The 230686-nt window shown below is 28.5% G+C and carries 228 protein-coding genes, 1 tRNA gene, 1 other RNA gene, 1 riboswitch and 1 other annotated feature (2 of these 232 only partly in view); of the genes, 26 read left to right on the forward strand and 204 right to left on the reverse strand.

What is annotated here, in order from left to right:
* The 10 genes from truB to KGF36_RS04945 all read right to left on the reverse strand — a co-directional run.
* Positions 1 to 194, reverse strand: partial view of a tRNA pseudouridine(55) synthase TruB gene (gene truB, locus KGF36_RS04900; RefSeq protein ID WP_227827196.1) — the 5' end (the start) only. It extends 712 nt beyond the left edge of the window; 194 of the gene's 906 nt are visible here — the first part of the coding sequence; its start codon is at positions 192 to 194; its stop codon lies off the left edge, out of view.
* A gap of 12 nt (positions 195 to 206) precedes the next feature.
* Positions 207 to 1190 carry a DHH family phosphoesterase gene (locus KGF36_RS04905; protein WP_227854584.1) on the reverse strand — a complete coding sequence of 328 codons (984 nt, stop codon included), beginning with the start codon at positions 1188 to 1190 and terminating at the stop codon, positions 207 to 209.
* Positions 1171 to 1551, reverse strand: a complete 381-nt coding sequence (gene rbfA / locus KGF36_RS04910) for a 30S ribosome-binding factor RbfA (protein ID WP_227434221.1) — start codon at positions 1549 to 1551, stop codon at positions 1171 to 1173. The genes KGF36_RS04905 and rbfA overlap by 20 nt, the downstream gene beginning before the upstream one ends.
* A gap of 42 nt (positions 1552 to 1593) precedes the next feature.
* Entirely contained in the window at positions 1594 to 3534 is a 1941-nt protein-coding gene (gene infB / locus KGF36_RS04915) for a translation initiation factor IF-2 (protein ID WP_227850156.1), read from the reverse strand.
* Between the two features lie 21 nt (positions 3535 to 3555).
* Positions 3556 to 3867, reverse strand: a complete 312-nt coding sequence (locus KGF36_RS04920) for a L7Ae/L30e/S12e/Gadd45 family ribosomal protein (RefSeq protein ID WP_227434219.1) — start codon at positions 3865 to 3867, stop codon at positions 3556 to 3558.
* Positions 3857 to 4138 carry an RNase P modulator RnpM gene (rnpM, locus tag KGF36_RS04925; RefSeq protein WP_227434218.1) on the reverse strand — a complete coding sequence of 94 codons (282 nt, stop codon included), beginning with the start codon at positions 4136 to 4138 and terminating at the stop codon, positions 3857 to 3859. The genes KGF36_RS04920 and rnpM overlap by 11 nt, the downstream gene beginning before the upstream one ends.
* 6 nt (positions 4139 to 4144) lie before the next feature.
* Positions 4145 to 5299: a transcription termination factor NusA gene (gene nusA / locus KGF36_RS04930; RefSeq protein WP_227827193.1), complete on the reverse strand. Its 1155-nt coding sequence runs from the start codon at positions 5297 to 5299 to the stop codon at positions 4145 to 4147.
* 29 nt (positions 5300 to 5328) lie between these two features.
* Positions 5329 to 5790 (reverse strand): ribosome maturation factor RimP, encoded by a 462-nt coding sequence (gene rimP / locus KGF36_RS04935; protein ID WP_227827192.1) that lies wholly within the window; start codon positions 5788 to 5790, stop codon positions 5329 to 5331.
* Between the two features lie 212 nt (positions 5791 to 6002).
* Complete coding sequence (locus tag KGF36_RS04940; RefSeq protein ID WP_227850155.1) at positions 6003 to 10301, reverse strand: PolC-type DNA polymerase III; 4299 nt, start codon at positions 10299 to 10301, stop codon at positions 6003 to 6005.
* Positions 10302 to 10513: 212 nt separating this feature from the next.
* Positions 10514 to 12331, reverse strand: coding sequence for an SH3 domain-containing protein (locus KGF36_RS04945; protein WP_227841964.1), 1818 nt, complete (start codon positions 12329 to 12331; stop codon positions 10514 to 10516).
* 314 nt (positions 12332 to 12645) lie between these two features.
* Here KGF36_RS04945 and KGF36_RS04950 point away from each other — a divergent pair, with 314 nt between their 5' ends.
* Both KGF36_RS04950 and KGF36_RS04955 read left to right on the forward strand, forming a co-directional pair.
* Complete coding sequence (locus KGF36_RS04950; RefSeq protein WP_227827189.1) at positions 12646 to 13383, forward strand: NAD-dependent protein deacylase; 738 nt, start codon at positions 12646 to 12648, stop codon at positions 13381 to 13383.
* A 118-nt stretch (positions 13384 to 13501) separates the two neighbouring features.
* Positions 13502 to 13822 carry a MazG-like family protein gene (locus tag KGF36_RS04955; RefSeq protein WP_009905401.1) on the forward strand — a complete coding sequence of 107 codons (321 nt, stop codon included), beginning with the start codon at positions 13502 to 13504 and terminating at the stop codon, positions 13820 to 13822.
* Positions 13823 to 14035: 213 nt separating this feature from the next.
* On the opposite strand, the gene KGF36_RS04960 is transcribed toward KGF36_RS04955, so the two are convergent.
* The 8 genes from KGF36_RS04960 to KGF36_RS05000 all read right to left on the reverse strand — a co-directional run bounded on the left by KGF36_RS04960 (position 14036) and on the right by KGF36_RS05000 (position 20490).
* A complete protein-coding gene (locus tag KGF36_RS04960; RefSeq protein WP_227827188.1) occupies positions 14036 to 14185 on the reverse strand; it encodes a hypothetical protein in 150 nt (49 codons plus the stop codon).
* Between the two features lie 1037 nt (positions 14186 to 15222).
* Positions 15223 to 16674 carry a leucyl aminopeptidase gene (locus KGF36_RS04970; RefSeq protein ID WP_227850154.1) on the reverse strand — a complete coding sequence of 484 codons (1452 nt, stop codon included), beginning with the start codon at positions 16672 to 16674 and terminating at the stop codon, positions 15223 to 15225.
* Between the two features lie 15 nt (positions 16675 to 16689).
* Positions 16690 to 17130: a MarR family winged helix-turn-helix transcriptional regulator gene (locus KGF36_RS04975; protein WP_227827474.1), complete on the reverse strand. Its 441-nt coding sequence runs from the start codon at positions 17128 to 17130 to the stop codon at positions 16690 to 16692.
* A 260-nt stretch (positions 17131 to 17390) separates the two neighbouring features.
* A complete protein-coding gene (ytfJ, locus tag KGF36_RS04980) occupies positions 17391 to 17819 on the reverse strand; it encodes a GerW family sporulation protein (protein ID WP_227850153.1) in 429 nt (142 codons plus the stop codon).
* Entirely contained in the window at positions 17773 to 18405 is a 633-nt protein-coding gene (locus KGF36_RS04985) for a DUF2953 domain-containing protein (RefSeq protein WP_227850152.1), read from the reverse strand. Before KGF36_RS04985 ends, ytfJ begins: the two co-directional genes overlap by 47 nt.
* A 198-nt stretch (positions 18406 to 18603) precedes the next feature.
* A complete protein-coding gene (gene scpB / locus KGF36_RS04990; RefSeq protein ID WP_227827184.1) occupies positions 18604 to 19143 on the reverse strand; it encodes an SMC-Scp complex subunit ScpB in 540 nt (179 codons plus the stop codon).
* A gap of 1 nt (position 19144) precedes the next feature.
* Positions 19145 to 19864, reverse strand: coding sequence for a segregation/condensation protein A (locus tag KGF36_RS04995; RefSeq protein ID WP_227827183.1), 720 nt, complete (start codon positions 19862 to 19864; stop codon positions 19145 to 19147).
* Positions 19865 to 19893: 29 nt separating this feature from the next.
* Positions 19894 to 20490 (reverse strand): site-2 protease family protein, encoded by a 597-nt coding sequence (locus KGF36_RS05000; protein ID WP_227434204.1) that lies wholly within the window; start codon positions 20488 to 20490, stop codon positions 19894 to 19896.
* Between the two features lie 258 nt (positions 20491 to 20748).
* Here KGF36_RS05000 and KGF36_RS20140 point away from each other — a divergent pair, with 258 nt between their 5' ends.
* From KGF36_RS20140 to KGF36_RS05010, 3 genes are all read left to right on the forward strand, one after another.
* On the forward strand, positions 20749 to 20883 hold the full coding sequence (locus KGF36_RS20140; RefSeq protein ID WP_255287758.1) for a hypothetical protein: 135 nt from the start codon (positions 20749 to 20751) through the stop codon (positions 20881 to 20883).
* A gap of 207 nt (positions 20884 to 21090) precedes the next feature.
* A complete protein-coding gene (locus KGF36_RS05005) occupies positions 21091 to 21945 on the forward strand; it encodes an AraC family transcriptional regulator (RefSeq protein WP_227854585.1) in 855 nt (284 codons plus the stop codon).
* Between the two features lie 3 nt (positions 21946 to 21948).
* A complete protein-coding gene (locus tag KGF36_RS05010) occupies positions 21949 to 22371 on the forward strand; it encodes a DUF2000 domain-containing protein (RefSeq protein ID WP_227434201.1) in 423 nt (140 codons plus the stop codon).
* Between the two features lie 114 nt (positions 22372 to 22485).
* Here KGF36_RS05010 and KGF36_RS05015 read toward each other — a convergent pair whose 3' ends face one another.
* The 3 genes from KGF36_RS05015 to KGF36_RS05025 all read right to left on the reverse strand — a co-directional run bounded on the left by KGF36_RS05015 (position 22486) and on the right by KGF36_RS05025 (position 25781).
* A complete protein-coding gene (locus tag KGF36_RS05015) occupies positions 22486 to 23649 on the reverse strand; it encodes a D-alanyl-D-alanine carboxypeptidase family protein (protein ID WP_227434200.1) in 1164 nt (387 codons plus the stop codon).
* 53 nt (positions 23650 to 23702) lie between these two features.
* Complete coding sequence (locus tag KGF36_RS05020) at positions 23703 to 23903, reverse strand: CD1290 family small acid-soluble spore protein (protein WP_227434199.1); 201 nt, start codon at positions 23901 to 23903, stop codon at positions 23703 to 23705.
* A 201-nt stretch (positions 23904 to 24104) separates the two neighbouring features.
* Positions 24105 to 25781, reverse strand: a complete 1677-nt coding sequence (locus tag KGF36_RS05025; RefSeq protein WP_227827473.1) for a ribonuclease J — start codon at positions 25779 to 25781, stop codon at positions 24105 to 24107.
* 216 nt (positions 25782 to 25997) lie between these two features.
* On the opposite strand from KGF36_RS05025, the gene KGF36_RS05030 reads away from it, so the two are divergent.
* Positions 25998 to 26735, forward strand: a complete 738-nt coding sequence (locus KGF36_RS05030) for a metal-dependent hydrolase (protein ID WP_227827181.1) — start codon at positions 25998 to 26000, stop codon at positions 26733 to 26735.
* Positions 26736 to 26855: 120 nt separating this feature from the next.
* Here KGF36_RS05030 and KGF36_RS05035 read toward each other — a convergent pair whose 3' ends face one another.
* The 18 genes from KGF36_RS05035 to KGF36_RS05120 all read right to left on the reverse strand — a co-directional run bounded on the left by KGF36_RS05035 (position 26856) and on the right by KGF36_RS05120 (position 49075).
* Positions 26856 to 27314 carry a Fur family transcriptional regulator gene (locus KGF36_RS05035; RefSeq protein ID WP_227434196.1) on the reverse strand — a complete coding sequence of 153 codons (459 nt, stop codon included), beginning with the start codon at positions 27312 to 27314 and terminating at the stop codon, positions 26856 to 26858.
* A 275-nt stretch (positions 27315 to 27589) separates the two neighbouring features.
* Positions 27590 to 27877, reverse strand: coding sequence for a DUF1292 domain-containing protein (locus KGF36_RS05040; RefSeq protein WP_009889069.1), 288 nt, complete (start codon positions 27875 to 27877; stop codon positions 27590 to 27592).
* Between the two features lie 77 nt (positions 27878 to 27954).
* Positions 27955 to 28380: a Holliday junction resolvase RuvX gene (gene ruvX, locus KGF36_RS05045; RefSeq protein WP_227827180.1), complete on the reverse strand. Its 426-nt coding sequence runs from the start codon at positions 28378 to 28380 to the stop codon at positions 27955 to 27957.
* Between the two features lie 151 nt (positions 28381 to 28531).
* Positions 28532 to 30703, reverse strand: coding sequence for a hypothetical protein (locus KGF36_RS05050; RefSeq protein ID WP_227854586.1), 2172 nt, complete (start codon positions 30701 to 30703; stop codon positions 28532 to 28534).
* Positions 30704 to 30712: 9 nt separating this feature from the next.
* The gene (locus tag KGF36_RS05055) at positions 30713 to 30970 is read right to left on the reverse strand and encodes an IreB family regulatory phosphoprotein (protein ID WP_003419418.1); all 258 of its coding nucleotides are present in this window, start codon (positions 30968 to 30970) and stop codon (positions 30713 to 30715) included.
* A gap of 24 nt (positions 30971 to 30994) precedes the next feature.
* Positions 30995 to 33634 (reverse strand): alanine--tRNA ligase, encoded by a 2640-nt coding sequence (gene alaS, locus KGF36_RS05060; protein ID WP_227827178.1) that lies wholly within the window; start codon positions 33632 to 33634, stop codon positions 30995 to 30997.
* 67 nt (positions 33635 to 33701) lie between these two features.
* Positions 33702 to 33945 (reverse strand) — a binding site (T-box leader).
* A gap of 141 nt (positions 33946 to 34086) precedes the next feature.
* Positions 34087 to 35166 carry a tRNA 2-thiouridine(34) synthase MnmA gene (mnmA, locus tag KGF36_RS05065; RefSeq protein ID WP_227854587.1) on the reverse strand — a complete coding sequence of 360 codons (1080 nt, stop codon included), beginning with the start codon at positions 35164 to 35166 and terminating at the stop codon, positions 34087 to 34089.
* Between the two features lie 146 nt (positions 35167 to 35312).
* Positions 35313 to 38153: a cell wall-binding repeat-containing protein gene (locus tag KGF36_RS05070; protein ID WP_227854588.1), complete on the reverse strand. Its 2841-nt coding sequence runs from the start codon at positions 38151 to 38153 to the stop codon at positions 35313 to 35315.
* Between the two features lie 327 nt (positions 38154 to 38480).
* Positions 38481 to 38921 (reverse strand): Fe-S cluster assembly scaffold protein NifU, encoded by a 441-nt coding sequence (gene nifU, locus KGF36_RS05075; protein ID WP_227827175.1) that lies wholly within the window; start codon positions 38919 to 38921, stop codon positions 38481 to 38483.
* A 55-nt stretch (positions 38922 to 38976) separates the two neighbouring features.
* The gene (gene nifS / locus KGF36_RS05080; protein ID WP_227827174.1) at positions 38977 to 40170 is read right to left on the reverse strand and encodes a cysteine desulfurase NifS; all 1194 of its coding nucleotides are present in this window, start codon (positions 40168 to 40170) and stop codon (positions 38977 to 38979) included.
* A gap of 17 nt (positions 40171 to 40187) precedes the next feature.
* Positions 40188 to 40637, reverse strand: a complete 450-nt coding sequence (locus tag KGF36_RS05085) for an RrF2 family transcriptional regulator (protein WP_227827173.1) — start codon at positions 40635 to 40637, stop codon at positions 40188 to 40190.
* Between the two features lie 109 nt (positions 40638 to 40746).
* The gene (locus KGF36_RS05090) at positions 40747 to 41517 is read right to left on the reverse strand and encodes a GNAT family N-acetyltransferase (RefSeq protein ID WP_227827172.1); all 771 of its coding nucleotides are present in this window, start codon (positions 41515 to 41517) and stop codon (positions 40747 to 40749) included.
* Positions 41518 to 41547: 30 nt separating this feature from the next.
* Positions 41548 to 42813 (reverse strand): replication-associated recombination protein A, encoded by a 1266-nt coding sequence (locus KGF36_RS05095; protein ID WP_227827171.1) that lies wholly within the window; start codon positions 42811 to 42813, stop codon positions 41548 to 41550.
* Positions 42814 to 42928: 115 nt separating this feature from the next.
* Complete coding sequence (gene codY, locus KGF36_RS05100; protein WP_227827170.1) at positions 42929 to 43714, reverse strand: GTP-sensing pleiotropic transcriptional regulator CodY; 786 nt, start codon at positions 43712 to 43714, stop codon at positions 42929 to 42931.
* A 163-nt stretch (positions 43715 to 43877) separates the two neighbouring features.
* Positions 43878 to 45965, reverse strand: a complete 2088-nt coding sequence (gene topA, locus KGF36_RS05105) for a type I DNA topoisomerase (protein WP_227827169.1) — start codon at positions 45963 to 45965, stop codon at positions 43878 to 43880.
* Between the two features lie 32 nt (positions 45966 to 45997).
* Positions 45998 to 47098, reverse strand: a complete 1101-nt coding sequence (dprA, locus tag KGF36_RS05110; RefSeq protein ID WP_227827168.1) for a DNA-processing protein DprA — start codon at positions 47096 to 47098, stop codon at positions 45998 to 46000.
* A gap of 18 nt (positions 47099 to 47116) precedes the next feature.
* Positions 47117 to 48700 carry a YifB family Mg chelatase-like AAA ATPase gene (locus tag KGF36_RS05115; protein WP_227827167.1) on the reverse strand — a complete coding sequence of 528 codons (1584 nt, stop codon included), beginning with the start codon at positions 48698 to 48700 and terminating at the stop codon, positions 47117 to 47119.
* Positions 48701 to 48730: 30 nt separating this feature from the next.
* The gene (locus tag KGF36_RS05120) at positions 48731 to 49075 is read right to left on the reverse strand and encodes a YraN family protein (RefSeq protein WP_227827166.1); all 345 of its coding nucleotides are present in this window, start codon (positions 49073 to 49075) and stop codon (positions 48731 to 48733) included.
* A 184-nt stretch (positions 49076 to 49259) separates the two neighbouring features.
* Between KGF36_RS05120 and KGF36_RS05125 the strand changes: the two genes are divergently transcribed.
* The 6 genes from KGF36_RS05125 to KGF36_RS05150 all read left to right on the forward strand — a co-directional run bounded on the left by KGF36_RS05125 (position 49260) and on the right by KGF36_RS05150 (position 55102).
* A complete protein-coding gene (locus KGF36_RS05125) occupies positions 49260 to 50423 on the forward strand; it encodes a sensor histidine kinase (protein ID WP_227827165.1) in 1164 nt (387 codons plus the stop codon).
* Positions 50416 to 51060: a response regulator transcription factor gene (locus KGF36_RS05130; RefSeq protein ID WP_227827164.1), complete on the forward strand. Its 645-nt coding sequence runs from the start codon at positions 50416 to 50418 to the stop codon at positions 51058 to 51060. Before KGF36_RS05125 ends, KGF36_RS05130 begins: the two co-directional genes overlap by 8 nt.
* A gap of 187 nt (positions 51061 to 51247) precedes the next feature.
* Positions 51248 to 52183 (forward strand): ATP-binding cassette domain-containing protein, encoded by a 936-nt coding sequence (locus KGF36_RS05135; RefSeq protein WP_227827163.1) that lies wholly within the window; start codon positions 51248 to 51250, stop codon positions 52181 to 52183.
* 13 nt (positions 52184 to 52196) lie between these two features.
* The gene (locus KGF36_RS05140; protein ID WP_227827162.1) at positions 52197 to 53294 is read left to right on the forward strand and encodes an ABC transporter permease; all 1098 of its coding nucleotides are present in this window, start codon (positions 52197 to 52199) and stop codon (positions 53292 to 53294) included.
* Between the two features lie 2 nt (positions 53295 to 53296).
* A complete protein-coding gene (locus tag KGF36_RS05145) occupies positions 53297 to 54361 on the forward strand; it encodes an ABC transporter permease (RefSeq protein ID WP_227827161.1) in 1065 nt (354 codons plus the stop codon).
* A gap of 243 nt (positions 54362 to 54604) precedes the next feature.
* Positions 54605 to 55102 (forward strand): CarD family transcriptional regulator, encoded by a 498-nt coding sequence (locus KGF36_RS05150; RefSeq protein WP_227827160.1) that lies wholly within the window; start codon positions 54605 to 54607, stop codon positions 55100 to 55102.
* A gap of 122 nt (positions 55103 to 55224) precedes the next feature.
* Here the strand turns inward: KGF36_RS05150 and KGF36_RS05155 are convergent, their stop codons facing one another.
* From KGF36_RS05155 to aroE, 25 genes are all read right to left on the reverse strand, one after another.
* Positions 55225 to 55473 (reverse strand): hypothetical protein, encoded by a 249-nt coding sequence (locus KGF36_RS05155; protein WP_227827159.1) that lies wholly within the window; start codon positions 55471 to 55473, stop codon positions 55225 to 55227.
* Positions 55474 to 55538: 65 nt separating this feature from the next.
* Positions 55539 to 56555, reverse strand: coding sequence for an alpha-hydroxy-acid oxidizing protein (locus KGF36_RS05160; protein WP_227827158.1), 1017 nt, complete (start codon positions 56553 to 56555; stop codon positions 55539 to 55541).
* A gap of 57 nt (positions 56556 to 56612) precedes the next feature.
* Positions 56613 to 57380, reverse strand: coding sequence for a ribonuclease HII (locus KGF36_RS05165; RefSeq protein ID WP_227827157.1), 768 nt, complete (start codon positions 57378 to 57380; stop codon positions 56613 to 56615).
* 71 nt (positions 57381 to 57451) lie between these two features.
* Entirely contained in the window at positions 57452 to 59644 is a 2193-nt protein-coding gene (locus tag KGF36_RS05170) for an adenosylcobalamin-dependent ribonucleoside-diphosphate reductase (RefSeq protein WP_227827156.1), read from the reverse strand.
* Positions 59645 to 60171: 527 nt separating this feature from the next.
* Positions 60172 to 61467 carry a branched-chain amino acid transport system II carrier protein gene (gene brnQ, locus KGF36_RS05175; protein WP_227827155.1) on the reverse strand — a complete coding sequence of 432 codons (1296 nt, stop codon included), beginning with the start codon at positions 61465 to 61467 and terminating at the stop codon, positions 60172 to 60174.
* 1133 nt (positions 61468 to 62600) lie between these two features.
* Entirely contained in the window at positions 62601 to 63893 is a 1293-nt protein-coding gene (gene brnQ / locus KGF36_RS05180; protein ID WP_227827154.1) for a branched-chain amino acid transport system II carrier protein, read from the reverse strand.
* Between the two features lie 390 nt (positions 63894 to 64283).
* Positions 64284 to 65180 carry a ribosome biogenesis GTPase YlqF gene (ylqF, locus tag KGF36_RS05185; protein ID WP_227827153.1) on the reverse strand — a complete coding sequence of 299 codons (897 nt, stop codon included), beginning with the start codon at positions 65178 to 65180 and terminating at the stop codon, positions 64284 to 64286.
* A gap of 317 nt (positions 65181 to 65497) precedes the next feature.
* Positions 65498 to 65848 (reverse strand): 50S ribosomal protein L19, encoded by a 351-nt coding sequence (gene rplS, locus KGF36_RS05190; protein WP_227434167.1) that lies wholly within the window; start codon positions 65846 to 65848, stop codon positions 65498 to 65500.
* A 188-nt stretch (positions 65849 to 66036) separates the two neighbouring features.
* Positions 66037 to 66732: a tRNA (guanosine(37)-N1)-methyltransferase TrmD gene (gene trmD, locus KGF36_RS05195; RefSeq protein ID WP_227827152.1), complete on the reverse strand. Its 696-nt coding sequence runs from the start codon at positions 66730 to 66732 to the stop codon at positions 66037 to 66039.
* An 8-nt stretch (positions 66733 to 66740) separates the two neighbouring features.
* Complete coding sequence (gene rimM / locus KGF36_RS05200) at positions 66741 to 67256, reverse strand: ribosome maturation factor RimM (protein WP_227827151.1); 516 nt, start codon at positions 67254 to 67256, stop codon at positions 66741 to 66743.
* 110 nt (positions 67257 to 67366) lie between these two features.
* On the reverse strand, positions 67367 to 67594 hold the full coding sequence (locus tag KGF36_RS05205) for a KH domain-containing protein (protein ID WP_227434164.1): 228 nt from the start codon (positions 67592 to 67594) through the stop codon (positions 67367 to 67369).
* Positions 67595 to 67659: 65 nt separating this feature from the next.
* Positions 67660 to 67932: a 30S ribosomal protein S16 gene (gene rpsP, locus KGF36_RS05210; protein WP_003419338.1), complete on the reverse strand. Its 273-nt coding sequence runs from the start codon at positions 67930 to 67932 to the stop codon at positions 67660 to 67662.
* A gap of 39 nt (positions 67933 to 67971) precedes the next feature.
* Positions 67972 to 69324 carry a signal recognition particle protein gene (ffh, locus tag KGF36_RS05215; protein WP_227434163.1) on the reverse strand — a complete coding sequence of 451 codons (1353 nt, stop codon included), beginning with the start codon at positions 69322 to 69324 and terminating at the stop codon, positions 67972 to 67974.
* A complete protein-coding gene (gene ylxM / locus KGF36_RS05220; RefSeq protein ID WP_227827150.1) occupies positions 69321 to 69689 on the reverse strand; it encodes a YlxM family DNA-binding protein in 369 nt (122 codons plus the stop codon). The genes ffh and ylxM overlap by 4 nt, the downstream gene beginning before the upstream one ends.
* Positions 69690 to 69791: 102 nt before the next feature.
* A complete protein-coding gene (gene ftsY, locus KGF36_RS05225; RefSeq protein WP_227827149.1) occupies positions 69792 to 71084 on the reverse strand; it encodes a signal recognition particle-docking protein FtsY in 1293 nt (430 codons plus the stop codon).
* Positions 71085 to 71110: 26 nt separating this feature from the next.
* Positions 71111 to 74665, reverse strand: coding sequence for a chromosome segregation protein SMC (gene smc / locus KGF36_RS05230; RefSeq protein ID WP_227827148.1), 3555 nt, complete (start codon positions 74663 to 74665; stop codon positions 71111 to 71113).
* Positions 74666 to 74692: 27 nt separating this feature from the next.
* On the reverse strand, positions 74693 to 75763 hold the full coding sequence (locus KGF36_RS05235; protein WP_227827147.1) for an elongator complex protein 3: 1071 nt from the start codon (positions 75761 to 75763) through the stop codon (positions 74693 to 74695).
* Positions 75764 to 75816: 53 nt separating this feature from the next.
* Positions 75817 to 76527 (reverse strand): ribonuclease III, encoded by a 711-nt coding sequence (gene rnc / locus KGF36_RS05240; RefSeq protein ID WP_227827146.1) that lies wholly within the window; start codon positions 76525 to 76527, stop codon positions 75817 to 75819.
* A 162-nt stretch (positions 76528 to 76689) separates the two neighbouring features.
* The gene (locus KGF36_RS05245; protein ID WP_227827145.1) at positions 76690 to 77154 is read right to left on the reverse strand and encodes a CD1247 N-terminal domain-containing protein; all 465 of its coding nucleotides are present in this window, start codon (positions 77152 to 77154) and stop codon (positions 76690 to 76692) included.
* Positions 77155 to 77245: 91 nt separating this feature from the next.
* A complete protein-coding gene (gene efp, locus KGF36_RS05250) occupies positions 77246 to 77803 on the reverse strand; it encodes an elongation factor P (protein WP_227827144.1) in 558 nt (185 codons plus the stop codon).
* A gap of 379 nt (positions 77804 to 78182) precedes the next feature.
* A complete protein-coding gene (locus KGF36_RS05255; protein ID WP_227827143.1) occupies positions 78183 to 78713 on the reverse strand; it encodes a hypothetical protein in 531 nt (176 codons plus the stop codon).
* The gene (locus KGF36_RS05260; RefSeq protein WP_227854589.1) at positions 78703 to 79167 is read right to left on the reverse strand and encodes a Tfp pilus assembly protein FimT/FimU; all 465 of its coding nucleotides are present in this window, start codon (positions 79165 to 79167) and stop codon (positions 78703 to 78705) included. The genes KGF36_RS05255 and KGF36_RS05260 overlap by 11 nt, the downstream gene beginning before the upstream one ends.
* A complete protein-coding gene (locus KGF36_RS05265) occupies positions 79142 to 79837 on the reverse strand; it encodes a hypothetical protein (protein ID WP_227827141.1) in 696 nt (231 codons plus the stop codon). Before KGF36_RS05265 ends, KGF36_RS05260 begins: the two co-directional genes overlap by 26 nt.
* On the reverse strand, positions 79824 to 80183 hold the full coding sequence (locus KGF36_RS05270; RefSeq protein ID WP_227827140.1) for a hypothetical protein: 360 nt from the start codon (positions 80181 to 80183) through the stop codon (positions 79824 to 79826). Before KGF36_RS05270 ends, KGF36_RS05265 begins: the two co-directional genes overlap by 14 nt.
* 57 nt (positions 80184 to 80240) lie before the next feature.
* Complete coding sequence (gene aroE / locus KGF36_RS05275) at positions 80241 to 81092, reverse strand: shikimate dehydrogenase (protein ID WP_227827139.1); 852 nt, start codon at positions 81090 to 81092, stop codon at positions 80241 to 80243.
* A 258-nt stretch (positions 81093 to 81350) separates the two neighbouring features.
* Between aroE and sigK the strand changes: the two genes are divergently transcribed.
* On the forward strand, positions 81351 to 81992 hold the full coding sequence (sigK, locus tag KGF36_RS05280) for an RNA polymerase sporulation sigma factor SigK (RefSeq protein WP_227827138.1): 642 nt from the start codon (positions 81351 to 81353) through the stop codon (positions 81990 to 81992).
* Between the two features lie 99 nt (positions 81993 to 82091).
* Here sigK and KGF36_RS05285 read toward each other — a convergent pair whose 3' ends face one another.
* The 17 genes from KGF36_RS05285 to KGF36_RS05365 form a co-directional block, all read right to left on the reverse strand.
* Entirely contained in the window at positions 82092 to 83756 is a 1665-nt protein-coding gene (locus tag KGF36_RS05285) for a peptidoglycan D,D-transpeptidase FtsI family protein (RefSeq protein WP_227827137.1), read from the reverse strand.
* 71 nt (positions 83757 to 83827) lie between these two features.
* Complete coding sequence (locus tag KGF36_RS05290; protein ID WP_227827136.1) at positions 83828 to 85075, reverse strand: peptidase U32 family protein; 1248 nt, start codon at positions 85073 to 85075, stop codon at positions 83828 to 83830.
* Positions 85062 to 85736, reverse strand: a complete 675-nt coding sequence (locus tag KGF36_RS05295; RefSeq protein WP_227827135.1) for an O-methyltransferase — start codon at positions 85734 to 85736, stop codon at positions 85062 to 85064. The genes KGF36_RS05290 and KGF36_RS05295 overlap by 14 nt, the downstream gene beginning before the upstream one ends.
* A 171-nt stretch (positions 85737 to 85907) precedes the next feature.
* Positions 85908 to 86987: an endolytic transglycosylase MltG gene (gene mltG, locus KGF36_RS05300; protein WP_227827134.1), complete on the reverse strand. Its 1080-nt coding sequence runs from the start codon at positions 86985 to 86987 to the stop codon at positions 85908 to 85910.
* A 226-nt stretch (positions 86988 to 87213) separates the two neighbouring features.
* Complete coding sequence (locus KGF36_RS05305) at positions 87214 to 88539, reverse strand: pyrimidine-nucleoside phosphorylase (protein WP_227827133.1); 1326 nt, start codon at positions 88537 to 88539, stop codon at positions 87214 to 87216.
* A gap of 186 nt (positions 88540 to 88725) precedes the next feature.
* Entirely contained in the window at positions 88726 to 89538 is an 813-nt protein-coding gene (locus tag KGF36_RS05310; protein ID WP_227827132.1) for a purine-nucleoside phosphorylase, read from the reverse strand.
* 69 nt (positions 89539 to 89607) lie between these two features.
* Positions 89608 to 90780 (reverse strand): phosphopentomutase, encoded by a 1173-nt coding sequence (locus tag KGF36_RS05315; RefSeq protein ID WP_227827131.1) that lies wholly within the window; start codon positions 90778 to 90780, stop codon positions 89608 to 89610.
* Positions 90781 to 90821: 41 nt separating this feature from the next.
* Positions 90822 to 91736: a tyrosine-type recombinase/integrase gene (locus KGF36_RS05320; protein ID WP_227827130.1), complete on the reverse strand. Its 915-nt coding sequence runs from the start codon at positions 91734 to 91736 to the stop codon at positions 90822 to 90824.
* An 11-nt stretch (positions 91737 to 91747) separates the two neighbouring features.
* Positions 91748 to 92353 (reverse strand): stage II sporulation protein M, encoded by a 606-nt coding sequence (locus KGF36_RS05325; RefSeq protein WP_227827129.1) that lies wholly within the window; start codon positions 92351 to 92353, stop codon positions 91748 to 91750.
* 68 nt (positions 92354 to 92421) lie between these two features.
* Complete coding sequence (locus KGF36_RS05330) at positions 92422 to 92958, reverse strand: NUDIX hydrolase (RefSeq protein WP_227434140.1); 537 nt, start codon at positions 92956 to 92958, stop codon at positions 92422 to 92424.
* 1 nt (position 92959) lies between these two features.
* The gene (locus KGF36_RS05335; protein WP_227827128.1) at positions 92960 to 94027 is read right to left on the reverse strand and encodes a DUF3866 family protein; all 1068 of its coding nucleotides are present in this window, start codon (positions 94025 to 94027) and stop codon (positions 92960 to 92962) included.
* Between the two features lie 4 nt (positions 94028 to 94031).
* Positions 94032 to 94856, reverse strand: a complete 825-nt coding sequence (locus tag KGF36_RS05340) for a glycosyl transferase (protein ID WP_227827127.1) — start codon at positions 94854 to 94856, stop codon at positions 94032 to 94034.
* A 7-nt stretch (positions 94857 to 94863) separates the two neighbouring features.
* Entirely contained in the window at positions 94864 to 95556 is a 693-nt protein-coding gene (locus KGF36_RS05345) for a glycosyltransferase family 2 protein (RefSeq protein ID WP_227827126.1), read from the reverse strand.
* Between the two features lie 23 nt (positions 95557 to 95579).
* Positions 95580 to 96455 (reverse strand): copper transporter, encoded by an 876-nt coding sequence (locus KGF36_RS05350; RefSeq protein ID WP_227827125.1) that lies wholly within the window; start codon positions 96453 to 96455, stop codon positions 95580 to 95582.
* Positions 96456 to 96472: 17 nt separating this feature from the next.
* Positions 96473 to 97594 (reverse strand): putative cytokinetic ring protein SteA, encoded by a 1122-nt coding sequence (steA, locus tag KGF36_RS05355; RefSeq protein ID WP_227827124.1) that lies wholly within the window; start codon positions 97592 to 97594, stop codon positions 96473 to 96475.
* Between the two features lie 408 nt (positions 97595 to 98002).
* Positions 98003 to 98827: a sporulation transcription factor Spo0A gene (spo0A, locus tag KGF36_RS05360; RefSeq protein WP_227827123.1), complete on the reverse strand. Its 825-nt coding sequence runs from the start codon at positions 98825 to 98827 to the stop codon at positions 98003 to 98005.
* A 142-nt stretch (positions 98828 to 98969) separates the two neighbouring features.
* Positions 98970 to 100031: a SpoIVB peptidase S55 domain-containing protein gene (locus tag KGF36_RS05365; RefSeq protein WP_227827122.1), complete on the reverse strand. Its 1062-nt coding sequence runs from the start codon at positions 100029 to 100031 to the stop codon at positions 98970 to 98972.
* 160 nt (positions 100032 to 100191) lie between these two features.
* Here KGF36_RS05365 and KGF36_RS05370 point away from each other — a divergent pair, with 160 nt between their 5' ends.
* Both KGF36_RS05370 and KGF36_RS05375 read left to right on the forward strand, forming a co-directional pair.
* A complete protein-coding gene (locus tag KGF36_RS05370; RefSeq protein WP_227827121.1) occupies positions 100192 to 100632 on the forward strand; it encodes a GNAT family N-acetyltransferase in 441 nt (146 codons plus the stop codon).
* Between the two features lie 72 nt (positions 100633 to 100704).
* Positions 100705 to 101184 (forward strand): GNAT family N-acetyltransferase, encoded by a 480-nt coding sequence (locus KGF36_RS05375; RefSeq protein ID WP_227854590.1) that lies wholly within the window; start codon positions 100705 to 100707, stop codon positions 101182 to 101184.
* A 79-nt stretch (positions 101185 to 101263) separates the two neighbouring features.
* Here KGF36_RS05375 and KGF36_RS05380 read toward each other — a convergent pair whose 3' ends face one another.
* From KGF36_RS05380 to KGF36_RS05560, 37 genes are all read right to left on the reverse strand, one after another.
* Entirely contained in the window at positions 101264 to 102130 is an 867-nt protein-coding gene (locus KGF36_RS05380; RefSeq protein ID WP_227850149.1) for a hypothetical protein, read from the reverse strand.
* Between the two features lie 214 nt (positions 102131 to 102344).
* A complete protein-coding gene (gene recN / locus KGF36_RS05385) occupies positions 102345 to 104024 on the reverse strand; it encodes a DNA repair protein RecN (protein WP_227850148.1) in 1680 nt (559 codons plus the stop codon).
* A gap of 19 nt (positions 104025 to 104043) precedes the next feature.
* A complete protein-coding gene (locus tag KGF36_RS05390; protein WP_227827117.1) occupies positions 104044 to 104856 on the reverse strand; it encodes a TlyA family RNA methyltransferase in 813 nt (270 codons plus the stop codon).
* 119 nt (positions 104857 to 104975) lie between these two features.
* Positions 104976 to 106835 carry a 1-deoxy-D-xylulose-5-phosphate synthase gene (gene dxs / locus KGF36_RS05395; RefSeq protein WP_227841979.1) on the reverse strand — a complete coding sequence of 620 codons (1860 nt, stop codon included), beginning with the start codon at positions 106833 to 106835 and terminating at the stop codon, positions 104976 to 104978.
* A 34-nt stretch (positions 106836 to 106869) separates the two neighbouring features.
* Positions 106870 to 107307, reverse strand: a complete 438-nt coding sequence (locus tag KGF36_RS05400; protein WP_227827115.1) for a divergent PAP2 family protein — start codon at positions 107305 to 107307, stop codon at positions 106870 to 106872.
* Positions 107308 to 107336: 29 nt separating this feature from the next.
* Positions 107337 to 108224, reverse strand: coding sequence for a polyprenyl synthetase family protein (locus tag KGF36_RS05405; RefSeq protein ID WP_227827114.1), 888 nt, complete (start codon positions 108222 to 108224; stop codon positions 107337 to 107339).
* Positions 108225 to 108226: 2 nt separating this feature from the next.
* Positions 108227 to 108442: an exodeoxyribonuclease VII small subunit gene (gene xseB, locus KGF36_RS05410; protein WP_227434125.1), complete on the reverse strand. Its 216-nt coding sequence runs from the start codon at positions 108440 to 108442 to the stop codon at positions 108227 to 108229.
* Position 108443: 1 nt separating this feature from the next.
* Positions 108444 to 109649, reverse strand: a complete 1206-nt coding sequence (xseA, locus tag KGF36_RS05415) for an exodeoxyribonuclease VII large subunit (RefSeq protein ID WP_227854591.1) — start codon at positions 109647 to 109649, stop codon at positions 108444 to 108446.
* Complete coding sequence (locus KGF36_RS05420) at positions 109646 to 110758, reverse strand: O-sialoglycoprotein endopeptidase (protein WP_227827112.1); 1113 nt, start codon at positions 110756 to 110758, stop codon at positions 109646 to 109648. The genes xseA and KGF36_RS05420 overlap by 4 nt, the downstream gene beginning before the upstream one ends.
* Positions 110742 to 111248: a transcription antitermination factor NusB gene (nusB, locus tag KGF36_RS05425; RefSeq protein WP_227827111.1), complete on the reverse strand. Its 507-nt coding sequence runs from the start codon at positions 111246 to 111248 to the stop codon at positions 110742 to 110744. The genes KGF36_RS05420 and nusB overlap by 17 nt, the downstream gene beginning before the upstream one ends.
* Before the next feature lie 84 nt (positions 111249 to 111332).
* Positions 111333 to 111695 carry an Asp23/Gls24 family envelope stress response protein gene (locus tag KGF36_RS05430; RefSeq protein WP_227434121.1) on the reverse strand — a complete coding sequence of 121 codons (363 nt, stop codon included), beginning with the start codon at positions 111693 to 111695 and terminating at the stop codon, positions 111333 to 111335.
* 109 nt (positions 111696 to 111804) lie between these two features.
* Positions 111805 to 112494: a SpoIIIAH-like family protein gene (locus KGF36_RS05435; protein WP_227827110.1), complete on the reverse strand. Its 690-nt coding sequence runs from the start codon at positions 112492 to 112494 to the stop codon at positions 111805 to 111807.
* Positions 112495 to 112520: 26 nt separating this feature from the next.
* Positions 112521 to 113075, reverse strand: a complete 555-nt coding sequence (locus KGF36_RS05440) for a stage III sporulation protein AG (protein ID WP_227827109.1) — start codon at positions 113073 to 113075, stop codon at positions 112521 to 112523.
* An 11-nt stretch (positions 113076 to 113086) separates the two neighbouring features.
* Positions 113087 to 113698, reverse strand: coding sequence for a stage III sporulation protein AF (locus KGF36_RS05445; protein ID WP_227827108.1), 612 nt, complete (start codon positions 113696 to 113698; stop codon positions 113087 to 113089).
* Between the two features lie 59 nt (positions 113699 to 113757).
* Complete coding sequence (gene spoIIIAE / locus KGF36_RS05450; protein WP_227434117.1) at positions 113758 to 114963, reverse strand: stage III sporulation protein AE; 1206 nt, start codon at positions 114961 to 114963, stop codon at positions 113758 to 113760.
* Between the two features lie 100 nt (positions 114964 to 115063).
* Positions 115064 to 115441, reverse strand: a complete 378-nt coding sequence (gene spoIIIAD / locus KGF36_RS05455) for a stage III sporulation protein AD (RefSeq protein ID WP_227434329.1) — start codon at positions 115439 to 115441, stop codon at positions 115064 to 115066.
* Positions 115442 to 115465: 24 nt separating this feature from the next.
* Positions 115466 to 115663 carry a stage III sporulation protein AC gene (gene spoIIIAC, locus KGF36_RS05460; RefSeq protein ID WP_009888937.1) on the reverse strand — a complete coding sequence of 66 codons (198 nt, stop codon included), beginning with the start codon at positions 115661 to 115663 and terminating at the stop codon, positions 115466 to 115468.
* Positions 115664 to 115679: 16 nt separating this feature from the next.
* On the reverse strand, positions 115680 to 116201 hold the full coding sequence (locus KGF36_RS05465; protein ID WP_227827106.1) for a stage III sporulation protein AB: 522 nt from the start codon (positions 116199 to 116201) through the stop codon (positions 115680 to 115682).
* Positions 116191 to 117159 carry a stage III sporulation protein AA gene (spoIIIAA, locus tag KGF36_RS05470; RefSeq protein WP_227827105.1) on the reverse strand — a complete coding sequence of 323 codons (969 nt, stop codon included), beginning with the start codon at positions 117157 to 117159 and terminating at the stop codon, positions 116191 to 116193. The genes KGF36_RS05465 and spoIIIAA overlap by 11 nt, the downstream gene beginning before the upstream one ends.
* Positions 117160 to 117358: 199 nt before the next feature.
* Entirely contained in the window at positions 117359 to 119344 is a 1986-nt protein-coding gene (locus KGF36_RS05475) for a fructose-1,6-bisphosphatase (RefSeq protein WP_227827104.1), read from the reverse strand.
* A gap of 89 nt (positions 119345 to 119433) precedes the next feature.
* On the reverse strand, positions 119434 to 119973 hold the full coding sequence (locus KGF36_RS05480; protein WP_227827103.1) for a GNAT family N-acetyltransferase: 540 nt from the start codon (positions 119971 to 119973) through the stop codon (positions 119434 to 119436).
* Between the two features lie 207 nt (positions 119974 to 120180).
* Entirely contained in the window at positions 120181 to 121494 is a 1314-nt protein-coding gene (locus KGF36_RS05485) for an APC family permease (RefSeq protein ID WP_227827102.1), read from the reverse strand.
* Positions 121495 to 121515: 21 nt separating this feature from the next.
* Entirely contained in the window at positions 121516 to 122241 is a 726-nt protein-coding gene (locus KGF36_RS05490; protein ID WP_227854592.1) for a gamma-glutamyl-gamma-aminobutyrate hydrolase family protein, read from the reverse strand.
* 35 nt (positions 122242 to 122276) lie between these two features.
* Entirely contained in the window at positions 122277 to 122522 is a 246-nt protein-coding gene (locus tag KGF36_RS05495; protein ID WP_227827100.1) for a TIGR03905 family TSCPD domain-containing protein, read from the reverse strand.
* A gap of 243 nt (positions 122523 to 122765) precedes the next feature.
* Positions 122766 to 124766, reverse strand: coding sequence for a sigma 54-interacting transcriptional regulator (locus KGF36_RS05500; RefSeq protein ID WP_227827099.1), 2001 nt, complete (start codon positions 124764 to 124766; stop codon positions 122766 to 122768).
* 30 nt (positions 124767 to 124796) lie between these two features.
* Positions 124797 to 126515: a diguanylate cyclase gene (locus KGF36_RS05505; RefSeq protein WP_227827098.1), complete on the reverse strand. Its 1719-nt coding sequence runs from the start codon at positions 126513 to 126515 to the stop codon at positions 124797 to 124799.
* Positions 126516 to 126758: 243 nt separating this feature from the next.
* Positions 126759 to 127997 (reverse strand): beta-ketoacyl-ACP synthase II, encoded by a 1239-nt coding sequence (fabF, locus tag KGF36_RS05510; protein ID WP_227827097.1) that lies wholly within the window; start codon positions 127995 to 127997, stop codon positions 126759 to 126761.
* A gap of 28 nt (positions 127998 to 128025) precedes the next feature.
* Positions 128026 to 128250 (reverse strand): acyl carrier protein, encoded by a 225-nt coding sequence (gene acpP, locus KGF36_RS05515; RefSeq protein WP_227827096.1) that lies wholly within the window; start codon positions 128248 to 128250, stop codon positions 128026 to 128028.
* Positions 128251 to 128326: 76 nt separating this feature from the next.
* Positions 128327 to 129076 (reverse strand): 3-oxoacyl-[acyl-carrier-protein] reductase, encoded by a 750-nt coding sequence (fabG, locus tag KGF36_RS05520; protein WP_227827095.1) that lies wholly within the window; start codon positions 129074 to 129076, stop codon positions 128327 to 128329.
* Positions 129076 to 130026 (reverse strand): ACP S-malonyltransferase, encoded by a 951-nt coding sequence (gene fabD, locus KGF36_RS05525; RefSeq protein WP_227827094.1) that lies wholly within the window; start codon positions 130024 to 130026, stop codon positions 129076 to 129078. The genes fabG and fabD overlap by 1 nt, the downstream gene beginning before the upstream one ends.
* Positions 130027 to 130041: 15 nt before the next feature.
* Positions 130042 to 130971, reverse strand: coding sequence for an enoyl-[acyl-carrier-protein] reductase FabK (gene fabK, locus KGF36_RS05530; protein ID WP_227827093.1), 930 nt, complete (start codon positions 130969 to 130971; stop codon positions 130042 to 130044).
* A gap of 108 nt (positions 130972 to 131079) precedes the next feature.
* Complete coding sequence (locus tag KGF36_RS05535) at positions 131080 to 132066, reverse strand: beta-ketoacyl-ACP synthase III (RefSeq protein WP_227827092.1); 987 nt, start codon at positions 132064 to 132066, stop codon at positions 131080 to 131082.
* A 25-nt stretch (positions 132067 to 132091) separates the two neighbouring features.
* Complete coding sequence (gene plsX / locus KGF36_RS05540; RefSeq protein WP_227850143.1) at positions 132092 to 133114, reverse strand: phosphate acyltransferase PlsX; 1023 nt, start codon at positions 133112 to 133114, stop codon at positions 132092 to 132094.
* 10 nt (positions 133115 to 133124) lie between these two features.
* On the reverse strand, positions 133125 to 133682 hold the full coding sequence (gene fapR / locus KGF36_RS05545) for a transcription factor FapR (protein WP_227434100.1): 558 nt from the start codon (positions 133680 to 133682) through the stop codon (positions 133125 to 133127).
* A 202-nt stretch (positions 133683 to 133884) separates the two neighbouring features.
* Entirely contained in the window at positions 133885 to 134061 is a 177-nt protein-coding gene (rpmF, locus tag KGF36_RS05550) for a 50S ribosomal protein L32 (RefSeq protein ID WP_003419113.1), read from the reverse strand.
* A 24-nt stretch (positions 134062 to 134085) separates the two neighbouring features.
* Complete coding sequence (locus tag KGF36_RS05555) at positions 134086 to 134610, reverse strand: YceD family protein (protein ID WP_227482193.1); 525 nt, start codon at positions 134608 to 134610, stop codon at positions 134086 to 134088.
* Between the two features lie 92 nt (positions 134611 to 134702).
* Positions 134703 to 135899, reverse strand: a complete 1197-nt coding sequence (locus KGF36_RS05560) for an acetate/propionate family kinase (protein ID WP_227827090.1) — start codon at positions 135897 to 135899, stop codon at positions 134703 to 134705.
* A gap of 454 nt (positions 135900 to 136353) precedes the next feature.
* Between KGF36_RS05560 and KGF36_RS05565 the strand changes: the two genes are divergently transcribed.
* Positions 136354 to 137634, forward strand: a complete 1281-nt coding sequence (locus tag KGF36_RS05565; protein WP_227850142.1) for a nucleotidyltransferase — start codon at positions 136354 to 136356, stop codon at positions 137632 to 137634.
* Positions 137635 to 137938: 304 nt separating this feature from the next.
* Here the strand turns inward: KGF36_RS05565 and KGF36_RS05570 are convergent, their stop codons facing one another.
* The 5 genes from KGF36_RS05570 to KGF36_RS05590 all read right to left on the reverse strand — a co-directional run bounded on the left by KGF36_RS05570 (position 137939) and on the right by KGF36_RS05590 (position 143485).
* Positions 137939 to 139330, reverse strand: coding sequence for an FAD-binding oxidoreductase (locus KGF36_RS05570; protein WP_227841984.1), 1392 nt, complete (start codon positions 139328 to 139330; stop codon positions 137939 to 137941).
* Positions 139331 to 139340: 10 nt separating this feature from the next.
* Positions 139341 to 140561 (reverse strand): FAD-binding protein, encoded by a 1221-nt coding sequence (locus KGF36_RS05575; RefSeq protein WP_227827087.1) that lies wholly within the window; start codon positions 140559 to 140561, stop codon positions 139341 to 139343.
* Positions 140562 to 140574: 13 nt separating this feature from the next.
* Positions 140575 to 141363, reverse strand: coding sequence for an electron transfer flavoprotein subunit beta/FixA family protein (locus KGF36_RS05580; RefSeq protein ID WP_227827086.1), 789 nt, complete (start codon positions 141361 to 141363; stop codon positions 140575 to 140577).
* A gap of 16 nt (positions 141364 to 141379) precedes the next feature.
* Entirely contained in the window at positions 141380 to 142654 is a 1275-nt protein-coding gene (gene larA / locus KGF36_RS05585; protein WP_227827085.1) for a nickel-dependent lactate racemase, read from the reverse strand.
* 117 nt (positions 142655 to 142771) lie between these two features.
* On the reverse strand, positions 142772 to 143485 hold the full coding sequence (locus KGF36_RS05590) for a FadR/GntR family transcriptional regulator (protein ID WP_227841985.1): 714 nt from the start codon (positions 143483 to 143485) through the stop codon (positions 142772 to 142774).
* Positions 143486 to 143606: 121 nt separating this feature from the next.
* Here KGF36_RS05590 and KGF36_RS05595 point away from each other — a divergent pair, with 121 nt between their 5' ends.
* Together KGF36_RS05595 and KGF36_RS05600 are read left to right on the forward strand one after the other, a co-directional pair.
* The gene (locus tag KGF36_RS05595) at positions 143607 to 144866 is read left to right on the forward strand and encodes a nucleoside recognition domain-containing protein (RefSeq protein ID WP_227839900.1); all 1260 of its coding nucleotides are present in this window, start codon (positions 143607 to 143609) and stop codon (positions 144864 to 144866) included.
* A 268-nt stretch (positions 144867 to 145134) separates the two neighbouring features.
* Positions 145135 to 145701 (forward strand): tyrosine-type recombinase/integrase, encoded by a 567-nt coding sequence (locus tag KGF36_RS05600; protein WP_227434090.1) that lies wholly within the window; start codon positions 145135 to 145137, stop codon positions 145699 to 145701.
* Between the two features lie 130 nt (positions 145702 to 145831).
* Here KGF36_RS05600 and KGF36_RS05605 read toward each other — a convergent pair whose 3' ends face one another.
* From KGF36_RS05605 to KGF36_RS05645, 9 genes are all read right to left on the reverse strand, one after another.
* Complete coding sequence (locus tag KGF36_RS05605) at positions 145832 to 147034, reverse strand: homoserine dehydrogenase (protein ID WP_227827081.1); 1203 nt, start codon at positions 147032 to 147034, stop codon at positions 145832 to 145834.
* 103 nt (positions 147035 to 147137) lie between these two features.
* Positions 147138 to 147244: riboswitch (SAM riboswitch) on the reverse strand.
* Between the two features lie 93 nt (positions 147245 to 147337).
* A complete protein-coding gene (locus KGF36_RS05610) occupies positions 147338 to 147706 on the reverse strand; it encodes a YhbY family RNA-binding protein (protein ID WP_227434088.1) in 369 nt (122 codons plus the stop codon).
* 29 nt (positions 147707 to 147735) lie between these two features.
* Positions 147736 to 149013, reverse strand: coding sequence for a GTPase ObgE (obgE, locus tag KGF36_RS05615; protein ID WP_227854593.1), 1278 nt, complete (start codon positions 149011 to 149013; stop codon positions 147736 to 147738).
* A gap of 110 nt (positions 149014 to 149123) precedes the next feature.
* Complete coding sequence (rpmA, locus tag KGF36_RS05620) at positions 149124 to 149414, reverse strand: 50S ribosomal protein L27 (RefSeq protein ID WP_003419086.1); 291 nt, start codon at positions 149412 to 149414, stop codon at positions 149124 to 149126.
* Between the two features lie 13 nt (positions 149415 to 149427).
* On the reverse strand, positions 149428 to 149745 hold the full coding sequence (locus tag KGF36_RS05625; RefSeq protein WP_227839894.1) for a ribosomal-processing cysteine protease Prp: 318 nt from the start codon (positions 149743 to 149745) through the stop codon (positions 149428 to 149430).
* A 14-nt stretch (positions 149746 to 149759) separates the two neighbouring features.
* Complete coding sequence (gene rplU / locus KGF36_RS05630; protein WP_003419082.1) at positions 149760 to 150071, reverse strand: 50S ribosomal protein L21; 312 nt, start codon at positions 150069 to 150071, stop codon at positions 149760 to 149762.
* Positions 150072 to 150171: 100 nt separating this feature from the next.
* Positions 150172 to 151593, reverse strand: coding sequence for an Rne/Rng family ribonuclease (locus tag KGF36_RS05635; RefSeq protein WP_227854594.1), 1422 nt, complete (start codon positions 151591 to 151593; stop codon positions 150172 to 150174).
* A 19-nt stretch (positions 151594 to 151612) separates the two neighbouring features.
* Complete coding sequence (locus tag KGF36_RS05640) at positions 151613 to 152311, reverse strand: TIGR03936 family radical SAM-associated protein (protein ID WP_227827078.1); 699 nt, start codon at positions 152309 to 152311, stop codon at positions 151613 to 151615.
* 1 nt (position 152312) lies between these two features.
* The gene (locus tag KGF36_RS05645) at positions 152313 to 154157 is read right to left on the reverse strand and encodes a TIGR03960 family B12-binding radical SAM protein (RefSeq protein WP_227827077.1); all 1845 of its coding nucleotides are present in this window, start codon (positions 154155 to 154157) and stop codon (positions 152313 to 152315) included.
* A gap of 317 nt (positions 154158 to 154474) precedes the next feature.
* Here KGF36_RS05645 and KGF36_RS05650 point away from each other — a divergent pair, with 317 nt between their 5' ends.
* Positions 154475 to 155668 carry an FprA family A-type flavoprotein gene (locus KGF36_RS05650; RefSeq protein ID WP_227827076.1) on the forward strand — a complete coding sequence of 398 codons (1194 nt, stop codon included), beginning with the start codon at positions 154475 to 154477 and terminating at the stop codon, positions 155666 to 155668.
* Between the two features lie 143 nt (positions 155669 to 155811).
* On the opposite strand, the gene KGF36_RS05655 is transcribed toward KGF36_RS05650, so the two are convergent.
* From KGF36_RS05655 to polA, 26 genes are all read right to left on the reverse strand, one after another.
* Positions 155812 to 156225, reverse strand: coding sequence for a methylglyoxal synthase (locus KGF36_RS05655; RefSeq protein WP_227827075.1), 414 nt, complete (start codon positions 156223 to 156225; stop codon positions 155812 to 155814).
* 40 nt (positions 156226 to 156265) lie between these two features.
* Complete coding sequence (rodA, locus tag KGF36_RS05660; RefSeq protein WP_227827074.1) at positions 156266 to 157396, reverse strand: rod shape-determining protein RodA; 1131 nt, start codon at positions 157394 to 157396, stop codon at positions 156266 to 156268.
* Positions 157397 to 157480: 84 nt separating this feature from the next.
* A complete protein-coding gene (gene minE, locus KGF36_RS05665) occupies positions 157481 to 157765 on the reverse strand; it encodes a cell division topological specificity factor MinE (RefSeq protein WP_054273171.1) in 285 nt (94 codons plus the stop codon).
* A gap of 17 nt (positions 157766 to 157782) precedes the next feature.
* Positions 157783 to 158580, reverse strand: a complete 798-nt coding sequence (gene minD / locus KGF36_RS05670; RefSeq protein WP_227434079.1) for a septum site-determining protein MinD — start codon at positions 158578 to 158580, stop codon at positions 157783 to 157785.
* Between the two features lie 23 nt (positions 158581 to 158603).
* Positions 158604 to 159287, reverse strand: coding sequence for a septum site-determining protein MinC (gene minC / locus KGF36_RS05675; RefSeq protein WP_227827073.1), 684 nt, complete (start codon positions 159285 to 159287; stop codon positions 158604 to 158606).
* 98 nt (positions 159288 to 159385) lie between these two features.
* Entirely contained in the window at positions 159386 to 162364 is a 2979-nt protein-coding gene (locus KGF36_RS05680) for a penicillin-binding transpeptidase domain-containing protein (RefSeq protein ID WP_227827072.1), read from the reverse strand.
* Between the two features lie 11 nt (positions 162365 to 162375).
* Positions 162376 to 162864 (reverse strand): rod shape-determining protein MreD, encoded by a 489-nt coding sequence (mreD, locus tag KGF36_RS05685; RefSeq protein WP_227434076.1) that lies wholly within the window; start codon positions 162862 to 162864, stop codon positions 162376 to 162378.
* Between the two features lie 15 nt (positions 162865 to 162879).
* The gene (gene mreC / locus KGF36_RS05690) at positions 162880 to 163773 is read right to left on the reverse strand and encodes a rod shape-determining protein MreC (RefSeq protein ID WP_227827071.1); all 894 of its coding nucleotides are present in this window, start codon (positions 163771 to 163773) and stop codon (positions 162880 to 162882) included.
* Positions 163774 to 163782: 9 nt separating this feature from the next.
* Positions 163783 to 164844, reverse strand: coding sequence for a rod shape-determining protein (locus KGF36_RS05695; protein ID WP_285891643.1), 1062 nt, complete (start codon positions 164842 to 164844; stop codon positions 163783 to 163785).
* Between the two features lie 70 nt (positions 164845 to 164914).
* Positions 164915 to 165574 carry a RadC family protein gene (gene radC, locus KGF36_RS05700; protein WP_227827470.1) on the reverse strand — a complete coding sequence of 220 codons (660 nt, stop codon included), beginning with the start codon at positions 165572 to 165574 and terminating at the stop codon, positions 164915 to 164917.
* A 44-nt stretch (positions 165575 to 165618) separates the two neighbouring features.
* On the reverse strand, positions 165619 to 166203 hold the full coding sequence (locus tag KGF36_RS05705) for a Maf family protein (RefSeq protein WP_227827070.1): 585 nt from the start codon (positions 166201 to 166203) through the stop codon (positions 165619 to 165621).
* A gap of 219 nt (positions 166204 to 166422) precedes the next feature.
* Positions 166423 to 167394, reverse strand: a complete 972-nt coding sequence (locus KGF36_RS05710) for an RnfABCDGE type electron transport complex subunit B (protein ID WP_227827469.1) — start codon at positions 167392 to 167394, stop codon at positions 166423 to 166425.
* A gap of 15 nt (positions 167395 to 167409) precedes the next feature.
* Entirely contained in the window at positions 167410 to 167985 is a 576-nt protein-coding gene (gene rsxA, locus KGF36_RS05715) for an electron transport complex subunit RsxA (RefSeq protein WP_054269663.1), read from the reverse strand.
* A 14-nt stretch (positions 167986 to 167999) separates the two neighbouring features.
* Complete coding sequence (rsxE, locus tag KGF36_RS05720; RefSeq protein WP_227827069.1) at positions 168000 to 168593, reverse strand: electron transport complex subunit RsxE; 594 nt, start codon at positions 168591 to 168593, stop codon at positions 168000 to 168002.
* 12 nt (positions 168594 to 168605) lie between these two features.
* Positions 168606 to 169175, reverse strand: coding sequence for an RnfABCDGE type electron transport complex subunit G (locus KGF36_RS05725; protein WP_227434072.1), 570 nt, complete (start codon positions 169173 to 169175; stop codon positions 168606 to 168608).
* Entirely contained in the window at positions 169175 to 170152 is a 978-nt protein-coding gene (locus tag KGF36_RS05730) for an RnfABCDGE type electron transport complex subunit D (RefSeq protein WP_227827068.1), read from the reverse strand. The genes KGF36_RS05725 and KGF36_RS05730 overlap by 1 nt, the downstream gene beginning before the upstream one ends.
* A gap of 22 nt (positions 170153 to 170174) precedes the next feature.
* Positions 170175 to 171512, reverse strand: coding sequence for an electron transport complex subunit RsxC (gene rsxC, locus KGF36_RS05735; protein WP_227827067.1), 1338 nt, complete (start codon positions 171510 to 171512; stop codon positions 170175 to 170177).
* Between the two features lie 215 nt (positions 171513 to 171727).
* Positions 171728 to 172672 (reverse strand): hypothetical protein, encoded by a 945-nt coding sequence (locus KGF36_RS05740; protein WP_227827066.1) that lies wholly within the window; start codon positions 172670 to 172672, stop codon positions 171728 to 171730.
* 109 nt (positions 172673 to 172781) lie between these two features.
* On the reverse strand, positions 172782 to 174065 hold the full coding sequence (locus KGF36_RS05745; protein ID WP_227827065.1) for a C40 family peptidase: 1284 nt from the start codon (positions 174063 to 174065) through the stop codon (positions 172782 to 172784).
* Positions 174066 to 174196: 131 nt separating this feature from the next.
* A complete protein-coding gene (locus KGF36_RS05750) occupies positions 174197 to 174568 on the reverse strand; it encodes a VOC family protein (RefSeq protein WP_227827064.1) in 372 nt (123 codons plus the stop codon).
* 233 nt (positions 174569 to 174801) lie between these two features.
* Entirely contained in the window at positions 174802 to 175401 is a 600-nt protein-coding gene (locus KGF36_RS05755; protein ID WP_227827063.1) for a hypothetical protein, read from the reverse strand.
* A gap of 201 nt (positions 175402 to 175602) precedes the next feature.
* The gene (locus tag KGF36_RS05760) at positions 175603 to 175815 is read right to left on the reverse strand and encodes a heavy-metal-associated domain-containing protein (protein WP_227434065.1); all 213 of its coding nucleotides are present in this window, start codon (positions 175813 to 175815) and stop codon (positions 175603 to 175605) included.
* A 78-nt stretch (positions 175816 to 175893) separates the two neighbouring features.
* Complete coding sequence (locus tag KGF36_RS05765; RefSeq protein WP_227827062.1) at positions 175894 to 177612, reverse strand: ABC transporter substrate-binding protein; 1719 nt, start codon at positions 177610 to 177612, stop codon at positions 175894 to 175896.
* Positions 177612 to 178166, reverse strand: a complete 555-nt coding sequence (locus KGF36_RS05770; protein WP_227827061.1) for a lytic transglycosylase domain-containing protein — start codon at positions 178164 to 178166, stop codon at positions 177612 to 177614. Before KGF36_RS05770 ends, KGF36_RS05765 begins: the two co-directional genes overlap by 1 nt.
* On the reverse strand, positions 178159 to 178761 hold the full coding sequence (gene coaE, locus KGF36_RS05775; RefSeq protein WP_227827060.1) for a dephospho-CoA kinase: 603 nt from the start codon (positions 178759 to 178761) through the stop codon (positions 178159 to 178161). The genes KGF36_RS05770 and coaE overlap by 8 nt, the downstream gene beginning before the upstream one ends.
* Before the next feature lie 8 nt (positions 178762 to 178769).
* Positions 178770 to 181418: a DNA polymerase I gene (gene polA, locus KGF36_RS05780; protein ID WP_227827059.1), complete on the reverse strand. Its 2649-nt coding sequence runs from the start codon at positions 181416 to 181418 to the stop codon at positions 178770 to 178772.
* Between the two features lie 339 nt (positions 181419 to 181757).
* On the opposite strand from polA, the gene KGF36_RS05785 reads away from it, so the two are divergent.
* Positions 181758 to 181840, forward strand: a tRNA-Leu gene (locus KGF36_RS05785).
* 231 nt (positions 181841 to 182071) lie between these two features.
* Here KGF36_RS05785 and KGF36_RS05790 read toward each other — a convergent pair.
* Entirely contained in the window at positions 182072 to 182947 is an 876-nt protein-coding gene (locus KGF36_RS05790; protein WP_227854595.1) for a LysR family transcriptional regulator, read from the reverse strand.
* Between the two features lie 136 nt (positions 182948 to 183083).
* On the opposite strand from KGF36_RS05790, the gene KGF36_RS05795 reads away from it, so the two are divergent.
* On the forward strand, positions 183084 to 183431 hold the full coding sequence (locus tag KGF36_RS05795; RefSeq protein ID WP_227827057.1) for a cupin domain-containing protein: 348 nt from the start codon (positions 183084 to 183086) through the stop codon (positions 183429 to 183431).
* A gap of 321 nt (positions 183432 to 183752) precedes the next feature.
* Here KGF36_RS05795 and KGF36_RS05800 read toward each other — a convergent pair whose 3' ends face one another.
* The 22 genes from KGF36_RS05800 to KGF36_RS05905 all read right to left on the reverse strand — a co-directional run bounded on the left by KGF36_RS05800 (position 183753) and on the right by KGF36_RS05905 (position 206287).
* A complete protein-coding gene (locus KGF36_RS05800) occupies positions 183753 to 184094 on the reverse strand; it encodes a hypothetical protein (RefSeq protein ID WP_227854596.1) in 342 nt (113 codons plus the stop codon).
* 2 nt (positions 184095 to 184096) lie between these two features.
* The gene (locus KGF36_RS05805) at positions 184097 to 184294 is read right to left on the reverse strand and encodes a helix-turn-helix transcriptional regulator (RefSeq protein ID WP_227434059.1); all 198 of its coding nucleotides are present in this window, start codon (positions 184292 to 184294) and stop codon (positions 184097 to 184099) included.
* 107 nt (positions 184295 to 184401) lie between these two features.
* The gene (locus KGF36_RS05810) at positions 184402 to 185274 is read right to left on the reverse strand and encodes an AraC family transcriptional regulator (protein ID WP_227827055.1); all 873 of its coding nucleotides are present in this window, start codon (positions 185272 to 185274) and stop codon (positions 184402 to 184404) included.
* 333 nt (positions 185275 to 185607) lie between these two features.
* Positions 185608 to 186477 carry a nitroreductase family protein gene (locus KGF36_RS05815; protein WP_227854597.1) on the reverse strand — a complete coding sequence of 290 codons (870 nt, stop codon included), beginning with the start codon at positions 186475 to 186477 and terminating at the stop codon, positions 185608 to 185610.
* A gap of 510 nt (positions 186478 to 186987) precedes the next feature.
* Positions 186988 to 187209, reverse strand: a complete 222-nt coding sequence (locus KGF36_RS05820; RefSeq protein WP_227827053.1) for a hypothetical protein — start codon at positions 187207 to 187209, stop codon at positions 186988 to 186990.
* A gap of 506 nt (positions 187210 to 187715) precedes the next feature.
* Entirely contained in the window at positions 187716 to 188696 is a 981-nt protein-coding gene (locus KGF36_RS05825; RefSeq protein ID WP_227827052.1) for an SPASM domain-containing protein, read from the reverse strand.
* A 163-nt stretch (positions 188697 to 188859) separates the two neighbouring features.
* The gene (locus KGF36_RS05830) at positions 188860 to 189732 is read right to left on the reverse strand and encodes a metallophosphoesterase (protein WP_227854598.1); all 873 of its coding nucleotides are present in this window, start codon (positions 189730 to 189732) and stop codon (positions 188860 to 188862) included.
* Positions 189733 to 189895: 163 nt separating this feature from the next.
* Entirely contained in the window at positions 189896 to 190447 is a 552-nt protein-coding gene (locus KGF36_RS05835; RefSeq protein ID WP_227854599.1) for a helix-turn-helix domain-containing protein, read from the reverse strand.
* 20 nt (positions 190448 to 190467) lie between these two features.
* Positions 190468 to 191370, reverse strand: coding sequence for a glycyl-radical enzyme activating protein (locus KGF36_RS05840; RefSeq protein WP_227827049.1), 903 nt, complete (start codon positions 191368 to 191370; stop codon positions 190468 to 190470).
* A gap of 14 nt (positions 191371 to 191384) precedes the next feature.
* Positions 191385 to 193757: a glycyl radical protein gene (locus KGF36_RS05845; protein ID WP_227827048.1), complete on the reverse strand. Its 2373-nt coding sequence runs from the start codon at positions 193755 to 193757 to the stop codon at positions 191385 to 191387.
* Between the two features lie 215 nt (positions 193758 to 193972).
* Positions 193973 to 194596, reverse strand: coding sequence for a hypothetical protein (locus KGF36_RS05850; RefSeq protein ID WP_227854600.1), 624 nt, complete (start codon positions 194594 to 194596; stop codon positions 193973 to 193975).
* Positions 194574 to 195956, reverse strand: a complete 1383-nt coding sequence (locus tag KGF36_RS05855) for an ATP-binding protein (RefSeq protein WP_227850133.1) — start codon at positions 195954 to 195956, stop codon at positions 194574 to 194576. Before KGF36_RS05855 ends, KGF36_RS05850 begins: the two co-directional genes overlap by 23 nt.
* On the reverse strand, positions 195950 to 196663 hold the full coding sequence (locus KGF36_RS05860) for a LytR/AlgR family response regulator transcription factor (RefSeq protein WP_227841994.1): 714 nt from the start codon (positions 196661 to 196663) through the stop codon (positions 195950 to 195952). The genes KGF36_RS05855 and KGF36_RS05860 overlap by 7 nt, the downstream gene beginning before the upstream one ends.
* A 243-nt stretch (positions 196664 to 196906) precedes the next feature.
* Complete coding sequence (locus tag KGF36_RS05865) at positions 196907 to 197461, reverse strand: DUF2812 domain-containing protein (RefSeq protein WP_227850132.1); 555 nt, start codon at positions 197459 to 197461, stop codon at positions 196907 to 196909.
* Positions 197462 to 197562: 101 nt separating this feature from the next.
* A complete protein-coding gene (gene zupT / locus KGF36_RS05870) occupies positions 197563 to 198354 on the reverse strand; it encodes a zinc transporter ZupT (protein WP_413840768.1) in 792 nt (263 codons plus the stop codon).
* A 163-nt stretch (positions 198355 to 198517) separates the two neighbouring features.
* Complete coding sequence (locus tag KGF36_RS05875) at positions 198518 to 199681, reverse strand: M20 family metallopeptidase (RefSeq protein ID WP_227827042.1); 1164 nt, start codon at positions 199679 to 199681, stop codon at positions 198518 to 198520.
* A gap of 63 nt (positions 199682 to 199744) precedes the next feature.
* Positions 199745 to 200932, reverse strand: coding sequence for a hypothetical protein (locus tag KGF36_RS05880; protein ID WP_227827041.1), 1188 nt, complete (start codon positions 200930 to 200932; stop codon positions 199745 to 199747).
* A gap of 336 nt (positions 200933 to 201268) precedes the next feature.
* Complete coding sequence (locus KGF36_RS05885) at positions 201269 to 202969, reverse strand: ABC transporter ATP-binding protein (protein WP_227841996.1); 1701 nt, start codon at positions 202967 to 202969, stop codon at positions 201269 to 201271.
* 219 nt (positions 202970 to 203188) lie between these two features.
* Positions 203189 to 203464: a PTS sugar transporter subunit IIB gene (locus KGF36_RS05890; protein ID WP_227854601.1), complete on the reverse strand. Its 276-nt coding sequence runs from the start codon at positions 203462 to 203464 to the stop codon at positions 203189 to 203191.
* 97 nt (positions 203465 to 203561) lie between these two features.
* Positions 203562 to 204095: a molybdopterin-guanine dinucleotide biosynthesis protein B gene (gene mobB / locus KGF36_RS05895; RefSeq protein WP_227854602.1), complete on the reverse strand. Its 534-nt coding sequence runs from the start codon at positions 204093 to 204095 to the stop codon at positions 203562 to 203564.
* Between the two features lie 23 nt (positions 204096 to 204118).
* Complete coding sequence (locus KGF36_RS05900; protein ID WP_227827038.1) at positions 204119 to 205300, reverse strand: molybdopterin molybdotransferase MoeA; 1182 nt, start codon at positions 205298 to 205300, stop codon at positions 204119 to 204121.
* Positions 205301 to 205552: 252 nt separating this feature from the next.
* Positions 205553 to 206287 carry a hypothetical protein gene (locus KGF36_RS05905; protein ID WP_227827037.1) on the reverse strand — a complete coding sequence of 245 codons (735 nt, stop codon included), beginning with the start codon at positions 206285 to 206287 and terminating at the stop codon, positions 205553 to 205555.
* 362 nt (positions 206288 to 206649) lie between these two features.
* On the opposite strand from KGF36_RS05905, the gene KGF36_RS05910 reads away from it, so the two are divergent.
* A complete protein-coding gene (locus KGF36_RS05910) occupies positions 206650 to 207555 on the forward strand; it encodes a selenium metabolism-associated LysR family transcriptional regulator (RefSeq protein WP_227827036.1) in 906 nt (301 codons plus the stop codon).
* Positions 207556 to 207738: 183 nt separating this feature from the next.
* Here the strand turns inward: KGF36_RS05910 and KGF36_RS05915 are convergent, their stop codons facing one another.
* From KGF36_RS05915 to KGF36_RS05925, 3 genes are read right to left on the reverse strand one after another with little or no spacing between them, the layout of a single operon-like run.
* Entirely contained in the window at positions 207739 to 209133 is a 1395-nt protein-coding gene (locus KGF36_RS05915; RefSeq protein ID WP_227827035.1) for an aminopeptidase, read from the reverse strand.
* Between the two features lie 19 nt (positions 209134 to 209152).
* Positions 209153 to 209362: a DUF896 domain-containing protein gene (locus tag KGF36_RS05920; RefSeq protein WP_227827034.1), complete on the reverse strand. Its 210-nt coding sequence runs from the start codon at positions 209360 to 209362 to the stop codon at positions 209153 to 209155.
* 27 nt (positions 209363 to 209389) lie between these two features.
* Positions 209390 to 210835, reverse strand: coding sequence for a PLP-dependent aminotransferase family protein (locus tag KGF36_RS05925; protein WP_227827033.1), 1446 nt, complete (start codon positions 210833 to 210835; stop codon positions 209390 to 209392).
* Between the two features lie 109 nt (positions 210836 to 210944).
* Between KGF36_RS05925 and KGF36_RS05930 the strand changes: the two genes are divergently transcribed.
* Entirely contained in the window at positions 210945 to 211739 is a 795-nt protein-coding gene (locus KGF36_RS05930) for a histidinol-phosphatase HisJ family protein (protein ID WP_227827032.1), read from the forward strand.
* Positions 211740 to 211789: 50 nt separating this feature from the next.
* Positions 211790 to 213112: a polysaccharide biosynthesis protein gene (locus KGF36_RS05935; protein ID WP_227827031.1), complete on the forward strand. Its 1323-nt coding sequence runs from the start codon at positions 211790 to 211792 to the stop codon at positions 213110 to 213112.
* Between the two features lie 101 nt (positions 213113 to 213213).
* Here the strand turns inward: KGF36_RS05935 and KGF36_RS05940 are convergent, their stop codons facing one another.
* From KGF36_RS05940 to KGF36_RS05950, 3 genes are all read right to left on the reverse strand, one after another.
* Positions 213214 to 214404 carry a hypothetical protein gene (locus KGF36_RS05940; protein WP_227854603.1) on the reverse strand — a complete coding sequence of 397 codons (1191 nt, stop codon included), beginning with the start codon at positions 214402 to 214404 and terminating at the stop codon, positions 213214 to 213216.
* 186 nt (positions 214405 to 214590) lie between these two features.
* Positions 214591 to 214771: non-coding RNA, 6S RNA (ssrS, locus tag KGF36_RS05945), on the reverse strand.
* A gap of 117 nt (positions 214772 to 214888) precedes the next feature.
* Positions 214889 to 215791 (reverse strand): hypothetical protein, encoded by a 903-nt coding sequence (locus tag KGF36_RS05950; protein ID WP_227827029.1) that lies wholly within the window; start codon positions 215789 to 215791, stop codon positions 214889 to 214891.
* Positions 215792 to 216002: 211 nt separating this feature from the next.
* Between KGF36_RS05950 and KGF36_RS05955 the strand changes: the two genes are divergently transcribed.
* A complete protein-coding gene (locus KGF36_RS05955; protein ID WP_227827028.1) occupies positions 216003 to 216413 on the forward strand; it encodes a hypothetical protein in 411 nt (136 codons plus the stop codon).
* 123 nt (positions 216414 to 216536) lie between these two features.
* Here the strand turns inward: KGF36_RS05955 and ccpA are convergent, their stop codons facing one another.
* From ccpA to KGF36_RS05980, 5 genes are all read right to left on the reverse strand, one after another.
* Positions 216537 to 217559: a LacI family transcriptional regulator CcpA gene (gene ccpA / locus KGF36_RS05960; protein ID WP_413840709.1), complete on the reverse strand. Its 1023-nt coding sequence runs from the start codon at positions 217557 to 217559 to the stop codon at positions 216537 to 216539.
* Between the two features lie 248 nt (positions 217560 to 217807).
* Complete coding sequence (locus tag KGF36_RS05965) at positions 217808 to 218008, reverse strand: hypothetical protein (RefSeq protein WP_227827026.1); 201 nt, start codon at positions 218006 to 218008, stop codon at positions 217808 to 217810.
* 33 nt (positions 218009 to 218041) lie between these two features.
* Positions 218042 to 218221, reverse strand: a complete 180-nt coding sequence (locus tag KGF36_RS05970) for a hypothetical protein (RefSeq protein WP_227827025.1) — start codon at positions 218219 to 218221, stop codon at positions 218042 to 218044.
* Between the two features lie 180 nt (positions 218222 to 218401).
* On the reverse strand, positions 218402 to 218608 hold the full coding sequence (locus tag KGF36_RS05975; protein ID WP_009888870.1) for a hypothetical protein: 207 nt from the start codon (positions 218606 to 218608) through the stop codon (positions 218402 to 218404).
* A gap of 47 nt (positions 218609 to 218655) precedes the next feature.
* On the reverse strand, positions 218656 to 219081 hold the full coding sequence (locus KGF36_RS05980) for a hypothetical protein (RefSeq protein ID WP_227434026.1): 426 nt from the start codon (positions 219079 to 219081) through the stop codon (positions 218656 to 218658).
* A gap of 171 nt (positions 219082 to 219252) precedes the next feature.
* On the opposite strand from KGF36_RS05980, the gene acpP (KGF36_RS05985) reads away from it, so the two are divergent.
* Positions 219253 to 219480, forward strand: coding sequence for an acyl carrier protein (gene acpP, locus KGF36_RS05985; protein WP_227434025.1), 228 nt, complete (start codon positions 219253 to 219255; stop codon positions 219478 to 219480).
* A gap of 160 nt (positions 219481 to 219640) precedes the next feature.
* On the opposite strand, the gene KGF36_RS05990 is transcribed toward acpP (KGF36_RS05985), so the two are convergent.
* From KGF36_RS05990 to KGF36_RS06045, 12 genes are all read right to left on the reverse strand, one after another.
* Complete coding sequence (locus KGF36_RS05990) at positions 219641 to 220645, reverse strand: nucleoid-associated protein (protein ID WP_227854604.1); 1005 nt, start codon at positions 220643 to 220645, stop codon at positions 219641 to 219643.
* 14 nt (positions 220646 to 220659) lie between these two features.
* Positions 220660 to 221562, reverse strand: coding sequence for an RluA family pseudouridine synthase (locus KGF36_RS05995; protein ID WP_227827022.1), 903 nt, complete (start codon positions 221560 to 221562; stop codon positions 220660 to 220662).
* A 178-nt stretch (positions 221563 to 221740) separates the two neighbouring features.
* Positions 221741 to 222916 (reverse strand): acetyl-CoA C-acetyltransferase, encoded by a 1176-nt coding sequence (locus KGF36_RS06000; protein WP_227841999.1) that lies wholly within the window; start codon positions 222914 to 222916, stop codon positions 221741 to 221743.
* Positions 222917 to 223007: 91 nt separating this feature from the next.
* Complete coding sequence (locus tag KGF36_RS06005; protein ID WP_227827020.1) at positions 223008 to 223853, reverse strand: 3-hydroxybutyryl-CoA dehydrogenase; 846 nt, start codon at positions 223851 to 223853, stop codon at positions 223008 to 223010.
* A gap of 100 nt (positions 223854 to 223953) precedes the next feature.
* Positions 223954 to 224751, reverse strand: coding sequence for an enoyl-CoA hydratase-related protein (locus KGF36_RS06010; protein WP_227827019.1), 798 nt, complete (start codon positions 224749 to 224751; stop codon positions 223954 to 223956).
* 18 nt (positions 224752 to 224769) lie between these two features.
* The gene (locus KGF36_RS06015) at positions 224770 to 225780 is read right to left on the reverse strand and encodes an electron transfer flavoprotein subunit alpha/FixB family protein (RefSeq protein ID WP_227827018.1); all 1011 of its coding nucleotides are present in this window, start codon (positions 225778 to 225780) and stop codon (positions 224770 to 224772) included.
* An 18-nt stretch (positions 225781 to 225798) separates the two neighbouring features.
* Positions 225799 to 226581: an electron transfer flavoprotein subunit beta/FixA family protein gene (locus KGF36_RS06020; protein WP_227827017.1), complete on the reverse strand. Its 783-nt coding sequence runs from the start codon at positions 226579 to 226581 to the stop codon at positions 225799 to 225801.
* Between the two features lie 56 nt (positions 226582 to 226637).
* The gene (locus KGF36_RS06025; RefSeq protein WP_227827016.1) at positions 226638 to 227774 is read right to left on the reverse strand and encodes an acyl-CoA dehydrogenase; all 1137 of its coding nucleotides are present in this window, start codon (positions 227772 to 227774) and stop codon (positions 226638 to 226640) included.
* Positions 227775 to 228468: 694 nt separating this feature from the next.
* Positions 228469 to 228936 (reverse strand): YbaK/EbsC family protein, encoded by a 468-nt coding sequence (locus tag KGF36_RS06030; RefSeq protein WP_227827015.1) that lies wholly within the window; start codon positions 228934 to 228936, stop codon positions 228469 to 228471.
* A gap of 85 nt (positions 228937 to 229021) precedes the next feature.
* Positions 229022 to 229564 (reverse strand): hypothetical protein, encoded by a 543-nt coding sequence (locus tag KGF36_RS06035; protein WP_227827014.1) that lies wholly within the window; start codon positions 229562 to 229564, stop codon positions 229022 to 229024.
* A gap of 35 nt (positions 229565 to 229599) precedes the next feature.
* A complete protein-coding gene (locus tag KGF36_RS06040) occupies positions 229600 to 230295 on the reverse strand; it encodes an ABC-2 transporter permease (protein WP_227827013.1) in 696 nt (231 codons plus the stop codon).
* Positions 230295 to 230686: the 3' end of an ABC transporter ATP-binding protein gene (locus KGF36_RS06045; protein ID WP_227827012.1), read on the reverse strand. 469 nt of this gene lie beyond the right edge of the window; the window shows 392 of its 861 coding nt (coding positions 470-861); its start codon lies beyond the right edge, outside the window; the stop codon is at positions 230295 to 230297. The genes KGF36_RS06040 and KGF36_RS06045 overlap by 1 nt, the downstream gene beginning before the upstream one ends.

Here is a 230686-nt window from a genome sequence, read left to right on the forward strand (position 1 = left end):
GATTTATCTTTGTTTAAAATAAGTTCACATACTTTTGTAGCTTTTCCTGTACATATTGGTAAAACACCTGATGCATCTGGGTCAAGAGTACCTGTATGCCCAACTTTTTTCATATTTAAAATCTTTCTTACCCTACTTACAACATCATGAGATGTCATACCTGTGGGTTTCAATATATTTATAATCTTATTCATTTTATTGTCACCTTAAATTGATTTTAACACTGCCTCTAATACCATTTGTTTAGCATTATCAATACTATCTTTGATAGTACATCCAGCAGCTCTTATATGACCACCGCCACCAAATACTTTAGCTATTTCACTTACATCAACATAATTTTTTGACCTAAAACTCACTTTAATTTCATCTTGTTTTTTTTCTTTAAATAAAATTCCAACTTCAATACCTTTTATATCTCTAGTATATGTTGTTATACCATCAACATCATTGAAACTCATGTTATTTCTATTCATCATATCCTGAGTTAAAATTATACTAGATACCTTTGAATCAAATATCTCCAAAGATTTTAAAGCTTCACCTAATAATTTGTAATAATCAGAAGAATTACTTTGATATATATTTTGTATTATAATATTTTTTTCTGCACCTAAAACAAGTAAATTCTTTGCCATTTCAAAACTACTTGCATGCACATTTGAATAGGAAAAATTTCCAGTATCAGTCACAAGACCTGTATATAAACATGTTGCTATATCTTTATTTATAATCTTAATGTCTTTTATTTCTTGAAATCTAACCAATAAATTATACACTAGTTCACAAGTAGAAGATGCATCAATATCTACATAGTTTAAATCTCCATATGAATCATTACTAGCATGATGGTCAATACAGATTACTTTTGATGCATTATTTTTGATTTCATCACTTACACATATTCTCATCTTATCTCCGCAGTCAAGTGCAATTAGAGAATACTTATTTATATCAAATTCATGAGACTTATAAATTTCTACACCTTCAACTAAAAATTTTAAATTCAATGGGGCTTCATCATCAAGTACATAATATACATTTTTCCCTAAACTTTTTAGTGTATAATACATTGAAAGTGTTGAACCAATATTATCTCCATCTGGACTAATATGAGAGGTAACTATAAAATAGTCACCCTCATATATATAATTTATAATACTATCAATATTATTCATCATAATTTTCATCCTCATTTTTTTGAGTATTTTTTTCATTTACTCTCTTTATAAGACTATCCATATACATTCCTTTTTCTATTGAATCATCAAGTTTAAATATTATCTCAGGAATATATCTAAGCTTTATATTTTTTCCTACTTCTCTTCTTATATACCCTCCAGCACTCTTAAGTCCTGCTAATGTAGATTCTTCATCTCCACCTAGAATACTTACATATACATAAGCATATCTTAGGTCATTTGTAACTTCTACATCAGTTACACTTACCAAAGATGTTATTCTAGGGTCTTTTACTCCATTTATAAGCATAGTGCTTACTACTTTTCTTATTTCTTCTGCAATTCTTCTTGTTCTATTATATGATGCCATACCATCGACCTTCTTTACTAACTGATTTTCTTTGATACGAATTTATAATTTTCTTTCTACTTCTTTAGTTATATAAGCTTCTACTATGTCGCCTTCTTTTATGTCATTATAATTTACAAAACTCATACCACATTCGTATCCAGAATTAACTTCTTTTACATCATCTTTAAATCTCTTAAGTGCTGCAAGTTCACCTTCATGTATTATTATACTATCTCTAACTAATCTTATTTTACAGTTTCTAAATATTTTACCATTAGTTACATAACATCCAGCTACTGTTCCAATACCAGATATTTTATATATTTCTCTTATTTCAGCTTTTCCTGTTTCTTCATCAACATATTCAGGATCTAACATACCAGTCATAGCAGCTTGTATATCTTCTATAGCCTTGTATATTATAGTATATGTTCTTATATCAACATTTTCCTTTTCTCCTAGAGATTCTGCGCCTGGAACTGGTCTTACATTGAATCCTATTATTATTGCATTAGAAGCTGCTGCAAGTAATATATCTGATTCTGTTACAGCTCCAACACCTCCATGTATTACTTTAACTTGTACTTCTTCATTTGATAATTTTTCTAAAGATTGTTTAACTGCTTGTACTGAACCTTGTACATCTGCTTTTATAACTATGTTAAGGTCTTTTATAGCACCTTCACTCATTTGACTAAATAAAGCATCTAGTGATAATCTTTGAGTTGATTTTAACATCTCATCTCTAGCTAATTGTTGTCTTCTTGCTGCTACACTTCTAGCAATTTTATCTGTTGGAACCTCAACGAATTGGTCTCCACCTTGTGGAACTTCTGATAGCCCTAATATTTCTACTGCTGTAGATGGTCCTGCTGTCTTAACTCTTTTACCTTTTGCATTTATCATAGCTCTAACTTTACCACATGCAACACCTGCAACGATTGGATCACCTACTGTTAGAGTACCACCTTGAACAAGTACTGTTGCAACTGGACCTCTTCCCTTATCAAGCTCAGCTTCTATAACAGTTCCTACTGCTCTTTTATTTGGATTTGCTCTTAATTCTTCTATTTCAGCAACCAACAATACCATTTCTAAAAGTGTATCTATTCCTTCTTTTTTCTTAGCCGATACTGGAACTGCTATTACTTCTCCACCCCAGTCTTCAACTAATAATCCTTGGTCTGCTAATTCTTGTTTAACTTTATCTGGGTTTGCACCTGGTTTATCTATTTTATTTATAGCAACTATTAAAGGAACTCCTGCTGCTTTAACATGGTTTATTGCTTCTACTGTTTGAGGCATTATACCATCATCTGCTGCAACAACTAATATTGCTATATCTGTAACTTGTGCTCCTCTTGCTCTCATTGATGTGAAAGCCTCATGTCCTGGTGTATCTAAAAATACTATTTTTTGGTCATTGATTTTAACTTCTGAAGCGCCTATATGCTGAGTTATTCCTCCAGCTTCACCTGAAATTACATCAGTTTTTCTTATTGCATCTAGTAAAGATGTTTTACCATGGTCAACATGTCCCATAACCGTAACAACTGGTGGTCTAGATTTTAAATCCTCTTCATTATCTTCTTCAATTTCCATTAAAGCTTCTATTTCTAAAGCTTCTGTATCATCACTTTCTGCTACTGTTAATTCAAATCCATAGTCTTTGGCAGCTAAAGCAGCAATCTCAAAATTTATCTCTTGATTTATTGTTGCCATAGTTCCCATTTTCATAAGCTTCATAATTATTTCTGATGGAGATTTATCTAATTTAGTTGCTAATACTTGTACTGTCAACTGTCCATCTATTTCTATAACATTTCCATTTTCTTGAGATGAATCTTCACTTAACACTTCAAGTGCTAATTCTAACGCTTCACCTTCTAATACTGAATCTTTGTCAGTTACATTAATATCTAATTCAGCTAACTTATTTATAAGCTCTTCATTTGATATATTTAATTTTTCTGCTATTTGGTATACTCTTGTTTTTGACACAAGATCACCCCCTATTTTATTTTAAATTTCTATTAGTTCAATTATCTTTTTAGCGAAATTTTCATCTTTTATTCCTACGACTGCTCTTGGAGATTTTCCTATTGCAAATCCTATTTCATCTTTTGTTGAAAAAAATAGATATGGAATATTTCTAAAAGTTGATTTATCTTTAAAAAGTTTTTTTGTGTTATTTGATGCATCTTCTGCAATTAAAATTAATTTTACTTTTCCTTTTTTTAAGTCAAGCAAAGTTGAATCATCACCAGACACTATTTTCCCTGCACGAGTTGCGAGTCCTAAGAACGAGTGTATCTTTTCTTTATTATTTTTCATATTCTTCTAACTCCATAAGTAGATTATCATAGACTTCATCAGGAACATCAATTTTAAAAGCTTTATTTAATGCTTTGCTTTTTATAGCTTTTTTTAGACATTCAGAGCTTTTGCATACATATGCTCCTCTTCCATTAGCTCTTCCTGTTGGGTCTAAAAATATTTTTCCTTCTTTATTTTTAACTATTCTTATAAGCTCTTTTTTAGAGTCTCTATCTTGACATGCTATGCATTTTCTTTGAGGCACTTTTTTTACTTTTTTCAAAGCCATCCCTCCTTACTCTTCTTCTTTGAAATTATCATCTGAGACATCTAACTCATCTTGATTGATAAATTCAACTTTAATACCCTCATCTTCTATTTCTTTGGATTTTTCAAGATTTATCATTTCTTGTTCTGCTTGAGATTCGCTCTTAATATCTATCTTCCAGTTTGTCAATTTTGCTGCAAGTCTTGCATTTTGACCTTCTTTACCTATAGCAAGTGATAACTGATAATCTGGAACAATAACTAAGGCAGATTTTTCATCTTCATTTATATCTACTTTAACAACTTTTGATGGGCTAAGTGCTGCTGATATAAACTCTGCTGGATTTTCACTATATTTTATTATATCTATTTTTTCATCACCAAGTTCATCCACTATATTTTTTACTCTAAGTCCTTTTGGACCTACACAAGCTCCAATTGGGTCTATTTTTTCATCTATAGATCTTACTGCCATTTTAGTTCTTGACCCAGCTTCTCTTGCCACTGATTTTATTTGAACTATACCCTCATATATTTCAGGAACTTCTTCTTCAAATAATCTCTTTACTAGACCTGGATGACTTCTTGATACAACTATTTGAGGTCCTTTGTTAGTCTTTTTAACTTCAAGTATATAGAATTTTATTTTTTGACCTGCTTTGTAATTTTCAAATGGGATTTGCTCACTTTGAGTCATTATCCCTTCTATTCTTCCAAGATTTACATAAACAATATTTTTATTTGCTCTAGCAACCTCTCCTGTAACTATTTCATTTTCTTTTTCTATAAATTCATTATACACTATTTCTCTCTCAGCTTCTCTTATTCTTTGAACAACTACTTGTTTTGCTGTCTGAGCTGCAATTCTTCCAAAGTTTTTAGGTGTAACTTCATGCTCTATAATATCACCCAATTCATAATTAGGGTTTATCTCTCTAGCATCTGCTAACTCTATTTCTAAGAAAGTATCATATAGGTCTGATTCATCGACAACTACTCTTTGAGAAAATACTTTTATATCTCCTTTGTCTCTATCAAACTCAACTCTAACATTTTGTGCTGAACCAAAGTTTTTTTTGTATGCAGTTAAAAGAGCTTGCTCTATAGTATCTATAAGTATTTCTTTATCTATACCTCTATCAACTACTAATTCGTTTAGTGCTTCCATAAATTCATGATTCATTTTTTATTTCCTCCCTATTTAATATACCACTAAAACTTTATTGCTAATCTAACAATAGCAACATCTTTTCTATTAAATTCCATTTCTTCACCATTTATAATGATTTTTATATTATTATCTTCTGTTAATCCTACAAGTTCACCTTCAAATTGTTTACATCCATTTAATGGTTTATATAATTTTAAATCTACATCTCTACCTTGGTATCTAACAAAATCTCTGTCTTTTTTTAATGCTCTATCAAGCCCTGGAGAAGATACTTCTAAAAAATAATTCTCTTTTATAGGGTCTTTTTCGTCTAATATTGGGCTTAGTTCTCTACTAACTAATTCACATTCGTTTAAAGATATTCCTTCTTCTTTATCTATGTATACTCTTAAGTAGTATTCTCCCGCTTCTTTTACATATTCAACATCAACCATTTCAAATCCATGTTCATCCGTTATTTTAGTTACAATTTCTTCAATTGCTGCTTCTAAATCTTTTTTCATTAAATTACCTCCTATTCAATTGTAAATGACTAGTTTAATTTTATTAAATAATTTTTAAATTAAATGTATTCAATAAAATTAAACTAGTTCTTAATAATATATTTAAAATAAAAGAGTGAGAACAGCTGTCTCACTCTTAGTTTCTGCAAAGTATACTATTTTCTATACTATGATATCATAAAATTCTTTTATTTGCAACTTTTTGAACTAACCTAAAACAGAGACAATTGGTTTTCATCGCTCATATTTTCAAGTGAGCCATGATTAGTAAGTGTTTCTATTACTGTTTTTGATACTTTTGCTCTCTTTCTTAAATCTTCTTTTGATATAAATTCACCATTTTTTCTTTCATTTTGAATATTTAAAGCTGCATTTCCTCCAAGGCCTTGTATTGCTGCCATTGGTGGAAGTAATGTTTTTTCTCCAACAACTATAAAGTCACTTGCATCTGATTTATATATATCAACTGGTAACAACTTTATCCCCCTTGCATACATTTCAAGAGCAACTTCTAATACAGTCAACATACCTTTTTCCTTTGTAGTTGCATCATTTCCCAATGATTCAATCTCATTTATTTTTGATTTTATAGTATCCAAACCCTTAACAATTAAATCTGCATCAAAATCTTCCACCTTTGTAGTAAAGTAAGTTGCATAAAAGGCTTCTGGGTAATGTACTTTACAATATGCAATTCTAAATGAGGTCATAACATAAGCAACAGCATGTGCTTTGGGGAACATATATTTAATCTTTTTACATGAACCTATATACCATTCTGGAACATTATTTTTCTTCATTTCTTCAATATGTTCTGGTTTCAAACCTTTCCCTTTTCTTACACTCTCCATTATTGTAAAACTCATCTTAGGAGGTAAGCCTTTAAATATTAAGTAGTTCATTATGTCATCTCGTGTAGATATAACATCTTTTAATCCCACTATATCTTCTCTAACTAAATCTTGTGCATTGTTTACCCAAACATCCGTACCATGAGAAAGACCAGATATACGTACGAGCTCTGCAAATGTAGTGGGTTTTGTGTCAAGAAGCATTTGTCGTACAAACTTAGTTCCAAATTCAGGTACAGCAAGACATCCTATAGGACAATTTATCTCTTCTGGTGTAACTCCTAACGCTTCTGTAGATGTAAATAAAGACATAGTTTCTTCATCGTCTAGAGGAATTTCTGTTATATTTATTCCAGTAATATCTTCAAGCATTCTTATGATAGTAGGACCGTCGTGTCCAAGTATATCAAGTTTAAGTATCCTACCACTTATTGAATGATAATCAAAGTGAGTAGTTATAACACCACAAGAAGTATCATTTGCTGGATATTGTATAGGTGTAAAATCATATACATCTTTATAGTCTGGTATAACCATAACTCCACCAGGATGCTGTCCTGAAGTTCTTTTTACACCAGTACACCCATTTGAAAGTCTAAGTACCTCTGCATTTGGTACACTTATATTATTTTCTTCTACATATTTTCTTGCATATCCAAAAGCTGTTTTTTCTGCTACAGTACCTATAGTTCCTGCTCTATATACATATCCCTCTCCAAATAATTCTTCAGTGTATTTGTGGATTGTAGGCTGATAATTTCCTGAGAAATTTAGGTCTATATCTGGTTCTTTATCACCTTCAAAACCTAAGAAGACCTCAAATGGAATATCATGACCATTTTTAGCAAGTTTTCTTCCACATTTTGGACAATCCTTATCTGGCAAGTCAACACCTGACCCCCATTCACCTATTTCATAAAAAAAGGAATATTTACAATCTTCATTTTCACAAATATAGTGAGCTGGTAGAGGATTAACTTCTGTTATATCACTCATAGTAGCTGCAAATGATGAACCAACAGAACCTCTTGAACCAACTAAATATCCATCTGAGAGAGATTTTGCAACTAGTTTTTGAGCTATGATATACATAACTGCATATCCATTACTTATTATTGAATTTAATTCTCTATCCAATCTCTTTTGAACTATTTCTGGTATTGGCTCTCCATAAATCCGTTTAGCTTTTTCATAGCACATTTCCCTTAATTCTACATCTGAACCTTCTATAATTGGTGGATATGTATCATCTGGTATAGGTTTTATATTTTCAACCATATCAGCAATCAAATTACTATTTTCAACCACAACTTCATATGCTAACTCTTCTCCAAGATAACTAAACTCCTCCAACATTTCATCTGTTGTTCTAAAATGTAAATAAGTCTCTTCTTCATCTACCTTAAATCCTTGAGAATACTTTAGAACTTTTCTTAAAACAGCTTCATGTTTATCTAAAAAATGAACATCTCCAGTAGCTACTGGAATTTTATTAAACCTCTTAGCTGTATCAATTAATTTTCTATTTAATTCTCTTAACTCTTCTTCATCCTTTACTTCTCCTTTATCAATCATAAACCTATTGTTATCTATAGGCATCACTTCTATATAATCATATAAATCTATTATTTTTTTCATTTCTTCATCAGGTACATTTTTCTTTACAGCTTGAAAAACAACCCCGGCTTCACAAGCTGAACCAATTATGAGACCTTCCTTATACTCATTTAAAATACTTCTAAGGATTCTTGGTGCTCTAAAAAAATGATTTACATGTGCATCTGAAATTATCTTATATAAGTTTTTTATACCTACAGAATTTTTTGCTATCAAAGTTATATGGTTTGTACTAAGCTTTGTATAATCAATTTTTCCAAGAATATTATTCACATCACTTAAAGTTTTTGCACCTTTTTCTGTAAGCATCTGTAAAAATTTATTAAATATAAGTGCAGTTGCCTCTGCATCATCAACTGCTCTATGATGGTTTAAAAGAGGTATACCAAGCTCTTTAGCAACAACATTTAACCTATGTCTTTTTAACTTTGGAAGCATTACTCTGGCTAACATAAGTGTATCTACCTTTTTGTGATTATACATTATCCCCTGTTCTCTACACTTCTGTGATATAAACCCAGTATCAAACTCTGCATTATGTGCAACTAGTACACTATCTCCAACAAACTCCATAAATCTTGGAAGAACTTCTTCAATAGTTGGCTTGTCTTTAATCAATTCATTAGTTATTCCCGTTAATTCTTGTATCTTATACGAAATATCTTTTTCAGGATTTATCAGTTCACTAAATCTATCTACAATTTTAAAATTTTCTATTTTTACAGCGCCAATTTCAGTTATTTTATCATTTGTATTAGAAAAACCAGTAGTCTCTATATCAAATACAACAAACGTCTGAGAAAGTTCTTTATCATTTGCATCTTCTATAATAAGAGAATCATCTTCAACTAAATACCCTTCTACTCCATAAAGTATTTTTATGTTGTTTGCCTTACCAGCATTCATAGCATCTGGGAATCCCTGTACAACACCATGGTCTGTTATAGCAATCGCTGGATGTCCCCATTGGGCTGCACGTTCTACAAGTTTTTTAACAGAACAAATAGCATCCATAGAGGACATCTGAGTATGTGCATGAAGTTCTACCCTTTTTTCTTCTGAAATATCTTTTCTCTCTGGTCTATTTTCTTGTCTAATTCCACTAATCATCATACTAATTTCTCTTTGATATGTATCATAAACTATGTCACCTTTAAGTTTTAAATAAGCTCCTTTTTTAACATTTTCAAGTACTCCATCTTTATTGGTATCTGTTAAAAATAGCTTACAACTTATTGAACTAGTATAATCTGTAATCGATGCTATCATAAGTATTTTTCCATTTTTAAGTTCTTTAGTCTCAACATCAAATATATCCCCAACAACTGCAACTGTTCCAGAAGATGCATTTAATCCAGATATATTTTCAATCATAGCATTTGCATTATCTCCATAGACTAAATTTTCATCAACTTCTGATTTAATAACATAACCTTCTTCTTCATTTTCTTCACACTTATTAATTTGTCCAATTTCCAATGCTCTAATTTTTTCTTCCATTTCCCTATCATTTATTCTTATGAGTCTTTCTACATTTACCTTTTCATCAACAGCTTTTTCAATAGTTATATCTAAGTCCAATCCCAATTCTTCACTAAGAACAGTTTTAAGTACATGAACTACATTTTTTCTTATTAATCTCTCATAAAATATACCCTTTGGGAGTTTTATTTTTAATTCTTCATCTAAACAAAGAAATTCAACTTGCTTATACCATCCTGCAATGGACGGACACAAGTACTTTAATATATACAAGATATTATTCCAATATTTTTTTATAACATCTTTGTTAGATTTTCTTTCAAACCCAGTAAATCTTATTTTCATCTTTATATCTTTAAAATAATCAAGCTTATACATCAATTCTTCTCTAAATTTATCTAAAAGTTCATGGGAAACAATCTCTTTAGACGTTAGGTAAAAGTAAACAATTTTATTTTCTTTAAAATAAACTACTCTATTTATGTAAACTTCTTTAAGTTGTTTTCCAAGGCCACTGTTATTAATTTCTAATTTATCTAAATATTCCTTAACACTTTCCATTTATATCCTCCTTTCCTAACATTATATATATATTATTACCACTTTTTCTCTATTTCTATCTATTACTCACTTATATTTACTTAGAATTAATATTATAACATAAAAATTTTACTAATATTAAGGTTTATATCTAGTAAATTATATACAAAAAGACTACAGATAATTTAAACAAAATGAAAAACTACCCATAGTCTATATTTTTTACTTATGTATTACTTATATTGTGGTACTTCAAAGACTAAACTACTTCCACCACCATAAAGTCCAATTAAATTTTCCATAATTCCAGAAATTCCATTAGCCCAATTTACATCAGTTGCATATTGGTGCCATGTATAATCATAATTCCACTTCATCTTGTAAATAGTATTTTGATTGTACTTAGAACTATTTACATAGTTTTGAGATATCCATTTTGCAGAACCATCTATTGTAGCTTCAATACTAGTCCATCCATTAGAATATGCTGCCTCTGCTCCTGAAACATTAGCACTTTTATCTATTGCTCCTATTCCAAAAAAATTATACACTTTAACTGGCTTGCTAAGAGCTTGACCTTTATAAGAAGTCAATGTCTGGCCTTGTGCAAGTGTAGATTTACCATAAGCAGTTTCCCACATAGCATGAGATACTAGATATACTACATCTATATTATACTTCTTAGCAGCATTTATAAATGCAGCTCCTTGATTCTTAAATACACTAGAAGATAATCCGTTAAGGTACGAATTTAAACTTGACTCTGATATACCACTTCTATAACTATTAATCTTCAAAAATTGCATCATACCTTTTGTAGTATTTGTAAAGTTTTTAGGATTTAAATAATATTCTATATCACTTGAACTAGCATTTACAAATGAACTTGTTCTTTGTGCTGAAAATGTACTAAATTCAGGACTTGGAGTACTTTTTCTATTACCTGGAGCTATTACATTCCCTCCTGCTGTTGCTTTCTCAACTTGTTTACTTATATGAGAAGCTAACGTATAGCTTAGAGATTTGTAATCAATCTTAGCCCCACTTATATTTGCCATACCATTTACTTGTCCTGATGTTGTAGAATCATTATTTCCATTATTGTTAGAATTGTTATTTGAGTTATTATTATTTGATGTATCTGTTGAATCAGATAGATAATTTCCCACAACAAATGCTTCTTTATTATTAAAATTAATTTTAGCCCATCCACTACTTTCTGATATCACAGTTACTTTGCTTCCCTTATAGACCTTTCCTAATTTACTATATGTAGAACCTGGACCACTTCGTACATTTAAAGAAGCTGTATTTACAAATTTATTAGTATCTTTTTTATCAGTACCTTGGCTAGAATCATTTGTATCGCTCTGACCTGCATTTGATAAATACATACTAGATACATATCCATCTTTTCCATTATACTTTATTTTTGACCATCCATTAGATTCTGATATTACTTCTACCTTACTTCCTTTTTGTAACTTACCTAATACACCATAGCTTGTATTTGGACCACTTCTTACATTTAGTGAAGTTGTATTTACCTGCTTAGTTTTTGATTTATTAGTTGAGCTTGATACATCTCCTAGATAAGAACTCGATACATAACCTAGTCTTCCATCATATTTGATTTTTGACCAGCCATTACTTTCTGATATTACTTCTACTTTTTGTCCCTTTTTTAATACAGTTATAACTCTATAGCTTGTTCCTGCTCCATTTCTCATATTTAAACTATTTGAAGTAACTTGTTTTTCTTTATTTGTAGATGTTCTTAAAAAATCACCATTAGATTTTGCTATATATTTTGATGAAGCCCAACCTTCTTGTCCAGATTCAGCTTTTATTTTATACCATCCATTAGAAGAGTCTTTTATTAAAACTTTATCATCTTTTTTAGCAACAAAAGATATACTACTTTCGGCAGTTGGTTCATTTCTTACATTTAAATAATTTATAGTCACTATACCTATTTCTCCATCAGCATGTGCATTTACCATAGTTAATGGTAATACAGCTAATGTTGCTAAAGCTGCTCTTTTCTTCACTTACTTCCCCCGCCCTTCTTTTAACACTAAAACAATTTTAATATAATTATACGACAACTTATGATTTTAGTAAATATTGTCTATTTATATTATGTATACATTTTATTTATACTTTCTTTATTTTTATTTCTGATTTTAATCTATATATTTATATATTGAAAAATATAAATTTTTTTAGCTCGTATAATTTTATTTATGCCCACTCTTTAAATTGATTTTTAAAACATTAAGAAAATACTCAGAATCTAATAAAGTAACATAAACTTTATATTATGTAGTACAATCTATATATAATAATTTTGGAGGTGTAGACTATGGATGCAAATAACCTAAAAGACTTAATATCTAATCATAATAATATAGTATTTTTTGGTGGAGCAGGTGTTTCAACTGAATCTAATATACCAGATTTTAGAAGCTCTACTGGACTTTTTAATCAAAAACTTAATAAACAATTTACTGCTGAGCAATTAGTTTCACATACTTTCTTTGTTAAATATCCAGAAGAGTTCTTTGAATTCTACAAAGATAAACTAATATATCCTAATGCAAAACCTAATAATGCCCACATAGCTTTGGCAAAGCTAGAAGAAATGGGTAAACTTAAAGCTGTTATAACTCAAAATATTGATGGGCTTCATCAAATGGCTGGAAGTAAAAATGTTTTAGAACTTCACGGTTCTGTACATAGAAATTATTGTACTAACTGTGGTAAATTTTTTGATTTAGAAGCTATGCTAAATCTAGGAGGTAATATTCCTCATTGTGATGATTGTGGCTCTATAGTAAAACCTGATGTAGTGCTTTATGAAGAAGCTCTTGACAGTGATGTTATTACTAAGACAATTTCTGCTATAAGTAATGCTGATTTACTGATTATAGGAGGTACATCATTAGCTGTATATCCAGCAGCTAGTTTTATAGATTATTACAAAGGTAAATATATTGCTCTTATTAATAAGGCAAACACAGTTTATGATAAATCTGCATCTCTTGTAATTAATAGACCTATTGGAGAAGTTCTATATGAAGCTGTATTAAGACAAATATAGATTTATTTTACTATTTTTATTATATATATGAGTTTTTATGTTGAATTTAAAGTTTCTTTTTAGCATTATTTTTGTTATAGTATTTTAGTATAAATATATAATTTGAAAGGAGCTTTTTATGAAACTAAAAACTATATCTTTACCAGAACTTAATAATTTAGACCCAACACTGGAGTCTACATTTATCAAAATGGGTGAAGAACAAGGCGAATTAGCTGAATGTATAGGCAAATTCAGAAATCTAAGTGGAGAAAATAATGACTTAGATGAAGTTGATATCATAAAGAAAACTGCTAAAGAATTGATGGATGTGGCTCAAACATGTGTAACTATGATGTTTAAACTAGAAGAGCAATATGGTATTAATCTTGATGAAATACGCAAAGAACATATAAAAAAACTAGAAAAAAGAGGTTACATAAAAAACATAGATAAGTAAACCTTCTATCTCTAAATATTTATTAAAATAAATTTAAAGTATGAAATATTTAATTTCTGTGTAAATTTGCTATTAAATGGTATCTCAAAATGATTTTTTTAGATTGTAATTGAGATACCATTTTTTGTTTTATTTGCATATATTATTTAATATTTTCATAAACGATTAAATTTTATCCAGTATAACGAGTTTTTTGTCAGCAAAATTTTATTTTTAACTTCTATATTGTTCTCTCTTATTTTCATAAATTTTACTATATTCTTCTACTGCTTCCTCCCATGCTTCTATATCTGTTATCCCCTTTTCAATTGCTAATAAATGAACTATCTCAGCTAACTTTGATGCTGATTCTATTATTCCCATTTGTTACACCCTCTCTATTGTCAAATACTTACAAAAACTGTTAATTAGTTCTAATATTTGTTATTATTATTCCCAAAAACTTTAATAAATAAAAATATTTTTATTTTTTGACATGATTCCAATATGCCCACTAAATTTAAAAATTTTTATCTCTTTAAAATTTCTATATAAAATCTTAACTTTATTAAATTTTTTATATATTAAATTGATAGAGGATGAATATATTTATATAGGTACATATTAATTTATTATAGGAGAGAATGCTCTATGTTTAAAATTTTTCTTTTTTCTAGTGAACAGTTTGTAAGTCTTTTTATATTCGGATTATTTCTATATCATTGTCCAAAGCTAACAAAAAATATTTTACCCTATAGTTACACAGTTGAAAAAATACTTTGTACCTTAATGGTAATAGTCGTTGCCTTAGAACAAATTTTAATTATTTCTTCAGGGAATTATAGCACCTTAAATTCCTTACCAATTGGAATTAGCCATATTTGTCTATACATATGTATAGCTATATTAGCTTTTAAACAGTATCATTTTTTTAACATATTTTTTTCTTGGAGTTTAGTCTGTTCTGTTGGAGAACTTATTTTTTCTAAAAACTTAGGATACGAATTCCCTAGCTTCATATATTTTCTATTTATCTTCTCTAAATGTTTGATAATATATGCAAATATTTATATGGTTGATGTAAGAAAATTTAAAGTTAACAGACATGCATTTAGAGATAATTTTGGAATTTGTCTTATTTACTTTTCATTTATATTTTTACTAAATACATTTACTGATTCACAATATTACTATAGCTTTTTAAGTTACAATACAACTACCATTTTCATATTTATTTTTGCTACTAGCATTGTGTACATACTTCCTCTTTTATCTAATATAGATACCTTTATCCTTGAAAAAAAGAAAAAGAGTAAATAATTTATTTAAATTTATAAATAAAGCCACTTGGACATTTTTTAAGTTTTAAAAATATCCAAGTGGCTTTACACGTTAAACTATAGTTTTTGTATTATATAATTTTATATCTCTGCTAAATAATACAATGTCCTAACAGGCTCTCCTGTCGCTCCTTTTGATTTATATCCCTTTGATTTTGATGATGTACTTGTACCTGCTATATCCATATGTATCCATGGAGTACTGCCAACAAATTCTCCAATAAAGGCTCCTGCTGTTATGCATCCAGCATTTTTACCTCCAGTATTTTTAAGGTCTGCTTCTTCTCCCTTTACCATATTTTTAAACTCATCATAAAGTGGCATCTTCCAGACTCTTTCTCCAGATAAAGTAGATGCTTTTTCCAACTCACAATAAAAATCCTCATTATTTGTTACTACAGGAGTTGCAACATTACCTAATAATGTTAGAGCTGCACCAGTCAATGTTGCTACATCAACAACTTTTGTCACTTTTTCATTATTTATAATGTAATATATTGCATCAGCTAATGTAAGTCTACCTTCTGCATCTGTATTTAAAACTTCAATAGTTTTTCTTGCCATAGAATTAATTATATCTCCTGGCTTATATGAACCTCCTGATAAAGCATTTTCACATGCAGCTACTACTGCTATAACATTTTTCTTTAATTTACTCTGAGATATGGCACACATAGCTCCTATTACACTTGCCGCTCCAGCCATGTCTGTTTTCATATCTAGCATAGATGCATTTGATTTTAAAGAATATCCACCAGTATCATAAGTCAATCCTTTACCCACTAGACCTAGTATATCTGTATTTTCTTCATCTCCAAAATAGCGCATTACTATAAATCTTGGTTTATTAACTGAACCTCTTGATACAGCAAAAAAAGCTTCCATACCCAATGCTTTTATTTTTTCTTCTTCATAAATCTCAACATTAAATCCATACTCTGCCCCAAGTCTAACTGCCTCTATTGCCAATGTCTTTGGGTATATTATATTTGATGGTTCGTTAACTAAATCTCTAGCTATTATAGTTGAATTAGATAGTATTTTAGCTTTTTCTATTTCATACTCTGCTTCTTTTTCAGTAAATATAATTATATTATCTATTTCTCTTTCTTCAAAAGCTTCACTTTTTGTCTTATATTTATCAAATTTATAGTTGCCAAGCAATATTCCTTCTGAAAAAGCACCTATCTGCTCTATGTCTAAATTAACATTTATTATGTTAATATCATTATTTTTACATACTTTATTTCTAAATACCCCTTTTATTTTTTTACACAAGTTGCCACCTATGATTCTAAGTTTTTCCTTATCTAAAGATTCTTTCTTACCAAGACCAACTAAGCAAAGGTCTACTAGATTGTCATTTTCAAGCAATGTCACAATTTCTATGTTATTTTCTTTAGCACTGAAGTTTTTACTTACAATATTTAATTTATCAAACATTGTAGAAACATTCTCATCTTCAAACACAGTAACTACAGTTATAGCATCATCCAAACTTTTTAATATTTCTTTAGAACATTTTATATGCATATTAAATTCTCCTTTTTAAAATAATTGTTCAATTATATTTCTAGAGTCTTCCAAAGAAGCAGATAATTTATCTTTGTTTTCTATATCTAAACAGTTCATTTTATCACTTATTATAGATATAAATTTTAATATTTCATCATCTAGTATTTTTTCTCCACTTTCAGTTATTCCATAAAAAGTATTTCGTCTATCTCTACTATCTTCTTCCCTATATACATACTCTTGCTCAACTAACTTATTAAGTAATATACACAAACTAGAAGTAGATACATGTAAATCTCTACTTAAATTTTTAAGTTCCATTTTATTATGTTTTCTTATACTTACTAAAGCAAAAAATTGCCTTTCTGTAAGTACTTTACCTTTTTTATATCTTTCATTATTAATAATCTTTATTAAATTATGAAAGTTATTCATACTCTCCAACAACAAAATAGATAACTCTTTATCACTCATAAAATTCACCTCAAAATTAATAATTGGGACTCCCTCTTATCCCCCAAATATGTTTATATATCTCTAATATAATACTTCTTTTCTTTTTATAATTATACTATAGATAAACTTTATTATCCATTTAAATTGTTTTAAACTAAAATATTATTAGGTATAAAGTAAAAAACATTTAAATTACATTATAAAATAGTGAGACTTATATCAATCTCACTATTTTATTCAATGATATATTTTATTTTCAAAACTATTCTAATCTTATACTACATATTGTTCTTGTCTGTATTTTTATTATTTTGAGATATATTCTGAATTTTTTCTAATACTCTAGGAGTTATAGACAAGATATTATCCACTAGATTAATATTACTATCTAAGCTCATTATTCTAGTCTCTCCACTTTCAACTACTACAAATGCTACTGGTTGTACAGATATAGCTCCTGCACTACCTCCTGCAAAATTTGTATCTGCTTTTTCACTTTTTATTTCAATATTTTTATCTTTCTCATCATATCCTTTTGAATACTCTCCTCCACCTATACCAAATCCAATTGTTACTTTTGATATAGGAACAACTACTGTAGTATCTGTTTTTATAGGGTCTCCTATAATAGTATTTGCATCTATAGAACCTTTAATAGTTTCAAGAGTTGTTTCCATAAGACTTTGTATCGAACTTGTTGCTCTCATTACTATCACCTCCCTTATAATTTCCTTTATTTTTATTCATAACTTTATTAACCATTATTATAAAATGAAATAAATCTTTTATTCTTGACCTTATATGTATCCTTACATTTCCCAAAAAGTAATCTTTTGTAAAATTTGGATTTACATTTAAATATATTTTTTCTGCATCAATTATATTAAATAAATTTCCATATAGGGTATTTATTAATACATACACAGAAGATGTCAAACTTATATTTTTAGTTCCAAAATCAATGTTTGAATAAAATTCATGTATTTTTATCTTTTTTAATAGTCTATAAACACTTAAAAGGTCATCAGCTAATAATATACTAGAGTCTATATTATTCTTCATCCCCTCTTTTTTATCATTATTGTTACTATTTTCAGCTGGATAGAGTTGTCTATTTATATTTATTAAATCAAACATGTATTTTATATTAAGTTTTAAACAAACATCTTTATTGTTTATATCTGCTATTAATAAGATATTTATATGAGACATTAAAAACAATATAATTATACTTATTATAAAAATTATTGCTACTATTAAGTATTTAAAATTAAGTAATTCATTAATCTCCATGTTTATATTATCATCAAAAAATTACTATTTATACTTAATTAACCATATTTATTTTACCAAAACCATTTTTTTATATTCACAAAAAAAACACAATAACTTAGATTATTTTAAACCGTCTAAAAAATTTAAAACTATAAACTAAATTACTGTGTTCTTCATATTTTTATTTTAAAATTAACATTATCTTTGTATAACACTTTATTCATTTGTTACTGCTTCTTGATAAGTTTCTATAGCAGGCAACTCTTCAAGGCTTTCTATATTTAACAGCTTTAAAAATTCATCTGTTGTCTTATAAATTATTGGTTTTCCTATTTTATTAAGTCTACCAGCCTCTCTTATAAGTTGATTTTCAAATAGAGTTTGTAACACCTTATCACATTTTACTCCCCTTATATCTTCTATCTCTACTTTTGTTATTGGTTGTTTATATGCAATTATAGTAAGAGTCTCTAGTGTAGCTTGACTCAAACTTTTCTTTTTCTTTGGTTCAATAATTTTTTTTATATATTCTGCATAATCTTCATTTGTACACATTTGATATTTGTTTTCCAATTTGATTATCTGAATACCTCTATTTTTTTCTCTATACTCATCAATAAGCAAATTTAACATAATCTCTATCTCTTTTGATGAAAGTTCTTTATTTATTATATAATTTAATTCTTTTATACTTATTGGGTCACCATATGCAAACATAATAGATTCTATAATACACTTTATATCTTCTCTTTTCATTTTAACACTCCGAACTTTTTCTTATTAAAATATCATCAAAAAATATATCTTGTACCACTACTATTTCTTTTTCTTTTATAAGCTCCAATATAGATAAAAAAGTAGCAATTATTTCATCATTTTCATATGATTTTATGATATTTGTAAAAGTAACTTCTATTTTCTCTTTTATAACATTTCTTATATACACTATTTTTTCTTCCACAGATATTATCTTTTTTCTCACTATTTTATCCAATTTTTCATCATTAGTATTTTCAATTTGTGATGTTTTAACCTTAAATATATATGGAAGTATATTTTTTATTGCCTCTATTGATATATCTTCTAAATCTACATTATCATCAATAACTATTTCTTCTTTTGTTCTATAAAATCTTTCATTAATATAAGTTATATTTTCCCTTATATCTTGTGATGCTATTTTAAATTTTCTATATTCTTCTAATTTCTCCATAAGTTCTATTCTTGGGTCTTCTTCTTCATCCTTTTGTTTGTAAAGTAAGTATTTAGATTTTATCTCTAAAAGCTTAGATGCCATAGTTATAAATTCGCTAGTTATCTCTAAATCCATTTTATCTAACATTTTTAGATAATTAAGATATTGCTTAGTTATATCTATAATTGATATATCTTTTATATCTATCTTATGTTTAGTTATCAAGTCATACAGCAAATCTAATGGTCCCTCATAGACTTGTAATTGTATATTATACTTCATATTAACCCCTCTTTAAGTTGTTTATTTTATTAAACAAATAAATATACTATTCTTAGTAATACGGTATATATTGGTGTTAATATTATTTGATATATACCTGTAAATAAAGCAATCAACAAAATTATATAACTCATATTTTCAAATTTATACACATATTCATTCCATTTATATGGAACAAGTGTAGATATAACTCCCCATCCATCAAGTGGAGGTATAGGAAGTAAATTAAAAGCAGCAAATCCCATACTATATAAGAATACATATTCAGCTATTGTATTTATCGCATACATGTGCACATATTTATTTATAATGACACAGACTATAGCAGTCAGAACATTACAGAAAACACCTGCAAGTGAAACTATCAAATTGCCTATCTTGTAATTTTTAAAGTTATTAGGATTTACTGGGACTGGTTTTGCCCATCCTATTCTAAGAATAAACATAGCCAAAAGACCAATTGGGTCGACATGTCTTACAGGATTTAATGTCATTCTTCCATAAGCCTTAGCTGTATCATCACCTAATAAATGTGCCGAGTATGCATGACCAAACTCATGTATTGATATTGCCATGGCTATACCAACCAAACTTGCTACGATTTCTCCTATATTCATACTTAACATTAATGTACATCTCCTAAATTGAATTTTTAATACTATTATAACAATTAAATAACTTATAATCAAAATTATTTTATATTATAATAATTGTGTATACAGGCATAAAATTAAAATTCATTTTTTATTTTATAACTTTTATTATTATATCATATTAGCTGTAAAAATATAATAATTACACTTATTGGTAGTATAATATTATATTGACATAAACTGACATTGTTGTTATCTTATCCGTGTATTACAAATAAAGAGAGTAACAAAATGAATAGTACTGTAGAAAATAATGAACTGAAATTTATATACACAATTGAATCAGATACAGCCCTTGTATTAAAATTTATAAAAGAATTTGCTTCTTATGGGAACATGTTAGACGAAGTTATTGCAACTGAATAAATACTTAATAACTAGCTATTTGTAAAGAAAAAGGCAGAAGCTTTAATCGGTTAGCAAAATAAATTACATATAAATATTATTTAATTTGACAACTAAAAAAATTAAGTTGTCATTTTTTTAGTTGTTATTAGTTTTTAGTCAATATCATACAAGAAGTACAAAAAAATATATGTTACACTTTATACAATATGAAAGGAGGTTGTTCAGGTGAAACAAGAAAAACGCACAGTATGTTTTGATAGTGAATTAGAAGTTGAAGCATATAGATTCAAAGGTATCATGCAAAATTTTCCAAACCATTTTCATGAACACTATGTAATTGGTTTTATAGAGAAAGGTCAAAGATATTTATCATGCAAAAACAAAAAGTATACTACAAGCACAGGAGATTTATTACTTTTTAATCCTTTTGATAGTCATACTTGTGAACAAATAGATAATGAAGTTCTTGATTATAGATGTATTAATATTAAACCAGAAATAATGCAAAAAGCTGTCTTAGAAATTACAGGGAAAAATTATTTACCTAAGTTTAATCAGCAGGTAATATTTCGTAGCGAATTAGTACCTTTACTACAAGAACTACATCATATAATTATGGAAGAACAATTAGATTTTAAAAAAGAAGAAATATTCTTTTTCCTAATTGAACAAGTAATAAATGAATATACAGAACCAGTTTTGCAGTCTAACTCAGAAAAAATAAGTACAGAAATTCAAATAGTCTGTGATTATTTAGAAAATAATTATGCTGAACGTATAGCACTTGATGAGTTAAGTTATCTAGCAAAAATGAATAAGTACTCATTACTTCGTAATTTTACAAAATTAAAAGGCATTACACCTTACAGATACCTTGAAAATATACGAGTAAATAAAGCTAAGAAACTTTTAGAAAATGGAATAGAACCCATAGATGCTGCTATACAAACAGGATTTGTAGACCAAAGTCACTTTACAAATTTCTTTAAAAACTTTATTGGTCTTACACCTAAACAATATCAAAATATATTTATAAACAATGATAAAAATAACTCTAAAGAAGATGAAAAGGAGAATTAAAAAATGGAAAATAAAAATGTGAAATGTGTTATGGTAATAGATGAAAATTTACCAATGGGAATTATATCAAATACAGCAGCGGTAATGGGAGTTACACTAGGTAAGTATACTCCAGAAATAGTAGGTCCAGATGTAGTTGACAAAACAGGTAATAATCATTTAGGAATTGTTGCTATACCTGTACCTATCTTAAAAGGAAACAAAGAAATTATAAAGAATTTACGTAAAAAATTATATACTCCTGAATTTGAAGGATTAACTGTTGTAGATTTTTCAGATGTTGCACAAGGTTGTAATATTTATGAGGAATTCACACAAAAAATTGCCACTGTCCAAGAAGACGAACTACAGTATTTTGGTATAGGAATATATGGAAATAAAAAGCAAGTAAATAAACTTACAGGTAGCATGCCTTTACTTAGATAATCATTGTAAGCATATGATTATAACAACTTTTAATAGACTAAATAAAAATACCCATATAGTACTTCTATACGGGCATTTTTTATGTGAATTATAGTTTTATCTTATCACAAGTGATTATATCATATTATCAATTATTCTTTGAAGCATTTGTAGGTAACTTGCCTTATTTATATCTTTATTATTTATTAATTCTACTTCACCTATTACTTTTTTATCTTTACATATCTTTATCTTTCCTAAAACAGTACCTTTTTTAATTGGCATTTTAGGATTTTTTACTATTTCTATTTTCTTTTCAAACTTTTTAGAACTTCCTTTTTTAATAAGAGCATTTAAGTCTTCTTTAGCAACTAATTTGACTTTATTTTCATCAGCTTTATCTAATGTAAGTGTAGCAATATTATCTCCCTTACTACATAGCTTAACGCTTTCATAATTTGCAAATCCATAATTTAAAAGACTAGATGCATCATTAAATCTTTCGGGAGAAGTTTCTGCACCTAAAGTTGCCGCAACTAAATGAGTATTACCTCTTTTTGCTGATGCTGATAGACAATATTTAGCTTCTTGAGTAAATCCAGTTTTAACACCAGTAGCTCCTTGATAATGCTTTATAAGCTTATTAGTATTTGCAAGACCTACTGTAACTTGTTTTTTACCTACTACAACCTTATCCATCCATGTAGTTAAGTATTTGCTTATCATTTCATGTTTTAATAATTCTCTAGACATTAAAGCTATATCATGAGCAGATGTATAGTGATTTGCTACTGGAAGTCCATTTGTATTTGCAAAATGAGTATCATTCATATTTAACTCTTTTGCTTTAGAATTCATCCTATCAACAAATCCTTCAACACTTCCAGCCAAGTGTTCAGCCATAGCTACACAGGCATCATTTGCAGAAGCAACAGCTATACCTTTTAATAAAGTATCAACTTTTTGAGTTTCTCCTGGCTCTAAAAATATTTGACTACCACCCATACTAGATGCAGTTTCACTCACTTGTACTTCATCATCAAGTTTAATATCACCTGAATCCAAAGCTTCTACAATAAGTAACATTGTCATTACCTTTGTTACACTGGCAGGAGGAAGCTTTTTATGAGCATCCTTTTCATATAAAATTTGTCCACTACCAACATCCATCAAAATTGCCGATTTTGAAGATATATTTAGTTGGTTGGCATCAGCATTGTCCTTACTATTTGCAAAAGAAAAACTCAAAGGAGTAAATGCAAGTAATATAGCCAAAGCAGTACTAGCTAATTTTTTCATAGATGTCACCTCTTAAAGTTTATTTAAACTTATTTTCTCACAATTAACTTTTTTTATTCTAAATGCCTAGATATACCTTGACCTAAATTTTTTTTCTTTTCAAGCTTTTTAAAATAACCTTCTAAAACACCTTTATTAGATGCATTTTCTATTATTTCAAAGGCATCTTCATAATTCATTCCATATTCTCCTGCTATTTCCATCTTAGTTTGTTTTAAAGCTTTTCTAGCATTTTGTTTTGAAATATTATCCATAAATATCCTCCTATTAATAAAATTTATATATAAGTAGTTTTTACTAATAAAAGATTGTTATAATTGGTATTTTATGTAATATGTAAATTTTTCAATATTAAAAAGACCCCTTGTAATTCTTAAGATGATATCAATTTAATTTTTTGATATCATTTTAAAAATTACAAGAGGTCTACTTTTCAATTTTATAAACTTTATATCCTATACTTCCATTATTATAGGAAGTATCATTGGATTTCGCTTAGTTTTTTGATATAAATATTCTTTTAGGTTTTCTTTAATGTTATTCTTTAAATAAGCCCATTCTTTAATATTTTTCTCTTCACACTCGTTTAGAACGTTTTTGATTATATCCTTTGCTCCATCCATTAAATCTTCAGACTCTCTTACATACACAAAGCCTCTAGATATTATATCTGGACCTGCTAAAACTTTACCTTCATCTTTAGAAATAGTTACTACAACTATCATAAGACCATCTTCTGATAAATGCTTTCTATCTCTTAAGACTATATTACCTACATCTCCTACACCTAATCCATCAACTAGTATGTTTCCTGTTTGTATACGATTTGCTACTTTAGCAGAGTTCTTATCTAACTCTAAAACATCTCCTGTTTGCATGACAAAAATATTTTCCTTGTCCATACCAAGTTGTTCAGCTATTTCAGCATGTCTTTTTAACATTCTATATTCACCATGAGCTGGCATAAAAAACTTTGGTCTAACTAATGCATGTATAAGCTTTAATTCTTCTTGACAGGCATGTCCAGAAACGTGTATATCCGCTATATCACTATATACTACTTCTGCTCCTTTTTCAAATAAGAAGTTTATTACTCTTGATATTAATTTTTCATTTCCTGGTATTGGATGAGCGGATATTATCACTAAATCGCCACTCTTTATTTCTACTTTTTTGTGCTCTGAAAAAGCCATTCTAGCAAGAGCTGACATAGGTTCACCTTGTGAACCAGTCGTTATTATCACTAACTCGCCATCTTCATACTTGTATATATCATTTAAATCTATTAGCATATCATCAGAAATATCTAAATATCCTAATTCCTTGGCAACTCCAACTACATTTACCATTGAACGACCTGATATAGCAACCTTCCTATTAAACTTTTCAGCGGTATTTATTATTTGTTGTAATCTGTGTATGTTAGATGCAAACGTAGCAACTATAATTCTTCTACCATTTCCCTTTGCAAATAACTCATCAAGACCTACTCCAACAGTTTTTTCAGACATAGTAAATCCTGGTTTTTCTGCATTAGTACTATCTGCTAACATTAAAAGAACTCCTTTTTTGCTTAACTCACAGATTCTATGCATATCCATAACATCACCATCAATTGGAGTTAAATCAATCTTAAAGTCTCCTGTATGGTATATTATCCCTTGGTCTGTGTGTACTGCAATAGAGTAAGCATCTGGTATACTATGGTTATTTTTCAAAAACTCTACTTCCATATTATCAAGCTTTATAACTTGTCTTGGAGTTATGACATTTAACTTAACATTATTCATCTTATGTTCTTTCAATTTTACTTGTATAAGACCTATACTAAGTCTCGCTCCATATACAGGAACATTTATCTTTTTTAGTATATATGGAAGAGCTCCTATATGGTCTTCATGTCCATGTGTAATAAATATACCCTTTATTTTATCCCTGTTTTTGACTAAATAAGTTATGTCTGGTATAACTATATCTACCCCTAACATTTCATCTTCTGGAAAACTAAGTCCAGCATCTATAACAATTATTTCATCTTTATACTCAACAACAGTCATATTTTTTCCAACTTCGTTAAGTCCACCTAAAGCCATTACCTTTATCTTGTTGGTGTTCTTTTTGAACAATTGCATCATCTCCTTCTGTCTATTTAATTTTTTAACACGTTCTACAATCTTAAATAATATCAAATCACGCACTCGCTACCAGTTATTCTTATTGTACCATAATTCGTATCATATTTTAAGCTATATTTAAAATACATTTAACGTATTATTTTGACAAACCTATTTTATTTTGATATCCTCTAAATATTATATGATTTAATATCTGATATTTTAGGAGGATTTATGCGTGGTAAAACTCATTGTGCAATAGGAATTTTAACAGCTATCCAGACATCTTTAATTTTTAAAATTCCTATATCTCTAGTAGATATTTTAGTTTCAGCTACTTTTGCAGTACTGCCCGATTTGGATAAATCTAATTCTATGGTCTCAAATTTCATTCTAAAAAACAATATATCCAAATACATATATAGAATTTTTATATACGCTATTAATATTATTATTTTCTTTATTTCAATAAATATAAATGATAATTTTTATTTAAGTGCAATAATTACATTTGTTGCAATTATAATTATTGAGGCAAAACTAACCCATACATTTCTGAGAAAAATCTTTCTATCATTAATATTTATACTATTAGCTATATGCTTATACATCGTAGAAGTTGAAATATATTTTATAATTTTTTGTCTAATGTTGTCAATTTTCCCCTGGCTAAAGCACAGAAGCTTTTCTCATAGTATATTTGCAACCATCATAATATATTTTTTACTAAAACAAATAGAATTAATCACTAGTATTAATAATTTATCTTTTTATGGAACACTTGGCTATGCAAGCCATATGTTTTTAGGGGATTTATTTACAAAACAAGGAATACCACTTTTTTATCCACTAAGTGAAAAAAAGATTTCCTTAGGATTTTTAACAGTCGGAGGACCATTTAGTAATTTTATAGAAAAATCATTTATTTTCATACTTATAGGATTAATTATATTTTCAATATTAAAATTATAAAAAGCTTTAAAGCTATTTATCTTTATACTATATATCCAAATTTATAATAAAAAATGGAAGAATAGCATAGAATATAAAAGTTCTATACTATTCTTCCATCGACATTAAATTACAGAAGAACTATTCTTCTGAATCACTTATTTTATTACACTCATCACATAATCCATAAAATTTAACATCATGATCAAGTATTTTAAATTTGTACAATGATTGTATTTCTTTTTCTATATTGTCTAAAAGGTCTTCTTTAGCTTCCATTATCTTTCCACAATTTTTACAAATAAGATGATGATGATTATGACAGTCTTCTTTATGTAGACTAATCTCATATCTTATACACCCATCATCTAAGTTTAGTTTTGATATTAATCCTATTTCGTCTAATAACTGCATTGTTCTGTATACAGTAGCTAGACCTATTTCAGGACAGTCAACCCTAACTAAATCATAGATTTCTTCACTACTTAAATGTGAATGGTCATGTTGAAGCAATATCTCAACTATTGCTCTTCTTTGTGGCGTAATCTTAAAACCAGTTTCTTTTAACTTGTCTTTTAATAAATCCATTGTGTTTGCCATAACATCACCCTTACTATTTTCAATTGATAATCTTTATTAAGTAATATTGTAATTGATAATTCTTTTTTTGTCAAGACATTTGAAAAAATTTAATTTCTTCTCATAATATAAATATATACCCATAAAAGATATATTATTCACCAAAATCTATAAATTTTTTAATAAAAAATAAAAAAACAGATATATACTATAAATACTTTTTACAATTAATAATTCTTAATTAAAGTAAATACAGTAAAATACCTGATTTTTTATATACAAACTTAATTATTTACCTAGTTAAGTCCATTTGATTCATCTTCATCGTAATTTAAACCTTCTTCTTCCATTATAGCAGTATATACAGCTACAACAGTTTCATACTCTTCATCACTTTCTAAAGGTATTAGTATTTCTCCTTCTTCATCTTCATCAATTCTAAATATTAAAGCTTCTTCAGCCTCTTCATCATCTAAAGGCATTAATATTGCATATTCTTTTCCTTCTGCTTCTAATGTTAATATTATTTCAAATTGGCTTTCTACACCATTTTCATCAATTAAATTTATTATATTTTCTTCCATAATGTCATTCACCTCAAATTTATTTTTATTTTTATTATTTATATTATATATCATAAGTATTCAATTTTATAGTTCTTTTATGAATTTCTTTTAAAATCTAAATATCCTTGTAAAATTATTACTGCTGCTAACATATCTATAACCTTTTTTCTTTTTTGTCTGCTAACATCTGCTTCTAACAAAGACCTCTCTGCTGCTACTGTAGAAAGTCTCTCATCCCAAAAATCTACATCAATTCCTGTTTCTTCTTTCAATAATTCACAAAACTTAATTACCTTTTCTCCTTGTGGTCCTAAAGTACCATTCATATTTTTTGGTAATCCTGACACAATTTTATTTACTTGTTTTTCTTTTATTATAGCTTTTAATTCTTCAATATCCTTCTTCTTGCCAACTCTTCTTACCGTTTTTATACCTTGTGCAGTTAATCCCATTAAATCACTTACAGCAACTCCAATAGTTTTATCTCCAACATCAAGACCCATTATTCTTCCATCTAACATATTTTCTCCTTTTATTTACCTTATTTTATAAACCATATACATTTCATTAATTACAAAAATTGCAATATGAATTTTTGATGTAAGCTGTTTGGTTTACATTAATAATCATATTGCAATTTTTTATTCAAAGCATATATGCATTAAAAAATTTTTAGTTATTTTTTTCAAATATTATCATGTTTATGCTTATTATTATAAGTGGTATAAGTATATATATAGATGCTGTAGATGCAGCAACTATACCAGAATCATTAACTAAAAGAGTAATTATACAACCAACCATAGATGCAATGAATCCTTTGAACAAAATTGGGAAATTATTCATTATCTTTCTAAAATGTCTAGATGGTTTAAATATAAGTACTGCAATCACACCAATTCCCACAAGTAAAATATTTACCCATACACTTGTCTGTGCTAATTGCATATTCATTTGAATTTTTCTTCCAAATGTCTGTAATATCTCCCCTGGTCCATTTAAGAAAATTCGTTGTACAAACATCCCTAAATGAGATTCACTACCAGAGATTATATCTAGAGCTGCAAATGCACAAACAACAATTACAGCTGAAATAGCTAATAATGCAATTTTTTTAATGTCTAGTTTAACATCATATATAAGCATTATAAACAACAAATATGCTACACATTCTGATATCGCTCCACCAACATTTGCCCCCATAGAAGGATATGCACTAGTTATAAGTATTATTAATGAAAATATTACAACAAGTGGCTTAGAAACCTTCTTGTAATGTAATAAAACTGCTAAACCAAATACTGCACTTGCTATGGTTACACCTTCATACTCATTTCCTACACCATAGTATCTGGCACCAATAACAGCATCATAACTCATTATATTATTTTGCATTAAGTACGTTCCAAATACAGAATCTATAACTATTACTAAAATAGTCAGTGTTGCAAAAAATCCCATATGTTTTATATCATTGTCTTTAAATAACTTTCGACCTAATAAGTATAACACTAGTGTAGTTACAAATATGCCCAAAGATATTGTGATTGGGGTCTTAAAATTCATTAAAGGAGCCAACATAAATGACAGAGGCATTATTATACCCAATTTTATAAACTCCTTAAGTACTTTGAATACACGCTCTTTATGTGGCATATAATTCCTAAAGAATATTGCAAACATTGCAATTACCCAAGAAGCAGATATTACACCTACAAATCCATTTATGATACTTGACCTTATAGATGATATAGATACTATCTTTTTATAAAGTGATTGTAGGTAATTAGCATTATCTTCTCTGTCAACCAAAGTATAACTTCTACCTACCATTTCATCATTTTTAAGACCAAATTCATTTAATATGTCCACTCCAACATCTAAGTTTGCAACAATACCAGCTTTTCTTGTTGTAGCAGACTCCAATAGACCTTTTCCTTCTCCATTAAATTTTATTATTGGAGAAAGTCTTCTCTTATTTTTATAATCTAAATCACTTGGAAAAGCACTTGATATATAAACAGTATCATTTTCTCCAACCATAGAAAATACTTCTTTAAGGTATTTATCTATATTTTTTACAATATTTTTCTTCATTGCAGCATAAGTATTATCATTTAGATTCAATCTATACATATCTAATCTATATGTATCTCCAAGCTCTACAAATATAGCATCACTATTTTTATAAGACTTTTTAGTTTCATCTAATAACTTATTGTAGTCCGTAGCTATTCCAAACGGCATCTTAGAATCTTTTTTATTAATATCATCAATATTACCAGAATCAATTCTTCCATATTGATCCATAGCAACTAAACATAAATTTCTATTTTTAACCAATTGATTATTTTCAATTATATCAGCATTTCCAATTACTGAGGTTTTTAGCCCATTTTCTGATAAAGTTTTTCCTAATGAACCTAAGCTTGCTCCATATTCTCCATACTCTAGATTTTCATTTATTGACCTATTAATACTTAAATTATTTATCTCTTTAGCTTTTTGACCTGTTGCAACTTCAAAAGTTTTAGCAGTATCTTGGTCTACTTTTTGAAAATTGATATAGTCTTCAGTAGTTACATCAGCTCTTGTTCCTGCACCCATACTAGCATAAGACCTTCTATCATCAGTACCTTGATCCCCTCTTATATTCATAAGAGCTATATGGCCTCTTTTTTCTAGCTCACTCTTTAAGATTGGAACCTTCAACATACTTCCAAGATTGGTCCTATTCATATCAATAAATATGACTTTGCCCTTTTCTTCAGCAGAACTGTAGCTAGCAATTGATACAAAAATCATAATAACTACTGCCAACAATGACATAATCTTTTTTCTCATTTATTTGACCTACTTTCTATTCAGATAGTGCGTGATTACTTCTTCAAGTATCTCATCTCTTTCAAATTTTTTAATTATAGCTCTTGCATTTTTATGACTAGTTATATAACTAGAATCACCAGAAAGGAGATACCCTATAATTTGATTTATAGGGTTATATCCTTTTTCAACTAGTGCTTTATATACAAAATCTATTGTGTCTCCCACACTCATTCTATCTTCTGGTATTCCTTCAAATTTCATAGTATAGTCTAAATCTTTTTCCAAACTAAAACCCTCCTTAAGTGAATGTTATTTAACTTGTGTCTTAATAACCTCACTTGCATAGCTTAGAGCTTGGTCAACCTTAGATATGTCACTAGCTCCTGCCTGTGCCATATTAGGTCTTCCTCCACCTTTTCCTCCAGCTATTTTTGCAACTTCTCTAACTATATTACCTGAATGTATTCCTTTATCTAATACATCTTTAGTAGCAGTAACTACAAAGTTAACTTTATCATCTACTATATTTGCCAATACTACTACACCAGATCCAAGCTTATCTCTTAAATTATCTGCTGTTTCTCTTAGTGTATCCATATCCATACCTTCAAATTTATTAGTTATTAAGTTAACTCCATTTACTTCAAGCTTAGAATCAAAAATAGAATCAGCCGATTGTAAACTCATTTTAGTCTTTATATCATGTAATTCTTTAGATAAATTTTTATTTTCTTCTAATAAAGAACTTATTCTTTGAATTAAATTATCTTCTTTAGATTTTAAATTTACACAAACTTCAGATATAATTCCTTCTTTTTCTTTTAAGTATTCATAAACAGCTTTTCCTGTTATTGCTTCTATTCTTCTTACTCCTGCTGCTACTCCACCTTCAGACAAGATTTTAAACATTCCTATTTGAGAAGTATTTGTCAAGTGAGTTCCTCCACAAAGTTCTGTAGAATAATCTCCCATAGAAACTACTCTTACTTCATCACCATATTTTTCACCAAATAGTGCTGTAGCTCCTTTTTCTTTTGCTTCTTTTATATTCATAATATCACATTTTATGTCTAAAGATGATAAAATAACATTATTTACTTTTTCTTCTATCACTTTTAATTCTTCATTTGATATAGCTTCAAAATGAGTAATATCAAATCTTAATCTATCTGGAGTAACTAAAGAACCAGCTTGATTAACATGCTCTCCTAATACTTCTTTTAATGCCTTATGAAGTAAATGTGTAGCACTATGGTTTCTTGCAGCAGACATTCTAACATCTCTATCTACTAATGTCTTTACTCTATCTCCATTGCTTATTTTTCCTGATTTTATTATACCTATATGTTTTATACTATTATTAGCACCTTTTTTAGTATTTAATACTTCCACTACTAAATTTTCATTAGTTATTAATCCACAATCACCAACTTGTCCTCCACCTTCAGGATAGAAAGTGGTATTGTCTAGTACTATGGATACTTTATCACCTTCTTTTGCATTTTGAACTAACTCATCATCTTTAACTATAGCTTCAATAGTTCCTTCACCATATAATTCACTATATCCATTAAACATACTATCTATAGTAGATTCTAATTTTGATAGAGGGTCTTCCTTCCAACTTTCTCCATCCATATTTCCTCTAGCATTTCTAGCTCTTTCTTTTTGTTTTTCCATTTCTTCATTGAAAGACTCTTCATCTACAGATAAATGTTCTTCTTCTAAAATTTCTTTAGTTAAGTCTATAGGGAATCCATAAGTATCATACAGTTTAAAGGCTTCTTGACCACTTAAAACAGCTTTTCCTTCATTCTTTAATACTTCTATATATGAGTTCAATATTTCTGTTCCTTGGTCTATAGTTTCATTGAATTTTTCTTCTTCTATTCCAACAACCTTTTTAATATAACTTTCTTTTTCAACTAAAACTGGATATGCTTTATCATTTACCTTTATAACTTCATCTATTAGTTTTTGTAAGAATAATTCTTTTACACCTAATAGTTTACCATGACGAGCAGCACGTCTAAGAAGTCTTCTAAGAACATAGCCTCTTCCTTCATTTGATGGAAGTACTCCATCACTAACTAAAAATGTTACAGCTCTTATGTGGTCAGTTATTATTCTTATTGATATATCATTTTTTGGATTTTCTCCATATTTTACTCCTGTTAACTTTTCAACTGCTTCTAATATAGACTTAATCGTATCTACTTCAAAGATAGTATCCACACCTTGCATGATACATCCCATTCTTTCAAGACCCATACCTGTATCTATATTTTTACTTTCTAATAGACTGTAGTTTCCTTCTTCATCTCTATCAAACTGAGTAAATACATGGTTCCAGAATTCTAGGTAACGGTCACAATCACAGCCTGGTTTACAGTCTGGATTATCACATCCATATTCTTCTCCTCTATCAAAATATATTTCTGAACAAGGACCACAAGGACCTGTACCTATCTCCCAGAAGTTATCATCTTTACCAAGTCTAACCATTCTATCTTCTGGGAAATTCATTTCTTTTGCCCATATATCATAAGAGTCATCATCTTCTTCATATACAGTTACCCATATTTTATCTTCTGGTATACTTAGCCATTCTGTGATAAATTCCCATCCCCATTTAATTGATTCTCTTTTAAAGTAATCTCCAAATGAGAAGTTACCCATCATTTCAAAGAAAGTAGCATGTCTTGCAGTTATACCTACATTTTCTATATCTCCTGTTCTTATACATTTTTGAGATGTACACATTCTTAAACTTGGAGGTACTTCTACACCTGAAAAATAGTTTTTTAAAGGTGCCATACCTGAGTTTATAAGCAATAAACTCTTGTCATTGTTTGGTACTAAAGAATAGCTGTCTGCTACATAGTGACCTTTTGACTCAAAAAATTCTAAAAACTTACTTCTTATCTCGTTTAGTCCCATCTTTTCCATATTATGTTCCTCCTAATAAATTATATTTTTTCGTTTAAATAAAAAACCTCGTCCCTATAAATAAATTTATAGGGGCGAGGACAATCGCGGTACCACCCTAATTATCATAAAAAATTATGATATCTTCGGAAAACCTTAGCTATAACGTAACTACCGTCAATCTCTACTTAAATCTACCTTTTAATTCAAGGTACATTGTTCAAAATTGCTACTAAAAGGCTGCTTCAAATATTTTATTCTAAGGGCTTTCAGCATGTTCCCTCTCTCTGTAAGACATCAAATACTTTACTATTCCTTATCACTGTATTTATTTTTAATTAATATAATAATTATATTACTAAATTTTACAAAATTAATCAATACTATATTTTCATATACAATAAATTTATTTTATAAACTTTGTTTTAGATTTATAGACTATATTACTTATTTTATAAGTTTCTTAGAGATTTTTATAAACTTTTCTCTATTATTCCTCCACCTACGACAATATCTCCATCGTACATTACAACAGATTGACCTTTTGTAATAGCCCTTTGAGCTTCATCAAATACTATTTTAATAGTATTTTCTCCTACCTTATAAATAGTAGCTGGCGATGGTTTTGCTGAGTATCTTATTTTGGCTTGAACTCTTAATGGTTCTTCTAATTTATCTATTGATATAAAGTTAACATCTTTTGCAATAAGTTCTTTTTTAAATAATTCTTCATTGTCTCCAAGAACGATAGTATTATTTATTGGATTTATATCTACTACAAACATTGGCTTGCCAAAAGTAATTCCAAGACCTTTTCTTTGTCCTATTGTATAGTATAGTATACCTTTATGTTTTCCAAGTATATTTCCTTTAGTATCTACAAAAAAACCTTCTTCAATACGCTTTTCAGAATGTTTTTTTACATAATTTGCATAGTCATTATCTTTAACAAAACAAATTTCTTGACTATCAGGTTTATTGTGAACTGCCATTCCCATTTCTTTAGCAATTTCTCTTACTCTGTCCTTTTCATAATCACCTATTGGTAGTAGTGTATGTTTTAATTGTTCTTGTGTAAGATTATAAAGTGCATAAGTCTGGTCTTTTTTATCTGTAACAGATTTTTTTAATAAATATCTTCCTGTATCTTCATCTTTTTCTATTTTTGCATAGTGACCTGTAGCCACATAATCGCACCCTATTTGTCTAGCTCTTTTATAAAAATCATCAAATTTTATATGTTTATTGCAAGCTATACAAGGATTAGGAGTTTTTCCTTCTAAATATTCATCTATAAAATAATCTATTACTTTTTCTTTAAATACTTCTCTAAAATTTAGAACATAAAATGGTATTCCTATTTTATTTGCCACTCTTCTAGCATCTTCAACTGCTGATAAAGAGCAACAACCACCTTCATTTTCAACTTCGTCATCGTCTTGCCATAATTTCATAGTAACACCAATGACATCATATCCTTGTTGTTTTAAAATATATGCAGCTACAGAGCTATCCACTCCACCACTCATACCTATCATTACTTTTTTATTCATAAACAAATTTCACCTCATCTTTTGCATTACTTATTATTATACCATATAGAGCAAGCATTGTATTTATTTAAAATATAGCTTGCTCTATTTTCTAAAAAAAATAATGTTATTAAGTAATTTTAAAAGATTTAAGAATGATTTTATATTTATTTAACTACTACTACTGACGCTGTTGTTTCTGTTATTATATTATTAGAATTACTAACATCAACTAGTTCTATTTTCACCTTATAAGTACCTTCTTTATTTCCAACTAGATAAACAGGTGTTGTTGCATCTTGTAATAAAAAACCTTCCATTGGTCCCCATCCTGTTTTTACTATGTTAAACCAATTTTCGTTGCTATCTTTAGCAATTAGTTGTATTCCATCTAAATCTGCTGAATCATCTTCTGGTTTTATTTGAACTCTTACATTGTTATAATCATTTTTGCCTTTATTTAGTGTAATATCTACAGGTGTTCTACCCTCTACACTTTCAAATTTAGGTATGCTACCATTTTCACCCTCATCTATTTTATTTTCTTCCGTTATATTAGCTATATCATTATTTTCATTTATAGTGATAGAAGCTTTACCCCAAGTAGCAATTTTTGAATCTTGTGATAATGTACAATCCCCATATCCATTAACAATCACTTTATCTTTATCATAGTTATCAGTTTTTATTGGAGTATATTCACTTATCTTGCAATCACCTATTAAATCTAGTCTTGCATTAGTTTCATTTACAATTCCATCATCTTTTACATATTCTACATTGACTCCATACCATCCGTTTCCACTTGTTACAAGGTTTGAAGCTATTACTGCTGAACCATTTACTATTAAACCTGCTCCTTTATTATTATTTAAAGTTACATTGTTTAATTCAACATTTTGTGATAAATAAACATGCATTCCTGATTTGTTTAATTTATCTGAATCTAAGCCTGTTACTTTTAGATTGTTTATTTTTACACCATCTTTTCTGTCTATTGTTACTATATTTTCGTAGCCTGGTTTAGTATCAGTAAATTCTACAGCTTTTTTCAATTCAGCATCATTAATACCATTTATAATTATTTTTTTATCTATAACAACTGGCTTTTTAACATCTATTTGTCCACTTATTTCCCACACTTGACCATCTTCTTGTAAAGCAAGTGCTTTTTCTAATGTATCGGTATCAGTAACCTTTATTGTCTCCACTTTAACAGGTTCAGATACTGTTACTGTAATACTTGGAATTGATACTCCTTCTGCAAGCTTATATCCACTTGATAAGCTTGCACTAAATATATACTTTCCTGCTACTTGGCTAGCATATTCTGGTGTACTTTTCCAAGTTACTCCTACTTTTGTATTCGCTACTCCAGACACAGTTGCTGATAACTCTTTTGGTAAGTTTAATTTACTTAATTCCGTTCCATTTTCTACATTTTGTACTTTTATTGAATTATCAAGTGCTGTTATTGATGTTATCAGTTTATCTTTTACAGATGAACCACCACTTGAACTTCCTCCACTTGATGAAGAGCCTCCAGATGAACTTCCACCTGGTTTAGTGCCATCTACACTTGGAGTCTGAGAACCTTCTACTTTGTCAGTTATTGTTCCTTCATTTTTTATATTTGTTCCTGTAGCATCATTTTTTATGTTTGTTATTTTTCCATTGTTTTTAACTACAACATTGCTAGAATTATTTTGTATTTCTACTTTTTCTATTTTTGCTCCACTTTCATTTATTATTGTTCCACCTTTACTATCCTTAACCAAAACTTTATTTATTGTACCTTTATTTACTATATCTGCATTTGGAGCAGTTACTACTATTGTACCTGTATATGTACCATTTAAATTTACAGAAATTGAATTATTTGTACTCAATGACAAATCATTTGACATAGTTCCTGATGGCTTAATATTTATAACATCATTTGCATCCGCTTTAGCTAAAGCTATTTTTAACTCTTCTACATTTTTAACTTCATATGTTGTTGTAGATTGTGATTTTTTTATCTCAGAGAAAGCAGTCTCATTGCCTGAACCACCAACTTGTGTAACTGTTTTTAAGCTCTTAGTATTTAATACTTTTTCTTGTTCTTTATTTAATTTATTTCCAACTAAAACTACTGGTGAATTATTTTTTGCCGCCAATGAACCCACTGCTAATGAATCTATAAGGTCTCCTTGTTTATTCATACCATCTTTTGTTATATACGCATTTTTCAGCTCTTTTGAACTATATAATCCACTTATAACAGCCGCATTAGTTTCATTTCTATCATTTCCTGATAATCTCTTAGGACTAGGTAAAGTATTTTTTGTAACTTCCGAAATTGACTGCACTCCTCCTATTACATAAGATGTCTTTATACCTTTATCTTTTATAAATTGACTTGATTGTTTTATTCCATCTTTTGGACTAGAAAGAATTATTGGCATTTTATTTTGAGCTGCAATAGCTCCTACACTTACTGCATCAGCAAGACCTTTTTCTCCATTAACTACAACTATCTCTGAAATATTACTACTTGCTTTTCTTCCAAGAGACTCATCTAATTTTTTAGCTATTTCTAAAGAAGTTTGATATCTGTCATTTCCTGAGATTCTTTCTGTATCAATTTTTAATGATTTTAATTGTGTCTCTACCTCTGAACCTAAAGTTTTTGTCCCACCTATTAAATATACTTTTTCTGCTTTTAACCTTATTATTTCTGCTTTAGTCCTATCATCTAATTTATTATTTTGTGTCAAAAGAATTGGTGCATTTTTAGAACCAGCAAAAGGAGTTGCAGTCAATGCATCTACTATAGTATTGTCATTAACTAATATTACATTTTTAGATGTATCCCATCCTTTTTTACTTATTTGTATAGCAGTTTCCCATCGACCTGAACATTTAAGTGTATCACTGTTTGTTTGAGCACTTGACATGCCTGCTGTCGCACTGCTAACTACTAATGATATAGTAAGTATTGCTGCTATCCTCTTTGGTATTTTCATAACTGTTCCCCCTAATATTGTATTTAGTTGAAATGTGCCTTTTTAAAGAAAAATAGCATTTTTAAGTAAAATTTTTTAAAAGTATATTTGTATATGAAATCCTTGTAAACAATTGATTTGTTGAGATTTTTTATATTTTTTAATGTTTAAATATTATGGATGTGTATATTTTTTTATTATTTGATTGATTTTCAAAACGGGCTAGAATGGTAGTTTGTACAATAAAAAATAGCCGTTTTCTTTAAAACGGCTATTTTTCATCTTACTATACTATTATACACTTTTTTAAAATAATTTTAAACTTTTTTTGGAAAATTATTCCTTATTTTATTCTTCTTCCTGAACATCATGGTCATGAGCATCATCTATAACATATCCATCTAATTCTGGTATATGGATATTATTCTTTTTAGCATAGTCTATAAGTGCTGCTTTTACAGCTTGTTCTGCTAAAACTGAACAGTGCATTTTTACTGGTGGTAAACCATCTAAAGCTTCAGCAACAGCTTTATTTGTAAGGTCTAATGCATCTTTTATAGTTCTTCCTTTTATCATTTCAGTTGCCATAGAAGAACTTGCTATAGCTGAACCACAGCCAAATGTTTTAAACTTAACATCTTTTATTATGTCTCCTTCTATGTCTAAAAATATCTTCATTATATCTCCACATGTAGGATTTCCAACTTCACCTACACCACTTGCATCTTCAATTTCTCCCATATTTCTTGGGTTCATAAAATGTTCCATAACTTTATCACTATATTGCATTGTTTTTTCCTCCTACATTAATTTATGCCTACTTTTTGTGTCTTATCTTCTTTGTCTATTTTACTAAGCCTTGTTTCTTTGCATCATCGTAAAGTGGTGACATACTTCTAAGTCTTTCTATAACTTTTGGCAAATTCTCTAATATATAATCTATATCATCATCTGTTGTAAAATCTCCAACTGTAAGTCTCAATGAACCATGTGCTATTTCATGTGGTAAACCTATTGCAAGAAGTACATGTGAAGGGTCTAATGAACCAGAAGTACATGCAGAACCACTTGAACCAGCAATTCCTAACATATCTAATAATAAAAGTATTCCTTCACCTTCTATAAATTGGAATGCAAAGTTTGCATTTCCTGGCAATCTATTTTCTAAACTACCATTTATTCTTGTATAAGGTATTCTTTCTAAAACACCATCTATTAACTTATTTCTAAGACGAGTTAAAGTCTCAACATGGTTTTGCATATTTGCTTTAGCTAATTCTGCTGCCTTTCCATATCCAACTATTGCAGGTATATTTTCTGTACCTGCTCTTTTGCTTTTTTCTTGTGCTCCACCATGAACAAAGTTATGAAGTCTTACACCTTTTCTTATGTATAAAGCTCCAACACCTTTTGGTCCATATATTTTATGTGAAGACATACTCATTAAATCTATTCCTAGTTCTTTAACATCTACTGGAATATTACCTGAAGCTTGTACTGCATCAGTATGGAATAATATATTGTGTTTTTTAGCTATTTCAGATATTTCTTTAATAGGTTGTATAGTTCCTATTTCATTATTTGCGAACATTATACTTATTAGTATAGTAGTATCTTTTATTGAATCTTCTAATTGTTTTAAATCAATTTTTCCTTCGCTATCAACATCTAAATAAGTTATTTCAAATCCATGATGTTTTGCTAAATATTCACATGTATGAAGTATCGCATGGTGTTCTATTTTTGAAGTTATTATATGATTACCTTTATTTTTATTAGCATAAGCTACACCCTCTAATGTCCAGTTATCACTTTCTGAACCACCTGCTGTAAAATATATTTCACTAGGTTCAGCATTTATAAGGGCTGCTACTTGTTCTCTTGCTTTATCTAAAGCATCTTTTGCTTCTCTTCCGAATGTGTGAAAACTAGATGCATTACCAAAATAATCAGTTAGGTATGGCATCATTGCATCTAATACTTCTTTTTTAACAGGTGTTGTTGCAGAATAATCCATATACAATCTTCTTTTTTCCATTACATTCATCTCCAAATCTATTTTATAGTTATATTTGTTATATCATTTTCTAATTTATTTTTGTTATAGTCATTTATCATATCTTTAAGAGTAATCGAATCTATAACATCTTCTATACCCTTTTTCATCTTTTCCCAAACTATTTTTGTTACACACATGTTTGAGTTTTCACAGACATCTTCATCTAGTACACAGTCAGATAATGCAACTGGACCTTCCAATACTACAAGTATATCTCCTACTGTTATATCCTCAGCATTTTTTGAGAGCAAATACCCTCCTTGAGCACCTCTTACACTTTTTACTAGACCCGATTTTTTTAAAGATGAAAATATTTGTTCTAAGTACTGGTCCGATATTTTTTGCTTTTTAGCAATAAATTTTAATGACACTGGACCATTATCTTGATTTAATGCTAATTCAAACATTGCCTTTAGTCCATATCTACCTTTAGTAGACAACTTCATACATTATCACCTCTATATAGAAATCTAATTCATACTGTTTTAGTAGGAATTACTTTCAACATAATTTTATTATACCCTACTAATTTTGTCAAGATTAATTTTAATTTTTTTATTTTGAATAAATCCCCCATTTTCCAATGTCTTCAAATCCTAATTTTTTATATATCTTTCCAGCTTCTTCATTATCATAAAACAAACAAGGCATTTTATTCTCTCTTAAAAGTTCTGAACATAGTTTAATTAAACATTTTGTAGCAAGCCCTCTAGCTCTATATTTAGGATGTGTACCTACGCCAATTATCATTGCATGAGTCCTATTTTCTGATGTACTCTTTGCCATTGATACCACTTCTTTGTTAATCTCTATACAATATCCTCTACCTGTTCTTAAACCATTTTTTAAACTATCTAAAGTTGTACTGTGGAATTCATCTATCAAATCATAAAGCCTAACTGTTTTCTTTAGATTTCCAAGTCTAATTCTTTTGACCTTTTCATTACAATGATTATCAACTAAAAATTTTTTAGTTTGAAGCTTACAAAAATCAACTATTTTTAAATTATTAAGTCCTAATCGCTTTGCTAAAGCATCTACAGCACTTATTTTTCCAGAAATTTCTTCGTAATCAGTGTCACAAAGCAATTCATAAAATCCTTCAACATCATACTCTCCATCTGAATAAAACATCATAAATTCAAAGTATTTGAGTAGTACTGCTCTGATTTCACCATTTAAACCTATATCTGCCCATAAATTTAAAAAGTTATTTCCATATCCATATCTTTCAATATCCCCTATTATAAATAAATTGTACTCAGGTTCTTTTTTTAAATATTTCATAACTCTACTATGATAACTTGAGTTAAGTTTTATAATCATAATATCTACCCCCGATACATAAAATTCAACTTAAAAATCGCTATCTAAATACTCTAGATATTTTTTTATATTTTTCTCAGTTTTGTTTTCTTGTGGTATGTAGTAAATACTATCTTTTATGCTATCTGGTAAATACTGTTGTTTTACATAATGATTTTTAAAGTTATGAGGATATTTATATCCACATCCCCTACCTATATCTTTAGAACCAGAGTAATGAGCATCTTTTATACTATTTGGTATGTCTTTAACAAATTCTCTATCTAATTCATCTAATGCTTTCATTATTGCCATACATGCAGAATTAGATTTTGGTGATGTAGCTAAAAGAATAGTAGCTTCTGCTAATGGTATTTTTGCTTCAGGAAATCCAAGTTGCATAGCTGAATCTACACACGCTTTTACAATGACAACTGCATTTGGATAAGCTAAACCTATATCTTCACTAGCTATTACTAAAAGTCTTCTACAGATACTTATTAAATCTCCACCTTTTATAAGTCTTGCTAAATAGTGTATGGATGCCTGTGGGTCACTTCCCCTTATAGATTTTTGAAATGCACTTAAAATATCATAGTGACTATCACCATTTTTATCATAGTTTATAATTTTATTAAATGTAGATTTTTTTACTACATCTGAATCTATATAGATTATGTTATCTTTATTTGGTTTAGTTGAATAAACTACTACTTCTAAAGCATTTAAGGCTCTTCTCATATCTCCATCAGATATAATAGCTATATCCTCAATAGCATCATTATTACATTCAATATCCATATAACTATCTTCATTTAAAACTTCAATTGCCCTTTTTAATCCTTTTTCTATATCTAATTTTTCTAAAGGCTTAAATTCAAATATAGTCGACCTACTTAGAAGAGCTTTATATACATAATGATATGGATTTTCTGTAGTACTAGCAATCAAAGTTATACTACCATTTTCCATAAATTCTAATATCGACTGCTGTTGTTTTTTATTAAAACTTTGTATCTCATCTATATATAGTAAAACCCCATTTATATTATTTATACTTCCAAGTTCTGCTATTACCTTTTTTATATCTTCTAGTGATGAATTAGTGGCATTTATTTTATAAAAATTTTTATTGCTTTTTTCTGCGATAATTTCTGCTACAGTAGTTTTTCCAACACCAGGTGGACCAAAAAATATCATATTTGGTAAAAAATTAGTCTGTAATATCTTAGACAGTATTTTTCCATTACCAATTATATGACTTTGACCTATTACATCATTCATTGTTTTTGGTCTTATTTTATCTGCTAAAGGCATATTCCCACTCCTATTCTAAAAAAAGTATTTAATGATTATTATCCCAATAATCCGTCTAAAAAAGGTATCTATTTGAAATAGATACCTTTTCTAATCACAATCTATAAAATTTAGATTATTGATTGTTTTTTAATTTTTTTAATTCATCTGTAAGTTTATCATTAAGTATTCTTATATGAGTTCCTTTCATACCTAATGATCTTGATTCTATCACACCTGCACTTTCAAATTTTCTAAGTGCATTTACTATAACTGACCTAGTTATACCAACTCTATCAGCTATTTTACTTGCTACAAGTAAGCCTTCTTTACCGTCTAATTCAGCAAAAATATGTTCAACTGCTTCAAGCTCGGAGTAGGACAGAGTGCCTATTGCCATTTGAACTACAGCTTTTTTTCTCATTTCTTCTTCTAATTCTTCACCTATTGCTCTTAATATCTCAAGACCAACAACAGTTGCACTGTATTCAGCTATCACTAAATCATCATCATTAAATGACATTGAATATCTTGAAAGTACTAATGTTCCAAGTCTTTGTCCACTTCCTAGTATTGGTACTACAGTAGTATATTTTTGTAATCTTCCTTGCTCTTCAGGGAAAATCTCCAATATCTTCTCACCATTTAAGTTTTCTAGTGTCTCATCAATTTTTAATAAGTTTTGAGTATATTCTTCTGAGAATTTTTTTTGCTTAGTATATTCGTCTTCTATAACTGAGCTATCTTCAATGTCATTTAAATGAAGCCCTAGAATTTTACCTTTTGCACTTACTACATAAACATTAGAATTTAATACATCTCCTAATGCTCCGGCCAGTAAATCAAAAGAGACACTACTTCCACCACTTGTTTGTAATGTTTTATTTATTTTTCTTGTTTTTTGTAATACTTCACTTGCCATTTAATCATCTCCTCATGAAATTTAGGCCTTTTAATAACCTTTATATTTTCTAATATTATTCTCACTCTTAATGAAAATTTATTTTTATATTAGTTGTTTACACTTGAAAGATTATCATAGTTTGGAACCTTTTTCAAGAGAATTATGTGATTTTTTTCAATTTTCACTCTTTTCCGTCATTATGCTCTTTTGACTCTTTGTTGCATTCTTTATTGGAGCATACTGTTTTCGTTTCAGATTTAGTCACTTTTTCAACCATATATGAACCACACTTTTCACAAAACTCTCCTGTTGGCTTATTCCAAGCTACAAAGTCACAGTTTGGATAATTAGAACATCCATAAAAAGCTTTCCCTCTTTTAGATTTTCTAAGGATAATTTCTCCTTCTTCACATTTTGGACATTTAACACCAATTTTATTCATAATTGGTCTAGTCGTTTTGCAATCAGGATAGTTTTTACAAGCCATAAACTTTCCAAACCTACCATATTTTATAACCATATTAGAACCACAGTTTTCACAGATTTCATCAGTTTCTTCATCCATATTTATTTTTTCTATATTCTCAAGTGCTTCTTCAATCGCTTCCTTAAGTGGTGCATATGCTTCAGATACAATTTCTTTCCAATCTGTATTTCCTTCTTCTATAACATCAAGCTTGCTTTCCATATCAGCAGTAAAATCTACATCTATAAATTTATGAAAATTATTTTCTAAAATATCAGTAACTATTATTCCAAGTTCTGTTGGACATAGACTTGTGCCTTGCTTTTCAACATATTCTCTATTTAATATAGTAGCTATTGTTGGAGCATACGTACTTGGTCTACCTATTCCCAGCTCTTCCAATGTTTTTACCAAACTAGCTTCTGTATATCTTGCTGGTGGTTGTGTAAAATGTTGGTCTGGCAATATATTTTCTATACTTAATATATCTCCTTTTTCTATACTTGGTAGAATCTTATCTTCTCTTTCTGAAAAATTGTATACCTTAGTATATCCATCAAATTTCATTTTTGAACCAGTAGCTTTAAATACAATATCTCCAGCCTTACATTCTACATTTAGTATATCGAATACTGAATCCTCCATTTGACTTGCTATAAATCTTCTCCAAATTAAATTGTATAGCTTATATTGGTCTTTACTCAATGAAGCTTTTATACTATCAGGAGTTCTATCAACGGAAGTTGGTCTTATTGCCTCATGTGCATCTTGAACCTTTTTAGTATCTGGTTTCTCTTTTTTCTCTACAGGATTTTTATAGTAATTCTCACCTAAGTCACTTATTATATAATCCTTAGCTTTTTCTTTTGCTTCATCAGATATTCTCTTAGAGTCAGTTCTTATATATGATATAAGACCAACAGTGCCTTCACCTTCTATATCTATACCTTCATATAATTCTTGTGCTATCATCATTGTTTTTTTAGTAGTAAAAAACAACTTATTTGCACCTTCTTGTTGAAGCATACTTGTTGTAAATGGTTTTGGAGCTGATTTACGTCTTGATTTAGATTCTATCTTTTCAACTTTTAAATCCTTTCCTTCCATTTCTTTTAGTATTTCATTAACAGCATCTTCATTTTCTAATTCAATTTTTTCATCATTCTTGCCATAAAATTTTAAAGTTATATCTTTATCTTTTAATGTCTTTGCTTCAACATCTATTGTCCAATATTCTTTTGGAATAAACGCTTTTATCTCTTTTTCTCTATCGCAAATTAATTTTGTTGTTACTGATTGTACTCTACCTGCACTAAGCCCTTTTCTAACCTTTTGCCATAATATAGGGCTTATTTGATATCCTAAAAGTCTATCCAATACTCTTCTAGCTTGTTGTGCATCTACTAAGTTTATATCAATATTTCTAGGATGCTTAATTGCTTTTTTAATTGCATCTTTAGTTATTTCATTAAACTCAATTCTACAATCATCAGATTCATCTAAATTTAGTATATGAGCTAAATGCCATGATATAGCTTCACCTTCTCTATCGGGGTCAGTTGCTAGATACACTTGTTTAGATTTTTTAGCTTCTTTTTTTAATTCTTTTATTACGTCGCCTTTTCCTCGTATGTTTATATATTGAGGTTCAAAATTATTTTCTATATCTACACCTAATTTACTTTTAGGCAAATCTCTGACATGACCAACTGATGCTTTCACTGTATAATGACTTTTACCTAAAAATTTTTCTATAGTCTTAGCTTTTGCAGGCGATTCTACGATGACTAATGTTTTGGCCATAAAACCACACACCCCCACTACCTAATCTTAATTTATACATTTAAACTGTACGTTTTATTATTCATCTCTACTACTAACTCATTTAGTACTAATTCATTGATTATTGAATTTACATACTTTATTTCTATACCAGTATAATCACAAATACTATCTATATGCAAGCTTCCTTCTCTTTTTATAGCTTCAATTATTTGCTTAGACTTGGCATTTAAACTTATATTATCATATTTTTGATTTATTTTTTTATCAATAATATTAAATATGTTATACTCATTCAAAATATCATCTATATTTTCAATTAATTTCGCACCTTCTTTTATAATTTTATGACATCCTCTACTCATTTGAGAATTTATATTACCAGGTATCGCAAAAACATTTTTCCCATGTTCAAGAGCAAACTCTACTGTTATTAATGCACCACTTCGTATTGCGGCTTCTACAACCACTACTCCATCACTTAATCCACTAATAATTCTATTTCTATTAGAAAAATGGTATGGAGCTACTGTTGAATTAATATTATACTCTGATAATAATAGTCCCCCATTTTCTAATATTTTATTTGATAAATGTAAATTTTGTTTTGGAAGAGGGTTGTCTACTCCTGACCCAAGCACTGCTATAGTCTTAGATTTTCCATTCATACAACCTATATGTGAATATGCATCTATTCCTATGGCTAATCCACTTACTATATTAACTCCATATTGGGACAATTGACAACTCATTGTTTTTGCACAACTAATTCCATAAGCTGTAGGCTTTCTTGAACCTACTATAGCTATATTAAAATTATTATTAACTAAACTTATGTCACCTTTGTAAAATAATAACTTTGGAGCATTGTATATATTCTTCAAATTTTCAGGATATTCTTCATCATATTGGCAAATATATTTAATTGATTTTTTGTAAAGTAGTTCTTTTATATTTTCTAAATAAGCGTGACCTCTATATTTTACTATATTTTTTCTAATATTCAAGCTTATATTTTTTAAATTATATATTTCTTTTTCAGAAAAATCAAATATATCTTCAATATTTACTATATCATTTTCTATTATTTCAATTGTTTTTGTTGTTATTCCACTAATTGATTTTAACCATAAATAGATATCTTTTTTCTTCATAAAATACACCTCAAAAACCTATTTAAAATAACTATAATAAGCTCTTCTAAATGAAAAAGCTTCTATAATACATTGTGAATTTATCAACTCTATTCCTTCTAAATCAGCTATTGTTCTTGCCATCTTTAAAAGTTTTGTATAACTTCTACTACTTAAGTTATATTTATTAAATATTACTTTAGCCATTTTTGAAGCTTCTTTTTCTAATTTACAATATTTTAATAAATTAGAGGCCTTAATTTCACTATTATTTTTTATATTATCTTTTTTAAATCTATTTATTTGTATTTTTCTAGCATTTTCTACTCTTATCTTTATTTTTTGAGAACTTTCTTCTTGTTTTGATGAATTTAAATCATCATATTTTACAGTATTTACTTCTACAAAAATATCAAACCTATCTAATAATGGTCCTGATATTTTATTTATGTATTTATTAATTTCATTACTCCTACATCTACACTCTGTATTTGACATATAATAACCACATGGACATGGATTCATAGCTGCAATTAGTAACACTCTACAAGGATATTTTGTACTGTACTTTACTCTAGATATATTTACATATCCATCTTCTATAGGTTGTCTCAAAGTCTCAAGGATTTTCCTATCAAACTCAGCGATTTCATCTAAAAACAAAATACCTCTATGTGCTAGTGCTACTTCTCCAGGTCTTGCATCTGTTCCTCCTCCAATTAAAGACTGCTTTGTAGTCGTATGATGAGGAGCCCTAAAAGGTCTCTTATCAATTATGCCTTTATTTTCATCTATCATACCCAATACACTATAAACCTTACTTACCTCTATCATCTCTTCTACACTTATATCTGGTAAAATTGTTATTACTCTTTTTGCAATCATTGTTTTACCTGAGCCTGGAGGCCCAATCATAAGCATATTATGATTTCCAGCAGCAGCTATCTCTGCGCTTCTCTTTATAAAATAATTTCCTCTAACATCATTAAAATCTTCATCATATTTGCTTTCTTTTGTATCATAAAATTCAGGATATTTACAATATGTATAGTTACTATTTGTTTCTATTTCTTCATTTAAAAAAGACATTATTTTTTCTTTATCGACTTTTATTTCTCCGTTTAAAAAACCTATACATTCTTTTAAACTTTTAATAGGTATTATATCAATTTCTTCTATAAATAGACTTTCTTTTATATTGTCAACTGGTATAAAAATACGTTTTATATTTTGAGTCTTTGCACCTATAATTATGGGTAATATACCTCTTACTTTTCTTATTTTTCCATCTAATGATAATTCTCCTATAAACATACTTTCTCTTATATAATTTTCATCCTTTTTTATTAATCCTCTTAAAAGACCTATACTTATTGATAAATCTAAAAAAGCACCTTCTTTTTTTATATCTGCTGGTGATAAATTTACAACAATTCTTGTATTTGGAAATTTATATCCACTGTTGATAATAGCTGATTTAACTCTCTCTCTCGCCTCTTTAATTTCTTTACTTGGAAGCCCGACAATATTGAAGCTAGGTATACCATTACTTGTATCCACCTCAACCTTTACTAGAAAACTCTCAATTCCTATTAAATTACTCGAATTAATAATACTTAACATATAGTAATCCTTTCCAAAACTTTATCTTTCTTAAAAAGCATTCATTATGTGATTTACTCTTTTTTCTGATAAATAAACTTCTACAACATCAAACCTTATGGGAATATTATGTAAATTATTTTTTGTGATATAGTATTTAGCAATCTCAACTATCTTTTTTCTCTTCTTGAAATTTACAGATTCACAAGGATAACCATACCTTAAATTAGACCTTGATTTTACTTCTACAAATACAATCTCATCATCCATCCTTACTATTATATCTACTTCTCCAATCTTTAATCTGTAGTTTTTTTCTAGTAGTTTTGCACCTTTTGACAATAAATAATTAATTGCTACTTCTTCTCCAAAATCACCTTTTTCTTTGTTATTCATTTTTTACTCCAATACATTAGATTTTTACTTTTTGATTATGGTCAGTATACAATTTAACTATTCAAATTTTTTAGATTGATTTTATTTTCATTAATATTAATAGATACCTCTATTGACTTTATTCTTTTATGATATTATTCTAGTTTTCATAAGGAAAGTTTATTTTTATGGAGGAATGTTTTTAATGAACAGAAAAAAATTAGTTACTTTTATACGATATTTATCCCTATTTATATTGATTGTAAGTTATCTAAACAATGCTGAAAATACAATGTATTCAATTATGACAATAATAATATTATTTCTAATTATAATAAATAATCAAGTCAGATTTTTTTCTTTATCAAACAAGAATAGAATTGTACTTATTTCTTATTTTTTAGAGCTTATCTTAATTTTTATATTGTATAATTATACAAAGACTTTTAATTCACTTTACTTTGTTCCTTTAATTTTGGACATATCATTTTTTATAAATGAAAAATACAAATACATATTATTGTTTTTCATTATAGTATCTTCCTTTATTATTAGTTTAGATAAAAACTTGTATCTAGCTTTGGAATCAAGTTCAATATTATTGATTATATCTATACTTTCTATATATATAGAAAGTGAAAATATATCTAAACTATACAATCAAAGCCTTTATGATAAACTTAGAATTTCTAAAGATAAATTAAAAAAATCTAATTCTGATTTAGAAATTTATGCAAGTTCTATAGAAGAACTAGCCATTTTAAAAGAGAGAAACCGAATATCTAGAGAAATACACGATAGTGTTGGACATTCTCTTTCTACAACAATAATACAGTTAAGTGCCATAGAAAAGCTCTTAAATGATAAGCCCGAAGTATCTGATTTAGTACATGAACTTAGAGAATTCGTAAATGAAAGTTTTCAAGATGTTAGAAGAGCTATCTCTGAGTTAAAGCCTATTGAATATGAAAATTATCAAAATTTGTTTAAAATTAAAGAACTAATTAAAAGCTTTATTAAGCTTACAAATATTAATGTAAGACTAACTATATCAAGAAACACTTGGAGCCTATCTAGAGCTCAGTCTATAGCTTTATATAGACTTATTCAAGAATCGCTTTCCAATGCATCAAGACATGGAAAAGCAAGTGAAATCAAAATTTTTATAACATTTAATCCTTCAAATCTTATAATTACGATTAGTGATAATGGTATAGGATGTGAAAATATAAAAAAAGGAAATGGAATTAACAGTATTAGCGAAAGAATATATGAACTAAATGGAAAAGTTGAATTTGATAATCACAATGATGGATTTACAATTAGAGCTTCTTTTCCCAAATTTTTAGGGGGTGATTTTTTTGAGTAAAATTAAAGTTCTTATAGTTGATGATGAAAAATTAATTAGGAAAGGTCTTAAGATTATATTGTCATCTTATGATGATTTGGAGATAATTGGAGATGCCTCTAATGGATATGAGGCTTTAGAATTTTGTAAGTCAAATGATGTAGATGTTGTTCTTATGGACATTAGAATGAATATTTGTGATGGTGTTTTAGGCACAAGACTTATAAAAGAATATGATGAGTCAATAGCACTATTAATTTTAACTACCTTTAATGATGATGAGTATATAAAAGATGCAATGAAGTTTGGAGCTTCAGGTTACCTTCTAAAAGACAGCTCTGATGAAGTATTGCATGAGGGGATACGCTCTTCATTTTTTGGCAATGTTGTACTTGACAAAAATGTAGCTGAAAAAATCATGTCATCTGAAAAAACTGTTGAACATGAGCATATTTCTAATATATATAATTTAACTGAAAAAGAAATATCCATAATTAAATTAATTGCACATGGACTTAGTAATAAAGAAATAAGTCAAGAATTATTTTTATCTGAGGGTACCATAAAAAATAATATAACTAATATTTTAGGCAAATTGGAGCTTAGAGATAGGACTCAATTGGCTATATTTGCTTTCAAAACTAAAATTGTAATATAGTATGTCAATAAAAAGTCTAAACTATAAACAAAATTTTCAAAAACTTAACTTATAATAAAGCTAAAACTATAAAGTGACTTAAGTCACTTTTTTTAGTGACTTATAGTAATAGAAATACACCTAATAATTCTTTATTATAATATTATAGATTTTTAAATTGCACAAAAACATTTTGGGAGGGATTTTTATGGATATAGTTAAAGTAAATAATATAACAAAAAGATTTAATGATAAGTTAGCACTTGATAACATTAGTTTTTCTGTTAAAAAGGGGGAAATATTTGGGCTTATTGGTCCAAATGGTGCTGGTAAATCTACACTTATAAATATAATTACCAATCTTACTTTACCAAATAGCGGTAATATTCAAATAAATGGTGTAGATTTGTCAGCAAATCCTATGAGTGCAAAATCCATAATAGGATTAGTTCCACAAGAGTTAGCAGTTATGGAAACACTAACTCCTTTTGATAACTTAGAATACTTTGGAGCTTTTTATGGATTAAAGGGTAAGTTGCTTCAAGAGAGAATCAATGAAGCCTTGGAAGTTACAGGTCTAGCTGAAGTTAAAAAGAAAAAAGTAAAAAAACTATCTGGTGGTATGCAAAGAAGATTAAATATTGGGATAGCACTTTTAAATCATCCTAAAATATTAATATTAGATGAACCAACTGTAGGTGTTGACCCTCAATCAAGAAATCACATTTTTAATTTTATAAAAGATATATCTGAAAAGCAAAAAACTACTATTATATATACATCTCATTATATGGAAGAGGTTGAACATCTTTGTTCTAAAATCTTTATTATGGATGAAGGTAAAGAAGTTGCTTTTGGGGATAATAATTACCTAAAATCAATAGTGTCTACAAATACAAAATTAATTATGGAAATAAAAAATATAAATGCTCAACTTATATTTGATTTAAAAAATATTAAAGGTGTTATATCTGTTTTAGAAAATACTTCAGTAATAACATTAGATGTAGATAAAAACTTTCAGTTAACAGATGTACTTTCTGCTGTTGACAAAAACAATTCAAAAGTAATACGTATCTCTTATGAAGAACCTAGTTTAGAAGATGTATTCTTAAATCTAACAGGTAAAAACTTAAGGGACTAATGGGGGTGATTTTATGAAATTATATATAAGTGTAAAAACTATGTTAAAAGGTCTGAAAAGCTCATTCATGCTTAATTTGATATATTTCTTAGCTCTACCTCTACTTTTAGCTGGGTTCCTTGGAATGGTAACAGAAGATATGTTTCAAAATCCTATAAAAACAGAACCTATGTCAATTGTTGTATATGATAAAGATAACTCCAAATTATCAAATAATTTGACAAATTATTTAAAAGATGATTTATCTTCTGTATTAAAAATACAGAAAGATTATTCTGATGCAGATTTAAAACTTACAATACCTAAAGGATACGAAAACAATATTTTAAAGGAAAAATCAAATACTTTAAGTATAGAAAAACTTGGAACTAGAGATGACATAGCAGTACTACTTCAAAATATATTAAATACTTATCATGAAAAATTATATTTAAATAATTCTCAAAAACTAAGTTCAGAAGAGTTTTCTAAGTTGTTTAATAAGAGTTCTATTGCCAATTCTATAATAAAAAGTGATACTGAACAAAACTCATATGAATACTTTGCTTTAGTTTCATTAGGATTCCTTGTAATAATTTTTATAATGAATAATATTTTATCGAATTATATAAGTGAATCAAAAGGGCTTTCAAAAAGACTTTATTCTATGCCTATAACTAGAGTGCAGTTTTTAATTTACGACTTTGTAGGTTTATGGATTTATTCATTTATATTTCTATTATTATATGTTTTATTCTTTAGGATACTTGGAATAACATTTAAAGGTAATCTTGCCACATTAACCTTAATATGTGCTATATCATCATATTTTATGACTTCTATATCTACTTTTGTAACTAGTTTTTTTAGTAAAAAATATGGTACATTCATAGTCTATATATTACTTTTCTTACAAACAATTTTTGGAGGTATTTTTAACATGATAAGTGAAGCTTTTAGTAAGTTTGTAAGTTTATCTCCAACTTATTTAATAGGAACTCTGTATAGTGATTATGAAAGTTTCAAGACTTTAAATTCAATAAGTAATTTAATTGTAACATGCTTAATTATTTCTACAATATTGATTATACTCTCTATTGTAAAAGAAAAATATAAATGGAGGGAGATTTAATAATGATTAGACTAATTCTTGCAAATATAAAAAGATATATAAAAAATCCTTCTCTTTTAGCTAGTATGGTCATGATTCCTATTATATTAATTGTTTCTCTTAACCTTTTTTCTAGTAAATCAGACAATCAATCAATGTATTTTTCTCCAGTAGCAGTTGTCTCTAACTCTTCAGGAAAATATGAACATAAATTGATAAATAATTCAAAGCTAAAGGAAAACACATTTAGATTAAATGAAGAAGATAAGGCTATGAACTTACTAAAAAATAATAAAGTTTCTGCAGTATTTGTTTTGGACAAAAACTTTTCAACTGATATAGATAACTTAAAACGACCTGCTGTTAAATGTTTCAAAACTGAAAATGGTGGTGGTAGTCTTTGGGCAGAATCAGAAATAGAATCTTTTATCAATAATTCTTTAAAATCAAAAATAGATAAAAATATGGATGAAAAATTAACTAAAACAAGTATAGTTGATAATAAGCCTGATAAAAACACAGATTCATTTTTAACAGTTTTCTTAATATGTTATTTTATGTATATTAACGCAGCGTATCTTGCCTCTGACTTATTTACATTAAAAAAATCAAATGTTTTAAGGAGACTTATTTCTACAAAACATAAAGATATAAAAATAATTTTTAGTATACTCTTAGGGTTATTTTTTATTCAAGCAATTTTATACACTGTAATACTTGGATGCCTTACATTTGTTGGAGATTTTAAATTAACCCCAAATATATTAATGATTGTACTAGCAAATAGTTTTGTTTCCACTGGATTTGTATTTTGGATAGCTAGAGTATTTAAAAATGAAAGTTCTATAAGCCTTGTAACTACATTTTATTCTTTAATAGGTTTAGCTATATCTATATCTAGTCTGATACCATCAATGAGTGAATTATCATTTATGACTAATCTATCAAAGCTTACACCTTTTTACTGGACTATAAATGCCCTTAGAATCAATGATAGTATCTTAATAAATGTAATCGTTCTAATACTTATTGGAATAGTATTTGTAACAGCTGGAAGTTTTAAATTAAGAGATTTTGCAAAAAACTAATAATTACTAAATATAGTTAGTATATAATTTTATACAATACTAACATAATATTTCAATATTTTAAATCATTTTATATTATATTTTTATAGTCAGTTTTATCTATCTTCGATGATAAACTTATTATTATATATTAATACCTTTGACTTGTCAATAGTTTTATGATATAATATTAATTATTAGATAATTAAAGCATTGTACCCCAATTGCAATATCTAAAATTCAGTTTGGAGGTATAACTAACATATGTATAATATTGGTGAAAGTGTGATGTATCCAAAAGAAGGAGCCTGTTATGTAAGTGATATTGTAACAAAGGAAATAAATAAACATATGCAGAAATACTATGAATTAACTGTCATTTTCAATAGCACTCTTAAAATTTCGATTCCCGTTTTGAATGCTGACAAGATTGGTGTACGTCCAATTATGAACGAAAATGAAGTTAATAATTTTATCCAATCAATTGATAAAATAGATGGTATATGGATTTTTGATAGAAAGCAACGGCTTAAATTATACCATGATAAATTTCATTCAGGAGATGTCTTTGAGATTGTAAAATTAATTAAGATGCTTATGATACAAGATTGTTCAAAACAATTATGTAGTACAGATAAGGACTTTCTAAATAAAGCTCAGAGATTTGCTTTGTCGGAATTAGCTGCTGCTCAATGTAAATCTTATACAATCGTATTGGAAGAAATGAAAAAACATATTCTAAATCCGAAAAGTAATAATTAAACCAGTCTTAAAGACTGGTTTTATTTTTTAGATTAATCATATTTATTACCATACTTTACCTTAGATTTCCTAAAAAAACCAAGTGTAAATCATATTACTGATTTACACTTGGTCAACAAAACCTAATCTTCCTCAAGTTCCTTTTTTTCTTTTAATAATACATTTAATTCATTTGCTTCTAAAATCTGTGCTTCTAGAGTGTCCAGTAACTCTTGTTGCCATTCCACACATTTATCTTTGTAATCAAAAGGTAGCGTTCTGTCAACTATGTACTTATCAATACATTCCTCCGCACTTTTAACTATTTGTTTTCTTTCATCAATAAATTTTTCCAATTCTACTAAGGCTTCTTCATAAGCTTTTTTACTCATATAAATTCCCCCTTTGTACAATTATTCTACATTAAAATGATTTTTCCTCTTTTTTGTATAAAAATTTATTTGTATATAACTTTTCCATCAATATCTTTTATAGTTTGACATCCAGTTAATATCATAGAACCACTTAATTCTGATTGAAGTTTATTTACATAAGTTTCTACACCATCAGTTGCTCCACCAAATGAAGCTGTTACAAAAGGTCTTCCTATTAATACTGCATCTGCCCCTAGGCCTATCATTTTTAATACATCCAATCCTGTTCTAACTCCACCATCTGCAAGTATTGTAACTTTACCTTTAACAGCCTCAGCAATCTTTGGTAAAACTTCACATGCTCCTGGTGTACAGTCAAGTACTCTTCCTCCATGATTTGATACAACTATTGCATCTACACCTGCTTCAACTGCCATTAATGCATCTTCTACAGTCATTATTCCCTTTAATATAAATGGTAATTTAGTAGAGTTAACTAGTTCTTTTATTTGCTCAATATTTTTAGGAAGCACTGGTTTTCCATGTAGCGATAAAGTTACTAAACCACAAGCATCTATATCAACTCCAACTGCAAACGCTCCAGCTTCTTCAGCTAGTCTTATCTTTTTTATAATATTTTCATTGTCCCAAGGTTTAATAAATACAATTCCAGCACCATTATACTTTTTAACTACATCTAAATTTTCCATTAAAAATGCATCTACTGCTGTATCTCCAACCATTGCATAGATACCACTATTGGCACATCCTGCAACTACTGGTTCTATGTAATCTCTTTCATTTATTTTTCCACCCATATTTAAAGTAGTTCCTGTTACTGGAGCTGCAAATATAGGAGCACTCATTTTTTTACCAAATATTTCTATAGATGTATCAGGATTTGAAACATCATGTATTACTCTCATATTTACTTTTACTTTTTCTAAGCTCTTACTATTTTCTATAAAAGAAGAACCACTTCCTTTACCTCCCATACCAGGTACTTCACCTGCACAGACAACTCCATTACAAACTTTACAAACTTTACAACTTCCATTTAAATTTTCTCTAGCATTTTTTAATAGTTCATTATAATCCATCTCTAATCCCCCATTAATTATAGTAATTTATATCGTACATATTATATCACATTATGTTTACAGTATATTTTTCAAGAAGCTTTTTCTATGTATAGGAGTTATCCCATGTTTTTCAATAGCTTCATAGTGTTCTTTTGTTCCATATCCCTTATGAGATTTAAATCCATATTCTGGATATACTCTATCATATTGATACATTATACTATCCCTAGTAACCTTCGCCAATATACTTGCTGCTGCTATTGATATAGATTTTGAATCTCCTTTTATAATTGGATTTTGAACTATATCAATTCCTGGTATTGTCGCTGCATCAACAAGTAAATAATCTGGTGTTTGTTTTAAACAATTTATTGCTTTTTTCATTGCCATATATGTGGCATTTAATATGTTAAATTCATCTATTTCTTCGTTATTTACTATCCCTATTCCATAATCTAATGCTTCTTTTTTTATTACTTCAAAAAGCTCATCTCTTTTTGCTTCACTTAGTTTCTTAGAATCATTTACGCCTTCTATTTTTGTATTTTGCTTAAACACTACAACTGAAGCTACAACAGGACCTGCAAGTGGTCCTCTTCCAGCTTCATCAATTCCTCCAATATATAAATAGCCTTTACTATATCCTTCATTTTCAAACATATTTATAGTTTCTAATCTTTCTGCTTCTTTTCTAATATTGTCCAGCTTCTTGGCAAGCTTTATAGCCAGACTTTGAACAGATTTTCTTTCATCCACTCTTAATATTTCTATATATTCCATATACTTTTCAACTTCTAAAGTCTCAATTATTTCTTTAATCTCCCTCACACTTTTGTTCTGCATACTATCCCCTCATCTTTCACCTGTAAAAATATTATTGTCTTAAACATATTAAGAATCCACTAACTTAGAATTTAATTGCATCCACTATATCCACATTTTAAACATATACTACATCCACCTGTGTGTGCAATTCCTTCACTTCCACACTCAGGGCATACAAACTTTTCATCTTCTTCAAAATTTTTATTTTTTAATTCTTTGGCTTTTTCTTTTTTATTATCTTTTTCTTCTTTATTATTTTTATAAGATTCTTTTTTATTATCTTCTTTTTTGTTATTTTCTTTATCATTTTCTTCTTTTTTTTCATTTATTAAGATTCCACTCCTTTTGCATCCATCTCTAAATATTGTCACTCCCTTAAGACCAGCTTGCCATGCCATAACATATATGTTAAAAACATCTTCAATTGTAGTTTCAAAAGGTATATTTATTGTAGATGATATAGAAGCATCAATATACTTTTGCCATACTTTTTGCATATTTATTCTTTCTTCATATCCTATATTCATAGCAGTAACAAAAAAATCTGGTAAACATTCTTCATCTGTAATACCTTTTTTATCCATATATTCTTTAACTATTGGAGTATATACTTTATAATACACATCTTCATCATGTAAGCTTTCAGTTTTTCTTATATATGAAAGATTAAATATAGGTTCTATTCCTCCACTAATACCTATCATTGTAGATATAGAACCTGTAGGAGGTATAGTTAAGAGTTGTGAGTTTCTAAGCCCATACTTTTTAACCATCTCTTTAGTATCATCATTTAAGTTTTCTATAAAAAATCTAGATTTAGAAATATTTTCATATTTATACTCACTAAATGTCCCGTATTCTTTAGCAATTAAAGCTGATTGTTTTACAGCTTCGTTAAGCATAGTTTTACCAATTAAATCACACAATTCTAAAGATTTATCAGAACCATATCTTATCCCCATCTTTATAAGCATGTCAGCAATACCCATTACACCTAAGCCTATCTGTCTATATTTGTAGACACTATCCCTTTGTTCTTGTAATGGATGTAAATTTAATCCCTCATCTAATACATCATTTAAAGCTACCACAGCTTCTCTAACACAAGATTTTAACTTATTAATATCAAAGGTAGCATGTTCCCCAAATGGTTGTATTACAAACTCTGATAAGTTTATTGAGCCAAGCAAACAGCTTCCTCCACTTGGAAGTGGCTCTTCTGCACAAGGATTTACCCCTGAAAAACAAAAGTCCTTATCTTCACTCATAAGGTTATATGTTTTTATTTTATCCCAAAATAATATGCCTGGTTCTGCATAATCCCAGTTATTTTTAACAAACTTATTAAACAAATCATATGCATTTACTATCTTAACTATTTTTTCTCCAGTAGTTTCAACTTCAAACGTACAATTATACAATTTTTTTTCCTTTACAGCTTGCATAAACTCATCTGTTACTCTTACAGAAATATTTGCTTTAGTAACCTTCTCCAAATCGGTTTTTATATCTATAAATTCCTCTATTTCTGGATGATTTACATCCATAGAAATCATAAGAGCTCCCCTTCTACCTCTTTGACCAATCAAACCTGTTGTCATGCTATAAAGTTCCATAAAAGACACTGCTCCAGTTGTATATTTTGCAGCATTATTTACTTTTGCACCTTTGGGTCTTAATTTTGAAATATCAATTCCAACCCCTCCACCATAACTAAAAGTTCTAGCAAGTTTTTTTGCAGTGTCAAAAATATCTTCTATACTGTCTTTTGGTGGCTCTATCACATAACAATTAGAATAAGTTACTTTTTTACCTTCTTTATGTAAACCTCTATTTGCTAAAATTCTACCTGCAAATAAAAATCTCTTTTGTCTTATTAACTTTGATATCCTTGGACTATTATTTGAAATTCTCTTTATCCATTCATCAAAACTTTCTCCATTATGTCTATACTTATTTTTCCATATTGATTTTTGTAATTCATCAAACTCCCAAGCCTTATGTCTTATTTCTGAACGTCTTTCTCTATATAATATGTAGTGTTTTGCTATATCTTTTCTATTTGATTCCATAAGTAATACTTCCACTATATCTTGGATTTCTTCTACAGATAAGCATTCCTCCATAGAATTATAATCATTAGCGATTTTTCTAGATATATCATATGCTAAATCTCTGTCTACTCCACCTTCACTATTTATACTAGCCTTATAGACAGCATCTTCAATCTTACTTTTACTAAAAAGTTCTTTTGTCCCATCTCTCTTTATTATGTACTTCATTTTTAGACCTCCAATAAATTAGTATTACATTAATACACCTATTAGTTGTAATTCTAAACAAACTTTTTTCTATATTTGTATGTTCTCATATTAATTATCTCACACAATATATATTATACTATTTTATATTCAATATAACACGCTTTATAGTTTTCTCAGTTAAGTAAATGAACTTTCTATATTCTAAATATCTTCTATTAAAAACTTAAAAATAATATAAAAAAGTATATAAAAGTGTAATTATACTCTTATATACTTTATTTTTTTATAAATTTTATCATTTTTTACTCCATTATTTACCATTAAAATTAACAATAAATTCTTTATATTTTACATATAAATATGTTACATATCATAAATATTATTTGTAAATATATATAACAAAGTTCAACCTAACAATAATCTATCTTTAATCTACTGTATTTAATATTCATTTACATATAAAGTTTTACATATCAAAAAGGAATTGCCTCCTAAATGATTTTAATCACTTTAAGGCAATTCCTATATGTATTAATTATTCTTTATTATTGTACAGCTTTACTACTTTGAGATGGAATAAAGTTTCCTATTATTCCTGCTATTAAAACTGGAACTACCCAGTTAAATCCTAATGAAGCTAATGGTAAGCTATTAACTAGAGGAATATTTACACCAAAGCTTGTTGCAACTGTTAATACACTTACTAACAATGCCATATATGCAGCGCATTTGAATACGTTGTCATTTTTAATTTGATTACTAAATAATGCTAGTATAACTAGAGTTATAGTTGCTGGATATACCATACTTAATATAGGAGAAGAGAATTTTATTATTGTACTTACTCCAAAGTTTGATATGATTGCACTAAACACACAAACTACTATAACTATATGCTCATATTTTAATTTTCCATTTGTAAGTGTTGAGAAATACTGACCTGCTGCTGAAGAAAGACCTATAGCTGTTGTTAAACATGCTAATGCAACTATAATAGCCAATAGAATCTTACCTGTATTTCCAAGTAATGCTGCTGTTATTGAAACTATTAAAGCTGTTTGTTGAACATCTTGTCCATATATTTCAGATACAGTTGCTCCAAGGTAACATAATCCACCATAAACTAGTGCCATACCTATTACCGCTATAACACCTGCACTTACTGTAGCTTTCATCTTTTCTTTTTCACCTGTATATCCTTTAGATATTACTGACATGATTATAATTGATGCAAATACACTAGCTGCTAATGCATCCATTGTTTGATATCCTTGAGTTATACCTTCTGAAAACACATTTTGTATTAAAGAAGCATCTCTTATGTCTCCTAATGGAGATACAATACCTTTAACTATCAATACTGCTAAAGCTATAAGTAAAGCTGGAGTTAAAATTGATCCAACTATATCTACAACTTTTGATGGTCTTATTGTTAAAACCAATACTATAGCAAAGAATACTATAGAGAATATTACTGGGCTTATTCCTGAACCTATTGTAGGTAGTATACCCATTTCATAAGTTGTTGCTGCTGTTCTAGGTATTGCCAAAAGTGGCCCTATACAGATTACCATTGCACATCCTAGTACAATACTTAATCCTTTACCAGCTCTTGAAAACATTTTTGATGTGTCTCCATTGAACTTAGTTGCTGCTATAACTGCTAATAATGCCAAACCACCATCTGCGAAAAGGAATCCTATGAAAGCTACTAGCCAGCTACTTCCAGATAAAACTCCTAGATATGGAGGGAATATTAAGTTCCCAGCACCAAAAAACATTGCAAATAGTGCAAATCCAATTACAATTACATCTTTAAACTTGATTTGTTTCTCACCCATTTAAAGCACCCCCATTTGAATTTTACTACTTTTTATTACATTTTACCAAAAAATAAGTCCAATCTCTTCTTAAATGAAAACCTTTTGACGAGATTTTATTTAATTATACATTTTTGACTTAAACTTGTCAATTATGTTTCATAATTTATAAAATCTTCGCAATATTTAGTACAACTTTCTTAATTAAATAAAATTAACATGTATACTTTAAACATAGCTGTTTTTTTTATTTTTATTTAATTTTTCTTGACAAAATTAAAACTTTTAAATCATCTTAATTGTGCGACTTTTTGAATTATTTGCATTATTTCCAATTTATATTGCTTTATAGACAATATTAATGTATGCATCACTCTCCTTTTTATTTGTGTATAATCTTTTGAGTTCAATTTAAATTTTAAATATTTTGTGTTTATTATATAATCTGAAAAAAAAGCAGTCAATATGATTTTTAATTTTTTTAATTTTCAAAATTATGATACTTAGAAAATCGTTTTCCTTTTGTCATAACTTCTATTTACGTTAATTCTTGTAGTATTTTGTATTTATTTTGCTAAACTCACTATTAATTTTACTGAATTTCAATTCTACACTTATAAACTTTTTACTTACTTGAGTACCTTCAAATCATTTTTTCTGAAAATTTTTTATTATGATTTATTGATTTATTTTTCTTCATAGAAACTATATTATAAGTTCCAACTTACTAAAACTTTGCAGTTGCTAGTATTCAAGTTATTCTACTTATTTTTTAGAATTTAATGAATAATCTTAATATAAACTAATTAGAAAACAATTTAGTAATTTACATAAGTTATTTATACGTTCAAATGCCTTAAATTTCATTTTATTATTTTATTATTGTCACAATTTTATTTATATAATATTTTTGTAAAAGTCAACTAATACACATATCTTAACTTGTAATATTCTTTTAAATATCTTTTATAAAGACTCAATATTGTTAAAAAATAAACATATCTTTTTTTAATACTTTTATCTAATTTTACTATATTAAATACAAGGAATTAGTATATACTCAAAAAATAAAAAGAGTTATCTATATAAATAGTTTCATTTATTATAGATAACTCTCCTTATTTATAAATATCTATATTTCAATTAAATAAGATTTAATTTGTTCCAAGTGTATTAGATTGACTCTTTGATGGTATAAAGTTACCAATTATTCCAGCTATTACAACTGGAATTACCCAGTTAAATCCTAATGAAGCAAGAGGTAGAGAATTTACTACTGGAACGCTTACTCCATAACTAGATATAACAGTTAATATACTTACAAGCAGTGACATATATACTGCTCCTTTGTATACATTATCATTCTTAATTTTTTCATTAAAGAAAGCTAAAATTATTAAAACAATTGATGGTGGATAAACTATACTTAGTATAGGAGATGCTATCTTTATTATAGTTCCAACACCAAAAGATGCTACTACTGCACTAAATACAGATACGGCTAATACTATTTTTTCATAACTTAACTTACCTTTTGTAAGTCTAGAAAAATATTGCCCTGTTGCAGATGTAAGACCTATAGATGTAGTTAAACATGCTAGAGATACCACTATTGCTAAAATCGCTTTCCCAACATTTCCAAGCAATCCTTGTGTTATATTTACTATTACTTGTGATTGTACTGCATCTGTTCCATACATTGTTGATACAGTTGCTCCAAGGAAACATAATCCCCCATAAACTAATGCTAAGCCACCACAAGCAAGAACACCTGCTTTACCAATCATCTTTAACTTTTCACTAATACTAGTATATCCTTTTTCATTTAAGGATACTATCAGTACTGATGCAAGTGCTATTGCTGCAAATGCATCCATTGTCTGGTAACCTTGACCAATACCTTCTGCAAATACATTAGGTATCATAGGTTTATCTATTATCTCTCCAAGAGGAGATACAACACCTTTTATAATTATGAATGCTAAAGCTATTAGAAGAGCTGGAGTTAAAAATTGTCCAACTATATCTACGACCTTAGATGGTCTTATTGTTAATACATATGATATCGCAAAATAAACTATACAGAATAATAACACTGGAATTGAGCTTCCAAATAAAGGCATCATACCCATTTCATAAGTTGTTGCACCTGTTCTTGGTATAGCTAAGAATGGCCCTATACATAAAATATCTACACAACCTATAAGAATCCCTAATTTCATACCACATCTTTTAAACATTTCTACTACGTTTCCATCGAATTTAGCTGTAGCCATTACTGCTAGAAGTGCCAAACCAGCATCGGCAAATGTAAATCCTAAGAAGGCAATTAACCATTCTGGACCTGTAATTATTCCCAAATATGGTGGAAATATTAAGTTACCTGCTCCAAAGAACATTGCGAATAATGCAAATCCAAATACTATCATATCTTTGGTCTTACCCATTATAAAATCCCCCTTTTTAACCTTATTAAATTAATAAAGTTTCTCAGTTGTTCACGTTTGCATAAATAAATTAACTAAAACAATAAGAATTCATTATTAAATTAATAAAATTAAATAAATTAAATTTTTAATATATTGTATTTATTTGTGCTTATTATATATTATATGAAACAAGCAAGTCAATATGCCAAAATTGCAAATTATCACACTGATTTTAATTTTCAAAAAATTAGGTGTATTTGTCTTAAATTAATATTTTTTAAAGTTTTCTAATCTAATTTATACTTTTATGTGACAGTTTTTGTCTATATTTCAGAAAAGTAAAAAAAACCTTTTTAAAAAGGCTTTTTTTTACTTAATAATATTAATTTTTTAACCTAGCTTTAAAATCTATCTTTTAACACTCTCTGGTACTTCTAGTGTTATATTACCTATTTTTCCATCTCTAAATTCATTTAAAACAGTAGTAGCTATACGTGTATAATCAAGCTCTTTCCCACCTGTTATGAATCCTCTTTTGTGGCCAATCATATCCATTGTTTCAATTGGAGTTTCTCCTAAAGAGTCTAATTTATATCTAGCTTTCAACTTTTCTGGCTCTATTATCATAAGTTTTTCTATAAGTCTTAAAGCTAAAGTCTCAACATCTAAAATCTCATCTTTTATAGCTCTACTAAATGCTAAGTTTAAGGCAACTTCTTGGTCTTCAAACTTTGGCCAAAGTATTCCAGGTGTATCTAAAAGTTCAAGATTTCCCTTTAATCTAACCCATTGCTTACCTTTAGTTACTCCTGGCTTATCTCCTGTCTGAGTACTTTTTCTACCTGTTAATTTGTTTATAAGAGATGATTTACCTACATTTGGTACACCAACTATCATTATTCTTATAGCTCTTTCTTTTCTTCCTTTATCTTTTAAAGAACTCATTTTTTCTCTAGTTACATTCTTACATTCTTCCACTATCTTATTTATACCTACACCTTTTAGTGTATCTACTGGTATAGCTTTTATGTTATTCTTTTTATAGTACTCAATCCATTGATTTAACTTATCTCTATCTGCCATATCGCTTTTATTTAATACAACTACCCTAGGCTTATCTCCTACAAGCATATCTATATCTGGATTTTTGCTACTAAATGGGATTCTAGCATCTAAAAGTTCAACCACTACATCAATTAGTTTTAAGTTATTTTTTACTAATTCTTTTGTTTTCTTCATATGACCTGGATACCAGTTTATATGTAGATTATTATCCATAAGATACTCTTCATATTCATTTGACACATATATCACTCCTTTAAAATAGTATGTTATTATTACCTAATTTTACTTAAAAATATATCTACTTAAGACCTTACATTGTCACCCTTTTAACATCATACTTTACATAATATTATCTTCTTATTTTTAGTATTATTTCAAAATATAATCCAATATTTATTGATTTTATTTTCAATTTTAAAATTCCTAAATCTATCAATAAATAGTATATTTTCAACAAATAATCATATCTACTTACAATTTAATTATTTGTTATGATTTCAATTAAAATAGAAAGAGGACTGATAAATCAGCCCCCCATTTATAAGTAAAGTTTTTAATTATCTATTTCTAGCTTCTTTTATCTTAGCAGCTTTACCTACTCTACCTCTTAAGTAGTTTAGTTTAGCTCTTCTTACTTTACCTTTTCTAGTTACTTCTATTTTTTCTATTTTTGGAGAGTGAACTGGGAAAGTTCTTTCTACACCAACATTGAAAGACATTTTTCTAACTGTAAAAGTCTCTCTTGCTCCTCCACCTTGTCTCTTTAATACTACACCTTCGAATATTTGTATTCTTTCTCTTTTTCCTTCTATAATTCTAACGTGTACTTTAACTGTGTCCCCAGGTCCAAAATTAGGAACTTCATTTTTTAATTGTTCTTGCTCAATTGCTCTTAGCATTTCATTCATCTTTCTTCCTCCTAGATATCATAGACGTTCTTAACTACCCGACCAGTGTAAACAGAGGAACGCCCGTATTTTCAACATTTTATATTATACTATACTTCTATAGTTATTACAAGCACTTTTATATTTTTAATTCCATTTATAGCCACTTTATTGTATACATGTATATTAAGTTTTTATTGTATATGTTTTTATTTTTCTTGAGATTTTTTATATAAGTCTAATCGTCTTTCCTTAGTTATCCTTATAGATTCTTCTCGTCTCCACTCATCTATCTTTTTATGATTTCCTGATAAAAGCACTTCTGGTACCTTTAACTCTTCAAACTCTCTAGGTCTTGTGTAATGAGGATACTCCAATAGATTATCTTTAAATGACTCCTCTTCAAATGACTCGTCCTGATTTAATACTCCTGGAATTAACCTTGATATAGAATCTATCATTATAAGTGCAGGCAGTTCTCCTCCGGTTAGTACATAATCTCCAATTGAAATTTCATCAGTTACTATTAAATCAATAATTCTTTCATCTATTCCTTCATAGTGACCGCATAGAAGTATTATATCTTCTTCAATAGACATCTCCTTGACTATAGATTGATTGTATACCTTACCTTTGGGAGTTAAATAAATTACTCTTGGATTGTTTATATTATGGGTTTTTATTATATGCTTATATGTGTCATATATAGGTTGAGGAGTCATCACCATACCAGCTCCTCCTCCAAATGGATAATCATCTACTTTTTTATGTTTATTATTAGAAAAATCTCTTATGTTATATATATGCACGTCAATTATACCTTTTTCAACTGCTCTTTTCATTATACTTTCATTCATGTATGAATTAAATATTTCTGGGAAAAGCGTCATTATATGAAATCTCATATTACCACCTAATCTATCATACCCTTAATAGGGTCTATAATCATTTTTCTTTCATTTATATCTATAGTAGGTACAAATTTTTTTATAGCTGGTATCATAAATTCCTTATCTTCTTCACCTTTTATTACATAAACATCATTTGCAGAATATTGAAGTACATCCTCCAAGACCCCTACATACTTTCCTTCTATAGTTAAAACTTCCATACCAATCATATCTGCTATAAAAAACTCACCTTCTTCAAGTTCTCTACTCTCTTCTCTAGACACATACATAAATTTATTTTTTAGCTTTTCTGCTTTTTCTATAGTGTCTATACCTTTTATCTTCATTATAACCATAGAGCCTTTATATCTTACATTTTCTACAGTCCACTTGTTGTTTAAATCTTTTCCTAAATAAAAATCTTTCAATTCATCAAATCTATCTATATCATCAGTAAGTGGATAAACTCTTACTTCACCTTTTAGACCTTGTGTGTTTACTATTTGCCCTACCTTAAAATGGGTTAATTTTTCTTTCATGTTATCACCTTCTTAAAAAAATTTAATCTTATGTTACCATATCATCATAAATTCTTAAAACTGTACACAGTTATACAAAAAGGACTAGGCACTATACCTAATCCTCCTCTTTATACTATCTCAAGAGAAACTTTTATGTTTTCTCTATTTGCAACAGATCTTACGACAGTTCTTATAGCTTTAGCTATTCTTCCCTGCTTCCCAATAACCTTACCCATGTCATCCTGAGCAACTGTAAGCTTTAAGACGATACCGTCATTGTCTTTAAATTCCTCAACAACAACTGAGTCAGGATTATCAACTAGAGCCTTAGCTATATCTACAACTAGCTCTTTCATATATTTCATCTCCTAAAAGTAACCTCAACAATAAGTATTTACTTATACTAGTTGCTAAGAGAAAATTATTTTGCTTGTTTAGAAGCTTCGAATTTTTCTATTACTCCGTTTTTTACAAGTAATTTTTTAACTACTTCTGTTGGTTGAGCACCAGTAGCTAACCATTTTATAGCTTTTTCATCATTTATTCTTACTTGTTTAGGTTCAGAAATTGGATTATAGTATCCTATTTCTTCTATAAATTTTCCATCTCTTGGAGCTCTTGAATCAGCTACTACTATTCTGTAGAAAGGTTTTTTATTAGCTCCCATTCTTTTTAATCTTATTTTAACTGCCATTACAGTCACCTCCGAATAATTTTTACTATTTTTTATATTTTATTTAAAAAAAGGTAAACCGCCTAAGCCGCCCCTTTTCTTCATACTTTTTTGTGAACCAGCAAACATCTTCATCATTTTTTTCATTTCATTAAGTTGTTTTATAAGTCTATTTACATCTTGTACAGTAGTTCCACTACCTCTAGCTATTCTTTTTTTCCTAGAAGCATTTAATATTCCTGGGTTACGTCTCTCATATGTAGTCATTGATTGAATTATGGCTTTAGTTCTATTCATTTCTTTACCATTCAAATCTACATCTCCAAGTTGGTCTTTTATATTTCCCATACCAGGCATCATACCAAGTATCTTGTCTAGAGGTCCCATATTTTGTATTTGTTCCATTTGTTGTAAAAAATCTTCAAAATCTAGTTCTTGTTTTTTGATTTTTTGTTCTAATTCCTTAGCTTTTTCTAAGTCCATACTTTCTTGTGCTTTTTCTATTAGGCTTAATACATCTCCCATACCTAATATCCTTGATGCCATCCTGTCTGGGTGGAAAGGTTCTATATCATCTAGTTTCTCTCCCATCCCCATAAACTTTATAGGTTTTTGTGTTACTGCTCTTATTGAAAGTGCAGCTCCACCTCTAGTATCTCCATCTAACTTAGTTAATACTACTCCATCAACACCAAGTGCTTCATTGAAGCTTTCTGCAACATTCACTGCATCTTGCCCTGTCATAGAGTCTACAACTAAAAGTATTTCATGTGGCTTAACTTCTGACTTAATTGACTTTAACTCATCCATAAGCACTTCATCTATATGAAGTCTACCAGCAGTATCTATAATAACCAAATCGTTAGCATTTTTAATTGCATGACTTAAACCTGCCTTGGCAATATTTACTGGACTTTCTTTATCTCCCATATTGAATACAGGTATATCCAATTTTTCACCAACAACTTGAAGTTGCTTTATAGCTGCTGGTCTATAAATATCACAAGCTACCAATAGAGGCTTCTTGCCTTGCTTTTTAAAATATCCTCCAAGTTTTCCTGCTGTTGTAGTTTTACCTGCACCTTGCAATCCAACCATCATTAAAATCGTAGGAGGTTTTGAGGAAATCATTACTTTACTTTGTACATCCCCCATTAAACTTGTAAGTTCTTCATTTACAATTTTTATTACATGTTGAGCTGGTGTCAAACTTTGCATAACCTCTTGTCCAACACATCTCTCTTGAACTTTTTTTATAAAATCTTTAACTACCTTAAAGTTAACATCTGCTTCAAGAAGAGCAAGTTTAACTTCTCTCATAGCATTTTTTACATCTGCTTCTGTAAGCTTTCCTTTTGACTTTAACTTACTAAATGCCCCTTGTAGTTTATCAGACAATCCTTCAAATATCATTTTATCATCTCCCTACATACATCTTCTATATTTTCTAGCTTAGGGATTAAATTAGCACAATCTCTATTGTGCAATAAATCTTCTTTAATGTCAATAATTTTATTTCTTATAAATTTAATATTTTTTTCCTGTTCTTGAAGCTTAGATACTAAATGTAGCTTTTCTTCATAATCTCTTAGTATCTTTTCTGAACGTTTCAATGTATCATATATACCTTGTCTTGATACACTTAGATTCTCACTGATTTCACCTAAAGAGTAATCCTCTTCATAGTATAGAGCTACTATCTCTTTTTGCTTATCAGTTAGTAATTCTTTATACTGTTCAAATAACAATCCAATTTCGACCATTTTTTCTATATTCATATCTTACACTTCCTAGCAGTATACTGTAAAGGTTATTTACTTTACACTATTGTATTTTATATCATATAAACACTCTTGTCAACCATTATTTTTAAAAGAATACTAGTTACCAAATAATGCATCTGAAAATGATTTTGCATCAAAATCCTGTAAGTCTTCTACTCTTTCTCCAACTCCAATAAGTTTTACAGGTACATCTACTTCTGACTTTACTGCAAGCACTACTCCACCTTTTGCTGTTCCATCAAGTTTTGTAAGTACTATACCTGTTATATCTGCAACTTCTTTAAATGTTTTAGCTTGAACAACTGCATTTTGACCTGTTGTGGCATCTACTACAAGAAGTACCTCACGCTTTGCTTCTGGAAATTCTCTATCTACTATTTTAAATACTTTTCCAAGTTCATTCATAAGATTAGCTTTGTTGTGTAATCTCCCAGCTGTGTCACATATTAATAAATCTGCCTTTCTAGCTTTTGCTGCCTTTATAGCATCAAACACTACTGCTCCTGGGTCTGCTCCTTCTTGATGCTTTATTATATCTACATTAGTTCTATTTGCCCATATTTCTAATTGCTCTGTTGCTGCTGCTCTAAATGTATCTGCTGCTGCTAATAAAACTTTTTTTCCATCTTTTTTATATCTATTTGCTAATTTTCCTATCGTAGTAGTTTTACCCACTCCATTTACACCTACCATTAGAATTATACATGGAGCTGGTTCTATGTCTAATGTAGAGTTTTCATTCGTAAGGATATCTTCAACTATAGATTTAAGTTCTTCTCTTACCTTTATTGGTTCAGTAATTCCCTTTTGCTTTATCTTATCTCTTAGTTTCTCAATTATGTCCATAGTTGTATTTACACCAACATCTGCTGTTATTAAAATTTCCTCTAAATCCTCAAGCAATTCTTCATCTATTTTTGTATATGATTTTAAAACCTCATCTATTCTATCAGTTATTCCTTGTTTTGCCTTTGTTAATCCTTGTTTTAATCTTTCAAACAAATTAACTTTCTTTTCTTCATATTTCTCTTCTTTATTTTCATAATCTTCATGTTCAGTTTCTTCATCATTATTATCATTGTTTAATTCTTCTATTTCACTATCTAGAGAATCATTATTTATTATCTCTTCTACCTTTTGTTCATTAATATCTATCTCATCTTCTATCTCTCTATTTTCTTCAGTACTTTCATCAACAACTTCTTCTTCAGTTTTTTCTGGAATATCTTCTACTTTATCTATAACTTCTTCCTCAAACCCTGAAAAAATTGTTTCTTCTATGTTTTCTAAATTGTCAGCACCACTTTCTATTTCTTCTTCTGAGTCAACGTCTTTTTTTTCTAATTCCTTATCCTTGTCTTTGCCAAAACCAAATAATTTTTTTAACACTATTCTTCCTCCTATGTCAATCTAAGTTATATAATATCAGTTATATCTTGAGCTTCTTTTAGTTTTAAACTAATAACTTTTGAAATAGCTTTTTCTTGCATTGTAACTCCATAGATATAATCAGCAGCTTCCATAGTTCCTCTTCTATGAGTTACTGATATAAATTGTGTTTCTTTAGATAAATCTTTTAAAAATTCTCCAAATCTAAATATATTTGCGTCATCAAGTGGAGCCTCAATTTCATCTAATATACAAAATGGTGTTGGTTTTGTAATTAATATTGCAAATAATATGCTTATTGCAGTTAAAGCTTTCTCTCCACCAGACAGTAGATTTAAATTCTTCATCTTTTTACCAGGTGGTTGAGCTGTTATTAGGATATCACTTTCTAATAAATTTTCTTTATCTAAGATAGTTAATTCTCCACAACCACCACCAAAAAGTCTTTTGTACACATACTTAAAGTTTTTACTTATTTCTTCAAATTTAATCTCAAATTCAGATTTCATATTTTCTTCTAATGTATGTATAAGTTTTTCTATCTCCTCCATAGATTCTTCTAAATCTTGTTTTTGTTCACTATAAAAATCATATCTTTCTTTTATTTCTTCATATTCTTTGATAGAATCTATATTTATATTCCCAAGACTTCTTATTTCTCTCTTTAGATTTTCTAAGAATTTTCTATCTATCTCTAGATTTTCATCCTTGATTTCCAATGCCTGTACTAAAGTCATTTCATATTGTTCAAATAACTTATTTATATATGTGTCTTGACTAGTTTTTAATCTTTCTAATCTTCCACCAACCTTAAATAAACTCTCTTTAAGTTCTATATGTTGTCTATCTATAATTTTTAACTCTTTACTAATTTCATCAAAATTATTTTTCAAGTCATCTTTAGCTATTTTTCTAGTTTCAAGATTTCTATTGCTGTCTCCTAATTGTTTAGTTAAGTTTTCTTTTTCTTTTTCTTCAATAGATATAGAATCTTGTAACTTAACTATTTCTTGTTCTTCATAATTTAATGATTCATCTAATTGTTTAGTTTTTTCTTCTAACTCACAATTTTCACCAGATATTCTTTTTATATCTCTAACTATGCTATTATAAGCTTCTGTTTTCTTTACTAAAGTTAGGTTTAATTCATCAAATTCAGCTTTTTCTTTATCATACAAATCATTATATTTTTTTATTTCATCACTTAATATATCAATTTTTTCTTTATTTTGATTGTATGTATTTTCTAATGCTTCCATGTCTTTTTTAACAATGTCACTTTTTTCGAGTGTATAATTTAAGTTAGAACCCAAATCACTTTTCTCATTACCTAGCCTAGCAATACTAGATTTTAAAGATTCAATCTCAGATTCGATATTTTCTATACTTGTACTCTTTATTATAATACTTTTTTCTAAATCTTTTACTTCATTTTCAACTAAGCCAATTTCACTTTTTATATTTTTTATACTTTTATCTAAGGATTCTTTTGTAAGTTCTAGACCTGAAATCTCAACCTTAACATCATTTATTTTTTCTGTATACTCGTTAATGAATCTTTTTCTTGATAATATATTTCCGTTAGTTTTTAAACTACCTCCAGTTAAAGAACCTCCTGGATTTAAGATTTCACCATCTAAAGTTACTATTTTAAATCTATGACCAGTTTCTTTTGCAAATTTTATCCCTTCATCTATATTGTTTATAAATATAGTTCTTCCAAGTATATTTTCAATTATATTTCTATATTTTTCATCAAACGTAATTAAATCACTCGCTATTCCTATAAATTTAGTATTTGCTTTTAAATTACCCAAACTTATTTTATTTGATTTAATTATATTTAATGGCAGAAACGTTACTCTTCCTAAATTATTCTTCTTCAAATAGTTTATTGCAGATTTAGCACTAAACTCATCATCAGTTATTATATTTTGCATATAGGCACCAAGTGCTGCTTCTACAGATTTCTCATATTTTTCAGGAACATTTATAATCTGTCCTAGTGCTCCATGAATACCTTTTAAATCCTTATTTTTTAATACTTCTTTTACACCTCTATTAAATCCCTCATAATGATTTTCCATATCTATATAAACATTTAACTTTGAGTTATATCCATTTAGATTGTATTTACTTTTCTGTATTTCATCTTCTACCTTATTGAGTTCATTAATAGAATATTGTAAATCAGCAGTTAATTTTTTATTTCTGTTATTCACATTATTTAAATTTTCTTTTTTCATATTAAATTCTTTATTTATACTATCTAATTCAGAAGATTTTGTTTGGACATTTTGGTTTAATTCTGATATTTCTGAGTTTATGTTCTCATCTCTAATATTCATATTTTCTTTATTTGCATTTAAAGCAGATAACTTATTACTAAGTTCTTGTTTCTTATTTAATATATCTATTATATTTTCTTTAAATAATTCTATATCATTATTTAAAGATTCCAACTTCATCCTTTGATTTTCTTTACTAGATTCTAACTTTTTTATATTCTCTTGTAATATCAATAACTCTTCACTATTTGAAGACTTATTACTTTCTAATTCTTTTATGTATACCTTATTTTCATTTAGCTTTTCTTTTATATTGTTTATTTCAGAATTTTTTCTATGAATTTCATTTGTAAAGTTTTTTATTCTTTCTTTAATTAAATTTATCTGTGACTCTTTTTTTGATATAACACCTTTAATTGAATTTATATAATCCACAGACTTTTCAATTACATCTTGTAGTACCTCTATCTCCTTATCAACATCTTCTTGTTTTTTCTCTACAACATTTTTTTGCTCTTCTTTTTCTTTAAGCTCTTTTTCAAGAACTTTACTATGCTCATCAACCTCACTCAGTTCTTTTTCTATTCCTTCAATTTCTCTTATAAAATTATTCACTTCTAGTATTTTTAATTTTTCACTTATTTCTAAATACTTTTTTGCTTTTGTTTGTTGATTAAAAAGAGGTTTTAATTGATTTTCAATTTCTATATATATATCATCTATTCTTTCCAAATTTTCTTTTGTATTACTTAAATTTCTTTCTGCTTCCTGTTTTTTATATCTATATTTTGATATACCACAAGCTTCATCAAAAACTTTTCTTCTACTTAAAGGATTATTACTCAATATTTCATCTACTTTTCCTTGCTCTATGATTGAATAACCATCTTTTCCAATACCAGTATCTAAAAAGACTTCTTTTATATCCTTTAATCTGCAACTCTTATTATTTAGAAAAAATTCACTTTCTCCATTTCTATAAGCTCTTCTTCTTATAGTCACTTCTGTAAAGTCTAATTCTAATTGATTCTCAGAATTATCAATAGTAAGAGCTACTTCACAGTAATTCATGGGTTTTTTTGTATCTGTACCTGCAAATATTACATCTTCAAGTTTATCTCCTCTAAGACTCTTGATACTTTGTTCTCCTAATACCCATCTTACGGCATCAGATATGTTACTTTTTCCACTTCCATTTGGTCCTACTATCGCTGTTATTCCTTCTTTAAAAATAATATCTGTCTTTACTGGAAAGGATTTAAATCCCTTTAACTCTAGTCTCTTTAAATACAAATCGTTTCTCTCCCTTCATCGTTAAAACTAAAGGTTATAAATGTCATACAATTTTCTATGGATGTCTCTCATATTAGCAATAATTAAACTTTTCCCATCTAACACAATTTCTAATTGATTTATATCTAAATCGGATTCTTGTGTTTTTAAAATCACACTAAAATTTTCTTTCATATATTTAATATTTGTTTTTTTATTTCCTATTATTTTAGAAATATTCTTTTTATTAGACTTCACCAACATGTTCTTTATATTTTTATTTTGTGAAATAAGAAATTCTAAATAATCCTTTATCATCTCAGCTTCTACCAATTCTCTAAAAGCAGGGTGATACGGACCTGCTAAGACAGCTTTTCCCATTTGTATATCATCAGTAGCTTGAAGCCCAACTCTTATTACATTTATATTGTTAACATAAAATAATACAAGTACTTTTTTTACTATTCTTACACTCTCGTCAAGTGTAAATGGCTTATATTCATTTTGCTCCATCAATTTTTCCAGACCAGTCTCTTTTACCACTAAAGTTGGATAAATTCTTACACAATCTGGTTTAAGCTCTACAAATTTTTTGGCTGTAAATATACATTTTTCTTCTGTATCAGCTGGAAGTCCAACCATCATTTGTAAGCCAAGTTTAATTCCACTATTTTTTATCAACTTCGAACTCTTGTATACAACTTCTGACTGATGACCTCTAATACTATCTAATAATACTTTTTCATCTAAGGATTGTACTCCAAGCTCTATTATACTTGTCTTATATTCTTTTAACATTTCTAATATTTCTTCACTAATACAATCTGGCCTTGTGGACATTCTAATATCTTTTATAAAACCTTTTTCTACATACTCTTTGGCAACAGATAATAAACTTTTTTGTATATCTACATCTATAGCAGTAAAACTTCCACCAAAAAATGCTATTTCTACATCAGCATCCTTATCTATAGTCTTTAGACATTCTTCAATTATATTTCTTGCATCTTCACTAGTAACATCAGTACTCACACCTGTTATTTTTTTTTGATTACAAAATATACAATCATGAGGACATCCTTTGTGAGGAACAAATATAGGTATAATTCTCTTTTTCATCTACAACATCCTTCTAATCTAAATATTTCTTTTTATATTTTTACATATTATATTTATTTTTCCCATAATTTTTTCTTTAGAGCTACTTTAGCAGCCAATTGTTCTGCTTCTTTTTTGCTTTTACCTTCTCCTATACCCAAAACATCTCCATTAATTCCAACTTCCATAACAAACCTTTTATTATGGTCTGGTCCCTTTTCTTCTATAAGCCTATACCAAATATTATTTTCTCCATTTCCTTGTAATACTTCTTGAAGATGTGTTTTATAGTCTCTAAATATATTTCCCTTTCTTGAATCGTAAATTATATTTTCCATATGGTGTAATATAAATTGTCTTGCACTTTCAAATCCTCCATCAAGATATATTGCTGCTATTACAGCCTCAAATGCATCTGCTAATATTGAAGTTCTATGTCTACCTCCAGTAGATTCTTCACCTCTACCCAATAGCATATGAATCCCTAAATTTATATCATTTGCAACTTCACTTAATGAATCTTCACAAACTATGTTTGCTCTAAGTTTAGTCAATTCCCCTTCGGGCAGATTGGATTCTTCATTAAATAAATAATCACTTATCACTATTCCTAAAACTGAATCTCCTAAAAATTCTAATCTTTCATTAAAATTATATCTCTTATTTTCATTAGAATATGAACTATGTGTAAGAGCTTCTAGTATATATTCTTTATTTTTAAATTTATAATTTATAACATCTTCAAATCTTTGTATATTATCTAGTAATTTTTTACTTATCTTCATTATTACATCCCTCCAAAATCCTATTCTATAAATTCTAGTGTACTATTTTTGTGCAACTATTGCAAAACCAAAATCCAAAATACTTGTCCTCATAAAAATAAAACTACCTATGAAACAAAATATCTCATAGGCATCATAGGCAGTTTTATTTCTTATGAATTTTTATTCTCTATCATCACAATTTGAACAACCACCACATGTACAATCATCATCATCTTCATAATCATCTTCTGATGATAATATTACAGCCTTACAATCAGGACAAACAACATCTACTTCATCATCATATAACAAATCTTCGTCTATTTCTACTAATTCTCCACAATTTGGGCATTCCATTTCTATATAGCTGAAGTCCTCATCGTCATCATCTTCTTCATCTTCTTCGTAAAGATCCTCTTCCATGTCAGCAATATCTTCTTCTAAATCTGCTAAATCTTCGTCTATAGATTCAACAAAATCTTGAAGTTCTTCTTGTTGTTCATCCAATGTTACAACAGCTTCTGCAAATACTTCTAATGCATCAACTATTTTATGTATCATTTTCCCTTCTTTACTCTCAGTGCTTATTTCTAAACCTTCTGCTAAACCTTTTAAGTATGCAACTTCTTCATATAAATGTTTCATGTAACACCCCTCGCTTTCTTTTTAATATATAAACTAAAAGCTCATATATCTTATATTATTAAGACATATAAGCTTTTATATACATAAATTTTTATACTCTTGATAAATATTCACCTGTTCTAGTATCTATCTTTACTTTATCTCCAGTATTTATAAATAATGGAACTTGAACAACTGCACCAGTTTCAACTGTAGCTGCTTTAGTTACATTACTTGCTGTATCACCCTTTATTCCTGGCTCTGTATCTACAACCTCTAGCTCTGCAAAGTTTGGAGCTTCCACTTGGAATGGTTGTCCTTGATAAAATCTTATTGTCGCAACTTCATTTTCTTTTAAGAATTTAATTGCTTCTTCAACTTGTTCATAGTTTAATGGTATTTGTTCAAAATTTTCTTGGTCCATAAAATAATATAACTCACCATCATTGTATAGATATTGCATTTGTCTTGTATCTATTACAGCTTTAGGGAATTTTTCACTTGGATTAAAAGTTTCTTCTCTTATAGCTCCTGTTTTTAAGTTTCTGTATTTAGTTCTAACGAAAGCAGCTCCTTTACCTGGCTTAACGTGTTGAAAATCAACTACTAAACATGGTTGTCCATCTTTTTCAAATGTAACACCTTTTCTAAAATCACCTGCTGATACCATTTTTTGTTCCTCCATATTAAAATAAATTTCTTATTTTTTAGTAAATTTTACATTACTATGCCTTTAAAATTATATCTCTTACTTGAATTCTGTCAAGTCAGGATTACAAATTTTTACTAATATCATAATATCATAAGTTATACAATATAAACAAGTATTTGGCAGATTACTTATCCTATATTTTTATTATTTACATCTATAATCATACTTTATACATTTTATATATTGATATTATTTATCTCTACGACTACACTTTCCACTATTACTCGTTACTTTTTATTTAAAAGTAACAGATAAACATAATTTTTTAGATTTTTACAGAATAACTTTCATAAAAAATTAAAACAATTATCTTCATTAATAATACTTCTATTTAAAATTATACATTTTTAATAAAATTCCATACTTTTACTTTAAACTCAGTTTCATATTTTTGATTACGTTTTGATAATTTCAATATTATATTAATATATTCTCCATTATTAGACATTGAGACATACATTTCATCTACATAATCACCAATTTCATATCCACCAGCTTGGCTACTTTCACCATTTAAAGAATTCACAAACAACTTATTTCGTCTCTCATTTAATATAATTTCTTTGTTGCTTGTATATTCTTCATTATCAGTTGTATTTTCATCTACATATCTACATTTTATAGATGTCATTTTTTTAAAACCTTTATCATTAGAAGATAAGTTTATTATCCCCCTAGAATTACTAATGATTCCTTCTATAGATTTTGTGATTTCAATACTTTGTTGCTGTAACTCCATTTTATCTTCTATTTTAACTTTTAAATTCATTGTAAGTATAAATATAGAATATAAAGTTATCACCAGTACTACAATTACAGTTAAAGATACTGCACCTTCTAAAAGTAAATATCCACATTTACGTTTCATATTTTCCCTCTTTCAAAAGTACTCTTCCACTTACAGGTGTTATTGTTATAGTTTTATTTAATCTATCATTATATATCTCTATTGTAGTTGCTTTTTGAGGTGAGCCATCAGATTTAAATTTTATAGTTTCAATACTTCTTGCGATTCTTACATTTCTAGGCAGTACTATGGATTTAATATTTTTGCCATCTTTCCTCAATACATATCCTTCTTGTTCTTTTTGCTTTATATAGTATATATATGTATTGTAGTTGCTAAACATATTAATTCGTCTAACATATCTTATATCTGAACAAAGTTGACGTGCAAATAAATTTATTTTATGATTTTCAAGATTATCTTTTGGAAAACATATTGTAGCTATCAATAGTATTATACCTATGGATACTACTAATTCTATTACAGTCACATTCCTTCTTTTTTCAAAGTTATACACCCCTATACTTATATACATATACTAAATTTTTCTCATCAAAGTTCTTTTTTATATTTTCTATTATCTCTTGGTCTATTTCTTCTTCATCTCCATTAGTGTTTTGATTATCAAAATCTTTACTTTCAGACTCAAATACAGTTGAAAGTTCTATTTGGTCAAACGATTTAGACTCCTTAGATGTTTCAATAGAATCTTTATTACTATAATCATCATCTATATAATCTTTAATATCAATTCCTACCCATGGATTTTTAATTTTTACTCTCACTTTTATTACTTTTAAAAAGTCTTTATCTCTGGCTGTACTTGTTATATCAAACTCAAAAAAATCTCCTTTGTCATATATAGTATTGTTTTCTATTTTTAAATGAACTTCTTCTAAATTACTATAAGATGTATCTTTTATTTTTTTTATACAATCAATCGTATTATTTCCTAAGAAATAGTCTCTAAATTCTTCCTCATTATTAGATATATTAATGGCTTCCTCAACACAACAAAGTACATTACTTATTGATATTTCTATACCACTTAAAGAAGCTTCCCTTAACTTAGCATCTTTATATTCTAATTCAAATATATTATCATTACTATAAATTAAACCTATACACATAATACATACAGTGCTTATAATAGAAAATATTATCAATGTTGCTATTAATATAGAACCTTTATTATTTCGTAACATAACTGTTAAATCTTAATTGTTTTAAATCACTCTTAATTTCCATATTTATCTCATAACATTGATAATAGTTTAAAATTTGTTTCACTGTGCTATTAATCTCATAACCCTTTATGTAATTTTTATTTATTTCATCCTCAGTCAGTTGATATTCATTATTTTTTATTTTATATTTCTCATCTTCCAAGTATTTCTTTGCAATATTTAACATTTCTCTATTAGATGCATTTTTACTAATAAAACTATAGCAGCTATATAAAGATGTAGATACCAAATACACAGCTACATATAATATGGCAATACTCATTATACATTCAATTGATATAAAACCATTCTTTTTCGTTTTCAATAATAAAAACCTCTCATTAATATTTTATATTCTATAGATTAAAGCTTAAGGAATTAGTTATAAATTCTTTTCATAAATATCTTTTATACAATCATTTTCATTACTGTCTAACCTTATTCCAGTCCATATACAAAATGAACTTAGACCTTGATTTATTAACATATCAATTCCATACATAACATCTAAATTGTATTTTCTCGCCCATTTTATAAGGCTTGTTTCATGAGGCTTGTACACTATATCACATACTAGTATTTTTTTGTTTGGAATCAATGATTCATCGATTGGACATAAGTTATTCCCCATACCTATTGGTGTAGTATTTATAAGTATATCAATTTTACTTAAATCATTTTTATCAACTTCTTTAGTGCTATAGTCTACATCTAATTTAAAACTAGACTTTATTATATTTGATATTTCCCTTGCTTTATCTATACTTCTATTTCTTATTTCTATAGATTTTACATTATTAAATGCAAGTTCAATAGAAATGCTTCTACACGCACCTCCACAGCCTAATATCATGACCTTTTTGTCTTTTAGGTCAAACCCATTTTCAATTACAGATTTTACAAATCCAACTCCATCAGTATTATATCCTTTTAATACACCTCCCTCATTCTTAATAGTATTAACTGCTCCTACTAATTTTGCTTTGTAATCAATACAATCCAAGTATTTAATTATATTTACCTTATGAGGTATTGTCACATTACAACCCTCTATACCCATACTTTTTATGGACTCTACTGTTTTTCCTAAATCTTTTGGCTCTACATCAAAACATACATAAACATTATTTTGTTTGTATTTTTCAAATAAATAATTATGCATGATTGGTGAAAAGCTTTGTTTCACTGGATGTCCTAAAAGACATATAAGCTTTGTTTCGCTATTTACAATCATATCTTCCTCCCTTTTATTTATTGACATCTAAAATTCAATTTATACCAAATAAACTAATAATTTATCTGTCTTATTTTTTATATATTCAACAAAAAATTAAACTTAAGTTCTTCTTTTTAATGTTATATTACAGCCAAAAGTTTGTAAATATATGTTTTAAATTCTAACAGTATACATATTATTTTATTGAATAACAGTCAACTTGGATAAGTCTCCTTCATATAATTTAAAGTGACCGTTAAAAAGGGGGGTGACTTATTGGCAGCGCTTAAATCTTTTGAAAAACCCTTAACCCCTGAAGAAGAGATTGAGTATTTAACTAAATTTAAAATAGAAAATGATAAAAGTGCAAAAGATACATTGATTGAAAGAAACATGAGATTAGTAGCTTATATCGCAAAAAAATACAACAATTCGACAGAAGATCAGGATGATTTAATATCTATAGGTACAATAGGATTAATAAAAGCTATAGAAACTTATAATATAGATAAAGGAACTCGACTGGCAACATATGCTTCTAGATGTATTGAAAATGAAATTTTAATGAATATCAGATCTAACAAAAAAAACAAATCACAAGTATCTCTACAAGACCCTATCGGAACAGATAAAGAAGGTAATGAAATAAGTCTTTTAGATATACTTGGTACAGATGTCAATTATGTTCTTGATGAAGTGGAGTTAAAAGTTCAGGTTGGAAAACTATATGAACAACTTAATAAAATCCTTACTCCTCGAGAAAGAGAAATTGTCCAGTTAAGATACGGGTTAACTCCTTATGGGTATAAAACTCAAAGAGAAATAGCACAAAGACTTGATATCTCTAGATCATATGTGTCCAGAATCGAAAAAAAAGCTCTTAAAAAACTAGAAAAAGAGCTTGTTCAAGAAAATTAATATTATATTTTTAAAAGGATATATCGTATAACATTAGTCAAAACAACTTACTTAAAAATTAAAATTACGATATATCCTTAAATTTTATAATACATGACTTTATTTTATACTTTCACATATTTCTTTAAATATAGGTATTGCTGATTTACTTTCCTTTTGAGTCCCTTCTACTAGCACAGTTATTACGTACTTAGGTCTTTTCTCTGGATAAAATCCGGTTATCCAACCATGATCTATTGGCTTTTTATTCAGACTACTTTGAGCTGTACCAGTTTTTACCCCACATCCTCCTTCTAAATCCTTTAAGACTTTAGCTGTCCCAACTTTAGAAACAGACTTCATAATTTCTTTTACTTGTGTACACACATAAGGAGAAATAATTTCTTCCTTTTTTGAAGACTTATAAGTTTTTATTGTCTTCATATCATTATTTACAAGACTTTTATATAAATATAATGGTTCAAATGTTCCATTATTAGCTATTATCTGGGTCATTTGATTTATTTGGAGTGGTGTAAATTCTATATTTTCTTGCCCTATAGCTAAATTACGTATTGATATATTTTTTGGAGCTTCTCTAATTCGTTCTTCATCAAGACCAATATCAACCTTTTCAAATAAATGCAATTTCTCAGCAGACTTTAATATCTTCTCTTTACCAACTTTCATTGCTATATCTAAAAATGCTGGATTACATGAATTAGAAAAAGTTTGCTGTAAGGATTGAAGACCATGCCCATCTAGTTTATTGCATCGTAATATTTCATTACTATTTCCGACTTTAGTTTTCCCTTTACAATTATAGGTATAATTCTCATCTACAACTCCATTTTCAAGTGCAGAAAATAGGACTACCATCTTAAACACAGAACCTGGCGGATATGTCGATTTTATGACTCTATTTTCAAATTCTCCATTTTTACTCTTTAAACTCTTTGCTATGTTATTTTGGTCAAAATTAGGTCTAGAACACATAGCAATAATTTCACCTGTAGATACATCTGAAATCACTGCTGCTGTTGGATTTTCTTCTTTATTTAGTATTTGCTCTAAATTTTTTTGAATATCATAATCAATAGTAGTTTTTAAATGTTTATCTTTATCTTTTTCATCAACTGTTTTTACACTTCCCTTTAAAATATTTAGAGATTTTTCGTTTCCTGCATCCCCTGCTTTAAAAGCACTTATATATTTTTCATTTGAGTTTCTAAGTACACTATCCATACTTTTTTCTATTCCCAATTGACCTGATTTATCATCATCTTTTATATAACCTATTGTATGTGATAACAAACCATCCTGTGAATATCGCATAGTCTTTTCTTCTAGCATTATCCCATTTTTCTCAAGCTGTTTTTTCATGCTATTATCAATATTTTCAGTCTGAATTTGTATTATGGGATTCGCCAATTGTTCTTGTATAATTTTATATATTTCCAAATCATCCATCTTAGTAGCCTTCTTAACAAGTTCTAGTATTTTATAGTTGTTATTTAATTTTTCTTTCTCAACAACTAAAAGCTGAACTTTACTTGTATCTGTAAGTTTCTTATTATTTCTATCATAAATTATGCCTCGTCCACTATTTAACTCTACTTTCTCAACACTCTGTGATTCAACATTTCTTTTGTACTTATCACCTTTTAATACCTGTATATCAACTAGCCTATAGATTAAACCACTATAAATTATTAAAATTACAGTAAATATATACCAGCTTCTCTTTCCCACTTTTTTCAAAAATGGAGTCTTCTTTTTTGACATGAAATCACCCCTTAGATAATTTCATTATTGACAATTTCTAAGGGGCTAATACTATTTTTATTAAATTTTTATTACTCTTCAACTTTTTCTTCTATAACTTTTCTAAGCATATAATCTTTCTCAACTTTTACAGATAGTTTTAACTTAACTATCTGTCTAGGGTGAGGAGCTGATTCTATAGGCTCTCCTTCTTCATTGTACATTTCTTCTATTTTAGTAAACATAGTTTCTTTATATGGTCCCATAACTTCTATTTCATCACCAACACACATTTTATTTCTCTGTTCAACTACAATAATCCCATTTTCATCCTCTGTCTCTCTAACTATACCTATAAAATCATAGTTTCTAACATATGATGCTGATTGATAATTTTGGTCTTCTGTTGTTGGTTTATTCAAGTAAAAACCTGATGTGAAATGTCTATGGCTACCTTTCTTTAACTCTTCCATCCAAATAGGATTAAATTTCCAGTTCTCAGGGTCCTTATAAAATTCATCTATTGCCATTCTATATGCTCTTACAACTGTTGCAACATAATATGATGTCTTCATTCTTCCTTCTATTTTTAAGCTTGTTATACCAGATTTAATTAATTCTGGTATGTATTCTATCATGCACAAATCTTTTGAGTTAAAAAAGAATGTGCCTCTTTCATCTTCATATATAGGGAAATATTCTCCTGGTCTTTTTTCTTCAACTAAATGATATTGCCATCTACAAGATTGAGCACAAGAACCTTTGTTTGCATCTCTTCCAGTCATATAATTACTTATCAAACATCTTCCTGAATAAGAAATACACATAGCTCCATGCATAAAAGCTTCTATATCCATATCTAAAGGTGTCTTAGCTCTTATTTCAGATATTTCATCAAATGATAATTCTCTTGCCACTACAACTCTTTTTATTCCATGTTCATACCAAAAATTGGCACTAAGATAATTAGTTGTATTTGCTTGTGTACTTAAATGTATTTCCATATTTGGAATTACTTTTTTAATTACACTAAGAACACCTGGGTCAGCTATTATAACTGCATCTATTCCTATCTCTTCTAACTCCAATAAATAAGCTTCTAATTGTAGAAAATCTTCATTGTGAGGGATTATATTTACTGTTACAAATACCTTTTTCCCTCTCTCATGTGCAAAAGCTACACCTTCTGCCATATCTTCTTTACTAAAGTTTTTTGCAGCAGACCTCATTCCAAAGATTTCTCCACCTATATAAACAGCATCTGCTCCATATGTTATAGCTATTTTTAATCTCTCCAAATCACCTGCTGGAGCTAAAAGTTCAACTTTATTTAATTCCATCTACGTCACCTCTTTTACTTTCTTTATAACTTAATGCTACACCATCTCCTATTGGTATCAATGATGTACTCAAATAATCACAATTACATATATAATCTAAATAATTTCTCATTCTTTTTACTATGGTTTTCTTTCTTCTTACAACAAAATCATCATGTGCAACCATTCCTTTATATAAAATATTATCAGAAACTAATAATCCGCCATCTTTTAGTTTATCTATAACTAAATCAAAGAATAGCTTGTATTGACCTTTTGCTGCATCTATAAATATAAGGTCAAATTCACCTTGGATTTGACTCAATTTTTCTTCTGCATCTCCTTCTAGTATAGTTATGTTATTTTCAAAACCAGCTAATTTTATATTTTCTTTTGCTTTTTCTATCATTTTTTCGCTTCTTTCAACAGTTATTATATCTGCATCTTTTCCTATGATTGTTGCAAAGAAAATAGAGGAATAACCAATTGCACACCCTACTTCTAAAACTCTTTTTGGCTTTTGAATCTTTAATAAAACTTTTAATAAATCTGAAACTTCTTTGTGTATTATAGGAACACTATTTTCCTCAGCATAAATTTCCAAATCTTTTAAAAGTCCTTCTTTTTCCTTTAATGTTACTCTTATATAATCTTCAACCAAGTCATTAACTATATTACTCATAAAAACACTCCCTAAAATAATAAACATTAAAATTTTGTCTTAATTTATTATTTTTTAAATTCATATTGCTCTGTATATTTACACTTTCTTTATTATAAATCTAAGAATAACAATTTTCAATAAAAAAGCCCAACATTATTCTTACCCTGTTAGACTTTTTATAATCATTGTTTATTTTTTGGTATTTTCATTATTTGTTGTTTTTGTATCTTTACCTTGTTTATCTCTCGCTTCCTTGTACTCTTTAACATATTTTAAATGGTCTTGATAGTTTGTACTATAGTTATTTCCTCCATCAATCTTTGCTACAAAATACAAGTAATCTGTTTTATCTGGGTAAAGTGCTGCCTCAATAGATTTTATACCAGGATTTGATATTGGTGTAGGAGGTAATCCTTTGTTTTTGTAACTATTATATGGTGAATCAATTTTTAAATCATTATAAGTTACAATTTTCTTTCTTTCTTCAAATATATATTGTATTGTTGCATCTGATTGAAGAGGCATACCTACTTTAAGTCTATTGTAAAATACACTTGCTATTATTGGTCTATCTTTATCAAGTACAGCTTCTTTTTCAATTATTGAAGCCATCTCCATTACTTCTTGAAGAGTCATCTTTGAGTCTTTTTGTTTCTTTTTAAATTTGTCTGTATATTTACTATCAAACACCCTCAACATTTCACTTAAAATATCTTCCTCTGATTGTTTCTTTGAATTAAAATAATAAGTTTCTGGATACAAAAATCCCTCTAAAGAAGTTATTCCATCTTCTTTCAAGAATTCAAACTTGTCATAAAACTCTTTAGGTTTTTTTATTAGATTTTCAAAAGTGGTTTTATCTCCTAAATTTTTATTTACTAATATTGATATAATTTCTTTAGATGTAGAACCTTCTGGAATAGTTACTTTTACACCATCATGATATATTTTTCCTGAAGCTAAAAGGCTTATTATATCATTATTTGAATACGATTGATTAAGTAAATATGTTCCTGATTTTATAGATGGAGCCTTATTACTCACTTTTACTATCAATTTAAACAATAATTCATTTTTTATTAATTTATTTTCATATAGTATGTCAGATATTTTTCCAACTGATGCTCCACTTGGAATTTCAATAATTACATCTTCTTTGTTATTTTTATCATAAGGACCTATTTGCATAGACACAAATATACCTACCACAACAATTAAAATAACAACTATTAATGCTACTATTTTCAATCTATTTTTTTTAAAATTCATAATATAATCTACTCCTTATGTATATTTGTCCATTTTCTATTATAAAGCTAAGCACTGTAATTTTCAATCATCTTGTCGAATAAACTTATTTATATTATAAAAAAATACTTTAAAATATATTTTTATTATTATATATTTATTACTTCTCAAGCTTTTCAAAAAAATAAAAAGCCTAACACTATTTTTGACATGTTAGGCTTTTTATAATCACTTTTTCTAAAATTTTCTAAAACTTTTTAATTTCATCTTTAGTTACAATACCATATACTAATTTATTTTTTTCTATTTTTTCATCTACAATAGAATATGAATTGACGAATCTATCCTTTGCTAATGTAAGTTTTTTATCATCATCATAGTACATATATGCTAAAACTTCACCTTCTTTTACATAATCTCCAACTTTTTTTTCTAAAATTATTCCTGCTGATAAATCTAGAATATCATCTTTAGTTTCTCTACCAGCTCCAAGAATCATAGCTGATATGCCTATATCTTCTGCTTTAATCTTACTTATATATCCAGATTTATCTGATTTGATTGGATACTTATACTTTGATTCTTTAAATAAAGAATAATCATCAACTATATCTTTATTTCCACCTTGATTTTCTATGAACTCTTTAAGTTTATCTATGGCTCTACCAGATTCTATTGATTCTCGTATCTTTTCAATGCCATCATCAAAATTACATGCAACTTTTGCTAAAACTAGCATATATGCTCCTAAAACTTCACATAATTCAACAAGGTCTTTTGGTCCATTTCCTTTTAAAGTTTCAATTGCTTCTATAACCTCTAAAGAGTTACCAACAGCAAATCCTAAAGGTTCATCCATATCTGTCACAATTCCTATGGTATCTTTATTCATACCAACACCTATATCAACCATAGCCTTTGCCAATTCAAAAGACTCCTCTAAAGTCTTCATGAATGCTCCACTTCCAGTTTTCACATCTAATACGATTGCATCAGCTCCTGAAGCTAGCTTTTTAGACATTACACTAGATGCTATCAATGATATATTATCTACAGTTGCTGTAACATCCCTAAGAGCATATATTTTTTTATCTGCAATTGCTACCTTTGCACTTTGACCACAAACTGCTATTTTATGCTTATTTACAGAATCGATAAATTTGTTTATATCCATTTCTGTAGAAAAACCTGATATAGCTTCCAATTTATCAATAGTTCCTCCAGTATGTCCAAGACCTCTGCCAGACATTTTTGCAACAGGTGCTCCACATGAAGCAACTAAAGGTATAAGAGCTATTGTAGTCTTATCTCCGACACCACCCGTACTGTGTTTATCTACTTTTATACCCTCGATATCTGATAGCTCTATCATATCACCAGAGTGCATCATTGCTTCTGTAAGATATACAGTCTCTTGTTTATTCATCTTATTTAAATAAACAGACATTAATAGTGCAGAAGCCTGATAGTCAGGTATATCTCCTTTAGAATAGTTTTCTATAAAGTAATTTATCTCTTCTTTACTAAGTTCTAAATTATCTCTCTTTTTTTTTATAATATCATACATTCTCATACTTGAAATCTCCATTCTAATCTGTAATAATGTAAATAGATTTTTAAATTTATAAATATATTTATATATTATAATATTATAAAAAACTGTCTCTTATTAGAAATACTTTTCTATATCAAGACAGCTCATTATTAATTATTTTCAAATTGTACATTGTCTATTTTATAATAAATTTACTTAAATCCTCTATAAATTCTTAACTGTGCTCTTAACTAAGTTCAAAAATTCTGATTTAACTTTTTGAGTAGTTTGTATAACTTCTTCATGACTTAATGGTTGATTTAAAATACCAGCAGCCATATTAGTTATACAAGATATACCAATAACATCAATATTAGAATGTGCTGCTACTATAACTTCTGGAACTGTTGACATTCCAACTGCATCAGCCCCCAATATTTGAGCCATTCTTACTTCTGCTGGTGTTTCATAATTAGGTCCACTAAAGAACATATATACACCTTCTTTTACATCTATATTGTATTCTTTAGCACACTCTTTAACTATATCTACATATTTACATGAATAGGCATCTGACATATCTGGAAATCTATCTCCAAGTCTATCATCATTTTTTCCTACTAATGGATTACTCCCACTAAAATTTATATGGTCTCTTATAATCATCAAATCCCCTGGTTTAAATTGTTTATTTACGCCACCAGCAGCATTAGTTACTACAAGAATTTCGACTCCAAGAGCTTTCATAACTCTAACTGGAAAAGTAGCTTCTTTTTGAGAATAACCTTCATAATAATGAAATCTTCCCTGCATAGCAATTACTTCTTTTCCTGCAAGCTTTCCAATAACAAGTTGCCCAGCATGTCCTTCTACTGTTGAAACAGGGAAATTTGGAATTTCGCTATATTTAATTATGACAGAATCTTCTATATCATTTGCTAAATCACCAAGTCCAGAACCTAATATCAGACCAATCTTAGGTTTTATATTAATTTTAGAATTTATAAATTTACTACTTTGTTCTATCTTTTCAAACATTCCAATCCCTCCATTCATTCTATTAAGCTAATTTTTATTACTTTAATATAGTTATTTTCTATTTAATATTTAAAATAAATCTGTTTTAAAACTCACTCCATGTTTAGGCAATTTTACATCCAGTATATCTGCAACAGTTGCTCCAATATCAGCAAAAGTATCTTTTATTCCTAAATTAAATCCTTTTTTAACCTTACTACCATAAATCATTACTGGAATATATTCTCTTGTATGGTCTGTACCTTTATATGTCGGGTCATTTCCATGGTCTGCATTAATTATAAGAATATCGTCTTCTCTCATACTGCTCATTATCTCAGGAAGTCTATTATCAAACTCTTCAAGTGCTTTCTTATATCCTTCTGGGTCTCTTCTATGACCGTATTTTGAATCAAAATCAACAAGGTTTGAATATATCAAGCCTTTATTGTCTTGTTTCATATATTTTAAAGTTTCATCTACTCCATCCATATTACTTTTAGTATGAATAGCTTCTGTAATTCCTTTACCATTAAAAATATCTTCTATTTTTCCAACAGCTAAAACTTCAAGACCTGATTCTTTTATATTATCAAGTACAGTTGGTTCAAATGGGTCTAGTGAATAATCTCTTCTATTTGAAGTTCTAACAAATTCACCTGTTTTTTTACCTATAAATGGTCTAGCAATTACTCTAGCAACTGCATTATCACCCATCATTATTTCTCTAGCTATTTTACACATACTGTACAACTCTTCTAATGGAATCACTTCTTCATTAGCTGCTATTTGAAATACACTATCAGCTGAAGTATATACTATTACATCTCCAGTTTTTATTTGATGTTCTCCATATTCATCAATTATCACAGTACCTGAAGCTGGCTTATTTCCTACTACTTTTCTTCCAGTTTTTTTCTCAAACTCTTCTATAATTTCTTTTGAAAATCCATGCTCAAATGTTTTAAAGGGTTTATCAACTATTATCCCAGTCATTTCCCAGTGACCAGTAGTAGTATCTTTTCCTTGAGACATTTCCTTACATTTTCCAAAACATCCTATTGGCTCTTTTTCATCTTCAAAAAAATCTACACCATCTATATTTCCTATACCTAATTTTATCATATTAGGAATTTGTATATCTGGATATTCTTTAAATATATTTCCAAGAGTACTTACATCCTTACTGTCTCCAAAATTTTCAGCGTCAGGTAATGCTCCTATTCCAACACTATCAATTACAATCCAAATTACTCTGCTCATATAAATATGCTCCTTTTAAATTATAAAATTTGCTATACAGTCTATTTAGCTTCTACTTTTTGTAACTCTATATCAATATCATTTCTAGGATGTTTTTCTTTTATTTCTCTTCTCACGTTTTTATCTATGTGGTTTAAATATACTTGTAAACTAGACAAGTTAACATTTCCTAAGATTTTACTTACAACAGCAATGTTAGCACCTTCATTCAAAAGGTGAATCGCAAATGAATGTCTAAGCATTGTAGGATTTATGTTTTTATCTATATTAGCTAAATTAGAATATTTTTTTATAACTTTCCAAAGACCTTGTCGTGTAAACCTTTGTCCTAATGAACTTACAAATAATGACTTTTCACCTTCTACAGCTATTTTAGGTCTTGCTTCTTTTAAATATTTCTCTAAATAAAGTTTTGTAATATCACAGAGTGGTATAACTCTTTGACTTTTACAACATGAACTACAATATATATAGTCAATATCCAAGTCAACATCGTCTACATTCATATCTACTAGTTCTGATACTTTTATACCTGTACCATATAATACTTCAAAAATAGCCTTGTCCCTAATTAATTTAGGTGTTGTTAACTTAGGAAAATTTAATAATCTTTCAATTTCTTCTTCTGTAAGTATATTTATATTTTCTTTTTTTACCTTAGGTTTTTTTATATCCTTTGCAGGATTATTTGTACATACATGATTTAAAAATAAATAATCATGAAAAGATTTTATAGATGATATCATCCTTGCTATTGTAGCTATTGATACATTATCTTTTTCCAACTTTATTAAATAACTTATAATATCATTTTCTACTATATCTACTAGTTTAATGCTTTTTTGATTTATATATTCCATATATTTTTTTATATCCATAAAGTATGATGCCACTGTGTTTTCTGATAATTTTTTTTTATCTTTTATGTAATCTATATATTCCTCTATAATATCCATTATAAACTCCTTTATTTAACTAGGAACTTAATAATACCAATACTTACAGTATTTAATATTAATTGCAACCCCAATGATAGTGCTATTATAATTATAATATTTAGTATGTACCTCTTAATTAAAAACTGCATATTTCTTCTATTTTTCTTTTTAAATTCATAAACCATCTCTTTAAAATAGCTTAAACTAATTAATGTTAATATGATTGCACATGGAATAATAACCAAATTTTTAAATAATATTATTAAAATCATTTTTGCACTCTTAAGTTTTAATGCCAATATAAAACTATTTATTGTATATCCAATTGACATTCCCTTTAACACAAAAATTACTAATACTGCTGGAATTGTTACTACAAATAGGCTTAATAGAGCTATCGAGCCCATAAATATTGTATCTGACTTTAAATTTTGTAGAACTGTATCTTTTACATTTATATTCAGATTATAATACTCTACAGCAGGATTTATATTGTTTAAAATATTATCACTAGAACCTGGTAATATTTTATTTATATAGGACCCAATAACAATAGACATCATAAACAACAATCCTATAATAATTATTTGTCTATTTAATTCTCTAAAATCATTTTTTCTATATGTTTTTCTCAATTTTATTCCCCCTTGTCCTTTATAAAATAATATGCTGTAGGACAAGGGGTTATTCATTTTTATAAATATTAATTTTTAAACATATCTTTTACTAATAATAATCCAATAGAAGTTTTTGCATCCTCAACGTCATTTTTTAATACCATATTATAGGCTTCTTCAAGCTCAACTTCGTAAACATCTAAAAATTCATCTGCATCTAGATTATTTTCTCCTGGAGTAAGACCTGTTGCCAAATATACAAACATTATCTCATTAGAAAAACCTGCTGAAGTGAAAAATTTATGTATTAGTTTAATATTTTTTGCACTATATCCAGTTTCTTCTTTTAACTCCCTCTCAGCACATTCTTTGGGACTTTCATTTTTTTCTAACTTACCAGCTGGAATTTCAAAAATTGGTTTTTCTATAGGTTTTCTAAATTGCTTCACTAATACAACTTTATTATCATCTGTAATTGCAACTATTCCTACTGCACCACCAACTTCTACTAATTCCCTTTTTTGATATCCTTGTCCTGGAATTTCAACAGTATCGACCTTTAAAGTAATTACCTTACCTGTATAAACTCTATCACTACTAATAGTTTTTTCTTCTAATACCATCTTAAACCTCCATTAAATAATATGCTGCTGTACTTGCAGCTTTGAAAAATGCCTCATCTTGCTCATAGTTTCTTCCCATACTTTTTACTTTTAGATTAAAATAGTCTAAATCCTCTTTCGTTTTATTATTATCTATATAAATTATATTATGCTTTTTATCCAAACCACTAGATTTAACTTGTTCTTTTATAAATTTTAATTTTTCATCATCATATATAGTTATTGGTATATCTATATTTACATTTACAATTTCTTCAAATACAGTCATACTATGATGTGAAATACCTTGATGTCTTTCTCGTTTGTCAGCAAAACTAATTCTTGGAATTGCTATTGCTCTTCCTCCAAGCTTTATTACAGCATCAAGAATTGGACCTTGTTCAATTCCTGTAAATCCATATTTAGTACCTGTACCAGCTATTCCTGGCCCCATACTTACAAATACTACATCGGCTTTTAATATTTCTTTTGCTGTAATCAATGCAGTGTATATATTTATACACTCATAGTCTCCCCCAAATGCATTTCCTATAGTTATTGTACTATCTATTAATTTTTTTCCTTTTAAAGTGTCTACATTTTTACTTAAATAAATTGGAAGAGATGCCCCGTCAGTCATTATATATACTAATTTCTTATTAGGGTTATTTCTTTTAAATGAAGCTGCAAATGGAGTTAACATGCTATGAAGAGTCCCTACTACTACAGGAAGGTCTTCTAACTCTGTAAAATCACCAAATTTATCATGATAAATGCTTTCTTGTTCCTCAACAGAATCTACCTTTATTTGAAGTGGTGTATATCTAAGTTTCATTATATGACCACCTTCAATTAAACTAGATTCTAAATTGTTTAAATTAGTTATTACAAAATGGTATCCACCAGTTCCTAGACTTAGCTCTACTGCTGTTGTATTTAAAACTACTTCGTCTCCTATATATACTACCCCAGATAGTTTTGGATAATTATATGCTCTTTGTATTTCTCCATTTATATTTACTCTTATATCATCCAGCGTTTCAGTTTGACTTACAATTGATTCAACAATCCCCACTCTTTTGCTTATCATAATGCTACCTTCCCAACTTATCTATAAAATTTAATAATTTATTTTTTTCTATTATTTTAGTCAATGAGTATTTTTCAGTAAATATATGCATAATAACTACAAATATTAACCATCCCAGTCTGATATTAAATGGATATCCAAAAGAAATTAAAATTCCAATAGACATTCCAAGAACATTTGAACCAGTATCTCCCATCATTGCTCTTGCCTTTAAATCATAATTAAAGTATGCAAGCACATTTGGAACTATAAGTAGTGGAAGAACTTGAATAAATCCTGTCAATGTTAAAAATACAATCACCATTATAAATAAATATGCTTTTATTGCTCTTCCTGGTCTTAAATCTAAAAGATTCATTAAATTAGTTGATAGAGCTATTATTAATGTATTTACTATTATATCTATTATGTCTTTTGATATAGACACAGAAACTATAAGTCCTACAAATCCACCAAACAACGCCTTAAAGCCTCCAGTTGTAAGACTTCCCTTGAATAAACTTTTAAAGTGACCTTTTAGACCACTTACATCTCTATTTCCAATAACATCATCTAGTATTCCTGCAAAAAACATGGATATCATGCCAAACATAAACATAAATATATATGCTAAATCTATATATTCTGTAGTAAAAAATGCAAGTATTATTCCATTAATCACAAGCATAGGTAAAAATACAATTCCCATACTTACTGGTATCATATCTTTATTGTAGTTTGGTCTAAGTATATTTCCATTTATCAATAAATTTTTAAATAGTGGTATTGCAGCATAGGTTCCAAATAATCCTGTTAATAATAAAATGGTATAAAGTATATAATCTTTCACTAAGATATTACCTCCATTCTTTCTTTTTTTGTCCTAAAACCTTTTTTATATGATAATACTGCTTACCTCTATGAACAAATCCTTTTAAATTTCTGCCAGTTTCATTATGAGTCATGTTTACTAATACTTCTTTAATTTTAAAACCATACTTTAGTATATCAATCGTCATTCCAACTTCAACACCATATCCAAAAGGTATTTCATCAAATTTTTCTAAAACTTCTCTTTTAAATATTCTTTGACCTGACAGAGTTGCATCTAGCTCAACTCCTGTCATCTCAAAAACAGAATTTTTAGCTAAACCTTTTACAAATCCCAGACCTCCTTTTTTCTTTGCAGGAGGAAACTTTGCTATAGTAACATCAGCTTCACCATTTAATATTGGTACAATTAACTTTTCAATTTCTTTAGCAGAACTGCCTAAATCTCCATCCAAAAATCCTATAATATTTGCACTTTTCATTGATACTTTAAGCCCATAGTTTAAAGCATATCCTTTACCTCTGTTTTTATCTAACTTAAAAAATTTAATCTTTTCATTCTTTAATTCAGATACAACCTTAGCAGTATTATCTGTTGAACCATCATCTACAACTACTATTTCATTTATTTCTTTAATTCCAACTATACTTTCTAATGTATAGTTTATTCTACTTTCTTCATTATAAGCTGGTATTATTATACTTATATAAGAATCCATTTTTTCTCTCCTTAAAATTATTTCTATTTAATAGATGGCAACAATGAAGTTGCAGTATCTAATCTACCAAAATTACCAACTATATTACCTTGTTGTAAAAGCATAGCTAGAGATACACTTCCTACACCTTCATCTATATTATCTATAGTTGCAACTTTATTTTTAGAATATAATTCTACATAAGAAGTTTTAACTCCTGTATTTTGAACTTCTACTAAATATTTATTTTCTGATTTTATTTTTGAAACTAAAAATTTTTCTATTTTGTCAAATTGTTTTGTCTTATCTTTTGCATCATTTCCACCAGCGATTACAACAGATTCATATTTTAGATATGTGTCACCAATAGAGTTAAATTTTATTACATCTAGTTCTTGAAGATATGTTAAAATGTCACTTGCATCTTCCTTTTTCAAAGTATCAATTATATAATTAACTGCATCATTTGTATTTTTAATTTCTGCACCTAATTTACTTGAGATTTCTTTTAATTTTTCTGGATTTGTTATATTTTCTTTTAACACTATGTTAAATGCAACACTACCATTAGACTTGTTTATTATATCTTCTATATTTTTTGTATAATCATCATTTTCATTAGCTGATATTATTCCTATACTTTTTCCACTTAATGAACCAATTAAAACCTTGTCCACATTTTTATTTATAAAATTAATTGCTTCTTCATAATCTTTATTTACCTTTGCTAAATCTACATCAAGTTTATCATTTTTTTCTTTTAAAATATTAAATTTATCATCCAAGTCATTTATTATATTTGCTTGTTGCTCACTTAATTGTTGATTATTATTTAAATTAAATCCTACTAACATGCCTATACCCAAAGCTATAAATATAGCACCAATAGTGACTATATAATATTTCATATTAATATGCATATTTATCCTCCTAAAATTTACATCTGTAATAATACTTTAAATTTCAATTGCATTAACTGTATAAATTGTTGAACTCCTGGTGACAATGATGCAACTACCAACACAGGAAATAAGGCTGTTGCTATTAATGCCCATATGTACTTTATCTTTAGCTTACTTCTATATAACAAGTTAACTCCTTTAGCATCTATAAGCTTAGAACCTATCTTTAGTCTAACTAAAAAAGTACTTGCCATTCCCTTTCTTCCTTTTTCAAGGAAATCAATCATATTTGAATGTGTACCCACTGCTACTATTAACTCTGCTTTATACTCATATGCAATAAGCATAGCTATATCTTCACTAGTTCCTGGTGCAGGAAATACAACTGCATCTAAACCTAGTTCTTGAACTCTCTTAAGGCCTGGCGCTCTACCATCTGTATAAGCATGTACTACTATTTCACTAGCTTTTTTTAAAGCTTCATCGCTTACACTATCCATGTCTCCTACAATTACATCTGGAGTATATCCAAACTCAATTAAAGCATCTGCGCCTCCATCAACACCAACTAGAACAGGTTTTACCTCTTCTATGTATGAAAGCATTGTACTTAAATCTTCTTTATAGTCCTGACCTCTTACAACTATTAATACATGCTTATTTGCATAATTAGTTTGTACTTTTGGAATTTCTACTTCACCAAGTATAAATCCTTTTTCTTTTTTAGCATAATCTATAGTATTGTCTATAAATCTATCTAATTCTACGGCTAAGTTTTCATAAGCAGCCTTTATTTGATACGAAACTTCATACTTATCTAAAACTTCACCTGCACCTAAAAATTGTCCTTCTCTATATATCTTTCCATCTATAACTTCTATAGTCTGTCCTTCTTTTAATTCTTCAAATAATTCTTCTCCAATATTATCAATTATTAAGATATTATTCTCAGTTAATATTCCTGGACCTTTATTAGGATATCTACCACTTATAGAAGGCGCCGCATTTATGACAAGTTTTATTTTGGCTTCTACCAAAGAGTTTGCAGCAACTTCATCTATGTCTATATGATTTATAACTGCTATTTCCCCACTTTCAACTCTTTTAGCAAGCTTTTTAGTTTTTCGATCTACTTTTATAGGGGCCTCGACTCTCATTTTTAAACCTCCACTATCATTATTAAAATCACATTATATTATAGCATTACTTAACAATAAAATAAATGTTTTAAGTTTGTCCTACATCTTTAATCCTTATAACACTATATTTTATGATTTTTTTATTTAACATTTTTTACAATATACTTTAAAAATTAATGTTTCAACTTGTTAAGGTATGTTTTTATATTAAAAAACAAGTCAGTATTAATCTACAATTGACAAAGGTACATACTATGGCCATAGTATAATAAAATTATATTAAACAAATAATAAAGAAAAAATAAAGTTTTTATTATATATTAAAACAGCAAAACGGTATAACCCTATTGGTTATACCGTTTTGCTGTTTGTAATGCATATTTATTGCCAATACCTTTATTAAAAGGTCTTACTTTTTCTGTCTATTTATTTAACCATACTATGTTCTAATCTTAATTTATCAGCAATCATTGCTATAAATTCTGAATTAGTTGGTTTTCCTTTAGTATTGTGTACCGTATATCCAAATAGTTGATTTATTGTGTCAACTTTTCCTCTACTCCATGCAACTTCTATAGCATGTCTTATTGCTCTCTCAACTCTACTTGGTGTTGTATTGAATTTTTTAGCTATACTTGGATATAACTCTTTTGTTACTGCACCTAAAAGTTCAACATTCTCAATGACCATTTTTATAGCTTCTCTTAGATATAAATATCCTTTTATATGAGCTGGTACTCCTATTTCATGTATTATATTCGTGATTTCTGTTTCTATGTTACCTACATTTTTAACAAAATCACTTCTTGTCATTTGAGTTTCTTGAACTGGTCTAGGCTTTGGCTCTACTTGAGTAACTCTATTAGAAACTAGTTCTCTAATTCTGTTTATAAACACAACAAAATCAAACGGCTTTACTATGTAGTAATCTGCTCCTAGATTTATTGCGCTTTGAGTTATCTTATCTTGACCTACTGCTGATAGTACTATTATTTTTGGCATTTTAGGTATATCCATAGTATTTAATTTTTCAATTACACCTAATCCATCCAGATGCGGCATTATTACGTCTAATATTAATAAATCTGGTTGTGTCTTTTTTACTAAATCTAATGCTTCAATCCCATCTTTAGCTATGCCTAATATTTCGATATCATCCTCATTAGACAAATACTCTTTTAATACCTGACAAAAATCCTTATTGTCGTCTGCTAAAACTATTTTGATTTTTTCCACTAAAAATCCCCCCATTAAAAAACATCTTCTTATTACAGAAAACTAAACTTTTTACACAAATTGCTTCCTAATTATCTACTCTAAAGCATATTCGACACTTCAAAATTATATTCCTCCTAGATAAGTGATAAAATAATAAAATTTTTTAATGCCTCACCTACAATTTTATCATTTCATCTATAAAAATACCATATCCTTTTTTCGGATTATCTCTAAAAACATGAGTTATTGCACCAATAATTTTATTATTTTGTATTATTGGAGCCCCACTCATCCCTTGTACAATCCCCCCTGTGTATTCCAATAACTTATTATCTACAACTTTTATTACCATATCTCTATAATTTCCTTTATCATATACTATACTTTCTATTTTTATATCATAGCTTGTTATATTTTTGTTTTTGTCTTCAAAAAGAATTATTGCATCCCCTATTTTTACATCTTGAGGTCTTCCAACCTCAATTAATTGTAATTCTTTATTTGCTAAATTAAATTCTTTATTTTGTTTTTCTGTAATATTACCACTTATACCTAATTCTGAGTTATTCGAAAAATTTCCCATCAGATTACCATCATTAAAATCCCCTTTTATTCTACCTACTTTTTCATTACTGGCTTTTACTATTTTTAGTTTTTCTGGTTTATATATATAGCCTTGCTTAATCTTTAATAGTTCATTAGTGTCCGAATCTTTTATAGCATGACCAATTGCTTTAAATTTTTCCATATTAGGGTCATAAAAAGTCATAGTTCCAATTCCAGATATCTTATCTCTTACCCATAATCCAAGTTTATAATTACCATTTTCTTTTTTAGTTTCTATTGTCTCTGTTTTATATTTATTTTTTCTTTCAAAAGTCACTTCTATTTTACTTTTTTTAGCTTCATTTAAAATCTTTGATACATCCTGACTATCTTTTATTTTTTTATTATCTATTTTTACTATATTGTCGCCAATCTGTATGCCTCCAATATAATCTACATCCTCTTCCTCGTATCCTAAAACCAATACACCATCTGTATTTGCTTTCACTCCAATTATATTTCCAAGTGGATATACATATTTTTTATCATGATTCTTAATTGTAAAAGTTTCTATTGGGGTCTCATTATTCGTATTACAATTTTTATTTTGAAAAATTATAACCATCATAAAAATCGATACAGCTCCTAATATTATCCAAATATTTTTGAAATTCTTATTTATTTTGTTCATATATTCATCTACTCCTATGCTGTATTATTATGTATTTATAATTCCTTTTTCGTAAAAATTTATTCATTTAAAAACCTCGTTGTATATCTTACTAAGTGCTTTTTAGCCTATAATATGGTAGTATTATATTGTAGTAAAAAGTTTGAAGGGCGGTAATATTTTGAAATTAAATGTAAGAATTGCAGACATAAATAATTGGCATTATTTAGTCAATTTGTCTGTAGATAAAAATCAATTAGATTATATAGAAAGCAATGCACTTTCTATTGCTGAGTCTAAGTTTATAACAGCTTGGATACCTGTTGGAATATATGATGACAATATACTGATAGGATTTGCTATGTACGGTCGCCTAGAAGATGACAGAGTTTGGCTTGATAGATTCATGATTGACTCAAAGTATCAAGGCAAAGGGTATGGAAAAGCATCCTTAAATTTCCTTATAAATCATCTTAAAAATGAATATAATTGTAATGAGTTATACCTTAGTATATTCGATAACAACAAAATGGCTATTGGACTTTACAAAAGCTTTGGATTTGAGTTTAATGGAGAACTTGACTATGGTGGAGAAAAGGTAATGGTATTAAAATTTAATTGATATTAACAAAAATATATACCTATCAAGGAGGTGAAGTCATTATATAAATATATTTATATAATGATAAACAAAATGACTCAAAATGTAATTTTAAAATTTGTCGAAGCAAATGATTTAGAAAATCTTGAAAATGTAAAGATTTTATTTACTGAATATTCAAATTCATTGAATATAGATTTGTGTTTCCAAGACTTTAATAATGAATTAAAAACACTTCCAGGAAAATATGAAAAACCTTCAGGTTCATTAATACTAGCATTTGTTGATGAAAATTTAGCAGGTTGTGTTGCATTAAAAAAACTTGAAGATAAAGTATGTGAATTAAAAAGGTTATATGTAAGAGATAAATTTAGAGGACTTAAAATAGGAAAAATATTATTAGAAGAAATCGTAGAAGAAGCTAAAAAGATTGGATATACATATATGAGACTAGATACTCTTCCAAGCATGAAAAGTGCTCAAGGTTTATACGAAAAAATTGGTTTTTATGATATAGACCCTTACACTTATAATCCAATTGAAGGGGCTAGATACATGGAGTTAAAATTATAAATAAAAAAATAGAGTATAAATAAAATTATATATATTTTATTTATACTCTATTTTACTGATTAAATTATTTTGAATATATTTATTTCTCTAAGTCTTCCAAATCAATACTTATATCTTCAGTTATATCTTTTATATATTCTACGCCATTATTGTATGTAAGCTTTGCTTTAATATAAATTATATCATCAATATCCTTTTTAGGAAAAGTAGCCTCATAATTTACTTGCTTTCTATCTATATTATCATCTTCACTATCATTTGATACTTTATCAGACTTCGCTTTATATACAGTATCTCCTTTACCTTCATTTACAATAATATCTACATTTTTTAACTTGATATTATTATAAACTTTATTTTTTGATTTTTCACTTTCATGATTAAGTAGATTGCTGTTTTCCAATATTTCAATAAAGTATTCCTTGTTGTCCCTTATTCCATAATTAAATACAGGTGGTTCAGGCATATAATCAGACTTAGTCAATTTTTGAACATCTGAGCTTTCAGATATTGTACCACTTGTAACTACTTTATAATCATATTCACTACCTGTAGTTATTTTTATTTCACAAATATATGATAATTCTCCATGCTTTGTCATCTCAATCTCATTCCATTTATCACTATCTGCTTTATACATAAAGAAAACTTTTCCATCCTTACCAAGTTTACTCAATTGTGTATCCACATCAATTACACATTCGTCTTTTTCTAATTTTTTAACTTTTAAATCAATGCTTTTTGTTATATAGCTTTTGGACATTTCCTCATTAATTGTATTGCTAATGTCTGACTTAGTATTCATAATTTCTCGTGATAAATAATCTAATTTATCATTAGAAGTGTTAAGATTATTTTTGATACTATTAATAGCTAATAAAATATACCCTAATACTATAATAACTATGATTATAAAAATTAAGTACATAGTATTTTTTTTATTCATTTAATATCCCCCCACTACTACCTTAATACATAATATTATACTTAAAAACTTAAAAATTTTACAGTTACAAGTTTATACAAGATTTATTTAAATTATAATTTTTATTTATTTTTGATATCCAGATTAAATATTTTAAAATACTTTCATCATAAAAAATAGATGTAAAGTATTCAGATAAAATATTCTCTACATCTATTTAAAATAAACTTTTTCACTAACATTTTTTGGCCATTTCAATAATTTCGCTTGCATGTTCTATAGTTTTTTCTGTTATATTATTACCTGCTATAAGTCTTGCAATTTCATTTTTTCTTTGAGATTGATTTAATTTCTTGACATTTGTAAATGTTCTATTATTTGAAGTATCTTTTTCTATACAATAATGAGTATCTGCATTTGCAGCAATTTGAGGTAAATGAGTTATACATATTATTTGTTTTTTCTTTGCTATATCACTCAATTTCTCACCAACAATTTGTGCAGCTATACCACTTATCCCTGTATCTATTTCATCAAACACTAAAGTATCTATATCATCTATATCAGCCAATATAGTCTTAAATGCCAACATAAATCTAGACATTTCACCACCTGATGCAACTTTATATATAGGTTTGATATCTTCCCCTAAATTGAAAGATATCATAAACTCAATATCATCTATTCCATTTAGGGTAAATGAACTTTCTTCAAAATTAACTTTGAACATTACATTTTTCATATTTAAACTTTTTAATTCATCAAGAAGTATTTCCTCTAATTGAATTGCCACTTTATTTCTTGCTTTAGTCAATTTGATGGCTTTTATTTTTAGCTCTTCTTCTATTTTTATTAATTGATTTTTTAGTTGTTCAACTCTTTCATCTCTATTTAATATCTCATCCAATCTATCTTTTGTCTTTTCATAATATTCAAATATAGCTTCTATACTATCTCCATATTTTCTTCTTAAGTTATTAATCTCATCAATTCTAAGTTCAATCTGTTCCAATTCATAAGGCTCAAAATCTATATTATCTTTGTAATTTCTTATATCACTAGATATATCTTGTAGTTCATACATTATTCTTTCTATAGTTTCACTGTATTCACTTAAAACACTGTCATATTTAGATATATCATTAAGCTCTTTAGATGCAATACCTATCAAGTCAATGACATTATACTCACCATTATGTAATTTACTATAACTTAAGTTTAAATTATTATATATCTTTTCACTATTTCTATACACATCTCTTTGCTTTAATAAATCTTCATATTCATTTTTATTTAAATTTGCAGCCTCAATTTCATTTATTTGAAATCTTAATAAATCTATTTCTCGTTGAATCTGCATATCATCCTTATTTTCTGTTAAAGAATTCAAAGCTCTTTTTACTTCACTATATTTGTAATATACTTTTCTATAATCAGCTTTAAACTTATCTAGTTCATTTTCTCCAAATAAGTCTAGAAATTTTAAGTGTGTATCCTTATTGAATAAAGCTTGATTTTGATGTTGACCATGTATATCTATAAGTGTAGATGCAATTTCCTTTAGAAAAGATACTTTAACAGTCCTTCCATTTACTCTAGCAGTACTTTTCCCATCTGAATATATCAATCTAGTTATAACCAATAAATTATCATCTTCTATACTTATATCATTTTCATCTAATACTTTTTTTAGATATACGTTATCTGAGAAAAATATAGCTTCAACAAGTCCCTTATCTGTACCTTTTCTTAGAAAAGACCTATCATATTTCTCACCTAGACAAAGCCCAAGTGCATCTATTATTATAGATTTTCCTGAACCAGTTTCACCTGTAAGTATATTTAAGTTTTTATCAATACCCAGCCTTAGTTCTTCAACTAAGGCACAATTTTTCATATATAATTCGAGGATCAAGTCTAAGCCCCCTTTTATTCTATTTCTCTAAATTATGAGAAGCCTCAACAACTTCTACTATTTTTTTGTCATACATATCACTATCAAATTCATATCCTTCATTTCCATTTTTTAAATGAATTAAATATTCTATATTTCCTTCTGGACCCTTAATTGGAGAAAAATCCAACCCTAAAATTTCAAATCCATTTTGTACTGAAAAATCAGAAATCATTTTTATAACTTCTATATGTGTAGATTTTTCTCTAACTACACCTTTCTTGCCTACCTTTTCTCTTCCTGCTTCAAATTGAGGTTTTATCAAGGCTACAATTTCTCCATTATGAATAACTAATTCTTTTGCTTTTGGAAGTACTAGTTTCAATGATATAAAAGATACATCAATTGATGCAAAATCTGCAAATTGTTTTGTATTTTCTATTGTTACATTCCTTATGTTTGTTCTTTCCATACAAACAACTCTATCATCTTGTCTCAATTTCCACGCAAGCTGACCATAACCAACATCAATGGAAAATACTTTTATAGCTCCATTTTTTAGCATACAGTCTGTAAAACCACCTGTAGATGCTCCTATATCCATACACACTTTTCCATCAATAGTTAAGTCGAAGTTTTTCATTGCTTTTTCAAGCTTTAGCCCACCCCTACTAACATATGGTATTGGATTTCCTTTTACTTCTATAGCACACTCCTCTTTTACTTCTGTACCTGCCTTATCACATCTTTGATTATCAACAAAAACTAGCCCAGCCATTATTGCTTTTTTAGCTCTTTCTCTACTCTCAAAATGTCCTTGCTCTACTAACAATAAATCTATTCTTTTCTTCATAAAATTACCTTTCTGTTAAAAGCTACTTTAATATTGACTAAAGTAGCTTAAAGTAACACACTCGATATTTATTCTAAGTGACAAATTTTAAATTTTATATTAAATTGAATCAATATTATTTATACTAACTTTCTTATTTTATCAGCAATGCACTTTGGCGATAATCCTACAAAATTATATAGTTCATCTGCATTGCCATGTTTTATAAACTCTTCTGGTATTGCTATATTAAGTATATTTACTTTATATCCATTATCTATAATAAATCTACTTATTCTACTTCCAAACCCACCAGTAATAACATTATCTTCTACTGTAACTACATTTTTATGATTCTTAAATAAAGCATGCAACAGCTCTTCATCCATTGGCTTTAAAAATCTAGCATTAACTATTGTTGGATTTATACCTTCTTCTAATAATATTTCTTTAGCTTCTAGAGCATGTTTCACCATATTTCCAATAGAAAGTATGACTGTATCTTGTCCATCATCTAATATCTCATATTTACCTAACTTAATTTCTTTGTATTCTCCTTTATTTAGATAGTAACTATTTCCTCTTGGATATCTAATTGCCAATGGAGAATCCAATTTTAATGATAAATCCATCATAAGTTCCATTTCTCTTGTATCTTTCGGAGCCATTACTACAATATTTGGAATAGAATTTAAGTAACTTAAATCAAACATACCATGATGAGTTTCACCATCATTTCCAACTAGGCCAGCTCTATCTATAAGAAAAGTAACTGGTTTTTTTGTTATACATACATCATGAATAACTTGGTCATATGCTCTTTGCAAAAATGACGAATATACAGCAAAATAAGGCTTCATACCATTTTTTGCAAGACCTGCCGCAAACCCTGTTGCATGTTGTTCAGCTATACCAACATCATAATATCTTTTCGGGTAAGCACTTTCAAATAAGTTTAATCCTGTCCCAGATGGCATTGCAGCTGTTATTGCTACTATTTCTTTGTTTTTGCTAGCCATCTCAACTAATTTTTCACCAACACTAGTTGACATAGACTTAACTTTAGAAGATGTTACGCCTGTCTTTATATCAAACTTTGATACTCCATGATATTTATCAGGTTGTTCCTCTGCAAATTTATATCCTTTTCCTTTTTTTGTAATAACATGTAAAAGTACAGGTCCTTTTTTATGTTTAGCTTTTCTAAGTGTTTCTATTAATTCTTTAGTATTATGACCATCTATAGGACCATAATATTTTATACCTAATGAATCAAAAAATGAACAATCTTGAGGAGAAAAACTATATATTAATTTATCCTTAAATCTATGTGCAGTCTTAGATAAAATTTCACCTGTCGATGTAACATTTAAAATTTTATCAACTTCATCTGTCATTTTAACAACTGTTGAATTTCTTATAATACTTGATAGATATTTAGACATTCCACCAACATTTTTATCTATGGACATCTCATTATCATTAAGAATTACTATCATATTAGTATTTATATATCCCAATTGATTTAAAGCTTCAAGCGCCATACCTCCAGTTATAGAACCATCTCCAATTACAGATATAACACTATAGTTTTCTTTTTTTATATCTCTAGCACAGGCAATACCTGTTGCCACAGAAATAGATGTACTGCTATGTCCTGTGTCGAAAATATCATGAGGACTTTCACTCTCCTTTGGAAAACCACTTAGTCCATTGAATTGTCTTAAGGATACAAAACAATCTTTTCTTCCAGTAACCATTTTGTGAACATAAGACTGATGTCCTACATCCCATACGATTTTATCTTTAGGGCTGTCAAACACTTTATGAAGTGCTAATGTTAACTCAACTACACCTAAGTTAGAAGCTAAGTGTCCTCCTGTCTTGGAAACAGATTTTACTAAAAATTTTCTTATATCCTTTGCAAGTAAATCCATTTCTTCTATGCTCATATTTTTTATATCTTTTGGAGAATCTACTTTATCTAAATATTTATACATATTATCCTCACCTTTTATTTTGTAAATTTTAAATTTACATCAATATTAAAGCTGTTACTATACCAAGTAAAGCTCCAAACCAAACCTCTAGTGGTGTGTGACCTATTAATTCTTTTAATTTCTTCTGTTCTATATGCTTTCCATGTTGAAGGTCTGCTACCATCTGATTCAATATAGTAGCTTGTTTACCAACAGCACGTCTAACACCTGCTGCATCATACATTATAATCAGTGCAAGCACAGTAATTATAGCAAAATCAGTAGAATTAAACCCTTTTTCAATACCTACCACTGTAGCTAAACTTGTAACAAAAGAACTATGAGAACTAGGCATACCTCCTGAAATGAGTATTCTTGAAAACTCAATTTTCTTTCCCTTCCCAGTAAATATCTTTATGAATTGTGCTAAGAAACAAGCAATAAGACTTATTCCCAAAGCCCCATTGTTAAAAATCTCCGAAAAAAAGTCCATTTTTCCCTCCTCGATTTTAGCTGTATATTTTAATATTCTCTATCTACTATATATTCAGCCAATCCCTTTAAAAAATCTACATTGTCAGATAATTTTTCTATACTCTTCTTTGCCTCATCTATTAAATTATGTGCAATTTCTTTAGATTTATCTAATCCTAAAAGAGATGGGTATGTTGATTTATGATTCTCTATATCACTTCCAACTTTTTTCCCTAATTTTGCTTCATCTCCTACTATATCTAGTATATCATCTACTATCTGGAATGATAATCCGATATTTTTTGCATATTTAGTTATTTCTTCCATTTGTTCTGAATTTGCTCCACCTATAGTTGCTCCTGCTCTCATACATCCAACCATCATTGCCGCAGTTTTATTCATATGTATATAATCTAATTTTTCTTTTTCAATTTGTTTATTTTCACTTTCTACATCTACTACTTGCCCGCCTATCATTCCATATATTCCAGCACCTTTAGCAATTTCATTTATAGCTTTTAGATATTTTTCTGGATTTTCTTTATTTATTGAACCTGCAAGCATAACTTCAAAAGCATAGTTCAGTAAAGCATCTCCTGCTAAAATTCCCATTGCTTCTCCATATACCTTATGATTTGTTGGTCTTCCTCTTCTTAAATCATCATTGTCAAGAGCTGGTAAGTCGTCATGTATAAGTGAGTATGTATGTATCATTTCAATTGCAATAGCAAAAGGTATAGCTTCTTCTTCATTTCCTCCAACTACCTTACAGGCTTCTAATGTAAGTATTGGTCTTAATCTCTTACCTCCAGCGCTCAAGCTGTAGTTCATAGCCTCAATAACAGTTTTTTGATAACCTTCTTCTTTTGGCATATATTCTTTAAGTACATCTTCTATAAAACTTGCTTTTTCTTTTAAATGTTGTTTAAATTCCACTTTTATTCCTCCTCTATTCTAAAATCCTCTTCTATTCCTAATTGATTAAATTTACTTATTTTTAATTTGGCATCATCCAAAAGCTTATTACAATGTTTATAAAGACTAATTCCTTCTTCATATAAGCTTAAAGATTCATCTAAGCTAGCATTTTTAGATTCTAGCTCATTTAAAATGCTCTCCAATCTTTTGTAAGCTTCTTCATAGGTTAAGTTCATATTATACCTCTTTATTTTCAATTTTATCTATTATACATTCTAAATTTCCATCTTTTAATACTATATCTATGTTATCTTCAGTTTTCAATCTTTTTATACTATTTATTACTTTTCCGTTTTTTTGAACTATACTATAACCTCTGTCCATAGTAGCTAATGGACTTAGGTTATGAAGTAATGCTCCAACCTTTATTAATTTTTCATCTTCTAATTTTAAACTATTTTCTATTCCAAAAATTATTTTATCATATATTTTATCTAATTGTATAACTTTATCTTTTATTGTGTAAGAATCTAAATAGTTATTTATTTTATTAAACACTGATTCTAACTTGTATTGGTCTAATTCAACTTGGTTTATAAGAGACTTGTTCAGTCTGCTTTTTATATTCCCAAGTTTATATTTTATATCCTCTAATGATGGAGTTGCAATCTCAGCCGCTGCTGATGGTGTTGGAGCTCTCATGTCAGATACAAAATCACAAATAGTAAAATCAGTTTCATGCCCAACTGCTGATATTACTGGAATTTGAGAGTTAAAAACTTCTCTTGCTACCATTTCATCATTAAAAGACCAAAGTTCTTCTATTGAACCCCCGCCTCTACCAACTATAACTGTATCCACATTCTTCATATGATTAAAAAATCTAATTGCTTCACATATTTCTTCTGCTGACTTATCTCCTTGAACAGTTACTGGATAAAGCTTTATATTGACTTTTGGATATCTTCTTTTTATTACATTTATTATATCTCTTATAACAGCTCCTGTTGGAGATGTTATAACTCCAATTGAATTCGGCATTCTAGGTATAGGTATTTTGTATTTAGAATCAAACAAACCTTCCTTATTAAGTTTTTCTTTTAATTTGTTAAATTCTATGTGTAAATTCCCAATTCCCTCTATTTCAATTTCGTTAATATATAATTGATATGCACCATCTCTTTCATAGACTGATATATATCCACTAGCTACAACCTTTACTCCATTGTCTAATTTTAGATTACGATTAAAATTACTTTTAAAAATTACACAGTTTAGCTTTGAAGTTTCATCCTTTAATGATAAATAAACATTTCCACTACTATGTATTTTAAAATTAGAAATTTCTCCCTTGACTTTAAGATTAGAAAGTATTGGGTCATTTATTAAAATTCTTTTAATATATGAATTTGCTTCGCTTATATCTAAAGCTCTTAGTTTCATATTTTTTCTCCTAAAAAGTTATTCAATCCTATTATAGCACACCCAACAGCATTATCAGTTGAATATTGTGGCTCTGTAAAATGAGCTTTTATACAATTTCCCCTTAGTTTTAAACTTAATTCTTTAAGGATATACTTACTTGCAGAAACTCCACCTGCAAAAACTACTTCTTCTACATTGTAAGCTTCACATAAATATATTAAAGATTTAAACATGTTTCTAACTATTGAATCCAGCACTAATTTAGATATATATTCTTTTTTATCTTTATTAATATCATCTCTATTGTCATCTATAATTTTATTCACCTGATTTTCTAATCCAGATAAATTCATATATCCATCTCTTACAGAAGTTTTTAGACCACTTTCTATTTTTAGATTACAATTTAAAGCATTTTCATCTAGATATTTTCCTGAAGGGAATTTATATCCTAGCTTGACACCTATTCTGTCTATAAGTTGTCCAAAGCTAATATCTTTACTTCCTCCAATTATATTTATATTATATCCAAAATTATTGTATAACTTACTTTTACCATCTTTTTTAGTATTTATTTTAGCTATTGCATCTAAATTTATTTTATTACTTATTTTAGTTATTACATCTAAATCTTTGTCATTTGTATCATAATTATTATCATGCTTAGTTATCAAAAGTATCTCTGTTGTACCACCTGACATATGAACAGAAATAAATTTGTTATTATTTTTCAATTTACTATTTAATAAACTAGCCTCAATATGATTTTCCTGATGAGTAGTTTCATAAAATTTACATCCATGTATACTTGACAGTAACTTTCCAAAATTGTACCCAACATTAAATACAGGCATGTATGAACTTTCAACTGGTCTAGGCTTAATAGATGAACAAACTCCTTCTATGACAAATTTATCCCCAAATGATTTTATCCTATCACTAAGTAATCCTAAATTATTTACGTGTTGAAACACAGCTTCACTCTGCCTCAATCCTTTTGAATTTGCCTTTACTTCTAGCATTATTTTTTCATTAAAAATAACTTTCTTCTCTAAAGAGATAGCTGCTATAGAAGTAGTATAGCAGCTAGTATCAATTCCAATTATTATATTATTGTCCAATTTCATCAACAACACTTCCTAATATTCCATTTATAAATTTAGGTGATTTATCATCACAATATATCTTTGCAAGTTCCACAGCTTCATTTATTGATACTTTATTAGGAGTGTCTAAATAAACTATTTCACACACTGATAATCTAAGTATAGACACATCTACCTTTGGCATTCTATCTACTGTCCAATTTTTAGCATGCTTATTTATTAATTCATCTATCTTATCATGATTCTCTCTTAGTGCTTTACATACTGTATTTATATATTCTCTATCTATTATATCTTCAAGTTTAGTATCTTCTAATTTTAATTTTGCATTATTTGAGTACTTAAGTGTAAGTTCTTCATATCTATTTATAATATGTTCTGAATTATCTTTTAAGAAAGAATCTACTTTATCGTCTAAACCTTCAAATTCCTCTTTATTAATATTTATTTGGTATATAAGTTTCATTATATATTCCCTTGTTGTACTTTTTTGTGCCCTATCTTTTTTCATCAATTAAAATTCTCCTTTAAGTTTAATTATCTATATAAAATCAAATGCCAACAAAAAACCCTCTGACTTTTCAGAGGGCTAATATTAATTTTTCTTAGTTGCTTTTACTTCTTCTTTATCAACTTTATCTTTCTTAAAGCTGATTCCTTGAATGTGTATATTTACTTGAGAAACCTTCAGTCCTGTCATTGTCTCAACAGTATTTTTTACATTTTCTTGAACTTTAAAAGCTGTATCTGGTATTGACATGCCATATTTTATCATAACCATTACGTCTAAATTAACATCCTCTTCCTCTATTTGTATTTTTACTCCATTATTTTTTAACAACTTATCTGTTAATGTTGCTGTAGTTTCTATGCCCTCAACTTCTAATGCTGCTAAACCAGCTATTGTAGCTATTACATCATTAGATATTTTTACTTGTCCAAATTTATTATCTTCCATATTAAAACTTACCTCCTGATTTTAAGGAACTATTTTTATAAGTATAATAATACCAAATACAACTCTACTTTGCAAGAAAATAACCTCAGTTAATTCTGAGGTTTATAATTTACTTAGTATTATTATTTGTAAGTTTAATATTTTCATACTTTACATTAGCTTGTTCTGCAACCAAATCAAATATTTTTGCTGCATCTTTCTTATCTAACTTAGCTTCATTTACAACAACATTGACTTTGCTATCACTTATATAAACTAATGCTTCTTCATATCCTTTTGTACTCAAAAGATTTTCTATTTGAAGTTCCTTTTCTTGAGTTTTAACTATATTTAATTTCATATTAGAAGCTTCTTTTCTAGATTCCTCTGTTGTAGATGGATTATTTATCATTTCATTTAAATCCTGAACTAATTCATTTCTTTGTTTTTCTCTATTCATTTTCATATCTAAAATATAAGATGCTTTTTTCATATTCTTTTCAGATGATAATTGAGCTTTTATTTCCTTACTTGTTTCAGTTACTTTTTCCTTCACCTTACTAGCCTTACTATCAACTATATCAATGTCAGCACTCTCTTTGCTATCTTGTTTATTTGTTGCATCTGAATCTTCTTTGTTGCTACTATCACTATCATCAGTAGTATTTTTCTGTAATTGAGCTTCTTCGTATGCTTTAAATTCTTTTGATGTTTCTAGTAAAGATTTCTTGCTAAGTTGATAATTTACTGTTCCTACTATTACTAACATTGCAGTTAAAGTTATTATTACAAATCCTCTTCCCTTATAATTAAACTTCATTCATTTATCCCCCCGGTTATATGTATTTATTTAGAATATATTTCTACTTGATGACCTGCTACTTGTAATGATGTTTGAACTGCACTATAAAGTGTTTCTTTGACATTTGGATTACTAGCTCCACTTGCTACTACTATCACTCCTTTTATCTTTGGCTCTGTAGTTTTTATAACTACAGGGTCACTTGAATTTGAAGTTATCATTGTTTTATTTTCACTTGAAGTTGTAACTGTTCTTTCTCCACCTTGTGCATCTTTCTCTTCTGTTGTTTCTGTTGTTTGATTTGAATTAAAAGCAGGTTGTATTTCTTCACTTGACTCAAATGTAATCATTACATCAACATCTCCTGCTCCATCAATTTTAGATAGTATTGTTGTTAATTTTGATTCTAAATCGTCTTTTTCATGTTCCTTAGCAACTTGTTTTTCAGTCTTTTTGTCAGCATCTGTTTTTCCAACTTTTTTATCAGTTTTGCTACTTGGAAAACAAGATAATAGTACTAATGACACTACACATATTCCAGCTATAGTTATTAGTGAATATACCTTTCTCTTATCTTTGTCGTTTAAGTTTTTAAACATTTTTCCAACTCCTATTTATCAATTTGTATAGTTTCTATAGAAACATCAAGCACTTTTATTAGGTCATTTTTTAGTTTGTCTTCATTTAGATTCAGTCCATACTCTGTACCTTTTTTAAAAACTTGTTTAGAATTTTCTTTGTCATTAGAGTTTATGCTATCTTCATCTCCTTTAGTACTATTATTTTTATTTTCTTCATCACTATTGCTATTTGACATATCATTTTTTTCTTTTATTTTTATATTATTTATATTTGCACCATTAAGCTCTATATCTTCTAAATCATAACCATATTCATCAAGCTTTAGCTTAAGCACTTCTTTTAAACCATCTTCATACCCCTTAGACAAGCCAGTATTCCCAGTCTCTTCTGCTAAAGCATTTGTACTATCTACATATTCCTTATTGTAATTTCCCATAGATTTTAAAACTCTATCTTCTAAGCTCATATCTTTTGAAAAAAATCCTACCACTGGAGTTATTACAATAAATACAAATATAAAATTTAACACCAAGTTCACATATGGCTTTATCTTGGAACTAGGTAAAATCATATCAACTATATTTACTATAAATGCTCCTATTAAAATACTAACTATCCATGCCTTTATGCCCTCTAACATAGCATCCTCCTCTCTAAAACATTTAGATTAAAAGTAATTACTATTTATTAATCTATACATTATCCTTGACTTACTACACTTATCGAGGTCAAAATAGCTACAGTCACAAAGAACATTATTGTTATAGCAATTACTGATGCTAACATTATTATCATTAGATTTGCGACTTCATTTAAAAAATTTGATATTCCATCTTCTCCAACAGGCTCTACAATTATTGCTGCCAATTTATATACCACTATTACGGATAAAATTTTTATCACCGGAAGTAAACAAATCCCAATGAGTAAGATAAGTCCTATTCCACCAAATATATTTTTTATAAGTTGAGATGAAGATAGTAAAATATCCACAGAATCTGATACAAATCCACCAACAACTGGTATAAAGTTACCTATAGCAAACTTCGCAGTTTTTACACTGAATTTATCAAAACTAGTTACATATAACCCTTGTATAGATACAAGTCCTAAATATACGGTAAACATAGCCCCAATAGAAACATAATTTATTTGTTTGACAAAAGAAAAAAATCTTTTCAGCCTTATGTTTTTTGATAAATTATTTATTATTAGAATTCCAAATGCAACAGTTACTGATACAAATAAAAATTTCTTGAAAAACACATTTATAAATGTCACTCCACCTATAAAAATAGGATTTAAAGTGGTAGATGTTATTGGAAATCCAATTAAAAGTAAAAATGTTATTAGTATTGGCATTATGACTTGCATAAGACCTACAGTATGGTCTATTGCATCATAGCAAATTTGTAGTACATCTTTAAATCCAATTAAAGTGAGCGATACCATTGTGATAAATATTATATACGTTGCTATTTGACTAACTGCACCTGATGAAAAAGAATTCTCTAAACTTTTTAAAATAGAAGACAATAAAGCTAATACTAAAATTACTGCCACTACCTTTAAACTTGCTTTAAACTCATCAAACATCAATATCTTCAGTCCATCTTTATTAAATAAATCTAAAATATTTTTTTCTCCACTAATTAAGTCTTTTACAAACGATTTTAAATTAACATCATTAATAACTATTTCTTTATTTATATAATCTTGAATTTCATTTATATCTAGCTTGTCTAACTGACCATCAATATATTTATCTATGCTACTCTTAGCTTCACCATATTCTTTATCTTCGCTACTTGGAACCTCATTAGCAAATATTATAATGGCAAAGATATTTACAAAAAAGAAAGTCAATACAAATCCCATAATCATTGGTAAAAATCTTTTTTTCATAAGCAACCATGCCTCTCTTCACTCTATAAACCTCAATACAACAAAATATCCTTTAAATAACAACTAATATATCTATAGCTATCTACTTCAACATAAATAACTATGGAATTATATTCACCACCATTTCTACAATGGATAAAAGTATAGGGAAAGACATTGACATAACTATTATTTTTCCTCCAAACTCTAGTTTTGAAGCAATGTTTCCTTCCCCACAATCTTTACAAAGTTGTATTGCAAATTCCATTAAATATGCTATTCCAATTAATTTTATTATTAAAGATATATACATAGTTGGAATATTAGCTTTATTAGCTAAATCTTGTATGCTATCTATTATAAAATTTAGCTTAAACATAACTGATAATAATATTGTTACTCCAGTTATTATTGCTATGAAATTTGCTATCTCTGGTCTATCTTTTTTTATTACTAAACAGAGTGTAGTTGAAATGATTGCAATTCCTATTAATTGCATTATTTCCAAATTACTCCCTCCTCTTTAGTAAAGTTGAAACATTGTTCTTACAGTATTAAATAAATCACTTATTTCTGTTATTACCATTCCCAACACGATTATTACACCCGCCAAAGTAGTAAGTCCTGCCCAATCTTTTCTGTCTGTTTTTTCCAATATCATATTCAATACTGATATTAGAATACCTACACCTGCAACCTTTAATATCAATGATATCTCCATAATAAACCTCCCCATATTAAATCAATATAATACATATACCTATGCCTATAAATGTTACTAATTTTTTATATAGTAACCCTTTTTTACTTATGTCTTCTTTTGTTTCATAGGTTTGTTTTTTCAGATTTTCTATAGATAAATCTATCATTCTTTGTTGGGACTCTATATCACTTTTTCCCAAGGTAAGAATTAGATTTTTTAATTCCTCAATTTCTTTACTTCCAAGATAAGTTTCTTTAACTAAAATTTCAGTATTCTCTGATATTATCTCTTCTAAAGTTTTGCTTTGTTCATTGTGAAGTTCTTCTGAGATTTGATAGAAAAAACCCCAAAAACAAAAGTCTTTATTGCATCCTATCCTTCTAAAAATTTCTTCTAATGTATAAAGCCCAAAAGATAAATCCATCCTTAATATTTCTAAAACTCTTATTAAATCATTTAGCTGTTTGTGTCTTCGTGTATAGGTTTTGTATATATGCTCACCTATCAAATAACTACTTCCTATTAAGAGTGCTATAATAATTATCTTAATTTGCAAAGTACCATCTCTTTTCTTCTAAATCATAAATTTTTTCAATTGTTCCTGCACCTTTCTTAGCAGAAAGAATTATAACTTTTTTAAACAATTCTTTGTCTAAGAGTCTGTTTAGCTCTTTTCTATTTTGTATATCGTCCATTGAATCTCCATGTACAGTAGTTATTAATCCAATACCTCCATTTAATGCTGTATATAATGCCTTTATTTCTTTCTCACTTCCAATTTCATCTGTCACGATAACATTTGGCGACATGGACCTTAAAAGCATTGTAATACCCAAATCTTTTGGGCAAGTCTCTATTATGTCAGTCCTTATTCCAACATCCATCTGTGGAATCCCTAAGTAAGCCCCTGCTATCTCGTTACGTTCATCTACTAGTGCTACCTTCAATCCTTTAAATCCATATTCCTCATTACCATTACTTAAATTTCTTACTATATCTCTAATTAAAGTTGTCTTTCCACATTGAGGTGGTGATATTATCAAAGTATTATTAATTTGATTTTTACCTTTTATGATATGACTTAAAATCTTATTTGAGCATCCTATGACTTCTCTTGATACTCTTATATTTAAAGATGATATGTGTTTTATATTTTTGACTTGTCCATCTTCTACTATTACTTTTCCAACTAACCCTACTCTATGGCCTCCTCTCAAAGTTATAAATCCTTTTTTTATATCATCCATAAATGAATGTATTGAGTATTTACATATTATTTGAAAAGTTTGCTCTATATCTTCCCTTGTCACTATATATGAATCGTGCTGATTTAAATCAAGTACCATAGTTTTTTGATTATAAAAATAATCTTTAGAGTTTGCATTTAGTATCAATGGTTTTTGTGAACGTAATCTAATTTCTTCTATGTTTAGATTATTGTTTGAGATTTTTTCTACCTTCTCTCTTATGTTTGTAGAAAGAGAGTTTATTATTTCATCTGAAAGTTTATTCATTTCTTGTCCTCCTCCTTTGTTTATATAATTCTATTTATAAAGGACAAGGAATATTACCAAAACATATATAATTTTTTTAATAATATTTATCTATAAAAAAATGAACCCTATTGTTTAGGATTCACTTAATAAGTAAATTATTATAAAAATAAAAACTAAGACCACTCTCAAGTATAGAGTCATCTTAGTTTTTTATTGTTTACATTTCTTTTATTAGCCCTTTTTTATAGGCCATTAAAAGTAATTTTAAGTCTTCTATTTCTTCTTGTATTTTTAGACCCTCATCAGTATCTCTCACCATTTTTCTCTTTGCCTTATGCTCTACTACAACAGTTGTCGATAGGATATCGCTTTCATTCGCAATAGCCTCCTCAGCAGAATTAAATGGTTCATGTGATACTAGTTGTAAAGTTCTAGAATTATATATCAAAGTGTATCCAGCTATACCAGTAGTTTTTTGATATGCTCTAGAAAAACCACCATCTATAACAAGAATTTTTCCATTAGCTTTTATTGGGCTCTCTCCATTTTTACTTTCTACAGGAACATGCCCATTTATTATATGTGATTCATCAAGTTCTAAATCAAATTCTTCAAATATTCTTTCACAAGCAACATCACTTTCTCTAAGCTTAAAATATGGATTCTTATTTTCTTTATGAGTTTCTTTTTCTGCTATAAAATATCTCTCAAATGTAGTCATATCGTCTTTTCCAAATAATGATGAACATTTTCCAGTCCACAAATACCACATAATATCCATACCATATAATTTTTCTTCTGCTTTATCCTTAAAGAAAAAACCTTCTCTTGCTAGAGATTCCATCTTATCCATAAGGATTTTACCTTTATACTCTTTTCCCATTATATTCATAGACATAAAACTTCCATCTTCATTCAATGGGACACATCCATGAATTAATAAATTTGAGTTTGCCTTTAAATATATGCTTCCTTTAGAAAATAAAAATGAAACATGCTTTTGTAATTTTTCGCTACCTCTAAATGAAGACACTAATTTTTCAATAACATTTTTTTCTTCAATACTCAATTTATATGGGTCTTTTTTATCTATTGTAGGCAAATAAGTATCTTTTAGTTTATATGTCTTTCCTTTTAAGGTAATTGTTCCCTCTTCATAATTTATCATGTTAAGCAAAAGCCTATGCTCCATTTCAAACTCAGGTCTTCTTTTTATCACTTCACCTTCAAGTTTAAATTGAATTATACTTATTGCCTTGTGCATTTTTGCCATTAAAGACTTTTCTGTTGTTGTAACACTTTGGTCATTAATCTTAGGAATAAATTCTTTACATGGGTCATCTTTATACATTTCTATTGCAAAAGTAGCTAAAGGTAATAAATTTATCCCATATATATCTTCTACAATATCTAGGTTTGCATATCTAGCTGAAATTCTAAGTGCATTTGCTATACAAGTTTTTTCACCTGATGCTGCGCCCATCCATAGTATGTCATGATTTCCCCACTGAATATCTACACAATGATGTTCAATAAGCTTATCTACAATTATATCTGGTCTTGGACCTCTATCATAAATATCACCTATAACATGTAGTCTGTCAACAACTAACTTTTGTATAACTGTGGAAATTGCAATTATAAACTCTTTAGCTATCCCTATATCAACTATTGTCTCAACTATACTTTTATAGTATTCTTCTTTATGTTCACTTTTAATGTGTTCATGTAAAAGTTCTTCTATTATGTATTTAAAATTTTCTGGTAAAAGTTTTCTAACTTTTGACCTAGTGTATTTGCTAGAAGCGTACTTACAAAGCTCTATAAGTCTATAGATATTTATCCTATAAAAATCATCTATATTTTCCTCTTGTTTAATTATTAAGTCTAGTTTTTGCTCAGGATAGTATACAAGAGTTGCTAGCATCTTTTTTTCACTATCTCTTATTGTATTTGAAAATAATTCTTCTATTTTTCTCTTTATTACACCAGAACCATTTTTTAAAACATGTACAAATGGCTCATATTCACCATGTACATCTGTTATAAAATGTTCTGTTCCCTTTGGAAGATTTAATATAGCCTCTAAATTTATTATTTCAGTACTTGCTTTCGATATGCTCGGATATTGTTTTGATAATAACTTTAAATATTTAAGTTTACTATTTAAATATTCATCTGATATTTTACACAGATTTTTCATAATTCGTCCTCCAAAATTATATTAAGTTATATTCTTTCTTTAATTATACCATACTTAATATGATTTTTTCGAGATAAAATGTACACTAATTATATTCCTAATAAAAGTGACATCCCTATTAAATCAGTATAAACACCATTATAATAACACTCTTTCTTTAATATACTTTCTACTTCAAATCCAACTCTTTTGTATAATTCTATAGCATTATGATTTTCTTCATTAGTAACAAGAGTTATTTTCTTAGTTATTCCATTTGATTTACACCATTCTATAAGGTCTAACATAAGTCTTTTACCTAATCCAGCTCCCCAGTATTTTTCTTTAACAACAATTCCTAAAACTCCAACATGCTTTCCTTTTGCTTTTTGGTTGGAATCAATTGTAGCAATACCAGCTATCTCTCCATCTATAAATGCGATTAATTTTATTGAGTTATCAGATGCTTTTGCTGATTCTATAGAATTTTCTTGGTCTTCTAAAGATATTTTATATTCATCTTTCCCAAATGAAAGAAAATGAGTTTCCCCGCCTACTTCATTATAAAAATCTATAATAGCTTGGGCATCTTCTTTTACACCTTCTCTAATAGATACTTCTATACCATTCTTTAAAGTTATTGCTGACATAAATTTACCTCCTAACAAGTTTTTTATCTAATAAACATAATACTATTATTTTACCTCTATTACAATATTTTTCATGTATTAATAACAATATAAGGTTATACTAAAATAAAAATTTAATAATATTTTAATATAACCTTATATATATTTGTTTATATTTAATTTTTTGATAATATTACTCTGTTAGTCAAATAATATTTACAATATAATTTAAATAACTTTCTTTAAATCTTCTCCATAAACCTTTCTATTATAAGACTTCATTATAAAGTATAGTGGTACTCCAACTGCTAATGCTCCTAATCCCATAACTAATTGGTGCATAGACGCTTGGAATAGTAACCATGTACCAACACACACTGCAATTAAAGGAATTACTGCTCCAAATGGAGTTTTAAAAGTTCCTACTAATTCTGGTCTTTTCTTTCTAAATACTAATACTGATAAAGAAGTAGGTATATATTGTATAAATCTGGCAACTGCGCTTATTGCTGCTAATTCAGCAAAACTTCCAGACAAAGCTATTGGTATAGTAATTATCATAGTTGCTATTATCGCTACATATGGTGTACCATTTTTATCTTTTCTTGCAAACATTCTTGGTAACATCTTGTCATCAGCTAAAGCTACACAGCTTCTTGGATTTACAAAAGCACCACACATACAAATTCCACCAACAGAAACTAATGTACCAAAAGTAACTAATCCTGCTCCCATATTTCCAAAACATATTCTCGCCGCATCTGCAACAGGGGTAGCTGTACTAGATAATTTATCTCCTAATATACCAACACACACAACTTGATTTAATATATATATTATTGATGCAATTACTATTACACTTATAATTGCTATAGGTATATTTTTTTGAGGATTCTCCATATCTTCTGCTGCCACTGCTATAGATTCAAACCCTGTAAATGAATAAAACATTAAAAGTGCTGCTGCTCCAAATTCTGTAACTCCTGCTCCTGGTGGTACCATTGTTGAATTAGTAAAATTAGCTCCTTTTATAAAAAATACACCTATCACTATAAATAATACCAATGGAATTAGTTTACCTACTGTTATAACATTTTGTACAATTTTTGATAAAGATACACCCAATAAATTTATAATTGTAAGCCCAACTATCATAGCTACTATTATAATTTTTTGTATATGTGGGTCACCTGCAGGAGCCCATACTGCTGATAAAGATGTAGGAAAACCTACTATCAATGCTCCCCAAGAAATACATCCTATTACCCATTTCATAAGACCTACTTCAAATCCAAAAAAATCTCCAAACGCTTCTTTGGTATACACATATGCAGCACCATTTTTATTAAATTTACCTGCCACTTCAGCAAAACAAAACGCCATAGATAAAACCAATAACATATCAAACATATATACAAATATACTTGCAACACCAAATGCTTTCATTGCGTTTCCTGGTAATAGGAAAACTCCCGCTCCTACAACTGCATTAATACCTAAAAGTATAATACTTATTAATCCCATTTTATTTTTTTCGTTCATGTTTAATCCCTCCAAGGTATATTATAAAGTTGAACAAATATTTACAAAATATTTAAACAAATTTTCCATTTTATTACAATAATCTACCATCATTTCTGGATGCCACTGTATTCCTACTACAAAATTTTCATCCTCTTTTTCAATAGCTTCTATTATACCATCTTTTGAGTATGCTATGGCTTTTAATCCTTTACCAAGTTGTTTAATACTTTGATGATGATAACTATTTGTAAGTAATTGTTGTCCTAAAATACCTTCTAAAATACTTCCTTCTTGAACATCTACCTTATGAGTAGCTACATGTCTTTTAGAAGATTGTGTATGTTTTATGTAACTTCCTTCAACAAGATTATTATCTTGATATAAAGTTCCACCTAGACTTACATTTAATATTTGTAGCCCTCTGCATATACCTAGTATTGGCTTTTTAAGTTCTAAAGCTATACTTATAGCAATTAAATCAAATTCATCTACTTCAGGATATATAAATGTTGTTTCTTCTCTTGTTTCTTCACCATATAATTGAGGATTAACATCCCATCCTCCAGATATTAAAACTCCATCAACCATCTCAATCTGTCTCTTTATAACTTTTCTATCTGTATTTACTGGAATAATAACTGGGCTACCTCCTCCCTTTAATACTGCATTTATATAATCATTATTTACATAGGATCTTTCAAGCCCAGGAAACATTCCATTTTCCATTATTATCAGATTTCCTAAAATACCTATTATTGGTTTCATAATTAAACTCCTAACTAGTTGATTGTTTTATGTACTTATTTTTTATTTATATAACTCTCTAGTGCTAGAGAAAGTTGGTCTGGACAAGATGTTGGTTTTGTTTTGCACTCTATTCCTTTTAGTTTTTGAATTACATTTTCTATATTCATACCTTCAACTAATACTTTTAATCCTTTTAAATTTCCATCACATCCACCAACAAAATTTACATTTGTAACTTTGTCATCTTTTACCTCAAATTCAATTTCTGTAGCACAAGTCCCTGTTGTTTTGTATTTCATAATTAAACCTCCCAATTATTTTGTTGTCTTATCTCTATAATTAGCAATATATATGCCAAAATTTATACTTTACGTTTATTTATTATTTATCAAGTATTCACAATGGTTCCATCAAATATTTTTTTATTTCTAGCTATAAATACAAATTTTTTTGCAAATAAAAATAGGTAATGGGTTATTTACTTATAACCTATTACCTATCTAAACCTATTGTCTAAACCTATTGTCTAAACCTATTTATATTTAATTTATATTGTTGTAAAACTTTATACCTTCTTGTGTTATTTGACTTCCACATCTTCCAGATTTAGATGATATGTATCCACACTCACTCAAATAAGACAATACTTTTCTTACTTTACTTTCAGATATTTCAATACCTTCCTCTGTAAGTTTTTCTATTATAAAACCTCTTCCAACTCCAGAAGTTAAATCTTTTCTTTCATATAGTATTCTAAGTATATATTCAAATTCTTTTTTTGTATAACTAACCCCGTCATCAAAACTACTAATATATTCGGTCTTTATATAGGGTGGAAGGTCATCTTTAAAAACCATACTCTCACACATTAAACTTACATAAGAAGCAACATTTTGTAACTCTCTTATATTTCCTGGCCAATTGTATTTTTCTAGAATAACCTCAACTTCAGGAGAAATTTTTATGTTCTTTTCCAAAAAGAAGTTCATAAGAGTTATTATATCTTCTTTTCTATCCCTTAATGATGGTATATCTATTGGTAGTACATTCAGCCTATAATACAAATCTTCTCTAAATTTACCTTCTCTAATCATTTTAGGTAAATTTTTATTTGTCGCAGCTATAATTCTAACATCTATATTTATAACATTATGAGAACCTATAGGCATAACTTGTTTTTCTTGAAGTACTCTAAGTAACTTTGTCTGCAATAATGGAGGCATATCTCCAATCTCATCTAAAAATATAGTTCCATTATTTGCAAGTTCAAATAAACCCTTTTTCCCTTCTCTTAATGCTCCTGTAAAAGAACCTTTTTCATAGCCGAATAACTGGCTTTCTAATAAGCTATCTGGAACTGCAGCACAATTAACTGCTATAAAGGGCTGATTACTTCTATTAGAATTATTATGAATTGATTGGGATAATAATTCTTTACCAGTTCCACTTTCTCCTATTATTAAAACAGAGAGATCTGATTTAGATATTTTTTTAGCTAACTCTATACACTTTGTCATCTTTTTATTCTTAGTTTTTATATCTTTAAATGTGTACTTTGCTATTTGCCCTTGCTCTCTTAATTTATTAGTAAGATTTTGTTCTAATTTTTTTATATATGTTATCTCTTGTAAATTGTAGTATATACCAGCTTTATTACCCATAGAAAATATATTTTTTTTATTTACATTTATATATTTCTTATTTGTAAATACAACTTCATCGATAATCTCTTTATCTTCAAGTAGAATCTGCAAATCTTTAGAGATAATATCTCTTATGTTTTTTCCTCGTATATTTCTGTCTATACCTAAAATTTTTAACACTTCTTTATTAAATGTATTTACAACACCATCTATTGAAGTAAATATTATTCCATCCTTTGACAAATTCAATATAACATCTTGTTCTTCTATTTTTAGAAATAATTGTCTATAATTGTCTTTGACACCATTATCTAAACTTATTAGACGTTCAGAATATGCCATCAGATTTTTCCTTATTTCCTTGACATCAATTTTAAGACCATTTATTATTTCTATAAAAGTAGATATATCAATGCACCTATTTCCTAAATCAATTACCTTATTTATATAATTTGGTACTTTTTGGGTTACTCCAGGCGTTATGGCTATATCTATATTTTCATAAGTTTGGCCTTCAATATATGGAGTAAGCTTTAAATTTTTTACTCCTATCTTATAAAATAGACTTATTGTCTCTAGTGTAGTTTCTTTTGTATCATTTACAACTAACACTTCTGTTCCATATGGTATTGAAAACAATCCATATATTTCTTTTTCTTTAAAGGTTCTTCTCACAACTATAATTTTACTATCTTGTACTAAATGCTTTCTCATGCTATTTAATCTATCATCATTCATTACTAAAACAAAATCGCCTTGTATTTTATCATCATCTTTCAAATTTTCTAAATAATAGTGATTTATATCAAGATAGTTTCCTAAAACCAATCGTATATTTTCTTCCAAGAAAGATGATAATTTAGTTATCTTATCAGTTACTATAGCTATTGATTGTTTCATATTTATACCTCATATCTATATAATATACAATTATTTGTACACTACTTTATTTCTTCCAAGCTGTTTTGCTTTATATAGATTTTTATCTGCTTCTTCTAATATATTTTTGCTGTCAGAGATATGGGATATACCTGCACTTATAGTTACAGTTACCTCTTCACTCCATTTTTTATTTGCAATTGCATTTCTTATATTGTCAATTATATCAAACACTTCTTCTCCAGACTTATCTCTTATTAATACAGAAAACTCTTCTCCACCATATCTAAATACTTTATCTTCTTGCTCGAGCATAACACAAATAGTATTTACTATACCCTTTATGACAACATCTCCAAATTTATGTCCATAATTATCATTTATAAGTTTAAAATTATCTATATCTATCATTACAAGTGCAAAGTTATCATCTTTTTCTTTGTATTTATTATACATAATATCAAAACTTTTCCTATTATAAACATTTGTAAGTCCATCATGTAAATTTTGTGCTTTAAAGTATTTCAGTCTAGTATATAAAAAAGTAGAACCCAATGTAATAATTAAAATTACACTAAATAATATTTTATAAGATTTAATTTCTTTTTTATTTTTTTCAAAAAACTCACTTTCACGTGATACCTTGTCAATTATATAAAAGCTAATTTCTGAATCTCTTATACTTTTGTTCTCCTTATACTCATTTATTAATATCTTCTGATACTTATTTACAGAGTTTACATTCCCTTGTTTCTCATATATATTTAATATTTCATTTAAAGTTTTTATTTTCTCTTGAGTTAACTTTCTTTTAGTAGATATCTCTAGACTTTTTTTATAATTATCTATTGCAGAATCATAATTTTTACTTTTATATTCCAAATTTCCCATTGCCATATAATAATACATATCTTTATCTAATATGTGAACTGATTTATCATATTTTATAAGATAATTAGCTCTTTCTAAAAGAGTCTTTGCCTTTGATATATCATTTTTTCCTACATATGCATTTGCCTGCATTATAGAAGCCATTATTTCAAAATCATTGTAATCATCTATGTTTACAAACTTCTTATAGTCTTTTACATTGCTACATGTCTCAATAGCTTTATCATATTCTCCCAACTCTACATATATTTCTGCTAAATTTATAAGAGCATATAATCTAACCATTCCATTTTTTTCATCTTCATCAACATCTATCTTAAAAGAATCCTTTATTAATTTTTCTGCTGTTTCATATCCACCTACCTTTAAAAGTATGCTCGCCAAATCAACATCTAGTCTTGCTTTTTCATAATTATCCCCTAATTTCTCAGCCAATTTTATAGACTTTACAGTTAAGTCTACTGCTCTAGAATAATTATTATCCATTATGTACACTGATGCTAGTCTTTTTTCTATACTAAATCTACATTCATCGGATAACTTTACATCTGATGTTCTCATCTTTTCTAACGAATCAATAACTATCTTCGTTCCATCTGGCACATATGAAATAGTCTTTAACATATCCCACACTTCATTATATACTTTATTGTATTTTTTTTCTGGGATAGATTCAAAAGAAGTTTTGACCACTTTCTTTGCTTCATCATACTTCTTATCCGACACAAGACTTTCAGACATATATTTTCCCTTATTTATAATTTCTCTTTCTTTAAGTCCATTTTGGTCATATCCTATAAACAAAATAATACTAATAAGTATTATAGCTATAAAAATTATCTTTTTGGGTAACCTTTTTTTTGGTAGTCTAAAATTCAAAATTTTAGCCCTCCTTCTGTGTATTGTAGAATAAAAACTTGCATGTATATAACCTCTCAATAATTTATGATACAATATATCAAAATGATTTACAACATGTGCTAGAATTAAATTTTAATAAAAAAGTTCCCTAAATTAGAATAAATGTCTAATTTAGGGAACTTTTAATTTAGTTAATATAAACTTATAAAGTTAAAAACAAGTGCTTGTTTTTTAATTCTATTTTCAATATTTGTGATTTATTTATACATATTTTTTTAGTACAATTGTAGCATTATGTCCACCAAAACCTAAAGAATTTGATAGTGCATATCTAATATCTTTTTCTTTACCTTTATTTGGAACATAATCTAAATCTAAATCTTCGCCAACTTCTTGTATATTTATAGTTGGAGGTACAAAATTATCTTCTATACTCATTGCACAAACAACTGCTTCTATTGCACCTGATGCTCCTAATAAATGACCAGTCATAGATTTTGTTGATGATACACATAAATTATATGCATTTTCTCCAAATACAGTTTTTATAGCCATAGTTTCATATAGGTCATTATAATAAGTTGAAGTTCCATGAGCATTTATATAATCGACTTCTTCTAGTGGAACATTTCCATCTTTTAAAGCCCTATTCATGGACCTAGCTGCTCCTTCTCCATTTTCAGCTGGAGTTGTCATATGATATGCATCAGCAGTTAAACCATATCCTACTACTTCTGCATATATTTTTGCACCCCTTGCTAAAGCATGTTCTAAGTCCTCTAATATAACAATACCTGCTCCTTCTCCCATTACAAATCCATCTCTGTCCTTATCAAATGGGCGTGATGCAGTTTTAGGGTCATCATTTCTAGTTGACATAGCCTTCATATTACAGAATCCAGCAAATGCAAGCCCTGTTACAGCAGCTTCAGAGCCTCCTGCTACCATAATATCTGCATCTCCTCTTTGTATAACCTTAAAGGCATCACCTATTGAATGAGTTCCTGATGCACAAGCTGTACATACATTAGTATTAGGTCCTTTTGCTCCTAAAAATATTGAAACTTGACCAGCTGCCATGTTTCCTATCATCATAGGTACAAATAGTGAACTTACCCTTTTATTTCCTTTTTCCAAAAGAATTTTATGCTGAGTTTCTATTGCTTCAACTCCACCTATACCAGAACCTATTATAACTCCTACACGTTCTCTATCAACTTTATCTAAATCAAGATTTGCATCTTCAACTGCTAATTTTGCAGAAACTATTGCAAATTGAGCAAATTTATCTAATCTCTTTAATTCTTTTTTGCTTATATATTCCTCTGGATGAAAATTTTTAACTTCTCCTGCTATTTGAGTTTGATATGTGCTAGCATCAAAATTAGTTATTTTATCTATACCAGATACTCCAGATTTTATATTGTTCCAGAACTCTTCTTTTCCTGTTCCCAATGGTGTAACACATCCAAGTCCCGTTATTACTACTCTTTTATTCATCTGATACCTCCACTTTTTTAAAGCTCGACTATTTATTAGCTTCTATATAGTTAACTATGTCCCCTATAGATTTGAAGTTTTCTGCTTCTGTATCTGGTATTTCTATACCAAATTCATCTTCAAGTGCCATTATTATTTCTACTGCATCTAATGAATCTGCTTCTAAATCTTTCATTAATGATGTTTCCATAGTTATTTCTTTATCCTCTACTCCTAATTGTTCTATTATTATTGCTACAACTTTATTAAACATTGTGTTCCTCCTAAGATTTTTTATTTTAATTTTTATTTTAAATAGATTTCTCTACTTTTTAAAGTATTATTTTTTATTATTGCATTACCATTCCGCCATCTACATTTAACACTTGTCCTGTTATATAACTTGACATATCACTAACTAAAAATGCTACAGCATTGGCTACATCTTCTGGTTTACCATAAGATTTTTTTGGTATATTTAATAGTGTTGATTCTTTTACATCATCACTTAGTACTTTAGTCATATCTGTTTCTATGAATCCTGGTGCTACTGCATTTATATTTATATTTCTTGATGCTACTTCTCTTGCAGAAGATTTTGTAAATCCTATAACACCAGCTTTTGATGCACAGTAATTAGTTTGACCTGCATTTCCCATGATTCCAACTACTGAAGTCATATTTATTATTCTACCATATTTCTTTTTCATCATAGGTTTAATAACTGCTTTTGTACAATTAAATACACCTTTTAAATTTATATCTATGACTCTATCAAAATCTTCTTCTTTCATTCTCATAAGTAATGCATCTTTAGTTATACCTGCATTATTAACCAATATATCAATTTTTCCAAACTCTTTTATGACAGAGTCCATCATTTGATTTACTTCATCAGATTTAGATACATCACATTTTATAGAAGTACATTTTACACCCATACCTTCTATTTCACTTTTAGTTTTTAGGGCTTCATCCTCTTTAGAAGTATAATTGATTACTAAATCAGCCCCAAGAGATGCTAGTTTCTTTGCTATCTCTTTCCCTATACCTCTAGAGCCACCAGTAACAATTGCTACTTGTCCTGTAAGATTTATCATTATATCTCTCCATTTCCATAATCTTGTACAAATTCATTTAAAGAATCTATACCATCTATATTGTAAATATTCACACTTGCTTTTTTATTAGATGCTATCTTTTTAATAAATGCTTTTAAAGTTTTTCCTGGTCCCATTTCTATAAAAGTATCATAACCATCATTTAATAATCTTTCTATAGAATCTTCCCAAAGTACAGAAGAGCTTACTTGTTTTATAAGCAAGTCTTTACCTTCATTTTCATAGTAATCTGCATTTACATTTGCTACTACATCAACTTTAGGCTTAGTTATATTAACTTTGTCTAATTCACTAGCTAGTTTTAATCCAGCTTCTCTTAGCATTGATGAGTGGAAAGGTCCACTTACATTTAATTTAACAGCTCTTTTTGCTCCTGCTTCTTTACATTTTACCATTGCTTCTTCTATCTTTTCATTTTCACCAGATATAACTATCTGACCAGGAGAATTGTAATTTGCTACTTCTACAATCCCTCCTTGTATATCTTTTACAACATTGCCTAATATTTCTCTATCTAAACCTAAAATAGCTGCCATAGCTCCAACCCCTGTTGGCACTGTTTCCTGCATAAATTTACCTCTTTTTTTAACTAGGCATACAGCATCTTTAAAATCAATTGCATCTGCTGCAACTAGTGCGCTATATTCTCCTAAAGATAAACCTAAACATGCATCATACTTTAAATCTATTTTTGATTGTATTGCTTTTAGTACAGCTACACTATGTGTAACCATAGCTGGTTGAGTATTTTCAGTTTTAGAAAGTTCTTCTTCACTACCCTCAAACATAAGTTTTTTTAAATCTATATTTAAGGCACTACAAGCCTCATCTATTACATTTTTAGCAACCTCGTTATTTTCATATAAATCCTTAGCCATCCCTACATATTGGGCTCCTTGACCAGGAAATACTAGTGCAACTTTTCCCATCATGCTCCTCCTGATTTACAGTTCTATGCCTGGCATAATCTCTTTTGCTTGATTTACCATAGTTTCTATAATTTCTTTACAAGGTGTTATTTTTTTTACCATAGCAGCACTTTGACCTGCCATAAATGAACCTTTTTCTATATCTCCATCTACTGTTGCAAACCTTAAAGCACCTGTACCTTTTTTGTCTAATTCTTCAGGAGTAGCTCCATTTTGTTCCATCTTTAAGAATTCTTTCGATAATTTATTTTTTAATGTTCTTACTGGATGACCTGTACTTCTTCCTGTAACAATTGCATCTCTATCTTTTGCTTTTAATACTAATTCTTTATAGTTTAAATGTACAGCACACTCTTCACTACAAATAAATCTAGTTCCTACTTGAACTGCATTAGCACCTAGTGCAAATGAAGCAACAATACCTCTACCATCTACAATACCACCTGCTGCTATTACAGGTATATTAACAGCATCAGCAACTTGTGGAACTAAAACCATAGTAGTAAGTTCTCCTATGTGTCCTCCACCTTCTGTACCTTCAGCTATTACTGCTGTAGCTCCTAACTTTTCCATTCTCTGTGCTAAAGCTATTGTTGGTACTACAGGTATAACTTTTGTTCCAGCTTCTTTTAATCTGTCCATATACTTTGCAGGATTTCCAGCACCAGTAGTAATAACTTGAACCTTTTCTTCTATAATTAAATCTATTATATCATCTACAAATGGTGACATAAGCATTACATTTACACCAAAAGGTTTATCTGTTAATTCTTTACATTTAACAATCTCTTCCTTTATAGCTTCTTTTGGTGCATTTCCTGCTGCTATTATTCCAAGTCCACCTGCATTAGATACAGCACTTGCTAATGATGCAGTAGCTACCCATGCCATTCCCCCTTGGATAACTGGGTATTTTATATTTAACAGTTTGCAAATTTTATTCATATCATTCTCCTTCACTTAAAATCATAAAAGTAAACTTTTTATTGTAAATTAACTTTAATTTTTAGATAAAGCTAATTTTGTTAATTAAAGAATTTCAGATGTTTTATACTATAAAGTCCACTTAACGACTGAAGCTCCCCAAGTTAGACCTCCACCAAAGCCAACTAAAACTACATTATCGCCTTTTTTGATTTTTCCTTCTTTATATGCTTCATCTAACGCAACAGGTATAGATGCAGCAGACATATTTCCATACTTATTTATATTTACATAAACCTTATTCATATCAATCCCTAATCTCTTAGAAGAGGCTTGTATTATTCTTATATTAGCTTGATGTGGTATTAGATAGTCTATATCAGTTGTATTTAAATTTGCTTTTTCAAGAGCTGTTAAAGATGTTTCTGCCATCTTTCTAACTGCAAACTTAAATACATCGCTACCTGCCATCTCTATTGTATGTAGATTAGATTCTACAGTATCTTTACTTGCTCTAAGTCTTGAACCTCCAGCAGGTATCTTTAAACAGTCTTTTCCCCTACCATCAGAACCCATATGTGTAGATAGGATTCCACCTTCACTTACAGGCCCAATAACAGCTGCTCCAGCACCATCTCCAAATAGTACTGCTGTTGACCTATCATTGTAGTTTAGAAACTTCGAGCAAGTTTCTGCTCCTATTACAAGTACATTTTTATAACAACCAGTTTCCACAAATTGCTTTGCAATAGTTACTCCATATACAAATCCAGAACAAGCTGCTGATATATCAAATGCAGTAGCATTCACTGCTCCTATTGCTTCTTGTACTATACATGCAGTTGAAGGCAAAGACATATCAGGAGTAATTGTTGCCAAAATAATCAACTCTATGTCCTCTACATTTAACTTTGCACACTCTATAGCTTTTAAAGCAGCCTTAGATGCTAAGTCAGAAGTTGCCTCATTATCTTCTACAAACCTTCTTTCCTTAATACCAGTTCTAGTGCTTATCCACTCATCTGATGTATCCATTATTTTTTCGAAGTGAAAATTATCATATGATTTCTCAGGTAGATAACTTCCCACACCTAATATTCCAGCCTTTGTATTCATTATATATTAAACCTCCAAAACGAGTTTATTCATTTTCGTTATTTTTATTTTCTTCATTATATTTACTTATAAATTGATTGATATCCTCAACAACTTTTCCTTTTGTAAATTTTATCCCTTGATTTATAGCATTTTTTATAGCTTTAGCATCAGAGCTACCATGAGCCTTTATAACTCCTCCATTTAATCCTAAAAGTGGAGCTCCACCATACTCAGAATAATCTATAAAACTCTTTAATTTCTTTAAATCATCTTTTATAAGTAATGCTCCTATTTTGCTTTTTGTACTAGCCATAAAAGTTTCCTTTATAAGACTCATAACTGAAAGAGCTACCCCTTCAGCAGATTTAAGTAATATATTACCCGTAAATCCATCACAAATAATTATATCTGTATATGCATTTATAACCTCTCTAGCTTCTACATTTCCTATAAAATTTAAATCTAATTTTTTAATTTCTTCATATGATTTTTTAACTAAATCATTGCCTTTACCTTCTTCTAGTCCAACATTTGCTAGTGCCACTTTAGGATTTTCAAGTCCCAACACTTTTCTTGAGTAAATATTACTCATAGCTGCAAATTCAACTAGATTCTTAGATTTACAATCTGCATTCGCACCGCAGTCTGCTATAAGTGTCATTCCTCGCTTTACATTTGGTATTGCTGAGCATAAGCAAGGTCTATCAATTCCTTTTATTCTACCGACTACAAATAATCCACCAGCAAGTAAAGCTCCTGTGTTTCCAGCTGATATTATAGCATCTGCCTTACCTTCTTTTACGAGGTTTAATGCTACTACCATAGATGAATCTTTTTTGCTTCTTATGGCCTTAACTGGTTTATCTTCATTTTCTATAATCTCAGTAGTATGAACTATTTCTAGTTTATTTCTATCAAATTCATAATTTGAAAATTCCTTTTCTAATAAATCTTTATATCCTGTGATTATTAAATCTACTTGATATTCTTTTATAGCATTTACTGCGCCTTCTACATTAGATTTTGGTGCATTATCTCCACCCATTCCATCTATTACTATTTTCATGATTTTCCTCCTAATCTAACTCTTCAAAGATAAACTTCCCTCTAAATATTTGCTCTTGGGCTTTATTATTGATAACAACTTTTACATAATGCTTTTTGTCTATATTTCTATACACTTCTGCTTTTGCTATAAGTCTGTCTTGTTGTTCTATCAACTTAAAACATTTTACATTTGCAACTCTCATAATAACTTTAGGTGCATCTATTATAGCCATTGCTAATGAATCTGCTAGAGAAAATATATACGTATCTTTCAAAGTATTAGTTTTAGAGTAAATCATGTCCTCTGTAACTTCTAACATAGATATACCTAATTGCCCTACAGATAAATCAATGATTTCGCCTGTAATTTCCTTTACTCCTAAAGTCTTTACTTTTGAACTCTGAGTTTCTGCTATTGATTTGACTCTTTCTCTTAGCTCTGGTATGTTTAGACTCATTCTATCTAATCTTATTGTCTGTATACTCACATTAAACAAACTTGATAATTCTTCATCAGTATAAAAAGGATCAGTCTTTAGCATATCTATAAGCTCTTGTTGTCTTTGGGCTTTACTCTTCTTTTTCATGTTCCCTCCAAATTTTATAGCTGTAATTAGTACCAGCTACTAATAGTAGTATATAGTAACACACAAAAATTTTCAATACTTATATTATTATTTTTCTAATTTTTAATATGCATAAAATCCATTTATTTCTCTAGTAAATCATCTTTTTTTATATGTACAAAAAAAACATGTAGAGTATACTCTACATGTTCTTTAGAAGCTATTACTTAGATACAACTTCTTTACCTTTATAATATCCACAGTCTGGACACACTCTATGTGGTAATTTTGGCTCATGACATTGTGGGCAACTTACAAATCCTGTTGCTTCCATCTTTGAGTTAGCTGCTCTTCTCATTTTTGTGTTTGATTTAGACGTTTTACGCTTTGGTACTGCCATTTACGCCACCTCCTTAGTCAAAATTTAATTAAATAAATCTTTTAATTTAGCAAAACGAGGATCTATGTATTCCTCATCGTTTGTAATTTCACTGCAAGAACATTCTCCTTCATTTAAGTTTGCTCCGCATCCTTGACAAAGACCTTTACAGTTTTCACTACAAAGAACTTTATGAGGCACATTAAAATCTAATGTCTGTTCTATTATATCAATAAGGTCGATTTCTTCACCATCGAATATAAAAGGATCAAATTCCTCAAATTCATCTTCATCATAATCTTCTTCTTTTACTAAAAAACCTTGTATAGAATACTCTAATGGTATTTCTACTTCTTTAAGACATCTTGAACAATTGTCAACAATTGTAAAATTGACATCTATATCTAGATATAAACCTTTATTAGTCTTTGATACTTTACCTTTTAAATTTACAGGTGATACTAATTTGTAAATCTCATCACAATAACTAATAGTATCAATTTTTTCACAAAAATTCAAGTCTATTTTGTCAGTTTCTTTTCTATTTATTTTTTCTATGCTAACTTTCATTAAGTTCACCTCAACATATCACCAAATTTATTATACAAATCTAGCATTTGTTTGTCAAGTATTTTTACTTGATAGGCATAAGTTTAATTAAATTATTTTACTAATCTTAATGTATCTCTAGCTATCATTAATTCTTCGTTAGTTGGTATTAAAAGCATTTTTACTTTAGAGTCATCAGTAGATATTACTGTTTCTTTTCCTCTAACATCATTAGCTTCCTTATCTAATTTCATTCCTAAGAATTCCATATTAGAAGCTATCTCTGCTCTTATAGCTTTTCCATTTTCACCTACACCAGCAGTAAATACTACAACATCTAATCCATTCATTTCAGCAGCATAAGCACCTATATACTTTTGTACTTTTTTAACATAAGCTTCTAATGTTGCTTGAGCTCTTTCATCTCCATTTTTAGCTGCATCTTCTATATCTCTGAAATCACTAGAAATTCCAGTCATTCCATATACTCCAGATTCTTTGTTCATTAATTTATCTAATCCATCAGCATCTAAACCTTCTTTTCTCATTAAGAAAGGTAATATAGCAGGGTCTATATCTCCACATCTAGTTCCCATTATTAATCCTTCTAATGGAGTGAATCCCATAGATGTATCTATACATCTTCCACCATCAACAGCAGCTATAGAAGCACCATTTCCTAAGTGACAAGTTACTATTTTTAAGTCTTTTATATCTTTTCCTAATATCTCTGCTGCTTTTTGAGATACATAGTTATGAGAAGTTCCATGGAATCCATATCTTCTTACTCCATATTTAGTATATAATTCATGAGGTAAACCATATAAGTATGAAGATTTAGGCATTGTTTGATGGAAAGCAGTATCAAATACTCCTACCATTGGTACATCTGGAAGTATAGCTTTACAAGCATCAATTCCCATTATGTTTGCTGGATTATGAAGTGGAGCTAAATCTATACATTCTTTTAAAGCTTCTTCTACTTCTGGAGTTATTACTACTGAAGTTGCAAATTTTTCTCCAGCATGAACAACTCTATGCCCTACTGCATCTATTTCTTTCATTTCTTTAACTGCACCAAATTCTGGATGAGCAACAGCTTCTAACACTAATGCTATTGCATCTTTATGGTCTTTCATTGGTTGTTCAACAATGTATTTATCATCTTTTCCTGCTTTTTCATGTTTAAGTATAGAACCTTCTATTCCTATTCTTTCAACTAATCCTATACATAAAACTTCTTCATTACTCATATCTATTAATTGATATTTTAATGAAGAACTCCCACAGTTTAATACTAATATTTTCATTATTATTTCCTCCTTAGATTTTTATAAATAATATGTAATCAGTTTTGATTCATAATAAGTGTCTAAAACCCTATATTTTGTTATTTTGTCATAGATATATTATTGTATACATTAAACGATTTTCATAAATAATATATCACCTTTTAATATAAAAGTATATACTTTTTTTTATATTATATCATATTTCTATTGTGGTAAATTGTGTGTTCTAATAACAATTTATTAACAAATTAACTTAATGTAGATTATTCTTTCCCATTTGCTATAATAATATAATATAAAGGCTTAATAAAGTTATTTTAATAACACTTAACTGATTTCTTGTTATGTAGTATTTCTACATTTTAACAAATTTTTTTATGTTTTTTAGCTAGATAATTAAAAATTTAAATTTTATATATATTATAATAAATTACAATGTATATAAAATAAACAAAGATAAAAGGAGCATTTTATGAATATACTTGGATTAATAGTTGAATATAACCCATTTCATAATGGACATATCTATCATTTATCTAAATCTATAGAAAAAACAAATGCAACACATACAGTGGCAATCATGAGTGGAAACTTTCTTCAAAGAGGTGAACCAGCTTTATTTGATAAATATACTAGAGCAAAAATTGCTGTCGAAAATGGTGTAGACTTAGTTATAGAATTACCAACTATGTTTGCTTGCCAAAGTGCTGAAATTTTTTCTCATGGTGCCATAACAATTTTAAATTCTCTAAATTGTATAAGTTCTGTATGTTTTGGTAGTGAAGAGGGAAACACAGATATTCTTTACAGTATTGCAGAGATTTTAGCAAATGAGCCAAAGGAATTTAAATTGCTTTTAAAAAAATATTTAGATGATGGTATGTTATTTCCAGCGGCTAGAGCTAATTCACTTTTTGATTATATACACCAATATGAAAACAACAACTTAGCTCAAAAAACTACAAAAGAACAATTATTAAAAATATTAAATTCATCAAATAATATACTTGGTATAGAATATATAAAAAATCTTATCAATTTAAACAGTAATATAAAGCCAGTTACTATTTCCAGAGTTCAGTCAGAATACAACTCTAAAGAAATTGATAATAGTATTTGCTCTGCTACTGCTATAAGAACTTCACTTAAAGAAAATTGCAATATCTCTCAATTAAAAAGAGTTATTCCAGAAAAAACTTATAATATATTAAATGAAAAAATAGATAGTAAATTTTTTCCTATGTTTGATGAATTATTTTTTGATACTTTAAAAACAATAGTACTTAGAGACATATCCAATTTAAAGGATTATTTTGAAGTAAATGAAGGTATAGAAAATAAAATTTACAAAGACATTTTTGCATCTAACTCTTTATACGAATTACAATTATCAATTAAATCTAAGAGATATACTTTAACTAAAATCAAGAGAACTTTAAATAATATATTGTTAGGCATAAGAAAAAGCGATATTCACCTTGTAAAAGATATAGACACTGTTCCTTATATAAGAATACTTGCTTTCAATGACAAAGGTAGAGAAATTCTAAAAGAGATAAAAAATAAATCTAACATAGAAATAATAAATAAATTTTCAAATATATCATTTTCATTAGATGATGCGATTTTTAAAACACTTATAAGTTATGACATAAAATCTACAAATATATACAACTCAGTATATTACAGAAATAATAAAGATTTAATAAAAGGTCCTATGGACTTTTACACTCATCCAATCTATGTAAAATAAGTTTTTTAAATAGCTTTATCAATTTTAAATAACCTCATCAAATTAATAAGATGTATTTCTAATTAAAAATATTTTTTATGGATAAAATATGCTTCACATGTGCATTCATATTTTTAGGATGGTAACATCAACTTAACTTAAATAACATTTCATATTTCTAAAGTTAAGTAAACATTGCCATCCTAAAATCTTTATAAATAATATTAATATTTACAAGTAATATTAACATTAAAAAGTAAATTTAAGTTATTAAATTTAAATCTGTTTTTTATAACTTTTATATTAAAAAATAACATTTATATATTTAATATATCTTTCCTGGATTCAAAATATTTTTAGGGTCAAAAGCTACTTTTATATTTTTAATTAACATCATATAGGCATCTGAGTTTGATTCATGTAAATACTCTTTTTTTGCATATCCTATACCATGTTCACCTGAGACTTGACCATTAAGTTCTCTAGATTTTTTATACATACAGTCAAAAGTTTCTTTTAATCTTGATTTCCAAGTATGTTCATCCATACCATCTTTTAATATATATATGTGTAGATTTCCATCACCTGCATGACCAAAACTTTTTATTCTTATTTTTAACTCATCTTGAAGCTCATGAGTATATCTTATAAACTCTGCTACCCTGTCTCTTGGTACAACGACATCGCATTCATCCATTTCTGTTGTAGATGCCTTTATAGCTTCTAAGAAAGCCCCTCTGGCTGACCAGATGGAATCATTTCTTTCTTGTGTATCTGATATAAATACATCTAATGCTCCATTTTCTAAACACAGATTAGCGACTTTTTCATATTCTTTTTCTATATCTTCAATACTATTTCCATCAAACGTAAGTAAAAGATAAGCATCTGATGTATTATCTGGAAACTTTTTACCTAAAAATTCTTCCGCAGCCAATATTACGTCTCTTTCCATAAATTCTATGGCTGTTGGTATTGATTTTGATTTTATTATTTTAGGAACAGTCTCTATTGCCATTGATAAATTTGGAAAAGGTATAAGTAAACTTACACTTTTCTTTGGTAAAGGAAGTAATTTTAATATCGCCTTTGTAACTATTCCTAGAGTTCCTTCTGAACCTATTAATAAATCTTTTATGCTATATCCAGAACTATTTTTAACTACTTTTCCCCCTATATTTATAACTTCTCCATTTGGTAATACTACTTCAAGACCTCTAACATAATCTCTTGTAACACCATATTTTACTGCTCTCATTCCACCTGCATTAGTATTTATATTACCTGCTATTGTAGCACTCTTCTCACCTGGGTCAGGTGGATAAAATAAATCTCTCTCTTGAACATATTGACCTATTGTCATAAGCAAAACTCCTGGTTCTACTGTCAATGTTAGATTTTCATAATCAACCTCAAGTATTTTATTCATTTTACATAGATTAATCATTATTCCACCATTTATGGCAACAGCAGCTCCTACAAGACCAGTTCCTTGTCCTCTTGGCGTAACTGGTATATTGTTTTCATATGCATATTTCATTATTTTAGATACTTGCTCAGTTTCAAGCACATTTACTAAAACTTCAGGATATTTTTCTATTCCTCCAAGTTCATCATGTGAAAAATCTTCATTTATATCACTTCCAACTACTACATTTTCATCTCCACAAATATCTATTAAAAAATTTATATCTTTTTTATCAATTGATTTATACATTTCTATCCCCCTATTCAGCTGCTGATGCCACATATATTTGCTTATCATCTTTTTTATTTTCTATTTTTTTAATCAATTTAGGAATAATATCATAAATATCTCCTATTAAAGCTAAGTGTGCTACATCAAGTATCGGTGCCTTATCATCTTTATTTATAGCTACTATATAATCAGCTCCTTGCATTCCTGCAACAAATTGAACAGCTCCAGATACACCACAAGTTATTATTAATTTAGGCTTGACAGTTCTACCACTAAGACCTATTTGTTTTTTAGCATCTATCCAACCTGCTTCTATAATCGGTCTTGTTCCTGCTACTTGAGCATTTAACTTGTCAGCTAATTTATATATCATATCCATATCTTCCTGTTTCTTTATTGCTCTACTTGCAACTACTATTACTTCTGCTTCTTCAAGACCAACTTCTTTATTTTTTTCCTTTACACTCAGTACTTTAATCTTAGATTTTAGCTCTTTTTTTTCTATTTCACATAAAGTCATTTTTCCTGTTGCATTTTCTACCTTTTCTGGAGCTGAAAATATTTTATATCTTACAGTGGCAAATTGAGGTCTATTATTAGGTGTATTTATGTGAGCCATTATATTTCCACCAAATGCTGGTCTTATTTGGTCTAAATCAGTGTTTGATTGCACATCAAGTATTGTACAATCTGCTGTAAGCCCTGTTTTAAATCTAGCAGCAAGCCTTGGAGCTAATGACCTACCTAATGTAGTTCCACCAACCAACATTATTGTTGGTTTTATTTTATTTATAAAATTTTCTATTGCTTTTGCATATGGTTCTATCCTAAACTCTTTAAATTCATCTTCATCATATACAAATACTTCATCAATACCATAAGAGATAAGATTCTTACATTTATCTTTTATACCTTTTCCTACAAATACACAATATACAGGTTGCTTTATTTTTGATGCCATTTCACGAGCTTTCCCTATAAGTTCATATGTTACAGGATGTATATTCCCATTATGATGTTCTACATACACTGCCACTCCTTTCCATTCATCCTTATTTATTTTTGCTTTATCACTCTCTATAAATTCAAATGCACCTTTGGGTCCACTTTTGACACACAATTTGCACATCTTACAGCCAGCACTTATTTCTACCTTACCTGATTTTTCTTCTATAGCACCAAAAGGACAAATTTCTAGTACTCTTTTCAAATCAGTTATTTTATCTTGATTTACAACTATTTTTGACATTTCTTCTTCCCCCTTAGACTAATTTTAATTCCTCTAATTTATTTATAAGTGCAGTACTTAACTCTTCTGCATTTCCCCTCATAATATTTTTATCTGTATTTGGCTTAGGAGGAAATATTCTTACAACTTGAGTAGGAGAACCATTTAATCCATAATTATTTTCGTCCTTGTCTTCAAAATCTTCTAGACTGTACACAGGTATTTTTCTTTCTCTAGTCTCTAGCTTTAACTTAAATGAAGGCAATCTTGGTTGAAAAATATCTTTTTCTACTGTTATCAAACATGGATACTCAATTTCACATACTTGTAAATCATTTGGCATATCTATTTCAACAACTATACTTTTCTCTTTGATTTCAATCAATTTTGTAACATTAGTTACATGAGGTATATCTAAAAACTCAGCTACTTCAGGTCCAACCTGTGCTGTATCACCATCAGTAGTTTGTTTTCCACAAATTATTAAGTCTACTCTACCCATTTTTCTAATGCCTTGCGATATAGTGTAAGAAGTTGCCAATACATCTGCTCCTCCAAATCTTCTATCGCTTATTAAAGCTCCTTCATCTGCCCCCATCATAAAACTCTCTTCTATTACCTTCTTTGCTTGTGGAGGACCCATAGTAAGTACTTTTAGATTCGCTTTTGTGTCTTTTTTTATTCTAAGTGCTGTTTCTAAAGCATATAAATCATAAGGATTCATTTTTGAATCTACTCCATCTCTCTTTAGTACACCTGTGGATTCATCAACCTCTACTGCGGTTGTTCCAGGTACTTGTTTAATACATGTCAAAATTTCCATAAACTACACCCCTTTTTTATTTAACTATCACTGATACTCCATCAGGTATAACTGTAACTTTACTATCTTCACCGACTATATTAGTAGCCATATCTAAAGCATCCTTAAAATTAAATGCATGTTTCATATGCATTTTCTTTATCATTTCAGGACTACACTTATCTGTTACCATTATTACAGTATACTTAGATAGTATTCTTGCTAATATCTGAAATTCCCATTGGTCTGGAATTGTATCACATCTGCCAACACTCCTAATTTTTTCTAAAAGTTGTTTTGGAGAATCTGCGTTTGCTACATTTTCATAAAAGGATTGACCTCCATGACCATCATTACATGCTGCAATCATTATTATTACTCCACCTTCTTTACATGTAGCCTCTGCTGCTGTCATACCTTTAACTGCTTGATAAATATTTTGGTCTAATGGGTATCCACCATTTGTACTCACTACAATATCTGACTTTATGGAATTTACTTTTGAAAGCTCTGTTACAAATTCACAACCTTTGGTATGTGCTTTTTCGACATCACCAGCAAATGATGCTATTACTTTTTTCTCTTTATCTATTACAACATTCAATATAAATGCTAGTTTAGCAACCTTAGCTGCATATACCATATCTTCATGAATAGGATTATTTTTTAATTTTCCAGTTCTCGAATTGTCACTATCTATAAAATCACTACAATGGTTATACATTATAGTTTTTGCAGAGGCTATTCCTGGGAGTACACTTTTTCTTCCTCCTGAGAAACCTGCAAAAAAATGCGGTTCTATAAAACCTTCCGCGATTAAAAGTTCTGCCTCATATGCAAGTTTATTTATATATAAATCCCCACCTGAAGGTAATACACCCACCTTGCACATAGCTTCATCATCAGTAGATATATGCATGATTATTTCTTCATTATCTACAATTTCTTCTCCCATCTTATAAACTAATTCTTCTCTTGTACTTGGCCTATGAAAACCAGTTGCTACTATAATCTTCACATCAATTTTAGGATTAGCTTTCCTGATTCTTCTTAAAAGAATTGGCATAGTTACTTTACTTGGAACAGGTCTCGTATGGTCACTCGTAATTATAACTACATTCTTTTTTCCTTTAACTAACTCTTCCAATAATAAAGAGCCTATTGGATTATTCATGGATTCTTCAACTATTTCTTCTTGCGCCTTATGTTTTACATAATTATCCAACTTTGATTCCAAGACACCAAGAAAACGTTTGTTAGGTATTTCTAAAATCATTCCTTGCTTTGAATAAGGTACTTTTAACTTTACCATTTTTAATCTCCCATTATAATAAACTATAAAATTGGTATGTGGTCATACCAGTTTTATAGTTATATAATAGTACCATTATCTTCTATTTACAAGAATAATTTATTTTATAACAAACTTTTAATTTTCATTTTTTCTATAGTTTTTGCTTATAAATCTCATATGCTCTTTCGCTTTTTCATGTGCAAGTTCCATATTATTTTCTATAACTGCATTATATATAGCTTCATGTTGCTTAAGTAAGATAGTTTCATTTAAAGGTTCTGCAATTATCTTCTCTCTTGCATCTTCTATAAATCCATCAAACAATTTTGATGCTGTTATAAAAAGACTTTGAATTAAATAATTTTTACTTATTGTAGCCAATTTGCTGTGAAATTTTTGATCTAATAAAACCAAAATTTGATTATTATCTTTTTTCTTGGTTTCTATTCTCATTTCATCTATTATACTTTTTAATTCTATAGATTCAGAAGAAGTTATTCTCTTTGAAGCAAGTTTTGCAATCTCAATTTCTAAAATTATTCTAAGCTCTAGTATGTCTTCAAGTGTACCATTATTCAGTTTAAAAATCATAGATAGAGGCTCTATTAAAGTTTTGTCTATATTTGTGCATATAAAATTACCCTCACCTTGTCTGCTTTCTATCACACCCATAGTTTCTAAAACTCTGATAGCTTCTCTAATGGAGGTTCTACTTACATTCATTTGTTCAGACAATTCTCTTTCAGACAGTAGTTTATCACCCTTTTTTAACTCTCCATTTAATATCTTATGTTGAATTTGCTCAATTACTTGTTCATAAACTTTTTTACTAGCTATACTATTAAACATTTTTTCCTCCCATGTAGTAGTCGTTGTTATATATATCTATTATATATCTTAAGCCATTACATTCATATATTTTTGTTACTTTTAATATAATATCTTATAACTCAAATTTACAGGTGATATTATGAAAAAAAATAAAATTATTGGTTTTTTCGCTCCTGCTATCATAGTTGGAGTTCTAGTTTTAGGCATTATCTTATACCCAAATGAAGCTATAAAATCTGCAAGAGAGGGTTTTTCCATATGGTCTAATGTTCTAGTCCCATCACTACTCCCTTTTATAATTGGTGCAAACCTAATTGTCGATTTAAAAATAGTAGATATTATAGGGTTTATTATTAATCCCATAACTAGACTTGTGTTTAATGTATCAGGAAAAAGTGCTTTAGCTTTTGCAATATCAGCAGTATCTGGTTATCCAGTGGGAGCAAGTCTAGCTTCTGAATTTAGAAGCAATAAACAGATTTCTAAGTATGAAGCCCAAAGACTTGTATCTTTTTGTTCTACATCAGGACCTTTATTTATAATAGGCTCAGTTGGTACAGGTATGTTTCAAAATTCAAATTTAGGTTACTTGATGATTTTATGTCATTACTTGGGAACTATATTGGTTGGTCTTTTTTTTAGAAATTATGGAAATGAAAATCTTCCAAAGACAAAATTAGATTTAAAAACAAACATAAAAAACACAATTAATATTAGAAGTTCTAGTGGTAATGGGTTTTTTGTTCTATTTGGAAATGCTGTCTTTAATGGAGTAAATACATTACTTACAGTTGGTGGATTTGTAATTGTTTTTTCGGTAGTATTTAAAATACTATCACTATTTAATGTAATCTCATTAATAGCATCAGTTATATATTTACCTCTTTCACTTTTAGGTGTCAACAAGGAACTCTGTCAAGCATTTGTAAGTGGTCTATTTGAAATCACAATTGGTTGTAATAAGGTATCTAGTATAACAAGTGCCCCAGAAATCCTCAGAGCATCTTTAGCTAGTTTTCTGATAGGATTTAGTGGATTATCTATACTAGCTCAATGTTGTACATTTTTATCAAAAACAGATATAGACTTAAAATTATACATACTAAGTAAGTTTGCACATGGACTTTTAGCAGGTTTATTTATTTTTATACTTTATCCTATTGCAAACTCTACTGTATTAGTTTCTAGCTTTGCTGATACATATAATATCATATATAATAATCTAATTTGGTTCTATTATATTAGCTATTATGACACGATTCTTCAAATTATAATAATAATTTACTTAATTTCAGCTTTATTTGTTGCTAAAAAACACATGAGAAATTTATCTACAAGCGGAAAATTGATTAGATATAAAAATACTTTTTTTATAAAAAACTTATTTCGAAAAAAATAAAATGTATAAAAATTAACTAAACGCTTCCATTTTCTAATTATATTTGTCATAATCTTAATAACCTTTTTAATTACTTTATCATCATAGTTACTTCATCACAATTTTGATAATTTTTTATAACAATATTTTTCAAAAATTCTCCTTAATCACATATAGCACACTTATATAAACTAATTGGTATATTTTTCCAATATATAATATTTCATTTATATTATATAATAAATACCGACCTAAACTTATCAAATCAAACTAAGAGGAGTGGTTGAAAATGGCAACAAGACCTATAGAAATAGACGAATATAAAAAGATAATGGAACTACTACATACGGGCTTTATTTATAGTGAAAATGGCGTTGAAAAAAGATTTAGAAAGAATCCTAAGGTTGCATTAGCACTAATGTTAGAAGCTAATTTAGGTCTAAGAATATCAGATATTTTAAGATTAAAAATAGGTAATTTTAAAGGTAATATGTTGGAAATAAACGAAAAAAAAACGGGTAAACTACAGTATAGACCTGTTAACAAAAATATAATTGAATCTATAAATGAACATGCAAGAAAGTATAATCTTAAATCAGATGACTACTTAGTAAATATAAAGACAAAAGCTATCCAGAAACAATTGAGGATAATTTGTAAATACTTAAATTTGTATAACATAAGCACACATAGCTTCAGAAAGCTCTATGCTACTACTCAATTTGAAAAGAGTAACAATAACTTAGAATTAGTTAAAGAACTCTTAAACCATAGTTCTGTAGCCACTACACAGCGATATATAAGGGTAACCCAGCAAGCTATTAACGAGGCTAGTGAAAATTTTTTTATTGAATAAGTAAAATGTTATAATCTATCTATTTTTCTATTATCTTATTAAGTCACCAGATGTTAAAAAGGTGAAGAAAAACAAAATAAACGTTTGTTTTTCTTCACCTTTAAATTTTTACAATCATTACATAGATGTTTTAATCTACTTTTAATAGTTTTTTAACTGACTTACTATAGTCATTTCTTTTTACATCTTCTAAGAACCTGTCAATTTCATGCTCTGATTTTGCATTTACAAAAATAGCAAGCTCCTCTTCATCTATAATATTATAGCTATCTACATACTTATCTAAACATTTTAAAATGCCCTCTCTATTATATTCACTAAATCTGACTACCGCACTACATTCATCTTCTATAAGACCACTCAAATCCAATTTACCTTTTGAAAAAGACTTTATATTTGAACTCCTATTATCTATTATATCTATGATATCAGCATAAACAGCACTTCCTGTTGCACCTCTTCCAGCACCCTTACCTACAAAAGAAAGTTCTCCTACTGAGTCTCCCACTATAATTACTACATTAAATTCATTATCTATTTTAGACAGCATATTATCATTATCCACCAATGCTGGTCTAACAAATCCACTTACTTCACCCAATTCATATTTACTTCTAGCAACTAATTTTATCTTACAATTTAATTTCTTAGCATATTCTATATCCTTTTCATCTATTGAAGTTATTCCTTCTAATAATAAATCTTTCCAATATACTATTTTCCCATAAGATAAAGTAGATAATATAGATAATTTTCTAGCACTATCATATCCTAAAACATCTGCATCTGGATTAACTTCTGCAAAGCCTAGCTCTTGTGCTTGTTTTAAAGCTACATCATATGGTAAATTTTCATCATACATCTTTGATAATATAAAGTTGCATGTTCCATTTAAAATAGCATTTATACTTTTTATACTATTACCTTCTAATGATTCTATTAATGGCTTTAAAACTGGAATACCACCTGCTACTGATGCTTCAAATTTAATGCTAACATCATTTAAGTTAGCCAGCTCTATAAGGTCACTACCTCTTTCAGCTAATAAATCTTTATTTGCTGTTACTACATGTATTTTTTTATTTAGAGCTCTTGTTACATAATCAAGAGCTGGATTTAGTCCTCCAATTACTTCGACTAATATATCAATATCTTTGTTAAATATATCTTCTATATCTGTTGTTACCTTATCAAAATATCTCTTTGATTTATGCTTCTCTTTATTTTTAACTAAAATTCCAACTATTTCTATTTCTCTTTTTGAAGTATTATTCTCTATTAAATCTATTAATCCACTTCCTACTGTTCCATACCCTAATATTCCTATCTTCACTGTTACATACCCCCATCATCTTTGATTATATTAATTTATTTATATATATAAATATGCCAATTAAAAAAGCTTGAGTATAAACTCAAGCCATATGACGGGTTTATACTCATCTTTCAGCGTAATTGCTGCAGGATTTAGCACCAATGTATATTAAAATATACTGGTTGCCGGGCTTCATAGGGCCAGTCCCTCTGCCTCTCTTGATAAGATTGCTAATTTAAATTTATTGTTAATAGTATAATACAATTTTTTCCAATTGTCACTATATTTTTTAACTTATTATTTCTAAAATAATCTAATTAATTATCTAACTGCTCTTTTAGTTGGTTTACCTTTTTTTGTAACATTGTTATTTTTAACCTTAGCTTTTGCCTGTTCATGCCCTGGGAAAAGTATCTTAGGCTCATCAATATTTCTCTTGTAAATAGTAAATTTAAAACCAATAGCTTGAACAAACTCTGCTCTTAAAGCTTCACATACTGCATTAGCAGTTTCTTTAGCATCAAGACCTGCATTTTCTAGTATAGTAACCTTTACTAGTTCTCTAACTCTTAGCATATCCTCTAATTGCTCTAAAAAGCTTTCTGTAACGCCTTCCTTACCAATTTGTGTAGTAGGCTTTAAAGTATTTGCTAAAGATCTTAAATATGCTCTTTGCTTTCCTTTTAACATATTATCACCTCTATAATTCTATATCAAAATTAATTGTAAAATTCAAATTCTAATTCGTAAATTCTAACTACATCCCCATCTTCAATTCCAATCGCTCTAAGCCTGTCAAATACACCTTGACCTTCCATAGCTTTTTGGAAATATTGAAGTGATTCCATATCATCAAAATTCACAGAATACATTATTCTTCTAAGTGCCTTACCTGTAACTACATATACACCATCTTCAACATCTATGTTTAATTCTTCCTCTGTTCCAATATCAAGTTCTGGTCTATACATTTCTTCTTCTGAAACTAATTCCACATCTTCTACTTCTTTTAACATTTTAGAAACATAGGCAATTACATCATCTATTCCTTGACGAGTTGCTGCAGACATCTTAAATACTGTATATCCTCTACCTTCTAATTCATCCTTAAATTTTTCAAATTGGCTTTCATCTTCCAATATATCAAATTTATTTGCAACTACAACCTGAGGTCTTGTTGAAAGCTTCTCATTATATAATTTAAGCTCATCATTTATTTTGTCAAAATCCTCAATCGGGTCTCTACCTTCTAGTCCAGATATATCTACAATATGTATCAATACCTTAGTTCTTTCAACATGTCTTAAGAATTCATGACCTAATCCTATACCTTCAGAAGCACCCTCTATAATTCCAGGTATATCTGCCAATACAAAACTATCTCCAAACTTAGTTTGAACAACACCTAAATTTGGTGTCAATGTTGTAAAATGATAGTTTGCAATTTTTGGCTTAGCTTTAGTTACAACTGATAAAAATGTTGACTTACCTACATTTGGAAATCCTAAAAGACCTACATCTGCTATCATTTTAAGTTCAAGAGTTATCCATCTTTCTTCTCCATCTGTACCAGACTTTGCAAAAGCCGGAGCTTGTCTTACTGCATTTGCAAAGTGTTGATTACCTTTACCACCTATACCACCTTTTGCAACTACTGCTGTATCTCCTTCTTTCTTTAAATCTGCTAATACAAGACCTGTCGCTTCATCTCTTATTACTGTACCTGCTGGTACTTTTAATATTAAGCTTTCTCCATTTTTACCAGCTCTTTTACCTTTGCTACCGTCGCCACCATGTTGAGCTTGATATTTTTTCTGGTATTTAAAGTCCATTAATGTTCTAAGACCTAAATCAACTTCAAATATGATGCTCGCTCCACGACCACCATCTCCACCATCTGGCCCACCAGCTGGAACATATTTTTCTTTTCTAAATGCTACCGAACCATTTCCACCATTTCCAGCTTTAATAAATATTCTCGCTTTATCTATAAACAAATTCTTCACCTACTTAATTAAAAACTTTTAATTAGCATTACCAAAAATACTATTATAAATTCATCAGTATTATAAGAAAAAGGAGTGCCTCAACACTCCTTTTATGTATATTACTCAGCTATTGCTACTGGATATATACTAACTTTTTTTCTCTTCTTGTCTTTTCTTTCGAATTTAACAGTACCATCAACTAATGCAAATAAAGTATCATCGCTACCTTTTCCAACATTAGTTCCTGGATGTATTTTAGTTCCTCTTTGTCTAACTATTATACTTCCAGCAGTTACTAATTGCCCATCGAATCTCTTAACACCTAATCTTTTAGATATAGAATCTCTACCATTTTTAGAAGAACCTACCCCTTTTTTAGATGCTAATAATTGTAAATTCATGTTTAACATATGGAGTCACCCCCTACTTTTTTAAAATTTTTATATTTTTTGGGTATTCCCGTTTAATTTCTTCAACCGCTAATTGAAAGTGATTTAGTAATAACTGTGCATCTTTTAGATATGTATCTTTAACTATACATTCGATATGCCCCTCTTCTCCTACTACTTTTTCAAATTCAATCTTTTGTAACTTGTCTAAAGAGTTTATAACTGCAATAGCATTAGACGTAACTGCAGCACAGACTATATCATAGCCTATTTCAGCAAAATCAGCATGTCCCTTTAAACAAAAACCTTGCAACAAGAAATCATCATTATAATAATATTTAACCTTTATCATAACTAGTCCAATAACTAAGCGTTGATTTTTTCTACAACTATCTTAGTGTATGATTGACGATGTCCTTGTTTTCTTCTGTAATCTTTTTTTGCTTTATACTTGAAAACTATAACTTTCTTAGCTTTACCTTGCTCAACAACTTTTGCTTGAACAGATGCTCCTTCTACTACTGGAGAACCTAATTTTAATTCTCCATCTTTAGAGCAAGCTAATACTTCGTTTAAAGTAACAACATCACCTGCGTTAGCTTCTAACTTTTCAACGAATAATACATCACCTTCAGAAACTTTATATTGCTTTCCACCAGTCTTTACTATAGCGTACATTAAATACACCTCCTCGGCCTCAAACTCGCCAGTACAAGGTACTTCATTAGAAGATTTAGACCTTTACTGTGCGGCATTACAATTATTAATTATAAAATATTTACATTTTATTGTCAACTACTTTATCAAAAATAACATTTGTTTTGTTGTGTTTTAATGCACTGTTTGCGTTTAAAGAAATTTTTATATTATATTTTTCACCAATTTTATCAATTATATCCATATAATCTTCTTTTATTTGTTTAAAAACAAAATCATTGAATTCTATTATTATGTTTTTGTAAACTGTATGCTCACTTATTCTCATAATTTCTTTTTCGACACTATCTACTATATGATGTATAGATTTTATAGTTTTCATTCCATCACAGCATGGGCAAGCCATTAAATAATACTTATCAACAGACTCTTTTTCTCTTCGTCTTGCAACTTCCACTAAGCCAAGTTTTGTCATTCCTAACACTTCAGCTTTTCTCTTATCTTTACTAAACTCTTCCTCTAATATGTGTAATACCTCATTTTGATATTTCTTTTTATACATATCAATAAAATCAATTATTATTATTCCAGCTATATCTCTAATTCTAAGTTGTCTTACAATTTCCTTTGCAGCTTCAATATTTGTTTTATAAACAGTCTCATCAAGTTTACCAGTTCCAACAAACTTACCTGTATTTACATCTATAACGGTAAGAGCTTCTGTCTTTTCTATTATTAAATAACCACCACTCTTTAACCATACTTTTTCATTTAATAATTTTTCTATTTGAGATTCTATTCTATATAAATCAAATACATCTTTATTTTCTTCAAGGCATAATTTATCAATATAATCATTATTTATAAGCTTCAAAGTAGGTTTTAATTCACAATATTTATCATAATTATTGGTAATTATAGACTCAATCTCATCATTTACATTGTCTTTTACATATTTAGTTGCAAAATCTAAGGACTTATATAATAACTTTGGCCCTATACCAAGTTTATATTCTTTTAAAATATTATCATACTTCAACTTCAACTCTTCTATATCTTTTTTTATTTCATCATGAGTACATCCTTGAGCTTCAGTTCTTATTATTAACCCCAAATTTTCTTTATTCACTGCTTTGGTAATTTTTTTTAATCTAAATCTTTCTCTTTCATCAGTAATTTTATTTGATATCGTCGTTCTGTCGTTGGAAGGTATATAAACAATATACCTTCCAGATATACTAATTTCAGTATTTAATTTTGCACCCTTAGTACCAATTTCTTCTTTATTTACTTGAACCAAAATATCTTGACCAGATTTTATGGTACTTTCTTTTTTTAACTGTAAATAAGCAAGTTTCTTAAATCCAATATCTACAAAACATGCTTCTATTCCTGGTATAACTTTTTTTACAATTCCACGATATATATTGGATACAGTTTTTTTATTTAAATTATCTTCAACAAAAAGTTCTACTAACTTTCCATCTTCAAGCACTGCTGTTTTCTGAGACCCTATTAAGGACTCAATAACTATCTTCTTCACAACTTCACCTCTCACGAACTTACATAGGAGTCACTAATTCCCCATCTTCTAATACATATAAATCTCTTCTCAATATATCAACTTCTAATGGGTCAATATCCAGTTCAAACATCTCTAACATTTTAGGAATAAGTATATTAGTATTTAAATTAGTTTTTGAGCCTGTAGCTATAGTAGCCGTAAGAGTAATATGGTCATCTTCTAAATTTAAAACATCAAAAGTTCTTATCATAGGTCTTATATCAACTTCAACCATTTTTCCTTTTTTATTCTTTTTTGTTATGATTATTTCTTTATTATTCATAAAGTCAATTACTTTTCTTTTTACAAATTCTTTAGTCAAAGGTCTTTTTAAATCTATATTAAACAGATACTCTCCATAATCTATCACAGAAGAAAGAGAAGGTGTCTGTCTATCAATTTCCTTTGCTTTAATAAATTCTATCCCCTCTGGAAGTTGAACTGACACTTTACCTAAAAACTCATCTACCGATAAATCATCTTCTATCTCAATATCTACATACTCGCCTTGGCTTTCTGTTCCTAATGCTAAAGCATTACCATAACTCATCTTAGGATGAGGGTTAAACCCTTGAGAATGTGATAAATTTATTTCAGCTCTCCTAAATGCTCTTTGTAATAATCTTTGAAGGTCAAGGTGTGATATATATATCATATCACCTTCTTTTTTAAATTTGACTCTCATTATTTTACTCATATTAACAAAGCCCCCTTCCTATATCATGTATATTTATTCCACAACCATTACAATTATGTCTGCAATCAGAAGTGATTTTTTCTTTTTTAGCATTTTCATCTTCTCTAATCAAGAATTTTTTACTTACACCTACATCTATATGGTCCCAAGGGAATACCTCTTCATACCCTCTATTTCTATGTGCATAGAAATCTATAGAAAGATTATTTTTTTCCATAGCTTCCTTCCATATATCTAAACTGAAGTGTTCTGCCCAGCCATCAAATTTTGCACCTAATTTAAATGCGTCATATATAACTTTTCCTATCTTTCTATCTCCTCTAGCTACTACAGCTTCCATTAAGCTAGTCTTTGAATCATGGTAGTTATATTTTATATTGTTATTTCTCAATTTATTGACTAAATGTCTTTGCTTATCAACTACTTCTTCTGTCGTATCTTGACCATGCCACTGGAAAGGTGTAAATGGTTTTGGTACAAATGTAGATGTACTTACTGTAACACCAAAGCTTCTCTTTAGCTTTCCTCCATTTACATTTCTGTAAATATCAATAACTTTATAAGCTAATTTGGCTATTCCATCCAAATCGTCATAAGTCTCAGTTGGCAATCCAATCATAAAATATAGTTTAACACTATTCCATCCCATTTCAAAAGCTCTTTCTGTTGCATTTTCTAAGTCTTCTTCTGTAACACCTTTATTTATAACGTCTCTAAGTCTCTGAGTTCCTGCCTCTGGAGCAAAAGTAAGTCCAGACTTTCTTACTTGTTGTATTTTATCAGCAATCTCCATTGAGAAATTGTCTAATCTAAGTGATGGAAGTGAAATTCCTATATTATTAGATGCATATTCGTCTACTAAATAATCAGTAAGCTCAGACAACTTACTATAATCACTTGTACTAAGTGATGATAATGATATCTCATCATATCCAGTATTTTTAACTAATTTGTCAAGTATCTCTTTAAGTCTTTCAACACTCTTTTCTCTTATTGGTCTGTATATCATACCAGCTTGACAAAATCTACATCCTCTTGTACAACCTCTAAACAATTCTAACACTATTCTATCATGAACAGTATCTATATAAGGTACTATTAATTTTTCTGGATAATCTACAGTTTCAACATCTTTTATTATCCTCTTAGTAGGACTCTTAATAATCCCTTCTCTATTAGGAGTTACACTTTGAACTGTGCCATCTTCATTGTATTTAACATCATAAAAACTTGGTATGTATACTCCTTCTATACTTGATATTCTGTATAAAAAATCATCTCTAGTTGTTTTATTTTTCTTCCACTCTTTATACTCATTTACTACTTCTAAGTTAACTTCTTCACCTTCACCTAATATTACTACATCTACAAAATCTGCTAAAGGTTCAGAGTTATAAGCACAAGGACCACCAACCATTATAAATGGGTCTTCCAATTTTCTTTCTTCTTTTAATATTGGTATATTGGCTAAATCTAATATATTTAAGATATTAGTGTATGAAAGTTCATATTGAAGTGTAAAAGTAACAAAATCAAAGTTTGTTATAGGCTCTCTTGACTCTAATGCAAATAATGGTATATTTTTTTCTCTCATTATATTTTCCATGTCAACAGCAGGAGAATACACTCTCTCACAAGATACATCTTCACTTTTATTTATTACATCGTATAATATATGGCTCCCTAGATGACTCATACCAACTTCATACAGGTCTGGAAAGCAATGTGCATATCTTATCAATTCACTATTACTAGTATCTTTATGAATTGAATTTATTTCATTCCCAAGATATCTAGCAGGCTTTTCTACTTTTTTTAAGATTTTTTTCAAGTCTACTTTATTCATTTATTAAAATTCCTCCAAACAAGTTCTTTATTTTTATTCTTATTTATAAGTAATATTATACACGATAAAATATTTTCTATCAAAAATATAACTAAAATATTGAATTTAAAAGCTATATTATTCACAAAATAGGATATCTAAAAATATTTAATAATATTTTCTATTAAATTTTTATTAAAATACAGATTTTTTACTAAATATGATATATTATAAACATAAAACTATGTTTTTAGTGACTTATAATGACATCTTTTGTTTCACTAACCTCAAAATGGGGTATGTTATTTATATAATGATAATTTTTAGGAGGGTTAAAAATGAGTAAAGTTTTTGAAGTAAAAAAAGATATCTACTTTACTGGTGTAGTAGATGAAGGTTTAAAAGTATTTGATATAATAATGGAAACTGAGTTTGGGACAACTTATAATTCTTACTTAATAAAGGACGAAAAAACGGTTTTATTTGACACAGTAAAAGCAAATTTTAAGGATGAATTTTTAAGTAATTTATCAGAAGTTACTGATATAGCTAAAATTGACTATGTTGTAGTCCATCACACAGAGCCAGACCATGCTGGTAGTTTAAAATACTTATTAGATTTAAATCCTAATATAGAAGTTTATTGTACTAAAGCTGCTAAATTATACTTAGATGGTCAAATAAATAGACCTTTTAATTGTCATGTAATAAAAGATGGTGAAGTTTTAAATATTGGTAAGAGAAATCTTAAATTTATAACTGCTCCATTCTTACATTGGGTTGATACAATGTTTACTTACATTGAAGAGGACAAGACTCTTTTAACTTGTGATGCATTTGGTTGTCACTTTGCAAGTGTTGATGCAGAAGTGGTAAACAGTGAAGATTATCTAAAATCAGCTAAACATTACTATGATTGCATAGTTAAGCCATTTGCTAAGCACGTTTTAAGTGCTGTAGATAAGGTTGTAGGAATGAACATAGAATTTGATACTATATTGACTTCTCATGGTCCAATGCTTACTAAAGACCCAATGGCGGCTGTAAAGAGATATGTTGAGTGGTCTACAGAAGCTATTAATACAACTAATCAAAATCAAGTTTCTATATTCTACTTATCAGCTTATAGCAATACTTTAGAAATGGCTAAAAAGATAAAAGAAGGACTTGATAAAGAAGGTGCAAAAGCTGAATTATATGATTTAGAAAATATGACATTGACAGAGATGCATGATACATTAGTAGTATCAAAAGTAATACTGTTAGGTTCTCCAACTATAAACAAAACAATGGTTAAACCTATGTGGGATTTATTCTCTGTTATAGACCCAATGGCTAATCAAGGTAAGATAGCAGGAGTATTTGGTTCATTTGGTTGGAGTGGTGAAGGTATAACTATGGCTGAAACTTTACTTAAATCTATGACATTCAAAATGCCTGTAGAATCTCTTAAGAAAAAATTCTTCCCTAGTGAAGAAACATTAAACGAATGTATGGAATTTGGTGCAAAATTTGCAAAATTAGTTAAATAGTTATTTTTATTTAAATGACATATATCTATAGTCCATCATTCAAATTATATAAAAAACTTATATTAGAGTTTTTATCTTATAGAACAAATTAAAATGAGGTAGCTATTTTAGCTACCTCTAATTTTATATACTATTTATTTTTATTAGACACGCTGACTTTTGTTCTTCCTAACTTCTCTCCATGATAGTTCTCCCCTATCAAGAGCTTTTATAAATATTTCCGCAGAAGCTAGATTTGTAGCTATTGGAACGTGGTACACATCACAAAGTCTTATCAAAGCTTGTATATCTGTTTCATGAGGTTGAGATGTAAGTGGGTCTCTCAAAAAAATAACTAAATCTATCTCTTGTGTCACTATTAAAGAACCTATTTGCTGGTCTCCGCCTAAAGGTCCAGATGCCAATCTAGTAATCTTTAATTCTGTTTCATCCATTATTCTTTTTCCTGTAGTTCCAGTTGCATATAGTCCATATTTTTTTAAAATCGCTTCATAACCTATACAAAATCCTACCATAGTATTTTTCATTTGGTCATGTGCTACTAATGCTATATTCATTCTACTCAATCTCCTCAATTTATGTTTAGAAGTCTTACACTTAGAAATTTATTTTCTTTCTTCTCATACAAACATTTAGTACTAATCCTAAATTGGCTAAAGATGTTAATAGTGAACTTCCTCCATAACTTACAAAAGGTAATGTTACTCCTGTTACTGGAATTAATGCAACAGTCATAGCAATATTTTGGATTATCTGGTAAGCAAACATACCCATAACACCAACTACAATGAGGGTTCCATAAAAATCCTTAGCATCTCTTGCAATTGCTAAAATCCGTAATAGAAATATTGCAAATAAGATTATAAGCACTGCCATTCCTATTACACCAAGTTCTTCACCCACAACAGCAAATATAAAGTCACTGTCTTGTACTGGTAAGAAATCTTCTTGGTTCTGACTTCCATTATATAGACCTTTTCCAGTCATACCACCAGAGCCTATTGCTATCAAAGATTGCATAACCTGATAATTTCCTTTTAAGGTTACATCTTCTGGATTTAGGAAGGCTTCTATTCTTACTTTTTGATGGTCTGCCATCATTAAATACATCAATGGCATCGATACCAATAGTATTATTATTCCTCTTTTTATTAGCTTAGAACTAAGACCTGCTGTAAACAGCATTGCAAATACCATACAACAAAATACAATTCCTGTTCCTAAGTCTGGTTGAGCAAGTAGTAATCCAATGAATGGAAGAGAATAAACTACAACAGGTATAACCTCTTTTAATGTATTTAATTTATCTTTTTTTGTCTCAAGTATCTTTGCATAACTAAGTACAAATGTTAATTTTACTATTTCAGAGGTCTGCAAATCAAGTGGACCTAAGTTAATCCAAGACCTCGCACCACCTTTTTCGGTACCAATTCCAGGTAATAAAACTACAGCTAATAAAACAAGGCTTATTATATAAAGAGCTTTGTAATACCTTCCTAGAAGATTATAATCAAAAAATAGTATGACTATAATCATTCCTATTCCAAGCACAAAAGCTAGTCCTTGCTTAACTAATTGATTATATGAACCTGTAGAATTAGCATGTGTTGCACTACTAAGTATAACAAGTCCAAAAATAAAGATAGCTAATACTGTAACTATAAGTTTCCAGTCTAACTGTTTTATCAACTTAATTGTCGACTTATAATTAATATTGATTTTTTTCAAAGAATCACCATCTTTCTATCTTTAAACACATAATTAAATAAAAGGGGCATATACCAATAAGGATATCCCCCTTTTAAGCACTAATTACATACATCTATCTTTAATATTCTTTAATGGTATATTAGCAACTAATGCAGATACAGGTTTGTCATCATGTTCACCTCTGCATTTAGACATTTTTATTTCAAGGCCATCTTCTTCTATTTCTGCATAGTTGGCTATTACTTTTAAAATATCTGTTTTTATCATCTCTAAAAGTTGTGGTGAACAATCTACTCTATCATGAACTAAAACTAGTTTTAACCTCTCTTTAGCAACAGATTTACTAGTTTTAGCTTCGTTAGAAAAAACTCTAAATAAATCTAACACAGATGTATCCTCCTTTGCTACTTAGCCATGCTAAACATTTTTTTTAGTCTACCAAAGAATCCATCTTCAACTTCAAGTTCAAGTAGAGGAACTTCTTCATTTAGTATCCTTTTTGCGATATTTTTGTATGCTTGACCAGCAAGAGATTTTGAATCAAGTATTGCTGGTTCCCCTTTATTTGTTGATATAATTATACTCTCATCATCAGGAACAAGACCTAATAAATCTATTGCTAGTATTTCTATTATATCTTGTTTGTCCATCATGTCTCCACGCTTAACCATATCATTTCTAATTCTATTTATAACTAATCTTATTTCTTTTATTTCATTTGCTTCTAATAGACCTATTATTCTATCTGCATCTCTTACTGCTGATATCTCTGGATTTGTAACCACGATAGCTCTATCTGCACCTGCTATTGCATTTTTAAATCCTTGTTCAATACCTGCTGGGCAGTCTATTATTACATACTCGAAAGATTCTTTTAATTTTTCACATAGGTCAACCATTTGCTCAACTGATACAGCATTTTTATCTCTAGTTTGTGCTGCTGGTAATAAATATAGATTATCAAATCTTTTGTCTTTTATTAGAGCTTGCTTAAGCCTACAAGTTCCTTCAACAACATCTACTATGTCGTAAACTATTCGATTTTCAAGACCCATTACTACATCTAAATTTCTAAGTCCAATATCTGCATCTACAACTACAGTTTTTTTATTTTCTAGGCTTAGCGCAGTTCCTAAGTTTGCTGCGGTAGTAGTTTTTCCAACTCCACCTTTACCGGATGTTATAACTATAACTTCGCTCATAATACTACCCCCTATTTTTCTTTCTATTTGTCCAACTTTGACAAATAGCTTTCGATTACAATTCTTCCATTACTCACAAAGGCTATTTCTGGGCTAATTTCTGATTCAATTTCATAATTTTCTTCATCATCTGGAGCTTCTGCAATATTATCTGCTATTTGCAATATTTTTGGATTAAGATTTCCAGCAACAACATAGGCAAACTCATTACCCTCTGAACCTGCATGCACAAAACCTTCTATTTTACCCATTACAAAAACATTTCCTCCTGCTACAACCTTAGCGCCAGCATTTATATCTCCCATAACAACTGTATTTGATTTTGAAATGACCTTTGAACCAGGTCTCATATCATTTAATATGACTACATCACCTTCAAATTCAATATTTTCACCAGATCTTAGGGTATTGACATATTTTGTTTGAAAATTATTATCTTCTTCAATTTTTTGATCTTCAACAAATTCTACATCAAATCTAGAAGTAATTCCTTCTTTTAATTCTAGAATCTCCATGTCAGTCAAATAATCACTGTTAATTTTACTAATTTTAGCACCATTAAAAAAACCAACATATGCTTCCAATTTGTTTATTATATTTTCTTGTATTTCTTCAAATGGAGCTTCTCTTTTTATATTTACTATTATCCCTCTTTTATTACCCTTGAACTCTACTAGTTCTTGACTACAAATTTCTCTTAAAGACATAACAACCTCCAGAGTGATATATCATTTATATTCTTCAAATGCGCTTTAAACCCTTTTATTTTTTCTACATAAAGCTAAAGTTTATAAATGGATTTAGCTTATCTATTGATTTGTGACTCGAAATTTATATTTTCGTCAGAAGAATTATTAACATCATCCGTCTTGTTGTCTTTTTTGCCATTAGTTGGCTCTAATCCCATATATGTTCCAATAACTTCTCTAGTTGGTAAAAGTGAGAATACACTTGAATCCCCTTGAGGAATTACACATACAACAGCTATTTCTGGGTCATCTGCTGGTGCAAATGCAACAGTCCATGTAAAAGAACCATAATCTGCTTTAAACTTATCTATTTGGTCATCTGTTATTTTTGGATTTAATTCTTTTATAGCTTTTCTTAAATATGAAGAATTCACTTTATCAGTATCCTCTAATTTAACTTTTACTCCATCTTCTAATTCTTCTTCTAATTTCTTTCTTTCTTCGTCTTTTAAATCTTTATTTTCTAATTTTTTCTTTATTTCTTTTTCTTTAGCTAATGAAAGTTCTTTTTCTTTTTCTGCCTTCATCTTATCAGCCATTTTAATTGCATCATTTAGATTAACATTATAAGATGACATATGACTCTTTAAATATTCATATTCATTATCTGTAGGTATTTTACCACTTTTCTCAGCTGTACCAGTCTTTGCTGCTACATCTATTGGGAAATCAGCAAAAGCACTTTTTGCTGTACCTTGTCTAGCAACCAATTTCATACCTTTTGTTAGTTCCTTTAGATTATCAGGATTTTTGAAAGCTATTTTTTCCACTTTCTTTTGGTCATTGATTTTTACTGATGAATAATCACTTGAAACAGCTCTATCAACTACAGATAATTCTACTAAATTACCTCCATTTGCTATAGCAGCTACGTATCTTGATATTTGAGCTGGTGTATAGGCATTTTCACCTTGCCCTATAGCTAAGTTGAATGTATCAGCAGTACTCCATTTTGCAAAGTTAAAGTAACTAAATACTGCCATATCTGCTACATCTTCCACTCTATTTTCTTTAACGTCCAATTTTTTCAATCTATTCATTGTTTCTACTCTACCAGGAGTTTTCTTTTCAGCTGCCCAACTTACAATTTCATCGATTCTTTTTTCGTATTCTTTAGGATTTTTATCTCTAGTTATATCAACAAAGTCATTGGCCATTTCTCTATCTAAAGCTGATTTTAACAATGCTTGTGTTGATTTTAATTTATCCTCTGTACTAGGCACCTTACCTGCTCTTTCTTCTACTTCGTCTTCAAGCCCAGTATTTTCATCTAATCCAAATAATTTTGCATACTCAAGTATCTTATTTGCATTCATATCTATGCCAATACTTTTTCCATCTGGCCATGTCTTACCTGTACCAATAGTTGCCATGTATATGTTACAAGACTCTTGTATAGCTTTATATAAATTTGTCATACCATGATTTCCTCTACCATGGTTCCACACATAGTCCCCAAATGATTTTTTCCCTAGCATAATAACTCCAGGGTCATTTATAGTGAAATTTGGATTTAGGCCATTTTCTAAAGCTGCCATTGAGGTTACCATCTTAAATGAAGAACCTGGCTGGAATTCCCCTTGTGTAACCAAGTTTAATAGTGGACTTCCTGCTAGTAAGTCATTTGGATTCTTTGGTTGTAGTGCTTTATAGTCTTCTGTAGAAATACCTTTTGCAAATTTATTTGGGTCATAGTCAGGATAACTTGATGAAGCTAAAACTTCTCCATTTTTAACATCAATAGCTATAAGAGCTGCTGATTGTGCCTTTCCTGCATATGCACTAATTGGCTTATCCCCAAACTTACTTTTAAAAGTACCTCCTTTTGAAGCAACTTCTATTATCTGTTTCAATGCATTATCTGAAACCTCTTGTAAATCTTTATCTAATGTAAGGTATACAGTATCTCCTGATTTAGGTTTTTTAGATTCAATCTCTTTGCTGATTCTACCCAATGCATCAACTTTAACCATTTTATAACCATCAGTTCCTCTTAGCTTGCTTTCATTACTTTTTTCTACTCCTGCAAGACCTACCATATCTCCTGTTTTATATCCTTTTTGTAGATATGATTCTATTTGAGTTGATGGCATTTTTCCTACATACCCTAACATATGTGAAGCTAAAGTTCCATTAGGATAATATCTCACTGGTTCAACTGCTACTGAAACACCAACAAGGTCCATAGCACTTTCTTCAATCTGTGCAATGGTAGTTTCTCCTACATCTTTTGCAATTGTTACTGGATTATATTGAGAATATCCTTTTGATTTTATTAAGTCTCTTACAACCATTATTTTTCTTGCATCTTCATTACTTAAACTTTTATCAATCTTAAATGCATCACTATTTCTTACTTTTTCAAACGCTTTTTCAGCACTTAAATTAGTCTCTTTTATTTTATAACTGGCCAACCAATCTCTCTTATCTCTCTCTGCTGTAAACATCCATTTACTAACTAAAATAGGAGGATAGTATCCATTTTCATTTAGTTTTGCTTGTAATTTTGTTGCATCTAGCCTTTTATCTTCTTGAGACAAGATTCCTGCTGATATAAGTTTATCTACCAAGTAATAAAAACTCTCTTTAGCATTATAATCACTTGGTATTCCATTTTCTGATTTATATTCTCTAATCTCTCTGTCATATGTATAATAGTACTTTCCATTTTCTACATATATAGGAAATTCATCTACATATTCTTCACCATTTTTCTCAAGTAAATTTATAAGCTTCAATGATATTTCATTTGCTCTTGAACGCTTATTAGCATCTTTTTTATTAATATCGTTACCTGAAACCTGAACCGTAAATAAATTTTTATTTCCTGCTAGCAATCTTCCATATCTGTCTTTTATTTCTCCTCTTGGAGCTTCTATTGCCAATTTTTTATATGTTTTATTTTCAGCTAACTCATTGTAGTATTCATATTTAAATGTAGTCATGTAGACTATTTTTACTAAAATAGCTAAAAATATCAAACTTATGACTATTTTCATTATTTTCAATCTATCAACTTGTTTATTTTCTTCCATGAAATCACCAACTAATCTTCTTTAAGTTTTAAAACTGCTCTTTTAGACAAGCGATATATTATTAAACCAATTAAACTATTCACTATTGGTGCTACTAGTAGACCCTTTACTAAAAGTGTTGATATGCTATAGCTTTGATAGATTATACTAGATGTACCTATATTGACAATTGAATCAATTAAACTTCCTATTAAAACCAAAACGAAAGTAATAATATAGCTACCTTTATATAGTTGATCCCTCATGTGCCCAATCGCATATGCAATAACAAACAAAACTAATGCATTTACACCAAGAATTCCACCAATGGTTATGTCCTTAATAAGCCCTATTATGGCTGCTATAATTCCACCCTCTAATTCATCCAAATAAAGAGAAATTATAGTCACATATATAAGAACTAAATTAAAACTTATACCAAAAATATTTATATAATTTGTTATACTATTCTCTATAGTCATAACCACAATACCCAATAGACAAAGTAAAACTTTTTTCATTGTTTTTTATCCCCTTTATCCTATATTTCTTGGTTCTATGACTACAACGTCATCTATATTCTTAAAATCAACATAAGGTTTTACAACTACATATTTTAGTGATTTATCTTTATCATCAATTACCTTTTCAACCTCACCAATTGGTATGCCTTCTGGGAAAAATCCAAGACCAGATGTTGTTACTATATCTCCTTGAATTACATTATATGATGAATCAAACATATAACCTTGTAAGTAGCCTTTACTATTATAACTATCCTTATTGTCTAAAGTAGTATTTTGAGTAATCGCGCCTTTAGCACTAGCATTTTTTGCTAATTTAAAACTTACAGATGATTTAGAATCTAATAGTGAAATTGCCTTACTATAATCGTTAGAAACTTCATAAACTATACCAACTAGACCACTGCCATTCATAACTATACTTTCTTTTTTTACACCTGAATTTTTTCCCGCACCTATTATAAAACTCTCATACCAATTTCCATCATTTTTACCTACAACACTTGTAGAGATACTTGTTGCTTTATATTTTTCCTCTACAAAGTTAAGTGTCTTCTTTAATTCTTCTAATGATTCTGTCTTATCTAATTTGGTATTCAAGGCTATAACATCTTTTTTAAGTTTTTCATTTTCTGATTCTAATTTTTTTACCTTCTCAGAGTTATCTCTATAATTTAAGATATCTTTAAAACCATTTTTTATAAATGAAAATCCATCATTTACTCCTTTTCCTACACTTGTAATAGCATCTGATGCTATTCCTAAATTTACTGGGCTTCCATTTGAAAACTTACCAATTGATATACCCACAATTCCAATTAAAGTGATAGCAACTACGCCCGTTGCTATCACTTTAACATTAATCCTTTTTTTCTCATTTTTATTCTTGTCAAATCTCAAGGCCATCACCAACTTCTAATTTTTAGCATTCATCATTAATACTTTTTCAAAAATTTCTTGGTCTTCAACAGATTTTCCTGTTCCAAGTGCAACACAATCAAGAGGAGCTTCTGCTATTTGAACAGACATTCCTGTCTCTTGTGTAATAAGTTTATCAAGGCCTCTAAGCATAGCTCCCCCTCCTGTTAGCATTATTCCGTTTTCCATTATGTCTGATGCTAATTCTGGTGGAGTTTTTTCTAATGTAGATTTTATAGCATCTACTATTGAACTCACAGGCTCTTTTAATGCTTCTCTAACTTCTGTAGAACATATTTCTATTGTTTTAGGTAATCCTGATATTAAATCTCTACCTCTTATTTGCATATTTATTTCTTCATCATCTTTAAATGTAGATCCTATGCTAATCTTAACATTTTCAGCAGTTCTTTCACCTATCATAAGATTATATTCTTTTTTTACATAGGCAACTATAGACTCATCAAATTCGTCTCCACCAATTCTTATAGATTTAGCAGTAACAATTCCTCCTAGAGATATTACAGCTATTTCTGAAGTACCTCCACCGATATCAACTACCATATTACCTTCTGGTTCTTCAACCTTTAATCCAGCTCCTATAGCCGCTGCCATTGGTTCTTCTATAAGGAACGCATCTTTAGCACCAGCTTGTCTTGCAGCTTCTTCTATAGCTCTCTTTTCAACTTCTGTAACTCCAAAAGGAACACATATAGCTATTCTTGGACTTACAACACCTTTTTTGTCAGCTGCTTTTTGTATAAAGTAACTAATCATTGATTGAGTTATATCAAAGTCAGCTATTACTCCATCTTTCATTGGTCTTATAGCCACTATATTTCCTGGTGTTCTACCTATCATTTTTTTAGCTTCTTCACCTACTGCTAAAACTTCTTTACTGTCATCTCTTATTGCAACAACTGAGGGTTCTCTAACAACAATACCTTGTCCTTTTATGTAAACTAATGTATTTGCAGTCCCTAAATCTATTCCCATATCCTTTGTCATCTTGTTAAAACTAAAAAAACCTCTTTTTTCTTTCTTTTTTTCCTTAGCCATGATTTTACTCCTTCCTACTAATTAAGAATCATGTTTAAAACATTCTCCTACTATTTTATCACATATAAAGTCAAATTATCATATTTTCTTTAAAGCTAAAGTATAATCCATCTCCAATTATTATATGGTCAATTATTTCAATCCCAATTATTTCTCCACATTTAATAAGTCTGGATGTAATATTTTTATCTTCCTTTGATGGTTCTACACTTCCTGAGGGGTGATTATGCATCACTATTATTTTACTTGCACTTCTCTTTATAGCTTCTTTAAAAACTTCTCTAGGATGGACTAATGATGAGTTTAAAGTCCCTACAGATACATCTACATCAGATATTATCTCATTTTTTGTATTTAAAAGAACTGCCTTAAAAACCTCTTTTTTCAAATACCTCAGACTATTCATATAATATTTATGTATATCCCAAGGATTTTTTATTTTATACTTCATAGGTTTAAAACTAGCTACTCTAAAGCCTAGTTCTAAAGCTGCTTTAATTTGGGCTGATTTTGACAATCCAATTCCATCTATATTACACAGCTCCTCTATTGTCATTTCTTCTAAATGTCTAATACCCTGAATATCTCTATTTATTATATAGTTAGCTAACTCGATGGCGTTTTTATGTTTGTTACCAGTTCTTAAAAGTATAGCCAACAATTCAGCATTTGATAAGCTTTTTACTCCTTCAGCAAGCATCTTTTCTCTGGGTCTTTCCTCTAGTGCCATTTCTTTTACCTTAATGGTTGAATTAAATGACTTTTTCAGATAAATCACACTCCATAAAAAAGATTTATATTAAAATGTTCCTTTAGCAAGTCACCTAACCTTGAAATTGGAAGTCCAACTATATTAAAATAATCTCCTCTAATTTCTTCAACTAGCAAGGCTCCATATCCTTGTATTCCATAAGCTCCTGCTTTGTCAAATGACTCTTTAGTTTTCAGATAATCCTCAATATCTTTTTCTGATAACGTTTTAAATTTTACATCGCTGATTACATAGTCAATTATTTTTTTATCTCTGCACAAGTTTATTAAGCTAATACCTGTTATGACTTGATGCTCTCTTCCAGATAGTCTCCTTAGCATGTCTCTTGCACAAGACTCATCTTTAGGCTTTCCTAAAATAGCATTATCTAAAACAACAACAGTATCAGCTCCAATAACAACATCTTCCTTATGTTTAGATGCTACAGACATACTTTTTTCAAAAGCTAATCTCATAACTAAATGTTTTGGTGCTTCACCTTCCAATATAATCTCATCAATTTCACTTTTAATTATATCAAATCTTACATTTGTATTCTCTAGAATTTCTTTCCTTCTTGGAGAGGCTGATGCCAAGATTATATTCATTTATTCACCTCATTTGTACGTAATTTGTACCTATTTAGTCTATCACTATATTGTAAAAAATTCAACAGAAATGTCGAACCTTTTTTGTTACACTATTGTTATATTTATTACCAATAAAATAAATATACATAAAATAGAGGTATGGAAATTATTCCATACCTCTGTTTTATGTACTCATTAGAGATATGGAAATTATTCCATATCTTTATTTTGTCCATATTACAAAATTTTAATAGCTTTCTTTGGACATTTTTCCATACATAAATGGCATCCTACACATTTGTCTGCATCTACCTTATGTTTTTCTTTTAATTCACCTTCTATTGCATCAAACTTACATTGTTTTTTGCACACTGTACATCCTACACAAAGTTCTTGGTCAATAGTAACTTTCTTTCTCTTAGCTATATCACCTGAAATTACTTTTGTAGGGCATTTTTCTACACATTGCATACAACCTACACACTTGCTAGGGTCTATTTTAGCTATTTTGTTTTCAAATATTATTGCATCAAATTGACAAGCTTTTACACACATTCCGCAACCAATACATCCAGCAGTACATTTTTCTTTAACAGCTTTACCAAATTCTTTGCTATTACATTCTACAACTATTGATTGGCTTTCTGGTTTTGTAATTATTATACCCTTAGGGCATGCTTCTTTACATTTTCCACAGTTAACACATTTTTCTTCATCTATTACTGCTACTCCATCAACTATAGAAATAGCATCAAATTTACAAACAGTCTTACATGTTCCAAGACCTAAACATCCAAACTTACACATTTTAGCTCCTGAATTTAAAACATTTGCTGCTCTACAATCAGATATTCCTTCATACACGTATTTATCTTTTGCGCTTGAACAAGTTCCTTTACAAATAACTTTTGCTACTTGTTTTTCACCTGCTTCAGCACTTACTCCCATTATTTCTCCAACTTTTACACCAACATCTGCTCCACCTACAGGACAACCATTAACTGGTGCTTTTCCTTCAACTATTGCACTTGCAAGACCTCCACATCCTGGAAATCCACAACCACCACAGTTAGCACCTGGAAGTACTCCTAGTATAGCTTCCACTCTTTCGTCTACTTCTACAGCAAACTTTTTAGAAGCAAAATCTAATACTATCCCGAAGATTAAGCCCATAATTCCTAAAACTACTACAGCCGTAAGTATCACTATTTTCACCCCTCTTTTTTATAGCTTTATAAGTCCTGTAAATCCTAAGAAAGCTATTGACATTAAACTTGCTGATATAAGTGTTATAGGGAAACCTTTAAACGCTTCTGGTATATCAGCTAATTCTAGTCTTTCTCTTATACCTGCGAATATTACTATTGCTAAAGTAAATCCTGCTCCTGCTCCAAATCCGTTTATTATTGTTTCTACTAAGTTATAACTTTTTTGAACATTAACTAGAGCTATACCAAGAACTGCACAGTTTGTAGTTATAAGAGGTAAGTAAACTCCTAATGCTTGATATAAAGATGGACTCATCTTTTGAATTACCATTTCAACGAACTGAACTATAGAAGCTATAACTAAAATAAAAGCTATTGTTTGTAAAAATTCAGTTCCAGTCTTTACTAATAAAATTTGTATAAAATAAGTTATAATTGAAGCTAGAGTTAGAACGAATGTAACTGCAACTCCCATCCCTACTGCTGTATCAACTTTCTTAGAAACTCCTAAGAAAGGACATATACCCAAGAACTGAGATGTTATAACGTTATTAACAAGAACGATACTTAAAAATAAAAGTATTAAATTCATTTATTACACCTCCACTACGCTTTTTTACTTCTTAATTTATTAAATCCTGCAAATAAGAATCCTAATGTTAAGAATGCACCTGGTGGTAATATAAATATTAATACTGGTTGGAAAGATGCTCCAAATAAAGTCATTCCAAATAAACTACCATTTCCAAGTAATTCTCTAACTGCACCTATTATTGTAAGTGCAACAGTAAATCCAAGACCTTGACCTACACCATCAACAATTGAAGCTAGTGGACCAGTTTTAAAAGCAAAACTTTCTGCACGAGCTAGTATTAAACAGTTAACAACTATTAATGGTATATATATACCAAGAGCCTTATCAAGAGCAGGAACATATGCTTTTAAAACCATTCCTACTATTGTAACAAATGTAGCTATAATTACTACAAATATAGGTATTCTTATCTTATCTGGTGTAATTTTTCTTATTAAAGATATAACTAGATTTGCACATATTAAAACTGCTGCTGTTGAAAGACCCATACCAATTCCATTTATTGCTGAAGTTGTAACGGCTAGTGTTGGACACATACCTATAACTTGCACAAATGTTGGGTTCTCATCTATTAGCCCATTTTTAAATACTTTAGCTAAATTCATAATTAACCCTCCTTATTTATTAAGAGCACTATTGAAAACATCTATTGCAGCATTTACTCCTGTAGTAACTGCTGTAGATGTAATAGTTGCACCTGATATTGCTAATATTTGATTCTCTGCTGTTGTGCTTCCTTTTGCTACTTCAAGAGGTTCAGCAGTTTTTCCTTTGTATTGACCTTTAAATGCATCATCCTTAGCTTTTGCTCCAAGTCCTGCTGTTTCTGACATATTACCAATATCAACGCCTGTAACTTGGCCATCAGCTGATATACCTACCATAACTTCAATTTCTCCACCATATCCACTTGGTTTAGCTTTTAAAGTATATCCTACTACCTCAGAACCATCTAACCCTTCATATACCTCAGCTATAAGGCCATCTCCAAGGTCTTTATAAGTACTTTCCTTCATTTCCTTAAACTCTTTTGCTTCTGGAAGTACTGCTTTTCTAAGTTCATTGTTTGCTTGTATGTTTCTTTGTTCTATTACTGGAGCTGTAACTTGATTTGTAGCTCCAAGTGCTAATGAGGCTATTGCACTTATAGCAAGTAAAGTTCCACCTAGTCTTACCATACTATTCATTATTTAGCCACCTCCCCAAACACTCTGTTTCTAACAAACTTATCTATAAGTGGTGCAAGACAGTTTACTAGTAGTATTGAGTAAGATACACCTTCTGGATATCCACCATACATTCTTATAACAGTTGTTATAAGACCTGCTAATACAGCATATATGATTTGACCTTTTTTAGTCATAGGCGAAGTTGTATAATCCGTAAGCATGAAGAATCCACCTAACATAAGTCCTCCAGCAAACAGTTGATATATTGCAAAATTTATATTAAATCCACCTAAAAGGAATGTTAATATAAATACAGTTGCTATGTAAAATACTGGGATAACATAATTTATTATGCCTTTATACATTAGGTATACTCCACCTAATAATAATAATATTGCTGATGTTTCACCTATACATCCACCAATATTACCAATCATCATATCAGCAAGGCTGATTCCATTACTAGAAAGGTCAGCTAATCCTGCTGCTCCATTTTTCAAAAAACTTAATGGTGTTGCTGTAGTAACTGCATCTAAATTTTTACCTATCCAATTAACACCTGGTTGAGTCCAAGCAGTCATTGCTACTGGAAATGATGCTAATAAAAATGCTCTTGCAGCAAGTGCTGGATTGACAAAGTTACATCCAATTCCACCAAATACCATTTTAACTACTAATATTGCAAATATTCCTCCTACTAGACACATCCACCAAGGAAGTGATGCTGGTACGTTAAATGCTAATAATAATCCTGTTACAACAGCTGAAAAATCTCCTATAGTACTTTTATGCTTCATAAATTTTTGATATAAAAATTCAGTACCTACTGTACCAAGTATACAAAAAAACATAGCACTCAATGCATTAAGTCTAAAGAAGTATACTCCTGCTACTGCTGCTGGAAGGAGTGCTATAATAACTTGTTTCATTATATATGAAGTATCTTCATTACTTCTCACATGAGGAGAAGATGATACTATCAACTTATTTTCCATCGTTTTTCCCCCTTAACTTTCTTTATTTCTGAGCAGCTTGCTTTCTTCTCTTTGCTCCTATTTCTCTTTTTGCTGATCTTATAGATTGAAGTAATGGTCTTCTTGCTGGACAAATAAATGAACAAGACCCACATTCTATACAATCCATAGCTCTATGATATTCAGCTGTGTCATAATCTTCCTTCAAAGAATATGCACTTATGAAAAGTGGTTGTAAGAATGATGGACATACATCTGTACATCTTCCACATCTTAAACAATTTTGAACATCTGGTGTACGTGATTCTTCTTCATCTAAACATAAAATTCCTGAAGAACCTTTATTAGTTGCTATTTCAATAGTATATTGAGTCATACCCATCATAGGTCCACCCATTATAACTTTACCAACTTTTTTACCTTCTTTAAAACCACCACATTGGTCTATTATTTCTGAAACTAATGTACCAACTTTTGTTATTAGGTTTTTAGGTTCTTTGATACAACTACCTGTTATTGTAGTAATTCTTTCTACCAAAGGCATACCTGTTTTAATAGATTTAGCTATTTGAGCTGCTGTGGCAACGTTGTCAACAACTGCACCTGCTGCTATTGGCAATCCGCCTGATGGAACTTCCTTACCTGTACACGCATAAATAAGTTGTTTTTCTGCTCCTTGTGGATATTTCACTTGAAGGCCAACAACTTCGATTTCACTATAATCTTTAGCTACATTTTGAATTGCTTCTATAGCATCTGGTTTATTTGTTTCAATTCCTATAAATCCTTTTTTAACATCTAATACTTTCATTAATGCTCTTAAACCAAATACAACATCTTCTGGGTTTTCCACCATTAATCTGTGGTCTGCAGTTAAATATGGCTCACATTCTGCCCCATTTAATATAACTACTTCTGCTTTACTATCTGGTGGAGGAGATACTTTTACATGGTTAGGGAATGTAGCTCCACCCATACCTACTATTCCTGCCTCTTTTATGATACCTACTATGTCTTCTTTGCTCAAATCCTCTAACTGACCTTTTGGTTGAACACTTTCATGTAATTCTTCCTTGAAGTCATTTTCTATAACTACACATTGAGCTGAACCACCTGGTACTTCATGTTGTTCAATAGCAATAACTTTACCTGATACTGAAGAATGAACGTTACATGAAACGAAACCTTGCTGTTCACCTATTTTCTGCCCAAACTTTACTTCATCACCAACTTCAACAATAGGTTTAGCTGGTGCCCCTATATGTTGTTGAAGAGGAATGTAAACTATCTTTGGAGCTTGAGCTTTTTCAAGTGCCTTTGTGTTAGAGTACTCTTTTCTATATGGAGGATGTATCCCTCCCTTAAAAGTTAAGAGTTTCATTGTTTTACCCCCTTATCTATAAAAAAACATTTTTTCTGCCTTCTATAAGTATACTATATATATTAAAAAATCTTAACAATTGTTAAAAAAATATCCCTATTTTTATAATTTATTTTATAAATCAATGCCTCTTTATTAAGTTAAAACGAGGAAAAGGATTGTCTTATTAAACAATCCTTTTCCTATAGCTTTCTAAAGTCTAAATTTTCTGTATTTTATTTTATAGAATTTATAAACAAAGAATACTCTTGCATAGATGATAAAAGTAGACTTTTACTTACACTATATTTTTCTTCATTTGCTGCTTTTGAGGCAGTATCAATTTTTTCGTTTATGTTGTTTACATAACCAATTAAATTATCTTTAAATAAACGCATTTCAGAATAATCAATCTTTTCCGCTTCTTTTGATATATTTTGTGATATTGCCTTTCTATTTGTCAAAATAGTATTATATTTTTCCATATCTACATTATTTTCATCATTCGACCAAAAACTTGATTCTTCTTTAAAGTTTGTTATTAATTTATTTAACTCTTTTGATATACTATCTATATAAGCATAATTACTTGTATATTCTAAAGATAGCATAGGTGCATCTAAATGAGATAAAAACGCATCTGGAAATACTTTTCTTATAGAACTCATATGTTTTCTAACTTCATTTTCATCAAAAGAAGAGTATGTTTGTATTTTTTTTACTCCATCTTTCTCCATAACTGAAAAAGGTATATCGCTACTAACTAATGATGTTTGTATTTTTTTCAAATCATCATCATTATCTATTGCAGCAACTTGGATAGTATATATATCCCATCCTTCAATAGTAGCTAATTTTACTTTTTCTGGTTCCTTAGTATTATTTACTGCTTTTTCTGAACTATTATTTTGATTATCCTTTGAATTGGTTTGCGATTTAGATTTTTTTCCATTTTTTATGGCATTTAATTCATCAGATATATCTTTATAAGTTATATCTGATGAACTATTTAGAAATGGTATTTTAGCTGATATATACTCTAACATCTTGCTATCTTTTATTTTTGTATAAGAATAATAGCCAATTAAACATAAACAAGCAATAGTTATTATATACTTACGCACATCTATCTTATGTCTATTATTATTAAATCCTCTGTATATCGTCTTTCTTCTATTCATTAGTTTGTCCCCTCCCAAAATTATATTATTAATAAAGTATATTTTTAAGAGTCTCAATTTATGAATAGAAAACTTATTTATTTTAATTTTTTAATAAAAATTATATCTACTAAGCAAATCTTCTTGCTCCAAGTAATGCTTTAGACCAATATGAAGTAGTCAAATTGTCCACTTTAACCTTATTAGGATTAGTTTGAGTTCCACTACAATGTATAAACTTACTATTGCCTACATATATACCGACATGGTTCGTTGCTCCATCTCCATCAGTATCAAAGTAAACTAAATCTCCTGGTGCATAGTTACCCATAGAAACTGCACTTCCAAATTGAGCTTGCTCTCTAGAAACTCTTGGGATAGAAAGTCCAACTGAGTGTTTAAAAACATACTGTGTAAATCCAGAACAATCAAACTTATCTGGACCTGATGCCCCCCATTGATATGGTATTCCAATAAGGGTATATGCAAAGTCTACTACTTTTGAACCATTCACAGTCGATTTATCTGAATTTCCAATAGATGAAGAGTTTGAATTACTATTAGATTGGGAATTACTATTAGACGATGAGCTAGAGTTTTCTTTTAATCCTTCATTAGTCTCAGAAATATAACTAGAACTTACCCATCCAGTTGTCCCATTTGATAATTTCACTTTATACCATCCATTATTTTTAGCTTTTAGCTCAACAACATCTCCACCACTTAATTTTCCTATTACAGAATAGCTTGTCCCAGGGCCGCTTCTTACATTTAAACTTACAGTAGATGTTACTTTCCCCTTCTTGCCTTCAAGCGATACTTCACTAGATTGATTTTTATCAGTGTCGTTATTATTGTTATTAGTATTACTTGAATTAGAATTATTCGTTCCAACATCTTCTGATGTTTTTGAGATATACTGACTACTAGCCCATCCAGTAACTCCATTTGATAGTTTTATTTTATACCATCCATTACTTTGTTCTAATAGCTTTACTACATCTCCATTATTTGCTTTACCAACTAATGAATAGTTTGTACCTGCACCACTTCTTATATTTAATCTAGAACTGACATTTACTTTTCCATTTCCACTAATAGATGTTCCACTTGATGTTGAATTATTTTGGTTTGAAGTGCTTCCAGATGAACCACTTGTCGATATGTATTTTGCACTTCCCCAGCCAACAACAGAACTTGATACTCTTACTTTATACCATCCATTAGATTTTTCTAAAATTTCTACAGTTTTTCCCTTGTATAACTTTGCTACTTTGTCACAATCAGCACTTGGCCCGCTTCTTATATTTAAAGCACTAGCTGTCACAACTCCCTTTTCAAGAGCACTTGCATGTATAGAACTAACAGATACTGCTACTGCTCCAATCCCTAAAGCCGTTATAGCTTTCTTCACTACTATCACTCCCCCCAACATATTTTTATAATCATAAAGTCATACCACTATTATCCATTTTTAAGAACTATATTTTAATGATAACTTATTCTATTATTAATTGTAAAGAAATTATAATTATATTCTTAAAATTAATGATTCTTAGGAAGTATTTCAATCCAATAATTATCTGGGTCCGCTATAAAATAAATTCCCATACTTTCATTTTCAAAACATATACAATCTAAGTCTTTATGAAGTTTTTTTGCCTCATCAAACTCTTCAACTTCTAAAGCCAAATGGAACTCATTATCCCCTAAATTATATGGTCTATCCCAATCTCTAAGCCAAGTTAACTCTAATGTATGGCTAGTAATCCCATCTCCTAAATAAACTAGTATAAAACTTCCATCTTCTGCTTCTTTACGATTTACTTCTTTTAGACCTAAAGCTTTATCATAAAAATTCAAACTTTTTTCTAAGTTAGTAACATTAAAATTGTTATGGCAAAAACTAAACTTCATTTTGAAATCACTCTCCAATTTTTACTTTTTTTATATTATATCATTATTATAACTTTATTTAAATCAAATTAAGTTAAAAATTTGAATAATGCTGTGTAATACCTAAGTAGCATTAAATTATTTAAAAGAATATGTCAAAAAAAGAATAAGTTCTATTAAACACATGAAAAAGTTGTACTCAAGTTATCTTGATTGTGTAAAATAATAGAACTTATTTTTTAAAATTTTTATATTTAATTTTTAATTTTTTCTTTTATAATATAGTTTATTACTTTTTTTCTAATATCTTCAGCACTATAATCTTCCTCTATTTCTATATCTAAAAGTTTTGCTATTGATTTCATATCTTCTCTAGTTTTTGACCTATAGCTTGATATCAATTCATCTTTTATTTTCTCAGGTTCTAAAAGATATTCTTCATCTCCTCTTTTGAAAGTAACGTATTTTTGAGCATATGAATTTCTATTATAGTATATATACCTTGATATTTTTCTTAAAATCTGATTATATGAAAGTCGCTTATTAACATTAAGCTTTAAGTACTCTGAAAAAGCAAATAGCTCTTTTTTTGATTTAAATAATGTTTCTTTTTTGATGGTTCTTGATATCGAAGTTACACTTTCTTGATATGCACACTTTTTTAACATTTTTAAATATACTCTATTAAGACCGATACTTTGATTGAATTTTTTTATATTATTATTAATAACTTTATCCAAATTACCTTCAAAGTATTTTTTTGCTCCTTTTTGTGATACATAACTCTCAAGTTCTTTGTGGGCCATATCAAGTATCATTTTTTTTAAATCTTCTTTATATCCTCTAGACTCCATGATACTCCCTCCCTTAGCTATTTATAGTATATTCAAAAAGTTTAAGAAATGTGAATCTTTCTCGAAATTTTTTACTTTTTATGTATATATTAATTTAAAAGGGGAGATAATAGTAATGTAAAATCAAACATACTCAATCTCCCCCATTTTTAGACCTCTATTACTCCCCCAATAGAGGTCTTTTTTTATTTTATTATTTTTTTATTCAATTCCTTTTAATTCAAAACCTAACTCTGCTATTACTTCTTTTAACTTATCAACTGACACATCATCTTTCATGTCTACAGATGCACATTTATTTTCTAAATCTACATCTAAAACTTCAACACCATCTATATCTTCTGTTAATGCAGTTTTAAGATGATTTACACAGTGTCCACAACTCATACCTTCTACTAATAGTTTCTTTTTCATATCAATTACCTCCTTATACCCTACAAGGGTATTTTATCATACAGTTTAAATTTTTTAAATATAAATTAATCATTTAATTTATTTTGATTCATTTGAGCTTATATCTAAGTTAGAGATTCCCTCATATACATCAAATTCATTTGGAGTAATTTTTCCTTTTAGTCTACTATTGCTTACAATATAGTTGTTTCTAATAGCTAAACTGATAAATGTTGCATTGTCTCTAACATACTTCTGTACAACTTTATATGCTTTCTTTGTTTCAATTTCAGATGCAGAACTTGTCAGTGCAGACATATATCCATTTAACTTATCATCAGTATATCCACTGCTTGCTATTATACTACTTACATCTGGTACGCTCGATAAATTCCACCCTACCAATGCTAAATCGTAATTTTTAGAATTAAGCGCACTTTCCATTTCTTTATCTGATAACTGATTTATTGTATTGTTTATTCCTATAGCTTTTAGGTTTTCACTTATTATATGTGATGTTTTTAGCCTCTCACTATTATCTTTATTTACTATTATTTTTAAATTCATTTCAGAAAGTCTTTTCTTTACTTCCTCTTTTTCTTTATTTTTTTTATCTTCAGCTTCTTTTTTTACTCTCTCAGCTTCTTCTTGTTCAGCCTTTTTTTGTTCTTCAGCAGTAAGTTTTTTTGTATTTTTTTTAGCTGATTTTTTTTGTTTTTTATCTACTTTATCATTTTTTGTATTCACTGCATTTATATTTGCATATTCTATTTTATTAAGATACTCAATTGCTTTATCTTTATTGTATTCTAAATCTTTCACATCACTGCTATAATATTTTGATTTTGAGTTAAGTGGAAAATTAACAGGAGTTGCATCATCCATATAACCTTCACTAATAATTCTATTTTTATTTATAGAATGTGCAATTGCTTTTCTAAAATTGACATCCTTAAAAAAAGAATTATTGTAATTAAATAATACACATTCATAATCCCTACCTTGATATTTTGTTATATTAAACTCTTTTTCTTGAAATTTGCTCAAATCATTCAGTGTAACATTTGTTATATCACTATCAAGAGCCATAACCATAGATGTTCTAGCATCTTCATTAGGAACCATTCCCACTTTTACATTTTTCATAGCTTTAGGAACTTCTTCATAGTAATCCTTGTTCACAGATAAAATCATTCCTTCTCTTTCTGTATATGATTCTATTTTATATTTCCCATTTCCTATCATATTATTATTTTTGTCATTTACATCTTTTGAATCTAAATGATTTTGAGATACTATTGGAAAAATTAAACTATCAATAGAAAAAGCATATTTAGCTTTAAATTTTATTGTAAAATCTTTATCTGATTTAATATTTACAGAAGCTATATTTTTTGTAAATTCATTATATGGACTTTCTGCACTTTTTTGAATTAAACCAATTGTATAGTTTACATCATTTGAAGTAACAGCTTTTCCATCATGCCATTTTGCATCGTTTAGCTTTATATCTATACTCATTCCATCTTGAGCTATATTGTACTCCTTCACTAACTGAGGAGTTACATTATAGTTTTCATCTATTGTAAACAAACCATCATAGATTAAGTTCATTATGTAGCCAACAGACTTATCAGTATTTGTTATAGGGTTTATAGTCTTAGGAGTCACCATCGTTAAGTTTATATATTTGGCATCTATAGAGCTTTGACTTTTAATACTTGATTCGCTACTACTTTGTTTTGTTTTTGTATTACTACAACCAACTATCATAAGAGTTATAGCTAAAATTACTGTTAAGACTTTTATTTTCTTCATTAGTTTTTCCCCTTCTCGCCATATATCTTATTATAATTTTTATAATTATTTTTTACTTTTTCTACATACTTTGAAGTTTGTTCAAAAGGTATATCATGTAGATTCTTTCCATCTTTACTATATTCGTTATTTTCTAACCATTTCTTTACATTACCTGAACCACCATTATACGCAGCTATTACTAAATCCAATGAACCAAATTCTTTATATAATTTATTTAAATACCAACAACCAATTCTTATGTTAGTTTCTGGGTCAAAAATATCGATATTTTCTAGATTCAGTTCTTCCGCTCCCCAATCTCTAGTCATGTCTAGTATTTGCATTAACCCTTTGGCCTCTTTTTTTGAAACAGCAGAGCTATTAAACTTACTTTCTGCTTTTATGACACTGTAAACTATATTTTCATCTAAATTAAATTCTTTAGAATATTTTTCTACATACTCTGAGTATTTTTTAGGATACAAAAACTTATGTATTATTTTACTTTCCATTAATAGTGCCCCAAATAAGATTATAAAAATAGATAGAATCAATACTTTCTTATTATTCACGCCAATTCTCCTTCATGTATTCAATAAATTTGTATACTTTATTCTCTAATTCAGTTATTGTTCCCGAATTATCTATTATATAATCACCATATTTGGATTTTTCTTCCTGACTCATTTGTGAATTTATTCTGCTAAGTGCTTCTTGTTTACTACAATTATCTCTCTTTTGTATTCGGCTAATTTGTACTTCTTGTTTACAAGTAACCACTAATAGCTTATCTACTATTTCCAAAAATCCACTTTCTACTAATATTGCTGCATCTAATATTACTATCTTTTCGCCTTTTTTTCTGGCTTCTTCTATATCACTTATTATTTTTTCTCTTATTATTGGATGTGTCAGATTATTTAACTCATTAAGTTTTTCTTCGTCATTAAAAACTATTTTCCCAAGAGCTTTTCTATCTAAAGTCCCATCATCCTTTTTTATATTTCGACCAAAATGTTTAAATACTGCTTCTAATAACAACTTATCATCAAATATTTGTCTAGATATAATATCTGCATCCACTATAGTAATGTTAAATTTTCTAAATATATTTGATAGGCTGCTTTTTCCACAGCCTATTCCTCCTGTAAGTCCTAATATCAACATAAAATCACCTACTTTGTCTCATACCACGAACTACCAACATTTAAATCTACATCTAAGTGAACATCCATATTTACAGCATTTTCCATTTCATCTTTTACAATTTTTTTAACTATATCTATTTCATCGTCAATTGCTTCAACTATCAATTCATCATGAACTTGTAGTATAAGTTTTGATTTCAAATTATTTTCTTCTAACTTTTTGTGAACATTTATCATAGCAATCTTTATTATATCTGCTGCACTTCCTTGTATTGGTGCATTCATTGCAAATCTCTTCCCTCTATTTCGCTCCATAAAATTGCTAGACTTTATTTCTGGTATATATCTCCTTCTGTTTAAGATAGTCACAGCATAACCATCTTCACTAGCCTTTTCTACTGTAGTGTCCATAAACTCTTTTATCTTATGATATTTAGCAAAATAACTTTCTATATACTCTTTTGCTTTTGGAACAGGTATATTTAAATCATCCGCCAATCCAAAATCACTTTTACCATATATAATACCAAAGTTTACTGCCTTAGCTGCACCTCTTAGCTCACTAGTTACATCTTCCATAGAAACATTAAAAACTTGTGAAGCTGTTTTAGTATGAATATCTTCATTATGTTTGAATGCTTCTATCATATTTTCATCTTGACTCATATGTGCAAGAACTCTAAGTTCTACTTGTGAGTAATCGGCGTCAACTAGCTTACAATTTTCATCTGCAATAAACACCTTTCTTATTTTTCTACCCATTTCCATTTTTATAGGTATATTTTGAAGATTTGGTTCTGTAGATGAAATTCTTCCAGTAGTTGTTATAGTTTGATTAAATGATGAATGAATTCTATTACTTTCTGGATTTATTATGTTTAGAAGACCTTCAACATAAGTAGAATTCAGCTTTACTATTTGTCTATACTCAGTTATTTTATCGATTATTGGATGTTTATCCCTTAATTTTTCTAAAACATCTGCATTAGTTGAGTATCCAGTCTTAGTTTTTTTGATTATTGGAAGTTCTAATTTTTCAAACAATATAACACCTAATTGTTTTGGTGAATTTATATTAAATGGCTCTCCTGATAATTCATAGATTTCCTTTTCTAGTGTAGAAATTATTTCTTTAAACTCAATGCTTAGGTCATCTAATATACTCTTATCTACTTTTATACCTTCATACTCCATATGTCCTAAAACTTCCACTAAAGGCATTTCTACATGATAAAAAAGACCATCCATACTCATATCGATTAAACTTCTTTCCATCATAGGAATTGTTTCTTTAACTGTGCATATTATTTGCCCCATATACTCAGCCAACTCTTCAAATTCTAAATCTTCGTAGTTCTTAGATTTAACACCTTTACCTAGTAATTCTTCTTTTGATTTAACTTTTTTTGATAAGTATTTCATAGCTATAGCACTACAGTCATATGAGGTAGATGAAGTAGAATCTATTAAATACTCAGCTATTGTTATATCAAAATTTATATTTTCCAAGTTTATATTATATGGCTTTAAAGATATATAATCATCCTTTAAATTATATCCAAATTTCTTGATTTCTTTATTTGAAAGTATACCATCTAATTTTGTCATCTCATCTGAATCTATATAATATATTTTTTCTCCATCTACACTTATAAAGATATATATTATATTTTTTTCAAGTATATTACCTTGTCCTCTAACAGTTTTTAAAATAACTTGTCCTTTTTTATTTACTTCGTCTATAAATTTATCTATATCTTTTAATTTTAATATTTCTATTTTTTCTTCTACTTGTTCAGTATCATCTGAGTCAACCAAATCAACTAATCTTGATAAAAGACTTGTAAATCCAAAATATCTAAACTTATCTAAAAGTTCATCTTTATCATAATCGCCAAAAATCATACTATCTAAATTTACTTCTATTGGTACATCCCTTATAATTGTTGCAAGTCTTTTACTTTGAATGGCTATTTCTTTATTTTCTTCTATCTTCTTTTTTACACTTCCTTTAAGTTTATCTGTATTTTCTATTAAATTCTCTATGCTAGAAAACTCTTTTATAAGTTTTATTCCTGTTTTTTCTCCTATTCCAGGTACTCCTGGTATGTTATCTGACTTATCTCCCATAAGCCCTTTTAAGTCAATAAACTGAGTTGGAGTCATTTCATATTTTTCAATTACAGAGTTAAAGTCATATTCTTCAACTTCTCCTACACCCTTTTTTGTTATAAGAGTAGTAGTCTTATCTGAAGCAAGTTGAATGGCATCTTTATCTCCAGTTACTATGTATACCTTATATCCATTATCCTCTGCTTTTTTAGAAACAGTTCCTATAATATCATCAGCTTCATAACCATCTATTTCTAATCTATTTATTTTAAATTTATCTAAAAGGTCTTTTAGTGGCTGTAATTGCTCCGCTAATTCATCTGGCATTCCCTTTCTTCCTGCTTTATACTCTTTATACTCTAAGTGTCTAAATGTAGGTGCTTTTCTATCAAAAGCTACACTTATATGTGTTGGTTTATATATATCTATTATTTTAAACAACATTGTCGTAAATCCGTATATAGCATTAGTTTTTAAGCCTTCTTTATTATTCATTTCTGGCAAAGCATAAAATGCTCTATTTATTATTGAATTTCCATCTATTATAATTAATTTTTTTTCCAAATTATATCACTCCTAAAGATTCTCTATTTTTGTAACATATATATTATATACCAATATGCTATTATTTAATATTCCCATAATAATAATAGTATATTAAAATTAAATATGTTGCAAACAATATATTTTTTTGCTATAATAATAAACATGACATGACCGAGTGATGGAATTGGTAGATGCAATTAACTCAAAATCAACTGTGTTGATTCATAAGTTTGCGTAAGAAAATGCTAGTATTTATGATATTTTGACAGTTTAATGAGTGTTTTGTATTCAATATTCCTCTTGCATGTTCTCAGAAAATCTGGTAGGATATACAAGTAGTTTGGATTTAAAATATAAGCCGCTGTGGCGGAACTGGCAGACGCATACGACTCAAAATCGTACGGGAAACCATATGGGTTCGAGTCCCATCAGCGGCACCAATAAATTAAAACTCTTTGGTTTAGACTAAAGAGCTTTTTTATTGCCATATTCCCTAAATATTCATTAAAACTTATTCTTTTACTTTCAATATTATGTATGGAAATAAATGATTTTTGATTTGTTTCTAGCTTTTATTCAGTAAACTTCAACTTATCCAAAATATGCAATTATGACTGCTTTAAAGTAGTCTATATTTTCAATTCGTGTAACATAACCAATTTAAAAATACTCTAGTGCATCTGTTTAACAATAGAAATAAAATCACAAAGATTCTTAGACATCCACTTATCTTTATGATAAATGAGTTGAGAAACAATGTTATAGTTTGTAGAATATGGAACCTTAATTAATTCATGCCTTTTTAATTCTTTCTCTACTGCAAGCTCTGGGAGAAGACACAATCCAAGACCACTAAGCACTGTTTGCTTAATTACCTGAATACTCCCTGTTTCAAGAACTATTTTAGGAACTACAGCTGATTCAGATAATTCTTTTTCAAATAGACTTCGATAACAACAGCCCTCCCCTGTTAAAATAAAAGGAATATCTTGAAAGTCTTGAATAGACACATTTTCTTTTAACACTAGTTTACTATCTGGAGCAGATAAAATACATATTGGCTCATCATTTTTCAATACAGAAACAACAGACTTATCAGTAACAGGAGAATCAAGGATAAACGCAACATCAATTGTATTGTCTGCAAGTAATGGAATAAAATCAGATGAATCCAAAGTCTTCAAAAACAAATCAACATCAGGATATTTCTCTTTATATATTTTAATAATTTCAGGTAGTTTAAAAATACAAATAGATTCTGAAGCCCCAATAACAATACGCCCTGAATCAGTGTGGTTTTCATACATATTTTTAATATCAGATGAAAGTAGAATCATTTTTTTTGCATAGGGAATTAACATTTCTCCTTCTCTAGTTAGTGTTACACTTTTTCCTATACGCTCAAAAAGACGTACATCTAATTCTTTTTCTAGTTGCTGTATCTGAGTCGTAATATTTGATTGTGCATAATTAAGATATTCAGCAGTTTTAGTAAAATTTTTGATTTTACTAAGTGTTAAAAAGGTCTTCAGATGTTTTAACTCCATATTTATGACACCTCCAGTATTATCTAAATTTAAGATTGATATAATCTAATCAATCTATTTAACAAATAGTCAAATAAATGTTAGCATATACATATACTAAAAGTCAAATAAAACCAATAATTACAGGAGGCTTATAATGTTAACAAAATCTAATATAATTAAAGAAGTAAATAATATCGAACAACTATACATCTATAAAAAAATAGGAATTATCAATAATAATGTACTAAGTGTTGTTCAAGTGGCAAATAGAAGCTTAGATTTTCATATTCATGAAAAATCAGATGAACTATTTTATGTAATCGAAGGAGAGTTTGAGTTAGAAACTCAAGAAGGATTAACAAAAGTTGAGGAAGGAGAATTTATTATTGTACCCAAAAATACACTACATAGACCTGTAGTTAAAAAACTTACAAAATTTCTAATGGTTGAATTGGATGGAACTCTTAATAAAGAAAACAGTGGCGATTTATATGAAGATTAATCCCTTTAAAAGCATATAGAAATTACTCTGAAATAAAGTACTACAATATTTTTCTTTAAAGCCTATATAATCTTTATCTATAAAAAAGCCACAAAATATAATATATACTTGTGGCTTTTTATAAATTTGTATATATAATTATTAAAGATATCATCTGAAATTATCTTAAAAATCTAAAACTTAAAACGTTAATATTTTTATTGTGATTTTTAATTTTTTATTACAACTTTTTATCCAATTTATTATATACAACTACGCTACAAATAAATTGAAATAAAAGAAGTAACCCAAGCCCAATTAAAACCCATTTACTTATTACCATTACTGAGAATACACTAATATAGATACTATAAATATAATAATCACTAAAACATAAGACATAATTTGGTTGGTAATACGTCCAGATTTATCACGTAACATAACTCTTCTCTCATCATTCATCTCTATTATTTGATTTTCTACCTTTTTCTCATATTCTTTAGCCCTTTCAGGTTTACTCCAATATATATACTGGAGTATCATACATATTCCAGGACCTAAAGATGCTCCAGCAAGTCCCCATATAAAAGCTTCAAATGAAAATTCTGTCAATGTAGCTAATAAAATAAATAAAACTCCAAAAACAAGATAAACAATACCTATATATAATCTGTTCTTTTTCATTTTTACTCCTCCTCATAAATAAATATTTCTTCAATACTCATATCAAAATATCTTGCTATTTTAAATGCTAAAATAATTGATGGGTTATATCTGCCATTTTCTAATGAACCAATAGTTTGTCTTGAGACTTGTAAGGCAATGGCAAGCTCTTCTTGCTTTATCCCTTTCTTTTTTCTTATTTCTTCTAATCTATTTTTCACATTTATCACCTTAAATCATTTCATTTTATGTAAAGTTTACTTTCCATATTTCACAAAAAATAACAGACTATTTTTAGTCTGCTATTTTAAAATTTCATCTTATTTCTCTAGTTTTGAATTTGTTTCTTAATTGGAATCCAAACTTCTACTGTATAATCAGGAGCATTAATATCACCTTTAGGATAAAGTTCTATATCTGGTAAACTAGCATACTCATACCCAGAACTTGGTAGCCATTCAGTAATAATTCTTTTTTGCAATTCCTGTATAGCAGTAGCATTTGGCATTGGAGAAACACATTCAAATACTGCCCATGTACCTGATGGTATAAAATATTCATAAGTATTTTCTAAAGTATGTCTATCTGTTGGTGCAGCAATATAATAGTCTAAGTCCTTTCCATTCATACATGTACTGACTCCAAGTAATCCATAAGGTTCATGATTTATTAATTTCAAAAGTTTTTCAACCATTCCATTTTGTATAGATTTAGCCCATAACTTGGGAACCTTATCGAAACATTCCTCTACAATCATATTCATATGTTCTTTTACTCCAACAATACGAAATCCCTTTTTTTCCACAATACGATATTGCATTTCTACATTTCCCTTTACATAAATAGTTAAGGTTATCCTAGGATATGCTTTTAAAACAACGCCTTTCGCTCTAGCAGCAGATGGAGAAATATTATGTATGTTTTGAAAAGCCCTATTAAAAGATGTAGGCGAATCATAACCATATTTCTCAGACAGCTCTAAAATTTTGATATTACTGTTTTGTAGTTCAAGTGCTGCCTTAGTCATACGTCTACGTCTAATATATTCAGACAAAGGTACTTCTGCAATATATGAGAACATTCGTTGAAAATGGAAGGTGGAACAACATGCAATTTTTGCTGCTTCTGCATAATCCACTCCACTTTCAAGATTGTCTTCAATGTAAGTAATAGCTTGATTTAATTTATTTATCCATTCCATTTAACATTCCCTCCAAGCAAATTATACAGTTTAATAAAATAATATACCTCTCAATCTATGCACAAAATTGTAAGCTTTAAAATACTATTTCAAAAATAGATACAGATTCAGTTTAAAGTATAACATTTACTCATTTAGCTATCAATTTTATATTGGCTTTATATCAAATCCAATAATTTACATTAATAGTCCTCTTTTACATAAAATTTGTCAACTAATAATGCTAAAATTAAATTATACAACAAAAGAGTTCAAAGACATTATTCTATATAATGTTATTGAACTCTTTATAGAAATTAATTTAAGTAAAACTAAATTAAATATTAAACTGTTTTATATATTACAATATCCAACTATTTTATATTCTTCTGGTATTTTATAATCTTTATCTGGAGTACCTAAATTCCATTTTAACTCAAACATAGTTGCACTTATTATTGTTGCAAAATAAAGCATAACTATACCAATATCTATTTTTTCTTCATATAAATTAGTATGACCATCTTTTCTAACTGCTAAAACTACAACTCCTCCATCAACTATAAATCTCCATGGCTGTCTGTTTAATGTAGATGGAGCTAATCTTGCATAATGGAATACATCAAGAAGTGCTCTCTCTTCTAATATATTTGTATTTGCATTATTTCCCCACTCATCCATATAAACTACTTCTTCTACACCTAAACGAGAAGAACTATTGTCTGAAACAACTTGCATATCAGATTTTGAATAATTCTCACCAGTCTTTGTAGCATTTAGTACTTTAGTATTGCTTGCATTTTCTCCATATCCAATAGCAATAATTCCTGTTACCTCTTTGTCTGAGTCAATACCAAGTTTATCTAATACCTTTTTGCTATCCTCAAAAGTAACCCAACAAGAGCCTATTCCAAGGTCTGTTACCTTAAAAATTATATTTTCTCCTATGTATCCTGAATTTTCGATGTAATTATCTTTTACTTCAGATAATATTATAATATAACTTGGTGCATCTATCATATTTCCTTTATATCCTGCTATTTTATCTAAATTGTCAAAAACTTCACTTCTATTCATTACTCTTATATCAACTTCTATCTCTGGAACTAGTTTCTTACAAGATTCTGAGTATTTCTTAATCTCACTAAGATACTCTTCTTTAATATCTGTCTTTTTATATTCTCTAACAGACTTTCTATTTAATATGATTGTTTTATAATTCATAATTTTATCCTCCCCAAACTAGTATATTATTAATTATATACCCATTAATGTAATATTTTACGCATTTGCTTAATAAATAATAATTACAATTTTGTAATTATTATTTATTAATAATATTCCACTTTTACATTCATAATGACCAGTTGTGCAAAATCCATTGCCAACCTTCAAATAAAAACATATTATAAAGATAATATAAAATAAAATAAACAAACAAATCTTAACAAAAAATTAAACTTTTTTTACACGAAAGAAGGCTTCCCGTTGCCTTCTTTATTTTTTTACAAAAAAATAGACTGCTTCTAAAATGATTTTACATTTTTGAAACAGCCAAAGTATTTTATAATGACAACTATATTTGAGGATGTGAGGGAGAGTTGTCATTATAAATTTAGGGTAATTATATTATGTTTTAAGCTAGTTCTTTCTATATTTCTATAATACATTACATATATGAATTTTATATGATATTTGTATAAACGACATATGAAATTATATATTTTAATTATATTAAATCTTATTATTACATTTACTGCAACAATACTCATATGTCTCTACATTGTTTGGAATATTTACAAATACAAATTCTTTACAGTTGTCACAATACTTTAGTATAGATATAGTTCCACAAGTGTAACATTCAAATGTCACACACTCCTCACTCTCTTCTATTACTTCAAATTTTTTACTATGCTCACCACACTCTGGGCACTTGCGATTATTTACATTCATAAATACTCCTCCTTATTAGTATAGTTAAAAACATGTCAAAAACTTAATCAAATGTATTTTATATTACTTATTATATATTCTATAATAAATCATATTCCTAGATAATAAAACAAATTAAATAAAAAAAAACCATAAATTTTAAATTTATGGATTAATTCTTGTAATGATAACTCTATTTGAGGATGTGAGGGAGGGTTATCATTACAATAGGGTATTATATTATGGTTTTTAAGCTAGTCTTTCTATACTCTATATAATACATCTGTTATATGAATTTTATATGATTTTTACATAAATATTTTATGAAGTTTAAAATTTTTAACTAATTTTGTCTCTGTAAAAAGTTCTCTAAAAATCCATAGCATCATAAAAAGCCAGCATTTAAGTAAAGTATCATAAAAAAATTTGTTCAACAATCTTAACAAGTTATATCACCTCATTAACAATTATTGACACAAAACTAAACAACCAATCTATAAATTATTCCTAAAACTTAATTTTGATAATTATTGATATACAATTTCTAGATTATCAATCTTATTTTGCATCTCTAAGAAAATTTCCTCAACTGAATTGTCAAATATATTGCCTAAATAAACTCTTTTATCTTTTTGAATGGAATAAGATTTTACACTGCCGTCAGAAGAAATGTATACATGGCTCCATTCTGCACCATATTTTGAAAATCTTTCTCTTATATCTTTAAACCTCATATCTTCTATTTTTATTGCTTTTCCTCTAGCTCCTCTTACTACTGTATGTCCTCTTTTTATTAAACTAGTTATTTTTATATCTTCTTTTAATTTAACATGTATGTTGTCATTCTCTGAATATACATTCCATATTACTTTATGACGATAATCATCTAATTCTCTTATCAAACTTCTTTCAATAGTAAAACTATCTTTAGTTACTATAATTAAATCAAAATGGTCTAGCATATATTGAAATACTACTTTCATATCTTTATTTTTTAGAATATCTTCACCAATAACTTCTATAAACCTACATCCTTTTTCATACATACACTTTAATAAGCTTATAACTTCAGAAAAATATTGAACCCTATTGTCATTACCATCTATCTCTATTGTAAAGTATAAAGGTGTAAGATATACTTTATTTCCTGTTATCTCAAAAACACTTGATAATGTTTGTGCCTCATCTTCAAAGGTTAAATACTCATTATCATAAAACATAAAAAATTCCATAACTTTATCTCTCATATCAGGGATATTTCTGTATCTGTTGGATAATATATCTAATACATCTTTAGTAGTATTTTTCCCATCACATTCTGCTAGTACAACAACTTGCTTCCAACTTAAACTATCCACACTCCCTATACTTTTTTCATATCCATTTGCCTCATCATAAATGGGACCAATTATGATATTTTCTTTTGGCCACATATGAACTCTAGTTCCATCTTTTAATTTTGGATATTTGTTTTTTACAGATTCATAAAATCTACTCATATCACCCATGATTTTTGACTACCCCCTATATTTTAAATATTACATGCTAAAAATAGCATTTTATTTGAATTAATCAAATAATTATTAAAAATTTATAATTGTATCTATTTGATATGGTTTTACATCAATTTTATATATATGTCATTGATGTTTATATACACAAAAAACCTTATTAATTAGACCTTAATGTAATCCTTACTACTTCTGGTTTACAATTAAGTCTAATAAGAACTTTTGAGCCTCCTAAGCCTTTATTTAAAACCATAGTGCTACTACCTTTTTCATATTTTCCCCAGTCATACTTAGGAAAAAACTCTCTATTTGGAGATAGTACACCTCCAACAAAAGGTATTCTTATTATACCGCCATGAACATGACCAGCCAGAACTAAATCAGCTCCCCATTTTACATATTTTTCAAAGAAGAACGGCGTATGAGCTAAAAGTATATTATACTCATTTTCGTTTATTTTACCTAACTTATCTTCTACGAAATTGTCACTCAATTCTAACTTTTTATTATTAACAAAAAAATATGGATAGCATCCCAATGGTATGATTAAACCATATAGATTAATATAACTATCTCCTTTATATATTCTTACAGATTCATTTTCCATATTTATTATTTTTTTTGAATACAATTCCTTAAAATAATCCTTATATAGATGTTTATATTTTTTTATTAAAGATTTTTGTTCATGATTTCCAACTATATGGTATACTTCATATTTTTTTACTAAATTATCAATTAAATCTAATGCAATTTGAAAATTTTTATTTTCTCCATCAACTAAATCTCCTGTTATAAATATAACATCTGGATTTAAGGATTCAATTTTATCTATCAATGTTTTGTTATTGTTTTTGTCAAATACCTTATTATGTAAATCACTTACTTGAACTATTTTAAAGCCGTTAAATTCCTTTGGAATTTTTTCATTAAATATGGTATATTCTGTTGTTTCTATATGTTGAGTTTCATACTTATACAGAATATATAAGATTGCTAATACTAATACTGTCAATAAAACTTTCATAATCATATATTCTTCCTCTTTATTATATTTTATTAATATTATTATAATGCTTTTATGTTTATTTTAAAACAATAATGTTAGTACATGTATACAAATCTTTTCGACATTACAAAAATAAGTTATCCATTTTGGTAATAAATATTTATTCCCAAAATGGATAACTATAAAATTATCTATAAACTTCTATATTATGAAATACAGTTTTTCCATTATTTAAATTTTTATATAAATGTTCTAGCGTCCCATCAAATCTAATTGAATGTCCAGACCCTAAAATATAAGTTTTTCCATCTACATTAAGCTCAAGTTTACCTTCTATTACAAGTACATACTCTTCCAGAACATGACTATGTGTAGATGAAACATGTGTACAATTTGCTTCAAGCTCAATTATAAAAAGTTCAAACCTTCTTTGAGGGCTAAAAGGATATATGGGATATAACTTCATATTGCCTTGCTGTTCAATAATAGGTTCCACATCCTCTTTTTTTATAACCTCATAAGTGTTTGTATTTTCATTTAATAGTGTTGTAAAATTTATTTTGAATCCAGATGAAATTTTCCATAAGGTAGATACAGTGGGGCTCGATTCACCTCTTTCAATCTGTCCCAGCATTGCTTTACTAACTCCTGTCATCTTTGAAGCTTTATCTAAACTTATGCCCATGTCTTGCCTTAATAACCTTAAATTTTCTCCTACATTAGGAAATTTATTATCCATGTTAAAATCCTCCTGATAGTCTATTTGTATTCTATGATTTTTACGCCTGTAAGTTCTACTATCTCTTTTAATTTTAACATATGGCTATTGCAAATTTCATCAAATTCATACATATAATCTTCAAGCCCTAATGCTTTATATTTATCAAGTCCAAATTTATGATATGGAAGTAATTCCATCTTTCCACCTAAAACATTTTGTTTTACAAATAATGCAGTGTTTCTTATATTTTCTTCACTATCATTCACTCCAGAAATAATTGGTACTCTTATAACCATAGATTTGTTTAATTTTGAAAGTCTACATATATTTTCTAATATTATCTCATTACTTACTCCTGTATATGCTCTGTGAACATTATCATCCATAGATTTTATATCTACAAATATATGGTCTATTTTTTCAAAGACATCTTTCACTTTATTCCACTCAAAATATCCACAAGTTTCAATTGCTATGTTTATACCTTTATTATAAAAAACATCAACTAATTCTCTTAAAAAATCAATTTGAAGTGTGGGTTCTCCTCCAGAAAAAGTTACTCCTCCGTTAGACTCAAAGAAAAATATAAAATCTTTTTCAACTTCCTTTACAATCTCTTCAACACTCATTTCTTCAGTCATTATACAGATAGCATCATTGAGACATGTTTTAACACATCTTCCACACAAATCACACTTATTATTTATTTGACTTCTATCAGATAATGAACTTATATTTTGAGGACAAACATCTATACACCTATTACAAGATATACACTTATCCTTCATAACTCCTAGCTTTACTATATTACTCCATGAGTCTGGATTAGAACACCACTTACATTTTAATTTACATCCTTCTAAAAATATAGTAGTTCTTATTCCATCACCATCATTTACTGAAAAATGTTGTACCTTTACAACTTTACCTTTTTTACTCATAATCTACCTCATAATTAAAATTTACTATGTGAGTTTCTAGCTATTATAGCATCTTGCATCTCTCTTGATAAATTAACAAATTGAGTACTATACCCAGCAACTCTCACTAATAAATCTTTATATTCTTCTGGATTTTCTTGAGCTTTTAATAAGACATCATTTGATATTGTATTAAATTGTACATGGAATCCACCTAGTGCAAAATACGATTTGACCATAGAAGCTAGGTTTCTAAGTCCTCTTTCTGTCTCAACCAAATCTTGATTAAATCTTAAATTTAGAAGTGTTCCTCCAGTGTGAACATCATGATTTATTTTTGATGCAGATTTCATAGCTGCTAATGGACTTGTTGTATCAGTTCCGACAAATGGAGAAACTCCTTCTGTCAAAGGTTTTGTGGCTTTTCTTCCACATGGAGTTGCACCTACTATTTTTCCAGTTGGAACATAGTTTGATATACCCATAAATGCACTATTAAATTTAGAGCCAAAAATATCCTTATATTTTCTAGTTTCACTATAATAAAAATCAGAAACTTCAATAGCCAATGAATCTACATAATCATTGTCATTTCCATATTTAGGAACATCTAAAGCAAGCTTTCTTAATTCTTCATAGCCTTCCCAATCATTATTTAATGCCTTTGTTAACTCTTCTAATGTAGTAACCTTATCTTCAAATACTAATTTTTTTATAGCTGCCAATGAGTTTGAAACTACACCTAATCCTATACCTGTTAAAACAGGTCCTATATTGTATTTTGCTCCACCTTTACTCAAATCAACACCTTTATCCAAACAACCATCTACACAAGTAGATAAAAATGGTCTCGGTACTATTTCTTTATGAATTTGTTGAGCAACAGTAGTTCCTATAACAGAATTTTTTATAAGATATGCTAGTTGCTTTAAAAACTCTTCTTTAACTTCTTCAAAAGATGCAAATTCGTTGATATTTTTTACATCTAATCCCATTTTTTCTCCAGTTAATCTACTCTTACCTTCATTCATAGCATATTCCAGTGCTGCTGCAAAATTAATATTTACTGCTGAAGTCCATTGACCTGTCTTTCTAAAGTGAGGAACAACACAACCACAATTGCTCCAATCTCTTGCATCTTCTGCATCATATCCATCTTGAAGTAACATTTGTGCTCCTGCACTATCACTGTGTATAGCAGGAAAACCAGTACCTTGTTTTACCAATTTCGCAACTGCCATAACAAAATCATCTGGTGCTCCCTGACTTATTCTAACACTTAAACCTGGTTGATGAGTTTTTACACTTTCTGTTGCCTTTAAACACATATATGAAATATCATTAGTTCCATCAGTTCCATTTCTCTTTTTGCCACCAACAGTAAGGTTTTGAAATTGGTTGTATCCTGCAAAATAATTTGCTGTATTTGCTGATATTGTCCATACCCACTCTGATAGCTTAATCCATAGAGCCTCTATCAACTCTTGAGCCTCTGATTTAGTTATATTCCCTTCTTTAGTATCTTTTTCATAATATGGATACATATATTGGTCAAATCTACCTAAGTTCAATGCTAATGGATTTTCAGATAAAACACCACCTAATTGCACAAACCATACAAATTGTATCGCTTCATAAAAACTAGTTGGAGGATTTGCTGGTACATTCTCACATACTTCTGATATTTTTATAAGTTCTAACTTTCTTTTTGAATCTTTCTCTGATTCACTCATTTCTTTTGCAAGTTTTGAATATCTATTTGCCAATGTCATGATACCATCTGCAACGATAGAAACAGACTTATAGAAATCTATTTTTTCAATATTTTCTGAAATTGAGATGTCTAGTTCTTTTATCTTCTTATCTGCTTCTTCCTTGATACCCTTATATCCTTTTACAAATAATATATCTTGATAATCTGGAGTTACTTCCCCTACTGCCTGTCTCCACTTAGAATCATTATCTATTATTCCTGTATCTACCAATATCTTAGCTGTATCTTCTGGAATTCTTGCTAAAAAAACTTCTTCCAAAGATTTACCCTTCCAATATGGAAATATCTCTTTTCTTATAAATTCTATTTGATCTTTTGATATTACATATGGGTCTTGAGTTCTTTCATCAAAAGTATCCATTTCCTTATCTACCCATTGCCAAGAAAATTCTGGTGTTAATATACCTGTTCTTCTGAATTTACCAGCTGTACCTACAATTAATTCATTCTCAAATATTTTTATAGGAAGTTCTTTACATGCATCTAAAAAAGCTTTTGCTCTTCTTATACATATGGCTTCTCCCTCAGTCTTTTTATGTGATTCTGTAAAAATTCTAGCCCTTTCACAACATATCATAGGTTTAGAATTAACATATTCTTGTCTAAATGCTTCTATTCTATCAGTTTGACTCATTTAAAATCCCCCTTTGGATAATATACATTAATTTTTGTATGTTATAACATACTTTAATTATATTATACTGTCCTTTAACATGAAATGGCAACCATAAATAATGTATTTTTGAATAAAAATACTTGCCTAAATATAAGACATGCACTTTATTTTATAATTTAAATCACAAATTTCTCTATAATACATTTCTACAGTGCCATAATTTTTTTATTATATTAATGATTTGAAATATCAAACTCATATTCTAAACTTAGTTTTAAAACCTTAGTAGATTTTTTAACTTTGTTAACTTCAACATGTATATCATTCATATAAGGAAGCTCTACAGAGCCTACACCTTCATTAAATGTTTTTATAACTGCATCTGCAAATTCTTTCTCAGTTAAATTGGAACTAGTTAGTGACTTAAATATGTTGTATATAAAGTTAATATACTTATCCCTTTTATCTAACTTATCATTCTCAGGATATTCTTTGGCACATAGAATGTCTACCACTGCCTTTCCTTCTTTCTGATCTTCAGACATAGAGTAAAATAAACTTCTAATATCTTTTTCGGGTGGAGTTTCAAATCCATTTATAGATACTACAAAACTACCATCTGAATTTGAATTAGCGATCTTATAACCACTATCTGTTATAACCTTTGAAAACTTTTGAGATAAATCTTTTTTAACTTCTTCCAATCCTTCTACAGTATTAGCTTTTTTTGAATAATCTTCAAACAGTTTAATAGAGTCATCTTTTTTATCTTCAATTGAGTTATTCGATGAATTTTCACTAGCTTGCTCTAATATATATGCCCCAACTAGTAACTTAATCGACCCAACTGTCAGCATCTTGATTCAATGGTATGTATATATTTAGTATAAATTTGTCTTTCTGATTTTCAAATAATAATTCTCCATTGTACTCTTCTAAAGACGATTTAATACTTTGAATTCCTATTCCATGTATAAATTTATCCATTTTGTCTGTTAACAATATATTTTTATTAGAAATAATATTATTTGCTTTACTATTCTCACATTTAAGTACAAAAAATGATTTTGTTATAGTTCCTTTAATTCTAATATATTTATCAATATTTTCATCTGATATTTTCTCACATGATTCTATTGCATTATCTAAAATATTGGCAAATATACTTGATACATCTATAGGTTTTATAAAATCAACTTTTGAAAAGTTTATGTCACAAATAAATTTAATTCCCTTTTTTGTAGATATTGCACTCTTTTCATTTATTATAATGTCTAATATCATGTTTCCTGTATTATAAATAGATTTAAACTCTTTAATTTCATCTTTTAAATTATTTACATACTTATTAATTTCTTTACCATCACTTTTAAGATTATCTATACAACAAATATGATTGTTTATATCATGATAAAGCTTCTTAACTCTCATATGAGATTCTTGGATACTTAAATAATGAGCATATTGCATATCTAACTTATTTTTTATTAATTCATTCTGAGATTTTAACTTATTATCTTTTATTATTTGCCTAAACAATAATATGAGAACAAGGCTACTAGCTCCTATTACCTTTGGATTTACAAAATTCTCAAAATAATATGGTTCTGAATGTAACCATCTAAACCGTTCTAATTTCCTTGATATATAGACTCCAATTATATTCATTGTGTTGGCTATTAAAGCAAATAATAAATATACATAATTTCTTTTATCTTGACTAAGCAATTTTAATCGATTATACAAAAAACTAAGTATCATATATACAAATATAATAAATAGATTCCTGTATATGTAAACTTTCATATTATCAGAATAAGATGCTAAAAGCCACTCTTTAGATGAAACAACATTACCTGTAACTACAAAAAATAAAATTCTATCTGCAACATCTTTAAAACAGTCATAATAAATATTAAATAGCAAAAAGAAAATTATGTATTTAATATATCCTATGTTGTAAAAATAATTATAATATATCCCCCAGACAATAAATACTATAACATCAATCAAATAATATATATTATTAATATAATTTTCTTGTATATTAAATAATATAGTTATTTTAACTACAATATAAATTATTCCCAATAAAGTATAAAATACAATTTGTTTGTCTTCTTTATTATCTTTTTTATAAATTAATATCCTTTTCATAATAATAAATCGTACACATATAGATACAATTAATAATAACTCAGACATAAAATTTAACATATTGTATCACCAAGAAATTTTAAAAATTTCTCCTTAACCTCTTTATACCTATATCTACTAATGGGTACTTCTTCGCCACTTTCTAAAATAGCAATATTTGGCTTTATGTTTTCTACATAACTTAGATTAACTATAAAGCTTTTATGACATCTTACAAATTTATCTAGTTTTAAATCTTTTTCTATTTTTCCTAGACTATACTTCACTCCAAAACCCTTATTTATTGTGTGTATTAACATATCTTTTTTTTGAATCTCTATATATTTTATTTCATTTAAATAAATCTTGTATGTATTAGACTTGTTCTTTATTACAACGTAATTACTTTTATTTGTTTCAATATCTTTAATACAAGTTAATATATGTTTTTTTAATTCCTCTAATTCTATGGGTTTTAGCAAATATCTATAAGCTCTTACTTCATACCCTTCTTGCACATAATCTATTAAAGAGGTTATAAATATTATCTCCATTTTATTATCCACTTCTCTAATCTTTCTTGCAGTATCCATTCCATTCATTTGCTCCATTAGTATATCAAGAAGCAGTATATCTATATCTTTTAAGCTTCCTTTAAGTAAATCTTCTCCAGAACTATATTTTTGTACTTCATATTCTATATTCATAGTTTTTAATAGATTATCAAGATATTCTTCTATTAAACATTGTGTTTCTTTTTCATCTTCACAAATTGCTATCCTAATCATAAGTTCCTCCTAATGCACTTTCTTATTACACACTATTAGAATTTTTTTATTGAGATATTTAAATATGATTTTAAATATCTGATACCTTAGAATAACATTTTTAAATTATTCTTATCAATACTCAAGATTCAAATAAAATCTAAAAGATTATAACTGATATGAATATATATAAAGAATAACAGTTATTGATAAAAAAAGTGTCTCAAAATAATTTTTCAAAATTATTTCGAGACATTTCTCCCTTTATTTATTTAATTTTTTAATCCTTAAGTAATACATTATTCTTCTATATAATTGTACCAAATACAAAGTTAATAACATAATTTGTAATGCGATAGTACAAATATCTACTCCATAACCATTAAATAAATTTCTTATTTCAGTGAACAATAAATATATAAAAATAACTACTAAAATAGTAAATAAAAATAAATTCATGAATAAAATTGATTTTACTTTATCTTTGTTATCTAAACCACTATATAATTTAGGAGGTACATCTTCATATGTTTTAGTCCATACATACCATGAAGATGTACCTATAAAACTACCAATACTTCTAAATATAAGGTTCCACCCTCTAGACTTATATTTATTAAAATAATCTTCCTCAGCATCATAATAATAATCAATAGCGTATTTTATTTTTCTTGGAGTTCCTTTATAAAAATAAAAGATTCCTCCAAGTTTACTTATCTTATATAGGTTATATCCTTGTTCTTCCATATCTTCTAACCATTCTTCTATCCTATCAGGTGAACTATACCAATCAAATTTAAACTTCATTTTCTTTTCCATAAGATTCACCTCCAAAATGATATTTTTGACATATAATAATCTATTTTAATAATTATATCATTTTGATATTAATTTTAGGTTACAATTAGATATCTAAAAATCTATTTAAATAGCAATAAACTAATAGCCATGACAATCATTCCTGCAATTAATCCATAAATTGATAAATGATGTTCACCATATTCTCTAGCTGATGGTAGTAGTTCATCAAGGGATATAAATACCATAATACCTCCAACAATGGCAAACACAATTCCAAGTGTAGTATCATTTAGAAAATTTCTAAGAAGTACATATCCAATAATTGCCCCTAAAGGTTCTGACATTCCAGATAAAAAAGAATAATAGAAAGCTTTCTTTTTATCTCCTGTAGCATAATACACTGGTACAGATACAGAGATTCCTTCTGGTATATTGTGTATAGCAATTGCTATAGCTATTGGTATTGCTATTGTAGCATCATCAAGTGCTGATATAAATGTAGCTAATCCTTCTGGAAAATTATGAATTGCTATAGCCATTGCTGTAAATATCCCAGTTCTTAAGAGAGATTTATTTTTTTGTATATTTTTTTCATCCACATTTTCCATTTTCTTTATCTCATGAGGATTTTCTTCTTGAGGAATTAACTTATCAATAATTGCAATGATAGCCATTCCTGCAAAAAAAGCTATTACAGTTGACCAGCTTCCTAATTTTTCTCCCATAGACTTCGTTAAAGCATCTTGTGCCTTAGGAAATATTTCTATCATAGATACATAAATCATAACACCAGCAGAAAATCCTAAACTTACAGAAAGAAATTTAGTATTGGTCTTTTTAGCAAAAAACGCTATACAACTTCCTATTCCAGTAGACAAACCAGCAAACAAAGTTATTAAAAACGCAAACATTATATTACTCAATTAAATCACCTTCTTTTTTAATTGATATTGATTATCATTTTCTTTTATAATATCATATCTTTTTTTTATAGTCAACATTTATAGTAATTATAGACAATAAAAAAGCAGAGTATAAACTTAGTCTCTGCTTTTTCTTTATAGTATATTAAAATTATTTATTTAAAAAGTCTACTGCATATTGAACATATAAAGCAGTTCCAATCTCTAAGGCATCTTCATCTATATTAAAACACCCATGATGATGAGGATAACAAGCTCCTTTGGCTTCATTTCTAGCGCCTACAAATGCCAATGCACCAGGTGCAATATTCATAAACTCAGCAAAATCCTCTGCTCCTGTTACTTTTTCAAATAGTGCTATACTTTCTTTTCCAAATAGCTTAATTACTGCATCTGTAGCTATCTTTGAACATTCCTTGTCATTTATAACAGCTGGTGTTAAATATCCATACTCTAACTCAGCTTCTGCTCTATATGCTTCTGCTGTAGATTTTGATATACGTTCTAAAATTGTAGGAATTTGTTTTCTAAGTTCTGGATTAAATAATCTTATTGTGCCTTCTAGAACAGCTTCACTTGCTATTACATTAAATCTTGTTCCAGAATTTAAAACTCCAACACTTACAACTAGTGGCTCTAAAGGACTTACTTCTCTACTAACCATGGATTGTAGGTTCATAACTAATGCAGAACTTGCAAGTACTGCATCAACACCTTGATGAGGAAGTGAACCATGGCCACCCTTACCTTTTACAGTAATTTTGAAGAAATCAGCAGAAGCCATTCTTGGACCTTCTTCAACTGATACAGTCCCACACTCCACATCACTCCAAAGATGAATTCCAAATACACCATCTACACCTTCCATAGCACCATCTTTAATCATAGCTCTTGCACCTTTACCTACTTCTTCTCCTGGTTGAAAAAATAATTTCACAGTTCCCTTAATATCATCTTTAATATCATTCAAAACCTTAGCTGCTCCTAAAAGCATTGATGTGTGACCATCATGTGCACAAGCATGCATAAGCCCCTCATTTTTTGATTTGTATTCTACACCTGTACATTCAACAACTTGAAGTGCATCCATATCTCCTCTAAGTGCTACAGTTTTTCCTGGATTAGCTCCTTTTATAGTTGCAATTACACCTGTGCCTCCAGCTGATACATATGGTACTCCTATCTTATCAAGTTCTTCTTTAATTCTCTTTGATGTTCTAAATTCTTCCATACTTTTTTCAGGATTTTCATGAAATTCTCTTCTAAGTTTGATTACATAATCTTTATATCCATTTGTTATTTCTTTAATATTCATTCCAGACCTCCAAGTGTAACATATTCTTCTTATTATTTAAATGCCTTATTTATTAGTTAAAATTTATATAAGATTTACAAAAATACCTGCTATTACTACAGAAGCTATTGTTACTGTAGTAAATCCACCAACAAGCATCTTTGGAAGCATTTTATCCATCAAAAATTCTTTTTCTTCTGGAGTTTCAGCCAAGGCCTTTACTGCTTCTTCAGTTAATATATAATTTGGTGGGAAACCATAAAGTGCTGTAAGTGAAACTGAAAATGCCATTTCCTTACTTTCACCTAAAAGCTTACCTACTATAATAGAGAATATCCCCATACCTATTACACCAAAAATTATAATTCCTACAAGAGGAACAGCCATTTCAGCAAGCATTGCTGGTGTAGCTTTTGCTAATCCTGCAAATATGAAAGCCATCAATGATGTCATTAACCACCCAAATGAACCTGATTTATTAAGTGGTTTTCTGTCAACTATTCCAAGTTCTGATGCTATTACACCAAATATTAAACAGATAACATATCTTGATACAACTTCATGTGTAAGATTTGTAAATTGCACTGCTAACCATGCTACAAGTCCTAATCTAAGTATTATCATATATGTAGTATCATACTTTTCAGGTAAATCTGGAATTATCTTAAACTTACTCTTTTGCTCAGGTACTTTTTTAGTTTCTTCTTCAACTTTAGTTACAGTCACTTTTCCACTTCTAAAATCTGATAAAAGTCTTTTTCCTTCTTTTTTAAGCATTAATGCTGTGATAGGATAACCTGCAAACCCTTGTGCCACATACATTAAAATTGCTAGAACTGCTAAGCTTGCAAGACCTTTTGCTGTAGCAGCATCTGCCATCATTATAGATGCAACTAATCCTCCAGTAAGAGGAGGTGTAGCTATTACTGCCGTATCCCATCCAAACACTAGAGTTCCTAATGCTAAAGCTCCTACACATACTCCTACTATCCCTGCTAGTGCTATTACTATTGTCTTCCATTGACCTGCTAGCTCTTTAATACTCATCATAGTTCCCATATGAGTTATTAATAAAAGCATACCTAACTGTGCCAATGGTGTTCCTAGAGCTGCTAGGTCCACGATATTTTCTGGGAAAAAAGTCCAAAATCCTACTATAAATATAATTGCTGATACAAAAACTGATGGAACAAAAGCTTTAGTTTTTGCTGAAACTACATCTCCTATCGTCAGTGATACTAAAACTAGACAAAAAGCTGTTATTGCTTCCATACAAAATCCCCCCTCATAAATAAATATATTTGTATACAATGTATGTATAGTTATCCATTATTTTACTACTTTTGAAAAACATTTCAAGTCAAAATTCGATTTTTTTCATAAAATTCTATAAATTCTATTAATTAAAGTTAGTTTTCTAAATTATTCTTTTTGTAAAAACGTTATCCTATACATTGGCTATTTTACAGTACTCTTATAAAGATAATTGAGCATAATTTGCAAAAAATAAAACATAGAATACATTTTTCATAAAACATCTCATTAATATAAAATGAATTTGCTTTATGAATCTTAATATATTCTATGTTTATAAATTTAATTTATATGTTAGTTATTGTGTAATCTACTATATACGCCATTTTTGTTTACTAACTCTTCATGAGTACCTCTTTCTTCAATTCCTTTATCTGTCAGTACTATGATTTCATCAGCATTTTTTATAGTAGTCAATCTATGTGCAACAACTAAATTTGTTCTATCTTTGCTTAATTCTTCTAAAGACTCTTGAATTTCTCTTTCTGTTACATTATCTAAAGCGGAAGTAGCTTCATCCAATATTATTATTGGAGGATTCTTTAAAAAGATTCTCGAAATTGAAATTCTTTGTTTTTGCCCACCAGATAATTTTACTCCTCTTTCTCCTATATAAGTGTCATATCCATCTGGCAGAGTTTTTACAAAATCGTGTATTCTAGCTTTTTTTGCAGCATCAATCATCTCTTCATCTGTAGCACTAGGATTTCCACAAAGAATATTATCTCTTATAGTCCCTGTAAATAAAAATACATCCTGTTGTACTATACCTATATTTTTTCTCAATGATTTTAAGCTTACATCCCTTATACTCTTTCCATCAATTTTTATATCACCTTTATCAAATTCATAAAATCTTGGCAATAAATTGCATAATGTAGTCTTTCCTCCACCAGAAGGTCCAACTAGAGCTATAGTTTTACCAGCTTCTATAGACAGACTCAGATTATCTAATACTTGAGTATCATCTTCATATGTAAAAGATATATTTTCTATCTCGATATTACCTTTTACATGTTCAAGCTCAACAGGGTTTTTAGCTTCTTTTTGATGGTCTTGTTCCATTATCTCTATGAATCTTTTAAAACCTGTCATACCATTTTGATATTGTTCTGTAAAGTTTATCAATTTCTTCATAGGTTGTATAAACATTTTTACATATAATATATATGCAGCAAAATCACCTAAAGTAATTTTTCCAAGATAAGTAAAGTATCCACCAGCTATGACAACTACCCATTCCAAAATATCCATATATAAGTTCATACCAGAATAGTATTCTGCCATTACTTTATAAGAATCTTGTCGTGCTCTCCTAAATAATTTATTGCTTCTTACAAACTTGTTTAATTCTTCCTTTTCAGTACAAAAAGACTTAGTTACTTTCATTCCAGCTATGCTATTTTCTAAAGTTGCATTTACATCACCTATAGTAACTCTACTTTTCATAAAAGCTATATTCATCTTATCTTTTTTTGTTATCGCAAACCAAATTATAAATGGTAATATAGCAAATATTATAAGAGTAAGAGGAATATTTATATCTATAAGTATAAAGAATGAACCAACTAACATTACTATAGAAATGAATAAATCTTCAGGACCATGATGTGCAAGTTCTGTTATATCCATTAAGTCATTTACTATTCTAGACATAGTTACACCAGATTTATTATTATCAAAATAAGTATTTGGAAGCCTCTGTAAGTGTGTAAATACCTCATTTCTCATATCAGCTTGCATATCTACACCAATGACATGTCCCCAATATTGCATAAAATAATTAAGTCCTGCTTTTGCTATAAATATAAGTATAAGTACAACTGCAAAAACTACTAGCATTCTTAAATTTTTATTTGGAACAATGTCATCCATTATATTTCTAGTTATCATAGGATAAACTAAATCACATAAAGAAAATAAGAATGCTGCTATAAGGTCTAATGTAAAGATTTTCTTATATGGTTTATAATATTTGACAAATTGTTTTATCATAAGTTTTAAATCCTCCTTTATCAATACGTCTAAAAAATACCCTTAAATTAGTATAACATAACACTAATTTTAAATCTTTTATAAAATTGAATATTTGTTTTATATAATTACATATTTAAAATACACCTAAAAAGAGCCATATCTATGTAAATAAAATTTTACGAAGATACAACTCTATATTTAGTACTAAATATTTTTTATAACTGTAAACTTAAAAACTTATTTTAAAGCATCCAATATTTTCTTATCTAATGTAGCAGTATTTATACCTGTTATGTATGCTGTTGCTTTTATTGCAGGTATATCATAAGTTGTTGGTAATATAGTAGTAGATACTATTAAATCAGCACCTTCTTGTTTTGTTGCACATTCAGCAATTTTACATTGTATAACTTCTGCTTGTATGTTATTTTCTTTAACCAATCTTTCTACTTTGTCACAAACTACTGTTGATGTTGCAATTCCTGCTCCACATGCTACTAATATTTTTTTCATATTATCCTCCTACGATTTTTATAATTAAATAAATTTCTCATATCTTTATTTATATATAAATAATTATACCATTTTATATCAAAATAATATCTTAAAATTATTCTTTTAATATGTTTTTTATTTCACTATCATTTAATTTTAAAGTATTATTTTTTATACAAGATTCTATGTACTTTGATATAGTTTTGTAGTCATTCAAACCAAACTGCTTAACATTTAAATCATATTCTATATCACTTATAATACCTATCAAATCAGATTTATTTGATAAAATATCCTTATACTTATCTTTTCTAATTACCTCTAATCTTTTAAATCTGTAATTTTTATACCCCTCTATAATAATCAAATCCATGTCTTCATAAAACCTAATCATTTTATATAGTGGATTTTTATCTTTTAATTCTTCAATATATGCTAACCTCTTATTTGATATTATACAAACTTTTCTCGCACCTGATTTTCTATGTTTATAAGTATCTTTACCTTCCTCATCCATCTCAAAATCATGGCATGTGTGTTTGATAACTCCAACATTATAACCTTCTTTACTTAATTCTTTTACTATACCTTCAATTAATGTAGTTTTACCCACTCCTGAATAGGAAACAATTGATAATACATTATACATAAAACCATATCCCCTTCATAAAACTATATAACAACAACATCTACTAATTGGTTTTCTTTTATTATTTCTCTCTTTTTTATCTTAATCATGCAATTACTTCTTAATGTTGCAGATAATCTAGCCTTGGCATCTTTTTTATCATTTAACTTAACATATAATTTACCTTCATCTGTATATAATTTTCCACTTACAAACCTATCGTTATTTGAGAATTTGTTAAATTCTCCTTTAAATATAGCTTTTATATAATGGCTGCTTTCTTTATATGTTAAATACTCAATCACAGGAACAACTACATTATCAAATACCACAATTGCTGCATGTGGATTACCAGAAAGCCCAAACAATATTTTTTCTCCCAATGTAGCTACATAGCAAGCACCTCCAGGTTTAATATTTATCTTCCAAAACAATTCTTTTGCTCCTATGTTTCTAAATACATCTGGTATTAAATCTTTATCTCCAACAGATACACCACCTGTAGTAATTAAAAAATCTACATTTTCTAGCATATCCTTTACTTTTTTTTCTAACTCTTGTATATCATCAGAACAAGTACATATTGTATCTGCTTGTATTCCAAGCTTTAGAAGCTTTGAATATAATGTATATCTATTACTATCATATATTTTACCATCCTCTAAAGTTTCATTTATATCTTGTAATTCTGTTCCTGTATTTAAAACACCCACTTTTAAATCATCATATACATCTAATTTAGATATTCCAAGACTCGCTAATACTCCTATACCATCATACCCTATATGTTGATTTTTACTAATAATTAATTGACCTTTTTTTATATCCTCACCTTTAAATATATAATTGTCATATTCCTTTAGTTTTACATTTAAAGTTATCATGTCTTCTCTAATTGTCACATCTTCTTTTTTTACCACACAGTTTGCTCCATTTGGAATTTTTCCACCAGTCATTATCTTCACTGCTTCATTTTTATTTAATATACCATCAAACACTTCTCCTGCATATAATATTCCTATGACCTTTAAACTTTTATTTTCAGAATTTGCATCATATGCATAACCATCATATGGTGACCTGTCAAATGGAGGACTATCAATTGTTGAATATATATCTTCTGCAACTACTTTATTTACTGCTTCTATAAGATTAACTCTCTTAATCCTACTTATTGGTATAACATTTTCTTCAATAATTTTTATGGCATCTGCTAATCCTATCATTTTAAATACACCCCAATATATTTTTTATTTAAAAACATTCTTAATGTAGTATAATTATAAATTACAATAAATCATTTTAGCTTATATTTAATTATAACTAATTGTTATCTATAAGTGCAGTTTAAATTTAATAAATCTTATAAAATTATCATTAATTGTATTAACTTCAATTTTATACATTTTATAAAAAAAACTGTTTCAAGTTAGAAATTTACTTCTACCTTGAAACAGGCTTATATGCTTTAAAATTCATTATTCTAATAAAGCTCCTTTTATTATTTTTACAAATTTATCGCTCTCAATAGTTTTTATAGACTTTATTTTATTGTCTACTATACTTATTGTAAGTATTTCTTTTTCTAATACTTTATTATCTTTCTTTAATCTATAACTCTTCACTACCCTATTTCCTTCATAGTTATATGCTGTTAAATCATAATTGGCATTACCCACGATTTCATTTATCCTAGATTCTTCAACTCCAATATACTCTCCTAAATCAATGTTTTTATATTCTTCTAAAGATACAGCTGACTTTTCATTATCATTTTTTTCAATCATAATATCATAATTTTCATCTACAGTTATTATACTTTGTGATGAAAAAGAATTTGTTTCAACATTAACAACTTTATTTTTATTAATATTAATGTATAAAGCACTTCCATCTAATTCATTGTTTCCAGTATATTTAGGGTAAACTAATGTCATATAACTTGATGTATTTATATCTTGCATTGCATTTGATTCTTTTAAATTCTTATTTTTTATATAATAAATTGTGTTATAAGGTATTCCCATATTCTTTATAACATATTTATAATCTTTATCTATCATTTCATTAACATCATTTTGAACTTTTGTCATAGTTTTTTGCTGTGTTGCTTTACTTGCTACTTGATTTTTCTCTTTAGTAGTTTCCTTATGACATCCAACAAGTACAATCCCTAAAATAGTTACACAAACTAATGACCTTTTTAACTTCATAAATCAATCCTCCTTTCTTAAATTCTATAATATTTATCTATATCTCATTGTGTGATTATCTCTTTTTTCAATAATTACGTTCATTATTTTATAAAATAATTATATAATATTTATTTAAATTTAATAAGATTAATAAGCTATTTGTAATTTTTTTGTAACAAAACACGTTTTAAGGTTGAATTTTGAAAATTCAATTTACAAGATACTTGTGGTAAATATCCTTATAACATTATACCAAATTATTCCTAAACAATCAAAAACTCCATAAACATTTTAAGGTTTTCTATTTCAAAAATCCCCTTCAACCATTAATTTATCAAATATGTTATAATAGTTTTAGATAATTTAAGGAGGATTAAATAATGGATTTTAAACAACTCGAAGTATTTGTTGCTGTTGCAAAACATCAAAGTTTTTCAAAGGCTGCAAGAGAACTTTTTTTAACTCAACCTACTGTAAGTGCACATATACAAAATTTAGAAAGAGAGTTAGAGACTGTACTTATAAACAGAAGCAACAAAGTTATTACACTCACAAAATCTGGTGAAATTCTTTACGAGCACGCTATATATATATTAAACAACTGCAAACGTGCAATTTATGATATAAAAGAATATTCAGGTAAAATAGAAGGTATTATAGATATAGCATGTAGTTCTATACCTGAAACTTATATTCTCCCTGATTTTATGAAGAATTTTTCTATGAGTTATCCAGATGTAAAATTTTCCATAAGCCATTATGATTCTCAATACGCTATATCAGAAATTTTAAATGAACGGATAAGCTTTGGATTAGTTGGTTCTAAAATTAACAATCCTCAAATCGAATATCTAGACTTATTAGATGATGAACTTGTACTTATTACTCCTTCAGATTTTAAAATTGATAACAAGAACAATTACATTGATATAGAAGAATTGGCTTCTTTCAATTTTATTATGAGAAAAGAAGGCTCTGGTACTAGAAACTTAATACTAAACACACTCAGCAAAAATAACTTTCCGGTAAACAAATTAAATGTAATAGCTCATGTAGAATCAAATGAAGCCATTAAAGAAATGGTTAGATTAGGCCTTGGTGTATCTTTTATATCATATATTTCAGCTATTGATTATCTAAATGCAGGCAAAATAAAATGCTACAAAATAAAAGATATTGATTTTACAAGAAAATTTTTCTTTATTTATTCTAAAAAGAAAACTTTTTCTCCATTAGAAGATAAATTTCTAAACAGACTATGTGAGTACTTTGAAATCATAATATAATAATTTTAATACATGGAACTCAAATTTAAATTATAAACTACTAAATTAATAAAATAAATAGAGTAGTATTATACTATGTTCATTTAATTAATGAGCATAGTATAATACTACTCTATTTACTTATTACTTATTACTTATTACTTATTACTTATTACTTATTACTTATATTATTGTATATTAAATTTATAAGTTTATATTAAAAAACGCCTTATATCCTTTGTACATTTCATATATATCTACTTTAGAAACAATCTCATGTGGCGCATGCATATTTAAAACACCAACACCACAGTCTATAACCTCTGCGCCTTGATTTGCTAGGATGTAGGCTATTGTGCCTCCTCCACCTTGGTCCACTTTCCCAAGTTCAGCAGTTTGCCATACTACATTACCCTCATTAAAAATTCTTTTTACTTCTGATATAAACTCAGCATTGGCATCATTACATCCACTCTTACCTCTCGAACCAGTATACTTATTTAAAACTATTCCATTTCCCATATATGCAGAATTTCTTTTTTCATATGCCTCACCAAAATTTGGGTCATATCCAGCTGCAACATCAGCTGATAATACTTTACTATTTGCTAAAGCTCTTCTTACTTTAATATCACAGTAATCGCCTTCTAAAGCTATTAACTCAGCTACAGTATTTTCAAAAAACTTTGAATGCATACCTGTATTTCCTTGGGAGCCAACTTCTTCTTTGTCCACACATAATGTAACTGAAGTAAATTCTGGTTGTCTAGTCTCTAATATAGCTTTTACAGCAGCATATGAACATACTCTATCATCATGGCCATATCCTAATACCATTGACCTATCAAATCCCAAATCTCTTGCCTTCCCAGCTGGAACTACTTCAATCTCAGCACTTAATAAATCTTCTTCAACTATACTATATTTTTCATTTAAAATTTTTAATATATTTGCTGTTATAGGTTCTTTTTCTTCGCCATCCAAAGGCATATTTCCAATCAATACATTTAAGGCTTCACCACTGATTCCTTCTGACAATTTCTTTTGCATTTGGTCTCCAGCTAAATGAACCAATAGGTCAGTTACACAAAATACTGGGTCACTGTCTTCTTCACCAATAGATACATCCACTTTTGTACCATCATTTAATATAACTACTCCATGTAAAGCAAGAGGAATAGCTGTCCATTGATATTTTTTAATTCCTCCATAGTAGTGAGTCTTAAAAAAACCTAGATTAGCTTCTTGATACAATGGGTTTGGTTTTAAATCTAATCTTGGCGAATCTATATGACTACCTATAATCTTCATACCTTTTTCTATATAATTTTTACCTATCACAAAAAGTGCTACTGCTTTTTCTTTATTTATAGCATAAATCTTGTCCCCATGACTTACACTTCCCTTTTCCATAGCTTCATCTATTGAAATATAACCATTTTCTTTAGCCAATTTTATAATTTCTTTTACTGAAAGTCTTTCAGTTTTTGATTTACTTAAAAAATCCATATAATTGCGAGCATATTCCATAACCTGTTCAATAGCATTTTCTTTTTTTTCAATTTCCCATGCATTCTTAAATTCATGCTTTAAGTCCATGTTTTCCTCCTATTAAGTTTTAATTTTTATTATTTTTCATATATTGTTCATATTCCTCTGGTGAGACTACTTTAACACTGTCAAGTCTTGATTTAAAATGAGCTCTAAAATTTTCTAAATATTCCTTTCTTAAAGTCTCTCTTTCTTTGATTTCATCATCAGAAAGAGCTCCCTCTTTATTTTTCTTTGCTAATTCATTAATCCTATCTAATTTCTTCTTGTCAAACATTTTTTCCTCCTAAAAAACTTCTATTTATTAATAAAATAATTTATTACTTTTTATATCTAATTTATTTTTATATTCACAGAAAAACTCATCTATATTATCGCTTATTATAGATATTCCCTTTTCTAATTCTTCCATACTTGGACGAGCTATATTTATTCTAAAAAATCTATCATCCACTAGATTATCAAAAAAATAAGTCCCTGGAAGCATAGATACTCCTTTATTTAACATAAAACTTGTAAAACTTTGAGATGTATATCCTCTTGGCAATTCTAAAAAAAAGTTTATCCCTCCACAAGATTTTCTAACTTTTAATTTACCACTCAATTTATCATTAATCAAGCTTTTTGCTAACTTGTATTTATCAGTATATATTTTCTCTATATGACTCAAATAATTCTTCCAATTAAAATTCTCCATGTAGTAGTACATTGATTTTTGAATAAGACCTGGGGTTGATATGTCTGATGAATATTTAGCCCATAAAACTTTTTTTAATAATTCGTTTGGCATTTCTACAATCCCTATTCTTAAACCTGGCATAAGTATTTTTGAAAAACTCTTTATATATACTACTCTATTTTTATCATCATAACTTCTGACTGTTCTATTGTCTTTTGAGTCAAATATAAAATCACTTATAAAATCATCTTCAATTATATAAAAATCATGTTCTTCTGCCAATTCTATTAGCTTCTTTTTTTTATATGTTGAATAAGATATACCTGTTGGGTTTTGAAAATTAGGCATAATATATATAAGCCTTGGTTTTATTTTTTCCAATTTTAATTTTAAAATACCTATATCAATTCCATCATCTAACATAGGTATAGATATTATTTTTGCACCTCTACCTTTAAATACTTCAATTGCCCCATTATAAGAGGGCTCTTCCATAAAAACAACATCAGAATAACTTATAAGACCTTTACAAACTATATCTATACCTTGCTGTGCTCCTGAGATTATTTGAATATTTTCTTTAGTAGTATTTATATTTTCATCACTTAAATACTCTACCATCTTTTCTCTTAATTCCTCAGAGCCTAGACCTTCATCATAATCAAATATTGAACTTCCATCTTTAGATAGTGCCATATTTACAGCATTTTTAAATGAATCTATAGGAAACATATCATTAGATGGATTTCCATTATCGAAATGAATTAAATCATCTCTTTGTCTAATATTCTTGTTTTTCCCTTTATCTATACCATTTTTATAAGAATTTGAATTTGATACAAAAGTTCCACTTCCTATAATTTTATATACATATCCTTCATTTTCCAAAAGCTCATATACTTTGACTATAGTAGTATTATTTACATGTAAATAATCTGATAACTTTCTTATTGGTGGAAGTTTTTCATGCTCAACTAGTTCTTTGTTTATTATTAACTGCTTTATATGATTAAATATTTGTATATATTTAGTTGACTTCCTTTCACTTAAATCTATTTTGTATTTTTCCACATTTATCACCGCTTATTGTTTTTATATTTTGTTGATGCTTTGGTATATATTTGATATTATTTAGTATGTATATATAATACCAAAATTTTTATAAAAAGGGGAAATATTTATGTTTTACGACTATCACATGCACTCAAGTTTCTCTACTGATGGAAAATCTACAATGGAAGAAATGATAAAAAAATCTATAGACCTTGGTATAAATGAAATTTGCTTCACAGACCATGTCGATTATGATGTTTATGCTGATGATTCTTTTTCAATTGTCTACGAAGATTATTTTAAAAGTCTAGAAACTCTTAAAAATAGATATAAAGATAAAATATCAATAAAAAAAGGGATTGAATTTGGAGTTCAAACTCAATTAATAGATACATATAGAAAAGAAGCTCATCAATATCCATTAGATTTTATAATATGTTCTATTCATGCTATAGATACAATGGATTTATACCTTGGTAGCTATTTTGAAGGTAAGACTCAACATGAGGTCTATGAGAATTACTACCTTTATTTGTATAATATTGTTAAAAACTATAAGGATTACTCTGTTTTAGGGCATTTAGATTTAATTAAAAGATATGCACCTTATGATACTATCTTAGATGACAGACTATTTTCAGATATAATTGAAGAAACTCTTAAACAAGCCATCTATGATGGTAAAGGTATTGAAATAAACACATCTTGCTATAGATACAATCTGCCAGATTTAACTCCATCTAGATATATACTTCAGATGTATAAAGATTTAGGAGGAGAAATCATAACTACAGGCTCAGATTCACATCATGTAAGTCAAATTGCATACGAGTTTGATTACATATATTCATTGCTAAAAAAGATGGGATTTAAGTATGTATCTAAATTTAATAAAATGAAACCAGAATTTATAAAATTATAAATTTTTACACCTCCTTATGAATATATTTAAAAGATAAGGAGGTGATTTTTTTGAAAGTACCTTATTTAGTACTATCAACAGTTATTTTATTTATGTCTAACTTTGTCGTAAGAATATTTGGATTTTTATATAAAATATTCTTATCAAGAGCTTTGGGCGAAACAGGTTTAGGTATTTATCATATGATTTTTAACTTTTTAATGATTTGCTTAGCTGTTACAACAACTGGAATACCTACTGCACTTAGTTGCCTAGTTGCAAAAAGAAAAGCTTTAAACGATAAACACAATACTAATGCTTTATTTATATCAACTTTATACATATCATTTTTTGTAGCATTAATTATATCTATAATTGCATCTTTCAATAGTTCTTTTTTATCACTTAAGTTTCTAAAAGACCCTAAATTGAATTTATTTATACTCGCAGTTTGTCCTGCTATAGTTATAATAACACTTTCAAATGTACTTAGGGGGTATTACTATGGCATAAAGAACGTAAAAGTCCCTGCTATTGGACAAATTATTGAACAGATGGGTAAAATTCTATTTGTTTTTTTACTCGTTATGTATGTAAATGATAAGTCTATGAACTGTTATATTGCTCTTTTAGGTATATCTATTGGTGAATTGAGTAATATCATATTTATGCTCATATGTCTATGTCGAGATTCTTCATTTGACAATAAATATATTATAAGTATAAAGGATTTTTATAATTCTTCTATGGAAACATTAAAAATGTCTATACCCATAACTTGCAATAGAATGTCAAACATACTTTTACAATCTATTAGTTCTATGATGATACCATCAAGATTAGCATTATCAGGAATGACTTATCAACAGTCATTAAGTATGTACGGTGTCGTCAGTGGAATGGTAATGCCATTTATATTTTTACCATTTACTGTTGGCTCAGCACTTATTGTAAATTTGATACCTACTATATCACAAGAAATTGCTTTAAGAAAACGTAAAAGTGTCCTAAAAAAAATAAAGTATTCTATACTCCTAACTTTATTTGTAGGTATACTATCATCAGTGTTTTTTTATTTCTTTGGAAAAGATTTATGTATATTAGTATTTAAAAATAAACTTGCTGGAGAATATTTAAAAGCTATGTTTTTAGTACCACTATTTATGTCACTAAATCAAACGCTATCTGGTATTTTACATTCAATAAGAAAAGAATTAGCTTCAAGTATAAATACTATCACTGGTATGTTAATTCAGCTAGTAGCTCTATATGTATTTCTTCCTATTCCAGGACTTAATATTTATGCATACATATACACAATGACAATAGTATCAATATTTACTTGTTTATTACATACTATAGTACTTTTTAAATCTATAAAATCTATACATTAGTTATAAATAACGTGAAGGCTACCAATGTAAATCGTCTACTATTGGTAGCCTTCCTTAAATGATTTTTATTTATAATTTAAACTGTCTATATATCTACCTATCTATCTGTGGCAACCTGAATTTTCATTTCCTTGATTAGGTCCACATTGCGAAAAATCACATACTTTAGAGAAAGTATCAACAAGTCTTGGTTGGATTGGGTTTGGTGATGCTAAAACTACTATTTGTTCACTTATTAATGTGCTAACTGTTTCTTGTAAGCAAAGTACTAAATCTATATCATTTGGTATGATTAATTCAAAGAAAGGATCACAACCTTCTCTACATTCTAATTTTAATATAGATTTTCCTATACAATCAACTGTTAAATTAGTTTGGAATTCTTGTCTTAAAGTGACAGCTCTTCCATCAGCTGGCAAGCATATTGGTGCTGAAAGTGTGTTAAAAGTAAATTCTACAAAATCAACTCTTCTCTTACATCCACCTCCTGCTCTGACTGCTGGGAAAGCTAATGCAACGAATTCTGTACATCCACATCTACCTCTTAGTTCTAATACTAGATTACGAACTGCTACAGTTAATCCTCTTTGTTTATAAGCTACTGATTTGCCTTTTCCTTGTCTACAACATTCAGCGTTTCTTTCTCCACATACTGCATATTCAAAAGTTGTTTCACAGTTTCTTCCTATTATATCTCCTAATGGTTCCAATTCAAAATCTTCTAAAGTTGTCATTCCTGTGTCAATAACTATTCCATCATTACTTAAGCATATTTTGTCTATAGTTACACTTGCTCTACCTGCACTTGGAACTGAACCAAATACTTCTACTACTTCTGTTTCAAAAGTTAATGGTTCTCCATTTGGTCCAGTTGCATCTGTAAATGTTTGGAATTGCATAGTATCAAAAATTCTATTAGCTTCTATTGCAAATGGAACTGCATTTGCTATAGAAAAGTTTCTTGGAGATATAGGATTACAGCAATTTGGTCCACATTTGTTTTCAAAGCATTCATCTGAATCCATTTGGCATGGTTCACAATCACATTTGCAATTATCATGGCATCCACAATTGTCATCACATGGATTAGGTTTGCATGGATTGCATGGATTAGGTTTACAATCATCATGACAATCACAATTATTATCATTGTTACATCCATTATGATGATGTGATTTTTTGAATCCTCTCATATCATCTGAGTTTATCTCATCTGTATACACTTCTTCTTCATTCATTGTAGACATTGGCTGATTTAGCATTCTTTTTTTATTTTTTTTGTAATCTTGCATTTTTCATTGCCCTCCCTGTAAGCGATTCTTATTAAGTCTTCGGCTTTTTTATAGCCTAATTAATACTATGCACTTATAATATCATTTGTTACTTATGCTTTTTAAGTTTATATATAATTAAGTATATTTGGTAGAAAAATGCATTTTAATAAAAAAAAGTACTACTATTTAAAATAGTAGCACTTTTTTTGTCCCGAAACACCGGTGGCTAAGTAAATTCACACCCTAGGCACTCCCAGGTGGGTGACTTGCCAGTAACCTTTAACGTCCAAACTAAACAGGCATGTTATAATTTACTAGACACGGTCTCCCGTATTTCATTTGTAGGTTGAATTTAAAAAAGCCTTATCGTATGTTTCAGGATTTCATATTATTATTATATAATAAATTTCGAATTTTTTAAAGTGGTTTTATATAGTAATTGGGATAATCTTATTCTAATATTACTTTTTCTTCCTTTTCTCTTTATGTATTTAGTTAATTATCACTTTCTCTTAGCTTTACTTCTAGTATTTTTTTCATTATGATTATGTTCATGCTTGTGTTCATTAACATCATACAATTCTTCATCATACACTATATTTTCATCATTATCTTCATCTTCATAGTCTGTTTCTTCATCTTCCATTAATTCTTCTTCATTATCATCTATCTCATCTTCATAATCTAATTCATTATCTTCATATGTTGACTCTTCATCTTCAAATTCTTCATTATTATCTTCATTATCTTCATATTCATCCTCATCATCATTATTGCTATCATCACCTCTTAAAAGATTTCCTAGCAATTTAAGATTATTCATACTACCTAGATTATTTATATTTGCCAAAGAACTTAAACTAAATCCACCTTCTCCAAAATCATCAGGTAAAAACAATTCTGCAAATAAATCTATCTTTTTTTTCATTCCTATAGCCTTTTCAACAGAATTTTTTCTCTTTTCTGGAAATACATCTATAATTTCTTTTATCATCATATTTTTTTTGTCTTCACTATCCATTTTTCTAAAAAAATCTGTTTCCTCTTCAACATCTACCATATCTATATTGTTGAGTTTCTTTATGCCTCTAACTAGGTCCAAAACACTTTCTATTTTTACTAGTATTTTCCTTTCATCTCTTGACATGTATTTTTTAGTTCTTGTTATTATTTCCATTCCCATTTCTAGGTCTTCTTCACTCAAATCCATAAGTCTTAGACCTCTTTTTATATCATTTGCATCAAACCTTAAAGTGTCATGTATAGCTTTTGATAATTTCTCATTTGAATTTTTTTTGTTTTTTCTAACTCTATTATTTTTCTTTGATTTATCTTTATCATCAAATATAGAGATATTACCATTACTCAATGCAATCACTCCAATCAAAAATAGTAAATTATTCAAGACAATCCCCCCTTATATTATATAATTGCCCTATATTAAAGTATGTTTTTCATATTTTAATGTTCCATTTTTAAAGCTCAGTGCATATATATTATCTATAAGAATTTTTATTTATATTATATATCACTCACAATTCACCACTTCAATATTATTTCTATATATAAATAGTATGAATATAATTCAATATATATTTATAGAAAGGGGTTTTTTTATGAAAAAAATAGATACAGATTCATTAGAAAAGATGGCTAAGCAAAAAAATATTGACAAGGATAAGATAGAAAAGATTGCTGATAATTACAAAGGAAAATCAGAAAGTGAACTTATGGAGGAACTTATAAAAATAGGTAAAAACCTAGATGGAAGAGAAGAAGTAGTATCAAAATTCAAAGCATTTTTAGATGACAATCAACGTAAAAAATTAGATACTATAATGGATAAAATATCAGATGCAGAGACTCAAAGAGATACTAAACCTGCTAAAACTACCAAAACTAAAAAGACTAAACAACCTACTAAAGGTAAATCAAATACACCTGCACCAAAAAATACACCAAATAATCAACAGAAAAAATCTAAGAGTATATTTAAGAAGACTAAAAAATCCAATCCTCACGAATAAACAAAAATAAACTACTTTTAAGACTTAAAACTATTATTTTTAATTAAAATATTTTAAATTGCATATTATTTAAATTAAAAATCAGGTAGTGTTTTAAACACTACCTGATTAACTTTAATAACTTTATTTCTTTCTCTCTATAACACTTTCTCTATCAATAATTTGATAAGGTAATTCTATTTTCTTATTTTCAATTAATTCTTTATTTATTAATTTAATAACCATTCTTATCGCCACTGCTCCCATATCATATAAAGGCTGATAAACTGTAGTAAGTTTAGGCCTATACATTTTAGCTATCTTAACATCATTAAATCCTGCAACTGATATGTCTTCTGGAACCTTATATCCAGCATCACAGATAGCGTTTATAGCTCCTATAGCAGCCTCATCACCCGTAACAAAAGCTGCATGAGGTATTATTCCCTCATCCAATAATTCTTTCATACTATTGTATCCACTTTCATAATCAGTTCCACCATATTTGATTAAACTCTTGTCCAACTCTATATTATTACTTGAAAGTGCTTTTTCGTAGCCTGAAAGTCTTTCCATCTCTAAAACAGTATCATCTTTACTTGTCATTATAAAAGCTATCTTTTCATGACCTTTCTTTATAAGATGTTCTGTCATATCAAAAGTAGCTTCTTTGTTACTAGTGCTTACTGTGTATATATCATAATTTCTAGCAGTTTTACTTATATACGTTGCTGGTATACCACAATTTTGCATATAGTTGATATGTTCTTGTTCAACTACCCATGAAATCATAACTATACCTTCAACTTGTTTTGCTCTTAATAGATTTATACTCTTTAATTCTTGTTCTTTATCAGAGTATGTATTAGCTAAAAGGATATCATAATCATACATTTTAGCAACTTCTTCTATTCCATTTAATACCTCATTAACAAAAGAATCTGAAACTTCTGGAACTATTACCCCTATTAATTGACTCTTCTTAGTTACTAAGCTTCTTGCAAGTGGATTTGGTATATATCCAGTTTCTTTTATAACATCTAAAACTTTTTGTTTGACTTCATCAGTCACAGGTTTTGAATCATTTATAACTCTAGATACTGTAGATATTGACACGCCTGCTTGTTTAGCAACATCTTTTATCGTTATATTACTTTTCATTTTCATCCTCCTAATTTTGCTAAATTTATCTAAATCTGAACCAAATTTATACAGGTTCTTATTTTAACTATATTTATATAAGTTCTTATTTTACCATAAAAGCAAGTACATTTAAATACATTATATTTTATATTATACCCTATATTCAACAATTTTAATAATATTCATTCTTAATTTAAATTATATTAAAAAATAAAATAAAAAAAATGCTGGTATAAAATATACCAGCATTTTTTCACTTTAACGGTTTAATTTTAGCAGCCACAACCCTCATCACCATCAAAGAATCCACCACATGAACAAGTTATTAATAATAGTATTAAGAATGGTATCCATGACATTATATCGATATCTCTCCAACAATCTTCAAAAGCTAAGAATAGGAAGAATAATACGATTATCCACCATCCTCCCCCACCAAAACATCCATCGTTTCCAAAAAATCTATCTAACATAATAAAACCCTCCTTTTTTAATAACTGCTACCCTTAATCTAAGCATCCACTACAGCAGCAAAGTATTAATAAAACTATTAAGAATGGAATCCATGCCATTATGTCAAATTCTGCCCAGCTATCTCCAAAAGCTAAGAATAGGAAGAATAGTACGATTATCCACCATCCTCCTCCACCAAAACATCCATCTTCTCCAAAGAATCTATCTAACATTTCACGTTACCTCCTGTTGATATTTTGTTGAGCTTTTCGCTCCTAACATATACTATGCATTTGGTTTCCATTTTGCTAATGTATTTTTATTTTTTTTTTAATTTTTTTATCTTAACTAAAAAAGGCAAAACCATAACTTGTATAAGTTACTGGTTCTGCCTATTTAATAATCAATATTTTTTAGCAACAACAACCATCATCGAAGTTAAATAACAACAATACTATTAATATAACCCATATCCATATATTGTCATCGCATAATAAGTCTTCTAAAATGTCTGTACATAATAATAAGAATACTATAACTATTATTATCAACATTTTATTACCAAAAAATCCTTCGCATCCTCCAAAGAAACGTTCCATATTGTCTTCTAATTTTGTCATAACTAATCCTCCTTGAATCATTAAGAGACTAACTTTTGTCTCTTTAATTAAATATATGTAGTAATAGACAGATAAGTTACTTCTAAAAAGTTTTTATTAATTAATTTATTTATTTCTTTTTCTCCCAATTTATTGTATCTATCAACTTCATCTAAATAATCCTTTTTTTCTTCTGATATAGTGTAAATTAAACTTTCTATTGATTTTACTTTGTATTCTTTATATCTTTCTATCAAGAAGGATGTTTTTGAATTTTCTATCCCTTTCTTTACATGCATTAATCTTGATATATAATCGTCCTTTTCATTAGATACATAGCTTTCCTTCTCTGCTACATCTTCAAGAATTAAATTTGTTTCCATTACATAGTCCTCTATTCGTTGCATATCCAAAGTTATTGAATTATAATAAAAATTTACTGCTATAAGTAAAAATATTCCTACAGATGTTAGTAATAAGCCTACATATTTCATAGCATTTCCTCCTAAGTTATATTTGTTATCAATAAAGTTTATTCATCAAACAAGACTTTATTACTACCTTTATAAAATTTTATTACTTTTTACTAATTCCATATTGAAAAATTTTTGATATTATATTAAACTAACATTAAAATTAATTAAAACTGCTGTAGGAGGCTTAAAATGTTTGAAAAAATAAAAGAAATAATAGCAGAACAATTAGGGTTAGATAATTTAGATGAAATAACTATGGAAGCATCTTTAATGGAAGATTTAGAAGCTGATTCATTAGATGCTGTTGAGATTATAATGGCTCTTGAAGATGAATTTGGTATAGAAATACCAGATGAGGAAGCTGAAAACTTTAAATGTATTGGTGATATATGTAAATATATCGAAGAAAACAAATAATATCATCTTTTCTACAAATATAAATAGTCTGTGTCTACTTCTATTTAATATTTCTATTAGAAGTTTACACAGACTAGTCTACATTTATTTATAATTATATTAACTATACATTTATTCTAATTTAATTTATATCTAATTATATAAATTACTCAAATTAAGATTACTTTTCTTCATAAAATGTTACATTCTTTATTACTATATCTATAGTTCCATCTTGATTTTGCTTTACAGTATATTTCATTGGGTCCTCAAAATCAGTTAGGTTACCTTTTATATCAAAGCCATTATCAGTTTTTATACTTCTCTTTTTGAGCTTTTTCTCAACCCATTTTTTATCTATGCTAAAACCTTCATCAAGACCTTTTTCTTCCATGTGCTCTTTAAAACTACCTTTTAAATCTTCATCCTTAATTGAATTATCAACAAAATCATTTATATCAATTTCATGTTTTTCTTTTAATGTATAATTTAATATACTTCTTACATCTTCTGCTTGCTTTATATCATTGCTAAGAGCATTAGTTATCCAATTTTCGGCTGTATTTTTAAATACTTTTGTCTTATACTTATCATCGTCTATTTTTTTAGCATTCAAAAATTCTGTTACAAACTTTGATTCTGAACCCTCTTTTTCTGCATCTTTGTCTAAGAGTCTTAGATGAAACTCATCATTCATTCCACTTAATCCAATTAAAGCCCCTTGCTTTTGTCTTATAGTTTCTGGAATTCCAATTTCATTTGATACCATTTGAATATTAAATTTATCATCTACAAACTCAATTGAATGAGTATACAGTTTTTTATAATCTAATTTCAATATAGCAACACTCTTCTCATCTTTTACAGTATACAGGCAAACTGCCAAATCACAAGATTCTAATGCTGCATTAATCTTCATGACCTCAAACAGATAAGATGCTATTTCTTTAGAATTTTTTAAAAATGAACTTTCATCGTATATTATTTGTTCACAACAATTTTTGATTAAATTGTCATTATAATCTTTAAAGATACCTTTTCTTAAATCTTCATCCTTTGAAATTCTCTTTATTGCTTTTTGAAAAAATCCATCTACTTCTTGATTAACTTTACCTTCAAAATCATTTAATATTGGAACATCACTATTTTTATCCAAAACATGTATTATAAATTTATGTATTATCATATACATCACCCCATCTATCTTAATTTCGATATTAACTCTTGCATATCCTTCGGTATATCTGTTTTAAATTTTAAAATTTCTTTTGTTCTTGGTTGTTCAAACTCTAAGCTATATGCATGAAGAGCTTGCCTATTTATAAGATTTTCATCTATATAACCATATAACTCATCACCTATTATTCTATGACCTATATGAGCCATATGCACCCTTATTTGGTGTGTTCTACCAGTTTCTAGCTTTACTTCTAGTACGGTTGCATTTTTTAATCTTTCTACTACTTTATAATGGGTAACAGATGCTTGTCCTCTTTCATCTATTACTCTCTTTATTGAATCCTCTTCAGGTCTATAAATTGGTTCATTTATAGTTCCCTCATCTTCATCTATAATCCCATTCACTACTGTTATATATGTTTTTTCAACTTTATTTTCACTCATTGATGTAGACAAAGTATGATGTGCATAAGCATTTTTTGCTACTATAACAAGCCCTGAAGTGTTCATATCAAGTCTATTCACAAATCGTATTTTTACATTTTCTTTATGCTTCTCTATATAATAACTAATACCATTTGCTATTGTATTATCATAGTGACTTTTAGTTGGATGAACTACCATAAATGGTGGCTTATTTACCATAATTATATCAAAATCATCATATATTATTTGTAAATTTAAATCTTGTGGCTCAAAATTTGCTTTTTCTTCTTCTATTTTTACCTCTATTAAATCACCACAAGACACTTTTAAACTTGGTTTTTTATATACACCATTTACTAATACACTTTTTTCTCTTTTCATCTTTGACAATGACCTCACCGAAAAATTTAGCTTATCCAGCAAAACTTCTTTTAGAGTCATTTCTTCTTCATTTGTATATGATATAAGATTATATTTTTGATTTTCTTTTTTAAACAAACTTTTACCTACTTTCTTTTATATCTTCAAAATCATGATATTATATATTTTACACTATTTTTGTTTAATAGATAATAGTTATTTTTTAACCATAAAAACCTGTAAGAATAACAAATAGTTACTCTTACAGGTTAAATTCCTGGTTAAATGTTTAATTTTTAAAAATTATAATCTAAAACTATCTTTTAACTATTAAAGTAGTTCCCATTCCACCACCTATACAAAGTGTAGCTAAACCAGTTTTAGCATCTCTTCTCTTCATTTCATATAAAAGTGTAGTAAGTATTCTTGCTCCTGAGCATCCTATTGGATGTCCTATAGCTATTGCTCCACCATTGACATTAACTTTAGCCATATCTATGTTTAAATCTTTTACTACCGCTATAGATTGAGCAGCAAATGCTTCATTAGCCTCAACTAAATCTATATCTTCAATAGTCATATTAGCAGCTGCTAAAGCTTTTTTAGTTGCTGGAACTGGTCCATATCCCATTATTGTAGGGTCAACACCAGCTGTTCCATAAGAAACTATAGTTGCAAGAGGTTCTATTCCTAGTTCTTCAGCTTTTTCTTTAGCCATTACTACTAACATAGCAGCACCATCATTAATTCCTGATGCATTACCAGCAGTAACTGTTCCATCTTTTTTAAATGCAGGTCTTAATTTAGCAAGTTTTTCTATTGTAGTACCAGCTTTAATATATTCATCTTTGTCTACTACAGTGTCACCTTTTCTTCCTTTTATAACCACTGGAACTATTTCTTCGTCAAATTTTCCTTCAGCTTGAGCTTTTTCAGCTTTATTTTGACTTGCAAGAGCTAATGCATCTTGTTCTTCTCTAGTTATATTCCATTGTTCTGCTATATTTTCAGCAGTTATACCCATGTGATAGTTATTAAATATATCTGATAATCCATCTTTTATCATTGAATCAACGAAAGCAGTATCACCCATTCTTGCACCATATCTAGCACTTGGTACTAAATAAGGAGACATACTCATGTTTTCAGCTCCACCAACTAGCATTATATCAGCGTCCCCTAATGCTATAAGTTGAGATGCCATTGAAACAGATCTTAATCCAGAACCACAAACTATATTTATAGTCATAGCTGGTTTCTCTACTGGTATTCCTGCACCTAATGCTATTTGTCTTGCTACATTTTGACCAAGACCTGCTGTAAGTACTCCTCCTAAAAGTGATTCATCTATCATATCTGGAGTTATATTAGCTCTTTTTATAGCTTCTTTAGCTGCTGTTATCCCTAATTCTACTGCTGAAACTGATTTAAATGCTCCTCCAAAACTTCCTACTGCTGTTCTAGCTGCACTGGCAATTACTACTTCTCTCATATTCATTACCCCCATTAAATTAGATTTTTATCAGATTTTTGAGATTGTTTTTTTTTAGACAATATCAGTTAAATTTTTTAGATTTAAGTTCTTATTTATTATAATCATAGAATCCTATTTTAGTTTTTCTTCCTAATTGATTAGCTCTAACCATTTTAGCTAAAAGTGGATGAGGTCTATATTTAGTATCTCCAAATTCAGTATATAGAACGTTCATTATAGCTAAAACAACATCTAATCCTATTAAATCCCCTAATGCTAAAGGTCCCATTGGATGGTTTGCACCTAGTTTCATAGCTTCATCTATTTCTTCTTTACTTGCAACACCATCTGCATATATACCAACAGCTTCATTTATCATAGGTATAAGTATTCTATTTACTACAAATCCAGGAGATTCAGATACATCTACTGGTACTTTATTGATACTCTTAGATAATTCAAATACTGTATCAAAAGTAACTTTTGATGTTAATTGACCGCTTATAACTTCAACTAATTTCATCATAGGAACTGGATTGAAGAAATGCATTCCTATAACTTTATCTGCTCTATTAGTAGAAGAAGCTATTTCTGTTATAGATAATGATGAAGTATTTGTTGCTAAAATAGTATCGTCTTTACATAACTCATCTAATAATTTAAAAACATCTTTCTTTATGTTCATATCTTCTACAGATGCTTCTATTATTAAGTCCATGTCTTTTAAATCTTCATAGTTAGTAGTTGAACTAACATGACTTAATATTTCTGATTTTGTAGCTTCATCCATTTTTCCCTTAGTAACTAATTTAGTTAAATTTTTATCTAATAATCCTAAGCATTTATCTATAGCACCTTGAGTTCTACTCTTTAAACATACATCATGACCACAACTTGCAAAAGTTTGTACAATACCACTTCCCATAGTTCCACTACCTATTACAGCTAATTTCATAGTTATAACCTCCTGTTATTTTAGTATTTATATTCTGTTAACTAGATTAAAGTATTTATTCAATCTAGTTAACAGAAAATATATTTTTAATTAGATTTGTTTACCCTTTTATAAAGTTAGCTTCTCTTTTTTCAACAAAAGCTGACATTCCTTCTTTCTGGTCTTTAGTTGAAAAACAAAGTCCAAAGAAATTAGATTCTATATCTATTCCAGTATCTATATCAGTTTGAGCACCAAGTTGTATAGCTTCTTTAGAGTATCTAACTGCAAGTTGAGCATTTTTAGCTATTGTTTTAGCTAGTTTTTCAACTTCTTCCATTAAAACTTCTGGCTCGACAACTCTATTTACTAGCCCTATTTTTTCAGCTTCATCAGCTTTTATAACTTGACCTGTAAAGATTAATTCTTTTGCTTTTGCCAGTCCAACCAGTCTTGTAAGTCTTTGAGTTCCTCCATATCCTGGAGTTATTCCAAGAGTTACTTCTGGTTGCCCAAATTTAGCTTTAGCAGATGCAATTCTTATATCACAAGCCATTGCTAGTTCGCATCCTCCACCTAAAGCAAATCCATTTACAGCTGCTATTATTACTTTTTTACTATCTTCTATTTCTCTAAAAGCTTTAGCTCCTAGAAGGCTAAAGTCTTTAGCAGCTACAGCATCTAAATCTTTCATATATGCAATATCTGCTCCAGCTACAAATGCTTTTCCTTCCCCTGTCAATATTACTACATCGATAGTTTCATCATTGTTAATATCTGCAAATACTTCATAAAGTTCTTCTAAAGTTTTTGAATTGATTGCATTAAGGGCTTTAGGTCTATTCATTTTCACTGTACATATATTTTCATTTACTTCAACAGCTATATTCTCATAAACTTTAACATCGCTTGTACTCATAATACCCTCCCCAAGAAATTAGTTAGCTAAAACTTCACCTTTTTCTTTTGCAACACTTAATTGACTTATAAGTTCTGGAAGTACTTTGTGAACATCTCCAACTATACCAACATCAGCATATTTAAATATTGGAGCTTCTGGGTTTTTGTTTATAGCAACTATAAACTCAGCATCTTCCATACCAGCTATATGTTGTATTGCTCCAGATATACCACATGCTATATAAAGGTCTGGTCTTACAGTTTTACCAGTTTGACCTACTTGTCTTGCTTTATCTAACCATCCTGCATCTATAGTTGCACGAGAACCAGAAACTTCTCCACCTATAATTTCAGCTAATTCATAAAGTATGTCTAAATTTTCTTTTCCGCCCATTCCACGTCCAGCAGAAACTAATATTTTAGCATCTTCTATTTTAACTTGTTTTTTAGCTTCTTTTATTATTTCTACAACTTGAACTAATTTATCAGCTTCAGTAAATTCTACTTTAAAACGATTAATTACAGCTTCTCTAGTTTCATCAACTTCATTTTTCTTCATAACTCCTGGTCTAACTGTAGACATTTGAGGTCTGAAATCTTTACAAACTATTGTTGCCATTATATTTCCACCAAAAGCAGGTCTTGTCATTAATAATAATTTTGTATCTTCAGCTACTGCAAGTCCTGTACAGTCAGCAGTAAGTCCTGTATGTACTCTAGCAGATACTCTAGGTGCTAAGTCTCTACCTATTGAAGTTGCACCAAATAATACAACTATTGGGTCAGCTGCTTTTATTGCTTCATATGCAGCTTTTGTATATGGTTCAGTTGTATACACTGCTAAAGCTTCATCATCTACTACTATTACTTCATCAGCTCCATAATGTGCTAATGTATCTATTAAATCTTCTACCTTACTACCTAAAAGTAATGCAGAAACTTTTGTATCATAATCTTTGGCTATTTCTGTTGCCTTTCCTAATAATTCTAAAGAAACAGTTTGAATTACATTTTCTCTTTGTTCTATTACTACTAAAACGTTACCCATTCTTTATCCCCCCTTAAATTATATGATATACTTCTCTTTTAATTTATCTATTACAATTCCAGCTGATGTTTTTGCATCTTCATTGTATATTGTTCCAGCTGGTTTAACTGATTTTGTAAATGATTTAAATACACTAGTTGGAGAACCTTTAAGACCTAAGTTAGAAGGGTCAACTTCTATATCTTTTACAGTCCATGTTTCTACTACATCATTTTCGAAAGCATCATATATTCTTCCAACTTTCATGTATCTTGGTGTGTTCATATCTTTAAGAGTTGTTATAAGGCATGGCATTTTAACTTTTAAGTCATGACAACAATCTTCAAATTGTCTTTTTACTAACACATATTCGCCTTCAGTTTTTATTTCTTCAGCATATGTTATTGATGGAAGCTTTAAATGTTCAGCTATTTGAGGTCCAACTTGTGCAGTATCACCATCTATAGCCTGTCTTCCAGCTATTATAATATCAAAATCTATATTTTTTAATGCTCCTGCTAATGCTGATGAAGTTGCCCAAGTATCAGCACCTGCAAAAGCTCTGTCTGTTAATAATATTCCTCTATCTGCACCCATTGCTAAAGCTTCTTTTAAAGCCATATCTGCTTGAGGAGGTCCCATTGTTATTACAGTTACATGAGCTCCCATTTCTTCTTTTAATCTTATAGCTTCTTCTAAACCTGCTTTATCATCAGGGTTTATTATACTTGGTACTCCATCTCTAATTAAAGTACCTGTATTAGGATCTAGTTTAACTTCTGTTGTATCTGGAACTTGTTTTATACAAACGACTATCTTCATAAATCCTTCCTCCATATCTATTTTAATATCGACCTATTGTGTATATTTTAATATCTCTATTTTAATAATTTTCCTGAAATAACCATTCTTTGAACTTCACTAGTTCCTTCATATATTTCAGTTATCTTAGCATCTCTCATCATTCTTTCTACTGGATAATCACGAGTGTATCCATATCCACCATGAAGTTGTACAGCTTTTGTAGTAACTTCCATAGCTGTTTCTGCTGCAAATAATTTTGCCATTGCTGCTTCTACTCCATAAGGTTTTCCTAAGTCTTTATTTATAGCTGCTTGATATACAAGATGTCTAGCCGCTTGTATTCTAACTTCCATATCAGCTAATTGGAATTGTGTATTTTGGAATTTTGATAATGGTCTACCAAATTGTACTCTTTCTTTTACATATTTAACTGTTTCATCAAGAGCACCTTGTGCTAAACCTAAAGCTTGTGCTGCGATACCAATTCTACCACCATCAAGAGTAGACATTGCTATCTTAAATCCTTGGCCTTCTTTTCCAAGTAAATTTTCTTTAGGTATTCTACAATCTTCAAATATTAATTCACTAGTAGCTGAACCTCTTATACCCATTTTCTTTTCTTTAACACCAAAGCTAAATCCAGGAGTTCCTTTTTCAACTATAAATGCTGAAATTCCTCTATTACCTTTAGCTTTATCAGTCATTGCCATTACTACGTATATATCTCCAGCGATTGCATTTGTTATAAATATTTTTGAGCCATTAAGTATGTATTCATCTCCATCTAAAACAGCAGTAGTTTGTTGTCCAGACGCATCTGTACCAGCATTAGGTTCAGTAAGACCAAATGCTCCTAATTTTTCTCCACTTGCTAATGGTCTTAAGAATTTTTGTTTTTGTTCTTCATTACCATATTGATATATAGGCCATGAACCAAGAGATGTATGAGCTGATAATATAACTCCTGTAGTACCACAAACTCTAGACAATTCTTCAACTGCCATTATATAACCTACAGTGTCTCCACCTTCTCCACCATATTCTTTTGGATATGGTATACCCATCATTCCTGCTTTTGCCATTTTTTCCACTGTTTCATAAGGAAATCTTTCTTCTTCATCAAGTTCTGTTGCTAAAGGTTTAACTTCATTTTCAGCGAAGCTTACATATAACTCTTTAAGCATCTGATATTTTTTAGAATTTAAATCCATAATAGCCTCCTCAGTATTTTATAAATATTTTATTTTCATTTATTAATTAAAATCTCGGCAACATCTATAATAAAGTATTTGAGTATACGTCGAGAAATTTATAACCTTAATTAAAGTCCGCCCTATATTTATATGCAATTATATTAACCGATTATGACATTAATTTAATTATAAATTGTTAATTTAAAGTCAACTTCACTTAAAAAAAATCTCGCTTTTTGGAATTTTGTGAAATTTCAAGCTATAATAAAACTTCTCTCACAATGGTTATAGATAAAATAATTTGTTTATGATATTAATTCTAGGGTATATCAATAGTAAATGTTCTATATATTAGTATTTCAACCCATATATAAATTTTTTCTATCATATCAAAATTATTTTAATAGAGCTAAATAATCATATTTTTTGTGATTATTTTTGTTTTTTAAATATCTTACATCTATAATAGTATCACTCAAAGGATAATTTTTCAATAATTTCTAATTATTTTTTTAACAATATTTACTACATTTTTTCCATATTTTTGTCATTTTTTTATTATTTCGAAGAAAAATCAGAATTTTTTAACTTTATTTTGGATTATTAGTTTAAATTAGATTTTCCTCTTAGATTTATAAATATTTTCCACATAAAAATATCCCCAAACAGATTGTATACAGGGATATTTTTTTACTAATTTTCACTATATTTTTTACCAATTTTTACAAACATCTACCCATTTCTCACACTTAGAAAACTTCTCCATTTCATCACATGTAAGTTCTATTGCTGAATTACTGCTCCCACATGCAGGAAATACTGTATCAAATCTCTTCATTGAATCATCTAAATATACTTTTAAAGGCTTTTTTAAACCAAATGGACAAACACCACCAATAGCATGTCCAGTAAAGTCTAGGACTTCTTCTGGTGCTAACATTTTAGCTTTACAACTAAACTCATCCTTGTATTTTTTATTATCAATCTTAGCATCTCCAGCTGTAACAATTAAAATTGCATCCTCTCCTATTTTAAATGAAAGAGTCTTAGCGATTCTAGCTGGAATAACTCCCGCCGCTTCTGCCGCAAGTTCTACAGTAGCACTGGATTGTTCAAACTCTAGTATGCTATCTTCCCTTCCAAATTCTTTAAAGTACTCTCTTACATTGCTTATTGACATTGAACACCCTCCCAATCTGAATATTTATAAATTTCATACTATTTTAATTATATATGTAATAACTTTATTTTTCAATTTTTTCAAATTACTCCATAACATTAGAATTCCATACATCATTATTTTTTCCAACTACTAGATATAAACCTTTTGCAATAGGTATTTCCACAGTAAATTCGCCCTTATATTCTACACTCATACCAGAGTCGTTAAAATACCTATAATCAAAGTTTAACCCCTTTGGAATCACAAAATCGACATAACCTTGATTATTCGACTTTATCCCATAGTTTAAGGTTTTTTCAGTTATAGAATTTTTTTCATTAAACAAATCTATATTTACATAATAAGAGCATTTATTCTCTCCTTTTTTACTCTCTATACAATTCTCAAATCTCATTTTTGCACTGTTTAACCTATAACTGTATTTACTGTTATTACTTATTTTGAATCTTATAACAGTACCAATTTCTTCACTTCTTCTGCTATCAAAATCAAAAACAATTTCCTCTAAATGATTTATTTCATAATCTTTGACACTTACCATATCTCTATATGCTAATTTATTTATAGCTATGAATAGTGTAAAAACTCCCAAAATAAAAATTGAAACTTTTATGAACTTATTCATTTCTAATCTCCTTATATTTTACGCTATAATATTAATTAAAAACTTTTATAATTAAACTTATTTTTTTTTGAAATCTTAATAGAGAAATACATAGATATTATAAAAATTATTATAGTCAAAAACGTCACACTGTATAGATTTATATATCTAGTATTAGTCATATCAGTAATATAATTTGAAAGGTATACGCCTCCTACATTACTATAATTAACATGCTTTACTTGATATACTATCATACTAACCATTCTTAAAAGACTCCCATATACAAAATAAATTAAAATACTTATTATTAATCCACAAATTTTCATTTTTCCATATCCAAATTTAAAAAATAAAGGAAGCACTATTGATAAAATTGCTAAAAATATATTTATAGAAAAGAATACATCATTTAAAACCATGCTTCTAAAAAACACTAATGATGTCAATTTACTTATTAAAGATACAATTGTTGTTATAAAAATTATTAATCCCACACCTAATAAGTACTTCGAATACACTATATCTTCGATACTAACTGGCATACTTCTTATAAATATTCTTGAATCACTTTCATAATCACATTCAAATGTATTTACAAAAATTAAATAACCTATGACAACACTTACTGTATAATACGAAATTGAGTTAAGGAAAAAATAAAAAACAAAAAACAGCAATATGTACTTTAAATTACGAACACCATCTGAACTAATTCCTATTATTAAATCTTTTTTTATCAAATTGAACATCATTTCACCTCATTTATATAATAATACATTAGTTCTTCTATAGTAGGATTTTTAACTTTATGCTTATCAATTTCTATCAATAAGCTTTTTACTTTTAAGTTATCTCCAACTTTCAGTAGTGCTTCACTATAATATTTATACTCTTTTACACCAACTATATTTTCTTTAATTTCTTCTAATTCTGCTTTATTTGCCCTAATTATTTTATACTCCTGCTCTAACATATCTTTCTTTATTGTAAAAATCTGATTTCCTTTATTTATAAAAATAAGATAATCCGCAATCCTAATTAAATTATCAGTATTGTGAGTTGAAATTATTACACTACTATTTCCATTTTTCACAAAATCTTTTAGATACTGCATTATTTCTTTTCTTACAATTGGGTCTA

Source organism: Clostridioides sp. ZZV14-6009 (assembly GCF_020658095.1).
GTDB lineage: Bacteria > Bacillota > Clostridia > Peptostreptococcales > Peptostreptococcaceae > Clostridioides.

Excerpts from the sequence above, each read along its gene's own strand:
- KGF36_RS04905 (WP_227854584.1), bottom strand. The coding sequence starts at position 1,190 with ATGAAAATTATGATGAATAATATTGATAGTATTATAAATTATATATAT.
- rbfA (WP_227434221.1), bottom strand. The coding sequence starts at position 1,551 with ATGGCATCATATAATAGAACAAGAAGAATTGCAGAAGAAATAAGAAAA.
- KGF36_RS04920 (WP_227434219.1), bottom strand. The coding sequence starts at position 3,867 with ATGAAAAATAATAAAGAAAAGATACACTCGTTCTTAGGACTCGCAACT.
- rnpM (WP_227434218.1), bottom strand. The coding sequence starts at position 4,138 with ATGGCTTTGAAAAAAGTAAAAAAAGTGCCTCAAAGAAAATGCATAGCA.
- nusA (WP_227827193.1), bottom strand. The coding sequence starts at position 5,299 with ATGAATCATGAATTTATGGAAGCACTAAACGAATTAGTAGTTGATAGA.
- rimP (WP_227827192.1), bottom strand. The coding sequence starts at position 5,790 with ATGAAAAAAGATTTAGAAGCAGCAATTGAAGAAATTGTAACTAAAATA.
- KGF36_RS04940 (WP_227850155.1), bottom strand. The coding sequence starts at position 10,301 with ATGGAAAGTGTTAAGGAATATTTAGATAAATTAGAAATTAATAACAGT.
- KGF36_RS04950 (WP_227827189.1), top strand. The coding sequence starts at position 12,646 with ATGGATGCAAATAACCTAAAAGACTTAATATCTAATCATAATAATATA.
- KGF36_RS04955 (WP_009905401.1), top strand. The coding sequence starts at position 13,502 with ATGAAACTAAAAACTATATCTTTACCAGAACTTAATAATTTAGACCCA.
- KGF36_RS04960 (WP_227827188.1), bottom strand. The coding sequence starts at position 14,185 with ATGGGAATAATAGAATCAGCATCAAAGTTAGCTGAGATAGTTCATTTA.
- KGF36_RS04970 (WP_227850154.1), bottom strand. The coding sequence starts at position 16,674 with ATGCATATAAAATGTTCTAAAGAAATATTAAAAAGTTTGGATGATGCT.
- KGF36_RS04975 (WP_227827474.1), bottom strand. The coding sequence starts at position 17,130 with ATGAGTGATAAAGAGTTATCTATTTTGTTGTTGGAGAGTATGAATAAC.
- ytfJ (WP_227850153.1), bottom strand. The coding sequence starts at position 17,819 with ATGAGAGCAACAAGTTCGATACAAAGTCTTATGGAAACAACTCTTGAA.
- KGF36_RS04985 (WP_227850152.1), bottom strand. The coding sequence starts at position 18,405 with ATGGAGATTAATGAATTACTTAATTTTAAATACTTAATAGTAGCAATA.
- scpB (WP_227827184.1), bottom strand. The coding sequence starts at position 19,143 with ATGAAAAGAGAAGATATAAAGTGTATTATAGAATCTATTATGTTTGCA.
- KGF36_RS04995 (WP_227827183.1), bottom strand. The coding sequence starts at position 19,864 with ATGAAGTATAATATACAATTACAAGTCTATGAGGGACCATTAGATTTG.
- KGF36_RS05000 (WP_227434204.1), bottom strand. The coding sequence starts at position 20,490 with ATGTTAAGTATGAATATAGGAGAAATCGTAGCAAGTTTGGTTGGTATA.
- KGF36_RS20140 (WP_255287758.1), top strand. The coding sequence starts at position 20,749 with ATGAATAGTACTGTAGAAAATAATGAACTGAAATTTATATACACAATT.
- KGF36_RS05010 (WP_227434201.1), top strand. The coding sequence starts at position 21,949 with ATGGAAAATAAAAATGTGAAATGTGTTATGGTAATAGATGAAAATTTA.
- KGF36_RS05015 (WP_227434200.1), bottom strand. The coding sequence starts at position 23,649 with ATGAAAAAATTAGCTAGTACTGCTTTGGCTATATTACTTGCATTTACT.
- KGF36_RS05020 (WP_227434199.1), bottom strand. The coding sequence starts at position 23,903 with ATGGATAATATTTCAAAACAAAATGCTAGAAAAGCTTTAAAACAAACT.
- KGF36_RS05025 (WP_227827473.1), bottom strand. The coding sequence starts at position 25,781 with ATGCAATTGTTCAAAAAGAACACCAACAAGATAAAGGTAATGGCTTTA.
- KGF36_RS05030 (WP_227827181.1), top strand. The coding sequence starts at position 25,998 with ATGCGTGGTAAAACTCATTGTGCAATAGGAATTTTAACAGCTATCCAG.
- KGF36_RS05035 (WP_227434196.1), bottom strand. The coding sequence starts at position 27,314 with ATGGCAAACACAATGGATTTATTAAAAGACAAGTTAAAAGAAACTGGT.
- KGF36_RS05040 (WP_009889069.1), bottom strand. The coding sequence starts at position 27,877 with ATGGAAGAAAATATAATAAATTTAATTGATGAAAATGGTGTAGAAAGC.
- ruvX (WP_227827180.1), bottom strand. The coding sequence starts at position 28,380 with ATGTTAGATGGAAGAATAATGGGTCTTGATGTTGGAGATAAAACTATT.
- KGF36_RS05050 (WP_227854586.1), bottom strand. The coding sequence starts at position 30,703 with ATGAGAAAAAAGATTATGTCATTGTTGGCAGTAGTTATTATGATTTTT.
- alaS (WP_227827178.1), bottom strand. The coding sequence starts at position 33,634 with ATGGAAAAGATGGGACTAAACGAGATAAGAAGTAAGTTTTTAGAATTT.
- mnmA (WP_227854587.1), bottom strand. The coding sequence starts at position 35,166 with ATGAATAAAAAAGTAATGATAGGTATGAGTGGTGGAGTGGATAGCTCT.
- KGF36_RS05070 (WP_227854588.1), bottom strand. The coding sequence starts at position 38,153 with ATGAAAATACCAAAGAGGATAGCAGCAATACTTACTATATCATTAGTA.
- nifU (WP_227827175.1), bottom strand. The coding sequence starts at position 38,921 with ATGCAATATAGTGATAAAGTTATGGAACATTTTATGAACCCAAGAAAT.
- nifS (WP_227827174.1), bottom strand. The coding sequence starts at position 40,170 with ATGGAAAAAAGAAGATTGTATATGGATTATTCTGCAACAACACCTGTT.
- KGF36_RS05085 (WP_227827173.1), bottom strand. The coding sequence starts at position 40,637 with ATGAAGTTGTCTACTAAAGGTAGATATGGACTAAAGGCAATGTTTGAA.
- KGF36_RS05090 (WP_227827172.1), bottom strand. The coding sequence starts at position 41,517 with ATGATTATAAAACTTAACTCAAGTTATCATAGTAGAGTTATGAAATAT.
- KGF36_RS05095 (WP_227827171.1), bottom strand. The coding sequence starts at position 42,813 with ATGCCTTTAGCAGATAAAATAAGACCAAAAACAATGAATGATGTAATA.
- codY (WP_227827170.1), bottom strand. The coding sequence starts at position 43,714 with ATGGCAAGTGAAGTATTACAAAAAACAAGAAAAATAAATAAAACATTA.
- topA (WP_227827169.1), bottom strand. The coding sequence starts at position 45,965 with ATGGCCAAAACATTAGTCATCGTAGAATCGCCTGCAAAAGCTAAGACT.
- dprA (WP_227827168.1), bottom strand. The coding sequence starts at position 47,098 with ATGAAGAAAAAAGATATCTATTTATGGTTAAAATCAATTAGTGGAATA.
- KGF36_RS05115 (WP_227827167.1), bottom strand. The coding sequence starts at position 48,700 with ATGTTAAGTATTATTAATTCGAGTAATTTAATAGGAATTGAGAGTTTT.
- KGF36_RS05120 (WP_227827166.1), bottom strand. The coding sequence starts at position 49,075 with ATGAATAACAAAGAAAAAGGTGATTTTGGAGAAGAAGTAGCAATTAAT.
- KGF36_RS05125 (WP_227827165.1), top strand. The coding sequence starts at position 49,260 with ATGAACAGAAAAAAATTAGTTACTTTTATACGATATTTATCCCTATTT.
- KGF36_RS05135 (WP_227827163.1), top strand. The coding sequence starts at position 51,248 with ATGGATATAGTTAAAGTAAATAATATAACAAAAAGATTTAATGATAAG.
- KGF36_RS05140 (WP_227827162.1), top strand. The coding sequence starts at position 52,197 with ATGAAATTATATATAAGTGTAAAAACTATGTTAAAAGGTCTGAAAAGC.
- KGF36_RS05145 (WP_227827161.1), top strand. The coding sequence starts at position 53,297 with ATGATTAGACTAATTCTTGCAAATATAAAAAGATATATAAAAAATCCT.
- KGF36_RS05150 (WP_227827160.1), top strand. The coding sequence starts at position 54,605 with ATGTATAATATTGGTGAAAGTGTGATGTATCCAAAAGAAGGAGCCTGT.
- KGF36_RS05155 (WP_227827159.1), bottom strand. The coding sequence starts at position 55,473 with ATGAGTAAAAAAGCTTATGAAGAAGCCTTAGTAGAATTGGAAAAATTT.
- KGF36_RS05160 (WP_227827158.1), bottom strand. The coding sequence starts at position 56,555 with ATGGATTATAATGAACTATTAAAAAATGCTAGAGAAAATTTAAATGGA.
- KGF36_RS05165 (WP_227827157.1), bottom strand. The coding sequence starts at position 57,380 with ATGCAGAACAAAAGTGTGAGGGAGATTAAAGAAATAATTGAGACTTTA.
- KGF36_RS05170 (WP_227827156.1), bottom strand. The coding sequence starts at position 59,644 with ATGAAGTACATAATAAAGAGAGATGGGACAAAAGAACTTTTTAGTAAA.
- brnQ (WP_227827155.1), bottom strand. The coding sequence starts at position 61,467 with ATGGGTGAGAAACAAATCAAGTTTAAAGATGTAATTGTAATTGGATTT.
- brnQ (WP_227827154.1), bottom strand. The coding sequence starts at position 63,893 with ATGGGTAAGACCAAAGATATGATAGTATTTGGATTTGCATTATTCGCA.
- rplS (WP_227434167.1), bottom strand. The coding sequence starts at position 65,848 with ATGAATGAAATGCTAAGAGCAATTGAGCAAGAACAATTAAAAAATGAA.
- trmD (WP_227827152.1), bottom strand. The coding sequence starts at position 66,732 with ATGAGATTTCATATAATGACGCTTTTCCCAGAAATATTTAATTCATAC.
- rimM (WP_227827151.1), bottom strand. The coding sequence starts at position 67,256 with ATGAAAGAAAAATTAACCCATTTTAAGGTAGGGCAAATAGTAAACACA.
- KGF36_RS05205 (WP_227434164.1), bottom strand. The coding sequence starts at position 67,594 with ATGAAAGAGCTAGTTGTAGATATAGCTAAGGCTCTAGTTGATAATCCT.
- rpsP (WP_003419338.1), bottom strand. The coding sequence starts at position 67,932 with ATGGCAGTTAAAATAAGATTAAAAAGAATGGGAGCTAATAAAAAACCT.
- ffh (WP_227434163.1), bottom strand. The coding sequence starts at position 69,324 with ATGATATTTGAAGGATTGTCTGATAAACTACAAGGGGCATTTAGTAAG.
- ylxM (WP_227827150.1), bottom strand. The coding sequence starts at position 69,689 with ATGAATATAGAAAAAATGGTCGAAATTGGATTGTTATTTGAACAGTAT.
- KGF36_RS05235 (WP_227827147.1), bottom strand. The coding sequence starts at position 75,763 with ATGAAAAAGAGAATTATACCTATATTTGTTCCTCACAAAGGATGTCCT.
- rnc (WP_227827146.1), bottom strand. The coding sequence starts at position 76,527 with ATGAAGATAAGTAAAAAATTACTAGATAATATACAAAGATTTGAAGAT.
- KGF36_RS05245 (WP_227827145.1), bottom strand. The coding sequence starts at position 77,154 with ATGAAACATTTATATGAAGAAGTTGCATACTTAAAAGGTTTAGCAGAA.
- efp (WP_227827144.1), bottom strand. The coding sequence starts at position 77,803 with ATGGTATCAGCAGGTGATTTTAGAAAAGGTGTTACATTTGAAAAAGAT.
- KGF36_RS05255 (WP_227827143.1), bottom strand. The coding sequence starts at position 78,713 with ATGAAACGTAAATGTGGATATTTACTTTTAGAAGGTGCAGTATCTTTA.
- KGF36_RS05260 (WP_227854589.1), bottom strand. The coding sequence starts at position 79,167 with ATGTATATAAGTATAGGGGTGTATAACTTTGAAAAAAGAAGGAATGTG.
- KGF36_RS05265 (WP_227827141.1), bottom strand. The coding sequence starts at position 79,837 with ATGTTACGAAATAATAAAGGTTCTATATTAATAGCAACATTGATAATA.
- aroE (WP_227827139.1), bottom strand. The coding sequence starts at position 81,092 with ATGATTGTAAATAGCGAAACAAAGCTTATATGTCTTTTAGGACATCCA.
- KGF36_RS05285 (WP_227827137.1), bottom strand. The coding sequence starts at position 83,756 with ATGTCAAAAAAGAAGACTCCATTTTTGAAAAAAGTGGGAAAGAGAAGC.
- KGF36_RS05290 (WP_227827136.1), bottom strand. The coding sequence starts at position 85,075 with ATGGAATTAAATAAAGTTGAACTTTTAGCTCCAGCAGGTGATTTGGAG.
- KGF36_RS05295 (WP_227827135.1), bottom strand. The coding sequence starts at position 85,736 with ATGAGTAATATAGTTAATGACTTGGTTGAAGATTATATAAGAGTAACA.
- mltG (WP_227827134.1), bottom strand. The coding sequence starts at position 86,987 with ATGAATTTTAAAAAAAATAGATTGAAAATAGTAGCATTAATAGTTGTT.
- KGF36_RS05305 (WP_227827133.1), bottom strand. The coding sequence starts at position 88,539 with ATGAGAATGTATGATATTATAAAAAAAAAGAGAGATAATTTAGAACTT.
- KGF36_RS05310 (WP_227827132.1), bottom strand. The coding sequence starts at position 89,538 with ATGTTTGAAAAGATAGAACAAAGTAGTAAATTTATAAATTCTAAAATT.
- KGF36_RS05315 (WP_227827131.1), bottom strand. The coding sequence starts at position 90,780 with ATGAGCAGAGTAATTTGGATTGTAATTGATAGTGTTGGAATAGGAGCA.
- KGF36_RS05320 (WP_227827130.1), bottom strand. The coding sequence starts at position 91,736 with ATGGATATTATAGAGGAATATATAGATTACATAAAAGATAAAAAAAAA.
- KGF36_RS05330 (WP_227434140.1), bottom strand. The coding sequence starts at position 92,958 with ATGGTATTAGAAGAAAAAACTATTAGTAGTGATAGAGTTTATACAGGT.
- KGF36_RS05335 (WP_227827128.1), bottom strand. The coding sequence starts at position 94,027 with ATGATAAGCAAAAGAGTGGGGATTGTTGAATCAATTGTAAGTCAAACT.
- KGF36_RS05345 (WP_227827126.1), bottom strand. The coding sequence starts at position 95,556 with ATGGATTCTTATATAAGTATAATAATACCAGCTTATAATGAAGAAAGT.
- KGF36_RS05350 (WP_227827125.1), bottom strand. The coding sequence starts at position 96,455 with ATGCATATTAATATGAAATATTATATAGTCACTATTGGTGCTATATTT.
- steA (WP_227827124.1), bottom strand. The coding sequence starts at position 97,594 with ATGAGAGTCGAGGCCCCTATAAAAGTAGATCGAAAAACTAAAAAGCTT.
- spo0A (WP_227827123.1), bottom strand. The coding sequence starts at position 98,827 with ATGGGGGGATTTTTAGTGGAAAAAATCAAAATAGTTTTAGCAGACGAC.
- KGF36_RS05365 (WP_227827122.1), bottom strand. The coding sequence starts at position 100,031 with ATGAACAAAATAAATAAGAATTTCAAAAATATTTGGATAATATTAGGA.
- KGF36_RS05375 (WP_227854590.1), top strand. The coding sequence starts at position 100,705 with ATGACTCAAAATGTAATTTTAAAATTTGTCGAAGCAAATGATTTAGAA.
- KGF36_RS05380 (WP_227850149.1), bottom strand. The coding sequence starts at position 102,130 with ATGAATAAAAAAAATACTATGTACTTAATTTTTATAATCATAGTTATT.
- KGF36_RS05390 (WP_227827117.1), bottom strand. The coding sequence starts at position 104,856 with ATGAAGAAAAGAATAGATTTATTGTTAGTAGAGCAAGGACATTTTGAG.
- dxs (WP_227841979.1), bottom strand. The coding sequence starts at position 106,835 with ATGTATAAATATTTAGATAAAGTAGATTCTCCAAAAGATATAAAAAAT.
- KGF36_RS05400 (WP_227827115.1), bottom strand. The coding sequence starts at position 107,307 with ATGGACTTTTTTTCGGAGATTTTTAACAATGGGGCTTTGGGAATAAGT.
- xseB (WP_227434125.1), bottom strand. The coding sequence starts at position 108,442 with ATGAACTTAACCTATGAAGAAGCTTACAAAAGATTGGAGAGCATTTTA.
- xseA (WP_227854591.1), bottom strand. The coding sequence starts at position 109,649 with ATGAAACTAAGAGCTTTAGATATAAGCGAAGCAAATTCATATATTAAA.
- KGF36_RS05420 (WP_227827112.1), bottom strand. The coding sequence starts at position 110,758 with ATGAAATTGGACAATAATATAATAATTGGAATTGATACTAGCTGCTAT.
- nusB (WP_227827111.1), bottom strand. The coding sequence starts at position 111,248 with ATGAAAAAAGATAGGGCACAAAAAAGTACAACAAGGGAATATATAATG.
- KGF36_RS05430 (WP_227434121.1), bottom strand. The coding sequence starts at position 111,695 with ATGGAAGATAATAAATTTGGACAAGTAAAAATATCTAATGATGTAATA.
- KGF36_RS05435 (WP_227827110.1), bottom strand. The coding sequence starts at position 112,494 with ATGAAGTTTAATTATAAGGGAAGAGGATTTGTAATAATAACTTTAACT.
- KGF36_RS05440 (WP_227827109.1), bottom strand. The coding sequence starts at position 113,075 with ATGTTTAAAAACTTAAACGACAAAGATAAGAGAAAGGTATATTCACTA.
- KGF36_RS05445 (WP_227827108.1), bottom strand. The coding sequence starts at position 113,698 with ATGTTAGAGGGCATAAAGGCATGGATAGTTAGTATTTTAATAGGAGCA.
- spoIIIAE (WP_227434117.1), bottom strand. The coding sequence starts at position 114,963 with ATGAAAAAAAGATTTTTACCAATGATTATGGGATTTGTATTGACTTTC.
- spoIIIAD (WP_227434329.1), bottom strand. The coding sequence starts at position 115,441 with ATGCAATTAATAGGAATTGCAATCATTTCAACTACACTCTGTTTAGTA.
- spoIIIAC (WP_009888937.1), bottom strand. The coding sequence starts at position 115,663 with ATGGAGATATCATTGATATTAAAGGTTGCAGGTGTAGGTATTCTAATA.
- spoIIIAA (WP_227827105.1), bottom strand. The coding sequence starts at position 117,159 with ATGAATAAACTTTCAGATGAAATAATAAACTCTCTTTCTACAAACATA.
- KGF36_RS05475 (WP_227827104.1), bottom strand. The coding sequence starts at position 119,344 with ATGAAAAATCTGTGTAAAATATCAGATGAATATTTAAATAGTAAACTT.
- KGF36_RS05480 (WP_227827103.1), bottom strand. The coding sequence starts at position 119,973 with ATGTCAGCAATAACTTTAAAGAATGGTATAGAAGTATCTATTAGAGAA.
- KGF36_RS05485 (WP_227827102.1), bottom strand. The coding sequence starts at position 121,494 with ATGAACGAAAAAAATAAAATGGGATTAATAAGTATTATACTTTTAGGT.
- KGF36_RS05490 (WP_227854592.1), bottom strand. The coding sequence starts at position 122,241 with ATGAAACCAATAATAGGTATTTTAGGAAATCTGATAATAATGGAAAAT.
- KGF36_RS05495 (WP_227827100.1), bottom strand. The coding sequence starts at position 122,522 with ATGAAATACAAAACAACAGGGACTTGTGCTACAGAAATTGAATTTGAG.
- KGF36_RS05500 (WP_227827099.1), bottom strand. The coding sequence starts at position 124,766 with ATGAAACAATCAATAGCTATAGTAACTGATAAGATAACTAAATTATCA.
- fabF (WP_227827097.1), bottom strand. The coding sequence starts at position 127,997 with ATGAATAAAAGAGTAGTAATAACGGGACTTGGATGTGTTACACCATTG.
- acpP (WP_227827096.1), bottom strand. The coding sequence starts at position 128,250 with ATGTTTAATAAAGTTGTAGCAATAATAATAGAACAATTAGGAGTAGAG.
- fabG (WP_227827095.1), bottom strand. The coding sequence starts at position 129,076 with ATGATAAATCTTACAGGACAAGTAGCAATTGTTACTGGTGGCTCTAGA.
- fabD (WP_227827094.1), bottom strand. The coding sequence starts at position 130,026 with ATGGGAAAAGTTGCACTAGTATTTCCTGGTCAAGGAGCCCAATATGTA.
- fabK (WP_227827093.1), bottom strand. The coding sequence starts at position 130,971 with ATGAATAAAATTTGCAAACTGTTAAATATAAAATACCCAGTTATCCAA.
- KGF36_RS05535 (WP_227827092.1), bottom strand. The coding sequence starts at position 132,066 with ATGAATACAAAGGCTGGAATATTAGGTGTGGGAAGTTATCTACCTGAG.
- plsX (WP_227850143.1), bottom strand. The coding sequence starts at position 133,114 with ATGAAAATAGTAATAGATGGAATGGGTGGAGATAATGCACCAAAATCT.
- fapR (WP_227434100.1), bottom strand. The coding sequence starts at position 133,682 with ATGAAAAAGAAGAGTAAAGCCCAAAGACAACAAGAGCTTATAGATATG.
- rpmF (WP_003419113.1), bottom strand. The coding sequence starts at position 134,061 with ATGGCAGTACCAAAGCGTAAAACGTCTAAATCAAACACAAAAATGAGA.
- KGF36_RS05555 (WP_227482193.1), bottom strand. The coding sequence starts at position 134,610 with ATGAAAGTTAGCATAGAAAAAATAAATAGAAAAGAAACTGACAAAATA.
- KGF36_RS05560 (WP_227827090.1), bottom strand. The coding sequence starts at position 135,899 with ATGAAAATATTAGTATTAAACTGTGGGAGTTCTTCATTAAAATATCAA.
- KGF36_RS05565 (WP_227850142.1), top strand. The coding sequence starts at position 136,354 with ATGAATATACTTGGATTAATAGTTGAATATAACCCATTTCATAATGGA.
- KGF36_RS05570 (WP_227841984.1), bottom strand. The coding sequence starts at position 139,330 with ATGTATAAATCAATTGATAAAAAAGATATAAATTTTTTAATAGATATT.
- KGF36_RS05575 (WP_227827087.1), bottom strand. The coding sequence starts at position 140,561 with ATGTCAAAAATAGTTGTAAATCAAGATAAAATAACTGATTTGAAAAGA.
- KGF36_RS05580 (WP_227827086.1), bottom strand. The coding sequence starts at position 141,363 with ATGGAAATTTTGACATGTATTAAACAAGTACCTGGAACAACCGCAGTA.
- larA (WP_227827085.1), bottom strand. The coding sequence starts at position 142,654 with ATGGTAAAGTTAAAAGTACCTTATTCAAAGCAAGGAATGATTTTAGAA.
- KGF36_RS05590 (WP_227841985.1), bottom strand. The coding sequence starts at position 143,485 with ATGTTTAATAGTATAGCTAGTAAAAAAGTTTATGAACAAGTAATTGAG.
- KGF36_RS05595 (WP_227839900.1), top strand. The coding sequence starts at position 143,607 with ATGAAAAAAAATAAAATTATTGGTTTTTTCGCTCCTGCTATCATAGTT.
- KGF36_RS05600 (WP_227434090.1), top strand. The coding sequence starts at position 145,135 with ATGGCAACAAGACCTATAGAAATAGACGAATATAAAAAGATAATGGAA.
- KGF36_RS05610 (WP_227434088.1), bottom strand. The coding sequence starts at position 147,706 with ATGTTAAAAGGAAAGCAAAGAGCATATTTAAGATCTTTAGCAAATACT.
- rpmA (WP_003419086.1), bottom strand. The coding sequence starts at position 149,414 with ATGTTAAACATGAATTTACAATTATTAGCATCTAAAAAAGGGGTAGGT.
- KGF36_RS05625 (WP_227839894.1), bottom strand. The coding sequence starts at position 149,745 with ATGATAAAGGTTAAATATTATTATAATGATGATTTCTTGTTGCAAGGT.
- rplU (WP_003419082.1), bottom strand. The coding sequence starts at position 150,071 with ATGTACGCTATAGTAAAGACTGGTGGAAAGCAATATAAAGTTTCTGAA.
- KGF36_RS05640 (WP_227827078.1), bottom strand. The coding sequence starts at position 152,311 with ATGAGTAAAATAATGAGAGTCAAATTTAAAAAAGAAGGTGATATGATA.
- KGF36_RS05645 (WP_227827077.1), bottom strand. The coding sequence starts at position 154,157 with ATGAATAAAGTAGACTTGAAAAAAATCTTAAAAAAAGTAGAAAAGCCT.
- KGF36_RS05650 (WP_227827076.1), top strand. The coding sequence starts at position 154,475 with ATGAGTAAAGTTTTTGAAGTAAAAAAAGATATCTACTTTACTGGTGTA.
- KGF36_RS05655 (WP_227827075.1), bottom strand. The coding sequence starts at position 156,225 with ATGAATATAGCATTAGTAGCACATGACCAAATGAAAAATACTATGGTA.
- minD (WP_227434079.1), bottom strand. The coding sequence starts at position 158,580 with ATGAGCGAAGTTATAGTTATAACATCCGGTAAAGGTGGAGTTGGAAAA.
- minC (WP_227827073.1), bottom strand. The coding sequence starts at position 159,287 with ATGTCTTTAAGAGAAATTTGTAGTCAAGAACTAGTAGAGTTCAAGGGT.
- KGF36_RS05680 (WP_227827072.1), bottom strand. The coding sequence starts at position 162,364 with ATGGAAGAAAATAAACAAGTTGATAGATTGAAAATAATGAAAATAGTC.
- mreD (WP_227434076.1), bottom strand. The coding sequence starts at position 162,864 with ATGAAAAAAGTTTTACTTTGTCTATTGGGTATTGTGGTTATGACTATA.
- mreC (WP_227827071.1), bottom strand. The coding sequence starts at position 163,773 with ATGGCCTTGAGATTTGACAAGAATAAAAATGAGAAAAAAAGGATTAAT.
- KGF36_RS05695 (WP_285891643.1), bottom strand. The coding sequence starts at position 164,844 with ATGGCTAAGGAAAAAAAGAAAGAAAAAAGAGGTTTTTTTAGTTTTAAC.
- radC (WP_227827470.1), bottom strand. The coding sequence starts at position 165,574 with ATGGCACTAGAGGAAAGACCCAGAGAAAAGATGCTTGCTGAAGGAGTA.
- KGF36_RS05705 (WP_227827070.1), bottom strand. The coding sequence starts at position 166,203 with ATGAATATAATCTTGGCATCAGCCTCTCCAAGAAGGAAAGAAATTCTA.
- rsxA (WP_054269663.1), bottom strand. The coding sequence starts at position 167,985 with ATGAATTTAATACTTTTATTTTTAAGTATCGTTCTTGTTAATAACGTT.
- rsxE (WP_227827069.1), bottom strand. The coding sequence starts at position 168,593 with ATGAATTTAGCTAAAGTATTTAAAAATGGGCTAATAGATGAGAACCCA.
- KGF36_RS05725 (WP_227434072.1), bottom strand. The coding sequence starts at position 169,175 with ATGAATAGTATGGTAAGACTAGGTGGAACTTTACTTGCTATAAGTGCA.
- KGF36_RS05730 (WP_227827068.1), bottom strand. The coding sequence starts at position 170,152 with ATGGAAAATAAGTTGATAGTATCATCTTCTCCTCATGTGAGAAGTAAT.
- rsxC (WP_227827067.1), bottom strand. The coding sequence starts at position 171,512 with ATGAAACTCTTAACTTTTAAGGGAGGGATACATCCTCCATATAGAAAA.
- KGF36_RS05740 (WP_227827066.1), bottom strand. The coding sequence starts at position 172,672 with ATGAATAGAAGAAAGACGATATACAGAGGATTTAATAATAATAGACAT.
- KGF36_RS05750 (WP_227827064.1), bottom strand. The coding sequence starts at position 174,568 with ATGAAGTTTAGTTTTTGCCATAACAATTTTAATGTTACTAACTTAGAA.
- KGF36_RS05755 (WP_227827063.1), bottom strand. The coding sequence starts at position 175,401 with ATGGAGTCTAGAGGATATAAAGAAGATTTAAAAAAAATGATACTTGAT.
- KGF36_RS05760 (WP_227434065.1), bottom strand. The coding sequence starts at position 175,815 with ATGAAAAAGAAACTATTAGTAGAAGGTATGAGTTGTGGACACTGTGTA.
- KGF36_RS05765 (WP_227827062.1), bottom strand. The coding sequence starts at position 177,612 with ATGAAGAAAATAAAAGTCTTAACAGTAATTTTAGCTATAACTCTTATG.
- coaE (WP_227827060.1), bottom strand. The coding sequence starts at position 178,761 with ATGTTGATATTAGGACTTACAGGAGGAATAGGCTGTGGAAAAAGCAGC.
- KGF36_RS05790 (WP_227854595.1), bottom strand. The coding sequence starts at position 182,947 with ATGGAGTTAAAACATCTGAAGACCTTTTTAACACTTAGTAAAATCAAA.
- KGF36_RS05795 (WP_227827057.1), top strand. The coding sequence starts at position 183,084 with ATGTTAACAAAATCTAATATAATTAAAGAAGTAAATAATATCGAACAA.
- KGF36_RS05800 (WP_227854596.1), bottom strand. The coding sequence starts at position 184,094 with ATGAAAAAGAACAGATTATATATAGGTATTGTTTATCTTGTTTTTGGA.
- KGF36_RS05810 (WP_227827055.1), bottom strand. The coding sequence starts at position 185,274 with ATGGAATGGATAAATAAATTAAATCAAGCTATTACTTACATTGAAGAC.
- KGF36_RS05815 (WP_227854597.1), bottom strand. The coding sequence starts at position 186,477 with ATGAATTATAAAACAATCATATTAAATAGAAAGTCTGTTAGAGAATAT.
- KGF36_RS05820 (WP_227827053.1), bottom strand. The coding sequence starts at position 187,209 with ATGAATGTAAATAATCGCAAGTGCCCAGAGTGTGGTGAGCATAGTAAA.
- KGF36_RS05825 (WP_227827052.1), bottom strand. The coding sequence starts at position 188,696 with ATGGGTGATATGAGTAGATTTTATGAATCTGTAAAAAACAAATATCCA.
- KGF36_RS05830 (WP_227854598.1), bottom strand. The coding sequence starts at position 189,732 with ATGATTATGAAAGTTTTATTGACAGTATTAGTATTAGCAATCTTATAT.
- KGF36_RS05835 (WP_227854599.1), bottom strand. The coding sequence starts at position 190,447 with ATGGATAATAAATTTCCTAATGTAGGAGAAAATTTAAGGTTATTAAGG.
- KGF36_RS05840 (WP_227827049.1), bottom strand. The coding sequence starts at position 191,370 with ATGAGTAAAAAAGGTAAAGTTGTAAAGGTACAACATTTTTCAGTAAAT.
- KGF36_RS05845 (WP_227827048.1), bottom strand. The coding sequence starts at position 193,757 with ATGAGTCAAACTGATAGAATAGAAGCATTTAGACAAGAATATGTTAAT.
- KGF36_RS05850 (WP_227854600.1), bottom strand. The coding sequence starts at position 194,596 with ATGCTGACAGTTGGGTCGATTAAGTTACTAGTTGGGGCATATATATTA.
- KGF36_RS05855 (WP_227850133.1), bottom strand. The coding sequence starts at position 195,956 with ATGTTAAATTTTATGTCTGAGTTATTATTAATTGTATCTATATGTGTA.
- KGF36_RS05860 (WP_227841994.1), bottom strand. The coding sequence starts at position 196,663 with ATGATTAGGATAGCAATTTGTGAAGATGAAAAAGAAACACAATGTTTA.
- KGF36_RS05865 (WP_227850132.1), bottom strand. The coding sequence starts at position 197,461 with ATGGAAAAGAAAATGAAGTTTAAATTTGATTGGTATAGTTCACCTGAT.
- zupT (WP_413840768.1), bottom strand. The coding sequence starts at position 198,354 with ATGTTTGCGTTTTTAATAACTTTGTTTGCTGGTTTGTCTACTGGAATA.
- KGF36_RS05875 (WP_227827042.1), bottom strand. The coding sequence starts at position 199,681 with ATGAATATTAAAGAAATAACAAATGGATATAAAGATTATGTAATCAAA.
- KGF36_RS05880 (WP_227827041.1), bottom strand. The coding sequence starts at position 200,932 with ATGGAAGCAATAACAGCTTTTTGTCTAGTTTTAGTATCACTGACGATA.
- KGF36_RS05885 (WP_227841996.1), bottom strand. The coding sequence starts at position 202,969 with ATGATAAAACAATTTGTCAAATATTATAAACCATATAAGAAAATCTTT.
- KGF36_RS05890 (WP_227854601.1), bottom strand. The coding sequence starts at position 203,464 with ATGAAAAAAATATTAGTAGCATGTGGAGCAGGAATTGCAACATCAACA.
- mobB (WP_227854602.1), bottom strand. The coding sequence starts at position 204,095 with ATGTATAATGTATTATCAATTGTTTCCTATTCAGGAGTGGGTAAAACT.
- KGF36_RS05900 (WP_227827038.1), bottom strand. The coding sequence starts at position 205,300 with ATGATAGGATTAGCAGATGCCATAAAAATTATTGAAGAAAATGTTATA.
- KGF36_RS05905 (WP_227827037.1), bottom strand. The coding sequence starts at position 206,287 with ATGAAGTTAAAAAGGTCATTAGTTTGTGTAACTATTTTAGGGATTGTA.
- KGF36_RS05910 (WP_227827036.1), top strand. The coding sequence starts at position 206,650 with ATGGATTTTAAACAACTCGAAGTATTTGTTGCTGTTGCAAAACATCAA.
- KGF36_RS05915 (WP_227827035.1), bottom strand. The coding sequence starts at position 209,133 with ATGGACTTAAAGCATGAATTTAAGAATGCATGGGAAATTGAAAAAAAA.
- KGF36_RS05920 (WP_227827034.1), bottom strand. The coding sequence starts at position 209,362 with ATGTTTGACAAGAAGAAATTAGATAGGATTAATGAATTAGCAAAGAAA.
- KGF36_RS05930 (WP_227827032.1), top strand. The coding sequence starts at position 210,945 with ATGTTTTACGACTATCACATGCACTCAAGTTTCTCTACTGATGGAAAA.
- KGF36_RS05940 (WP_227854603.1), bottom strand. The coding sequence starts at position 214,404 with ATGCAAGATTACAAAAAAAATAAAAAAAGAATGCTAAATCAGCCAATG.
- KGF36_RS05955 (WP_227827028.1), top strand. The coding sequence starts at position 216,003 with ATGAAAAAAATAGATACAGATTCATTAGAAAAGATGGCTAAGCAAAAA.
- ccpA (WP_413840709.1), bottom strand. The coding sequence starts at position 217,559 with ATGAAAATGAAAAGTAATATAACGATAAAAGATGTTGCTAAACAAGCA.
- KGF36_RS05965 (WP_227827026.1), bottom strand. The coding sequence starts at position 218,008 with ATGTTAGATAGATTTTTTGGAAACGATGGATGTTTTGGTGGGGGAGGA.
- KGF36_RS05970 (WP_227827025.1), bottom strand. The coding sequence starts at position 218,221 with ATGTTAGATAGATTCTTTGGAGAAGATGGATGTTTTGGTGGAGGAGGA.
- KGF36_RS05975 (WP_009888870.1), bottom strand. The coding sequence starts at position 218,608 with ATGACAAAATTAGAAGACAATATGGAACGTTTCTTTGGAGGATGCGAA.
- KGF36_RS05980 (WP_227434026.1), bottom strand. The coding sequence starts at position 219,081 with ATGAAATATGTAGGCTTATTACTAACATCTGTAGGAATATTTTTACTT.
- acpP (WP_227434025.1), top strand. The coding sequence starts at position 219,253 with ATGTTTGAAAAAATAAAAGAAATAATAGCAGAACAATTAGGGTTAGAT.
- KGF36_RS05990 (WP_227854604.1), bottom strand. The coding sequence starts at position 220,645 with ATGATAATACATAAATTTATAATACATGTTTTGGATAAAAATAGTGAT.
- KGF36_RS06000 (WP_227841999.1), bottom strand. The coding sequence starts at position 222,916 with ATGAGAGAAGTAGTAATTGCCAGTGCAGCTAGAACAGCAGTAGGAAGT.
- KGF36_RS06005 (WP_227827020.1), bottom strand. The coding sequence starts at position 223,853 with ATGAAATTAGCTGTAATAGGTAGTGGAACTATGGGAAGTGGTATTGTA.
- KGF36_RS06010 (WP_227827019.1), bottom strand. The coding sequence starts at position 224,751 with ATGAGTACAAGCGATGTTAAAGTTTATGAGAATATAGCTGTTGAAGTA.
- KGF36_RS06015 (WP_227827018.1), bottom strand. The coding sequence starts at position 225,780 with ATGGGTAACGTTTTAGTAGTAATAGAACAAAGAGAAAATGTAATTCAA.
- KGF36_RS06020 (WP_227827017.1), bottom strand. The coding sequence starts at position 226,581 with ATGAAGATAGTCGTTTGTATAAAACAAGTTCCAGATACAACAGAAGTT.
- KGF36_RS06025 (WP_227827016.1), bottom strand. The coding sequence starts at position 227,774 with ATGGATTTAAATTCTAAAAAATATCAGATGCTTAAAGAGTTATATGTA.
- KGF36_RS06030 (WP_227827015.1), bottom strand. The coding sequence starts at position 228,936 with ATGTCAATAAGCAATGTAAGAGAGTACTTTAAAGAATTTGGAAGGGAA.
- KGF36_RS06035 (WP_227827014.1), bottom strand. The coding sequence starts at position 229,564 with ATGAATAAGTTCATAAAAGTTTCAATTTTTATTTTGGGAGTTTTTACA.
- KGF36_RS06040 (WP_227827013.1), bottom strand. The coding sequence starts at position 230,295 with ATGTTCAATTTGATAAAAAAAGATTTAATAATAGGAATTAGTTCAGAT.